This is a genomic window from Paenibacillus sp. J2L1-98 (assembly GCF_056269405.1).
Genome location: NZ_JBWDNW010000007.1, coordinates 1 through 230,686 on the forward strand (window position 1 = coordinate 1; position 230,686 = coordinate 230,686).

Consider the following 230,686-nt stretch of genomic DNA (forward strand, 5'->3'; position numbering starts at 1 on the left):
ATTGGAAAGCGGCAGCGTAGGCTCAGAGCAGCTTTCGGCAGGCAGCGTAACGAGAGAAAAGCTGGCATACGGAAGCGTAGGCCCGGAACAATTGGAAAGCGGCAGCGTAGGCTCAGAGCAGCTTTCGGCAGGCAGCGTAACGAGAGAAAAGCTGGCATATGGAAGCGTAGGCTCCGAACAATTGGAAAGCGGCAGCGTAGGCTCAGAGCAGCTTTCGGCAGGCAGCGTAACGAGAGAAAAGCTGGCATACGGAAGCGTAGGCCCGGAACAATTGGAAAGCGGCAGCGTAGGAGCAGAGCAGCTTTCGGCAGGCAGCGTAACGAGAGAAAAGCTGGCATATGGAAGCGTAGGCTCCGAACAATTGGAAAGCGGCAGCGTAGGCTCAGAGCAGCTTTCGGCAGGCAGCGTAACGAGAGAAAAGCTGGCATACGGAAGCGTAGGCCCGGAACAATTGGAAAGCGGCAGCGTAGGAGCAGAGCAGCTTTCGGCAGGCAGCGTAACGAGAGAAAAGCTGGCATATGGAAGCGTAGGCTCCGAACAATTGGAAAGCGGCAGCGTAGGCTCAGAGCAGCTTTCGGCAGGCAGCGTAACGAGAGAAAAGCTGGCATACGGAAGCGTAGGCCCGGAACAATTGGAAAACGGCAGCGTAGGAGCAGAACAGCTTTCGGCAGGCAGCGTAACAGCCGATAAGCTCGCGCCAGGCATGCTGCAAGCGTATATTGCTGAAAATGAAACGATTCTGTCCTTGCAGCAAAAGACGATTGAACTTTCTTCATTAAGTTTTACGCCTGTAATATCGACTGCAAGCAGCGGAGTTACTAAGCAGCAGTTCGGATTGTCGCCCTTTAGCTTCACTTTTCAAGAAGAGCAGATTGAAGTCGTCATTGCTTTCGAAGAGCCTTTCTCGGATAATCGTTACGTACTAACGGCGACGATTGATAATCCCGCTTGTTATGCAGTGATACAATCAAAAACGGCCGAACAAGCAAAGATTACCGTTATCCGTACCCGCATCAGTCAAGATCCTAGAGGTGATATTAACTGGATTGCAATCGGTAGAGCCTAGATACGATAAGAGGATTTTGTACGCGAAAAGCGTCAAAATCCTCTTTTTTTATAATATACGGAAGACGGTATAATTTCGAAAATTACACGGATGCCGTTACGGTACAGGAAGTCCTACATACAATATGGTGTTATGGTGTTATACCGATCGATCATATTAAGGATTGGAGAGATCGCTAATGAGACGAAAAAAAAAGAATGACCAACGTCTCAAAAACAAATCTGATTTGAAAACCAATATGAACAAACGCGTTGATCGTTACAAACGCGGCTTGGATGAAGGCTACCAGCAGGGTTTAGAAGCAGGATATAAAAGCTTTGAATCGCATTTTGAAGGAACAAGTATTATCATTCCGAGCGATAACGAGGTCGAATACGTTAAGAGATGCATTGAAAGTATCATCTATCATACGGATTTGTCCTACGAAATAATCGTAGTAGATAACAACTCCTCAGATGGAATTAAGCATTATTTGAAGCAGCTGGACGGTTTTGTGAGATATCAAATTTTATCGCATAATCATGGTTTTGCAGGAGCGGTGAACAGGGGCTTAATGATGGCCAAAGGAACGACGATTCTATTGTTAAGCAATCATGCTGTTTGTACCGACAATTGGCTGAGCAATATGCTTATTTGCTTACAAAGTAATTCTAACATCGGTATGGTAGGACCGGTGCTGAATGAAATGAACGTCAGCGAGCTGATTGATATGAATTACAGCAGTATGGATGATCTGCAAACAACATTAAGCAATCAGAGTGATTCTACCAAATGGAGCGATGCAGAGAATTTGTCCCAAAAGTGTTTGTTGTTTCGGCGCGATTTGCTAGAGAAGGTAGGGTTTTTGGACGAAGGCTGCTCCGAAGGATCATACGTTATAGAAGATTATTGCATTAGAGTAAAACTCCAAGGACTTTCTTTCGTGTATGCTGGAGACGCCTTCGTTCATATCGCAAAGGATAATAAGGTGATTCCAGCCCGTAAAGCGGGAGCGGTAAGCGAGAAAGCAATACGATACTATACGGATAAATGGAATGAGAATTCGTATAAAAGTGTAATCAACAAATTATTACGCCGGATAGACGCTTATCGACAGGATCGGTTGCATGAACGAAACCTCGGCGAAACGACGTTTTACCCGCAAGCGATTGCAGTAAAAGGGTTAACGGATACCATTTTCTGGATTGAAGATGATGTTCGCAGGCCTATTGAAGGGATATGGGATGGACCTGTCATTCAGTTGTCCCAAATTGATTTAAAACGATGGTTGTTCGGGCCCGTATTGACTGAGGAGGAAGCGCTGCTTAAATTGGATATTGTTCAGGGAGATGGACAAAACACCGATCTCCATGGATCCATTTGCATCAAGGCGGATGGCGGTATGTATTATATGGAAAAGGGCATGAAACGAGCTGTCGTTAGTCCTTTAGCAGCCAAGGCATGGTGCATGAATATGCGTTCACAAATCAGTTTGTCTGACTCACAGCTTCAAGATGTTCCCGATGGTCTGCCTATAATAGGACCGGTCAGCCTTTGGCAAGCATTGTAAACTCTATTCGAGTGAATGGTTAGGAGGCAAAATGGATGGCAATAAGTAAAAAAAAGACGTTACAGCGCAGAAAGTCCGTACAAAGAAAGCGTCTAACTCAGAAAAATAACGAGCGCGTAAAATTAGGTCAAGTGTTCAACGATGGTTACAATACGGGGTTTGCAAAAGGTTTTGAAGATGGTCATCAATTGGCCTATGAACAACAGCCATAATAAAATCGGCATGCTGAGCCCAATATGCTATCGTTTCGTCAGGAGATGAAACGATAGCATATTGGGCTTTTTTGACTTGGTTACAATGACCAACGGATAATGATACCGGCTTGCGTTAAGCCGCCTCCAAACCCATAAAGAAGCATGAGCTGATCTTGCTTCAATGTGCCAGCTTTGACTGCTTCGTCTATAGCAAGCGGAATCGAAGCGGCGGAAGTATTGCCGAACCTTTGGATGCTGGACAAAGTTTGGTCAAGAGTGAAGCCGGTTCTTTCGCAAAGTGCTTCAATAATACGCATATTCGCGCTGTGTGGAACGAACCAATCGATGTCAGCAGCTGAGAGATTGCTTCGTGTCATGAGCTGCTTTACACCTGCTGCAACATGACTGACAACCCACCGGTACACTTCACGGCCATTTTGTACAATTAATCCGTTTGCATGAATAGCATGATCTCCTATGGCAGAAGCTAAGCTGCTGCGATAAAGCTGATGTCCGCGCGCGCCATCCGTTATGGAATACATAGACATCACATCTCCGCTTCCGTCATCCGACGACTCCATAAGGAATGCCCCAGCTCCATCTCCAAACAATATACAGGTGGTTCGGTCTGAATAATCGGTAATTTTGGATAACGTTTCCGCTCCTATAACGAGCACCTTGCGGTAAGCACCGGAAAGCAGCAATCCGTTAGCAAGCTGAATGGCAGCGGCAAATCCGGCGCATGCGGCTTGTAAGTCAACAGCCCCGCAGTTCTCAATGTCAAAATGAGCTTGAACCTGTGAAGCTACGCTTGGAAATACGGCATCAGGTGTAGAGGTAGCGACAATGATATAGTCGATATCGTTCACGACAATATTGTATCGTTCAATCATATTTTGGACAGCTGCGAAACAAAGATGGCTCGTGAATTGATGATCGGCCGCAATATGACGCTCCTGTATGCCGGTCCGCTGCACGATCCACTCGTCATTCGTATCAACCAGCTTCTCTAAGTCGGCATTCGTTAAAATTCGTTCTGGAACATAAGTGCCGATAGCGGTAATTGCGGCATTGGAGCGAATAACGGATTGGATGGAATCGTTCATTACCTTCAGTACCTCCCACAAAATTAGTATCAAGTACTAGTACCTGATGCTAATTTACTTCATTGATGCGCTCTTGTCAACGTCATGTGTGTATCGTTTGATGAATGTCCCAGAATGAAGATCACTCCATAGGAAGGCCTGCCGATTTTAACCAATGGATAAATATGACCGATCCTGGACAAAATTTATTTCAATTGTTCCATGACGAAAAAAATATAAATTCATATTGAAACGTTTCCAAACCTTTGATATAATAAATTTATTCAAATGAAACGTTTCCAAAAATACGATTCCGAAATGAAACGTTTCCAAATATACAAGTATGATTACTTGGAGGTTCGCCATGTCTAGCATTAAGAAGGTTGCTGATTTAGCAGGGGTAGCGGTTGGAACGGTTTCACGAGTGATTAACAATCATCCTGCCGTCAAGCTTGAAACACGGGACAAGGTATTAGATGCTATTCAGAAACTAAATTATGTTCCGAATGAAGTTGCAAGAAATTTTAAAATGCAAAAGTCAAAGATGGTAGCTCTCTTGCTTCCAACGATCTGGCATCCTTTTTTCTCAGAACTTGCGTATTATATCGAGGATGAGTTGGATCAAAGCGGCTATAAATTAATTCTTTGCAATAGTGCGGGCAAACCCGAGAAAGAACTATATTATTTTGATATGTTAAACCAGAATAAGGTTGCTGGTATAGTTGCGATTACGTACAACGATATTGAACATAGGGTCATGAAAGATATCCCAATGGTTACAATAGACCGGCATTTCAAAGAGGAGATTTCCTGTGTAACCTCAGATAACTACACGGGGGGACGTATCGCGCTAAGTGAATTGATCAAAGCAGGTGCCAAGAAACCGGCATACTTAGGATACGTTCCAAACTCGTCTATATCATATAAGACTGTATATGATGAATTGGGTTTAAGGAAACAAGGCTTTATTGATGAAGCCGAAGAGAGCGGAATTCCTTATATTATTTATGAGATTCCTGATGATGAACATGTAGATCCTTATTTTAAAACCTTATTTTCCTCTGAAGAGAATAAAAGCATAGATGGTGTTTTTGCAAATGGCGACTTGCTTGCTGCTGAATATATTAAGCGAGCCCGAGAATATCAAATTCGTGTTCCTGAAGATGTGAAGGTCGTAGGCTACGATGGAATTCAGAAAGACGAATTGTTTCATCCCTACTTATCTACGATTAAACAGCCTATTGAAGAAATGGCCAGAACGTCGGTACAGCTTCTTATTCAAAGGATCGAGGGCGAGGAGATAGAGCAGAAAACATATCGCTTACCCGTTGAATTCAAAAAGGGCGGGACGACTTAGAAAATTAGTATGAAGAAAACGTTGCATATAAGCGTTTTCCTTAGTTTTAAGTAAACACTTACTTTGTAAAAAAAGGAACAAGGAGGAATTATTTGTAGTGGAAGCTAAGCTGAAGAATGAGAAAGTAGACTTAAAACGAAGCCAGTTCCTATTAAATCCTATGTTAAAGCCAAAGAAGAATACTGATATTAAACATTTTTGGATCATGTTGATTCCGGCTTTAATTTGGTTGATTATGTTCCAAATCGTGCCGATGTTCGGTGTAGTAATGGCGTTCCAAGATTTTAATCCGGGAGAAGGGTTTCTAAAGTCAGAATTTATTGGTCTTGAAAATTTTCAATACATGATGGAGCTTAGCGATGTACGCGTTGTCTTATGGAATACGCTGGTCATTGCTTTTGGCAAAATCATCGGGAATTTGTTCGTTCCGCTTGTGTTCGCTTTGCTGCTTAATGAACTAAGGCAAAAGTACTTGGTTAAAATAATCCAAACAAGTGTATATTTGCCGCACTTCCTGTCATGGGTTATTTTATCCGGCATCATGCTTCAAATCTTTGCATTTAATGGTCCAGTTAATAGAATATTTGAATTTCTAGGAATGGAGTCTGTTCAATTTTTCCAACAAGCGGATTTATTCAGGGGATTCATTGTCGGTTCGGATGTTTGGAAAAACTTTGGCTTCAATTCTATCATTTATTTGGCTGCCTTAACCGGCATAGACCAATCTCTGTATGAAGCGGCGGATATTGACGGGGCGAGCCGCCTACGAAAATTGTGGCACGTAACCTTGCCTGGAATTCGTACCACCATTGCTCTTCTAGCTATTTTATCGCTTGGCGGTATTCTGGACGCAGGCTTTGACCAAGTGTTCAATATGTACAATCCGCTCGTATACAGCACGGGAGATATCATTGATACCTATGTTTATCGTGCAGGCTTACAGCAACTGGATTTCAGCTTTGGTACAGCGGTAGGTTTATTGAAATCGGTCGTCAGCTTTATTCTTATTACGATTGGGTATTGGGTTGCCAAAAAGCTTGTGGGCTACCGAATCTTCTAAAATTGGAGGAAGCAAAGTGGTTGAGAACAGATCATTAGGGTCAAAAGTGTTTGATATATCCAATTTAATTATTCTCGTCGTCATGACATTACTATGTTTGCTGCCGCTCTGGTACTGCTTAATGATTGCGTTAAGTGAAAAAGCTGCAGTGCAGGCGGGAATTGTATCCTTTTATCCGATTGGCTTTAACTTATATTCATTTAAAGCGATTTTGTCGGATCCTAAATTTTTCAAGGCGCTGTGGGTGTCTGTAGAGCGTGTCGTTCTGGGATCTGCGTTTACGATGCTGGTGCTGGTAGTAGCTGCTTATCCTTTGTCAAAGACGGGCAAGCAATTGCCGGGTCGTAATCTTCTGATGTGGTTATTCGTATTCTGTATGTTGTTTAACGGCGGCTTGATTCCTTGGTTTATCACATTGAAAACTTACAACCAGTTAGACAGCATCTGGGGCTTGGTTTTATGCGGCGGGGTTCCCATCTTTAATTTAATTTTGATTACTAACTTCATTAAAAATTTGCCGGAAGAGTTGGAAGAGGCGGCGAAAATGGATGGAGCGGGTCCATGGCGATACATGTTCAGCATATTGCTGCCTCTCTTAAAGCCCGTATTAGCTACTGTTCTATTGTTCACGATGGTGACGTATTGGAATGATTTCTTCCAAGGGATGGTTTTATCCACTCAAGCGGAGAGCTATCCGTTACAAACATACATCCAACAGCTGGTGGTTGCGACAAGTCTGGAGAATATGGCTACAATGACCGTTGAACAATTAAATCGTATGTCCATATTGAATAACGATTCTTTAAATGCAGCCAAGATTTTTGTAGCGATGATTCCTGTTCTGCTTATCTATCCGTTCTTACAGAGATATTTTGTCAAAGGAATTACACTTGGATCTGTAAAGGGCTAATCTGCTTTCCGGTAGTTTCGATGTTTGAGGAGAACATCCTTTAACATAAATATTATAAAAAGGGGAATAAAAGCATGAAGAAACTCAACATGAGAAAAGTGCCTGCAGTATCCTTGTCATTAGTATTGTCGCTTAGCATGGCCTTACTCGCGGGATGTACCGGGCAAGATAGCAAAGCCCCAACTGCTGCCGAAACGAGTAATGCGCCCTCTGCAACGTCAAAAGCAGACCCGCTAGGTAAACAATCCGAGCTGATTACCATTACAAGAGGGGCCGGGACTGACCCGAATCAGAAATTCCCTGAGAATCAAAACTTGGACGACAATGCGTATACTAGAATGCTAAAGGATAAGTTTAACATTCAAGTAGAGAATGCTTTCTCTGCATCTGGCGTGAACTATGCTCAAAAGGTAGATTTAGCGATCGCAAGCGGTAAAATCCCAGATTACTTGACCGGCTTAACTTATGCGCAATACAAAGCGATTGTAAAAGCAGGCTTGGCCAAAGACATCTCCGGCGTTTGGAACGACTATGCAAGTCCAGTCACGAAGGAAGTTTACAACTCCAACAAAGCTCTATTCGACAGCTTAGTAACGAAGGATGGAAAAATGTACGGTATTCCTTCCTCCAACCCTTTGCCGGATCTGTTGTCTGTCGTGTGGATTCGTCAAGACTGGTTAGATAAATTGAACTTGAAGGCTCCTGTAAATGTGGAAGAGCTTGAAAAAATTGCGCAAGCGTTCATTGAGAAAGATCCGGATGGAAACGGTTCAGCGGATACAGTTGGACTTGTTGGTCCATCTAAAGACGGAAAGCTGTACCAGGATCTGACCAATACGAACATCAACTTCCATTTTGACCCGATCTTCGCATCCTCGAATGCCTTCCCTGGAATATGGGTAAAGGATAGCGAAGGTAAAGCGATTTATGGCTCTATTCTGCCTGAAACGAAGACAGCTCTTCAAAAATTGGCTGATATGTACAAAAAAGGTCTAATTTCTCCAGGTATGTTAACGACCAAGACAGAAGAATTGATTGCAAACAACAAGGCTGGTTTGTTCTTCGGTACATGGTGGAGCCCGTTTGCTGATATCGGAAACAGCTGGAAAAACGATAAAAATGCGAACTGGCAGCCTTATCTTCTTCCATCCAGCTCCGACGGAATCTACCTGGCGAAAGGTGGAAACGCAGCTCAGACCTTCACTGTAATCAGCGAAGACTGCAAAAACCCTGAAGCTGTTATTAAAATGCTCAACATTTTCAAAGCGGGTCTAAAAAACTACGTGGATGAAAAAGACCAAACGGTATTAGGAGATGCCGCATTCCCGATGTACCAAACCTTCTCAATTGCAGATGGTCCTGCCATGGTTCTACAGGAAGTAAACAACTATTTCGAAGGAAAGAAGACTGCCGATGAGGTTCATTCTTACTTCAATAACTATGATGCTTACCAAAACCAGGCATTCGATAAAATTACGGCTTCCAAAACAGAGCCTTACAGCAATCTGAACATTGCAGGCTGGGATTTCTCCGGGGATAAAGCGAATGAATTTGGTTGGGTTTGGTCCTTTGGTGTAGGCCTGAAGCCATATGTGGAAGGCAAATTCAAGTTCGTTAATTCCTTGACTTACGAGAGAACAAAAACGATGGATAAGCGCTGGGCCAACTTAAGCAAGCTTGAGTATGAAACTTTCTCCAAAATCATCGTAGGTCAAGAGCCAATCAGCACCTTTGATGCATTTGTGAAAAAATGGAACGATGAGGGCGGTGCCCAAATAACGAAAGAAATTCAAAGCTCATTAAATCAATAAAGGAAATAATGGGTTCTGTCTTTGACAGAACCCATTATTAACCCTAATTTCATCTCACGTTTGGATTCTCTAATATGGAAGGAAGAGAGAGAGAAATGTCTACTGTGATTAATGTAGAGAAGTACCGCCCCAAGTTTCATTTTACTCCTAAAGCGAATTGGATGAATGACCCGAATGGTCTGGTTTATTTTAATGAAGAATATCATCTTTTCTATCAGTACCATCCGAACGGAACAACATGGGGACCCATGCACTGGGGGCATGCCGTAAGCAGAGACCTCATTACATGGGAGCATCTTCCCATAGCACTTGCACCTGATGAGCAGGGCATGATTTTTTCGGGCAGTGCCGTGGTTGATTGGAACGATACTGCCGGTTTTTTTGATGGAAAACCTGGACTTGTAGCTATTTTTACGCATCATGATCATCCACCAGATCAGGCGCCGAAAGAAAGTCAAAGTATTGCTTATAGTAAAGATTCGGGAAGAACCTGGGTTAAATACGAGGGCAATCCAGTTCTAACCTCTGACAAATTTATCGATTTTCGGGATCCGAAGGTGTTCTGGCATAAGGAAACGAAGCAGTGGGTTATGATTCTAGCTTGCGGTCAGACGGTTTGCCTCTATTATTCCTCGAATTTAAAGGAATGGAGCTTTGGCAGCGAGTTTGGTCAAGGAATCGGTTCCCATGATGGCGTTTGGGAATGTCCGGATTTGTTCGCACTACCCGTGGATGGAGATGGAACGAAACTTAAATGGGTCATGCTTATTAGCATTGCAAACGAGCCTGGAATCAAGGAAGGCTCCAGAACCCAGTATTTTACCGGACAATTCGATGGATGTACCTTTGTGCCCGATGAAGCTTCTCAGACGATTCGCTGGATCGATTATGGAAGAGATAATTACGCAGGTGTCAGCTGGTCGGATGTTCCAGAGTCAGATGGACGCCGAATTTATATCGGCTGGATGAGCAATTGGAAATATGCGAACGTGACTCCTACCGAAGGCTGGAGAAGCGCCATGACGATTCCAAGAGAGCTGACACTGGAAACTAGGAATGGAGAAATCGTATTAATTCAACGACCTGTGAAGGAAATGGAAGCGATCAGGGTTCCTCTTTTAGAGGTAGAGGGGAAAGCTTCAAGCGAACTAAAATCGAAATGCAAAGATCTCCAATTAGAGACGTATGAAATTGTAGCCGAATTCGAACTTGTGGAAGATGTGGAATCCTTTGGTTTCAAGATAAGAACCTCTACACAGGAAGAAACAGTCGTAGGCTACTCCGTGAAGGACAAGGAAGTTTTCGTAGACCGCACTCGTTCAGGAGTTATTGATTTTCAAGAGGACTTCTCAGGTAGACATCAAGCGATCTTACAGCCGAATCATCAATGTGTGCAGCTGCATCTTTTTGTAGACCGGTCATCAGTAGAGGTTTTTGCGAACGAAGGTCATAAAGTGATTACAGAATTAATCTATCCATCCTCAAACGCATTGGGATTATCCTTTTTTTGTCATGGAGAGACCGAGCTGCCCTATAAAGTGAAAATATATAAACTGTTCTGACCTATAACTGCGGTTCAGAAGTCAAAAACATTAACCCGTTAAAAGTCGCATATCATGCGGCTTTTTTAATTTATTGCCATTAGTTTTCCCATTTCGGGCAAAGATATTTCGTGCACAGAAACAAGGTGTAGATTGGCATTAAGCTGTTTCATGAATGAAATGGAGCTGCATAGTTTGAAAGTGATTGGTGAACGCTAAGAAAGGGCCTGAAGCCTGATCAAACCGAATTGGAGGATGGCTAAATGCACAAAAGAATCATTGCTTTATCTGCTGGCGTGCTGCTTAGCACAATGCTTGCGGGCTGCATGGAGAAACAGGGGGATTTAGGCAACAAAAATATCCGTTCAAACAGCATAAGATATGATGCAAATGGTAATTTACTGAAGGACAAGCGCTTTGCTAATGATCAGATGAATGAAATGAACCGTGTTAACGGCCGTAGGTTGAACAGCAATAATATTATCGGATCACATAAAAATTATCGGATGGAAATGAGCGAAAAAATTGCCGAGAGCGTAACGAAAATGGATGCTGTCAAATTATCATACGTCTTACTGACAGACCATAACGCGTATGTTGCGGTATCCCTGGATGAAGAACCTACAGGCGATTCGAAAATGATGAGCCGTACAAACAGCGGATATATGGGCAAAGAGGGCGTTAGAGTGAGCAGACGAATAAGCACCCTGTCAACAGGACAGCATATGCTTACGGATCAAATAAAAGACGAGATCGCAAATGAGGTCAAACGTTTGAGGCCAAGCGTGGAGAATGTATACGTATCTGCAAATCCGGATTTTGTCGGACGCTTGAACAGCTACATGAACGATGTGAAGCTGGGCCATCCTATTCAAGGTTTTATTGCGGAATTTAACGCTATGGCTGAACGGGTGTTCCCTGCAAAATCCAGCGACAACGAACTCAAAAGCACTAGTATAAAAAACAAACGTATGATTTACGACTGATTCGGTATTATCAAAAAATAGAAAAACAAACCGGTATAGTGAGCTGCCACTCTCTAAATCGGTTTTTTTGTGTAAATAGGCATAAATAGGGGTTTCCCATGAATTTAGACATTCATAGGATAAGGCATACCTTTAATTAGACTGGGAGGAGCAGCATGATATTTGGAACGGTTACAAGCGCAAGCGGTTTGCCGAAAGCAATGATCATGGCGAGATCAGTCAAAAAATATATGCCTAGAAGCAAAGTTGTCGTTGGTATTATTGAAGATAAGATACCAGATTCAGCGCTCCGCTTTCCATATTTCAATGAAGTTATTTTAATGAAACATATTACTACGTATTCCATTTATCATAAATTTTTCTTTCAATACACGTTGCAGGAAGCGCTGCGCTCTTGCAAAGCGCCATTAATGAAATATATCTACTATAAATATAAAGATGAGGATATTATGGTCTATTTGGATGCTGATATGAAAGTACTAGGTCCTTTTGATGAGCTGCCAGCAATTGTGAAGGAACATCCTATTACGGTTACGGGGCATTTCATATATCCTGAAACATTCGATCCGGATGGTATGGCAGAAATCCGGAAATCAGGCTTACATCATCCGGGATTCGTTGCATTAAACAGGCACCCGGTAGCAGAGAAGTATGTGCTTTGGTGGTCGAAGCTTAGCGATCATCATGGATATTACGATCATGAAAAAAAACGCTTCGCTGATCAAGATTGGCTGGATCTGTCCCATCTTTTTTTTGATGAAGTTTATTCACTGCGGCATGCCGGCTATAATGTTTCTTCCTTGAACTTAATCGAACGATGGAATATTGAGCGGATTGGCGAGGATATATACGTTATTAACGATCAACCTCTGCGATGCCTTCAACTTTCGCCTGATCTTTTACTGGCATCATCTTGGATCGAGCCGGAAAAGGGGCAAATTTATAGCGATCTATATAACCAATATATAAACCATGTAAACGAGCTGGGACTAAGTAATATAAATAAAAAACCGTGGAGCTACAGCCTCTTCTTAAGCGGGGAACCGATCAGCGATGAGACGAAAAGGATTTTTCTCAAAAACTATATTGAAAATCCGGAAATTGAAAATCCTTTTTTGTTGTCAAATGCATATTTCAATAATGAGCAGGATAATCAAAGGATCAACAATATACCAAATCCACTTCAGTCTCAGAAGATCAGACATAAACAGAACCGGGCTATTCAAGTTAATAGAACAAAAGCAGCGCGCAGAAAAATAAACGCTAGCCGAAAAAAGAGTATCCGTCTAAGAGGTTAGTAAAGTGTTTAAAAATGCGCAAATTAGGCATCTACCATCGTGTAGGTGCCTATTTATTTACAATATATAGCCTTCGTGCAGCCATTCTTATTTTTAAAAATTTCCACGCTTTCTCTACTTAGTAGTAGTAGAACGTCCAATCCGCATTTTGAATCTCTTCATATACTAATTTAGCTTAGTAACAAACTAGAAAGAAGGCGAGATAATAGGATATGAGTGATGACTTAAAACCTAAAACCACCAATAAAGGGCAGCGGACGGTAGCAATAATAGGCCAGGGTTATGTCGGCCTTCCATTGGCGCTTCTCTTTGTAAAAAAGGGATTTCATGTATTGGGTATCGATTTAGATCGTCGGAAAATTGAAATGCTTAACAATGGAAAGAGCTATATTACTGAAATACCGGACCGTGATATTCAAGAAGCCATAGCAACTGCAAGATATACGCCAACCGATCAGTTTAGCTTTATGGAAGCTGCCGAAGCGATCGTTATTTGTGTTCCAACACCGCTGACCTCGTATGGAACGCCAGATTTGAGTTATCTGACCCAAGCGGCGGCGGAAATTGGCGGCAGATTGAAGAAGGGTCAGCTGGTCATATTAGAGAGCTCTACTTATCCGGGTACGACCAGAGAGGTGCTGCTGCCTGTACTGAATAAAACGGGATTACAGGCAGGTTCAGACTTCTTTGTGGCTTATTCACCGGAGCGGGTGGATCCAGGTAATGAAGAGTATCCGGTTGAGAAAATTCCGAAAGTAGTTAGCGGGATCACGCCTGCTTGCCTTAGCAGAGTAGAAGAATTATACGGGCAGCTATTCATTCAAGTCCGTCCCATTTCTTCAACAGACGCAGCCGAAATGACGAAACTATTGGAAAACTCATATAGACTGATCAACATATCGTTTATCAATGAATTAGCCATGATTTGCGATGTTCTTAACCTGAATTTATGGGAGATTATCGAAGCGGCAAGCAGCAAGCCATTCGGCTTCAAAGCCTTTTATCCCGGTCCGGGAATAGGCGGGCATTGTATTCCAGTAGATCCTTCTTATTTACTTTGGAAAATTAAACAGTTCGGTATTAATTCTGATTTCATTCAAATTTCGAATGCAGTTAATCATACGATGCCTGTATATATCACGCAGCAGCTCAAACAGTATCTGGCACAGAAGTCGCTGACGGGCTCCAGCATATTAATTTATGGAGCTGCTTATAAACGGGATATAGCCGACTTCCGTGAATCAGCTTCGCTTGAACTTATTCATATGTTTCAGATAGAAGGGGCAGACGTGTTCTATCATGATCCGTACATTCCTTCTCTGCGGCTTGGCGATAACAAATATGAGAGCTTAGAGCTTACCGAAGAAACGTTAAAGAAAATGGACTGCGTCGTAATCGCTACCGATCATTCTTCCATGCCCCTGGAGCTCATACTGGAACATGTGCCTCTCGTATATGACACGCGGAATGTGACCAAAGGTGTAACAGGCAAAGCGAAGATCGTGAAACTTGGAGGAGGTAATTCTTGAGTCCATTCTCTAACCCTATGGATGAAGAGCATCAAACCGCTGACACCGAGATTACAGAAGATCCAAGTGGAGAAGAAGCTCAGGATCAAGAGACTAGCAACACCTTCATTTCAATCCTCTCTGAAGCTGTAAATGTGATTACGAATGATGTTCTTACGGTGCAACCGGTGCAGCCGGTGCTGTCGGAGCAACCAGTACAGCCAGTGCAACCATTGGATAATAAATGTTTGATCGTAGAAATTCATTTTAATTCTTACGGTTTCAAAAAAGAAAGATTTACAAAAAAATGGATCGATTATCGGATAAAGATTTTTATGATGTATACGTGCAGATGTTTGATGAAACAAACGAACAAAAACTTTAAAGCTTTTATTTATTATGCGGATCAGACCGAATCTTTGGTGCACCGGGCGCTGCGCAGCTATAAGAAGCTTCCCTCCAATATACAATTTGTTCGAATCTCAGACAGAGATAAGCGGGTGCTGGACTGCTTAGAAGGATTTAAGCATGTATATTTTGTGCGGGTTGATTCCGACGACATGTACCGTAAAAATTTTATTGCACAGCTCCACGCTTTCAAGCCGAAACCGTCAACAAAAGCTATAATCAATCAAAGAGGCTTCTGGTATGATTCCAACCGCAAGCGATTAGCAGCCGTCGTCCGCAAATCTCCGCCGTTTTATACGCTTATTTATAAGACGGAAGATTATAAAAAAGGAATGCGGTACCCGCTTAAGGGGCATGGAAGCGTGATTCGGCTCCGTCATGAAAAGTTAAAGCCGCGTAACTATATGGTAATTATCCATGGTAAGAATACTTCAACCCGGTACAGAATTCGTAAAAAAACAGATTATAGGGTTAATCGAAAACGAATCGGAAAAATTATGAAATTGTACAGATAAAGTCTAATTTGAAGTAAGTATCATTTGGGTATAGGCTCGGGCACTCACGGCAAACATTCTGGAAAAGTTGAAGCTATCACCTTCTAGTTACTATCTCTCTACCATTCACAGAGCGGAAAATACCGATAATCCCGCTCTGTTGTCTCATCTTCCTGACAACCTAAGGCAGCTAGACCATAAGGTTGTTTTTTTCGTTGCATCCAAGAACGGATGATAATATTTGGGTATGATAATTCCTCTCTCAAAATATTCCAAATTCTAACTTCTTTATAATAGGGAGCAGTGAATGATGTCCCGATCAATATGAATAATTGGTCTGGACTATTTTATATATGGATGGTAGATGCCGTGTCTATCTCGCACAAATTACATAGTATAGATTTAAAGAGTGTCAGAAGCATTTAGAGGGATAGTAGAACATTTCTTTAGCAAAGGATGATCGCGAATGAAGCTTCTTTTATTGTCTGGGGGTTCAGGGAAAAGGTTATGGCCTATGTCAAATGAATTAAGATCTAAGCAGTTTCTAAAGTTTCTTAAAAATACCGATGGTGAACTAGAATCCATGCTTCAGAGGGTATGCCGACAAATAAAATCAGCGGGTCTGTTGGACTCTTCAATTATAACTGCATCTCAAAACCAAGCGGATATGATTAAGATACAACTGGGAAACAATAAAGTTCCGGTGCTGCTAGAACCTCATCGAAGGGATACATTTCCTGCCATTGCTTTAGCATGTACTTATTTGTACTCCGAAGTGGGATTAAATTGTAATGAAGTTGTTTGTGTAATGCCTGTAGATCCGTATGTCGAAGAACAATTTTTTACTAGAATTAAAGAGTTAGAGAATATTCTTATTCATTCAAATGCTAATTTGGCTTTAATAGGTGTAACTCCAACCTTTCCGGCTACACAATACGGGTATATTATTCCGGATCAACAAGTACAAACAGAAACAAATGATTCTTATATGTGTGTAGATCAGTTTATAGAGAAACCAAATGAGGAACAAGCCAAAGGCTTGATCGATAATAAAGCACTTTGGAATTGTGGAATATTTGCTTTTAAGTTGGGTTATCTGATTTCTATACTAAAGGCTAATGCATTACCTACCGAATATGATGAACTCGTAAAGCAATATGACCAAATGCCGAATACTAGTTTCGATTACAAAGTTGTCGAACATGAGAAGCAAATCATTGCTGTACCGTATGATGGCCAGTGGAAGGACTTAGGGAACTGGGGTACATTAACGGAGCACTTAAGCACGAACCTATTGGGAAATGGAATAATTAGCGAGGACTCCATAAATACGCATTTGATTAACGAGCTAAACATACCGGTAACGATATTAGGACTATCTAATATCGTAGCGGTATTAAGCTCAGATGGTGTTTTAATTGCAGATAAAGCGGCAAGCCCCAGAATGAAAGAATATTTGAAAGATTGGCACCATGTTTCAGATGATACCGAGTTATTCAAAAACAAAGACGTAGTTATTAAGAAGATTAGTGTGGAGATAGGGAAAAAAATCGAATGTCAAGTGCATTCCGATCAGAATAAAGCATGGATCATTGTATCAGGTGAGGGGGAATTTCATCGAAACGGGATAGGTGACCGGATAAAAGCTGGAGATGTACTTAACATTGCCTTCGGTTCAATAGAGGGTCTCAAAGCCATCACGAATCTTGAAATGATTGAAATCGTATGCTATTAAAAATATCGGAGTGAGGTTATGAAGAAAAGAGCATTGATTACTGGAATCACGGGTCAAGACGGTGCTTATTTAGCGAAGTTTTTACTCGATAAAGGCTATCAAGTCCATGGGATAAAACGTAGAGCATCGTCAATTAATACACAAAGAATCGATCATTTATATCAAGAAAATCATGAAAAGAAAAGGGGATTTTTGTTACATTATGGCGATCTTACAGATTCAACAAATTTAATTCGAATTATAAATGAAGTACAGCCTGATGAAATATATAATCTTGCCGCACAAAGTCATGTGAAAGTATCGTTCGAGACTCCGGAATATACGGCAAACGCTGATGGAATAGGCACTTTACGCCTATTGGAAGCGATACGGATTTTAAACTTAAACAAAAAAACCAAATTCTATCAAGCCTCTACAAGTGAATTATTCGGTAAAGTAAGAGAAACACCGCAAACGGAAATAACCCCCTTTTATCCGAGAAGTCCATATGCTGCTGCGAAAATATACTCATATTGGATTACTGTAAACTATCGTGAAGCTTATGATATATTCGCATGTAATGGGATCTTGTTTAACCACGAATCGCCATTACGCGGAGAAACATTTGTTACACGAAAAATTACCCGCTCTGCCGTTAGAATAAAGTTAGGTTTACAGAGTAAGCTTTATCTTGGAAATTTGGATGCCAAACGAGACTGGGGTTATGCCAAAGACTATGTAGAAGCTATGTGGCTTATGCTCCAGCAGGATACTCCAGAGGATTATGTTATTGCTACTGGTGAGAACCATTCAGTACGGGAATTTGTAGAATTAGCTTTTGCCGAAGTAGGAATTCACATTGAATGGTCAGGGGAAGGCATTAATGAAAAGGGCATTGACAGCAAAACTGGAAAAGTGTTGATAGAAATTAGTCCCGACTATTTTCGCCCGACAGAAGTAGACCTTTTGCTTGGCGATTCAAGCAAAGCCAGAGATAAACTGGGATGGAAACCAAAGGTTTCTTTCGAAGAACTGGTATGTTTAATGATACAGAAGGATCTTGTTGAAGCTGTAAATGATTCAATCATTAAAACAAATCGAAATAGATTTTACGATTAATAAGCAAGCAGGCGAAAGCATTACTTTATAGCGGGAGGTTTTTAGTTGAAGAAACATGAAAAAATATATATCGCAGGCCATCTTGGATTAGTTGGCTCGGCGATTAAGAGGAAATTGGAGCAGCTCGGATATCATAATTTAATTTATTATTCTAGCAGTGAACTTAATTTGCTTGATCAGAAGGCTGTGGAACAATTTTTTTGTAAAGAGAAACCTGAATATGTTTTTCTAGCAGCTGCCAAAGTAGGCGGGATATATGCCAATACAACTTACCCTGCAGAATTTATCTATAAAAATCTCATTATTCAAACAAATGTTATAGAAACTTCCCATAAGTATAATGTGAAAAAGTTGCTTTTTCTTGGAAGTTCATGTATCTATCCCAAGTATTCACCTCAGCCGATTAAAGAGGAATATTTGTTGCAGGGGGTACTTGAACCAACTAATGAACCGTATGCGATCGCGAAAATTGCCGGAATTAAAATGTGCGAAGCTTATAATCGCCAGTATAATACAAATTTTATGTCTATCATGCCAACAAATCTTTACGGGCCGAATGACAATTTTGATCTTCAACATTCTCATGTTGTACCAGCATTGATACGCAAGTTTCATGAAGCGAAAATTCAAAAGCAGAAGGTTGTTGAAGTTTGGGGAACGGGAGAGTCAAGAAGGGAATTTCTATTCGTAGATGATTTAGCGGAAGCCTGTGTTTTCCTAGTAAATAATTATAATTATGAAAATATCGGTTCATTTATTAATGTTGGAACAGGAAAAGAATTGAGTATAAAAGAGTTGTCACACAAAATAAAAGATATTGTTGGGTTTACCGGAGAACTTGAATTTAATATCCAGAAGCCTGACGGGACACCGCGGAAACTGCTCGATGTCTCTAAAATGCATACGTTAGGCTGGCAAGCAAAAACATCGTTAGAAGAAGGTCTCACAAATACCTATAGCTGGTACTTAAATAGATTTTCAGGTGGTGTGAACACTCATGTCTAAAGTTAATAAGAAAGTTAATAAGAAAGTTAATAAGAGAGTTAATAAGAAAGTTAATAAGAAAGTTAATAAGAGAGTTAATAAGAGAGTTAATAAGAAAGTTAATAAGAAAGTTAATAAGAAAGTTAATAAGAAAGTTAATAAGAAAGTTAATAAGATATTGATAACTAAGTCTACACTTGGACAAGACGGTCGATTTGGAAATCAAGTATTTCAGTATGCATTTATGAAAATTTACGCAAAACACTATAATTTTAAAATCGAAACACGAGAATGGATCGGACAATATTTATTTGGACATAGAGATTCATTAATAACAAAGGAATTGCCACTAGCTCCCCCTAGTCAAAGAGATTTGGTAGCTATTTTTAATAGTAAAAAACCTGACCTTAAAACAGCCCGTTTAAAAAATGTTGACCTTATCGGATCGACCAATTACCATTCAAAATATTATTCTAAATATAAAGAATATTTCCGTTCGCTCTTCGTTCCAGTTCCCGAAATCGAAAATGAAATGAAAAAAGGTCTAGACCTATTAAGATCAAAGGGGAAAACAGTAATTGGTTTGCATCTAAGAAGAGGAGATTATTTGGATTATAAGGGACATCATGCATACTATGTTGCCCCGAGCAGTTGGTATGTTCAATGGCTTGACCAAATCTGGGAAACACTTGATAATCCTATTTTATTCATTGCAAGTGATGAAATTCAAAACGTAATTCAGCATTTTTCAAAATTCAATCCCGTAACATCAGAAGACTTAAATATGTACAGAAGTCTCAAACCAGAAGCTGATTTTTATTCTGATTACTATTTATTAAGCCAATGTGATATTATGGCTATTTCAAATAGCTCCTACTCGTTCTCAGCCAGTATGCTTAATACTAGATGCAAATTATTTCTCCGTCCACAACAATCAACTCAAAAATTAATTAAGTATAATCCTTGGAATGATTTTGTGAAATTAGTTGAAATAAAAAAATAAGAACTTGCTCGACCAGACTTATAATATGATGAGACCTTTCCAAAAGAATACTGGGAAGGTCCCATTTTAATGCGCTTACACAATTATACTACCTATCAAAGCAGGACACTTTTTTACACATTTACTTAGAATATAATATTCCTAATTCGTGATGGACGCCGTTTCCGTTAAATATCATTTTTCATAAAATGAAAGGAGATCATTCAAAGTAAGAGGTGAAAAAATGAACACAATAGGGAATTGGAAAGTAAAAAAAATACGTACAGTATCTAAAAAATCTAAAAGATCTAAAAAACTAAAAAAACTAAAAAAACTAAAAAAACTAAAAAGTACTAGACGAATGTTAAAGAATACAAACATAAGAAAAAGTAAGGTTAGCAAAAGTATAAAAAAAGTCGTAAGAAGAAAACCTTTAAATCGCATAAGCAGAAAAAGAATAAGAAGCCAGAAACCAATTAATAATAATTACCCTCAGTACAATAGTACATTTATGGAACTGGAAAGAATGAAAATATTGGTACTCATAAAACCGTTTAATTACAAGGGGGAAATACAGTACCATCCAGTAATCGAGGCCATGAAACCATTTGCTGACATCCGATATTGGTCCGAAGACGGAAATATTCTGGCTATTCTAGCAAAGCTCAATTGGAAGCCGGATTTTATCTTTCATTATGATTATATAGACTCTAATACTTATTCTCCGAGAATTACTAAACTGGATAAAGTTGACATTCCTAAAGGGTGTTACGTGCTTAGAATACACGAACGTCCTGATTTTCGAAGAAAATATATTTTAAAAAATAATATTGATCTCTTATTTGCAGCGTCGAAACATACATTTTTGAAGATTTATCCGGAATGTGAGGATAGATTCAGAGAGCTGCCTTGTCCAATTCAACCTGAAGATAATGAAGATAGTATGAAAGCCTTCGATCAATGTGCTCAACGGTTAATTGCAACTATAAAAGAATGTGTCACGAAGAAAAAGTTCGCAGCACTTATCAAACAGGGGTTGTTTCCTCAAAAGAAGAAATTAAAGATTTTGGTTCTTATAAAAAAGATTGATGAAATAATGCCAAAACATCAGCATAAATACGATATGATCAAAGCTATTGAACGATATGCGCATGTTAGTTACTGGCACAAAGATGGAGATATACTAAACATATTAAAAAAAATAAAGATGAAGCCTGATTTTATTTTTCACTATGATATAGAATGGGACAATGTTTTTGCTCCCAGGATTACTAATCTGTCAAAGGTGAAAATACCTAAAGGATGTTACGTGCTTGATATTCACTGGAGACCCAATGAAAGAAAAGCTTATTTTAACAAAATAGCAAAACCGGATCTAATCTTCTCAGCTACTAAATACCCTTTTTTGAATGTTTTTCCCAAATGCAAAAATAAATTTAGATGGGCTCCCTTTGCTGTTAATACAGATATTATTAAGGACTATCAGTTAAAAAAAGACATTGATTTTTCGCTTATGGGTTTGCTGCATCCATCCGGCCGATATCCGTTCAGGGAAAGGGTTCTAGAAACGATGAACTCAGTTAACGGTTTTGTTCATTTCGAACATCCAGGTCAAAAAGTTCAAAAAAACCCTGGCGTTCTAATCAATATGGAATATGCGAGCGCGATTAATAGAAGCAAAATGTTTTTTACATGCGGAAGCAAAATGGAGATCCCTGTAGCTAAATTTTTTGAAGGACCGGGATGCAGATCTTTGTTAATGGCTAAACCCAACCGAGATATCTTGGAACTGGGTTTTAAGGATAAAATAAACTTCATTGCGTGCAATGAAAATGATTTTTACCAAAAAGGAATGTATTATCGAACCAATCATCTGAAACGAGAGCTGATTACTCAAAATGGATACAACTTTATTCAGACACACCATACTAACGAATTGCGCGCATATCAGCTTGTATCTGCTATTGAAGTGTTTCTGAAAAAAGATGCAAATAACCAAAGCATGGCTTATGCGGTTCTTCCCAACTGATAGAAATAAACAAAATTAAGACCCCTAACGGGGTTCTTTATTATCAGCTTACGCTAAATTTCAAATACCAAACTCTTCGATTTAATTGGCTGGTTTGCAATTTCGTCCAGAACAGTTCTATGAATCGGTCATACAATAACATAGTTGAATCTTCATTTCTATTTGTCATCTATCTGTTGTAAGGGGGGAATCGGTTGAAATTGTTGTAATAGAAACATAGTATCGCCCTTTTGCGATGATTTGTCTTTGTTAGGTGATTATTCGCTTTGTTCCCCTAATTTCTAAATATGGATACATTGTCCATACCAGGTTCATATTACTCTCATATACTATTATGCAAATAAAATATAAACTGACAGGTTTCGTTTAACTGAAGGGGGGTACTTTATGCAACCGGTACGAATCGCGATAATAGGCTGCGGCTTTATTGCACAAAAGCATGTGCGTTCCCTATTGGAGATAGGGGAAGATATAGAGTTGGTAGCACTATGCGATATAGATAAACAACAGTTAGAACGTTTTGCGGAAGATGTTTGCAAGCCTCATTATCCGAATCTACGACTTTATACTTCAATTGAAGATTGCTTAACTGGAGATCATGTTGATCTGATTGCCATTACAACCAGCAGTCACACCCATGCCGCCCTCTCTATTGCGGCTCTTCAAGCGGGAAAACACGTTCTCGTCGAAAAACCGCTCGCCCTATCGATTAAAGATGCCCGAACGGCGGCGGCCGAAGCGAAGCAGCGTGGTCTTATTCTTGCTGTTTCATTGCAAACCAGATATTTGTCACAAATGCAAGCAATAAAGAAGGCCGTCGAAGAAGGTCACTTTGGAAGTTTGATTCACGGCACTGTTTCCATGCGTTGGAAACGAAATATGGATTACTATAACGCTAGTCCTTGGCGTGATTCATGGCAAAAAGGGGGCGGTTTGTTCATGAATCAATGTATACATTACATTGATCTCCTTCAATGGCTAATGGGGCCTGTTGTTTCGGTATACGGGGAAGCGGAAACGTACGCGCAACCCTTGCATGTGGAAAATATGGGAGTTGCAGTCTTGAAGTTCGCGAACGGAGCTACCGGTCTTGTTGAAGCCTCATCCGTTGTCTATCCCCAAAGCCTGCTGACCTCGCTCAGCTTGTTCGGCGAGAAGGGATCGGTTTCGCTCGAAGGCGGAAGATTAAACGAACTGAAAAACTGGAAATTTGATGACGATCAGTTGGAGGGGGAAGGAGTACTTATGCGAACGGATGAAATATCCCACACTCCGTTGTATAAAGATCTTATCAATGCGATTCGAACAGGAACCTCTCCCTTGGTTTCTGTAGAAACATCGTTGGATTCATTGGAGGTTGTGCTGGCCATATACAAGTCCATATCGGAAGGAGAGTCGGTTCAACTGCCGCTCGATCATTTTGACATGAATAATATGGTTTTGAAAAATAAAGGAGGGTAATTCGTTGATTGTTCCTTTAATCGATTTGCATGCCCAGTACCTGGAGCTTAAGAAGGAGATATTAAAGGCGACAGAGCGGGTTTTCGATAGCGGGGTTTATATATCCGGGCCGGAAGTGGAAGCTTTGGAGAAAGACATTTCATCCATTACACAAACCCAATATGCGGTTTCCAATGCAAACGGTACCGATGCCTTGGTTTTGGCTTTGGAAGCATGCGGGGTCGGACCGGGCGATGAGGTCATTACAACGCCATTTACTTTCTTTGCGACGGCAGAGGCCATCGCACGGCGAGGTGCCATTCCCGTATTCGCCGATATCGACGAGCGAACGTATAACCTGTCTCCCGAGGAGACGGAAAAGAAAATCACCTCAAAAACGAAGGCCATCATTCCGGTTCATATTTTCGGTCAACCGGCAGATATGGATGCCTTTAACAATATGGCTGATCGGCACAATCTTGCGATTATTGAGGATGCTTGCCAAGCATTGGGAGCCGGCTATAAAGGCAAACCGATTGGCGCTCTTGGAACGATTGGATGCGTTTCCTTTTTCCCTACGAAAAATTTGGGCGGTTATGGAGACGGAGGCATTATCGTTACGAATGACGAGGAATTAGCAGATCGGATTAGGCTTCTCAGTCACCACGGAAGTAAACGCAAATATTATCACGATGTGGTCGGTTATAACAGCAGACTGGATCCTCTGCAGGCCGCCATCCTTAGGGTGAAACTCGGCAAGCTGCAGGAGTGGAATGCCAAACGTCAACAGAAAGCCGCCTTCTATGCCAAACACCTGGAACATACCACACTCAGAATTCCAATTGAAGATGCCAATGTAGATCACGTCTTTCATTTGTATGCTGTCGAATACGACAAACGCGAACAACTAGCTGCCCAATTACAGCAGGCCGGCATTTCTACCGGGCACTACTACCCTTGCCCGCTGCATCTCCAAAAAGCGCTTGCCTATTTGGGATATAAGCCAGGGGATTTCAAGGTAACGGAGAAAGTATGCGAACGCTCTTTGGCATTGCCAATGTCTCCTCATTTAACGGAAGAACAACAAATCTATATTATCGAGAAAGTCCAACAATTTACAAAGGTCTGAGGTGTACGATGAGTCGAAATCTAACGATGGGACAGTATGTAGTGATTGGAGAGAACGTAACAATTGGTGAACATGTGGTGATCGGCCATCATGTTGTCATATACGACGGTACTATCATTGGAAACCATGTCGTTATTCACGATCATGCGGTAATCGGCAAGAAACCGATGAAAGCACGCAATTCCGCGACGACAACAAATCAAGCCTATCTGCTCCCCGCAATCATCGGTGATCGCTGCATCATCGGGACCTCCTCCATTATTTATGCGAATGCTTTCATGGAGAACGATGTTTTCATTGCGGATTTGGCAACCATTCGGGAACGAGTCATCATCGGAGAGAAAACGATTATCGGTCGTGGGGTGGCGGTAGAGAACGATTGTACGATCGGGGCCAATTGCAAGCTTGAAACGAATAGTTATATTTGCGCATTCTCGACTTTGGAAGATGATGTCTTCGTTGCTCCTTGCGTTGTCACAACGAATGATAATTATTTGGCTCGAACGAAGGAACGATTCGGCAAATTCAAAGGCGTAACGATCAAAAAAGGAGGGAGAATAGGTGCGAATGCGACCATTCTTCCAGGCAAAACTATTGACGAGGAGGGTGTTGTCGCTGCCGGAAGCATAGTCACAAAAGATGTGAAATCCAAAGAGCTTGTAGCAGGCTCTCCAGCCCGCAAAATCAGGGATGTTCCACCCGAGCAATGGTTGGAAAATCAATAGAATATGACTTCTGGCTTCCTCGCACTTGTGCTAGGATATAGCCGTTACCATAAAAGGACTTTCGCGTACAATGAAAATAAGTTGTACATTTGTTTGGGAGGTAGGTGAAAGAGTGATAGGAAAGAGGAAACGAACACGAACGCGAACGCGAGTACGTACACGAACACGATCACAGATGGCTCGAAAACCTAAAAAAGTGAAAAAGATAAGAGCGAAGAAACTAGTGAAAACACCGAAAAGAAACAGTAAAAAAACGATAATCAGAAAAAAACCGTTAAAAAGAAAAGCAGTATCCGAAAAAGCGCAGATCACGAATAAGGAAAAATTGAAAATATTGGTACTGACAAAACCTTTCGAAACTACGAAATCGGATCGAGTCTATGACAACATCAAATCCATGGAACAATTTGCAGAAATCCGCTATTGGTTCGAAGGTGGAAGAATGCTGGATATAGTGGAACAAATCAATATGAAGCCGGACTTTATTCTTTATTATAATTTGGCGGATGAAAGAAGTATTGTGTCAGTCATTAACGAATTGGATATGGCGGACATTCCTAAAGGGTATTATATGGCTGACGATCATGTAAGTGAAAAAGATCAAAGTACCTACATCCGAGATCGTAAGATCGACCTCATATTTACGGCAAATCATAATTCCTTCGCAACGAGCATTCCAGAGTACGAGGGAAGAGTCAGATTTCTGCCTGCTGCTATGACTGAACCCCAAGATGACCATTCCGGGTCGGAATATACAAAAAATGCAGAACATCTATCCCGTGTACGAGCTCAGCAATTAATTGCATATATAAAACAGTTTATTGAAAATACAGTAATAGCCCGGGCGGCTATAACGGATATTAGGAAAGCTATTGCTGAACCTTCGCACAGGAAATTAAAGGTACTGATCCTTGTAAAGCCATTCACCAAAACGATGCCCAAGCATCAGCACAAATATGATATTATCAGGGCTTTAGAAAAGGTCGCAGATGTTCAATATTGGAACAGAAATGGAAATATTCTAGACATTTTAAAAAAAATCAAAAAACCGGATTTTATATTCCATTATGATATAGCCTATAACTATGCGTTTGCTCCAAAAATTACAAACCTTGATAAGGTGAAAATACCAAAAGGGTGTTATGTGTTGGACATTCACTGGAATACGAAGTTCAGAAGAGCTTATTTTCATAAAACGGCAAAACCGGATTTAATCTTCTCGGCAAGCAAATATCCGTTTCTTAAGACCTTTCCCGAATGTAAATCCAGATTCAGATGGTCGCCGTTTGCTATCAATCCCAATGTTATCAAAGATTATAAGCTAAAGAAAAATATAAAGTTCTCCTTGTTAGGCTTGATCCAACCACGATATAAATTCAGAAAAGCGGTACTGAGAAGAATGAGAAGGGTAAAAGGATTCATTAACTTTAAGCATCCGGGGCACCGGGCTCGCGCCAGACGAGGTCTTCTTATTAACAATAATTATGCCAAAGTTATCAACCGGTCACAAATATCATTTACTTGCGGGAGTGACTTAAAGATTCCTGTCGCTAAGTTTTTTGAACTTCCGGGATGCAAAACCTTGATGCTGGCGGAACCCAATCGTGATCTTAATGATCTCGGTTTTAAGGATAAAGTAAACTATGTAGCATGTAATAGAAAGAATTTTTATAAAAAAGCAATGTATTTTCAAAGAAATAAACGCGCAAGAGAACGAATCACACGAAACGGTTACAACTTTATTCGCAAATATCATACCAACCATGTTCGAGCACAACAATTTGTGACGGCCATAAAAGACTTATTGAAACGCAATGAGGGATTCTAATAGGGATTTAGGAACTTAAACCTGCCGCATGTTGGAATGCGGCAGGTTGTTATATTTTCATTCTTCGTTTCGCTATTATTCTAAACATAGAGGTACGCCGTTTTGCAAGCCTTATTTCCGCCTTCCCTATTTTACAAATATTGATACATTGTCCATACCAGCCTCATCGTTCTCTCATATACTATTATGCAAACGAAATATAATCTGAGAGGCTTCACTTAACCGAAAGGGGGTACCTTATGCAACCTGTTAGAATCGCATTGATAGGTTGCGGTTATATCGCACAAAAGCATGTACGTTCGCTATTGGAAATAAGAGATGAAGCCGAATTGGTAGCACTGTGCGATATCGATTAACAACAGTTAGATCGTTTTGCTGAGGATGTATGCAAATCTCATTATCCGAATATACGACTCTATACTACTATTGAAGATTGCTTAAGCAGAGATGATGTTGATCTGATTGCCATTACAACCAGCAGTCACACCCATGCCGCCCTCTCTATTGCAGCTCTTCAAGCGGGAAAACACGTTCTCGTCGAAAAACCGCTCGCTTTATCGATTCAAGATGCCCGAAAAGCGGCGGCCGAAGCGAAGCAGCGTGGTCTTATTCTTGCTGTTTCATTGCAAACCAGATATTTGTCACAAATGCAAGCTATAAAGAAGGCCGTCGACGAAGATCGCTTCGGAAGTTTGATTCACGGCACTGTTTCCATGCGTTGGAATCGAAATATGGATTACTATAACGCTAGTCCTTGGCGTGATTCATGGCAAAAAGGGGGCGGATTGTTCATGAATCAATGTATACATTACATCGATCTTCTTCAATGGCTAATGGGGCCTGTTGTTTCGGTATACGGGAAAGCGGATACATTCACGCAACCCTTGCATGTGGAAAATATGGGAGCTGCAGGCTTGAAGTTCGCAAACGGAGCCACCGGTCTCGTCGAAGCATCATCCTGTGTCTATCCCTAGAGCTTGCTGACTTCGCTTAGCTTGTTCGGCGAGAGGGGATCGGTATCGCTCGAAGGCGGAAGATTAAACGAACTGAAAAACTGGAAATTTGATGACGATCATTTGGAGGGGGAAGGTGTACTATTGCGAACGGATGAAATATCCCATACTCCATTGTATAAAGACCTTTTAAATGCGATTAGAACAGGTACATTTCCCTTGGTTTCTGTAGAAACATCGTTGGATTCATTGGAGGTTGTACTGGCCATATACAAGTCCATATCCGAAGGAGTGTCGGTTCAACTGCCGCTCGATCATTTTGACATGAAAAATATGGTATTGAAAAATAAAGGAGGGTAATTCGTTGATTGTTCCTTTAATCGATTTGCATGCCCAGTACCTGGAACTTAAGAAGGAGATATTAAAAGCGACAGAGCGGGTTTTCGATAGCGGGATTTATATATCCGGGCCTGAAGTGGAAGCTTTGGAGAAAGACATTGCATCCATTACACAATCCCAATATGCGGTTTCCAACGCAAACGGTACCGATGCCTTGGTTTTGGCTTTGGAAGCATGCGGGGTCGGACCGGGCGATGAGGTCATTACAACGCCATTTACTTTCTTTGCGACGGCAGAGGCTATCGCACGGCGAGGTGCCATTCCCGTATTCGCCGATATCGACGAGCGAACGTATAACCTGTCTCCCGAGGAGACGGAAAAGAAAATCACCTCAAAAACGAAGGCCATCATTCCGGTTCATATTTTCGGTCATCCGGCAGATATGGATGCCTTTAACGATATGGCTGAACGGCATAATCTTGCGATTATCGAGGATGCTTGCCAAGCATTGGGAGCCGGCTATAAAGGCAAACCGATTGGCGCTCTTGGAACGATCGGATGTGTTTCCTTTTTCCCAACGAAAAATTTGGGCGGTTATGGAGACGGAGGCATTGTCGTTACGAATGACGAGAAAATGGCTGATCGAATTAGGCTTCTCAGTCACCATGGAAGTAAACGCAAATATTATCACGATGTGGTCGGATATAACAGCAGGCTGGATTCGCTACAAGCCGCTATCCTTCGGGTGAAATTGAGCAAACTGCAGGAATGGAATGCCAAACGTCAACAGATAGCTGCCTTCTATGCCAAACACCTTGAACATACCACACTCAGAATTCCAATTGTAGATGCCAATGTAGATCACGTCTTTCATTTGTATGCTGTCGAATGCGACAACCGTGAACAAATAGCTGATCAATTACAGCAGGCCGGCATCTCTACCGGGCACTACTACCCTTGCCCGCTGCATCTCCAAAAGGCGCTTGCCTATTTGGGATATAAGCCAGGGGATTTCAAGGTAACAGAGAAAGTATGTGAACGCTCCTTAGCATTGCCGATGTCTCCACATTTAACGGAAGAACAACAAGTCTATATCATTGAGAAAGTCCAACAATTGACAAAGGGTTGAGGTGTGCGATGGGTCAAAATCTAACGTTGGGACAGTATGTAGTGATTGGAGAAAACGTAACCATTGGCGAACATGTGGTGATCGGCCATCATGTTGTCATACACGACGGTACTATCATTGGAAACCATGTCGTCATTCACGATCATGCGGTAATCGGCAAGAAACCGATGAAAGCACGCAATTCCGCGACGACAACAAACCAGGTCTATCTTCACCCCGCAATCATCGGAGATCGCTGCATTATCGGGACCTCTTCCATTGTTTATGCGAATGCCTTCATGGAAAACGATGTTTTCGTTGCGGATTTAGCAACCATTCGGGAACGAGTCATCATCGGAGAAAAAACGATCATCGGTCGCGGGGTGGCGGTAGAGAACGATTGTACGATCGGGGCCAACTGCAAGCTTGAAACCAACTGTTATATTTGCGCATTCTCCACTTTGGAAGATAATGTATTCATTGCTCCGTGCGTTGTCACAACAAATGATAATTATTTGGCTCGAACGAAGGAACGATTCGGCAAATTCAAAGGAGCAATGATCAAAAAAGGAGGGAGAATAGGTGCGAATGCGACAATTCTTCCAGGTAAGACTATTGAGGAAGACGGCGTTGTCGCTGCCGGAAGTATCGTTACGAAAGATGTAAAGTCGAAAGAACTTGTAGCTGGCTCACCAGCCCGCAAAATTAGGGATGTTCCGCCCGAGCAATGGTTGGAAAACCAATAGCATAATGAAAATAACGTATGCATTTCTTTAAGCAATAAAAAAACGATCCCCCTCCTGAATACATGGTAAGTATCAGACTGCTATCTGCTGCAATGGCTGTTCCCCAAGGTAATATGAATAACAGAACGTCTATCCCAGGTAAGAGCACAGCAAGTTATTGCATATATCAAACAGTTTATTGAAAATACAAAAATAGCTGGGTCGGATATAACGAATGATAAGAGAGGAGCTACATCTCTGGACAGGAAATTAAAGATACTGATCCTAGTAAAGCCATTTACCAAAACAATGCCCAAACATCAGCATAAATATGATAGTATCAAGGCTTTAGAAAAGGTTGCGGATGTTCAATATTGGCACAGAAACGGAAATATTTTTGACATTTTAAAAAAAATTAAAATGAAACCTGACTTTATATTCCATTATGATATTGCATGGAACTATGCGTTTGCTCCCAAAATTACAAACCTTGATAAGGTGAAAATACCAAAAGGTTGTTACGTGATGGACATTCACTGGAATAAAAAATCCAGAAGAGCATATTTTCGTAAAACCGCGAAACCGGATTTAATCTTCTCGGTAAGCAAATATCCGTTTCTTAATACCTTTCCCGAAAGTAAATCCAAATTTAGATGGTCGCCATTTGCTATCAATCCCAATGTTATCAAAGATTATAAGCTAAAGAAAAATATAAAGTTCTCATTGTTAGGCTTGATCAAACCACAATATAAATTTAGAAAAGCGGTTCTGAGAAGAATGAGCAAAGTAAAAGGATTCGTTAACTTTAAGCATCCGGGGCACCGGGCTCGCGCCAGACGAGGTCTTCTTATTAACAATAATTATGCCAAAGTTATCAACCGGTCACAAATATCATTTACTTGCGGGAGTGACTTAAAGATTCCTGTCGCTAAGTTTTTTGAACTTCCGGGATGCAAAACCTTGATGCTGGCGGAACCCAATCGTGATCTTAATGATCTCGGCTTTAAGGATAAAGTAAACTATGTAGCATGTAATAGAAAGAATTTTTATAAAAAAGCAATGTATTTTCAAAGAAATAAACGCGCAAGAGAAAGAATCACACGAAACGGTTACAACTTTATTTACAAATATCATTCCAATCAAGTCCGGGCGCAACAATTTATAGCGGACGTTAGAGCTTTGCTGAATCGCAAATAGGGATTTAGGACCAAAACCTGCCGCGTGTTAATATGCGACAGGTTTTTGCCATGTTATATATTTATTATTCGTTTCGGCGTTTTTCCTTATTTCCATCATGGGGCAAGACAGTATCGTCAAGACCGGCCAGGTAGATCCCGTATTCGAGAGGCCTTGTGTGTGAATGGTCGTGAACCGCTGCGCCGAACGGACTAGGCATCGGATTAACCTCAAATATCCACAATTTCCTGTCTTTATCAAGCCCCAAGTCGATACCGAGGTCCGCCATATGATGAGGGGATTCGTCTAGTGCACGGCATATTTTGTAACCCAAATCCACAATAGTTTGTACAGTATCTTCCACTTTACTTTGATCGTTCGCATAGATTTCCTTCAAGAATTGTATGGTGTGCATTGGTGAATAGAGAACCCCTCTTCCGGCTCCGACATGGCTGCCATTTATGGCTTGGCGGAAACATAACGCTGATACTTCCCATTCTCCTTGGCGGTTTTTATTCATATTCAACCGGATATCGGTCGGCTTATTTTGCAAAGATACCGTTCGGATCGATTTTTGCATAATGTAACTGTCCGGGCAAAGTTTCGGTATCCAATTCCACAATGTTTTGTAAGAATTAAATGTTTGGATCATGGTTGTTTTCTTATTTTGATAGATCACCTTGATATTTCCTTTTTGTTGCAGTGAGGCATGGATAATTCCCATTCCTCCGTACCCGTTAATAGGTTTTAGAAATATATCTTTGTGTTCTGCCAAAAACTGTCGAAGGCCGGTTTCATTCTCAGCTTTCCGGGTCTGTGGAAGATGAGTCTTCACTTCAGGATACTCCGCTAGCACATTCCACGCTTGCCATTTATTAAATATGAAGCTATTGAACACTTTTGGCCCAATGGCTTTTTGAATTTGTTCCAATATTTTGTTTTGAACGTTGCAACGAAGGTAGACAGCGTTGGGGAAGGGGAATATTCCTTCTTTCCATCCTTTTTCTTGGTCATAAAGAAATCCTCTGACGTTTTTCTTTTTAAAATTCAGATCCCACCAAGTAAACATGATGAAAGAAGCATCTTTATCAGGATATCTTTTCAACCGTTCGTGCATTTGACCGTACATACCTTTATCTGATTTCATTTGCAGTTTAAGAAGCTCACGATTGTTCGGCATACAGATTCCGATAACGGGAATTTTCTGATACATTTGTTGCACCCGAATCCCTCCTATCCTTGCAGATTATATTATGAATATGTCTGATCATCTTAATTGGACCGGACGGATATCCAGTGTAGGGTAGTTTCGGCAATATAGAAAAATTAAAAACTAAATAAGCAGTTATAGAGGCCCACTACAATTTCTGTTAGCTGTCATATTGTAATTAGCGGAAAGGAAATAAAAGACTAAAGCGAATTGAAAACGAACGAAAAATTGGCATTTTGAATCGTATATAAAAGGAGTGGTACGTGTTGCATCCCGTTTTCAGTACAGGAGATATATTTGTCTCCATTACCAATGGAAGAGTTCAATGGCGGCATCCAGACGGAACCCTCAATCAGATCTTGAATACGGGCACGAATGCGCCTGAAATCACCGGAGGGGCTTTTGACACGGTAGGCAATTTTTATGTGACTACCTTTAACGGGAATACTGTCACGAAGTTCAATCCCAATGGTAACTTGGTAGGTAATGTTGTCAGCGGCTTAAATGCGGACCCCGAGTCCATAGTCTTCGACGCCTTGGGAAATTTTTATGTAGGGCAAGCAGACGGAACCCGGGATATCCGGAAGTTCAAACCGGACGGGACACCGTTAGCATCCTTTGATGTACCTACGGGACCCCGAGGCAGCGACTGGATTGACCTGGCTGCAGACCAGAAAACCATTTTCTATACCTCGGAAGGCAATCTTATCAGGCGATTCAATGTAATGACAAATACGCCGCTCTCAAACTTTGCAACCCTCCCCAGCAGCCCTGCATTTGGACTTCGTATACGCCCCAATAAAGAAGTGCTTGTGGCAGCCAGTTCGCAAATTTTGCGTCTTAACTCCAGCGGGGCTGTAATTCAGACCTATTCGGTGCCAGGACAGACTCAATTTTTCGCCTTGAACCTGGATCCTGACGGAACCTCATTCTGGAGTGCGGACATTAATACGGGTAATGTCTTCAAGTTTAATATCGCAACAGGCGCCATTCTGCAGCAATTCAACGCCGGAGCTAGGGTGACGGGGTTGTCGATTAAAGGAGAAATCACCGTCGGAACAACCACTCCAAGGCCAGGAAAAGGGAAGTAAAGCGCTCCGAAGGAGTGAATGGATTTGCAACACAAAGACTGCCATTGGTATCACTTATTATTCCAGCGAAAAATGAAGGAAACCATGTACAAAATACGATTCAATCTGCGTTTAATACGAAAACCAACTATTCTTTTGAAATTATCGTTGTAGATGATGATTCAATTGATGGATGCTGCGAGTTTCTTGAAAATTTACAGCTTAAAGAGAATATTAAATTGATTCATTCTGATGGAGTCGGTGCCGCAATGGCAAGGAATATCGGTGCAGAACAATCGATCGGGGAATATTTGATATTTTGCGATGCCCATCTTTTCTACGAAGACTTATGGATCGACCGTCTGATTGAACCGATTCGATCCGGGGTTGCGCACGCTACCAATCCGGGTATTGCCGATGCTGAAAATCCGGATAATATTGGTTATGGATACAGTTGGACCGAACAATTAGAACCAAAGTGGAACCCCGGACGCAAAAAGAGATTTCCTTCGCCCCATTTGGCAGGAGGATGTTTGGCGATAGCCAGAAAAGTTTTTTTTGATATTGAAGGGTTCGAAAGAGGCTTTCGGGTTTGGGGCCGGGAAGATGAGGAAATTTCGCTGAAGTTATGGCTTATGGGTTATCGATGCTACGTTCTGCCGGATGTCAAGATTCAGCATGTATTTCGTGCGGGCAGTCCGCCTTTTGTGCTTACTTGGGAAGATTTGAATTACAATTTGATGCGAATGGCGTACAGCCATTTTAATGAAGAGCGCATAGGAAAATGCAAAAAATTGATCAAATATTCTAATCCGCTGCTGATAGAAGAACTAGTTCTTGAAAGTGACGTGTTAGAACAGCGCCGTAAATATTTTGAAAGACGTATCCATGATGATGATTGGTATATGCATAAGTTTGGTATTATATTTTAATGAAACCAGACCCTACAACTCGAATTGTAGGGTCTTCTTGTATACTATCCATGCATAATACTAGCTCTTCCTTGCAATATTCTTTTTCTTGAAAACGACAAGATGTCCTTTACCGAAATCAATAGCTACTTTTCCGGTTAAACGTGCGATTTCGGGTGCCAGCACAACAGAATTAACGCCGCAGGATATTAAAGCAACATCAAATTTATCTTTCATTGCCTTGACCCGCTTTAATGCCTTATTCATTTGCTTATAATCAGAAAATACGATCGTTCCGGCAATATCCATCCGATATGGATCCCTGACAAGCGCTTGTTTTAATTTAACAGCTTGCTCTGTAATGATAAGAACTCTTTTCCCCCTCAAAACTCCCCAAAACTCCTCCCGTCCAGCCAAAAAACGGTTAACGACGGCATCGCAAGTATAGCGTGGCCTTAGTTTATAAAATCGGAATATTTTATTTGTAAGCGGACGTTTCAATCTCTTTGGCGCATACGTTCTATTATCCCCGGGAGGAAGAATCCCGACAACATTTGCTTTCTTAATCGAGCGTATCATTTGATTTCTTACCTTTAAATTCGGAAGTCGAACGCCCTTTTCCCCTCTATTGGCTTTCTTCGCCCAAGGCTCCCTGAGTACAGTCTTCATATCCCACACGGACTTTTGCGCTAAGACAATATTTTCACCGTCGCCTATTCTCACCATGGAGAACGGCTGATGATTATCCAAAGCATGCTTGATCCTACTCAATACCTGCTTCCATTTCAGATTCGTCACGATCATTCCCTCTCCTTATGTGTTTTTCTCACTACATAATATATGAAAGAAACAGTAGTGGTTCTTGTGCCACTCCCCTTCTTTTGGTTTGCCGCAAGTAAAATGTGCTCAAAAAATAGGACGAAAGTTTACTGAATAGAGTAAACCTGCACAAGAATATCAACACTATCTTTCATATGATGTCCTAGCGAGAACATTTTCTGGAGAGGAAATGGTTTTAATGTACTTGAGTTGGGGAAAAGTGCTAGCCAGAATAAAGCATGCTTTGGATCATCAGAAGCCGTTCTCCATGGTGAGAATAGGTGACGGAGAGAATATTGTTATGGCGCAAAAATCAGTATGGAGGATGGAGTCTGTACTCAGGGAACCATGGTCAAAGAGGGCTAACCGCGGAGAGAAGGGCGTTCGACTTCCAAATCTAGAGCTAAGAGACCAGATGATCCGAGCGATTAAAAATGCTGATATTGTGGGAATTCTTCCGCCCGGAGACAGAAGAACGTATGCGCCAAGAAGATTAAAGCGTCCGCTTACAAATAAAATATTCCGATATTATAAGCTAAAGCCCCGCTATACTTGCGATGCTGTCGTTAACCGCTTTTTGGCAGGCCGAAAGGAATTTTGGGACGTGCTGAGAGGCCGCAGAGTTCTTCTGATCACACGGCATGCTGAGAGATTAAAAGAAGTGCTTCAAAGTGATCCCTATAGCATGGATATCGCCGGAATTATCGTATTTAAGGATAATAATCAAATGAGTCATGCATTGGAACAAGTAGATTCGATGAAAGACCATTTTGATGTTGCTTTAATATCTTGCGGTGTTAATACGGTTGTCCTTGCACCCGAAATTGCACGATTAACCGGAAAAGTGGCGATTGATTTCGGCAAAGGACATCATAAGGTTTTTAAAAAAAAGATAACTGGAACCAATACCAATCTTGATGATAAAAAAAAAAATAACAATGGAATTGAGAATAGCTTGAATTCTCTCGCCTCGCAGTATGTTCCGGGTATGGTCTCCATCGTCATAGTGAATCACAACAGCTTGGAAATCACGAAAGACTGCATCGAGAGTATCAAACGGCATTCACCTAAAAATACCCAGTTAGTACTTGTTGATAATGGTTCTTCAGATGGGACAGCGGAGTACTTTCAAAGCATTTCAGGGTCTACGGTCATTGTTAATAGAGTAACAAAGGGAAACACGGAAGCTATGAATCAAGGTGTGAGTGCAGCCAAAGGGGAATACCTGGTGCTGCTTAATGAGAATACGATAGTAACGAAAGAATGGCTGCCCAGAATGCTTAGGTGGCTGCAGACAGACCCGTCTATCGGAATAGTCGGGGTCCGGACAAATTTGGCGGATAACAATCAACAGGTAGCAAATATCCGGTATAAAACCATGCAAGAGTGATTTTTTTATTCGAACCATGATTGCTGGAAAAAATTGTGGGTAGCTAACGATGTCTTTGTTCATCGCATTGACCGAAAGAAGCATTATTATCCTTAAATTTAAACTTCCTTCGGGAGAAAGGCGTGGTTATTTTTGAAGGCAGATATAAAGCCTCTATTCACAGTTGTTATTCCCTTGTATAACCGTGAATCGTATGTCGCTAAAGCGATTAGAAGCGTAATTCGTCAGACTTATAAGGGTTGGAAAATACTGATTATCAATGATGCTTCTACCGACGGTTCTGCTGCTATTGCTTCGAAATTTACAATGGAAGGATCTATAAGCCTCATTAATCTAAAAACAAATGTTGGTATTTCGAAAGTGTTGAACATTGCTATGAAGCATGTTATAACACCCTATTTAGTCCAGTTGGATTCGGACGATTGGCTTGAACCCAATGCCCTCGAAATATTGGCAAATGCCTGCGGGGCACACCCGGAAGCGGCATTAGTCTATGGGAACTCTAAGCTGTGGTTGGAGAACAAAGGGAAATTAACCCTGAAGAAAAATATAAGACATAGACAATATAAAACCAAAATGGAGTTTCTTATCAATTTCGACTTTATGTTAACACCGAGATGCTATAAAACCGCGGCACTTAAAGAAGCGGGAGGATGGGACATTAATGATCCCTACGAAGGCCGAATTATGGAGGACCGGCGTATGTGCATGAAGCTTATAGATCGTTTTCCGCATCACTGGGTAAATCAGAATCTATATAACGCTTTAAAGCACGGCAATCAGCTTACGGGCGCTAATAACATCAAAAAACGCAACGTGCTTAGAAAAAGGCTTGTACTCACCTATCTGAAAAAATGGGGGAACCGTCACCAACCTGTTTTTGGTTACACAAGCAGTGGTTACCTCATTGTAAAAAAAATAAAAAAACGTATAAGCAGGCAGAGAGGTGAATAAATGACATGGCCAAACTAAATGGCGAGCAAGTGCTTGCAAGGATTAAAGAGGCATTGGATCATCATCGGCCTTTTTCGCTGATCAGAATCGGTGACGGGGAAAATGTTATAATGGCGCAAAAATCGGTATGGAGCCTTAAAGAGGTATTGAGGACACCGTGGGCAAAACGGGCAAATAATCCGGTCAGAACACGCAGTGCGCGTCTCGGACATAAAGAAAAAGGGGTCACGCTCCCGAATCTGAAGCTAAGAAATCAAATGGTTCATTCTGTCAGGAAAGCCGATATTGTAGGGATTTTACCAATTAAAGATAAGATAAAAGCTCCGAAGAGAGTAAGACGGCCATTAACGAATAAAATATTCCGTTATTACAAACTCAAGCCGCGTTTTACTTGTGATGCTTTCATCAACCGCGAGTTTGCAAGCAAGCAGGAATTTTGGGAAGTGCTGAGAGGCAAAAGAATTTTATTGATTACGGAGCATGCCAAAAAATTAAAAGAAGTGCTTCAAAGCGACCCGTATAATATGGAAATTGCCGGAACAATTATATTTATACATTTTAAGCAAATAAGCAGAACGTTGAAGACCGTTAAGGGAATGAAAGACAAGTTTGATCTTGCTCTCATATCCTGCGGCGTGAACGCTGTTGTTCTGGCGCCCGAAGTGGCACGATTAACTGGTAAAGTTGCGATTGATTTTGGAAAGGGCCCCAAAGTAATATTCAACAAACCGGCAACTTCGGCAGAGAAGAGCAGTGTCAGTATTATTAATAAACTTGGAAATCTTAAGGATAGGATAATAGCATCTTGCCCGGATTATACGCCAGGCATGGTCTCGATCGTCATTCCGGCACATAAAGGATTAAAATATTTAAAAGAATGTATTGGAAGTATCAGTCGGCATACTCCGAACAAACTCGAATACTTGCTCGTCGATAATGAATCTTTGGATGGTACACTAGAGTACTTCAAAACGATTCCGAATGCAACGGTCATCGCGAATAAGGTTTTCAATGAATGGGCAGAGGGATATAATCAAAGTTTTCTTGCTGCAAAAGGGGAATATATCGTTTTGCTCAGTAACGATGCAATTGTCACTAAAGATTGGCTGTCCCGGATGCTCTGGTGGTTGCATGAAGATTCAACTATCGGAATGGTTGGAGTTCGTACAAACTATGGAAGTAACCATCAAGCACTGAAGCAGCTCCCGTACAAAACAATGGAAGAAATGAATGATTTTGCAGCGCAGTGGTCGGAAAAGCATAGCAGACAGGGATATAAAGCCGAAATGCTAAGTGATGTATGCTTAATGTTTCATCGGAATTTAATAGAAAGAATCGGTAGATTTGATAACCGGTATAGTCTCTTCAGCGGCGATGCTCATGATTTTAGTGTGCGAACGATGAATAGCGGAAAAAAACTGTGGGTAGCCAATGATGTTTTCATTCACCGGAATACTATTTAGTCTACATTAATACAAATGTTATGTCGTCCATACCTAATCTATATGAAACACATATATTATTTATACAAATTCACTTTTGCTTAATAGGATCAAGCCAGCTGCTAGAGATTTTCTTATTTTAGTTAGGAGGTAATTTTTTGAAAGGTGTGATACTTGCTGGAGGTACTGGAACACGCCTTTGGCCATTAACGAAAGTGATAAACAAACACCTGATACCTGTTGGGAAATATCCCATGATCTATTACGCAATAGAAAAAATGCGCAGAGCGGGGATCGAAGACATACTAATTGTAACAGGAAAACAATCAGCGGGGCTTTTTACGGATTTATTAGGAAGCGGTAAAGAGTGGGGAGTAAGCATTACGTACAAGATACAGGAGGAGGCCGGAGGAATCGCTCAGGCACTGATGACCGCCGAACATTTTGTCCAACCGCACGAAAAGTTTGTTGTCCTTCTGGGAGACAATTTATTTGATGAATCGCTTGTCAAGCTGGTTAAAGATTTTACTAATCAGGAAAAAGGAGCGAAAGTTTTTCTTAAGCAGGTCGCCGATCCGCGCAGATACGGGGTGCCTATAATTGAAAAAGACAGGATCATACAAATTGAAGAAAAACCAACGAATCCCAAATCTTTCTTCTCGGTTACCGGAATTTATATGTATCATGGCAGCGTATTTGAGGTAATCAAGCGTATCAAGCCCTCCGGCCGGGGCGAGCTGGAAATTACGGACGTTAACAACGTATATGCCTCTGAAGGAACTCTTACCTTTAATATTATGAACGGCTGGTGGATTGATGCGGGCACATTTGAATCGCTTCACGAAGCTAATATAAGGCTAAAGGATTTCAACGGTGAAACGCAATGAATCAGCGGCTAAAGGAGTGACGGGAGTTGTTATCGAAAAGAATCATCTTCGGGATCGAATTCAACTCGAGATCGACGAGACCTGAGTGGAAAATCGGTTTAACTGCAGGCTGGATTAATTACAGAATGAATGTATTTATGACATATACGATGAAAAGCTTAAAGAAGCAGACCAATCAAGATTTTGTGGCTCTTATTCAATATGCGGATCGCACAGAGCCTTTGATCAAGCTGGAACTCAGCAAGTATGAACCGCTTCCGGAAAACATTCAATTTGTTCCGGCAAGCAAATACCAGGAAAATATTATGAAATTGACCACCGGATTCGACCATTTATATCTAGTGCGTTTGGATTGTGACGATATGTATCACAAATCCATTGTACAACAGTTAACCGATTATCGCCCTAAATCGAATACTCAAGCATTAATTAATCAAAGAGGTTATGTATATGATGCTATCCGACAGCGATTCGCAGCCATCAACCAGCAATCCCCACCATTCTTTACTTTAATCTATAAGGTAGATGAATACGCGAAAGGAAAAAGATATTCAACTCCTGGAGGACACAGAGCAGTAATTAAATTAAAGCATGAAAGCTTAACCAGGGAAGGTAACAAAAACTATATGATCGTTGTTCATAAGCGCAATACGTTAAATCAAAACTTGCTGCGTAAAGCAATATTCAAAACTAATCGAGTAAAACTAGATCATATTCTAGGCGATTTTTGTAAAGAGATTAAAGAAGAACTTGAGCCGAAGCTGAATCCGCAAATAATAACATCCAAAGATGGAGATAACTCAGAGTCTAGTTCTGCTACAAAAATGAACGCTTGACAAGAATGCAAGGAGGAAAAGGAATGTCCAGTAAAAAGATTATTGTTGGTATTGAATTTAATAACCGGTCAAAGCCTGGAAATCGATGGAAAGTAGGTTTGACGAAGCGGTGGATTGAGTATAGAATGTCAATCTTTATGAAATATACCTTGCAAAGCCTCAAAAATCAAACCAACCAAAAGTTTAATGTCCTTGTCCGGTATGCGGAATCTTCCGAGTCTATCATTATTCAAACGCTGAACAAGTATGAACCGCTTCCTGGCAACGTTCAATTTGTACCGGACGGACAGTATTTGAAAGCTCAAAAAAAGCTGGCACGCGGCTTTAAATATCTATACCTTGTTCGTTTGGATTGTGATGATATGTACCATAAATCTTATATCCGGCAATTGCACAATTATAAACCTAAGCCGAAAACCCGCGCGCTTATCAACCAAACGGGATACGTTTATGACAGCTTGCGCCACCGCGTGGCTACCGTAATGAAACCCTCTCCGCCTTTTTATACGTTTATTTATAAGACCAACGATTATTTTAAAGGAGTTAGATATCAAACTCCCCGCGGACATACTTCCGTCATTAATCATAAGCATGAAATTCTAACCAAGAATGGCAAGCGGAACTATATGGTTGTTGTCCATGAAAGAAACACATTAAATCAGAGATTATTGTCCAAGACAAACTTCGTGAAGAATCGTTCGAAGGTGAGCGTCATATTGAAGAAATATATTTATAATGCTAAACAAACTCGTGACGATAGCCGTTCCTAATAGAGAGCTTTCACGTACAATGCAAATGAGGATTTTATTAATGAGGTGCAGTAAGATGCTTGATTTGCCGGATAAGCCTGAACAGGCGGAGGTACTTGAAATGCCGGAATCAACGGAATTACCGATTTCGCCGGAAAGAACGGAGCTGCAGGATATAATGGAAACGAAAGAATCGGCTTCAGCAGAAGTTCAAATAACGAAGCATCAGCCTAAGGGAGTATCCATCATTACGGCAACCAATAAGCCGGAATATATGAAGCAATTGTTTTTAAACTACAGCCGTCAGCATTGGAAGACGAAAGAGCTTATTATCCTATTAAACAATGATCGTATGAGCTTGGAGAGCTATCAAAAATATGCGAAGCGTTTCGGTCAAGTGTCGGTCTACAGACTGCCCGAGAAATCGCCGCTTGGTAAATGCCTGAACTACGGAATCAGCAAAGCGAAATACGAAATCATTGCCAAATTTGACGATGATGATTTCTATGCTCCGCACTATTTATCTGAAGCGATGGCGGAATTTGAACGGACCGGTGCGAACGTTATAGGGAAAAATAAGTTTTACATGTTCTTTCGCAGCAGCTCGAAGCTCATGGAAGCCAGCATGCCGGCGCAAAGGCTTGTAGCCGGAGCGACGATTATGTTCGAGAAAAGGATTTATCCGGGTGTCGTATTTTCCAACTTGCGCAAGGGCTCAGATATGAGGTTTTTGCATGACTGCTTGAAAAAGGGGTATAAAATAGCCTCTACCAGCCAATACAATTTCACTGCTATCAGGAGAGGGAATCAAACGAAGCATACATGGAAGGTTACGGCCAGGACGTTCCGGATTCTTAGAGCAAAGACCGTTGCGCGTACGAACCGATTCAGCGAGATCGTAAGCAGGGCTATTCCTAACGATTGAACATGCGCCGATTAGGCGTCTTTTTTTTGTGTATTTCATTGACCATCGTATTATTATCTTATAGAGTTAAATTGTATTTTACCTGTAAAAAATCTTACAAATGCCGATATGAGGTGGAAACTGGAACGATGATTAAACTGTCCATCCGCGCTATAATAACCATCCTACTCTTAACTCTTATATGGCCTGCAGCAATAGGACATGCCGCAAATAATCTATTAAAAAATGCTAGTTTTGAAAACGTTTCGGGCACTGCTCCTAATGATTGGAGCCACGATGCCTACCTAAAGGAAGGGAATATAACCGCTTATACGATTAGCGACGCAGAGGCCCATACAGGCAGCTATTCAGCCGTGCTCGAGAATGTCGAAGCGAATCACTCGCGCTGGACGCAAACGGTCAGCGTTAAGCCGAAGGCGATCTATAAGATTTCCGGATATGTGAAGGCGGAGCATATAGGTCCGGATGCAACCGGAGCTCATTTTTTCATTGACGGCGTTGCCGTTACATACCCGGATGTGAAGGATACGAACGGAAAGTGGGCTTACGTTCATTTTTACGCGAAGACGGGCAAGGATCAGAAAAGCATGACGTTCGGCGCAAGTCTTGGCGGCTACGGGAGCATCAACACCGGGAAAGCATACTTCGATGACGTGAGCGTAGAGAAGGTTTCGAAGGCTCCCGCAGGCGCGGAGGTTTTCAGCCTGGTGCCTACAGAGTCGAGTCAAGATGATCAGGCTGCCGGTACGGTCGGATCTGTATTTCCTTTGCTTATGTCTACGGCTCTGTTCAGCTTGTTTTTCGTGTTAATTTACAAGAAGCTGCTTCGCGGCCGCAGCTGGCTGGACGAGAAGCCGCATTCGCATAAAATGATTGTTGCTCTCGTATTTAGTGGGGCGCTAGTCCTTCGGCTATGGATTGCTGTTTCCAGCAAAGGCTATGCCAACGATATTGCTTTGTTTATGGCTTGGGCCGACCATGCCGCGAAGCAGGGGCTTTCCGGCTTTTACCATACGGGAATGTTTGTAGACTACCCGCCCGGCTATATTTATATTCTTTATGGATTAGGCATCGTTAAAAATATGCTTTCGCTTGATGCCGCTTCTCGTGCAGCGATGCTGCTGTTCAAACTGCCTGCGATTATAGCTGATTTGGCAGCTGCGTATATTATATTACGAACGGGTAAAAAGAAAGCAGGCTATTCCGTAGCATTAGCGCTTGCGCTGCTCTATTTATTCAATCCGGCTGTTATTGTGGATTCGGCCGCATGGGGCCAAGTCGATTCGATATTTACGCTGGTGCTCATCCTGTCCATTCACGGCATTGCGGAAAATAAAATCGAGCGCGCTTCCGTATGGTACGCCATTGCGGCGCTGATCAAGCCGCAAGCGTTCATTTTCATGCCGGTACTGCTGCTCTGGTTCGTTTGCCGGAAGACCTGGAAACAAATTCCTGCGAGCGCATTTTACGGCTTTACGACGTTTATTTTGCTCGCGCTGCCGTTTTTCTGGGGCAATGGCGGGCTGCCTAGTCTCATTGATTTGTACAAGGGAACGTTATCCTCCTACCCGTATGCGACGCTGAATGCCTTTAATCTTTATGCGCTGACGAATGATAATTGGAAGCCGATTACCGATACATGGCTGCTGTTTTCGTTCCAAAACTGGGGGACGATCTTTATTTTGGCAGCAGCAGCGTTAGCCGCATATTTCGCATTGAGAAAGCAGGATGGCGATTCGTCGAAGCGCGCTTATTTTGTGGCCATGGTGCTGATCGTCGTCGTGTTCATCGGTGTAACAAAAATGCATGAGCGTTATTTGTTTCCTGTGCTGCTGCTCGCGATCTTTGCCTTCATACAATCGCTCGACCGAAGACTGCTAATGGTATATTTGGGATTTAGCATTACGGGCTTCATCAATATTGCTTATGTGCTGGATTACAGCAAAGTAAGCACGAACGTCCCTTCTAACGGCATTGTTTTATTATGTTCTATAGCCAATATTGGACTGCTGCTATACTTGCTTTATATCGGATATGATAAATATGTGCGAGGCAGGGTGAAGCTGGTAGATCCGTTATCGGAGGACGAGCTGCTGCAGATAGACCGAGGCAGCTTATCTGCGTTCAAAATCGGAGCGCCCTTGGCAGTAAAGCAGGAGCCAAAGCGGCTGGAGCGCAAGGATTGGAAATGGATGGGCGCAATAACGCTTGTTTACGCGCTCGTTGCCCTATACCAGCTTGGCGAGATGAAAGGACCGGAAACCGCATGGCAGCCTGCAGCGGCCGGCCAAAGCTTTTTCGTTGATTTGGGCGAGGTGAAGCAGCTGGACCGCATTAACAGCTTTGGCGGAGTCGGTACCGGAAAATTCAAATACGAATTCAGTCAAAATGGCACCGATTGGGACAACGTAATGGAAATAGACAGCAGCCATGTCGCTGTGTTTACTTGGACCAGCCAGCCGGCTGTGCTGCAAGCCCGTTATATAAAGCTTACTGCTGTACAAGCAGGCTTCTCCATGCATGAAATTGCGATTTACGGGCCAAGCAACAAAATACCTCTGCCAATCGTCGGAATAAATGATGAGCAGGCGAAGGATGCCAAAAGAGGCAGCGTGCAGCTGCTGTTCGATGAACAACAGCTGGCGAAGGTTAACGCGACCTTTATGAACGGATCCTATTTCGATGAAATTTATCATGCACGTACTGCCTATGAGCATTTGGAGCATATAGTGGCTTACGAGAATACGCATCCGCCGCTTGGCAAACTTATTATTGCACTCGGTATTAAGCTGTTTGGTCTTAATCCGTTTGGCTGGCGCATAGCGGGTACGCTGTTTGGCATTGCGATGCTGCCGTTAATGTATGTATTCGCTAGAAGGCTGTTTAATAGCAGCGTTTATGCAGGACTTGCCACAGCGCTGTTTGCTGCCGATTTCATGCATTTTACGCAAACGAGAATTGCGACAATTGACGTTTACGGCGTATTTTTCATTATGATGATGTTCTATTTCATGCACAAATATTATTCATTAAGTTTTTACCGGGTCAAGCTCGGCGTCACGCTTCTCCCATTGTTTTTGGCAGGGTTGTTTTTTGGAATCGGCGTTGCATCCAAGTGGATCGTGCTCTATGGGGGCGCAGGCCTGGCGGTTATGCTTGGCCTGTCGTTATTTGCAAGGTACAGGGAGTATGCGGCTGCCAAACGTGTTCTGCATAAGGCGAAGACGCCGGATCTGTCCTTAAACCATGACAGGCTGCAGCATATCATAAAGGTATTTCCCCGCTATACGATCATAACGCTTGCCGTTTGTCTCGTGTTCTATATCGTTATTCCGCTTGGGATTTATGCTTTGTCCTATATACCGGTGCTGACCGTAATGGATGAAGGGTATACCGTAAAAAGCTTTATCGATTATCAAAAACATATGTTTAGTTACCATAGCCATCTTGTTTCGACGCATCCCTTCTCTTCCTCCTGGTGGGAGTGGCCGTTTATGAAGAGGCCGGTATGGTATTATTCAGGCGATAATATGGCCGAAGGCATGAAGTCAACAATTGTAGCGATGGGAAATCCGCTCATTTGGTGGGCAGGCATTTTCGCGATGGCGGCAACGATTTGGATCAGTATCAAACGAAGAGACCAAACGATGTATCCGGTATGGATCGCCTTCTTGGCGCAGTACGTGCCTTGGATGCTGGTTACCCGGCTTACGTTTCTTTATCACTATTTCGCGATGGTGCCGTTTATCATACTGAGTTTGGTGTATATATTCAAGGTGATCGAAGAGAAAAGACCGGGCTTTAAGCTCGTGCGCAACCTCTTTTTGGCGGCATCGATTTTGTTATTTATCGTTTTTTATCCTGCTTTATCCGGTATGACCGTGAAAAGCTGGTATGTGGAGCATTTGCTGCGCTGGTTTCCGAGTTGGTTATTTTAAGAGAGGGGCATACGAATGAAGCAAGCGGCTGTGAAGTACAGCATTATCGTTCCTATGTATAACGAAGAAGAGGTTATCGAGCATACGTATGAGCGGCTGAAGCTGGTTATGGATAACGCGGATGAATCGTATGAGCTTATTTTCGTCAATGATGGCAGTAAAGACCGTACCGTTGAATTAGTTTCCATGATCTGCGATTTCGATCCGAACGTCCGTCTCATTAATTTCTCTCGTAATTTCGGGCATCAGATCGCGATTTCGGCCGGGATGGACTATGCGAAGGGAGATGCGATTGTCGTCATCGATGCGGATTTGCAGGACCCGCCTGAGGTTATTATCGATATGATTGCGAAGTGGAAAGAAGGCTTTGAGGTTGTATACGGCAAGCGGCTAAAGCGTAAGGGCGAGACTGCCTTTAAGAAACTGACCGCTAAAATTTTTTACCGCATCCTGAGGGGCTTGACCAATGTCGATATTCCGGTTGATACGGGCGACTTCCGTTTAATCGACCGGAAGGTATGCGACGTGCTGCGCGGCTTGAAAGAAAAGAACCGGTTCGTACGCGGCCTGGTTAGCTGGATCGGCTTCCGGCAGACAATGGTCGAATACGAGCGGGAGGAACGTTTTGCAGGCGAAACCAAATATCCGTTAAAGAAAATGATCGCTTTTGCGATTGACGGGATTACCTCTTTCTCCTATAAACCGCTGAAGATTGCCGCCTATATCGGCTTTGCCTTATCGTTGACGAGCTTTCTATACCTGATAGTCGTCATATTCCAGAGGCTGTTTACGGGCAGCACAATTGCGGGATGGGCATCGATCGTCGCGGTCAATCTATTTTTTAACGGTATCATCCTTATGCTCCTTGGCATCATCGGCGAATATATCGGCCGGATTTATGATGAGTCCAAGAACAGGCCGCTTTATATCGTGCGAGAGGTACAAGGCTTCCCGGAGAACGATGGCGATAAAACGGCGGCAGCCAAGGATTCGGATCGGGTCAGAGAGTATGTTTAAAACGGTACGCAAAAGGCTCATCGCGCAATTTATAGCATTTAATATAGTCGGACTGCTCAATACGGCAGTCGATTTCTTACTGTTCACCATTCTGATTTGGTTAGGCACTTATTATTTACTCGCCCAGGTGATCGCTTACGGCGCAGGAATGATCAACAGCTTTGTGCTTAACAGCCGATATACCTTCGGTAAAGGCAGCAGAATAACCACGAGGCGGCAGCAGCTGGGCATGAGCGTGAGGTTCATCGCTTGGAATGGTATTCTGCTTGGCATTACGCTGCTCTTGCTTGCCGCCTTAACGGAGTGGTGGGGAATGAATGACGTAATCGCCAAGCTTATTGTAACGGCGGTTACCGTGTTGCTTAATTTTTACGGGAGTAAAAAATGGGTTTTCGCGTCGGGTGGATCGCAGACGGAGAGCAGTTAGCGGGAGGAGGGTAAGATGAAAAAAATATTGTCCTACTCATTAATAATTGTTGGTATTCTCATCCTGCTGTATCCAAAAGCAAATGAATGGTATGATAACCTTCAGCAGAATAAGCTGTTGGAACAGTGGGAAGATGCAAACTACGATGAAATACCTCAGCAGCAGGCGCAGCAGCAGTATGAGCAGCTTACGGACCTGTTTAACGATGAATCGGCTGCGACAGAACAACCAACCACTGCGCCTACGGAAGCTCCTTCATCGACTCCTGCCGTGCAAAAGATTACGCCGATCGCGACGATTAAGATTGACAAAATAAAGCTCAAGCTGCCTGTCGTCGAAGGCGCTACACAGAAAAACATGAAATCGGCCACCGCCCATTTGAAGGAAACGGCAGCTTTAGGCCAAGTCGGCAACGCGGCAATCGCCGGTCACCGGATGCGTTCGAGAGGGAGATTGTTTAACCGGCTCGGAGAAGTAGCGGCTGGAGATAAAATCGTCGTAGAGACGAAGGACCAATCCTATATATACACGGTGTATAAAGTCTCGATTGTAAAGCCTACGGACGTGTCTGTACTTAATTACAACAAAAAGGATAAACTGCTTACCTTAATAACCTGCGATCCAATCGTAAACCCCACGCACCGCTTAATCATTCACGCTAAGATGTAAACGGCATCAGAGCCCATTTTCTGCGAGTAACAGCACCAATACATTCGCCCCTTCATAGTATAAGTTGACTGTATCCCTTAACCTTGTTAAACCATAAAAACCCGCGCAAGGAGGGGTGACAAACATTGAAGGGTAGCGACCAGAAGAGCAAGTTTTTATTGACGCATCGTGAACGCGAGGTATTCGAGCTATTGGTACAGGACAAGACAACAAGAGATATTGCACAGCAACTATTCATCAGCGAGAAGACCGTCCGCAACCATATTTCTAATGTCATGCAAAAGTTGAACGTAAAGGGTCGTTCACAAGCGGTTGTCGAGCTAATCAAGCTTGGTGAATTACAAATCTGACATAGCAACACTATCAGACGGCATAGCCATATGCTGTCTTATTTTTTGCTCAATACGGCTTATGGGGACAACCTTTGAAGGGCAGCGGCTCAATTTGTAATGAAGCTTTCTAATTTTGGAAAATAAACCAAATAAGGAAGAGGGGATTGTCGAATCTCGTCGAATAAATAGTAATATCATCTCAGTAAGGAAGGTTTCAATATGCCCATACTACGCCTGATTCACACAAAGCAAAAAAATAAAATCAGCTTGGCTACGCTGCTGACAGGTTTGGTCTCGATCTCTGTCCTTCTTACGCTAACGATTCTGCTCATTTCATCCTATCAATCGAAAAAAAAATCGTTATACGATACGACTTTTTCTTTGAATCTTTCAACTGCATCTAATATGAGTCAAACGATGGACTCTGTATTTAAATCGATGCATGGCAGCCTGAAAAACGCTGCGGCTTTCTACTCAATTAATAGCGGGATGAACGCAACAGATTCAGACAATTATCTTGAATTGATACGCAACAGCAGCAACTATTTCAATTCTATCGTCGTGGTGGATGAAACTGGTCTTATTCGCACAGTATCTCCTTCATCGATAGGGACCGCAGGAGGGAGGATTAAGACGGAGGCAGCCAAGGAGGCTTTGGCTTCCAGAAAGCCTTACATATCCAAGCCTTATTTGAGCACCAGAACGAAACGTCTTATCGTATTTATCAGCGAGCCGATATTCGACAATGCCGGTGTTTATCGCGGTTTTATCGGAGGGTCCATTTATCTGCAAGAAAACAACGTTTTGAACATGATTTTCGGTAACGAAAGCCCAAGCGGCGATAGCGGCTCCTACTTTTATGTTGTGGGCTCCGATGGCCATGTGCTGTATGATCCTGAAAAAAGCCGAATCGGCAAGGACTTCAGCTCGGACCCCATTGTCCAGAAGCTCATACAAGGCAAAAGCGGGTATGGGCAGACAGTTAATAACTCAAAAGGTGTGACGCTGCTGGCAGGATACTCGTATGTGCCGGATAATCAGTGGGGGATCATCGTGCTTTCTCCCATCCGTATCATTAAAGAACAATTGAACAGTCATATACAAGCGATTCTGCTGTATATGCTGCTCCCATTCATATTATTGATGCTGGTAACGATTTGGCTTGCGCGCCGATTAGCCAAGCCTTTCGTAACCCTTGCTAACATTGTCAGCAGAATCGGGAAGGAAGAAGTAACGCTTCCGGATACGAAGCAGCATTGGAACAGAGAAGCCGACTTGTTAACCCAAACGGTGATCCTTGCTTTGAACGGGATTAAAGCGCAGACCGACCAATTGACTCATGCAGCTATGACCGACCCTTTAACCGGTCTGCGTAATCGAAGAACGTTAGAAACGATTATGAAGCAGTGGACGGAGGCGCAAACCTCCTTCTCGATCATCGTATTGGATATCGATCGTTTCAAGTTGATAAATGATACCTTCGGACATCAAGAGGGCGACAGAGTATTGCAGCATCTGGCTGGGATTGTCGCTTTATCCATAAGGCCGGACGATGTGTGCTGCCGGTATGGAGGCGAAGAATTCGTTGTTCTCCTGCCCTTTGCCGCAGCGAATAATGCCTTTGAAGTCGCTGAACGAATCCGCACGATGATGGAGAAGAGCGAGAATCATTTAAAGCAGACGATAACGGTTTCGCTCGGAGTTGCTCATTTTCCGTCGCAGTCAAGTAACGCTGATGAATTGTTCCTGTTAGCTGACCAAGCGTTGTATAGGGCCAAGCATGCAGGAAGAAACCGGACGATGATGGCGGAATCGCTTATGCAGATATCTGATAATTGTATTTAAATTGATGTGAAGAAAAGGAAACAAAACCATGAAGCAAAGTTCATTAACTATCAAAAAAAGAATGATTTATTTTATCGTAATTTCGATAGCGGCATTAAGTGTGCTTACCGGGATTAAGCTGTTTTTCTCTTATCAGTCCACGACCAAATCGGCGGAAATTACACTGGCCAAGCAGTATACTGAAATCGGGATGGACATCGCACATGGTCTTGATATAGCTGTTTATGAGAAGTTTTTACTGACAAAATCAGATGATGAGAACCGCAAGAAAACGAAGCTGTATTTGGAGGAGTACCGCGAACGAATTAATGCCTTGTACGTGTATATTCTATTACTGGATGAAAGCGATGTTTCTAAGGTGATGGTTTCGTCTATTCCTCCTGATGTGGAGGATTTGCCGATTGGATTTCCATGCACAGTGCCTCCTGATGAGGTTCAGCGTGCTAAAAAAGGCATGAACTATTACACGGGCATTATACACGATGAGCTTAATGGGTCTTATATGTCTATTGGTGTGCCTTTTTTTGACGAGAATGGAGCCGTACTTGGCGTTGTTGGAATTGACATCGATGCCAAGGATTTAGGGAATATCAGCAAACAGGTGATCTCAAATAATACGCTGATCTTCGGAATGGACGTCTTGTTCGCATTTGCATTATTGGCGGGCGTCTATCTGTTGAACAAGCTGTACAAAGCCCGTCTCAAACAAGATTTGAAGGAATCGGAGAAAATGTACATTTCCGAGCTGGGTAAAATAATGGAGACTATTAAATCCAGCAGGCATGATCTGATGAATCATCTTCAGGTGCTAAATGGCTTAATGGATATACGAATGTATGATAGAGCGCATGAATATTTGAAGCAGCTGACCGTTGAATCCAAAACATTGGATATGTCCCTGCGCATTAAAAATCCGATCCTGATGGTGCTGTTCCAGAGCAAGCGGGAGCTGGCTCACTCGAAAAATATTCAAATCAGCTTTGAAACGGATTTTGATGAATTCGATCAAGTGGAGTCTATGGATTTGGTCAAGCTTTTTTCGAATCTGCTGGATAATGCGATCGAAGCAGTGGAATCAGCTGCCGGCGAGCTGCCGCAAGAAATACATGTCATTTGCAAAGCGGATAATGGTAAATATATTTTTGCCACTGAAAATCCGGCACTGCTTACGGATAAAGAGCAAAGCAGCTTCTTTCAGGCCGGGTTTACGACGAAAGGCAGGGGCCTGGCGGCAAGGGGGAACGGCCTTTCCATTGTAAAGAGAACCGTAGAGAAATATAAGGGCGATATTTTTTTTCGTTATGAGTCCGGCAAGGTTCTTATTCAAATTACGATTTAAACCGCATGAATCCGGCATATCCGATCATGCTTAAGCATAAAAAAAACAGGTCAGGAATTTATCCCCATCCTGTTTTTTTTGTTATTTCAGAGCAGGAACATGCTCCTCCATGTAAGCTCGAACCTCATCAGCCGAGCCTAGCTCGAGACCCGCTTGTAATCGGTTGGATTCGTGTATTTATAGTTACAAATTGCTATTTTTGGTCAATAATCAATAGGATTATGGTATAATCGAACCATATTTGAACAATAAATTGTGTGATTGCTTGCGAAATGAACAGTCAATCTCAAGCTCTATAGGAGGATAAGATGTTAAAAATTAGTCTTTTTCTAATTTTGATGTGGTTGTTTGGCAACCCTTTTATCGCCATTCTCGTCATGCTTATTGTGCTTTATGTGCTGGACCGCCGCTTTGTCGGGTTAACGCCAAGCCTATTTAAGCCGTTAAAGAGAATTTCCAGAATAAAAAAGCTCAGACAGCAGATTGACCGTTCGCCGAATGATGTATCCTCCAAGCATGAGCTAGCCCGCCTTTTAATCGAGCGAAAAAAATATAGCGAGGCTGTCGGCTTACTTGAGCCTCTGCAGCAGACGCTCGAGGATTCGGCTGAATTTTGGGATGATCTGGGAACGTGCTGTTTATACAGCGGAGACGAGGAACGCGGGGTGGCCTTTACGCTCCGCGGGCTGGAACTTAATCCGCGTGTCAAATACGGCGCTCCTTATTTGCGGCTTGCATCGCATTTCTCGAGCGGCCGGACAGAGCAGGCTCTTACACACATACATGCTTTTCAAGCGATTAATTCCTCGTCCTGCGAAGCTTATGAACAGCTGGCTTCGATTTATAAGCAGCTTGGAAACGCACAGGAAGCTAGGCGCTCTACCCAGGAAGGGCTGCGTATTTACCGCATGCTTCCGCGTTATAAGAAACGGCAGGAACGCAAATGGGCCGTCCGGCTGTTTTGGAGAAAGATAGCCGGTTAAGGAAAGCTATAATAGATAGAAGGGCAAGATGCAGGAGATGCAACGCAACATTTGGCTTGTGGCGATCAGTGTTATCGTCGTACTCGTTTTATTGAATAACACGGCTTATTATTTTCTTACTAAAAAAACGCTGGAAGACTCTTTTAAAGAAGAACTCCTGACTCATGCAAAACGGCTGGAAATTTCTCTGGAGCAGTCACGCGAGGGCTCCGAACAGTTTCAAAATCAGATCGGACGCGAATTGCGCTCCGCATCGATCGCAATCCAATATGCCCTTGATCCTGATATTGAGAAGGTAACGACCGAGCAGTTGATGGAGCTCCGCGACAAGTTGGGTCTTAGCCACATAACGCTTCTCAAAAAATTGCCCGATGATATCGTGTTATACAAGTCGTCCAATGTAAACCAGCTTAATACGAGCACGAAGACATGGAAGCCGTGGTACGAAGTATTTAACCAGCTGTTCGAGAATAAGAATGCTTCGGTGGACTGGCTTGGACAATCGCTTCCGAATTTCTGGAGCGGACCGTTCGAGGTATCTACGACCGATGTCGATAAGCTTAACAAATGGGGCTATTATTACGACGGAGCTACTAATTATATTATTGATCCTTATGTGGATTATGAGCGGCAGGAAGAGTATGAAATTGCCACAGGCGTTCATCGGATGATCGAAAACTCCATTCAAAGCAGCGATTCACTGAAGGAAATTGCCTTCATAAATCCGGAAACGTTCCCTGATGGTAAAGACACGATAAATCCGGAAGGCTTGGTTCAAGGACATAAAGTGCAGGAGCCTATTTTTTACGGCTCATATAAGATGAAATCAGCGCAGGATACGAGGCTGGTGCGAAAAGCTTATTTCTCGAAGGAAACCGTAACTCTGCGTGAAAATATAGACGGAACAGAAATTTTTAAAATGTATATTCCGGTATTTGTTAACGAAAACGGCATTAACATTACCGACCGGGACGGGCAGCCGATGAACAGCTACGTCCTGATGCTCACCTCCGACTATCATGTCATTCAAGAAAAACTGGATTCGCAGTTTTTGAATTTAAGCATAATTATTCTTGTCGTAACCGGCTTCAGTCTGTTAATAGCCGTTCTTGCTATGAGATCCTACAGGCAGTCGCGCGATAAGGTCGTTCGAGTCACGCAAGAAACCTATGTTGACGAGATTAACCAAATGTTCCAATCGATCAGAGCGCAGAGACATGATTTCTTGAACCATGTGCAGACGATTCACTCTTTGGCTGAGCTGGACAAATCGCGGGAGCTGGTTGCCTACACGAAGGAGCTGACCGGCGATATTCGAATGATGAACGATATTATTAATATCGGCAATCCCGCCATAGCAGCACTTGTCCGCGCGAAAATTTCACAGGCGGAGAGCCATAAAATTCAATTCAGCTGCTCGTTTACCGGATTGAATATGCAGGAGATGGGCGTTAGGACGCTTGATGTCAACCGCATGCTCGGGAATTTGATCGATAATGCCTTCGACGAGGTGCTTAAGTATGCCGAGGATCGTCGCCACGTGACGCTTGTCGGCAAGCAGACGCCCGCATCTCTTGAATTTACAGTTACGAACACCTGCGATAATGCGGAAGAAGCGGTATTGCTGCCTATTTTCGAGGCGGGCTATTCGACTAAGCAGCAGGATCATCAGGGATTGGGTCTTTCGATTGTAAAAACGATTGCGAAGCAGTACAAAGGAGACGTATTCGTTACAGCTGAGCCGCCAGGGAAACTGACGTTTACCATAAAAATGCCATTATAAAGCAGAATGACGCCTAACCGACTGATGGGATTCGTCGGCAGGGCGTTTTTATTTATAGCCGTTAATCAAAATATGGCAACAGCCGTTTCCGCTTGGTATAATAGTAAGAATGCAAGTGAACGGAAAGGAAGCGGGTGAATGTCTGTAATGCATCTTAACGAAAAGCTGCACGCGCTGATTGAACAGCAGTTAAATGTCCATGTCGAGACGACGATCATGAAGCGCGGCTGGCAATATTACATGGAAGGCAAAGTGAACAGCGCCAATGAAGGAAGCCATGATAATCTTTATGGCATCGTTCAAGGCTCGGATCTTTATGCGGTCATCCTTGATGCCGGTAATTTGCGGTACAGCTCATGTACGTGTCCATATACGGGATTTTGCAAGCATATGGCTGCCGTTTATTTTCAATACTGCAGTCAGCAGGAAGGCGGACACGCATTAGCGGAGCGGTCATATTTTCGCTTATTAGGGCTGTCGTCTGCGAGCACGCTGCTCAAAAATACGCAGACTGAACCGAAAGCGCCTGCTGCTGTCCGTGATCATCCGGGTGCATTAGCGACTGCTGATGAATGGCTGGAATGGATGGAAGAGACGCATGGCGAAGTATGGCGGAAGTGCCGTCATTCACTACATGCGCTTCAGCCGTTATTATCTTCATTGAAGGGGCTGTCCAAGGATTGGGAGAAGCCTATGCAGCGATTGCACTGGTCAACGGCCATTGTATTTGTGCTGGAGCAAGCGGAGCGTGCCATTAACACGGTCGATTCGTTCAGCAGATATTATCATGAAATGTCGTTCATCCGAATGGCTGAGCCCTGGGTTGAGCATTTATATACGCTTGTATCGGAACTAACTCCCGAAGCGATGGAGCCGGGAGAGGAAGCTTGGGCGGATGCGCTGATTGCTAAGGTGAAGGGATGGGCCTCAAGCGCGGAGCGGCAGCTCTTTGATTGGGAATACATGTACTTGGCCTTATGCGAGAAGCTTTCGGAAAGCAGAAGCTGGTATGATCGCGAGCTGGCCTCGCTGGTCGAGCTGTCTGAGGCTGAAGATGCGGAAGAAGTAAATAAGGCGTTTCTGCATACCGCAATCGGAATCATGTATTTTTTTGACATGAGGGATGATCAGGCGATCTGCCATTTTGCATTAACGAGCTTTGAGCGCTCGCAGAAGGTAATGTATCCTTGCGCTGCACAACGTATGGAAGAAGGGAAATGGGAGCTCGTGGAGCATTGGATGAGCTTCTTGTTCGAGCGTGTCAATAAAGTGAAAAACGGCCGGTCAGTAGGACCGTTCGTCACGTTATGCCGCAGAGCTGATCTTGACCGTCCTGACTTGCAGGTGTGGACCGACTATATGACGCAGCTGCTGCCCCATTCCTATTCGGAATTATCTGATCATTGGCTGGATCAGAAACGCTATGAGGAATGGGCCGATCTGCAGATGCTCGTCGGCTCCCGTCCCGAGGACGTTGGCGCCCATGCGCTTCGTGAAATTGCAAAGCTTGCGCCGCGGGCATTAATGCCTCTGTATCATCAGTCGGTAGAGGCATCCATTCAGACCCGTAATCGTCAAGGCTACAGGATGGCCGTTAAGCAGTTGAAGAAGCTGGAGCGTTTATATAAAGCCGACAAGGATTTGGCAAGATGGGATTATTACATTGCAGGGCTTGTACGAAAGCATCAGCGGCTTAGAGCGTTTCAAGAAGAGCTTTGGAAAGGGAAAATTGTTACATGAGAACCTATATTGGCTCGCGCAAGTTAATGATAGACGGATTTTGGAACGAGGACGAAGGCGGAACCTCCGTTTTGTTAAGCGCAGTCGATCGGAAGGATGCGGCGGACGGAAAGCTGCGTTCCTTGTTATTTGCATGGCATAAGGCATCTTGGTACGGTGCGGAAATTGAAGAAATTAGCGTGGGCGAGCATAAGCTTTTAAAAATACCGCCGCTGCTTGCAATGGATTATTTTTCCTCGCCGCAGCATGTGCGTCTGCTTCAATTAGAGTGGACGGAACGATTGTCCGTCCTGATTCGGATGGCGGAACAAATACGAACGGCGCTGCTGAACGGCTGGTTTGCCCCTGATTGGATGCGTTGGACGGATGAGAAGCGCTGCTGGCGTATGGCCATTCCCGAGCATGAGACCGATTTTAACCGGCAATGGAAGGATAATGTGAAGGCTGCGGTTCAAAATGGCGATATAGGGATCGAGCAGTGGATAAGCGGAGCAGTCGAGCAAATGATTGAAGAAAACGAGCAGGCCGCACAGGCTTGGAGAAATATTGGTGCGGCTTCCGGCGAAGCGGTGCTAAGAAGGAAAGCTGCCGATGAGGAAGATTGGCTCATTGCAATCGGTTTGCGTAAAGATATTCTACCTTTCCGTACTGCGCTTCAGCTCGTAGAGCCTGCGCAATCCTCGCTCTGGCGGCTTCGTCCTGCGCTTCAGGATCATGAAGGCGGCCCATGGCTGCCTATCCGGCCAAATGAACGGCAGGATGGATGGGAGGCGGATACGGATGATGAACGGCAAATTCCAGCCGAATGGCTGCCGCTGCTTGATGGGAAGCTTGCCAAGGAACAGCTGAAATGGACGACGGCACTGCCTGAGCTGAGGGATAAGCAGGACGAGAGCAAGCTTAGGGAGAAGCTGACGGATAATGAAGCGTGGAAGTTTTTGGAGGAAGCAAGCGTACGGCTGCTGGAAGCCGGCTGCCCGGTTCTTCTGCCGGGCTGGTGGGAAGCGGTGCGCTCGCGCAAGCTCCGTTTGAAGGCGAAGATGAAGTCGTCGGTAGGATCAGCCGCACAGCCGATGTTCGGTCTTGATCAAATCGTTCAATTTGATTGGAAACTTGCGCTTGGCGATGTTAATTTAACCGAGGCGGAATTTTTGCATCTGGCGGAGCAGAACCGTCGTCTCTTCAATATTGGCGGCGAATGGGTTCATTTGGACCCGCAGGATGTGACGCAAATTAAACAATGGCTGAAGCGAATGGGCAAGCGGAAAGGGCTGTCCTTCCGCGACGTGCTGGAAATGCATCTAAGAGGCGGAATTCCGCTCGATGACGGCGGCGAGCTGGACTCGGCTTTGGAGGCGGAGGTCGAGCTGAATGAGCATTTAACGTCATGGCTTGAACAGCTGCAGCATACGTCGCAAATTCCGCTCGTTGAAATTCCGCCTTCTTTTATGGGCGAGCTACGCCCTTATCAGCTGGAGGGCGTATCATGGCTGCTGTTTCTAAGAAGATTCGGGCTTGGCGGCGTGCTTGCAGACGATATGGGGTTAGGAAAAACGATTCAGTTTATGGCTTATCTCGTCTATATCAAGGAAAGGAAGCTGCAAACCGGCGGCCCTTCGCTGCTCATTTGCCCGACATCTGTTATCGGCAACTGGGAGAAGGAGCTTGAGAGGTTTGCCCCGTCGCTTCAGGTTATGCTTCATTACGGAAATAAGCGGGATAAGGGAGAACAATTCCGCGAGTCGGTTTCGGGGGCGGATTTGGTCATTACGTCCTATTCGCTCGCACAGCTTGATGAAGAGGATTTAAGCTTGGTCGATTGGGACGCGCTTTGCCTTGATGAGGCGCAAAACATCAAAAATGTATATACGAAGCAGTCAACGGCCATCCGGCGCCTGCCTGCAGAGCATCGCATTGCGCTGACGGGAACGCCGATGGAAAACCGGTTGACGGAGCTTTGGTCGATCTATGACTTCATGAATCCCGGCTACTTAGGCAATATTAACGAGTTCCGGAAGGAAGTCGTTACGCCGATCGAGAAAACGCGTGATGAGAAGCTGATTGCCGGCTTGCAGCGCTGGGTGAAGCCATTCATGCTGCGCAGAATCAAGAAGGATCCTTCGATACAGCTGTCTCTGCCGGATAAAAATGAGTCGAAAACATATATGACATTAACGGCAGAGCAAGGCGCTATGTACGAGAATATAGTTGCGGATCTTCTGGAAAATCTCGATAAGCTGGGACCGATGCAGCGGAGAGGCCTCATTCTAGCTGCATTAACGAAGCTGAAGCAATTATGCGATCATCCCTCGCTGCTTGCAGACGAAGATAAATCGGCTGTATGGGAAATAGAACGCTCCAATAAAGTCGCCCGGCTGCTTGAAATGTGCGAGGAAATAGCTGCCGAAGGCGAACGCTGCCTCATCTTCACCCAATATATCGATATGGGACACCAGCTTCAGCAGCTGCTGGAAGAGAAGCTTGGTTTGCCGGTGCCTTATTTACATGGCGGAGTGCCGAAGGCGAAGCGGGATCAAATGATCGATCAGTTTCAAAATACCGAGGAGCCATGCTGCGCTTTTGTGCTCTCGCTCAAGGCGGGCGGAACGGGGCTCAACTTGACTGCGGCGAACCATGTGTTTCATTTCGACCGTTGGTGGAATCCGGCCGTGGAAAACCAAGCGACTGACCGGGCGTTCCGTATCGGACAGACGAAGCAGGTTCAGGTGCATAAGTTTATTACGCTAGGCACACTGGAGGAGAAGATCGACGAGATGATCGACCGGAAACAGTCTTTGAACGAACAAGTCGTCGGCCAGTCGGAGCAGTGGATTACCGAGATGTCTACCGAGGATCTGAAGGAGCTTTTTGCATTGCGAAAAAGCTGGTTGAAGGGATGAGGGTTATAAATGTCCGAAGACAGTCTGCGCGCCAAACAGGAAAAATTGCAGCTTGAAAGCAATAAAACGAATGATGCGCATAATCATTCACATACCGAAGAGGAAAAGCCGCTCGAAAACCGTCATAATGACGGCGCTAATCCAGAGTGGCGGCGGTTCTATGAGGTTATCAAAGAGATAACGGGCGATATGCGTTACTAATAGGCAAGACTTAAATTAGCCTGCCGGGTGAAGTCACCCGGCAGGCTATAAAATTTTCACTCGCTTTTTTAAATAAAAGCCTAATTCTGACCAATCAGATTCGAGTAAGTTAAATCATGCAAAATATAGGCAAGGAAAAAAATAACGCACGGATTCTCAAACCGGTGCTGGATTTTTACAAGCTGGTTATAATAAGTATCCGCGTAATGGGGATTGTTGCGCATTTCCAGGCTTGCTTTAATTAAAGCATCCAGTTTATCAGCGATATCGACCATTTCGCCGGTATAATCATCGGACTTGCTATGTGCGATGAACGCGATCATATCCTCGTGAAAAAGCCCGGGCAGCTTATTTATCATAAATAGAGCGGTTTCCTTCTCATACTGCTCGAATGCGTGCTTGATGTCGGGGTTGTTGTGCTTGAAGTTCGCTACGACATCGCCGGACAACGCCTCCGGCAAATCATGAAGCGCAGCTTTTGCCAGCAGTATGTAAAGATCGATACTCTTGTTGCCGAAGCGTTCCATTTCCAGCAAACCATTAAACAAAGCAAGCGAAGCGACCCGGAAGGAATGCGTCGCGTCATTGTCCGGAACGAGGTTATAGCTGCCGTTCCATCTTTTTACCGTGTCCAGGTTCACAATATATTGTATAAATTCATATAGGCCATCTTGTTTGTCGTATTCGTTCAGCAGCCAGCGGATCGAGTCGAGCTCCGTTTCAAGCAGAGCCTGCCTCAGCTCCTCATGCTTGGCATGGAAGAATGGATTTGTATCGTAACGGGATTCCCGGTGACAATAAAGATAAGCATCGAGTGTGTCGATGGCATCGACCAACCGGCCGATATGGGTGTCATCCTGCGCGTTGACGATAAAATCGAACGCTTGCCGCTGCAGCGACTTCGAGAGGTAAGAGACAATTTCCTTGCTTAGCTCCATCTCGAAGTGTCTGATATGATTCATGACGAGCGATTCCTTTTTGGTAACATGCTTAATCGAGCCCGTTCCGGTGTTATTCAGATCGCCCCACAAACATCTTGCGGTCAGCTTTAATTTATCCAGCGGCTGCTTGTATACTTTCTCCTCGATGATTCCAATTATGATGGACAAAGCGGCGCATCTGAAGCTGTGGGCGGCGGCGTTGTCCTCGAAACGCGGCGCGTATTCACTCCATCTGGGCACGTATTGCATGCGAATGATCGTATTCGTGAATTTACCGTTCTTCATAAATTCTCCTTTGCTGGCCTCAATTCGGGAGTTACCGTTCATGTACAGGAGTGTCTATGTTATTATAAAGCTTACGTATAAATTTAAGAAAGTATAAATTGGAATTGAGGGAAATGTGATGCGTGAATTTGGTTTAGCTTTTAATCGGCATTTTGAACGATGGATGTTTATTATTATTCCAGGCTCCTTAATACTTGGATTTATATTCGCTGCACAGCTTCAACCTTTCATTAAATCGGTTCCTTACTTGTTTGCCTATGTGACGCTGACGATGGCTATCGGCTGCGGTTTAGGTCAATTGCGCGAGGTGCTGAAACGGCCGGGCGTTATGCTGCTCACCTTTTTAATCGCGCATGTGTTGTCCCCGCTTGCTGCTTATGGCCTTGGCGCGTTCATATTCGGAGCGGATTCGCCATATGTAGTTGGACTCGTACTGTTTACCATTATACCGATCGGTGTCTCAACCGTGCTTTGGGTTGGGATGTCAGGCGGCAGTGTTCCGTTAATGTTAGCCATGGTGGTGCTGGATTCGGCGCTTAGTCCGCTTGTCGTGCCTGCTGGCATTCATCTGTTTTTTAAATCGGCAGTTGAAGTGAAGGCTGGGCCCATCATTATTGATTTGCTCGTTATTATTGTGCTTCCTACCATTATCGGCGTCGCTCTGAATCAAATGAGCCGGGGACGCATTCAAAATGCCGTTCAGCCTTATATGTCGCCGCTTTCCAAGCTTTGCTTCATTGCAGTTGTCTCGCTGAATGCATCGGCCATCGCGCCGCATCTGGACCAGCTAAAGCAGGACATGCTGCGGCTCGTTCCGCTTGTCGTAGTGCTTGTCGGCCTATGCTACGCACTCGGTTACATCGGCACGGCCCAGCTTCGCAATCTCGAGCAGCAGGTGACCGTATCTTATGCGACAGGGATGCGCAACATTTCGCTCGGCATCGTGCTGGCTCTCGGTTATTTCAGTCCGCTCGCTGCAGTGCCCGTCGTATTATCGATTCTCATACAGCAGCCGCTCGCTACGGTACACCATTACGTTTTACAAAAACTTAACAAAAACAAAGCTGGCGAAAGTGTAGTGCCGCATGTACGATAACAATTGTATGTTAGCGGCTTGACACGCAGGCGGTGTGGGCTTGACAAAACGCAGGGAGTGAACCGGATGAACAGCTTTCGCACCAGGCTGACGCTCATTATGATCGCGATGATCGCTTTATCGGTGAGTGCAGCAGGAATATTTATGGTTAGCACGTTTAAAGAAAACCATATTAACGCGCTTGAAGATAATATGGTTCGCGAGATGCAAATCATTTCGGCCAAAATGGAATGGAAATCAGGCCAAGTCTCAACGTTATATAATTATTATACGAATGAGGCGAAGGAGCTTAAGCATTATACAGGCGCCCGCGTAACGTTCATACGCAATGACGGCGTCGTGCTTGGCGATTCGGACGGGGATCCGAAGGAAATGGACAATCATCTTGACCGGGCAGAAGTCAAGGAAGCGCTCGTGTCCGGCACTGGAAGGTCTATTCGTGCGAGTGAAACCGTGAAGCAAAATATGATGTACGTGGCTATTCCCGTGAAAGTTGTACCTAATCAAGCGCCTGATGTTATTCGTCTTGCGATGAGCTTGAAAGAGGTGGATGACAGCATTCGCAATTTAACGATGCTGATGGTCGCCGGTTTGCTGGTGCTCTTCCTCATCGCAGCTGTAATCAGCTATCGCCTCGCGCTCGGCTTAACGCGGCCGCTGGAGCAAATTACGAAGGTTGCGAAGCGGATTAAAAACATGGATTACCGCGCTAGGGTGAAGGTAGCAAAGCAGGATGAGATCGGGGAGCTCGGCAATGCTATTAATGCGATGGCGGACAGCCTGCAGATTCAAATGTCGCGCATTCAGCAAAACGAGAACCAGCTTGAGAGCGTACTCGATAATATGATTAACGGAATCGTCATGATTGATCGCGGGGGAAAAATCGTGCTGATGAACAGACGTGCGGAGGAGGTGCTCGGCTTCTCAGCCCGTGAGCTGGTCGGACGCCATTACGCGGAAGCGAAGCAGCAGTACGAGCTGTCGCAAATGATTCAGGAGGGCCTGAAGAGCAAGGAGCATTTGCGCGAGGAAATAACGTTCTACTTCCCGGAGGAGAGGCTGCTTGAGCTTAATTTGGTGCCGATTCACCCGGAGGGCAATGAATTTTCCGGCGTGCTGCTCGTGCTGCAGGATGTCTCGGCCATTCGCAGGCTTGAGCGGATGCGCAGCGAGTTTGTCGCTAACGTATCGCATGAGCTGAAGACGCCGATTACGGCAGTGAAGGGGTTTGCGGAGACGCTGCTTGGCGGCGCGGTGAATGACGAAGAAACGGCCCGCTCGTTCTTGCAAATTATATTCGATGAGAGCGATCGGCTCAACCGGTTGATCGGAGATATTTTGGAGCTGTCCAAAATAGAATCGCGCCGCGTGCCGCTCGCATTCTCTCCGGTTGAGGTGGACACATTCGCCCATAAATCGATTAAGCTGATGGAGCCGGAGGCCGCCAGCAAAAGGATCGAGCTTAGCATGAATATCGAGCCGGGCTTGTATGTCGAGGCGGATGAGGATCGCTTGCGGCAAATTATTATGAATTTGCTCTCGAACGGCATTAATTATACGCCTGAAGGAGGACGGGTCTCGCTAAAGGTTGAAGGGCTAGGCGATGATTATATCCGCATTCAAATTAGCGATTCCGGCATCGGCATTCCGAAAAAGGATTTGCCCCGCATTTTTGAGAGGTTTTATCGCGTGGACAAAGCGCGTTCGCGGAGCTCAGGCGGTACGGGGCTTGGTCTTTCCATCGTAAAGCATCTGGTGGAGCTGCATAAAGGAACGATTTCGGTTACCAGCGCGGTAGGTGTGGGCTCAACGTTCACAATCGAGCTGCCTGTCCTGCAATAGAAAAAAGATTTACCTATTCTTCACGAAACCATGATAAACTAGGTTTAAAAGGTTTAAATTCGCGGATGCAGCGTCATAAGCGCTGCCATTCCGCCAGGCTGGAGGTAACATGTCGCATAAAGTGCTCGTAATTGAAGATGAACCGACATTAGCAAGGCTCTTGTCGTACAATTTGACCCAAGAGGGCTATGAAACGACCGTTATCGATCATGGCGGTGAAGGTTTGCAAACCGCTTTGCAGCGCAATTTCGACTTGGTCATCCTCGATATTATGCTGCCAGGCATGAACGGCTTCGAAATATTGAACCGTCTTCGCCAAAATGGCGTAAGAACACCGGTCATCATTTTGACAGCCCGCAATGCGGAGGAAGAGGTCGTGCAAGGACTGAAGCATGGCGCTGACGACTATATTACGAAGCCGTTTGGCGTAGCTGAGCTTCTTGCGCGTGTATCAGCCGTCCTGCGCCGGACGCAGCTGGACGAAAGCAAGCCGATTGAATCAACAGAGAAGGTCATTACAGCCGGCGATCTGTCGATTTATCCGGAGAAGTATGAGGTCATCTTAAACGGGGATACGATTCCGCTTAGGCCGAAGGAATTTGAAGTATTGCTTTATCTTGTTCAGCGCCCGGGCATGGTCATTACACGCGATGATCTTATGAACGTCGTATGGGGCTTCGATTACATTGGCGGCCAGCGTACGGTTGACGTCCATGTGAGCTCGCTCAGGAAGAAGCTGGAGCTTGGTCAGCAATCGGTCCAAATCGAATCGATTCGCGGCGTAGGCTACAAACTCGTTATGCCAAAAAAGCTCGTTACCCCGAAAATGTAGGGCGGACGAGCTTTTTTAACTGCATAAGGCTACTGCCGATTCCACACAAGCATTTTACGCTGGAATTGCTTCGGCGAGCAGTCGTTATATTTTTTAAACATTTTATAGAAATGGGCCATATTCGGCATCCCGATCCGCTCGCCAACCTCCGAAATGCTTAAATCCTTCGTCAGCAGTATCCGCTCCGCCCACTTCACCTTCCGGTAATTCACGTATTCCGTAAACGATAAGCCAATCGTCTTTTTAAAGTATTTTACGAAGTAGTAGTAGCTCATATTGGCGATTTTGCAAACCTCTTCGACTTGAATCCGGTCGGTCAGATGATTCTCTATATAATCAAGTACAGGCTTAAGGCGAATGCGGTCGAAATTATCCTGCTCGATCAGCACCTTGCGGCTGTCATGGCGGAGCAGGAGCAGCAATATTTGCTTGATGAGAACGCTGACTGCCAGCTCATAACCGGTTTCCTTGCGCGTTGCTTCATTCAAAATCTGCTGAATGCATGAAGCGGTTTGCTGCTTTACGGCACTGCTTTCCTGGAAAATATAATTCGCTTTGCTAAGCGGCTTTTGGGTTTCCGAAAAATAACGCATATACGGAATTGTGCTTTGATCAAAAAAAGGCTCCAGATCGAATTGAAGCACGATATAATCCAGCAAGCTAAGGCTGCGGTCGCAATGAAGCTCGGAGGCTCCGATGAGCATGACATCCCCGGTCGTCAGATGGTAACATTCCTCATCTATATAAACGTCCAGATTACCCTCAAGAATTAGCAACAGCTCAAGCTGCTTATGATAATGCCAGTTTGTAAATCCATCAAGATCGCGCATCGTTTGAAATATGCGCAGTGACAGCAATGGGTTCTCGTATGCTACTTTTTCATTTATGGCTTCCAATTTACTGCCTCCCCCATGGTGCTGTTGACAATATCCTTATTGTAGTGAAAGCGCTCGATATTAGCAACAAGGGATGCATCTTTATCCGTATGGCGTTAAAATATAGGGAATAGGACGGGCTCGAAGAAATGAGCAGGAGAGGGCTGGATAACGCCAAATGGACAAAGATTCGATAAACGATTTTGGACTGGCTGATGTATTGCTGCTCGATCGGATGAATGAGCTGGCTGAGCCGGACGTGTTATATCCGTTCGCATTGGATGAGCTGCTTTGCAAAATGACGGGGCAGGGCGGGCCGTCTATTTGTCATATATGGCGTCATCCAAGAGGCTTTGTTATGGGCCTTAGAGACAGCCGGTTGCCTGGTGCGGCTGATGCAGAGCGTCTGCTGAAGTCAGAGGGCTGGTCTACCGCTGTACGCAATTCTGGCGGGGCCGCGGTTCCCCTTGATCTTGGAATCATCAATATTTCCCTTATTTTGCCTAAGTCTAAAGCGGGCTCGATTCATTTTCATGGCGATTTTGAACGGATGTATGCGCTGATCCGTCACGCGCTGAAGGAGACGGGCTGCCGGGTCGACAAAGGGGAAATACAAGGCGCATATTGTCCGGGCGACTTTGATTTAAGCATAAACGGCTATAAGTTTTGCGGAATCGCGCAGCGCCGTCTGGCAAATGCCTATATCGTGCAAGCCTTTGTCGTTGCCGAGGGGGCGGGACAGGAGCGGGCGAGCTTAGTCCGTTCGTTCTATAACAAAGCCGCGGATGGGGAAGGCGCAAACAACTATCCATTGGTGAGGGATGAAAGCACGGCTAGTCTGGAGCAATTGACGGAGCTTGGACGGGAAGCGGGACAGGCTTTCGCGGATGCCGTCAAACGGATAATAAGGTCGCAGCAATCGGAGGCGGGCCTGAGAGAAGCGGAGGCGAGGCTGGCGATGCCGGCCTCCGAACAGATTCTGGCGATGGCAGATGTACTGCGTTCAAGGTATGCGATTCAAGGGGCATAAAGCTGATCAGGCTAATAAGCATTCTGCGCATTGTATGAGATTGGCGGTCGTCTCTTGAAGCTGCTTCTTAAGCTTGTCGATTGGCCAAGTGCCATTGTTCATATGAATGTCGTTAGCGATCAGCTTCAGCATCCACAGCGAGAGAAGGCAAGAAAATAAATAATAGCGGCGTTTGAAATTAGGCGCATTCATGGTCTGGCCGTTCTGCCCGCTTAGCTCAAGGTAACGGTCCAGCAATCGCTCGCGTATCGTTATCGTCATTTCTTTAGGAAATATCGGATGAGACAAATCGATAACATGAAATAAATCCCAATATCGGCTGTTCAGATGAGCATGCTCCCAGTCGAGCACTTTAACTTGACCGTTTACGGCGGCGTAATTGCCAAGATGCAAATCTCCATGCGAAAGAACAAGCTCGTCCGCTGCAAAGCTTTCTCGCTGCAGCAGGGCGAGCAAGGCTGATAATACAGGTGCGGGTATGCTTGGCCACCCTGCTGCGAGCTTACTCGGCTGCTTTTCTTGGAGCAGCAGTTCAGCGCGTATCGCTTCAGCCGAAGGCTTAGGCCCTTTAAGCGGGGCTTTGAGCAAATGAGTAATCGGTAATGCATGCCATTCCGCTATATAAAAAAGTAAAGCAATAGCTGTATCTGCTTCGAAAGTATGTGTTAACGTACCTAAATCCTCGAACAAAATCCAATTGCTTGAGAAATGAAGCGATAAGGATCGAGCGAGCAGCTTTGGGTAAATGGGCGGAAAGGTGGTTAATATATGCTCATACACCCACGCCTCCCTGCCAATCTGATCCTTATTCGTAAGCGGCTTGAAGATCATCGTATCGGATGGCGTAACGTAAATCCGCTCGACGCAGCTGCCGTTCATCCCCTTATATAGCGTATCTCTCCGCCATATTTTCCTGTCATCGATCCGGCCGTCAGGCTTTACGATGGGATGCATGAAGTTTCCTCCTCTCCCGGTTGCGCCGGATGAATTTCATTTCGATTAACGCTCGGATTTTCGTATGATCTGATTAATGACTTCTGAGAAGACGAGACCGATCGCGATGGCTCCCGAAATCATGAACGCCTTAACGGCCAGCTGCACCGCTATGTCATAGTTGTCTTCCACGACGTTTCTCATTGCGTCATACGCAAGTCCGCCAGGCACTAGCGGGATTATGCCCGAAACGCTAAAAACGATTATGGGCATTTTGTACAGCTTGGAAAATAACTGGCTTATCACGGTGACGACAAAAGCGGCAATAAGCGTCGACGGTATGGTATCCAAAGCCAGCTGCGTGCAAGAAACGTAAATGAGCCAGCCGATCATGCCGACAACTCCGCAGTGCGCAAGCGTACGCTTCGGAACGTTGAAGATGAGGCCGAAGGCGGACGAAGCTGCGAAGCTCGTGAATAGCTGTTCCAGTATCATCAACGTGAAGCACCTCCAATTCCGGTTAGTAGAAAGAGAGCACTGCGGCAATTCCCGCGCCGATGGCGAATGCAGTGAGAAACGCTTCTGCCCCCTTCGAAAGCCCCGATACGAGATGGCCGGCCATCAAATCCCTGACAGCAGCCGTAATATGTAAGCCGGGCACTAAGGGCATGACCGAGCCGATGATGATCTTATCCAAATCGAAACCGAATCCACTGCGTACAAACAGGACGGACAGCGTCCCGATCAGCAAAGCGGTTATAAACTCGGCAAAAAACTTAATCGGAACGATCCGGTGCAGCTTCACCAGAAAAGCAAAGCCGAGTCCGCCGATCAGCAGGACAGGGATAAAGTCGCGCCAGCTGCCTTGGAACATGATGAGAAAGCAGCCGCTCGCTACAGCTGCAGCCGTTATTTTCAGCCAGGGGGGATAGACAAAGGCAACCGTGTCTATTTCTTGCAGCAGACGGTGAGCTTCTCCAACTGAAAGCTTACCTGTACTAATTTTTCTTGAAATATCGTTTACTAATGATACCTTGAGCAAATTAGTCGAGCGTTCAGAGATCCGAATGAGTCTCGTCAACTGGGATGAGCCGTCGATCGCAAAAATAATGCCGGTCGGCGTCACGAAGCTGTGCGAGTTTTCGATGCCGTAAGCTGCCGCAATCCGAACCATCGTATCCTCGACCCGGTAAGTTTCGCCGCCGTTTTGCAAAATAATTTTACCGGCTAATAAACAAATTTGAGTGATCTCGTGGTTATTCATGCTTGTTTGATCCATTCTGGCCTGCCCCCTTATACGAGCGAAGTGAATGTCATTGCACGTTCTTCGTTTGCTGCTCGAATTCAGAGCGGATACGGGTAAGCAGAGCAGGGTCCGCAAATACGTCGTATGCGGTAGCGGCGAGCATTTTGGCGCCAAAGAGCATGCCGTCGAGTGCATAATCTGTCATTGCGGCATCGCGGAACGCTTCGGTATGAAGCAGCAGCCGATCCTGCACTACCTTTACGAAAGGATGGATTGCCGGGCAGCGAACGGAAACATTTCCTAGATCAAGCGAGCCGTGATCCTTGCCGATTTCAATCTGCTCCGGACGGATGCCTGCTTCTATGAGATTCGTGTTGAACTGCCCGGACAAAGCTTCATTCGTAAGGAGCTCGTCATAAGAAAACTCGAAATGGTTGGTCGCGAGCGTACACCCGGTCTGCAGAGCCGCGCCTTCTGCACAGCGCAGCACTTTGGCTGTAAGCTCATTCGTATAGGTGCGGGAAGCAGAGCGAACATAGAATTTGGCCGATGCATAGTCGGGAATGATGTTTGGCGCTTTGCCGCCATTGTCGATAATGCCGTGAATACGCGCGTCGCTTCGCGTCTGCTGGCGCAGCGCATTGATGCTGTTGAACAGCTGGAGCACAGCGTCGAGCGCATTTATGCCTTCATAGGGGCTCGCAGCTGCATGAGCGGATAGGCCGGTAAATTCGAATTGCACCGCATCAAGCGCGAGTGATTCGCCGGAGCGTTCGAAGGTATGGTAGGGATGCGCCATTAGCGCAAAATCGCAGTCATCGAATAAGCCGGCCGCGGCCATCGGCACTTTAGCGCCGCGCGTCTCCTCGGCGGGCGTACCGTAAACGCGGATTTTTCCGCCGATTCCGTCGTCTTGGAGAGCGGCTTTGAGGCCGACCGCTGCGGCAACGCTCATCGAGCAGATAAGATGATGCCCGCAAGCGTGTCCAATTTCCGGCAGCGCATCGTACTCGCATAAGAAGCCGACCGTCGGTCCAGGCTTGCCGGAATCGAATACGGCGATGAAGGACGTCTCGATGCCAAGAACGCCCCGTTCAATCTCGAAGCCGTATTTGGCGAGCTCGGCACAAAGCAGCCCGGATGCGAAATACTCCTCGTGGCCAAGTTCCGGACGGCTGCCGACGGAGCGTGATATTGTGCGAAACGCCTCAGCATAGTGATCAATCTCGCTAAATATGTGTTTTTTATCGGACATGTTGTACCTCCTGAATGTTTGCGAAGCAGCGGGCTCCTACCGCATGCCGTGTATTTTTTTGAATTGCTCCGGACTCAGACCTTCTAGCCGTCTGAATACGGAGCTAAAGTAGCTGGGGGAATCGAAGCCGACGCGATGCGCGATTTCGTGCATTTTGATATCGCTCTCGCGGAACATCAGCTCTTTGCTTCGATTGACGCGCTCCCGGTTAACATACTCCATCGGCCTCATTTTCAGCGCCTTCTTAAACAACAGGCATAAATACTGCGGCGTTACATCGATACAGCTTGCCAGATCCTTTATCGTGACGAGCTCGTTGTAATGGGCTTCAATGTACTGAAGGACGGGATGCAGCTTCAAATAGCTCTGCTCCACTGAATGCGAGCTGACAAGAATAACCTTCATCAAATCGAGCAAAAACATGTAAACCAGCTTCGAGCATTCGAGCCCGAGAAAGGAGCGGCCGGATTGCGTCATCGCGAAAATGTTTTTCATGTGGGTAACAATCATATCATGGTCGGCAGTCGAATAAACACCGGATTGCATTATGCCGGCCTGTCTGAACAGCTTGTCGGATAAATCGCCTCTAAAGCTCATCCAAAAGACTTCCCAGGGCTCCTGAATAGGAAAGTATTGATGCTGCTCGTTTGGAAAAAGGCAAAAGCCTTGTCCGGCACGGACGGTCAATTTCTGATCGCCAACGTGGAGCTCGCCTGATCCAGCGATGACCTGCAGCCATTGAAAGTGGGGATACCCGTTCGGACGGTCGATCGGCTCCTGATTACTCCAATGTCCGATGCTGGTGAGATAAACCGGGAGAGTCGTATCCGTCTCTGTCAAAATCGGAAAAACCATCGTATCGATAGCAGCAGCCTCCAGTTTCATATTTTTAAAGTGATGCGAAAATACTATTATTTTGTTGGTTGGATGAACGATATATAATATGAATATCATTATAGTATACCCAATAATGGCTACAATCAAGATGAAACTGGAGGCTGCTGAGATGAGTTTGAAATTTCCCCCGATAAGCGGAAAAATACCGCAAATGCTGCATGGTGCAGACTATAACCCGGATCAATGGCAGAAATATCCTGAAGTGCTGGAGGAAGATATCCGGCTCATGAAGCTTGCGCATTGCAATGTCATGTCGGTCGGTATTTTTGCATGGATGGCCATAGAGCCTGAGGAAGGCGTATTTACGTTCGAATGGTTAGACACGCTGCTTGATAAATTTGCTGCTAACGGCATTTATGCTTTGCTCGCTACCCCAAGCGGAGCGCGTCCGGTATGGATGTCTCAAAAATATCCCGAAGTGCTGCGCGTAGCTCCAAACGGCATCCGCAATTTGCATGGCGCGCGCCACAATCATTGCTTCACTTCCCCGGTTTACCGCGAGAAGGTAACGATTATGAACACGAAGCTGGCTGAACGTTATTCTAATCATCCTGCCGTCATCGGCTGGCATATTTCGAACGAATACAGCGGCGAGTGCCACTGCTCGTACTGCGAAGAGGCTTTCCGCGGCTGGTTGAAAAATAAATACGGTACCATCGAGGCGCTGAACGATGCTTGGTGGATGACGTTCTGGAGCCATACGTATACCGATTGGAGCCAAGTCGAGTCTCCTACTGAACGCGGCGAGAAGGCCGTTCACGGTCAGAACGTAGACTGGAGAAGATTCGTAACCGATCAGACGGTAGATTTCTGCCGTCACGAAATCGAACCGTTGCGCGCTGCGAATAGCGAGCTTCCGATTACGACGAACTTCATGCTCGATTTCGAGCCGCTTAATTATTGGAAATTTACCGATCTGCTTGACATGATTTCGTGGGATGCTTACCCGACATGGCATGACAATGGCGGAGACGACAGCGAGCTTGCCGCTTGGATCGGCTTTAACCATGACGTATTCCGTTCGCTAGGCGGCGGCAAGCCGTTCATGCTGATGGAAAGCACGCCAAGTATGACGAACTGGCAGCAGGTCAGCAAGCTGAAGCGCCCGGGCATGCATATGCTATCCTCCCTGCAAGCGGTCGCGCATGGCTCCGATACGGTGCAATATTTCCAGTGGCGCAAGAGCCGCGGCTCGAGCGAGAAGCTTCATGGTGCAGTCGTTGATCATGTCGGCCATGAGAACACGCGCGTATTCCGTGACGTTGCGGATCTGGGCGCTGCGCTTGCGAAGCTGTCCGAGGTCGTGGGCACGACGGTGAAGCCGGAGGCTGCGCTTATTTATGATTGGGAGAATCGCTGGGCTGTTAAGGATTCGCAAGGTCCCCGTAATGGCGGTCTGCATTATGAAGAAACGGCGAAGCGCCATTATCGTCCGTTATGGGATCTCGGCGTGCCTGTCGATATTATTGACTCGGAATGCGATTTTGATCAATACAAGCTGCTCGTTGCGCCTATGCTGTATATGGTTCGCCCTGGTGTCGGCGAGCGCATTGAACGTTTCGTTGAAAATGGAGGCATCTTGGTGACCACTTATTGGAGCGGCATCGTTGACGAGAACGACCTATGCTTCCTGACCGGCTTCCCGGGACCGCTTCGCAAGACGCTTGGCATTTGGTCCGAGGAAATCGATTCATTGCATGATCATGATTCGAACCGCGTTGTCATAACGGAAGGGAATACGCTTGGACTAAGCGGCGAGTATACAGCACGTGAGCTATGCGATCTTATCCATCTTGAGGGCGCGGAGGCGCTTGCGGTATACGGAGAAGATTTCTACGCCGGCCGTCCGGCATTAACGGTTAACCGATTTGGCAAGGGCAAAGCCTATTACATTGCATCCCGCAATGAGTCCGCTTTTACGAACGATCTGCTGACCGGTATTATTAAGCAGGAGGGCATCAAGCGCGTGCTTGATTCGGAGCTGCCGCATGGCGTTACTGCACAATTGCGGACTGACGGCATGAGCGATTATGTATTCGTATCCAACTTCAGTGCGAATGAAGCCGCTGTTGAGCTGGACGGACGCAGCTATACTGATTTGTTAACGGGCGGAGATATTGGCGCAAGTTTAGATTTGGCTGCTTATAGCTGCCGTATTTTGAAACGCGAATCGAAATAGGCTGATAATCCTAAATAAGCTGTGTGTAACGTACGAGATTTCTGTACGCTGCGCACAGTTTTTTTGTGTTTAATTAGGATGGATAGCCTCGGCCGTAAGTCCGGAAGTTTACTTGTCTTTACCGAATAATAAAAAAATAATGTCGAATTTAACATTCCGAAAACATTTCTGCGGATTCCGCTTGATGCTTCCGACCTATAGTGATTGGAAGAGGAAAAAGCAGGAAGGGTGAGGGTGATTGACAGCGATTGTTCTGGAGAAACTAAAACGCTCGGTAAAAGAGCAAATTGAAAGCACTGGTCCGAACGCACCGTTTAACGGAGAAGATTTAACGCAGGTTGGCAAAACAAAGGCAGAAGCAGGACAAGCTGCAGGTCAAGAGGCGGCGCAGCCTTCCGCAAAAAGAGCACAGCCTCGAGCTGGTCAGTCTGTGCGTCTAAAGGATTTTTTGCGTCAGGCACCGACTATTACCGGTGAACAAACATGCCGGGAGACGATTGCGGTGTTTAAGAAGCATCCGGAATGCGAATGCGTCATTGTGACGACTGATCAAGGAGTTCCTATCGGTCTGATGATGCGGAACCGTTTTTTCTTGAAGCTGGGGCATCGCTTCAGCGCGGATTTGTATGATGATAAGCCAATCATGAAGCTGATGGATGCAAACCCGTTACTTGTGGATTATGATTATGCGCCGCAGCAGCTCATTGATAGCGCATTAAGCCGACACGACAGCGTCCTCTACGATTGTGTCATCGTCACGTTAAACAACAAACTCGCCGGCATTTTGACTATTTCCGATATGCTCAAGCTGTCCAGAATGCTGCAGCAGGAAGCGATTGACGCCCAAATGAGCACGATTCGCTCGGCGGAACAGCGCGTGAATGAAATCGAGCAGGCGGTTAGCAGCGTTCGCGAGTCGACAGCACAGGGCGAATCCTTATCGGTAGAGATGGTAGATTTGACGCTTACCGGGAAAAACGAGCTTGATAAAGTAACGAAGGCATTTGATGCTATCGTGACAAACTCGCAGCTGCAGGAAAAACGGATGAATGAGCTGCAGGCGGAAGCGGGCTCTATCAGCAAAGTATCTTTATTAATCAAGGAGCTGGCGGAGCAGAGCAACTTGCTCGCTTTAAATGCTTCTATAGAAGCAGCTCGCGCAGGGGAACATGGCCGCGGCTTTGCGGTAGTGGCGGGCGAAGTCATGAAGCTAGCCAGTCAAACGAAGCAATTTGCGAATGAAATTACAACCTTAACAAGAACGATCGTCGATGCAATCTCGCAAACGACTGCACTCGCGCATGCGGGCCGCTCCGAAACAACGGCAAGCGAAGCGCATGTCAATGAAGCGGTGGAAGCATTTAACCGGCTGTTCCGTGCAGCAGCGGACAACCGGAATAGCGCGAAGCAGATCGGCTCTTTATCCGAGCAGGCGCATCAGCAATCGATTCACGTATCCGGTGAAATGAAGAAATTGCAGAAGTCCTACTTTTAACATGGAGTTTACAAAAACAGAATACCCGATTTACAAACGGCTAGTAGTATAAGAGGCACGGGGGACAACACCCCAAGTAGATATGAAAAGAGGAGTGGTAGAGTTGTTAAAGAAAAAGGGCTTTAAGGGGATCTTGATGTTATCGATGGTGGTGCTGCTCGCATTCGCGGCTGCATGCGGCAATAATACAAACGGTGGAAATAAAGGTTCGGAAAATACAGGCGCTAACACCGCTACAAACGCTCCTGCTGAGGATGCTGCGAAATTGTCAGGCGAAATTAAAATCGACGGTTCAAGCACAGTGTTCCCGCTGACTGAGGCTGCAGCTGAAGAATTTACTAAAGAGCACAGTGACGTACGCGTACCTGTCGGCGTATCCGGTACAGGCGGCGGCTTTAAACAATTTTGCGCAGGCGAAATTGCAATCTCGGATGCTTCCCGTCCAATCAAAGACGAAGAAGCGGCAGCTTGTAAAACAGCAGGCATCGAGTATACAGAGCTTACTGTAGCATTTGACGGTTTGTCCGTAGTCGTTAGCAAAGACAATGACTTCATCGATCACTTGACGGTTGAAGAGCTGAATAAAATTTTCGTAACGGGCAGCACGGTAACAACTTGGAAAGACGTTCGCGATTCATTCCCTGCTGAGCCAATCGTTATGTTCTCGCCAGGCGCTGATTCCGGAACTTACGATTACTTTAACGAAGCAATCCTTGATAAAGCAGGCATTCGCAACGATAAAGCAATTAGCTTCTCGGAAGATGACAACGCACTTGTTCAAGGCGTATCCGGCAGCAAATACGGCATTGGATACTTCGGCTTTGCTTACTTTGAAGAAAACCAAGATAAATTGAAGGTCGTTCCAATTGACGGCGGAAAAGGCGCTATCACACCATCTCATGACACGATCAAAGACGGCACGTACGCTCCATTGTCCCGTCCGCTCTTCATCTATGCAAACAACAAAGAGCTTGAGCGTCCGGAAGTTAAAGAATTCGTGAAATACTACATTAACAACATTGGACCATTAGCTGGCGAAGTCGGGTATGTTGCACTTCCAGATGAGAAGTACGTAACGGAAGCGGCAAAAATCCAATAAGCAGTTAAATTGCTGGATGAAAAAATGTGGTGTCTCGAGGGACATCACATTTTTCACGGCTTATATGTTAACGAATTGTAAAGGCAAGAAGGAGGACGCCGTAATGCCAAGGGAAGGGTTACAAACGATTATTAAGGCTCAAACAACAAGTAAGGAAATTTATGATTTCAAAAATAAACGCGTAAGCATCATGAATAAATTGATGCCAATCCTATTGTTTCTATGTGCTTCCGTTTCCGTTCTAACAACAATAGGCATTGTCGTAACGCTCATCTCAGAAACCTATCAGTTTTTTCAAAAAATACCGCTTTTTGATTTCATGTTTGGGACCAAATGGTCGCCGCTAATCCCGCCCAAAAGCTTCGGTGTTCTGCCGCTCTTGTCAGGCACGCTTATGATTACGCTTATCGCCTGTTTAGTCGCCATTCCTCTCGGTTTGGCAAGCGCCATTTACTTATCGGAATATGCGCCAAAGCGTGTCCGCAAAATTGTTAAACCGATTTTGGAAGTTCTTGCGGGAGTACCTACAATTGTATATGGCTATTTTGCGCTTAGTCTTGTAACGCCGCTTATTCAAAGCATTTTCCACAGCGCCGGCGTGTTTAATGCGCTGAGCGCCGGTATCGTTGTCGGCATCATGATTATTCCGATGGTTAGCTCGTTAAGCGAGGACGCCATGTCGTCAGTGCCGCGCAGCTTGCGCGACGGCGCTTACGCGCTTGGCGCTACAAGATTCGAGGTCGCTTTGAAAATTGTCGTACCCGCCGCTTTCTCAGGTATCGTGGCTTCGGCCGTGCTTGCCTTCTCCCGCGCGATCGGCGAGACGATGATCGTTACGGTCGCTGCAGGCTCCACGCCTAATATGACCGCAAATCCGCTCGATAGTATCCAGACGATGACCGCTTATATCGTTCAGGTCAGCCTCGGAGATACGCCGCACGGAACGGTTGAGTATGGATCGATCTTCGCGGTCGGCATGACGTTGTTCCTCATTACGTTCCTGCTCAATATTCTTGCCCAGTATATCGCAAGAAAATTCAGAGAGGAGTACTAAGATGAACATATTTCAAGATGCGAACCGTAAGCAAATCGCAAACAGGCGGAAAACGGATTGGATGCTGCATATCCTGTTTGTCGTCGCTACCTCGATCGGCGTTATCGCGCTTTGCGCGCTAATCGTAGATATTTTAATCGATGGCATTGCCCGCCTCCAGCCGGATCTGTTCACGAACTTTCCGTCCCGTAGAGCGGATGGCTCCGGCATGAAGTCGGCGCTGGTCGGTACGATTTATATGCTGTTTATCATGGCGCCCATTTCCTTTGTATTCGGAGTAGGAGCGGCGATTTATTTGGAGGAATATGCGAAGAAGGGCCGGATTACCCGGATCATTCAGCTTAATATCAGTACTTTGGCAGGCGTTCCCTCTATCGTATACGGTATTTTGGGCTTAACCTTGTTCGTCCGTCTTTTCGCGCTGGACCGCAGCCTTATTGCCGGCGCATTGACAATGACATTGCTTGTGCTTCCTATCATTATTGTCTCGGCACAGGAAGCGATCCGCGCTGTTCCGAAATCGCGCCGCGACGCGTCGTTCGCGCTTGGCGCGACCAAATGGCAAACCGTATACCGGTCGGTTATGCCCTCGGCTCTTCCTGGCGTATTGACCGGTGTCATTCTAGCGATGTCGCGGGCAATCGGCGAAACGGCGCCGCTCGTTATGATCGGAGCTTTGACCTACGTCGCGTATTTGCCAAGTGGCCTCAGGGATTCGTTCACCGTTGTTCCGATTCAAGTGTACAACTGGTTGTCTAAGCCTCAGCTTGAGTTCAAGGAGCTTGCGGCCAGCGGTATTATCGTTCTGCTCGCGCTGCTGCTGTTAATGAACTTCTCAGCTATTCTGCTTCGCAACAAGTATCAGAGGAACGTTTAAAGCGGGCTGTGCGGAAAGCTTGCGAAATTCGTTTCTTTACGAAAAAATATAGCTTGCATGCAGATTAACTGCGTATATATAGGAGGAGACCGATATGGAAGCACTCATAAATATTAACAAATTGAATTTGTTTTACGGCGCTTTCCACGCTTTGAAGGATGTAACGCTAACGATACCGGAGAAAGCGATCACCGCTTTCATCGGGCCATCCGGCTGCGGTAAGTCAACGCTGCTTCGCACGCTGAACCGTATGAATGATATGATTCCCGGTACCCGGATCGAGGGAGGCATTGCGATCGGCGGAACGGAAATTTATTCGAATGAAGTGGATGTAGAGACGCTTCGCAAAAAGGTAGGCATGGTGTTCCAGCAGCCGAACCCTTTCCCGAAATCGATTTATGACAATGTCGCATACGGCCCTCGCCTGCATGGCATTACGAGCAAGCGGGAGCTCGATGAGATTGTAGAAACGAGCTTGAAATCGGCCGTATTGTGGGAAGAAGTAAAGGATCACCTGAAGCGCTCCGCATTCGGCCTATCCGGCGGACAGCAGCAGCGTCTATGTATTGCCCGCGCGCTTGCGGTAAATCCGAATATTTTGCTCATGGATGAGGCAACTTCTGCACTCGACCCGATTTCCACGTTGAAGATCGAAGAGCTGGCTCAGGAGCTGAAAGATAAGTACACGATCGTGATGGTTACACATAACATGCATCAGGCAGCCCGTGTGTCGAACCAAACCGTTTTTTTCTTAAATGGCGAAGTTATTGAATACTCGGATACAGAGAAGCTGTTCTCCAATCCGACCGATCAGCGCACGGAGGATTACATTAGCGGACGCTTCGGCTAAGCTGGGAGAGCTATCGTTTTTTACACATACCTTAATAGGAGGAATGCCGCAGTGATGACCACACGTAAAGAGTTTGACCAAGGACTTGAGCATCTGCATGACCTGCTTATAGACATGGGTACATTTGTGGAAAAGGCGCTCGTTGAATCGATGGAGGCGCTGAAGGCGGTCGATATCGAACGTGCGAAGCAGGTCATAACGAAAGATCCGACGCTCAACCAAATGGAAGAAAAAATTACTGAAATCGGCTCGAAGCTAATTGCGACACAGCAGCCGGTTGCCAAGGATTTGCGACGCATCTTGTCAGCGTTCAAAATCGCCAGCGATTTGGAGCGGATGGGCGATCTTTCCGTCGATATAGCGAAGGTTGTATTGCGTTTGGATGGGCAGGAGCTCATTAAGCCGTTGATCGATTTGCCGCGAATGGCAGAAATCGTTCAGCTGATGACCTATGAATCGATTCAATCATTCATTCAGGAAAACGTGGATTTGGCCTACAAAATGGCGAAGGACGATGATCAGGTCGACGCCCTTTACGGACAAATTACCCGCGAGCTTTATTCACTTATGATGGAAAATCCCCGCAACATTACGCAATCGTCACTGCTTAGCTTCGTTGGCCGCTACCTGGAAAGATTCGGCGATCATGCGACGAACATCGGTGAGAGTGTCGTTTACCTCGTAACGGGCAGCAGACCGGATTTGAACGTATAAGAAAAACGAAACGATACTTAAAACCGTCGAAGCCGTTATGCTTAGACGGTTTTTTTTGTATGGTTAGGATAATTGAACTACTACTATTTACCGAATTTTACCGAGAATTAACTCTTTTATGCAACTCCATTCACAATTGACTGTTAAAGTTATACATAAAATAACGGAATGAGATGACGGTTAATCGAGGGGATTCGGATGAACGGGGTCGGGTGTGGTCTATTCAATCGAGATATGATGCGCGGCATTAAAGAGCGCTGGCATGAGGGAGGCATCAGCGTTATTTATGTCCGCTTCCGTTTGGGAAATACAGCCTCGGAATCGGCATTGCAGCTATGGGAAAGCGGGGAGCCTAGACTCTTTTGGCGCCAGCGGCTGGATTGGGATTATTTTTATTTGTTTTACCGCCAGCAGAAGGATGAGCCGATTCTCATGCTTACTGAACAAGCGCTGGAGCGTCTAACCGCCAGGCTGCGGAAGGCATGGGAAAGAGGAGCAAGCGAGCAACGCGCAGATAAGGAATTTGAGGTCAGCATCGGCGTAGCTGCCGCCTTTCCGCCCGCGACAGGCCGTTCCTCGGAAACGGTTATCTACCGCATGCTGCTCGATGCGATGGAGCAGAGCGCCTATAATATGTCGCCCGCCATTGACCGCAGTGAATCGGTTGCGGAGAGCAACCGGGAAATGGCAAGCTTCGAACAGCTAGCGGCATCCGGCGGTGCGCCGCCGCCGCACTCGGCAGGGCTTCACAGCAGAATTGTCCGGATCGGTACGCTGGCTGTTCCGTTTCCTATTTTTCCGGCACAGGCAAGGGTATCGGAGGTCGCTTATTTATTCGATACGAATGCGAAGGCGCAGGGAGCCGTTATTGTCGACCAGGGCCGTCCGATCGGCATTTTGATGAAAGAGAAGCTTCATCAGATGCTGGCAGGCCAATTCGGTCTGCCGCTTTATTGGAACAGGCCGGTGGAGCGGATTATGAACAATCAGCCGCTTATCGTTGATGAACAGCTGCCCGTTGAGTATGTATCCCAGCTGGCTATGGCAAGGGAATTCTCACAGCTTTATGACGTAGTTCTCATTACGAAGGACGGCCAGATGGCCGGTGCGGCCTCGATAAGGTCGATTCTGGAATGCATGACAACGGTTAGGACGGAGGCGGCGCGAACGGCTAATCCGCTCACGGGCCTGCCGGGCAACGAGGAAATTCAGCTTGAGCTGCAGCGCCGTATCGGACAAGGCAGACCGATCGCGGTCATCTATGCGGACCTGGACTATTTTAAATGGTATAACGATTTCTTCGGCTTCGGTCTTGGCGATGATCTTATCCGATATTTAGCTGACGTATTGCGGAAGGAGCAGGGTCTGCTTGGCGGCGGCGACGATTTTATCGGACATATAGGCGGCGATGATTTCATTACGGTTACGGGTGCAGAGGCCGCTGAGCGCCTGTGTCAAGCGTTGATTAAAAGATTCGACGACGGCATCAAAGCGTTCTACGGCGGCGCTCAAATAACGACTGTTGAGGATCGGCACGGCAATTTCGTTGAGCAGGAGGGCGTAACCCTATCGCTGTCGCTCATGATATGGGATGGCGAGGCACCGCTTACGACCGGGGATATTCCGAGGCTGGCGGCAAAACTGAAGAAGAGAGCAAAAGCGCTTAAGGGCAGCGTCTATGTCATGGACCAAATAAAAGGAATGCATCATAGAGAGGAACGAAATTGAAATTGAGACAACTTCAGGAGTTAGAGCAGCTAAAAGTCGCGGAAAACGGGAACTCAGGCCATCTCGGTATCATTTATTTGTCATGGCAGTTTCCGGCAGCCGACCGGAAGAACAATGTGTGCTCCTTGCAGGAACAATGGCGCGTTTTTGCAGAGCATGAGGTGGAAGCGGCATTTAGCGGCTCCATGTTTTATAAGGGCTTGCAATGGATGAATGATGATTTATTCATTCATATGCAGCTGCCGTCTGGACATCACTCTCTGCTGGAGGGCTGGCTTCTTGAGCTTGCGCATAAACATACTGCAGTGTGGGAGCAGCGTTTTGCACAAGGGCTGCGTATTGAAGACAAGCATCATACGGAAGGAAAGCTGCATGCGGGCGTTGCTGTCGTTGCGTCTGATTCGAATATGATGGATGGAATGATTTGGTATGAAGCGATGAAAAAAGCGATTTTGCACGGTCAATCGGCCGATGCGATGGAGCGCAGCTTGAAGCGCCGGGCTATCGATCGTTTAATCGGCGAGCGTTTAATTCAGCCTGTCTATCAGCCCATCGTATCGCTGCAGAATCAGGGAGAAGTATTCGGCTACGAGTCGCTTACGCGAACGGAGGACCGGACGTGGTTTCCGGGACCGCTTGAGCTGTTTCTGTTTGCGGAGCAGGAGGGGCTGACCTATTCGCTTGACCGGCTCGCAAGGGAGAAGGCGATTGACGGCTGCATGCCGCTAGGGCAGGAGCAGAAGCTGTTTATTAACGTAATGGCGCAAATTATGGAGGACCCGAGCTTCTCGCCGGGACAGACGCTTAGCCTGCTGGAGCAGCACCGGCTGTCGCCGCATAATGTCGTGTTCGAAATTACGGAAAGAAGCTCGATCGCCGATTTCGGCTCCGTGAAGAAAGCGCTGGAGCATTATCGAAGCCAAGGCTACCAGATCGCAATCGATGATGTGGGAGCGGGCTATTCGTCGCTGCAATCCATCGTCGAGCTGCGGCCGGATTATTTGAAGGTGGACCGGTCGATCATTCACAATATTCATCTCGATGAGATGAAGGAGCATATTTTGTATACGTTAATCCAGCTGGCCGCCAAAATGGATATATCCATCATCGCCGAAGGCATTGAGCTCGACGAGGAGCTGGCGAAGGTGCGTGAAATGGGGATTGCGTACGCGCAAGGTTATTTGCTGGGCAGGCCGTCTGCTTTCCATCCGGCTGCACAATATTAAGTAGAGAGGGGCTTTCCTTAGGCTGCGATGCTTGGGGAAAGCCCTTTTTGTGGTATACTTAAGGGTATGTATGCTACATAAAGAAGGTGTTGATCCCATATGGAAAAATGGATGCTAATTGACGGAAATAGTATAGCTTACCGCGCATTCTTCGCAATGCCGCCGCTCACGAACTCAGCTGGTCAGCATACGAATGCGATATTCGGCTTTACGACAATGCTGCTTAAGCTGCTCGAGCAAGAAAAGCCGACTCATGTGCTAGTGGCATTTGACGCCGGCAAAATTACGTTCCGTCACGAAGGCTATACCGAATATAAAGGCGGAAGACAAAAGACGCCTCCGGAGCTGTCGGAGCAGTTTCCGGTGCTCAAGGAGCTGCTGCATGCGTTCAGCATTTCGCAGTTCGAGCTGTCCGGCTATGAGGCCGATGATATAATCGGCACTTTGACGAAGGCGGCAGACGAGAAGGGTGTGCCGACTGTCGTCGTTACCGGCGATAAGGATATGCTGCAGCTCGCGTCGGATAAGGTAACAATAGCAGTCACGCGCAAAGGTGTCAGCGAGGTTGATCTGTATACGCCGGAAGCGATTCAAGAAAAGTACGGCCTCGTACCGATGCAAATTATCGATCTCAAAGGGCTGATGGGCGATACCTCCGATAATATTCCAGGCGTGCCGGGCGTTGGCGAGAAAACAGCGCTAAAGCTGCTGCATGAACACGGCACAGTCGAGAGCGTTCTGGAAAATCTGGACAAGCTGAAGGGCAAGCTGAAGGAGAACATCGAGAATCACAAGGATGACGCCACGATGAGCAAGAAGTTGGCGACGATATTTCGTGAGGTGCCGATCGAGCAGGGTATCGATGAGATCCGCTACGACGGCTATGACGGCCTGAAGCTGGCGGAGGCATTCCGCAAGCTCGAATTCAAATCGCTTATCGAGCGGCTGCAATTGGGCGCGGAAGCGGGAGATATGGAAGAGGAAGCTCAGGCTGCTGCTGCCGAATTGAATATCCATGTGATCGACTCGGACAACGATGCGGATGTTTTGGAGAAGCTCATTCAGTTGCTTGAGAAGTCGGACAAAAACGGTTTATTTGTAGAAGCGATAGGCGAAAATCCGCATCATGCGGAGCTGGTCGGCCTGGCGGTATCCGCAGAGGATGCGGTTTTCGCCCTTCCGTTCTCCGTGCTGAAGCAGCCCTTCGCGGCGAAGCTTCGCGAGTGGCTGGAGCAGCCTGACAAGCCGAAGTACGGCTATGATCTGCATAAGGTAGAGCTCGCTTTCAAATGGAGCGGGGTCCGATTCGAGGGAGCGGCATTCGATGTGCAGCTAGCCGCTTATTTGCTTGATCCAACAGACGCGAGCCAGACGCTTAGCGGAATCAATGAGAAACAAGGACTGTCCACCTTGCCGTCTGATGAGGCCGTTTATGGTAAAGGCGCGAAGTTCAAGCTGCCAGAAGCGGAGACACTTTACCGGCATCTGGCACTGAAGGCCGAAGCGGTTCGCCAGCTGGTGCCGTTATTGACGGAAGAGCTGAATCGTACCGGCATGAGCAAGCTATATTTTGACATGGAGCAGCCGTTGTCCCGCATTCTCGCAGGCATGGAGCATTTGGGCATCAAAGTGGAGAAGGAAGAGCTCGAGGCGCTTGGACGCGATCTGGAGCGCCAGCTAACGGTCATCATTAGCGATGTGTACAAGCTTGCAGGGACGGAATTCAATATCGGGTCACCGAAGCAGCTTGGCGAGATCTTGTTCGAGAAGCTTGGACTGCCGGCTAAGAAAAAGACGAAAACAGGCTATTCGACCGATGCCGAGGTACTGGAGGAGCTGGCTCCTTATCATGAGATCATTCCGCTTATTTTGCATTACCGTCAGCTCTCGAAGCTGCAGTCGACCTATGTGGAGGGCCTACTGAAGGAGGTTCGCAAGGAAACGGGCAAGGTGCATACGTACTACCGCCAGACAATAGCCGCAACTGGACGTCTGAGCAGCCAGTTCCCCAACCTGCAGAATATTCCGATCAGGCTGGAGGAAGGCCGCCAAATCCGGAAAGCGTTTGTTCCATCAGAACCAGGCTGGTTCATTCTGGCAGCCGACTATTCGCAGATCGAGCTTCGCGTGCTGGCGCATATCGCTGACGATGAGAAGATGAAGGAAGCCTTTATCGAGGATATGGACATTCATACGAAGACGGCGATGGACGTATTCGGCGTTTCGGCCGATCAGGTCGATTCCAATATGCGGCGTTCAGCGAAGGCGGTAAACTTCGGTATCGTTTACGGGATTAGTGATTTTGGCCTTTCGAGAAACCTTGGCATTTCGCCGAAAGAAGCGGGTAAATTCATTGAGAACTATAAGGAAGTGTTCAAGGGTGTCAGACAATATATGAGCGACATCGTGCTGCAAGCGCGGCGCGACGGCTATGTGGCAACGATGCTGGAGCGGAGACGATATTTGAATGACATAAACGCTTCCAATTTCAACGTGCGCTCCTTCGCGGAACGGACAGCGATGAATACGCCGATTCAGGGGACCGCGGCAGATATTATTAAGCTGGCGATGGTGCATATGGATGCGGCGCTGCGCGAACGCAAGCTGCAGAGCCGTATGCTGCTGCAAGTGCACGATGAGCTCGTATTCGAGGTGCCGAAGGAAGAGCTGGAGCTGATGAAGTCGCTTGTGCCCGAAGTGATGGCGGGAGCGCTCAAGCTTGATGTTCCGCTTAAAGCAGATGTGAGTTACGGTGACAATTGGTACGAAGCAAAGTAGCCCATTGCCTTGCAGTTTCGGTTATAATGGTTGTTGAGGTGAGGAGATATGCCTGAATTGCCAGAGGTAGAAACGGTAAGGCGAACGTTAATTGAACTTGTAGCGGGCAAACGAATCCAATCTGTAACCGTCAGACTCCCGCGTATTATACAGCGTCCGGCAGAGCCTGAGCAGTTTGCGGATGCGTTAGTTGGACATACGATTGAAACGGTTGAGCGGCGCGGCAAGTTTTTGCGAATTATTTTGGATGGGCTTGTACTTGTGTCTCATTTGCGTATGGAAGGACGCTATGGGGTGTTTCCGTCAGAGGAACCGCTAGAGCTGCATACGCATGTGATCTTTCATTTTGACGACGGGATGGACCTGCGCTACAAGGATGTGCGCCAGTTCGGCACGATGCATCTGTTTCAGTCGGGACAGGAGCTTGAGCTTCCGCCGCTTAACAAGCTGGGTATTGAGCCGCTGGAACCTTCTTTTACACTGGAAGCGCTGCGCGGCAAGCTGGAGAAGCGTGCGACGAAGATTAAGCCGCTGCTGCTGAATCAAGAGCATATTGTCGGCTTAGGTAACATCTATGTGGACGAAGCGCTGTTCCAAGCGCGAATTCACCCGGAACGAACGCCAAATACGCTGAAGCCGGCCGAATGGAAGCGATTGTACGAGGCGATTCGATCGACGCTGGCGCATGCCGTAGAAGCGGGCGGGTCGTCGATCAAATCTTATGTGAACGGGCAAGGTGAGATGGGCATGTTCCAGCATCAGCTGCTCGTATACGGCAGGAAGGATGAGCCTTGTCCGTCTTGTGCAAAACCTATTCAGAAATTTACGGTTGGAGGCAGAGGCACGCATATTTGCAGCAAATGCCAGCCGCTTGCCGTATCTGATAAAGCAATGGTTTAGCAGCAATTCCATATCGACATGCACAGTCAAATACTCCCCGCATATGATAGTTGTGTTACGAAGTATAGGCGGATGACTACTCACAGCTTTATGGTGAGAAGGACAGCCGCTGTGCGGGGAGGGACTAAAGAATTGTTCGCGCATGTTGCTTCACTGTTGGTTCTTGCTTTTGCCGTTAGTTTAGACGGATTTGGCGTTGGTGTTACGTACGGCTTACGGAGAATTCGGATCCCATTGCTGTCGGTGTTGATTATTGCTTGCTGCTCAGGCCTTATCATTTACTTGTCTATGCAGGTTGGAGGCTGGCTGACCGGATTTCTTTCCGAATTTGTCGCGCGGCTCATTGGAGCATGCGTGCTCATTCTGATTGGAGGCTGGGCGCTGATGCAGATCAAGCGAGGTAAGCAAAATGATGAAGCGAACGAGTCGGATGAGGACTCTGGTCATGGATGCGCAGAAGCAGCTGAAGGCGATGCGAAAAAGCAAGCTGGAGAAATTGCAAACGCGCCTCTTGTGATGAGGGTGGAGCTGAAGCACCTTGGGTTAGTGATTCAAATTTTGCGGACGCCGCAAGCGGCGGACGTTGACAAATCGGGCACGATTTCCGCATCGGAAGCGGTGATGCTCGGGGTTGCGTTATCGCTTGATGCATTCGGAGCAGGAATTGGAGCAGCGTTGATCGGTTTGCCTTCATTATTTACATCACTCACGATTGCGGCGGCGAGCGCGATCTTTCTAATAGGAGGCATCCGTTTTGGCTTTCGTTTCTCCGCTTGGAGAGGAATGCAAACATTATCTTTTCTGCCAGGCATATTATTAATCATGATGGGAATCATGAAGTTGTTATAATTTGAGGTGAACTGGATGAAAATCGGATTAACCGGCGGTATTGCCAGCGGTAAAAGCACTATCGCAAAAATGCTTATAGAACGCGGTGCGCTGCTGGTCGATGCCGATCAAGTCGCAAGAGAGGTTGTCCTTCCCGGAGAACCGGCATTAGAGGCAATTGCCTCTACGTTCGGACAAGCTGTTCTTGAAGAGGACGGCTCACTTAACCGGAAAGCGCTCGGGGAGATCGTATTCCGCGATAAAGCCTCGCTGGCGAAACTCGAAGCGATCACCCACCCGGCCATTCGTTCGAGAATGCAGCAGCGTATACATACGTACACGGAGCAGTTTCCCGAGCGATTAGTCGTTGCGGATGTACCGCTCTTGTACGAAACCGGGCAGCAAAATTTGTACGATGGCATTATGGTTGTCTATGTGCCTGCTGAGATTCAGAAAACGCGTTTGATGGAAAGAAATCATTTGTCTGACGAAGAAGCAAGCCGCCGGATCGCGCTGCAAATGAATATCGAGCAGAAGAAGAAAAATGCGGATTGGGTCATCGATAACAGCGGAACGCTTGCGGAGACGGAGCGTCAGCTTGACGATTTTTGGAAAAGTCAGTGCTTGCCATGAGAATGCTTCTAAAGAAGAGAGTGTTTCTTGTACTGCTGCTGGGGCTTATGATGATTCTATTTCTCAAATCGGATTGGCTCGCAACATGGATGTATCCGGTTCATTATAAGGAAGACATTCGTGCAAGTGCTTCTAACTACGGCGTTGAGCCCCACTTGGTAGCTGCAATCATCCGGAGCGAAACAAACTACCGGACAGGCCAGGAATCGAGGAAGGGCGCTTTAGGATTGATGCAAATCATGCCTGAAACGGCGGATTGGGTCGTTCAAAAAGCGGGCTTTAAGGAAGTAACGGAAGACATGCTCCGGCATCGTGCGGATGTTAGCATTGAGGTTGGCGCGTGGTATTTGAAATCCCTTGATCAACAATTTGATCACAATAAGGTCGCTGCCATAGCCGCATACAACGCGGGACCAGGCAATGTGCGGAAGTGGCTTGATACGGGTGTGTGGGACGGGACGATGGAATCGGTGAAGCAAATACCGTTCGGCGAGACGAGGCACTATGTACAACGGGTCATATACTATTATAATAAGTATAAGGATATTTATCCGAGCTTCTAAGCGTTCGTCATTAGCTTAGCGAATACGAAAATACAATGAAGCCTTGGAGGCCCGTTACTTATGAACGGGCCCGGCCAAAGCATCCTTTATTCATACAACTTGTAATGAATCATTATTTGTATTGACCAGCAAGGGATTGCTCGGCAATTTGCACTAGGCGACGGGTAATGAATCCCCCGATGGAGCCAGCGTCTTTAGTTGCCATGTTGCCGTAGTATCCGTCTTGCGGAATCGCGATGCCTAGCTCTTGAGCCACTTCAAATTTCATTTGGTCAAGTGCAGCTGTCGCTTGAGGTACAACCAATTGGTTACTGCTGCGGGATGCGCTCATGTATGTTCACCTCCTTGCGGTTGGTAAACGTATTATGTGCAAAAATCAAAACTTCATTACAGGAATTAGATGGAAATTAAAAATGATTTAAAAAGGCCAGTTTCAAAGGCTTTTGTGACTAAGAAAGGAGGCAATACGCAACATGAAATGCCCATACTGCGACTATGCCGGAACGAAAGTATTAGACTCCAGACCGGCCAACGAAAACAAATCAATTCGTCGCCGTCGTGAATGTGAAAAGTGCAGCCGCCGCTTCACGACATTCGAAATGATTGAAGAAACGCCTCTAATCGTCATCAAAAAAGACGGAAGCCGCGAAGAATTCAGTCGCGACAAAATATTACGCGGTCTTATCCGCGCCTGCGAGAAGCGTCCTGTGCCCGTAGAACGGCTGGAGGTTATCGTATCCGAGGTTGAGAAGGAGCTGCGCACAACAGCTCATGCCGAGGTTGACAGCAGCGATATCGGCGCAATTGTCATGAACCAGCTTTACCCTGTCGACGAGGTAGCTTACGTCCGCTTCGCATCCGTTTATCGTCAATTCAAGGATATCGATATGTTCATGAAGGAGCTCAACAACCTGCTCTCCAAGCATCCGCTCAATGGTATGATAGATAGAGATTGACAAATCTTACTACCCTGTGTTAAGATCAATCTTGTCGTCATTTGGGGCCTTAGCTCAGCTGGGAGAGCGCATCGCTGGCAGTGATGAGGTCAGGGGTTCGATCCCCCTAGGCTCCACCAAATAATACATTCAAGTCCACGATTAAGTTCGTGGACTTTTTTTATTTGGTGGAAAGCCCAGGGGGCGAACCCCGGGGTTCAGTCCGCACGTATCCTTGACTAAAACCGATATGGCGAACGTTAGTTCTTGTCAATATATATATTAATGCTATAATATAACCAATATCAACCAATTATAAAGGGGATAAATCATGATGAATGAGGACTTTCCAAGAAATATTGATAAATCAGGCTATACATTGGTATTTCATGATGATTTTGATGACGGTGAGCTGGACCGTACGAAGTGGCTACCGTACTATTTGCCTCAATGGAGCAGTAGAAAGAACTCCCAAGCAAACTACAGATTTCAAGAAAGCCAACTCGTTTTACAAATTACTGAAGATAAATTACCTTGGTGTCCTGAATTTAACGGGGACGTTAAAGTTAGTAACCTCCAGACAGGAGTATTTTCCGGCCCTGTAGGAAGCGAATATGGGCAACACAAATTCTCACGAGACTGTATCGTTCGAGAAGAGCAATCTGTCGAACGACTATTTACGCAGCAGTTCGGATATTTTGAAATACGTGCCAAAGGATTAAGAAATCCCAATAATGTTTGTGCATTTTGGATGATTGGGTTTGAGGATCAGCCATATAAATCAGCTGAACTATGTCCTTTTGAGCTGAAGGGCTGGAATGTGAATACTGATCAATGCAAGATAGGATTTGGTATCCATTCTTTTGGTGACCCATCCATTCACGAAGAGTTTTTCGAGAAACAATTTTCGATTGACCCTACCAAGTTTCATATTTATGCTCTTGATTGGACAGAGCACGGAGTCGATTTTTATATCGATAACAAACTCATACATAGCTCAATGCAATCTCCGAAGTATCCGATGCAATTGATGCTGAATATTTATGAGATTCCGCCACAAGAGAGTGGTTCAACAACGAAACCCGAGTATCCAAGTGAGTTTGTAATTGATTATGTACGTTGTTATCGGAAGATTTAAGGTCTTGGGTAGTGAACAGGGGTTCGCCCGCGCGGACGGAACGGATGATTAAGCTTCGAAGAAGTTACATCGAGTGCAGGAGCACGGCGTCTGAATCTACCGCTAAAAGTCCCCGTAGACTAAGATTCGTCAGCCATTAAATCAAGATTCGGACATCCTATAATGGAAAGACGAGCTAATACGAGTCGTATCCCCCTAGGCTCCACTAAATACAAACTTTATTGGTTTTAGTTTTTTACGCTTAAGGAATCTTCGAAGCCATGATTTCCGAATTTTCTTTTTATGGATACTAATAAAGTCTGAATAATTACTGAATTAAAAGTTGCCACGCTACGGGAAGGGGTTGAGGATGAATTTAAATTGACAATCGATGATTATACATGGTATGTAATAAATCAAATCGTTTTAAGATTATTAGGTCGTAATTATGGAGATTTCTTATGCCGACAATTAAGGATGTTGCAAAACAAGCCAATGTTTCAGTTGGAACCGTATCGAAATTTATTAACGGATATAAAATTAAGAAAAGTAATCAAGAGAAGATTGAACAAGCTATAAAATTATTAAACTTTACATCTAACCCAATTGCCCGTGGTCTTCGAACAAGTAAAACATACACGGTAGGTGTTCTGATTCCTCGTATAACTGATATTTTTTGTACTCAGGTCATCGAAGGGATTGAAGAGGTCCTTAATCCCATGAATTATGGAATTGTGATTTGCAGTGCAAACGATAATATTGTTCAACAAACAGAAAAGTTGACCTACCTTAAGAACAAGATGGTAGATGGTCTTATTGTCATGCTGGTAAGCTCCACTGAACTTAATCATAGTGTCATTATGGATAAAGATATTCCAGTAGTATTAATTGATCGGCTCGTAAAGGGACTGAGCCTTGATGCAGTAGTATGCGATAATGTGAATGGCTCTTATTCTGCTGTAGAAATGATGATTAATAAGGGCCATCGTAAGATCGGGATTATTGCGGGTCCCAAAGACATTTATACCGCCCAAGAGCGGTTAAATGGTTATATACGAGCAATGGATGATTACAATATAGAAGTTATTGACGATTATATTGCATATGCTCCTTATACAAGAGATGGCGGAAGAGAGGCAATCAATAAGCTGTTAGATCTTAAAGAGAGACCAACGGCTATATTTACAACTAACTATCCAACGACTGTTAACTCTATGAAAGTTCTAATGGAACGAGGGCTTGTTATAGGTGAAGACATATCGTTGTGTGGCTATGATCAGACTGAATTGTTTGAAATGTTTAATCCTCCATTATCCGTTGTTGTACAACCTACACGGGAAATGGGGATTGAAGCGGGAAAAATACTGCTTCAAAGAATGAATGGGGAGTACGACGGGGCGCCTCAGATAAAACGACTAAAAACTCAGTTGCTTACTTCGGAGTCAATTAAGACAATTGGTTAGTCCAAATTAATAATTCCCCATCAAAATGATGAATGTATGTTTTAAAGGATTGGTTTAATTGTGGAATCCCCCCTGCGAAAATCAACATAGGGGGGATTTTGTATTATCGAGAAAATTTCTTCCAAGAGGAAGCAGTCTCAGCGACGGCCAATTTCAATTTGTCGAGGTTGCTGATGCCTTCGGTCTGCAGCCACTGATAGAACTTCTCCTTACCTTCTTCGGCGAAAGGCCTCACCGCATCATTCCAAGTTGCTCTTCCGCACAACACACCACAAAATTCCGATTTAGCTTCTTTGGCGAAATACAACGTGTCAATAAACTGTTCATTGGTGACACCACCGCTCAGATAAATGAATGGCAATTTACTTTTTTCGGAGCTGCGAAAATAGAATTCAGCCGCCTCATCTTTTGTGAACACTGGTTGATAATTGCTGTATTGCTCATAACCTTGAATATTGAAGATCGAGACCGGCACTTCTACTTTAAGCAGGTCAATGCCGTACTCGGGCTTCGAGAATTCTTCCATGAAGTATTCAATAATGGCAGGTTTTGCTTTTGTAAACTCCGCACTCTTTGCAGAAAGGCCCGCAGCACTGTACGATACCGGTTCTAGAATGAAGAGCAGGTCGTTTTGTTTACATTCATCGCCAACGCGTTTAATAAAGGCATTTTTTATTTTGTTAAACTGTTCTTCTTCGTTTGGATCGTAGTAGATAAGGAGCTTTAATGCCGAAGTGCCTTCACGAACAAGATCTTGAATTGCATAATCATCGACCAGGTTAGGCAGCCGTCCTTTACCGTTTTCGTCATAGCCGGTCTTTTCATACGCCATGATAAGTCCGATATCTTTATTCAGTTTTGTTACAGCTTCCCAACCGTACTCCGGGTCAAGCAGAAGGGAGGAGGAATAATTGCCGAGAACTTCACTGATTCCAACCTTGAATTGGCTCAGTCCTTCTTCGTAAGAGAGATTCGCGTTATACTTCTGAATCATTTTACCGAGGGACCCCCTTTGGTCCATCGCAGTTGCAAGAATGATGCCGTCTTTGTCCGAAATTAGTTCCAACCCTTTTTGTTTACCTGGTGTTAGTTTGATCATGTCGAGCCTCCCTATATGATTTAATATTTTATTAAGCTAAAGGCGGTCTGCAACTAAGACAAACGAAGCGGATGCGCCACGATTATTTTAATCCAAAAAATGAATCGTTTCAAGTTAAATTTTAAATAAAGTCTTTCGTAAAGTGAATAAAAGGAAAGTTAAAGTAACTAAAAATAAGTAAAAATAAAAATATTGCAAAAAAGTATTGACTGAAAACGGAATCAAGCAGTATATTTGAACGTGTAAAGCGGTTTCATTATTTTATGTCATCACAATAAAATGAATCGATTCAAGTTTGAGTGGGTGAGAAATTGACTACAATCAAGGATGTGGCAAAGCTTGCGGATGTATCTGTTGGGACGGTTTCAAGGTATATCAATGGATACAAAATTAAAGCAATCAATCAGATCAAGATCAAAGACGCAATAATGCAGTTGAATTTCACATCTAATCCAATAGCTAGGGGGTTAAGAACAAATAAGACTTTTACAGTTGGAGTTCTTATTCCAAGAATAAGTGATTTGTTTTGTACCCAAGTGATTGAGGGGATTGAGGAAGTACTCATCCCAACAAATTATGGAATTGTCATTTGTTGTTCCAATGAGAATCTAATTCAGGAAGCAGAAAAGCTAAGGTATCTTAAGAACAAATGTGTAGATGGAATTATTGTAATGCCAGTAACATCCGTTGAACTTGCGATTGATGAAATTGTTGAAGGCGGAACCCCGGTTATATTAATTGATCGCTTAGTCGATGGTTGTGAGCTGGATGCGGTTGTATGTGACAACGTCAACGGTGCATATATGGCTATTGAGATGCTCATCAACAAAGGGCATCATAAGATTGGCATTATTGCAGGACCACAAGAAATATACACGGCTAAAGAACGGTTGACGGGATATTTTCGAGCAATGCAGGACTACAACATTGAAGTGAAGCATGAATATATCGTTTTCTCAAAATATTCTCATAACGGTGGTATTGAAGCTTTTAATCAATTGATGAGCTTGCAGGATAAACCAACGGCAATACTCACAACAAACTATCCGATCACTGTTAATTCGATGAAAGTGTTGATGGAGCAAGGCTTACAAATAGGCAAGGATGTTTCTTTATGCGGGTATGACCAAACAGAACTATTTCAAATGTTTAATCCACCTTTGTCAGTCGTAGTACAACCATCACGTGAAATCGGCATACAAGCTGCAGAAGTGTTATTGAAAAGAATCGAAGGGGATTATACAAGGTTTCCACTGATTCAAAGGCTGAAGACCCAACTAAAGGCAACAGATTCGGTCAAAACTATGTTTTAGACCGGGTTTTCTATAGTTTGTTGCAATATTTTTTCGAAATAAAAGGAGGAAGAAAAAGATGAAAAGTATTTTAAAGGGTGGTCTGAAAGCGCTTTTAGTTTCATTTGTAGTTCTTTTGGGTGCTTGTGGTAATAACTCAGCCCCAACAGGCGATACAGGAACTTCTACTCAAGCTGAGAACACTAGCTCGAAAAAGATTGTTATTGGAGCATCGCTATTGACTCAACAACATCCATTCTACGTCTCGCTTAAGGATGCAATGGAGGCTGAGGCAAATGCAAAGGGTGTCGATATTCAAGTTTCAGTAGCTAACCAAGACCTTAATAAACAGCTTTCTGATATTGAGGACTTTATTACAAAAAAGGTTGATGCAATTATATTGAGTCCAGTTGACTCTAAGGGCGTGGCCGGAGCGATCAGTAAAGCAAAAGCCGCTAACATTCCTGTAATTACTGTGGATATTGCAGCTGCTGGTATAGAGACGGACGCGCACGTAGCAACTGACAACTTAGAAGGCGGTAGGATTGCTGGGGATGAAATGGCAAAAGCAATTGGCAAAAAAGGAAAGGTAGCGATCATTTCGTACCCTACCGTACAATCGGTTATTGACCGTGTAACTGGTTTTAAGGAAGCAATTTCTAAATATCCTGATATTGAGATTGTTGCTGAACAACCAGGCATCACACGTCCTGAAGCATTGACTGCAGCACAAAATATGATTCAATCTAACAGCGATCTTGCGGGAATCTTCGGTTTCGGTGATGATGCCGCGTTGGCAGCAGTTGCAGCGATTAAGGCTTCAGGCAAAGAAGGTCAAATTAATGTAATTGGTTTTGATGGCATGCAAGAAGCAAGAGATGCTGTTACAAAAGATAAAGCATTCTTCTCGGTTATCACTCAACACCCGGATGAGATCGGGAAGCAAGGTGTAGATGCCGCGTTAAAGGTCATTAATAAAGAGTCTGTTGAGAAAGTAATTCCGATCACACCAGGTGTTTTTGCTAAGGATGGAGAGAGGAAGTAAGGTGTTTGCAATATGCCTTCCTGGTGCATAACCAGGAGGCATATCATTATCTGATTAGAGGTGTTGTTATGAGTGGAGAAACAATACTGGAATTGAGAAACATTAGGAAGTCGTTTGGAAGTGTGTTGGCTCTTCAGAAGGTTGACTTGAAAATAAAAAAAGGACAGGTGCATACCCTTTTGGGTGGGAATGGAGCAGGGAAATCCACTCTTATGAAGATTATTTCTGGTGTCCATCAGCCAGATCAAGGTGAAATCGTTTATAAGGGTGAAATTATTCGACTTCAAAATCCGAAAGATGCACAAGAACGAGGAATTAGTATTATTTATCAAGAACTTAGCTTATGTCCTAATCTGAGTGTAGCTGAAAATATTTATGCAAATCGCGAGCCGGCCAATGGTTTTTTTATCGATGATAAAAAATTAAATCAAACTGCGCAAGAACTGCTGAAGCAGATGGAGTTAGATGTATCACCCACCACACTAGTAAAGGATTTGAGTATTTCCCAACAACAAATGGTGGAAATTGCAAAGGCGTTATCCTTTAAATCAGAAGTGATTATTATGGATGAACCAACTTCTGCTCTGAGCAGTAAAGAAACAGAGATTTTATTTCATAATATTGAAAAATTAAAAGCTCAAGGTGTGGCAATTATTTATATCTCTCATCGAATGGATGAACTTCTTCGGATATCAGATGAAATTACAGTCATGCGAGACGGCACTTATATCGATACAGTAGAAAAAGCTAATGCTGATATAAATAAATTGATCCACATGATGATAGGTCGGGAACTTACAGACGTCTTTCCGAAACGAGATTATGATGTAGGCTCGAAAATGATATTAGAAATTCAAAACTTTAATAAAAACGGAAAGTTTGAACATATTGATCTCTCCGTAAGAGAAGGCGAAATACTGGGGATTTTCGGATTAATGGGCGCTGGCCGATCGGAACTTGCGGAAGCTATCTTCGGCATTACCAAGCCCGATAGCGGGAAAATGAAGATCAAGGGAAAAGAAGTGGTAATAAGAAAACCACAAGATGCAATCCGTAATAAAATTGCTTTCATTACTGAGAATCGTCGAGAACAAGGTCTTGTTGTATCAGACACCGTGAAAAGAAATATAACCGTTTTGAGTTTAGACAATCTAATATCCAAAACGGGATTGATTAATGATTCGTTGGAAAATAAGGTATCACAAAATGCGGTTGTAAGCTTAAATATTAAAACGTCTGGTATTAATCAAACCGTCCGAAACTTGAGTGGGGGAAATCAGCAGAAGGTTGTTTTAGCAAAGTGGTTAGAAACGAATCCGGACATTCTAATCCTCGATGAACCAACGAGGGGTATAGATATAGGTTCGAAAAATGAGATCTACAGACTCATGAGACAACTGGCCCGCAAGGGGGTTGCGATCATTATGATTTCTTCGGAACTTCCGGAAGTACTGTATATGAGTGACAGGATGCTTATTATGAGAAACCGACAAATTGTAACTGAGGTATCACATGAAACGACTACGCAAGATGAAGTCATGCTTTATGCGACAGGAGGGAAATAGCGTGATGAAAAGCAACAGTATGGCACTGGTTAAAAAGAATTGGAAGTTGAGGGATCTTTCGTTTATAAAAAATTACGGTGGTATTCTTACCGGGCTCGTTATGCTTATGATTATTTTTTCGATCTCATCTCCGGTTTTTCTTTCCGTCAACAATTTATTAAATATCATACTTCAGGTTTCAATTATTGCGATATGTGCTTTTGGGATGACGTATGCTCTTATTATTGGCGGAATTGATTTGTCGATAGGATCAACGATAGCTTTGTCGGGTACAGCCGCGGCTTTGTTGCTGCAAATGAATCTTCCATTTCTAGTCGTGATTCTGGCTGTTCTGGTGATTGGGGTTTTATTAGGTGCTTTCAATGGTGTGTTGATTTCTAAACTCCATATTCCAGCCTTTATCGTTACGGTCGCAACGATGGGCATCTTCCGTGGAATCGCTTATATCACGACTGATGGTATACCTGTATCCATTAGCAGTCCTTCTTTTTTAGCACTCGGAAATAATGCTTTTCTTGGAATACACATTCCAATCTTAATTCTTATAGCACTTTTCATTATTAATCATGTGATTTTGTCGAAAACAAAATTTGGAAGACGTGCTTATATCAGCGGTGGTAATGAGGAGGCCGCTGTGTATGCAGGCATCAACGTAACCAAAATAAAAATTTGGGTTTATGTTATTACAAGTTCAATGGCTGCTATCAGTGGTTTAATTCTTGCATCACGTCTATATTCAGCTCAACCGAATGCAGCGGTCGGCTATGAGCTTGACGCAATTGCTGCGGCTGTACTTGGAGGAACTAGTCTAAGTGGCGGTAGCGGACGCATGCTGGGTACCTTGCTTGGCGCAATTATTATTGGCGTTATTAACAACGGTATGAACTTGATGAATGTTCCATATTTTTATCAGTTAATTGTAAAAGGGTTAGTCATATTGGTTGCGGTTTATGTTGATGTCAGAAATAAAAAGAGACTGGCTTAAGGAGAAAACGAGATGGCGGAGATTCTAACAATAGGTGAGATTTTAGTTGAGGTAATGGCTAAGGAAGTGGGTCAAGAATTTTCAGAAACAGGAGAATTTCAAGGGCCATTCCCTAGCGGGGCACCGGCAATATTCATTGATCAAGCTGCCAAGTTAGGCAGCTCGTGCCGAATTTTATCAAAAGTCGGCGATGATGGTTTTGGCAGGATTAATGTAAACCGGTTGAAAAAGGATGGTGTGGATGTAAGTCAAATTGGACTTCTGTCCGAGAAAACGACAGGTATTGCATTTGTCACGTATAAACCAGATGGCGGACGTGATTTTATCTATACGATTAAAGAGTCAGCCAGCGCTTATATTTCGAAGGATGATGTAACGGATGAGTTATTTGAAGGTTGTAATTATTTGCATATTGTAGGTTGTTCGGCTTTTAATGACGAGATGATGTCTGTGCTGCGTAAGGCTATCATCATCGCCAAGCAAAAAAACGTTAAAATCTCCTTCGATCCAAATGTGCGTAAAGAACTTATGGAAAATAAGGATTTAAAGCAATTTGTTTTATTTGCTTTGGAAAACTGTGACATCTTTCTTCCAGGCCAAGAAGAGCTGCAATTCATTACCGGAAATAATGATGAAGAGTCAGCGGTACGGGCCATCCTGGGTGAAAAAGCTGCATGTGTTATCGTTAAAAGAGGAAGCAAAGGGTGCAGAGTATATGAGGCGGATGGTTATATCGACTTAGCGCCCCATGAAGTCAATGAGGTCGATCCCACTGGGGCTGGTGACTGCTTTGCAGGGGCCTTAGTATCGCTACTCAATCAGGGTTGGTCTATTGCCGAGGCAGCAAAATATGCAAATGCCGCAGGTGCCTTGTCTGTTACAAAAAAAGGTCCGATGGAAGGCACCGTTACACTAGAAGAATTAGATGCTTATTTGGCCGCTTGAAAATTATGAACGAACAAAAAATCAGCTTTGGGCATTATGCCTAATGCTGATTTTTTTCGTTGTACATAGCGAAACGAAACTAAACGAATTATTTTGCAACAAAACAAAACTTTGTTGTTGACATTTCTTTGCTTAGAAACTATGATACATATGAAACGAAGTTAAAGATAACTAAACGAAGTTAAACGAAATTAAAGAAAATTGTTTACCAAAGTATTTTATATCCATAACGAAGTAGTAAATATTTTTTGCGAAAATGTAAGCGTTAACTTGATTTCTTGTAACTCTTTTAGGAGGTGATGAAGCTCTGTAATTACATTGCTTTAACAGTGATTTTTGTTAGCGGTTTCATTTATTAAAGGGAGGTTATTATTTTGAAGAAAAAATGGAGAAACAAGACTTCGATCGTGTTGGCGTGTCTGATGGTGTTTTCAATTTTATTGGCTGCGTGTTCGTCAGGTAATAACTCCGGAAGTAACACAAAAACACAAACGGGTAATGCCACAGCAACGGAGCCGAAAGAGAAAGTTACAATAACTGCAGCCATGCAACAACATACGGCTGTAGATGCCATTAAGGCAATGCTTCCTGAGTTTGAAAAACAAACTGGCATTCATGTGAAATTCGATATTCTGCCTCAAGAAGAACTTCACTCCAAAACTGAGCTTGCCCTTGCTTCTAACTCTGACCAGTATGACATTGTCATGATGGATATGATGTTTACAACCCAATATGCAAGAGTTGGTTGGGTCGTTCCAATTGATGATTACATCGCTAAAAATGAAGAGACGGTACAATCAAACGATTTCATGGAAGGGTTCTTGAACGCCTTCAAATGGGAAGATAAGACGTATGGTTTTCCTTTCTATGGTGAAAGCACGATGTTGATGTATAACAAAGAAATGTTCGAACAAGCCGGGATTAAAAACCCGCCAGCGACAATCGACGAGTTGGTGGCTAACGCAAAAGCACTTACTAAGGATGGCAAATACGGGATTGCACTCCGCGGTGCACGTGGTGAAGGCATGAACATTTATGTATGGGCTGGTTTCTACAATGCTTATGGCGGTAAATGGTTGGAGAATGGACAGCCTGTTGTGAACAGCCCAGAAGCTGTAAAAGCAACGGAAGTGTACGCAGACTTGATTAGAAATTACGCTCCGCAAGGCGGCGCTAATTTCAGCTGGGACCAAGTGCAGCTCGCCGTTCAGCAGGGAACTGTAGCTATGGCAATCGATGCGACGAACTTTGCGCCGCGTGTAGAGAGCCCGGAAAACTCGAAGGTTGTAGGGAAAATCGGTTATGCGCCAGTACCTAGCGGACCAGCAGGTAACTCTCCAAGCGTATATACAGCAGGTTTGGTTGTTCCTAAAGGTTCTAAACACCAAGAAGCGGCATTCCAATTCGCGGCATGGGCAACGAGCAAAGAGATTCAGTTGAAGACGGCTATTGATGGTCTTCGCGGTGATGCAACTCGTAAGTCGGTATGGGAAGACCAAGGCTTCAGGGATAAGTACAACTATCCAGGCTGGATTGATGTGACGATTGCAAGCATGGATAAGGCAAATCCGGATTATCGTCCTCGCGTAAAAGAGTGGAAGCGACTGGGTGACCGTCTGGGCATTGCAGTCAGTGAAGTGTTGGCCGGCAGAAAAGCCCAAGAGGCACTGGATCAGGCGCAAAAAGATGTCGAACCATTTTTTCAAATGAAATAAAGAGAATGCACATGCGGGCGGTTTGTAGACCGCCCTGCGTGTGAGTTATGGAGGGGAATCAGCATGAATGTATCCAAGAAACGGTTAAAGTTATTGCTTGAATTAGAAACAGATTCTGCCTATCGGGTTTTAATCGCACCAATTTTTATTTTTCTTTTAGCCGTAACTGTTTTTCCGACCCTGTATGCCCTATATACAAGTTCACAATACTACCTGTTGTCTGAGCCTTTTAACAAACATTTTAACGGCATTGGAAATTACCTATACATGTTTCAGGATTCCCGATTCTGGGGTTCTTTGAAGATTACTTTTACCTTTATGCTTTCTTCCCTCATCATTGAAATGATCCTTGGAGTAATTCTGGCTCTTCTTATGTCTAGAAAATTTTTTGGCAGCGGCTTGGCAAAGACTCTTTTCCTTTTGCCTACGATTACAACACCGGTAGTCGTCGGGTTGATCTGGGTTATGTTGTTCGATCCGCAGTTTGGTTTCATAAATTATGCACTTGGTCAATTAGGATTTGAACCGCAAGCTTGGTTAGCCGGTGAAAATACAGCTATTTGGGCAGTGGTTGCAGTAGATGTATGGGAATGGACGCCGTTTGTCGGTCTCGTTGTTCTTGCTGGCTTACAGTCACTTCCTGACGAGCCTTATGAAGCGGCAACCGTTGATGGTGCTTCATCGTTTCAAAAGTTCTTACATCTGACCTTACCGTTAATTAAACCTTACCTTGTGATAGCGTTCGTGTTCCGTTTTATGGATTTGTTCCGCTGGTTCGATACGATTTATGTCATGACCAAAGGCGGACCGGGTACAGCTACGGAAACGTTAAATATGTTTGGTTACCTTACCGGCTTTAATTTCATGAACGTGGGATATGCAGCGTCTCTGGGACTTACCATGCTGTTCATCATCACCTTTATTTCGAAAACTGTAATTAACTTGGCTAGGAAGGGGTGAGCATACTTGAAGAAAAACAGATTAAAAGATGCTCTACTTAACAGTGTATTATGGGTAATGATGGTAGGGTTTGTATTCCCGTTACTTTGGCTTGGTATGACTTCTCTAAAAACTCGGGTTGATGCGTTCAGTCTACCTCCTAAATTCATCTTCAATCCTACATTCGTCAATTACGCAAAAGTTTTTGAAGACGGATCTTTCCTTCATTACTATATGAACAGTATTAAGGTGGGCTTCTTAAGCACCTTCTTTAGCCTGTTGCTGGGTATTCCCGCAGCATACGCTCTTGTCCGTTTTCCCATGCGTAAGAAAGAAGACTTTGCTTTCTGGGTCCTTTCAACGCGTATGGCTCCGCCAATAATGGTTATTCTTCCTTTTTACCTGGTTTTCAAACAGTTTAACCTTTTAGATACCACGTTGGGACTAGTCTTAGTCTATATGACCTTCAGCCTGTCCTTTATCCTCTGGATGATGAGAAGTTATTTTGAAAGTGTTTCAGTTGATCTTGAAGATGCTGCACGAATTGATGGTGTCTCGAGGCTCATGGCATTTATTCGTGTAACCATTCCGTTATCGGCACCAGGTATTGCTGCGGCAAGTATATTCTCATTCATTATGTCTTGGAACGAATTCCTTTACTCTCTGATCTTAACTGGCGATAAGACGAAGACGGCAACTGTAGCGATTACGAGCTTCATTACATTTGAGGGAATCCGCTGGGGAGAAATCGCAGCTGCCGGAACTTTGGTTGTACTGCCGGTAATTATTTTCGGAATCTGCATACAAAAATACTTGGTTCAGGGTATGACCATGGGAGGTGTGAAATGAGCGAGGGTAAATGTGCATCACTTGTACTCAATAAACCGGGCCAAATGGAAATTCGATATGTAGAACCCCCTACGATTGGAGCTGGAGACGTATTAGTTAAAGTATCCGCTTGTGGTATTTGCGGAACAGACCGGCATATTTATCATGGAACCTATCCGGCCAATTTTCCGGTATCAATCGGACATGAATTCGCTGGCGTGATCGAGAAAGTTGGAGAGGAAGTTAGGCATGCAACTGTTGGCGATCTAATTACTGTGAATCCTAATATCTGGTGCGGGCATTGTGATTCCTGTCTGCAGGGGAACCCTCATCTGTGCAGCGGCATGAAAGCGCTTGGTGTTGATTTGAATGGGGGATTATCCGTTTATTGTGTGGTTCCCGAAGAACTGCTCTATGTGATGTCAAAAGACACGAATCCGATTCATGCTTGTCTAACTGAGCCGGTATCTTGTGTGTTACATGGACTGGATCGTTTGCAAGTAAAAGCGGGTTACCGTGCTGCAGTATTTGGCGGCGGGTTTATCGGACAGTTAATGCTTCAAGCGATGCGATTACAAGGTGCTTCCGAAATCGTCCTCATTGAGCCTCAGGAGATGAAGCGACGGGTAGCCGAAGGAATGGGCTTTAAAACAATAGACCCCATCGACAATCCAGATGCTGTAGCGGCATTAGCAGATATGGACGTGACGGTTGATTGTGCGGGTGTTGGTAAAGTGCTTCAGCAATGCATCGTCGCGACTAAACGCGGCGGTGACATCTTGCTTTTTGCAGCATATCCTCAAGGAAAAGGCGTGGCCATCGAGCCATTTGATGTATTTCGTAAAGAGCTGCGAATCATTGGTTCTTTTACGTATCCCGATACTCAAAAGAGAGCTATACGCTTAATTGAATCAGGACAATTTCAGCTTGCCCCCCTTTTGGCGGAGATCGCTCTTGTGGACACTAAGGATGTTCTAGAGGGCAACAGGGATAAAGATATCATTAAAGCAGTTGTACGGCTTCCTCAGTCTCCTGTGGAAAGGGGAATGTTGAGTTGAGTGATTATTTAGTCGGAATTGATATTGGTACATCTGGTTGTAAGGTGGCATTATTTTCAGTTGATGGAGAAGTGTTATATCAGGGAACATCTACTTATATGACCATCTATTCTGAGCCGGGTTTCGCTGAGCAAAATCCTGAGGATTGGTGGGACGCAGTCTGTCAAAGTATGAGACAAATGCTAAAAACAACAGGTATAGACCCGCGGCGCATTAAAGGAATAGGTGTAGATGGGCAAAGTGGTGCAGCTATTCCTATGGACGAATATGGTATGCCATTGCGTAATGCAATGATATGGTTAGACCGAAGAAGCGTGAAACAATGCGCTTGGATAACAGAAACTGTAGGCAAGGAGACTTTGTTTGCTGTTTCCGGCAACCCTGTAGCACCTTCGTATGTGACGGGGAAAATTCGGTGGCTCCAAGAAAATGAACCAGAAGTATATAGGAAAACACGTAAGTTTTTACAATGTAACAGTTATATTGTGTATAAGTTGTCAGGAATGTATTCGCAGGACATGTCCCAAGGTAATGGGCTCCACATTTTTGACATTGAAAAGGGTGCATGGGATTACAATATTGCTGAGCGTATTGGGATCGCTCCGGAACTGTTTCCGGACATATATGAGTGTAGCGCTATCGTCGGTGAGGTGACTGCATACGCGGCATCCGTCACTGGCCTTGCACCGGGTACGCCAGTAGTAGCGGGAGGACTTGACGCTGCTTGTGCAACACTTGGAGCAGGAGCAATATCTCCAGGCGAGGTTCAGGAGCAAGGTGGTCAAGCCGGTGGAATGAGTATCGTAATGGACAGGGCCGTTAAAAATGAAAAACTTATTTTAAGTCGTCATGTAGTATCCAACACATGGATTTTACAGGGCGGAACTGTCGGCGGAGGCAGTCTGAACTGGATGAAACGAGAGTTTGGCGGTGTAACTTCAGATAATTTTTTCGATTTGGCAAATATAGAAGCAGAGCGAGTAAAAGCGGGGAGCGAAGGGCTATTATTTTTGCCTTATATGGCTGGAGAGCGCTCTCCGATATGGGACCCTGAAGCAAAAGGTGTCTTCATGGGATTATCTTTTGAAACGACCCGGGGCCATATGTTCCGCGCCATCATGGAAGGGTGTGCATTCGCACTTCAACATAATTTAAAAACGGCGGAAGAGAGCGGAGTCCCCGTTAACGTTCTTCATAGTGTAGGCGGGGCGGCCAATAGTGTGCTCTGGACTCAAATTAAAGCAGATATTACGGGCAAATCATTTAAAATACCCTATTCTGATTCCGCTGCGACGCTTGGCGCTGCCATTCTAGCAGGTGTAGGTACAGGCGTCTATAGTGGCTTTCAAGATGCAGTGCAGAGGACCGTTCGGATACAAAGGGAGCAATTGCCTAATCAAGTGTATGAGGGAGTATACTCTAGGTATTATGAACTTTATTTGGATACCTATAACAGATTGAAAGATTTGTTTCCAATGGTGGGTTAATGAGAAACCGTAACCGAACCCTCCTCTCCTTAAACCAAACTCACCTAAGTTTGGAACAGAACAGATTGCTATTTCATTCTGTACTCCCTATACTAGAAAGTGAGGAAAAGCGAAATGATTCGGAACAATACAAAGGTGAAAAGTTGACCGAATCGAAGGGGAAGTTTCGGATGCAAGAAGAACGGAGACATCGGAAAATGCTTAGCTTGGAACGTCATCAATTCATTATGGATTACCTTAGAGCTCATAAAATGGTTGAGGTATCGTTTTTAAGTTCTGAGTTGGACGTTTCTGAGGTAACAGTACGAAAAGACTTAGAGAAACTTGAGCGTGATAAACTGCTGCAACGCAGCCATGGTGGAGCTGTCCTAAATGAGGATCATTTATTCTTTGAGCCTTCTTTCGTGGAGAAGGCGGATCAGTTAACCGAGGAGAAATTAGCCATTGCCACAGAAGCCGCAAAGCTTATACGCGATGGCATGGTAATTGCACTGTCCTCAGGAACAACGGTTAGCCATTTGACCAAGAAGATTAAAGACCGAACCGCCTTGACCGTCGTAACTAATGCAATGAACGTAGCTGCTGAATTAATGGCATCGAATGGAACTCAATTATTTCTCACAGGTGGACATATTCGCCCCAATACATATGCACTCGTTGGGGAAACTGCAGAGAAATCACTCGATGGTGTATACACTGAATACGTTTTTTTTGGTACGAATGGATTTAGTTTCGATGAGGGCATGACAACCCCCAGCATGGAAGAGGCTCGGGTAGTTCGGAAGCTAATTGAGAACGCCAAGCATGTTGTCGTACTTGCCGACCATAGCAAATTCAATCAAGTCGCTTTTTATCGGATGGTAAGTATTGATCAAATCCATACGGTAATAACCGACAAAAAGGCACCTGAAGAAGATGTATTAAAGCTTCGAGAAAGAGGTATTCAAGTGATACTCGCGTAAGTCTTTATTGCAGTTTATAACTTTTCCCCTGTGTTTGATCACACAGGGGAAATTTTTATTTAAGAAGTATTCAGCAGGAATTCTAAACCGAAGCTCTAAACATTTGACTGTAATTCAATCCGATAATCAAAATCCCCCTGCGATCATCCTCGCAGGGGGATTTTGATTATCGGGAGAAACTTAACCAGGAGGAGGCAGTTTCTGCAACAGCAACTTTCAATTTGTCGAGGTTGCTGATGCCCTCGGTCTGCAGCCACTGATAGAACTTCTTCTCGCCTTCTTCGGCGAAAGGCTTCACCGCATCATTCCAAGTTGCTCTTCCGCATAGTACGCCGCAAAATTCCGATTTAGCTTCTTTTGCAAAGTGCAGGGTATCAATAAATTGCTCATTGGTAACACCACCGCTCAGGTAAATGAAAGGCAATTTGCTTTTCTCGGAGCTGCGACGGTAGAACTCAGCCGCTTCTTCTTTTGTGAACACAGGTTGATAGTTGTTGTAATGCTCATAGCCATGAATATTGAAGATCGATACGGGAACTTCCACTTTAAGCAGGTCAATGCCATACTCGGGCTTCGAGAATTCTTCCATGAAGAATTCAATAATGGCTGGTTTTGCTTTTGCAAACTCCGCACTCTTTACAGATAGTCCCGCCGCACTGTACGATACCGGTTCTAGAATGAAGAGCAGGTCGTTTTGTTTACACTCGTCACCAACACGTTTAATGAAGGCATTTTTGATTTTGTTGTATTGTTCTTCTTCGTTTGGATCATAGTAGATGAGGACCTTCAATGCTGAAGCGCCTTCTTGAACAAGATCCTGAACCGCATAATTATCGACTAGGTTAGGCAGTCGGCCTTTGCCGTTTTCGTCATAGCCGGTTTTTTCATACGCCATGATAAGTCCGATATCTTTATTCAGTTTTTTAACGGCTTCCCAACCATATTCCGGGTCAAGAAGAAGAGAAGAAGAATGATTTCCTAGCACTTCGCTGATCCCAGCCTTGAATTGGCTCAGTCCTTCTTCGTAGGAGAGATTAGCGTTATACTTCTGAATCATTTTGCCGAGCGAGCCACGTTGGTCCATTGCAGTTGCAAGAATGATGCCGTCTTTGTCCGAAATAAGTTCCAATCCTTTTTGTTTGCCTGGCGTTAATTTTGTCATGTGTTAGCCTCCTAAATTAGTAATTTTTATTTGAGGTTTATAGTACTCCACATCAGATAGATTAATGTTGGGGTACCAATACAAGCAGTTCGATAAAGAATAAGTGCTCGCGGTCTGCAATGCGTCCTCAATTGAACAATTTTTGCTGATTTGCATAGTCAAGCCGCCGAGAAAGATATCACCCGATGCAGTCGCATTTGTGGCACGGATCGAAGGTAATTCTACTTTGTAGACGGTTCCATCAAACTTTGCCAAAGAACCGTTTCCGCCCATTGTAACGATAAAGTTTGAAGGCCCTTCCCAATTGCGTAACTCTCTCTCTACCGATTCGGCGTCAGGCTGACCCGTTTCTTTGCCGAGCAACTCAAAAAACTCAAGCTCGTTAACTTTAATCAACCAAGGATTTGCGGTGATGCCTTCCCTCAGAGAAGCGCTGCTTGAATCGAGAATACATTTTGCGCCTTTATTCTGAAGCAATACAATCATGTCATGATAAAATCTTTCATCCATACCTCCGGGAACGGATCCGGAAAACACTACGATGTCGTCGCTTTGAACTTGAGAAAAAAGCCGCTTAACAAAGGACGATGTTTCTTCTGCTGAGACAGATGGTCCTGGTTCATTAATGAGTGAAGCATAATTCTGCTCTTCATCAACGAGAATCGTGCAAATGCGTGTTGTTTCTTTGATAGTTGTTACAGTACTGGTAATTCGCTCATTCTCAATAAAAGTTTTGAGATAATCACCAATGTATCCGCCAAGAAGGGTATGAACACAAAAATCTGGTCTAGCCTCATTAACAAAAAATGATCGGATGACGTTAAAACCTTTCCCCCCTAACAGATCAAGTGACGAATTCGCTCTGCTGACCCCATTCTCAATAAAATTCTTCAAGAATACGGTGCGATCGAGCGCAGGATTAGGGCACACTACATGAATCATGTGTAACAACTCCTCAACTCTTCCTAATCTTTAGACAATACAATCATAATCGCAATGCAAAGAAAATGCAAAGTATTTATTTGCAAAATGCAAAATAATATTTACTAAATGCAAAATTAATATTTGCAATAATTTGCGTTTCGTCGTATAGTTATAGAGGAATTAGTTGAGTAAGCGATTACAAATCACACAAAGGGGGAGGGAATTTCATGCTGTCTCATGAGCGACATGGCGAAATTATGAAGCACTTAGAGGAATTTCGCTCGGTCAAGATATCTGAACTGAGTAAGACAATGAATGTAACAAGAGAAACAATCCGTAAAGACCTTTATGAGATGGAAGAGTTGGGGTTGGTCAAGAAAGTCCATGGTGGCGCAATCTTAAATAAAGCCAATATGGAGACTAAATATACCAGTCGGCGAATAACAAATACAAATGAAAAGCAAAGTATTGCAAAAAAGGCAGCTGAGCTTGTTAAAGATGGCGATACGGTATATATCGATTACGGAACGACGGCATGGTACTTTGCGCAGGAGTTGCTGAAGAAAAATAACTTAACCATTGTTACAAACTCTCTGCCAATAGCGAATGAACTTGTTGAGGCATCTGACTTCGATGTGGTCTTGTTTGGTGGATTGATCCGCAAGAATGAAAAGTCTATGTACGGTCCATTAAGTATCCGAGGTATTGAAACGATATACGTTGATATTGGATTCTTTGGAATTAGCGGGGTTGACCCAGATGTGGGTTATACAAATTTTCATATGGGGGAATCAGAAGTTTCTAGGCAAATGATTAATCATTGCCGTAAAAAAGTAATGATGGCTGATTTTTCTAAATTCAATACGATTGCCATGAATAAAGTGGCCAGTATTGAGGAAATTGACACATTAGTAACTGATGAAAATGTTGAGCCGGATACACTTCGTAAGTTGAAAAACAGAAACACAACTGTAATTGTTGCAACAGTAGAAGGGAATGATGAAAGTGAGTAACGTTCTGGACAGAGACTTAATTGTATTGCATTCAAAAGCTAGCAATACAACAGAAGTTTTCAATGAAATCGGACGAATCGCGATTGAAAAAGGGTATGCAAACGAGCAGTACATCGAAGCGCTAATTACAAGAGAGGCGGATTATGCTACCGGTATTCAAGTTGAACCGATCGGTGTTGCCTTGCCTCACACACCAGCGGATTATGTAAATGAAAACAAACTTGGACTTCTCGTTTTGGATAAACCGGTGGAGTTTGGTGCAATGGGGTCCGAGGAAGACAAGGTCGAGGTTCGGGTTGTTTTCTTACTTGCATTTTCTGAGGGCAAGCAGCATCTTGCCGTTCTCAATACGCTAATTGATTCCATTCAGAATCCGGAGTTTATTGAACAGATTCTTTCCTTGTCCTCTATAGAGGAAGCATACGAGTTGCTAGACCAAAAACTAAACGTACAAATGGAGGCGTAAACAATGAAAAAGATTCTCGTAGCTTGCGGTGGTGCAGTGGCGACTTCTACAGTAGCAGCAAACAAAATCAAGGAACTTCTTAAGGAAAACAATATTCCTGCAGATGTACAGCAGTGCCGTGTAAGCGAGCTGGCCTCAAAGGTTAATGGTATCGATCTTATTGTTACGACGGCAAAAGTAGACCGCGATTATGGTGTTCCGGTTCTTCATGGAGTGGCTTTTATTTCTGGTGTTGGTGCTGACAAGTTGAAAAAGCAAATTCTTGATACCCTTCAATAGAAAGCACTCAGAATAGGAGAGAGAAATCATGCAATTTTTGCAATATATTATGGATATGGGGCCTACGGTCATGCTGCCGATCGTGATCTTCATAATGGGTCTCCTGTTGCGTCAGGGTATTGGTAAATCCCTTCGCTCCGGCATTACAATAGGCATTGGTTTTGTAGGTATAACCCTCGTTATTGGTTTGTTGACGGACAACTTGGGGCCAGCAGCAAAAGATATGGCTGACCGATTCAACATTGGGCTTTCGGTTGTCGATATTGGCTGGCCAGGTGCATCACCGATGGCTTGGGCATCCAATGTAGGACTTGTAGCGATTCCGATTGCAATTGGTGTAAATATTCTGATGCTGGTCTTTAAAATGACAAGAGTTGTGAATGTTGACATTTGGAACATATGGCACATGGCTTTTACAGGCGCCATGGTGAGTGTAGCTACAGGTAGTTTCTGGCTCGGCGCACTAGGTGTCGCTGTACATGCTGCATTGGTCTATAAGCTGGGTGATTGGTTTTACCCCATTGTGGATAGACACTTTGGTTTAGAGGGCATTGCGGTTCCTCATGGATCGGGAGTATATACAGGACCATTTGCCGTCCTGGTAGATAAAATTGTTGATAGTATTCCTGGTATCAAAAAAATCAATATTAACTCTAATAAAATGGAAGAAAAGCTTGGTGTTATGGGGGAACCGGTCATGATAGGGGCGATCCTCGGTATTGTGATTGGTATTCTTGCCGGCTACCCAGTTTCCGATATCTTGCAACTTGGCATTCAAATGGCGGCAGTTATGATGTTGATGCCTGTGGTAGTGAAATTCATTATGGAAGGATTACTCCCTATTGCAGAAGCCGCGCGTGCTTTGCTTGATAAGCGCTTCCAAGGAGAAAACTACTATATCGGACTTGACCCTGCACTCCTTCTTGGAAATTCGCAAGTAGTAGCAGCTAGTTTGTTTTTCGTACCATTGACGTTAGTAATCGCGATCCTGATTCCAGGCAATCAGGTCCTTCCGTTCGGCGATCTTGCTACAATTGGCTTTTTTGTCTCCGTAGCAGTTGGTGTGCATAAAGGTAACCTTTTCCGTACTTTTATTAGTGGGATTGTCATTATGTCGATTACAATATGGATCGCAAACTTAATGATCGGTGTCCATTCACAATTGGCACAGCACGCTGGTACGCACAGCAACACTGGTCAGGTTGCTTCGCTTGACCAAGGCGGAAGTCCGATTACGTTTATTCTTACGTCTGCGCTGACTGGAACACATGTGACAAGTTTAATTGTGATTGGCGGGGTGTATCTTCTTGCCCTTATTGTTACTTATATCTCATATAAGAGAGACAAAATTTATCCAGCGGACGAGATAGGAGGCTAAACCTTTGAAAGCCCTAGTATTGGAAGACAAACAACTTCTAGTTGTAAGAGATATCGAAAAGCCTGAAATTACTGAAAGACAAGTATTGGTAAAGGTTGCATACTGCGGCGTTTGCGGCTCTGACTTAGCCCGGTTCTTTGAAGGGAAAGTTCATAATTACCCCATCGTCCTAGGACATGAATTTTCTGGTGAGGTTGAAAAGATTGGAGGCAAGGTTACTGCTGTCAAGCCAGGTGACCGTGTCGCTGTTGCTCCATTGGTGCCCTGTGATCACTGTGAGTTTTGTATGCAAGGTAAGCCGGCACTGTGTACGCAGTACAGCTTTTTGGGTTCCAGAGAGAATGGCGCAATGGCAGAGTTTGTTGCCGTTGATGAACGGAATGTATTAGTCATACCGGACGAGGTAAGCAACAAAGAAGCCGCACTTATCGAACCATTATCAGTTGCATTGCATGGAATTGAGCGTATCTCATTTCAACCGGGTGCGAGGGCTGTCGTATTCGGAGCAGGTACGATCGGTATTATGACTTTGCTAGCACTTAAGGCGCGTGGAGCCGGAAGCATTACTGTAATTGATATCAATGATGATAAACTGCAGACAGCTCGTGACCTAGGTGCGGCACATACTATCAATTCGCGGGAAGTGAATGTTGCCGAATATTACACTAGTCATCCAAGACCAGAAGTTGTGATTGAGACTGCTGGTGTTTCTCAGACTCAGGCACAAAGCATCGAAATCGTCGAGAAACTTGGTAAAGTTGTATTTGTCGGTACATCAACAAGGGATGTTACATTTCCGCCAAAAGTATTTGAACGTATTTTGCGGGGAGAAATCGAGATCACCGGCAGTTGGATGTCTTATTCGGCACCGTTCCCTGGATTCGAGTGGCGCGCAGGCCTTCAGTATATTAAAGATGGCATAATCGACCTAAAACCTTTGTTAAATGAAGTTTATCGCTTGGAAGATGGGGACCAACCGTTTAAAAAGATGCGAGATCCTAATAATCACCAGGTGAAATTCCTATATGAACTATAAAGAGAGATTACTTTTGAGCAGAGGAGAGAACTAACAACATGGTAGAAAGAACATTCAAGATCATCGATGTTATTGGTATTCATACACGGCCAGCAACTAAACTTGTTGGCAAGGCGAGTCAATACAAAAGCGCAACAAACATCTATATTCAATACAAAGAAAAGAAGGTCACCTTGAAGTCAATATTAGGCGTATTGGGTCTTGGTGTACCCACAGGTGAACAATTTAAGATCATTGTTGATGGCGAAAATGAAGAGGAAGCACTGGCAAGTCTCGCAGATATCGTTAAAAATGAGGGGCTTGGCGAGTGATGACAAAAACCATATCAGGAATTGCCGCCTCCTCAGGCATAGCAATAGCAAAAGCTTATGTGATGGAGCATCGCGGGCATGTGATTGAAACGAAGACTATTCAAGATATTGAGCAGGAAATCGTTCGTTTCGAAACAGCCGTTGGACGTGCAGTACTAGATCTTGAGGGCATACGTGATCGTGCGGTTTTTGAATTGGGGGAAGAAGAGGCTGAAGTGTTTTCCGGCCATCTTCTGGTCCTGCAGGATCCTGAATTAATCGATTCTGCCATTGACCGAATCCGTACAGATCGAATTAATGCTGAAAAAGCAATGAGCGATTCAGCTGCAATTGTAATTCAAATGTTTGAGCAAATGGATAACGATTATATGAAGGAACGCGCCGCTGATATCCGCGATGTGTCAAACCGTGTTATCTCTCATCTGTTGGGAATTTCAATTTTTTCTCCTGCGGATATCACGGAAGAGGTAATTGTCATTGCAGACGACCTTACACCTTCGGATACGGCTCAGCTAAACCGGAAGTTTGTTAAAGGTTTCGCGACTAACATTGGGGGACGTACATCGCACTCGGCCATCATGTCGCGCTCGTTAGAAATTCCTGCAGTGGTTGGTACCCAGTTTATTGCAGAACATGTGGAATCAGGGACAGTTGTAATTATTGATGGCCTCGAAGGTCTTGTAATCGTAGATCCTTCTATAGACGAGTTACTACGTTATAGAGATAAACAGAAGGCGTTCGAGGCTCAAAAGTTAGAGTGGGCGAAACTTAAAAACACATCGACGCAATCAAAAGATGGACATCATGTTGAACTTGCCGCAAATATCGGTACACCTGATGATTTGCAAGGTGTATTAGATAATGGCGCTGAGGGCGTTGGATTATACAGAACAGAATTTTTATATATGGGACGGTCTGAGCTTCCGTCTGAAGAAGAACAGTATAAGGCTTATCAGACCGTACTACAAAGAATGGAAGAAAAACCTGTTGTCATTCGTACGCTAGACATCGGTGGCGACAAGGAACTTCCATATCTTCATCTTCCGAAAGAAATGAACCCGTTTCTCGGTTTTAGAGCGATCCGCTTATGCCTTGAAGAGCAAGAGGTATTTCGCATTCAGTTACGAGCTCTTCTCAGAGCAAGCGCATTTGGCAATCTCAAAATCATGTTCCCAATGATTGCAACCCTGGGCGAATTCCGTCGGGCTAAAACAATACTTGAAGAAGAAAAGAAGGTATTGATTGAACAAGGAATCTCTGTTTCAGATAAGATTGAGGTAGGCATAATGGTTGAAATTCCTTCCACTGCTGTGCTTGCAGATCAATTTGCCAAAGAGGTTGATTTCTTCAGTATCGGAACGAATGATTTAATTCAATACACAATGGCAAGCGACCGGATGAATGAAAAGGTAGCATCCCTTTATCAACCTTACAATCCAGCAATTCTTCGTTTGATCCGAATGGTTATCCGTGCAGCTCACAAAGAGAAAAAATGGGTCGGTATGTGCGGGGAAATGGCCGGAGACAGCTTGGCAATCCCACTGCTCTTGGGCCTTGGTCTGGATGAGTTTAGTATGAGTGCTAGCTCAATTCTGCCAGCACGCAGTCAGCTTCTAAAGCTATCTAAATCGGAGATTGAGTCAACACTCGATGAGATTTTAGATATGGGGACCGCAGAAGAAGTTGAACAATACGTAAAACAAAGATTTATGGATCAGAACGTGCAAGTATAATCTTGAAATTTGGATGGTGATCTCAAAGTGGAACGGGAATTAGCTCTAGAAGTAGTACGCGTAACAGAACTTGCTGCATTAGCTTCTGCTCCTTGGATGGGAAGGGGAGATAAAAACAATGCTGATGGCGCAGCTACCGAAGCGATGCGGCGCATGTTCGATTCCGTTTCCATCCGAGGTACTGTTGTTATTGGTGAAGGTGAAATGGACGAAGCACCTATGCTTTATATTGGTGAGCAAGTTGGCAGCGGAAATGGTCCGGAAGTTGATGTTGCGGTAGATCCACTAGAAGGAACAGAAATTGTGGCTAAGGGATTAAACAACGCGTTGTCTGTGTTAGCTATCGCACCCAAAGGTCAACTACTTCATGCTCCCGATATGTACATGGAGAAATTGGCAGTTGGTCCTGCTTTAGTCGGCAAACTCAATATTGAAGATCCAATTAGGACAACTGTTGAGAAAGCGGCACTCGCACTCGGCAAGCCTTTGTCTGATTTAACCGTAATCATTTTGGAACGTGATCGTCATGCTTCTCTGATCGCAGAACTTCGTAAGACAGGAGTGCGGATCAAGTTCCTTTCGGACGGTGATGTTGCAGGAGCTATTGCGCCGGCTTTCCCTGAAACAGGCATTGATTTATACGTAGGATCCGGAGGAGCTCCTGAGGGTGTCCTCGCCGCGGCGGCGTTAAAGTGTCTTGGTGGGGAGATTCAAGGAAGACTGTTGCCAGAAAACGAGGAACAATTTGAACGCTGTGTTGCAATGGGCATCGATGATCCGAAGCGTGTGTTAAAATTGGATGATATGGTAGGTAACGGCGATGTTATTTTCTCCGCTACTGGAATAACGGCTGGTGAATTTTTGGGCGGGGTTCGATATTTGTCCGATCAGCGTGCGGAGACTGATTCAATTGTCATGCGTGTGAAGACAAAGACTATTCGTTTTATTAGATCTCTTCATTACTTGCCCAACAAAGCACTGGTGCGCGATTGATATAAGTTTTATTGGAAAATATTAGAGAAGGGCGGCTTTCCGCCCTTTTTTGATTTCTCTGAAAGGTGTTTTGGAGTTATGTCGAAGCTCGCAAAGGCACAATACCTTCTGCATACTACATGAAATCATAAATCAATGTTCAAAAGCATAGGTATTCTTTAAATACTTTGCCGGCTGGATGTGATACGGTTATGAATTATTATATTGCACGGCATGGAGATACCTTAAGAAGCATCGCCTACAAACTGGCTGTCGATATAGAACAGCTCAGATCTCTCAATCCCCGTATCGTAAATCCGGATTCTAATATTGCCGGTCAAACAGTGAGTATTAAAAAATTGATCAATATTCCTGTTTGCGGGCCCCAGGAACCAATGACTAATCAAAAACACTGGATTCCTTTAACTCCGATAGAACAAATGTCGCAAACAGAATATGATGTACTTATCGTAGGGACCGGGGCGGGAGGTCCGGCAGCTTTATGGAGATTGTGTGATCAGTGGGGAAGAAACGGTAAACGAATTGGTATCATAGATAGAGGAGATCTCTTGATACCGACACATGCAATGAATCTTCCAACAATGAATGGTGTAAGTAACCAAGAATATTTCAGGAATATTGCATACCCTCTAGGAAAAATCCTTCCGCAATTCTCGGGTGCTAGAGAAGTTTTTGCAGTCGGAGGTAGAACCTTGTTCTGGTCGGCAACTACCCCTCGCATGGACCCCGCCGACATGTATGAATGGCCCATCTCATATGAAGAATTGACTTCATATTATAATATCGCCGAACGGTCGATGAATGTTACTAAAGGCTATACGCAGGACTCTATGTTATCAACGGTCATGCTGGAAATTCTCAGGAAAAGCGGTTACCCTGAAGTGACGGAAATGCCGGTGGCTGTCGATCTTTCGGCAACGAAATTTGGCCAGATTCATGCAAGCGCGGTATTTAGTTCTATTGCGTTTCTAGCTATGGCATTAAATCGACGCTCATACGATTTAGCCGTTAGGGCTCGTGCTGTCCAGGTATTCGCCGAAAATGGCAAAGCAACAGGGGTCGGGGTTATAACTCCTGACAAAAAGTATTACTTCATCAAAGCAAAGACCATTATCTTAAGTGCCGGTACTTGGGAAACTCCCCGCCTTCTCTTATACTCCGGATTTCATGGAAGAGCGATCGGTCATTATTTAATGAATCACTCGAAAATTGTAGCGACAGTGAAGGTTGACCGCAGTGTTTTTCCGGAAATATTAGGCACGCTTCTAATTTGGATACCTCGCACAACTGATCGTCATTATCAATTTACGATCTTTGGCCCGGATATGGAAAGATATAAGTGGTATTCTGCTTACGAAAAACAGCCTGTGCTTAAGGAATTTGAAATAGGAGTTGAAGCTCTGGGAGTTGTAGAACCTCGTTTTGAAAATCATCTTTCTTTAAATCCCAACCGTTTAGATGCTGACGGGATACCAGAAATACAAGTCAATTTCTCCTATAGTGAACAGGATAATGTTGTTATGGGAAAGATGCTGCAATCGGTGAATGACATAATATCCGGGATCCTATCGTCAACAGGTACAAAGAGCCGTGAAACAGACTTTTGCTTAAGGGTGCCTGGAGAAGACTACCATGAAATGGGGACCTGTCGTATGGGAGATAATCCTTCTACATCCGCAACTAACCGCAACGGTCAACTACACGGAATGTCCAACCTCTATGTAGCTGACAACAGTATTTTGCCTTACAGCGGGGCCGCTAATCCAACATTGACTACCGTCGCCTTGGCAATTCGCACAGCAGATCATATTATCAACCAAATGTGTAGGTAAACAAATTTGATATTTAAATCATTGCAGCGGCAGTCTAAGACTTTTACGAGTCTAAGGCTGCCGCTGTGTTGTGAAAAACTGGCTCAGCGTTTACAGCGCCAGTTTGCACGGATACGAGGTTTTTCAATGGTTTGTTTCAATGAAATCATCTATATTTTCAAATCATTCACCCTCTGAATAAGGTACCTTTAGCAAACCCACTCCTAATCGTCCACATGGAGAAATATAGGTATCCCGGACGATGTTGCAAGGGAATTTAAAGAAAACGGATGAAAACGAATAAAATTGCAATGGATAGAGCGCTTTCATAATGATAGAGTTGATTCTGAAAATACTAAAAGATGCTTTATGAATGTTGTATAAGAGGAGGATTTGTGAATGCGATTAAAGTTTCGGAGCAGTTTGTATGAGAACTATTTCTATGTTGGGGGGCTGCAAGCAGTTGGAAGCACATTACATCAAGGGGGGAGGATTACATATGAAGTTTCTGAAAGGGCTTAATTTTGGAAATAGGTTTAAGAAGCGTTTTTTGTCCATAGTTGTTTCCATTAGTTTGTTGGCGGCGATCCTGCCTTTACCAGCGGAAGTATCTGCCGCGGAAACAACAGAGCAATCGGTTTTTACGGATTATCAACCAACGATTAATGAGGTAATTGATGTAAGCGGATTCAAACATCCCGGTATCGGACTTACCAAGGATATTCTTGAGAATATGAGGACACAGGTACGGGCGCAAAAAGAACCTTGGAATACTTATTTTAATGATATGCTCAAATCCTCAACCGCTTCAAAGACCGTCGGGTCAAGCAATCAGGGAGCCGATCCAACGAAACCGGCAGTTGATTTTTTTAACAGCAAGAGCGTTGATTCAAGATTCATAGCCGATGGCTTGAAGGCTTATACCCAAGCCATATTGTATTATGTAACGGGTGATGAGACTTATCGGGCAAATGCCATGCATATTATCCGAATTTGGTCGCAAATGGACCCTGCGAAATACGCCTATTTTGAAGATGCGCACATTCACACGGGAATCCCGCTCAACCGTATGGTTACCGCTGCAGAAATCTTGAGATATACAAGCACTCAAACAGAAGAATTGCATTGGACGGATAAAGATACGACAGATTTTACGAATAATCTTATAAATCCGGTCATTGAAACTTTCCAACACACGAATTACCGTTTTATGAACCAGCATCTTTATCCGCTAATCGGAGCTATGTCAGGTTATATATTTACCGGCAACATGGAGCGGTATAATGAAGGAGTAGAGTGGTTTACCGTTAACAAGACGGCCGTCGATCAGGGGCAAAATGGCGCTATTAAAGCATTATTCAGACTGGTAGATACGAATATATTGACAGGGGAGAATGTAGATCCCCCTGTCGTTCAGCATGTCGAAATGGGCAGGGACCAGGCGCATGGCGCCGGAGACGTTACCAATGCGGAAATTTTATCGCGTTTATTGCTTGCCCAGGGAACAAAGGTGGATCCGGTAGAAGGGACTATTTCAACAGCGCCGAATGCTGTTGGCCCATACGAATTTCTTGATAACCGAATCTTAAAAGCTGCCGACTATTTTGCCAGATACATGATTGGCTACGATACACCATGGATACCAGTTGCGGCACATACGGATATAAATGGAGATCCAACCATCATTTATAAACATCTGGCTGGCGGTTATAGGGGAAGAATTGGCGGTAATGTGTATGACCTTTACTATTACTACAAATATACCGCTGGAATAAATATGGAGGCAGAAGCTCCATACTTTACCGAGATGTTTGCCAAGAGACTGCCTTTCTACTGGGAGTCGCCGGATGGAGGCGGGGATTATTGGCTGTATATCCCTCAAGAAGCGGAGGCCGAGGGTGCACAGAACCTTCCCAAAGCTATAACCAATCCGGATTTGAGAGAAATCGAAGATCGATATACGAAGCTTGACAGTAACTCTACTACAAAGCATGAGGGAGATACTACTTTCGTCCAGATTACGGCAACGGAAGAGGGAAGCAGAATTGCCTATGTTGGTGCCGGCAGCGGCGAGAGAACCATTGCATTCAAGATTCGGACGGGTGGCGTAGCGAAAATGGAAGTGTTTGGCGATACGGTTACGCTGCCGGATACGAAGGGTCAATGGAGATATATCAGCTATGCGTTCAATAATTTCCAAGGGTTTGGCGACCTCGTTTATTTCAATGTAAAAGGAACCGGCACTACGGTTGACATTGACCACGTTAATTTAAAAGCTGGAGTTCAGCTGACGCCTCCAGCATTTACAGCAGGTAAAGCGCCATTATCTCTATTTACCTATGTGGGCTCTACAGACGCTGTCCATTTCGATTTCTCTGCGACAGACGCTGGTACAGCGGATGTCGTTACCTATCAGGCTGACCATTTACCTGAGGGTGCTGTGTTCGATGCGACCACCGGCGCATTTTCCTGGCTCCCAACACAAGCGGGAACGTATTCCTTTGTAGTGACTGCGTCGGACGGCACTTCGGTTACAACCAGGGATGTTACCATTGCAGCAGCCAACGATCGGCAATCTGCAGTTAACGCTGTCATTGCACCTTATCAGGAAGGCACACTTTATGTTACGTCAACGCTTGATCATTATAACAATGTGTATGCTGACGTCATGAATGTAATCGCAAGTGTAACTGATGAGGTTTTCTATCAGAAACTATTCGACTTGAATAGTGCGGTTCAAGGTCTTCAAAAATTGACGCCTTTGATGAATGACGGAAGCGTTAATTATACGAATATGTTTATCAGTTCGACCTATGGCAATGCAGTCCCGAACCTTTTGGACGGCACAAATGATAGTTTTGTATGTTTTTGTGTCGCTCAAGACCGGACGCATTACATGGATTTCGGGCCGAGCTACAAAATTTCGGCAAATGCTTTCGAGCTTCAGGTACGGGCAAGCTTTCCGGAACGTATTGGCGGCGTTGCAATCTTCGGCTCCAATGATAAAGAAAATTGGACAAGGTTAACACCGGGCCTAACGACGGTTACAGAAGAAATGCAGAGACTTGAGGTCGAAGAAGGACTCAAAAATCAGCAATTCCGTTTCTTGAAAATGCAAATGATAGAGCCGTCGAGTTCCATGTTGGAAGTCGCAGAATTTAGAATCTTTGGAGAGCGCCATGAGACGGTAAACAAACTGGAATTTGTTTCCATCCGATCGGATCAAAGCTTGAAAAATCGAATCGTTCCGGGCGATACGATCCAATTGTCCTTCAAGTCAACCGAAATGATCAATAATGTGAATGTAAATATTCAGGGCCAAACCGCAGCTGCCAGCACGGTTGACAATATCAACTGGACAACAGCGCTGGTTGTGGATCAAAGTGTACAAGCAGGTGCAGTAAAATTCAGGATCAATTACAAAACGGCAGCCGGAGTTGATGCGGCAGAAACCATTTTTACAACAGATGGTTCTACGCTATACATTGCCGATGAGACCGGATTGGTTCGGAATGTGCTTGATTTGGCCAATCTTATTGATTCCAGCGGAAGAAATCCGGCAGATCTCTTGGCAACGGCAAATCTATTGTTTGATAACAATTTAGGTTCCGTGACGGATTTCCGTCTAAATGGCAACGGTTATGGAGCATACCTTACTTTTGACTTTAAAGAAGGCGGCCAAGCCTTGCTTTCGAAGGCGGTAGTGATTGCAAGGCAAGATGGTTATGCCGGCAGAATTAACGGAACAGTGGTTCAAGGCTCCAACGACAACGTGACTTGGACAACCATCTCGGGTGCAGCATGGAATACAACGGAATGGCAGACGCTTACGATTAACAGCACAGTACCATACCGTTATATCCGTATAACCAATGGAAACAACTGGTATGGAAATATGGCAGAATTACGGTTGTATGGCGTAGTTGAAGCCACGAACAAAATCGAGACGGCTTCGATCAGCTCGGCTCAGAGCCTCAAGACGCGGATTGTGCCAGGCAATACGGTAAAACTGTCCTTCAAAGCAAAAGAAGTGATCAATAACGTCAAGGTCAAGATTCAAGGCCAGGATGCAACGGTTAGTTCTGCCGATAACATCAACTGGACAGCAGTAGCGGCCTTGAATCAAGGTGCAGCAGCAGGAAACGTAACTTTCGCGATTAATTACTTGACGCAAAGCGGAGTGGATGGATACCCGGCGACATCTACGACAGACGGCTCCAAGCTGTACATTGCCGATGAGTCCGATGTGATTCGTAATGTGACTGGCATCGCCAATCTCATTGATTCCACTTCAGGAAGATCTGCAGCAACAACCTTGTCAATCGTGAATAGCCTGTTTGACAGCAATTTAGCTTCGGTAACTGATTTCCGTTTAAACGGCACTGGAGCGGGAAGCTATATTACCTTTGACTTTAAGCAAGGCAATCAAGCTGCGCTTTCGAGTGTAGAGCTGATTGGAAGACAAGAAAGCAATCTGCTAGGCAGAATTAAGAATACTGTTGTCCAAGGCTCCAACGATAATACGACCTGGACGGATCTCACAACAGCAGCTGCAGCATCAGGAGATTGGCAAAACTTCCCGGTCAGCAGCAAAGTGCCGTACCGTTATATCCGTGTTTACAATTGGAGTACGTGGTATGGAAATATGGCTGAACTGAGACTGCATGGGGTAGTGAAAGCGGCAGACCTGACGCCTCCGGTTACAACGGATGATGCGCCGCAGGGATGGGTCAATCAGGATACGACGGTAAGCCTTCATGCCGTTGATACGGATTCCGGTATAGCGTCCACCTATTACACAGTAGACGGCGGCGCGCAGCAAACCGGGAACGAGGCTGCGTTGACCACAGAGGGAATGCACACGTTAGTGTACTGGAGCGTTGACTGGGCAGGCAATGTGGAACAGCCGCATACGGTTGCAGTAAATGTGGACAAGACAGCTCCTGTAGATGCAGCTTTAGCTGTAGACACAACAGCGCCGACCAACCAAGGCGTCACCGTAACAATCAGCTACCCGGACGACGCCGAAGTACAGGAGTACAGAGCAGGTGAAAGCGGCGAATGGACGGTATATACCTCCCCGGTTGTGGTTGCCGACAATGACACCGTATATGCAAGAGGAACAGACGCCGTAGGTAATATCTCGAATGTAACGAGTATTACCGTAAGCAACATTTATAAGGCTGCTCCTGTAACGGAAGCATCGTTAAGTCCTGCTGCACCTAACGGCAAGGACAGCTGGTACACGACGGAGGTAACCGTAAGCTTATCCGTAAGCGCCAGTGAAGAGGGGGGAGCTGTGACAACGGAATACCAAGTCAATGACGGCGATTGGATTCCCTACACCGGTTCGATTTCTGCCTTCGGCAATGGAACTTATAAGCTGGCTTACCGCAGCAAGGATCAAGCAGGCAATATAGAACTTCTCAAAACCGTCGAATTTAAAGTTGATAAGACGGCACCTGAACTGTCCGTCCAATTAGATCAATCGATGATCTGGCCGGCGAATCATAAAATGGGCACCGTGAATGCGACGCTCTATGCAAACGATTCCGGATCAGGCGTTGAGTCGGTCCTCCTAACCTCCATCACCTGCAATCAACCGGATACCGGCCTCGGTGACATGAATGCTGATATCGGTACGGAAGCCGCGTCGTTTAGCTTGCGCGCCGAGAAGGATCGAATCTATACCATCACGTATACGGCAACCGATAAAGCGGGCAACAAATCGGCAGTTTCTGTAACCGTCACAGTGCCTCATGATCTATCCGAAGGATAACTAGAAAAACATCAGGATAAGGGAGGAAGGTCATTGTGCCTTCCTCTCTGTTATGTCTAACCTCCTTTTCTCAGCAATCGATCACAATTAACGCTTACAGTAATAATGACCGCTTACTCCAGCGCAGATTGTCGCAGCTCACCGGCATGCCGAAAAAATAAGCAAAAGGGAAATACAGTTAAACTGTCGAGCATAATAATATTTATCACACCGCTGCAATTGACGGCGTAGAGATTTATCCGCTGTATCAGCTCAAACCAATTTCTAAAACCATACTTTAGTATCTATATGTCAATATCATGCTGCAGATATACTAATTGCAAATTGAGGTATGGAGGAAACCCATGAAAGCGATTGTATGCACAAAATACGGATCAGCGGATGTTCTGGAGCTCAAAGAGGTAGAAAAATCGACTCCCAGGGACAATGAAGTACTGGTAAAAGTTCATGCGACAACAGTAACTTCAGGGGATTGTAGAGTTCGAAGTTTTAACAGTCCTATCTTGTACTGGATCCCCATGCGAATATTTTTAGGCCTCAGAAAACCAAGAAAGCCTATACTCGGGGTGGAGTTGGCGGGCGAAATAGAGGAAGTGGGGAAAAATGTTAAACGTTTCAAAAAAGGCGATCAGATTTTTGCATTTACAGGTATGCGATTTGGTGCTTATGCCGAGTATACCTGTCTGCCAGAAGACGGATTGATGGCAATAAAGCCGGCTAATGCGACCTATGAAGAAGCCGCTGCCGTTCTTTTTGGGGGGACTACAGCCTTGCATTTTCTTAGGAAAGGAAATATTTTGAAAGGTAAAAAAATTGTTATCTATGGAGCTTCTGGAGCGGTAGGGACTTCTGCGGTACAACTTTCCAAATACCTTGAGGCAGAAGTTACGGGGGTATGCAGTACGTCAAATATAGAATTGGTGAAATCTTTGGGAGCCGATAAGGTCATTGATTACACGAAGGAGGATTTTACGGAAAGCGGGGAGCTTTATGATATTATCTTTGATGCTGTCGGGAAAAATACGAAATCAAATTGCAAGAAAGCGCTAGCTCCTAACGGGACTTATGTGTCAGTTGAAGGGCAGGGCATTGCAAAGGAACGGATTGAAGATTTAATTTTCCTAAAAGAGTTAATGGAAACGGGGAAAATAAAATCTGTCATAGATAGACGCTATCCGCTGGAACAAATTCCCGAAGCCCATCGATATGTAGAAAAAGGGCATAAAAAGGGAAATGTAGTCATCACGGTGAAACATGATAACATCAAGATTTAACAAAGCTCTGTGCCTATGGCTGGATTTATAGGGACTCTTCGATTATGACTCGTCAGCCATTAGACCAAAGATCCGGACATCCCAAGATGGATATTAGGCTTCACCAAATAGAACCTTCAACGCAGCCTGATAAGGGCTGCGTTTTGTTTTTAATTGATTTTTATTTTCATATTATCCTCATGTAACTTATAAAAATATTTATCGTTAGTCTATTATTTCATAATTTGTTTTAACTAACCTCGAGACTTAGAATAAGGATGTAACAAATTTATGGCAGCCCGGAATGAGCCTTCTCATTTATGAGTCGGACGATAACCGAACGGTGATAAGAGCAAGAGATAGCCCTCTTACAATGCTTCTTAAAAAGATGGGAAATGAGGAGGAAAAATATGAAAGTTTTTATTACAGGCGCTACAGGCTATATCGGAGGATCAGTAGCAAAGGTATTGCTTGAAGCAGGGCATGTGGTGTATGGCTTGGTACGCAATCCCGATAAGCTGGAACCCCTTAGACAAATAGGCATAGTGCCCGTACTGGGGACACTGGAAGATACAGATTTACTAACCGAGTACGCTCATTTGAGTGATGCGGTCATTCATACTGCCGACTCCGATCATCGAACAGCCGTTGAAACATTTATTAACGCTTTGCGCGGCAGCGGAAAACCATTTTTGCATACATCCGGTTCAAGTGTGGTTGGCGATGATGCCCGAGGCGACTATGAAAGTGAACAAATTTATAATGAGGAAACGCCATTTGTGCCAATGGATATAAGGGAAGATCGTGTAGCGATTAACAAGCTTATACGTAAGGCAGGGATAGATGAATGGGTCAGAAGCGTTGTCATTGTCCCTTCCATGATTTACGGAGATGCGCTTGGATTACCGACCGAAAGTGATCAATTACCTCAGATTATCCGCAAGTCCCGGGAAATGCGCGCAGGCGTTCATGTAGGGAAGGGAGTTAACCGCTGGTCCAATGTTCATATAAAAGACTTGGCACAGCTGTATTTATTGGCACTTGAGAAAGCCCCGTCTGCTTCTTATTTCTTCGCTGAAAATGGAGAGGAGTCTTTCCAAGACATTGCAAAGTCGGTCAGCGATGCGCTCGGTTTTGAAGGTGAAACCATGAGCTGGCCAGCCGACCGTGCTATTGAGGAGCTTGGAGATTGGGCGCGTTTTGCAATTGCTTCCAACAGCCGTGTACGTGCAGTACATGCAAGAAGCTTACTCGGATGGACTCCGGTAGAAGAACCGATGCTTAGTTGGATTAAAAAAATAACTTAAGCTGAGCGTCCAACTTTATTAAGCGGCGTGAAACTAAGCGCTGCTGGAGAGCGCATCGCCTGCAGCGATGAGGTTATTAGATCATTCCCACAGGCTCCAGCAAAACAAAAAAACCACTTTATTCGAAGTGGTTTTTTTGTTTTGCTGGAGACCTGGGGGGCAAACCTCTGGGGTTCAGTCCGCGCGGACGTAATGAAGCGAGTTGGCTAATCCGCGATATCCGCGAGAAACGATAAATGTTTATGCCGAGAGCAAAGGAAAATTTTTGAAATCATTCAGCTGCTTGTGCGAGTATCAGCTAACCCTTCATATTTTAAGCACAAAATGTCGGATCGCTCTGATCCATTCATGTTACTCTATTGGTGAGAGGAGGTGCAGAATGATTTTGCTTGAAAAGATGAACCGGGCATTAACTTATCTTGAAGAAAATTTGATTAATGAAATTGATTATAAAGAAACTGCAAGAATAGCTCTTTGTTCGGAGTATCATTTTAAGAGGATGTTTTCATTCCTTTCAGGCGTTTCACTTTCGGAATACATTCGCCGTAGACGCCTTACTCTTGCGGCTTTCGAGCTTCAAAATAAAGACATCAAAATCATTGATATAGCGATAAAGTATGGATATAACTCGCCTGACTCTTTTACTAGAGCTTTCCAAAACTTGCACGGCATAACGCCGTCAGAAGCTAGAAATAACGGTCAATCTCTGAAAGCCTATCCGCGAATGACCTTTCAATTAACAATTAAAGGCGGGGTTGAAATGAACTTTCGTATTGAAGATAAAGAAGCATTTCGGATCGTTGGTCTCAAGAAAAGAGTCCGTATTATTTTCCAAGGAGTTAATCCGGAAATTGCAGCTATGTGGAAAGGCTTAAATGATGAGGTGATCAATTCTCTTAAGAAACGGTCTAATGTCGAGCCTTTGGGCTTGATCAGCGCCTCTACGAACTTTTCTGAAGAACGAATGGAGGAGAAAGGGGAGCTTGATCATTATATAGGCGTGGCAACCTCTGGGGAATGTCCGGATAACCTCGCACAGCTTGAGGTCCCTGCATCAACATGGGCTGTTTTCGAAGCGGTCGGACCGTTTCCTGATACTTTGCAGAATGTTTGGGGGCGCATTTACTCTGAATGGTTTCCTTCCTCCATCTATGAACAAACAGAAGGACCTGAAATGTTGTGGAACGAATCTAAAGATGTAACATCATTAACGTTTAAAAGTGAAATATGGATACCGATTGTTAAGAAGCAGTAATCAGGGGAAGATCGAAAAGCCGCTAAACACAAGGATTTGAAAGTGTTTAACGGCTTTTTCATGAATGCTCTTCGTCGTTTATTGCTAAGCGGCCCTTTTAAAAATAGCCTTGGTCTGTTGATTTGGCCGATCCTTAAGCGCCAGAGAAATGAAGAATAAACAGACCATGAAAACGATCGGCAGCATAAATCCTTGGGAAGGACCGAATGATTCGGACACGGCGCCTACAAGCCACCCGGAGAAAGCGCCGCCGATTCCGGCCGCTACATAAACAAGACCGAGCGCCGAGCCTCCGGTTTCGGATTGCTTGGTGCAAAGACCCGTAGCGGTAGGGAACAGGACGGAGAAAAAGAATCCGGCAGCCGCAAACATGTAGATCAAATCATTCGTAAAAAGCTTGCTTAAGGTTAATACGATAACGGCTAGACCGGAGAAAACGATAAGCGTTTTCTTTTCACCGATGAAACCGCTTATAAACCCGCCAACCAATCGGCCGATGGTGAATAAGATTGAGAATATGGAAATGATGGTGGCGACCATAGCCGTTTTCTCTTCGGCTGAGGCGCCATTTAAATTTAGAGACTGCAAATAACTAGGGAAGAAGTTCATAAAGGCCACTTCTGCAGACACATAGAAAACCAAGAACATCATGACAAGGACGAATTGATTGTTTTTAAGCATGGTCACAAAGGCGCTAATATTAATTTTGGCGGCCTTTCCTTCGTTTATATTGATCTTCGAAGTATACGCTATGAATACGATAAGAAGGACGGTAATTCCGATGTAGAACATGCGCCAAGAAAGACCGGCTGAGAACATCGCGTTGAGGACGACCGGCGTTACAAACATGCCGATGCCGTAAACCCCCATGGAGAGATTAAACATCATCCCTTGCTTGCGGGGATATAAGGCGGGCACAACCGCATTGGAAGCAACGGTCATTGCGCCAAGCCCGAACCCGACAATCAAATAAAATCCTAAGAAAAACATAACGGTCGGGGCTAAACCGGTACCAAGCATACCAATCCCCATAATGATAGATCCGATAATGGTCATCAGTTTCAAACCGCGCTTATCGGTATAATAGCCGGTAATCAAGCTCGCGATTACAAATCCCCACTGGAATATAAAGACGACAAGTCCAAATTGACTCATATCCAGGCCGATATCGCGTTTGACTTCCTCCAAAATAATTCCTTTGGTACTGGAAATACCACCCAAAAGAAACATAGTGAAAGAAATTAGAATTAAGGCGGGAAGCTTCCGTAAAGCCGACATCAATAGCATCTCCTTTTCAGATGATCTTTTTTTTGAAAACGTTTGCTTTGTTCTCTTTTTGAAAAGCTTTTCAAAAAAATTCTAATAGAATTATATAAGACAGACGAAGAATCGGTCAATAAAAAAAACTTTAATCAAAGCTCACGAACGATGCCGGACCGTTTTTGCAGCATAAAAAAACCGAAATCTGTTGACAGATTTCGGTTTAATTCCGGTTCCATACCGTATCTCTTACGATAATTTCATGCTCGAGCAGCAAGTTATTGTCCGGTTTTTGTTCGGTCTCAATCCACTGGTAGAGCAACTCGGTCGATTCCTTCCCCATTTGGTAGATCGGCTGCGAAACGGTTGTCAAAGCGGGAGTAACCATGCGGGATAAATTCAAATTGTCGAAGCCGATGACTGAAATTTGTCTCGGAACATCTATGCCTCTGCGCTGCAAGAAGGCCATGGCCCCCAGAGCCATCGTATCGCTGGCTGCGAAAACGGCGGTGATTTCAGGCATCAACCCGTATAATTTACGCATCGCCTCATAGCCGCTGTCGAAATGCAGGTCTCCAAACACAACCTGATTCTTGTCAAACGGGAGTTGATGGTCAAGCATTGCCTTTCGAAAGCCTTCCCATCTCGGTTTTCCGGCAATGGGGTCCTTGATGTCGGCGCTGATCATGCCGATAGATTTGTGTCCGTTTTTGATCAGGAAACAAACAGCATCATAACTGGCTTGGAAATCATTCACTTTAACGTACGGCAGGTTAAACTCCTCGCTTTGGGTAGCTACCAGCACGACCGGAATTTTCAAGTTATCAAAGCTTTCAAAATAGTTTTTGGTGATGGGACCGCTCGCGAAGATCATCCCGTCGATCTTTTTCTTTTTGAAATAGGCCATATACTCCAAAAAACGGATTTCATTCTCATCCGTATTGCAAATAATTACATTGTTCTTCTTCACTCTGGCCATATCCTCGATCCCACGGAATAATTCGGCGTAGAAAGGATTGGTAATATCCGGGATCATAGCCACGATGGTCATCGACCGTTTATCGCGGAGACCGGAGGCGAAAGGATTCGGCTCGTAACTGAGCTCTTGTATGGCCTGAAGTACACGATCTCTTTTCTCTTTGCGGACGGATAACGGATTATTTACTACACGCGATACTGTCGAAATGGACACTTTTGCCATATCCGCTACATCATGAATCGTTGGGGTCACCCCTGCGTCACTCTCTTCCGGTTAGTTCTACGATCAATCTAAATTAATTATAATCTACTTACCTTGAAAAATAAAAACAAAAACACTTTACAAGAAATACGGTTTTAGTAATAATGATATTTGAAAAGCTTTTCAGAAATTGTGCAGCAAACAAAAACGATGATCGGGAGAGTGTAACGATGGCGTGGACATTAACGAATAACGAGCTGTCGCCGAAAGCCTTGGTGAATTTGGAAAGTTTATTTGCATTAGGAAACGGCTATCTTGGCGTACGCGGCAATTTTGAAGAAGGGTATCAAAGCGATATGCTTTCGATCCGCGGAACGTATCAAAATGCGTTTCATGATATCATTTCGATCCCTTATGGGGAAAAACTGTTCGCGTTTCCTGAAACCCAGCAAAAGCTGGTCAATATCATGGATGCTCAAACGATTCTGATCTACTTTGGAGAAGAAGAGGAGCAGTTTTCTTTATTCGAAGGCCAAGTTCTTTCTTACGAGCGTCATCTTCACCTCGATCGCGGTTATTCCGAAAGAATCATCCATTGGAGGTCGCCGATGGGGAAGGAAGTCAAGCTTCATTTCCGCCGTTTGGTCTCTTTTACATGCAGAGAATTATTTGCGGTTGATCTTCAAATCGAACCGGTTAATTTTACCGGCCGCATCAAAGTTGTTTCTACCGTGAACGGAGATGTATCCAATTTTGCCGATCCCAATGATCCTCGCGTTGCATCGGGCCATGCCAAGCGGCTTCATGTAGAAGAGGTTGGTTGCAGTAGCGGTTATTCTTTTGCGGTTAACGGCACGTATACATCGGGCCTGCAGACGGCCTGCGTAAGCCGGCATGCGATCAGCGGCAGCCCGGCCGTCAACACGCAGACGATCGGTGAAAGGGTCGAAACGGTATTTGAATTTCATCTGTCCGAACCGGTGCAAGTGACAAAGTGGAATGTATACACGGACAGCTTGCGTCATAAGGAAGCGCTCGTTGAAAAAGCGGTTGGAATACATGAATCGTTAAGCGGTCTCTCTTTCGACGGCCTGCTTGCAAAGCAGAAGGACTATTTGGACGATTTCTGGGCAGCCGCCGACGTAAAGATCGACGGTGACGACAGCCTGCAGGAGGGCATTCGCTTTAACCTGTATCATTTGCTGCAGTCGGCCGGCAGGGATGAATACAGCAATATTTCCGCAAAAGGGCTTTCCGGAGAAGGATATGAGGGCCATTATTTCTGGGATACGGAAATTTATATGTTCCCGGTCTTTCTGATGACCAAACCGGACATGGCAAAGCAGCTGCTTATTTACCGTTATTCCACATTGGATCAGGCGAGAGCGCGTGCCAAAGAAATGGGACATAAGAAGGGAGCATTATTTCCTTGGCGTACGATTTCCGGAACGGAATGCTCTTCGTTCTTCCCATCGGGGACAGCCCAGTATCACATCAGCGCCGATATTGCCTATAGCTACGTGCAATATTATTTATCTACTAAAGACGATGAATTCATGCAAAATTACGGTGCGGAACTTTTATTTGAAACCGCGCGCCTATGGATGGATACTGGCCATTATCACGATGGTAAATTTAAAATCGCCAACGTTACCGGTCCCGATGAATATACGTGTGTCGTAAACAACAATTTCTATACGAATGTCATGGCCAAGCACAATTTAAAATGGGCCGCTAAAGCATATCGATTGCTCGCGGAATCCGACCGGAATGTCTTGAATGAGCTTAGCGCGCGTTTGCAGGTGACGGACGAGGAAGCTTCCGCATGGGAAAAGGCGGCACAACTCATGTTCCTTCCATACGACGAGAAGCTCAAAATTAATCCGCAGGACGACACATTCCTGGAAAAAGCGGTCTGGGACTTCGAAAATACACCGGCAGACCATCACCCGCTGCTTCTGCATTACCATCCGTTAACGCTTTATCGTTATCAAGTATGCAAGCAAGCGGATACGGTGCTGGCCCACTTCCTGCTGGAGGATGAGCAGGAGCTGGAAACCATTCGCAATTCATTCGACTATTACGAAACCATTACGACGCATGACTCGTCGCTTTCTTCCTGTATCTTCAGCATCATGGCTTCGAAGGTAGGATATGAGCAAAAAGCTTACGATTACTTTATCGAAACTGCACGGCTCGATCTCGATAATACGCACGGGAATACGAAGGACGGGCTTCATATGGCGAACATGGGCGGTACGTGGATGTCTATCGTGTACGGCTTTGCCGGTCTCCGCTTGAAAGAAAGCGGATTGTCGCTGGCTCCGGCCATACCGTCCAAATGGAACGGTTATGCATTCCGCCTCCAATATCAGGGTATTCAGCTTGCCATTGAGATCAACCAGGATTACCTGACACTGACGCTGGTAGAGGGCGATGAGTTTACGATGAAGCTATACGGTGAAGAGATCACGCTGCAGCATAATCGGATTCTGAGATCAGCTTTGATGAACAAAGCCGTAGTATAAGGAGGATTCAAAACAGATGGTAAAACAGGTTCAAGCGGTTATATTTGATTTAGACGGTGTGATTACGGATACGGCCGAATATCATTACGAGGCGTGGAAGGTGCTCGCCGAAGAACTGAACATTCCTTTTTCACGGGCATTTAACGAGGAATTAAAAGGAGTGTCCCGGACGGACTCCCTGGAAAAAATTTTGGCTCACGGAGGAAGAGAACGGGATTTTACCGAAGCAGAGAAAGAAGCTCTAGCGGATAAGAAAAACGATTATTACCTCACCTTGATTCAGCGGATCAATCCGGCGGATGTTTTACCCGGGATCCTGGCCTTCATTGCCGAGATCAAAGAGCGCGGCCTTAAAACGGGGATCGCATCCGCAAGCAAAAATGCATTTACAGTCATTGAGTCGCTTGGCCTGACAGGGCAGTTTGATATTATTGTGGATTCAAAGAAGATCAAGCAGGGCAAGCCTCATCCTGAAATATTTATGACGGCTGCCAGCTTGTTGAATGTGGATGCCGATGCTTGCATCGGGGTTGAAGATGCGGTAGCCGGAGTTGATGCGATCAAAGGCGCAGGAATGTTTGCGGTAGCCATCGGCCCGAAGGAATCGTTCCGTCATGCTAACCTTGTGTACGGCAGTACAGCCGAGCTTTCCTTGGATCAAATACTGGGCTGCTGCAATCAGGCCTAGAACATAGGTACACGTTTAAGGGGCTGTCTTAAAAGTGATATGCTCGCTTTAATCATCTAAAATGCGAAAGAATGAAGAAATAGCGGTTCAGGGTGTTAGTCCTGTACCGCTATTTCTTGTTTCGACCGATTGCTGCCAATTACTGCTTGTGAACGTTTCCATTATCCAAACAATGAATTATTTTTCCCAATCATCGTTCCATAACAAAAGGGTGAAATGTTGATAAGATAGGTGATGTCATCGATGAAAGCGCAATCTTAGTATAGCAGGGAGAGATTCTATGAGAGAGAAAGGATTACAAAGGTTTACAGGCGGACTGTTTTTTATGGGTCCGGCCTTGGCTGTGTTTCTGGGCGTTATCATTATCCCGATCCTGATGAGCATGTATTACAGCTTGTATCAATGGGACGGCATATCCCCCAAGCTGTTTAACGGACTGGATAATTATATCCGGCTTGCTCAGGACGCCGTCGTATGGACGGCGCTGAAAAACTCGATGTATCTGACTTTGGGGGCACTTGTCGTTCAGCTGCCTGTCGGTCTGCTGCTGGCGGTACTGCTGGGCATCGGACTTAAAGGCTCCAATCTTTTGAAAACGGTATATTTTACGCCGGTCATGCTTTCAACAGCAGTGCTTGGCATCTTATGGGGCCAAATTTACGATCCCAATTTCGGCCTGATGAACAATCTGCTCATTAAGTTGGGACTGGAAAGCTGGACGCATGCATGGCTTGGCGAAGAGAAGACCGCTCTGTTATCCGTCATCGCGGTGGTCGCCTGGCAGTTTATCGGTTTTTACATCGTCGTTTATTTTGCAGCTCTGCAAAACATTTCAGATGAAGTGCTGGAATCGGCGAGAGTGGAAGGAGCAGGTGAGTGGAAAATATTTTACAAAATTCAAATTCCGCTGATTTGGCCGGCTATTACGTTTACGGTTCTAAACTGCGTCATTAATTCGCTGAAATATTTTGATTTGATTTACATTATGACGAGCGGAGGCCCGAACCACTCCAGCGAGGTGCTGGCCAGCTATATGATGAGCAATGCCTTCAAGCTGATGGATTACGGCTACGGCAGCACCATTTCGACCTTTTTGCTCGTATTCGGCCTCGTGCTTGCTCTGGTGATCACCAAGCTGCTGGGCAAGGGGAACGCAAAATTTCAATAAGAAAGGAGAATGAACGTGATAAACTCACAAGCACAGCTCAAGGCGGGTGCCGGCGCAGCAGGATGGAGCCTGAAAAAGCCGGCAGCCGGCAAGGCGGCAAGCCGCGCGGTTATCTATTTGATTCTGTTGTTTCATCTGGCATTAACCGGCTACCCGTTCGTATGGATGGTGTTCTCCTCTTTTAAGAGCAATAAGGAATATTTCGCGAATCCTTGGGGATTACCAATACAATGGGAGTTTGAAAATTATGTGAAGGCCTGGAACGAAGGCATCAACGGTTACCTGTTCAACAGCTTGTACATTACGCTTTTTTCGGTTACCGGTCTGCTGGTCGTTTCGACTTTAATTGGCTTTTACTTGTCTACGCGTACGTTCAAGGGCTCGAAGCTGCTGCTGGGAATGTTTCTGCTCGGCATGATGATTCCGATTCACAGCACGCTGATTCCGCTGTTCACCATCGCCAACCGGATCGGAATCTATGACACGTTTTGGGCGCTCTTTTTCCCGTATGTCGGCTTCAATCTTCCGATCGCCGTCTTTCTTGCCTACGGCTTCTTCAAGGAAGTTCCGCGGGAGCTGGAGGAGGCGGCGCTGGTGGACGGCTGCAATATTTACCAGACGTTCTTCAAAATTTATTTTCCTTTGGCCAAGCCGGTTTTGGCAACGGTTACGATTTTATCTTTTTTCAACATTATGAATGATTTTATTTTTCCGCTTATTATGATATCCAATGATTCGTTAAAAACACTGCCGCTCGGACTGATGATGTTCAAAGGCAATTTCAGCGCGGATTACTCGCTCATCAGCGCAGCGCTGGTCATTACGACCGCTCCGATTATCGTGATGTACGTGTTTTTGCAAAAGTTTATTCATAAAGGCGTCGTGGCCGGCTCAGTTAAAGGCTGATGCGCTGCGGCTGCACGGCTGCACTTCATTTGTTATCATTCATTCATGAAAAGGGGAGAAGATTAAGATGAAGAAAAAGACAATGTTATTGCTATTGGCCTTCGTGCTTATGATTGTTGCCGGCTGCGGCAGTGCCGGAGATAAGAAAGAAAGCGGCACAGGCTCGGGAGCGGAAGGCGGCGTGACTCAGCTGACGATGTGGAGCATGGAAACGAGAAACAGGGAAATTATCGAAAAATCGCTTGCGGAATTCAACAGCGCACATCCCAATATTCAGGTGAAAGCGGATTTTATCGAGGACGAAGCGCTGAAGACGAAAATGAAGGTTGCCATCTCCGGCAATCAGCTGCCGGACATCTTTACGTACTGGAGCGGTGAGACGTTCGATACGCTTGTATCCAATGATATGCTTGGCGATATTACGGCATCTTTGAACAAGGACGCCGAGTATAAAAATAACATATTGCCGGGCGGCCTGGAAGCCTTCACTTATGACGACAAGGTTTATGGGGTACCGATTTTGTTCAGCGGAGTGTCGCTCTGGTATAACAAGAAAATTTTTGAGCAGAACAATTTGACTCCGCCTGCGACGTATAACGATTTGCTGAATGTCGTGGATCAACTGAATGCCAAAAACATTACGCCGATTACGGTAGCGGGCAAGGAGCGCTGGCCGCTGCTGCACTGGTTCTCGTATTTGGCACAGCGCGTCGGCGGCACAGAGCCGTTCGAGCAGGCCAAAGCGGGACAAGCCGACTTTACGGCGGACTCTTTCGTAAAAGCTGGCGAGATGCTGAGGGAGCTGGGGGTCCGGCATAAAGGTTTTGTAAACGGATTCCTTGGTTTGGACTATGCGGCGGCGGAAGCGCTGTTCACCAATGAAAGAGCGGCGATGTATTTGCAGGGAGAATGGGCGATGGAAGCATTCCTTGGCGACGATTTTGCTGAAAAAGTTGACTTTGTACCGTTCCCGGTCGTGGAAGGCGGCGCGGGCAGCGTGAACGTGTATCATGGCGGCTTCGGAGTAGGTATGGCGGTTTCTTCCAAAACGAATCAAGAGGCTGCTTATGAGGTTATCCGTTTTCTGACCAGCCCCGAGCAGCGTAAACAGATTAATGAAGGCGCAAATATTAGCCCGCTGAAAAATCCGGGTCTTGAAGAAGCAAACATGAGTCCGCTTGCTTTCCGTTATGACGACTATATCAGCAAAAATTTGAAGGGCTTCTTCGGTTACTACGATCAGGTGCTTGATGCCAAGCGTGCCGATCAGTTCTTGAACTCGGTAGGGTCCATTTTAGGCAAAAACGATGCCGATGTGAAGGCGATCCTGAGCGAAATCAAGTAAGACGTTTAAATGTACTAGGAGGAGTATGCCTTGTCTATTATTACGAATCCCATTTTGCGCGGTTTTAATCCCGACCCTTCCATTCTGAGGGTCGGGGACGATTATTATATTGCGACCTCTACGTTTGAGTGGTTTCCCGGCGTGCAAATTCATCATTCCCGGGATCTCAAGCACTGGAAGCTGCTGACGCATCCCCTGACCCGCAGGAGTCAGCTGGATATGCTGGGAAATCCGGACTCCGGCGGCGTATGGGCGCCGTGTCTCAGCTATGCCGACGGGATGTTTTATCTGATTTACACCGATGTGAAGAGCCATCTGGGCCCATTCAAGGATACGCATAATTACTTGGTGACGGCATCCGATATTATGGGACCGTGGTCCGAGCCTGTCCACCTGAACAGCAGCGGCTTTGATCCGTCTTTGTTCCACGATGCCGACGGAAAAAAATGGCTGCTGAATATGATCTGGGATCACCGCAAGGGCAAAAATCCGTTCGGCGGCATCGCCTTGCAGCAATATTCGCCGGAGGAGCGCAAACTGGTCGGTCCTGTCCATAACATTTTTGGCGGGACGGAGCTTGGCTTGACGGAAGGGCCGCATATTTACCGGCAGAACGGTTATTATTATCTGCTGACGGCTGAGGGGGGCACCCGGTTCGGACATGCCGCCACCGTGGCCCGTTCCAGCTCGCTATTCGGTCCTTATGAAGTTGATCCGCTGGGGCCGCTTGTCACCGCGGCAGGCGAAATGGAGCTTGAACTGCAAAGAGCCGGACATGCCAGCCTGGTCGAGACGCCAAATCAGGAGCTGTATATTGCCCATCTATGCGGCAGACCGCTGCGGCCGTCTATGCAGTGCAATCTGGGGCGGGAAACAGCTCTGCAGCAGGTCAAATGGACAGAGGACGGCTGGCTGCGGCTTGCAGGCGGAGGCAACCGCCCTTACGTGGAGGTGCAGGCGCCCGATCTGCCTGAGCACCGCTGGGCGGAGGAGCCGGAAACCGACGACTTTGACGGCGGGCAGCTCAGCATTCATCTGCAGTCGCTGCGCGAACCGGTCAGCGAGGAATGGGCTTCCCTCAAGCAGCGGCAAGGCTATTTGCGCCTAATGGGCAGAGAGTCGCTGTATTCCGCTTTCCGCCAAAGCCTGGTCGCCCGCCGTCAGCAATCGTTTATCATTGAAGCTGCGACTGCCGTCGAATTTGAACCTGATCATTATCAGCAGCTTGCCGGACTGATTTACTATTACAACAATAAAAATTATTATTATTTATGGATTAGCCGCGACGAGCAGCTCGGTCGCTGCCTGGGCATTATGAGCAGCGACCGCGGCATTTACGATGAGCCTTTGGAATCGCCGGTTTCAATCGAGGGCTGGGACAAGGTCCACTTGAAAGCGAAAGTTAACTGCGAGCGGCTGACATTTTATTATTCTAGAGACGGCGCAGAATGGACAGTGATCGGTCCCGTTCTGGATGCGGGTAAAATTTCCGATGAAAACGCTGAAACCGTAAGCGGAAATTATTTGATTGACCAGGGCTTTACCGGCGCTTTTATCGGCTTGTGCGCACAGGATCTCAGCGGCAGCGGCAAATATGCCGATTTCGATTATTTCACCTACCGCGAGCTTGTCCGTCAGCGGTTATAAATAAAGGACATAAAGGAGAGACAATGGAATGAGTGCTACCGTTATGAATGCGGCCGTGTTGAACCGTCCGCTGGATATAGAAGTGAAGCAGGTGCCGATTCCGGTACCGAAAGGCGACGAGGTGCTGCTGAAGGTTCACTGCATCGGAATTTGCGGGTCGGATGTACATTATTACGAGCATGGCAAAATCGGCCGCTACGTGGTTGAAGCGCCGATTATTTTGGGGCATGAGCTGTCCGGCGTTGTGGTTCAGGTTGGAGAGCAGGTGACGGGCGTCGCTGTAGGCGACCGGGTAGCGGTAGAGCCGGGCGTAACATGCGGACGATGCGGCTACTGCAAATCGGGCCGTTATAATTTGTGTCCGGATGTTGTATTTATGGCTACCCCGCCGGTAGACGGCGCATGGGCGGAATATGTGACGATCCGCAGCGACTTCGTGTTCAAGCTGCCGGATACGATGAGCTTTGAGCAAGGGGCGCTGATCGAGCCTTTCTCCGTCGGCATACATGCGATGAACCGCGGGAGAGTAACGCCGGCGGACCGGGTGCTCGTAACCGGACTGGGGCCGATCGGACTGCTTGCCGTGCAGGCTGCCAAAATGTACGGCGTAACTGAAATTTATGCGACCGATGTGGTTCCTTTCCGCCGTGAGCTCGCTATTCAAATGGGCGCTACGGCAGTCTTCGATCCGAGCAGGGAAAACGTCGGAGAGCGGCTTTCTGAAATGACGGACGGGCATGGTGCTGATGTGCTGATCGAAACGTCCGGCAACGCCAGAGCGGTCGGAGATGCGATTACGACGGTTAGACGCGGCGGCCGCGTGGTGCTTGTCGGCATGCCTGCCGTGGATGAGCTTGCGGTTAATATCAACCACCTGATAGACTCTGAACTGGATGTATGCGGCCTGTTCCGATATGCCAACACGTATCCGGCAGCCATTCAGGCGCTGGGAAGCCCGAAGCTGGATATCGAAAGCGTAATTACGCATAAATTTGCGCTCAAAGACATTAAGGAAGCTGTCGAAATGGCCAGAACGCAAAAGGAAACAAGCATTAAAATTATGATTTATCCGGGCAGTCAAGACTAACTGGGGATGATGATGGATGCGTCTGCTCAAGCGGATGGGACTTGATCAAACAAGAGGTCAAATTTTTGTGGGCTTCATCGCTGCGATGATTCTCGTGCTGTTGGTAACGGTCGGCAGCCTTTATTTCCTGCTGTCCGGCGTACAGAAGAAAAATGCGGCCCAGTTTGCTGATGAGATCGCCGTACAAATGGGCGGACGTCTGGAGTCCTTGCTGAATGAAATCAATGTGCTTACTTTGCAGCTGGCGATGGATGAGCGCATTCAGGAGCGGCTGCTGGAGGAGCTTGGCGGCAAAGCGGCCACGTACGAAGAGAAGATGAGAATCAGAAGAATCATGAACGACAAAGCGGTTTATTCCGAAACGATTCAGGAGATTGAGCTGTTCTCGCTGGAGTCAAGCATATATCCGATTGTGGACAAGACGATTGGCGACAGGGTAGAGCAGCGGTTTGTAGACAAAGCGGACGAGAGCCGGAATGCGGGGGCGCTCGTCTGGATTGCGCGCGACCCGGAGGATCCGCAATATTTGCTGGCGATCCGGCAGGTCAAGCTGGAGAAGCTCGATTATGGCAAGGGCGGCTACCTGGTGATCCGGGTTAAGCCGTCCCTCATTGATTTTATAAGCAGGGACAGGGATGTTGCCAAGCTGAAGGGCAGCATTATGTATTTGCTGGACGAGGATAATGAAATTATTTCGGCTGAAGAAGGCGGCAGACAAGCGCTGCCAGGAGAGGCAAACAAGAAAAAGGACTATATCGCCGTCAGTCAAAGCATTCATGAGACCAATTGGCATCTGGAAATTTTGCTCCCCAAAAAGACGGTTACGGAAGAAATCCGTTTGATCAAGGATGTTATGTTATGGGCAAGCCTCATCAGCGTAGTGCTGTTTGCACTGCTTTCGTATTCGCTTTCTTTGCTCATTACGCTGCCGATAAAGAAGCTGACGCGTGTCATGCAGCAGGGGAAGGAAGGGACGCTCAAGGAAAATCCGGAGCAGTATTTCAACCGTGAGGTTAACCTGTTAAATACGAAATATAACCGGATGGTCAAAGAAATGAACCACCTGATCAAATCGGTTTATGAAATAGAGATCATGAAAAGTAAAAGTGAAATTACGGCGCTTCATTCGCAGATTAATCCGCACTTTCTGTTCAATACGCTGGACTCGATTTATTGGACACATATCCGCAAGGGCGAGAAGGAGCTGTCGCATTCCATCATAAGGCTCGCCGATCTGTTTCGGTATACGATTCGGTCCCACGGCGGGGACGGCTTCGTCAGCTTGGCAGAGGAGCTGGAGCAGGTCAGACGGTACGTAGATCTAATGAAAATGCGCTGGCAGGAGAGGCTTCAAGTGGAGTTTGCGGTGGACCCGGCTGCGGCTGCCTGCCGCATCCCCAAGCTGACGATACAGCCTCTTGTCGAGAATGCGATTGTGCATGGCATTGAACCGCTCGATCATGGCGGAATGGTCCGGGTATCTGTTGCTAGACAAGCCGGCATCGTAACGGTCACCATACAGGACAATGGAATCGGGATGAAGCAGGAAAGGCTGGAAGCCATTCGGGAGCGGCTCAGAAATGAGACCCGCAGGGAGCTGATCATGAACGGTAAAGGCATCGGCATTTTCAATGTCCACAAGCTTGTCCAGCTGCAGTACGGGGAGCCGTATGGCCTGCAGATCGAGAGCGGACCGGGCGCCGGCACAACGGTAACGCTAACCTTATCGGCAAAGGAGGGTGACGAATCATGAAACATCCGTCCATACTAGTCGTGGATGATGAGCCCAATACAAGATTGGGAGTAGCCTACACGCTTCAGGAATGGGGCGGCAGCGAATCGGTTGTCGATACTGCGGAGAACGGGGTGGCTGCGCTTGACCGCTTGCGCTCGCAGCATTATGATCTGCTCATTACCGATATCCGTATGCCGGTGATGGATGGAATCAAGCTGCTGGAGACGGTCAGGGGCGACCAAAATTCGATCCGGTGCATCATGCTTACGGGCTTCGCTGAATTTGACTATGCCCAGAGCGCCTTGCGCCTTGGCGTAGTCGATTATTTGCTTAAGCCGGTGCAGCAGGATCAGCTTGTGCAGGCGGTGGAGAAGGCGCTCTCAGGGCTGCAGCCAGAAGCATCTGCCGGGGAGCCGGCACAGGAAGGGGATGAAACGGTTCATGGCGAACCCGGTAATCCGTCCATCAACAAGGCCATTCTTTATATTCGCGAGCATATTCATGAAGGGCTGCCCATCAAGGAGGTAGCCGGACATGTACATCTGAATGCCAGCTATTTCAGCGTGCTGTTTAAGGAAGAGCAGGGCATCAACTTTATAGATTATGTAACGGAATACCGCTTGAAGAAAGCGAAGGAGCTGCTCGTCCACTCCAATCTGGGACTGGATGAAATATCGGGACAAATCGGGTACCAGACAACAAGCTATTTTATCAAAATATTCAAAAAGCACGTGCAGATGACGCCAAAAGCTTACCGCGATCATATGAAGCAGCGCAGCAAGAACGACAGAAGATAACTTGGAGAGCAGCACCCGCCTTGGTAAAGCGCAGAATACTGGATGTACAAAGATTTTTGTCAAAAGCATTCTTTCTTAAACAGAGCAAGCCAGAAGAAACCGCGTTCCATTTTTTATGCTACTATCAATGATACGGGCATACAAAAATGGCTGCTCATGAAAAGGAGAGATGACGATGACAAAAGAATTGTGGATAAATCTGCCGGTGAAGGATCTCAATAAGTCAAAAGAGTTTTTCACCGAACTTGGATTTTCTTTTCATCCGAGACATAGCAACAGTGATGAAATGGCTGGCTTATTAATCGGAGATAAAAACGTTATCGTGATGCTGTTTCCGGAGTCCACTTTCAAAAAATTTACGAGAAATGAAATTGCAGATACTAAGCAAGCCACCGAAGTGTTGTTTTCCATCGACGCGGAAAGCAGGGAAGAAGTAGATGAAATGGTAAGGAAGGCGGTAAAGGCAGGCGGTACAGCCTTTAGCGAGCCTGAAGGCCAGGGCTGGATGTACGGCGCCGGCTTCACTGATTTGGATGGCCACCGGTGGAATGTGTTGTATATGGATATGAGTCAAATGCCGAAGGAGTAAGAGAGCGGCAATGCAAAACAAACCGAACTGGCCGGCAGGCATATGGTTCGGTTTGTTTCTTTATTCGTTATTTTGCTGCCAGGCGATATAATCGGCCGTTCGAATCGCGAGTGCAACGATGGTTAGAGTTGGATTTGTTCCGCTAACTGTCGGAAGTACGCTGTTGTCCGCTACGTATAACCCGGAGATGCCATGCACCTGACCGAATCGGTTCGTTACGGAGGTAGAAGGATCGTTTCCCATACGGCAGGTGCCGGCCTCATGTATGCTTCCCCCGGGCCGGACCGCACAGATTTCAGATTTGCCCGGTTCTCTTTGCAGAGCAACTCCCGCGGCTGCAGCAAATCGTTTCAAAGCCGCCGCCATCCGGCTAATGACCGCTAAGTCACGTTCGCTGTAAGAGAAATCGATTTTGATGAACGGAACGCCGTATCGGTCTCTTCTGGCCGGGTCAAGCACGACTTTGTTTTCGTAGCGGGGCTCAACCTCGCCGAATCCCAGTATGGACAGGATGAGATCTTCTTGAATAGGGATATTTTCATACTGTTGATACATCGATACAATGCTTCCGCCACCCATCTGAATCTGGAATGGCTCTCGTTCCGAGGCAGGAGCGAGCAGACCGATATTTCCAGGAATCTCCGTAAATTCCTTTCGGTTTATCTTGCCGATGCCATTGATAAACGAGTGGTCCGTCAAATAATGCCCTATCGCTCTGCCAGGTATGCCGGAATAGAGGAGAAGCCTCGGGTTTTCCAGCGTGCTCGCAGCCATAACGACCTTTTTCGCTTTGATATGATAGGCTCTCAGAGCCGGATCCTTGACGGTGACTCCGGTAACTCTGTTTTTATCCGCATGAATGCGGACACAACGGGCATTTATGGCGACGTCGAAGCTGCGAAGGTTTAACGCATAAGCGAAAAAAGTCATGGAGCTGAAAAAAGGATTGGAGAAAATTTTGCCGTATTTCGACGATTTCGTATAAACGGCATACGGATACGGGATTACATTTGGAAATCCGTTTTCCTGCAGACGTTTAAACAGCAGCTGCTGAGCGGTTGAATCGTCATAGAAATCCGAACTCACCTCCATCATTTGCTCGGCGAGGTTGTAATAAGGATTCATCTCTTCGTATGACACCGGCCAAGCGGCAAACGCGGAAGGCGGGAAACGCGGACTTACCAATCCCCAAAATATGGTTTTGCCTCCAAGCGCAAGAACTTGTTTGGCAAGCGGGAATTCAGCCGGATCTTCTATTGCGGGATAAGGCAATTTATGGCCTTGTATAAACTGCTCTTTCCGTACACTTCCGAGTGTCGGTATACCATTTACATGACTCGGCAGAACGAGACCTCCAGCCTCTACAACGCCAATCTTCAACCCGCTGTTTTTCCACTTTTCGCATAATCTCCAGAGAACCGCTCCGCCGCCTGCGCCGGAGCCGACAATAAGCACATCGTATTCGGTTTGGGCCATTTGCTCGAGCGATGTCAGCGGGATCCATTCATGGAGGGGCTTCAGCACGTTCGGAGGACAATATGGAATTTGCTGATCAGCATTCATACTTATAGCAGAATGAGATGGAAGATAAACGCTCTGCCCTTCGATACGGTAATCCGGTCGTGGAATGTGAGGATTGAGGAGGATGAGCTCCGCCGGATCGATGTTATATTTTTTTGCAATGGCAATTAGGCTTTCACCGGGCTCAGCAACATAAATCCTCAAATTTTTCACGCCCTTTTTGTTAATTATAGATAGGTATGAATGAGGAAGTGCTATTATGTATTTCAAAAGTGGTTTTACCTCCGGGCAAAAGCCCTGCGCTTTTTAATCGCATCATATTTGGAAATGCAGGGAGGATCATTTATGCTGCTTTGACGGACTTTTTATGTACAAAAATTAAGAGAATGACATTTTTGGATAAAAAGTCGGCAGGATCAAGTATTTCATTACCGGCTTCGATTTTCTATACTGAGGGCATTGGAGAATACGTAGAAGGGACGCTGATTATGACGGAAAAATTAAAGCTTGGCATCGTTGGTGCCGGAGGCATCTTTAAACACGCTCATGCGCCCGCATGGCTGGCTCATCCTGAAATAGAAATCGTCGCCATCAGCGATCCGGTTAAATCGGCGGCGGAAGCATTCGCACAAGAGCACAACGTGCCGCATGTTTTTACCGACTACCGTGAGCTGTTAGCGATGGATGAAATTGATGTAATCGATATTTGTACCCCTAACGTGCTGCACTCTGAAGTTTCCATTGCGGCGCTGAAGGCGGACAAGCATGTTTTCTGCGAGAAACCGGATGCGGTGAATCCGGAGGAAGCGCAGAAGATGGAGGATGCCGCTGCAGCGAGCGGTAAAGTGTTAATGGTCATGCGCAACAACCGGTTTAATCCGGCCTCTCAGTTTATGAAAAAATACGTGGATGCGGGACATATGGGAGAAATCTATACAGGGAGATGCGGATGGATCCGCCGCCGCGGCATTCCAGGCAGGGGAGGATGGTTCACCACCAAGGAATTGTCCGGGGGAGGACCGCTTATCGACCTTGGCGTCCATTTTATCGATGTAGCCATGTGGCTGATGGGCAATCCGAAACCGGTAGCAGTCGTCGGAGCAGCCTATAACAAATTCGCGAGTGCGGATGAGAAAAGCGGCGGCACCTTCGACGTCGAGGATTTGGCCAGCGGTTTTATTAGGTTTGATAACGGCGCCTCTTTACAGATCGAGTTCAGCTGGGCTTCCAATATCGAAGAGGAGACCAATTATTATGAGCTGAGAGGCACAAAATCGGGCGTAAGCTTCAAAAATGGAGATATAAAGATTTTCTCGGAAATCGAAGGCACGCTGGTTGATATTATTCCACGTCTTCCGGTACAGCAGCTTTCGGATCATACGAGCAACATCAATCATTTTGTGGACGTCGTGCAGCGGCGCGCCGAGCCGATCATCCGGCCTGAGCACGGCGTGCATATGATTCAAATATTGTCGGCGATTTATGAATCGGCACGGCTCGGTAAGGAAATACGGCTGTAACTTTGATCTTGATTAATAGGCAATGTAACCTTTGGGTTCAACCTCGCATTCTTGCAAGGTTGAGCCCTTTTTGCATTTATGGGTAAAATGCTTCAAGGATACGACAACACGAAACGACAAAACTCCTAAATCATTGCTATAATTACGATATCTTTATGATATAGTATTACATAAAATCACGAGAGCGTTAGAGGAGGAGGCAGCATGAATCACTTTAGGAAACGTCTTCATTCTATGGGGCTCAAAACAAAGCTGATGATGTTGTTTCTCGTAATAACGGTCATTCCTCTTGCTATTCTGGGTATGTTCTCCTACCGCAAAGCATCAGATGAAATACAAATGAAAGCCTACGAAATTATTTCGGAAAATTTATCACAAGTAAACTACAGCCTGACCTATTTTGTGAAAGATATTGAACAGCTGTCCATGTACCTCTACAGCAACAAGGATATCCAGCGCATTCTATCGAAGCCGGCATCACGGAGCGTAAAGGAAAAGCATGAAGACGAACAGACCGTCAATCAAATCCTGGACAGCTTTCTCGGATTTAAATCCTGGAATATCTGGTTGTATGTGCTTGGCGAAAATGGAGACCGATATTTTACCGGAAGTTTTATCCCTCATAATTATCTCGATTATAACCCCGATTGGGGACTGCTGCGCAAATCCCGTCTGGCTGGCGGCGATGCTGCTTGGGATACCCATTACTCCTTTAAAAACTTTGAAGATTACGGTGCGGTATTAAGCTCGGGCCGTCTGCTGAAAGAGATCGGAACAGGCAAGCCGCTCGGATATTTAATTATCGATATTATGGAGCCGGCACTGGCCGATAAATATCAAAAAGCGCATCAGTATCCGGGAGGAGAGGTGTATCTTCTGGATAGTCAAGGCTATGTCATCTCCAGTACACCGTTTAAGCATGAGGTGGGAACCCGCCTTGACAAGAACTATATTTCCGGCGTTCTTGATGGGAAAAAGGGCTTTTTCCGGGTGAATGACGGATCTACGGAAAAAGTCGTCATCTATGATACGTCAGACACCTACGGCTTTAAGCTGGTCAATGTAATTCCTGTCGCGGCCTTGACGGGAGAAAGCTCCAGCATTCGCAATTTAACGATATTCATCGTGATCGCATGTATTTTGGTTTCGTATTGCGCTGCTTATCTGCTGTCCGATTATATTACGCGCCCGCTGCGCAAGCTTCGGCAGCTCATGAAAGAGGTTGAGCAAGGCGATCTTGAGGTGACTTTCTCTTCTAAATACAGGGATGAGGTCGGGCATTTGGGATTCAGCTTTAACCGGATGCTCAAGCGGATCAAGCATTTGATTAACCAGGTGTACGAGAAGCAGCTAAAGGTCCAGGAAGCGGAGATCAAAGCTATACAAGCCCAGTTTACACCCCATTTCTTGTATAATGCGCTGGATTCCATCAACTGGATGGCCAGGATTCACAAAATTGATGAAATAAGCAGCATTGCCGTTTCGCTAGGGAGCCTGCTCCGCTTCAGTATCCACAGGGGAAGTCCTGTTATCCCTATTCGGGACGATATCCAGCAAATCCGCAATTATTTGGTTATCCAACAGCTCCGGTACCGGGACAAAATCACGGTCGAGCTTCTTATCGATGATGATATTTTGGAACTGTATACGCCCAAGCTTCTCATTCAGCCCCTTGTTGAGAATGCAATCAGTCATGGGCTTGAAATGAAGCATGGACAAGGCAAGCTGCGTATTACGGGACAGCTTTGCGATCAGAATGTGCAGTTTGTCATTGAGGACAACGGCGTGGGGATAGATCCGGATTTGCTGCGGCAGCTGCTTGACCGTCAGCATCCACCCGAACAAAATCATCGAACCGGGATTGGCCTGTATAACCTGAACCGTCGCCTTGAGCTTCACTTTGGAAATTTCTACGGGCTGGAAATCGACAGCAAGCCTGGGGAAGGAACGATCATTCAGCTGCGTATTCCGGTCATTCGAGAGGCTCAGGAGGTGGAACGTTATGTATAAAGTCATCATTGCCGATGATGAATGGATTATTCGCGAAGGATTGAAGCATACCGTTAACTGGGAGCAGGTGAAGTGCGAAATTATTGCAGAAGCTGCTGACGGCATACAGTCGCTGCAAGAGATAGTAACCCATAAGCCGGACATTCTGATTTCGGATATTAGAATGCCGGGCATGAACGGGCTGGAGCTCGCCGAAGCGGCGAAGCGGCATTGTCCGGAGCTGAAGGTCATTTTCTTAACGGGATTCGAGGATTTTACCTATGCCCAGCAGGCTGTCAAGCTTAAAGCTGACGACTTTGTTCTGAAACCGACAGATCCGGACGTACTTCTGGAGGCTGTGGGACGGGTATGCAATGAAATTTCAAGCGCGAGATATAATGCCAATACAGTTGAGCATCTTCTCGATTGGAAACAATCCGGAGAAAGCATTATTTTGGAGAAGCTTGTTCATGATGGCATGCTCGGATTTCTGGACAGCCGGTCGCGTCAAATGCTGCATGAAATGCTGGGTTACGGTCACGAGTCAATCCTTGGGCTGCGCGTGGCAGTCGGTGAACTGTCGTCTTTTGTCCGATCGGTTGAGATGGATGCAAACGATCTGATGAGGGTGAGTTTAAGTTCCTGTCTGCAGCATATCATGCTTGGACCGCCGATCTTTCTTGGTGCAGGCAAAGTCGCTCTGCTGCTGGAAGCGACAGATGATATTGTTCAGGATGTGGAAAGGACAGCCCGTCAACTGGATAAAGAAGGGGATGTCCGTTTCGGACTCAGTCGGCCTTACGAAGGGCTGGATAGGTTGGATGCAGCCTACCGTGAGGCTGTTGAAGCTTTGGGCAGCAAGCGGCCGGCTGATTCGCAGGCGGTTCGAGAATATGGAGATATTAAACGTTGGGAGGGCTCGAACGTTCCGGTTGACGCGGAGCATTTCCGCCAAGTCGAAGCTTATATCGAGCAAAATTATGCGGATGAATTGTCGCTGCAGAAGCTTGCAGCTCTATTTCATCTTAGCGAAGCCCACTTCAGCCGTTTGTTCCGTAAACGGACAGGAGTCAGCTTTATCGATTATTTGACCCAAGTACGGATGGAGCAAGCCAAAAAGCTGCTTCGCTCGCCTGATGCGCGCATCAATGAGGTGGCGATTGCTGTCGGCTATCAGGATTCCAGGTATTTCAGCCAGCTATTCCGGAAGATTGTGGGAAGCAAGCCGACTGAATACCGGAACAAGATTAGGCAATAAACAGCGCTGTAAGTTGCAAGCTCGCCTAAATATGAGCCTTCAAGCCGTTCGGTTTCCGAACGGCTTTTTTGTCAATAAAGAAATAGATGATCAAATTATTCAACATTTATGAAATTTTGTCCCATTGAGGGAGTGCCTTCCGGAACGTATAGTAAAAATAGAAGTAAACAAGTTAGATTTGCTCACACAAAATCAATGGGAGGTTGCTTGAATGAAAAGAAAATGGGTTTTGAGCATTGTTGTGATGGTTTTTATGTCAATTATTATGACAGCTTGCGGAACTAGCGGGGAAGGTAATTCGGTTTTAGAAGATTCAGGCTCCAAAAAAGGCAGTCTTACAATTTATTCGCCTAATCCGGCTGAGATTAACAACCCGGTTGTGAAAGAGTTCCAGGATCGGACGGGGATAACAGTTCAATTGATTTCAGGAGGAACCGGTGAACTGCTCAAACGGGTTCAAGCGGAAGCGGGCAATCCGCTCGGGGATGTATTCTGGGCAGGCGGGGCTGACTCGCTGGAATCGTTCAAAGATTATTTCGAGCCATACAAAACCAAGGAATCGGTGAATCTGCTTCCTGCCTATGCGGATGAAGCAGGCTATTGGACACCATTCAACGCGCTGCCGATGGTCATTACGTACAATAAAAATATGGTTTCGGAAGCGGATTTGCCGAAATCCTGGAATGATCTTCTAGATCCGAAATGGAAAGGGAATATTGCTTTCGCCGATCCTAGCAAATCGGGATCTTCCTACACCCAGGTCGTGACGATGCTTACTGCATTCGGAAGAGACGATGAGAAGGGCTGGGATTTTGTGCATAAGCTGGTGAAGAACATGGACGGAAAGATTTTATCGGGCTCTTCCCTGGTGCAGCGCGCCGTTCCTGACGGAGAATTCGCTCTCGGCATTACGCTTGAGGATGCGGCTTTGCGGTACATTGAAGGGGGCTCGCAGATCGGCATTATTTACCCGGAGGAAGGTACATCTGCCGTTCCTGACGGCGCTGCCATTATCAAAGGGACGAAGCATCTCGATGAGGCTCAGCAGTTTATCGACTTTATTGTAAGCAAAGATGTGCAGGAGCTGGTTCAAAAAGAATTTAAAAGACGCTCGATCCGCAGCGATGTCGATCCGGTGGAAGGCCTGCCGCAAACCAAGGATATTAAGCTGGTGAACTACGATTTTAGCTGGGCAGCTAATAATAAGGATGAAGTCATCAAACGCGTTACCCGGATTATGACCGGACAAGAATAATTGGCGCTGGCGGGCGGAAAGACCTTTCATTAGGAATAACCCCCGCCGCCTACATCTGGAGGCTGGTTAATGATGAGCAAGGTTGTTTTCGATCATGTGACCAAATATTTTGGCACGTCCAAGGCAGTAAATGATGCCCATTTCACGATTGAAGAAGGAGAATTTTTCACTCTGCTCGGTCCGAGCGGATGCGGCAAAACGACGCTGCTTCGCACGATAGCCGGATTTTACAGACAGGAAGAGGGAGACATTTATTTTGGAAATAAAGTCATTAACGATGTTCCTACGCATGAGCGAAATATCGGGATGGTCTTCCAAAACTATGCGATCTTCCCGCATTTGAGCGTTTTCGATAATGTGGCCTACGGTCTAAGGGCAAGAAAAGTATCCAAGAAGGAAATTGAAATGCGGGTAATGGAAGCTCTAGAAATGGTAGAACTCACCTCACTCCGGGACCGGATTCCAAACAATATGAGCGGCGGGCAGCAGCAGCGGATCGCGCTTGCGCGTGCCATTGTCATCCGTCCGGCGCTGCTGCTGATGGACGAGCCGCTCTCCAATCTGGATGCCAAGCTGCGGGTGAAGATGAGAACGGACATCCGCAAGCTGCAAAAAGAGCTGAACATTACAACCATTTATGTAACTCATGATCAGGAAGAAGCATTGGCCGTGTCCGACCGGATTGCCGTATTAAGCGAAGGCGTCATTCAGCAAATTGCTTCTCCGCGGGACATTTATATGATGCCGCAAAACCGTTTTGTCGCTAACTTTATCGGGACCTCCAATTTTATGGAGGGTGTATGCTCGGTGAGGGATTCGAGGGCACAGGGGCGGGTCAGGCTGCTGGAGTGGACTGCCGAGCTGCCGTTAAACCGCTCTTATTCAGGCAATGTGATGTTCTCTGTTCGTCCGGAGCAGGTCAAAATACAAATGCAGCCGGCTGCGGATTATCCGTTTCCAGGGACCGTTCAAACGGTAAGCTTCCTGGGCGATAAAGTAAGCTACAGCATAAAACTTGCAGACGGCAATTTGATCGAAGTACATGATCATCCCGGAAAGGGCAGTATGATTTACGGAGAAGGACAAGCGCTGTTTCTGGATTTGCAGCTTCATCAGTCCGTGATGTACGACGGCAGCGGAGGGGAGGTCATTTATTGTGCAAATGAAGCTTAATCAGCATCCGGCACCTGCGGTGCGGCAGAGGCTGTTGCTTCGAAAGTGGGACCTCTGGACCGTCGTAACCGTTTTGGTATATGTATTTCTGTGTGCGTTCGTGCTCTATCCGCTAATCTCGCTGCTGTTTAACAGTTTCATTAATGAGGAGGGCAGCTTCTCTATCCGGAATTACATTGACTTTATTTCATTAAGCTATTACCGGAAAGCGCTGCTCAACAGCTTCATGGTATCGGGTCTGGCAACGCTGCTTGCCGTGCTGATCGGTGTGCCGCTGGCCTACCTCTCCAGCAGATACGATATTAAGTTCAAGGGTCTTATGCAGATGATGGTCATTATGTCTCTGCTTTCCCCCCCTTTTATTGGGGCTTATTCATGGATCCTGCTGATGGGAAACAACGGATTTATAACCCGGTTTATACACAGCATTGGAATTCCTATTCCATCCATCTACGGATGGCATGGCATTGTCATCGTATTCGCACTGCAATTTTATCCGCATATCTTTCTGTACGTGTCCGGCGCGCTGAAAACAATCGATACATCGCTGGAAGAGGCCTCCGAGAGCCTGGGGATGAGCAGTTGGCAGCGGCTTAAGACCATTACGCTTCCGCTCATTTTTCCGACTTTGTCGGCAGGCGCGCTTATGGTATTTATGGCGTCCTTCGCTGACTTCGGCACGCCTATGCTGCTGGGCCAAGGTTTTAAGGTGCTTCCGATTTTGGCGTATGAGCAGTTTATCAGCGAAATGGGGGGCAATCCGGCGATGGCCAGTACGCTCAGTATCGTACTGATTGTATTCTCGACGGCCATACTTTTCTCGCAGCGGTATTTCGTATCGCGCAAAAATTATTCGATGACCGGCATGCGGACGCCAAAGGTGAAGCCGCTGAATAAGTCCGCTAAGATTCTGCTGACCGTACTGGCCTTCATTCCGGCGACTATTTCGATTTTGCCTCAGCTGACCGTGCTCGTAACGTCATTTTTGAAAACAAACGGACCAGTATTCCACCGCGGTTTCAGTCTGGACAGCTATAGGGAGGTTCTGTACCGTGTTCCCCGTGCGATCTTGAATACGTACACGTATTCTATTATCTCGATCGTCATTATGATCGTAGCCGGCATGATGATCGCCTATATATTGGTGAGACGCAAGTCTAAGCTGACTGCTGCGCTTGACGGCATTATTATGATTCCTTATGTCATGCCGGGTACGGTGCTCGGAATCAGTCTCATAATTGCGTTTAACAAGCCGCCGGTCGTGCTGACAGGCACCTGGATTATTCTTGTGATTGCATATGTGGTGCGTAAAATACCGTATACGATCCGCTCCAGTTCGGCCATCCTTCATCAGCTGGACAAAAGCGTGGAGGAAGCTTCCATCAGTCTGGGTGTTCCGCCGATGAAAACATTTTTCAAAACGACGGGCCGGCTAATGGCGCCGGGAGTCGTATCGGGCGCGATTCTAAGCTGGATTACAACGATAAATGAGCTCAGCTCGACGCTGGTATTGTACTTTGGGGCTACGGCAACGATTTCCGTCACGATTTATAGCGAGGTATTCACGTCCAACTACGGAACAGGTGCCGCCTTGGCCTCCATCCTTACGGTAACAACGCTTATTTCGCTCCTTATAGCAAATAAACTATCGGGTGGAAAAGGCCTCTCGCTCTAGCCTGGGCCAGCTGCCGTACTACCCCTTCCTGCAATCCGCTTTGCCTATTATAATGACAGTAATCAGGAAGAATGATTAAAGTTGTTGGTTACAATGGGGAATAGGTAACAGGCAGTAGGCAATGTACGGCAGGGAGGTATAGGCGGTTGACTAAAAATGGAATCGTATGGCTGGCTTTGCTGGTCATTATAGCCGTGAGTCTGATGGTATACTCAACTTACTTTTACAAGCTGTCCAATTTTCAGGATCAGCACATAGTCAGGACGGAAGCGGTGGATTGCTGGATTTACAGCAGCGGCTGGGAGCCGATAGTGGAGCAGTTTCAGCAGGAGCATCCGGATGTGCGTGTAAATGTGCGGCTGTTCAATTCCTACGAGGATTTAAATAGTGAACTGCTCGCCGCGGTTTCGGCAGGCCGTGCGCCTATGGTTGTCGAACTGGATAGTACGCAGGGATATAAAAGCTTGGCAGATGCAGGGATATTACGGCCTGCACACGAATATGCGGAGCTTCCTTCCGATATTTTGCAAGCGGCAGATACAGCCTTCTTGTATCGGGGGAAACGCTGGGCGGTACCGGCCGGAGTGGCCGTCCCCGTATTGTTTTATAATCAGGATCGTTTGAGCTGGATGGGGTTTAAGCAGCCGCTGAAGTTCCGCGATCTAAGCTCATTAGGAACAACGCTGCGGGAGCGGACGGAAGTGTTGTCTCAGCTGGGATCAAACATCGAGCAGCAGGAGATTTTGGCAGTGGATGATGAGCTATCCTTCATATTCCTGAATTTACTGGGAAATGCCGAGCTGAACAAAGGGAAGGATTCCTTGCGCAATCTTCTGAATATGTGGAAAGGGCTGGTGTATGAATCCGCAGTCATGGAGCCTTTGAAGCACCGCCTTGCGGTCAGCAAGTTTATGACAGGAAAAACATGGTTTCTAATAGCGAATTCGACTCATATTCATGAATTGGACCGTTATATTGCGGGCAAGTTCGCCTATAGTATATTGCCGCTACCCGGCGCAGCAGCAGCTATGCCGTTTCCCCGTGTCAGTGCATTCGCAGTAGTTGCAGGCAGTGAAACAAGCGCTTATGCGGGAGCGTTGGCTGAGTATTTTGCAGCTCCCGCTGTTCAGAATAACATAGTTTCCTTAAATGGCTATATGCCTATTCGGCGGGATGTGTTGGATAAACAGATTTCAGATCCGTCCATCCCGGAGAAATATAACAGGCTGCTGCAGATCGGAGCCGGGCTCAAGGGGCAAACATTTTACATGACCGATCAAGCAAATCTGGAGCATATATCCGAAATGCTTATGCGGCTGGAAGGTGATCCGGATGATGATTTGGAGCAGGAGATCGAAGAAATGCTTTGGATGCTGCCATAAGCGGGACCGGAAAAAGTTAACGGAGGGAGAGAGTGCCTATGAAACTGCATACCATTTCAATTCAAGGGGTCGGGGAGTGGAACGAGGACGCCTTCGTCCTGGATGAGAGCCGCCATATTTTCGGTGTTATAGACGGTGCGACTTCACTTGTGCCCTATCGGGGGGCAAACGGGGAAACCGGCGGGAGATTGGCTTCCCAGTGCATCAAACGATTTTTCGAGGAACTGACGGATGAGGATGAGACCCGGGATCTCGAAGCTTTAACGCTGGAAGCCAACCGCAAGCTCGGACGGGAAATGGCTGAGAGCGGCGTTAATTTACAGTCGAAGGAAGAGCTGTGGACAGCGGGGATGGCAATGATAAGAGTCAGTGAGAACCGGATCGAATTCGTCCAAGCCGGTGATTGTATGATATTGGCCAAGTATAACGACGGCTCTATGAGAAGCATCACGAGAGATCATGTAGCCCATATTGACAGGGATTCCAAAAAGATCTGGGAGGCGGAGATTGCTTCGGGTGTACGATCGAAAGCGGCGCTCTGGGAGAAGGTCAAGCCGATTATTTTGGGAAATAAGAAAAGGATGAATACGGCTGAAGGTTATTCGGTGCTTAATGGGCTGCCTGAGGCCGGGCGGTTCCTGGAATACGGCAGAATGAACCGCATCGGGCTCGATAAGCTTCTGCTTGTGACGGATGGCCTGTTCTATCCTGAAAAAAGTCAGGAACAAGGCAGCCGCAATCCGGATGAACAGCTTCTGAACGGGATTGAAATGATGGGATTGGAGCCTTATGCGCATTGGCTGATTGCGCTCGAGGAAGAGGATGCGGAATGCATCAGGTATCCGAGATTCAAAAAATCTGATGACAAAACTGGAATTTGGATTGAGCTGTAGATTCAGCACTTATAAACATGAATGGCGGATCAGGACTATCCCTGTTCCGCTATTTTTTAAGTTTTGACAATTTATCGGACTTGCTGGATTATTAAGTGGTATCATAAAAAAACATCTGATTTGCTTTGGAAGCAGAGCCGCCATTTATACTATCAGCACATCGTATAACATAGGGAGGGAAATATAATTATGATCGTTTATAAAGGTAAGCAGTATGTATGTCATCTTGATATTGGCATGGAACTTATAAGCAGCAAATGGAAGGCTGTTATACTTTGTCACTTAAACGATGGTCCAAAACGTTTTTTAGAATTGCAGAGGATCGTTTCCGGTGTCAGCCAAAAAGTAATTAATGAAAAACTTAAAGAATTAGAGGAAGACGGCCTTATTCAAAAAACCGTTTATGCAGAAGTACCGCCGAAGGTTGAGTTTAGTATTACGCAAGTTGGAAAAGAGCTGTTCCCGGCATTGGATATCATTCAAAAATGGTCGGAAAAAAATTTCTCGGAAAGTTTTGAAGCAATGAAATAGTCTGAGTCCTGTATAGCAGTCTCTCAGCCAGCCATTTCCTGAATTGATGCGCAGCAGTACGTTGAATGCTGATGTATGGCGATTCTCATTGGCTGGCTTAAGTTGTTTTGAAAACGCATTCATGATTGTCTTCCCAATACTCTTCGCAAGTCTCATGCTGTAAAACTGCGTGAAATTCCCCTAAACCTGAAAAACGATTTCCTCGAGTTTGACTCTCTAATGAGCTTAAAATCTCCATTTGCGAAAGCCGAGTAAAATAATTTGCTATGCAGCTCCATAAGAACTGCTGAAGCGAAACAAATCTTACCAATAGGTAAGATATCTTACTGAAAAGTGGGTACTGTTGCTTAAAAACAGAGACATATATACTGAGGTTGTTCTTTTCATAGCTCGAGCAGAGTTTATGTATAAAGATTCAAAACAAATTAATAGGAGGGTCTTTAATTGGAAACGGGATTAAAAGGTAAAAAAGTACTTATTACAGGTTCAACATTAGGGATTGGACATGCAATCGCACTTGCTTTTCTTGATGAAGGGGCAAAGGTCATTATTAATGGCCGGAATAAAGAACAGGTAGATATAGTCGTTAAAGAGATGCAGCAATCTCATCCAGGCAGTGAAGTAAGCGGGATAGCTGCTGACCTCAGCTCTCTTGAAGGCGCAAACGGGCTTTATGATGAGGCGACCAAAGACGGTAAGCTGGATGTTTTGGTCAACAATGTCGGCATCTATGGTGTTGTGCCGTTTGTAGAAATAAGCGATGAAGAATGGTTCAACATTTACAATGTTAATGTGATGAGCATTGTAAGATTATCCAGAAGAGCGCTTCCGGATATGCTGGAAGAAAACGCAGGCAAGATTATTAATATCGGCAGCGAAGCTGGAATTAGAGTGAATAGCGATATGGCGCATTATTCCACTTCAAAGGCTGCGTGCTTAGCACTGACAAAATCATTAGCAGAGATGACGAAAGGGACTAGAGTTACCGTAAACAGTATACTGCCTACGGCAACAATGACTCCAGGTGTCAAAGACTATCTTGAAACAATTGCAGCAAGAGACGGCATTACGCTTGAACAAGCCAAAATTAATTATTTTGCGAACGGGACGGATGCAGGCTCATTATTGCAAAGATTTTTAACAGTTGAAGAGGTAGCGATGACTGTCATTTTCGCAGCTGCCAACAATGGAATAAACGGAAATAATATTCTCATTGATGCTGGTGTCATTAAACATCTTTAATAGCGAAAGCGCCATTCCCCCCGCAACTAGCTGCGGGGAGAACGCATGCGTTTCTTTATTGGCAGTAATGAAAGCGATTGCAAATATGAATCGGGAGGCTTACAAAATGAGTAATAAAAAAACGTATTCTAAGCTTATTTCAATATTGCTCGGATTTTCTTTAGTTATGGCAACGCTTACAGCTTGTAAAAGCGAAGCAGCAGTCAGCACGGAGCCCCAAACGGAATCGGCAACGAAGGCTAAAGAAGAAAGAGTCTATTACTTTGTTTCAGGCTTTCAATCGCATCCCTATTTAATTGACGCGCATTCCGGATTTAAGTATGCCGCTGAAAAATTGGGCGTGAAAATTGTGAAAATGGGACCGGACGGATTTGATAGTAAAGCAACTTCGGAAGCTATGGAACAAGCAATCGCCAAAAAGCCTGCCGGGATTATTACATGCTTATGGGATTCGGCATCCGTTCCTGCTATAAAGCGTGCGATGAAAGAAGGAATCCCGGTTATAGCGATGACGTCTACCGTCCCGGATGCTGGAGTCATGACTTACATCGGACTTGATAATTATCAATCCGGTGTAGATACGGCTAAAGAATTGATCAAACAAGCGGGCGATACAGGAAACTTAGTTGCACTCGGCAATTGGGGGGCTTCTAATACGGATGAGAAATTTAGAGGATTGATGGACGGATTGAAAGGAACAAATTGGAAATTGCTGAGTAAAGTCGATGATAAAGCAAATACGGAGGCTGCCATTGAAGCTGCAAAGTCCGCTTTTAATAATTATAAAGATTTAACGGCAATTGTCGGGTTAGATTCAAGCTCAGGCACCGGCATCGGATCTGCTATGGAAGAGTTGAAGGTTGATCCTGCACGCGTTGCCGTAGTCACACATGATAGAGAGACCGGAACAATTGAATATATTCAGAAAGGTTATATCCGTTCTTCGATCATAAATAAAACAGCAACAGATGCGTATATGTCTATTTTGTTGTTAGAGGCTTATAACGATCAAAATATCGGTTTAAAAAATGTTCCTGTAGCAAGAGACAATGAAAAAGCCGGTATAAACATTATGCCTGAGATCATGTATGAACACACAGTAGTCATCGATAAAAACAATGTTGAAGAGTTTGTATATAAAAACCTTCCCCGGTTTCCAAAAGGAGAAAAATTGTACAAATAGAAAAGAAGGGCAGGGAATCTAATTTCCGAAATTAGATTCCCGGCTTCACTAAATGAACAAGTTCATTCATGCATGATGTTGGAAGCAGTGAAAATGAATAGTGGGAGAATGGGTGCGATGAGTAAGCAAAATGAAAATTTTTTAGTCATTAATCATGTCGCCAAACGTTTTGGAGTCGTTACCGCCCTTCAGGATGTTTCGTTTTCTGTCAGCAAAGGAGAAATCCACACTTTGCTAGGCGAGAATGGAGCCGGGAAGAGTACGCTTATTAAAATCATTATGGGTGAACAAGCGCCTGACTCGGGATCAATCATTATCGACGGAATGCCTGTGGACATTTATACGCCTAAGCATGCACAATCGCTCGGTATTTCTATGGTTCATCAAGAGCTGGCCGTTTTCGAAAACATGACCGTAGCTGAAAACATATTTCCAGACAGCAATTTTAAAAACAAATTCGGTTTGATCGATAAACGGCGTTTGAACAGCGAAGCAAAGAAGACTTTGGATATTTTTGAATTAAACATCGATCCTGATCAAAAAATGAACGCATTGACGCTGGCGGAACAACAAATGGTAGAAATTTTAAGGGCAATAAGCCTTAATAAAAAAATAATTATGCTGGATGAACCTACTTCCAGCTTAAATAACGAAGAAGCTGAGCGGCTGGTGAAAATTTTAAAGAAGCTTAGAAACGATGGCATAACGATCATCTATATTTCTCACCGGCTGAATGAAATTCTAGATTTAAGTGACCGGGTGACCGTACTACGGGACGGCAGCTTTATTTGCACACTAATTAATGATGAAAGTCTGACTGAAAACATTCTAGTGAGCAAAATGGTTGGCAGAGAGCTTACCGGCAGTGTATATGTGAAAAAGGACTATGTATCTTTGCCGGAAAAAGAAACGATATTCGAAGTAAAAGGCCTCTCAAAAAAGAACTCTGTTAACAATATCAGTTTCAGCCTGAACAAAGGTGAAATATTAGGCTTTTACGGATTAGAGGGGTCGGGAACAACTGAATTATCGCGGATGCTTTATGGTCTAGAAGGTATAGATAAGGGAGAGTTTTTTTATAAAGGGAAAAAACTAGTGAATATTACCCCGATAAACTTGATTGAACATAAGATCTTATATCTTAACAGCAACAGAAAACATGCGGGATTACTGTTAAATATGTCTGCCATGGATAATATGTCATTACCTGTGCTTAAAAAATTATCGAAATTTTCATTTGTGGATGTTAAGGCATTGAAACAATATACAACGGAATTTATTAATAAATTTTCGATCGCCATCGCTTCCATTTGGACGAAACCGGGAACTTTAAGCGGAGGCAATCAGCAAAAGCTAATGTTGTCCGTCTGCTTAGGCACGGAACCGGAGTGCTTTATTATCAATGAACCTACCCGCGGTATTGATGTCGGCGCCAAAACGGAAATTCATAAATTTATTTTAAATATTGCTAAACAGGGTGTGAGTATGATCGTCTTTAGCTCTGATTTACCTGAGTTAATAAGTCTGGCAGACCGAATTATTATTATGCGGAATAAGACGATTAGCGGTGAACTCGGAAGCCATGAGATTACTGAAAATGAAATTATGTCGTTTGCGGCATTATGAGATGGGACGGGGGAGTAAGAAGGATGTCAACGGAAAGTAAAGCAGCCATAATAAAAACAAGCCGGTCTCAACTGAGAGTGGATATTGGAGCAGTATCTATTATTCTTATCACCGTTATGCTCAGCATCATACTTGGTGCTACTACGAGCAGTTTTTTTTCATATAACAACATCTATTCGATTTTGTTCGGTGTTTCTATTCAGTTTTTTGCAATCATCGGTTTTACTTTTTTAATGATTATGGGTGAATTAGATATGTCTGTTGGCGCGGTTTATGGATTTAGCGGAACTATGCTAGGTACATTAATGATTAAAACAGATATGCCTTTTATCCTTGCGTTTATAGTCACGATATTAATTTGTGCTTGTTTTGGAATGATTTCCGGATATGTTGTAACTAAATTTAGAGTGAACTCTATGATGGTAACAATTGGAATGATGACCTTGATACAGGGCATAAATTGGATCCTGATAGGATCGCTGCAAGGTTATACTTTTCCTGATACGTATAGACATTTTATCAATCTTCGAATAGGAGCCATTCATTGGAGCATTCTTTTTATGGTTTTAATCGTTGCCGCTCTTGAGGTTTTAATGAAAAATTCGACAGTGTTTAAAAAAATGTATTATGTGGGCTCCAATATTGAAACAGCGCGAATTTATGGAATAAAATCTGAAAAGATCAAAATTATTACCTTTGCTGTTTCCAGCGCTACTGCTGCTATTGGCGGTATTCTTGCCACTTCAAGAATCATGCACGCGGATGTAACAACAGGCGTTAATTTAGAGTTTCTAATGATTACAGCTGCAGTCGTGGGCGGGGCAAGCCTGTTTGGCGGAAAAGGCAGCGTGATGCGATCGGTTCTTGGATTGCTGTTTCTGTCTGTAATCTTTAATGGAATGATTATTTTTAAAATTGATCCCTTTATTCAGCATGTGATTGTTGGGTTTATTTTAATAGTTGCTGTGTTTATTGACACCTTGCTGAACAAAATGACGAAATAATTTTCGCAATTTAATGACGGAGGAATAAATATGAATTTCAAAGGTTTGCGAAGTATGTACAAAAGAAATGAGTTTGTTTCTTTTTCTATAAGTGTTTTGCTTATTATCGTTCTCGTATCCTTCAGCCCGTATTTTTTAGATATGGCTAACCTAGATTCATTGCAGACGGCAATAGCGCCGGCAGGCATAATCGCAATCGGAATGATGGTGTTGTTAATAACTGGAATGTTCGATCTGTCGGTAGGCTCCATTATGAGCATTAGCGGCGTCGTAACAGCCATGCTATTAGATGGGGGCATGCCTGTCATTCCTTCCATTCTAATCGGAATATTAGCGGGAGCGGTTATTGGTTTGATTAACGGTTTTTTAGTCGCTCACGCTAAAATAAATCATTTGATTGCAACCATTGGAATGATGTACATGATAAAAGGCATTTCTGAAATATTGTTAGTAGGCGAAGGAAGAGAAGGATACAGAAATTTCCCCGAACAGTTTATTCAAATGGGTACAGGCAAGTTTCTTGGCATCTACTACATGTTTTGGATTATGTTAATTGTTGTTGTGCTTGCGCAATTGTTTGTTCTTTTTACGCCGGCGGGAAGGAAACTGTATTATATTGGCGGAAATCCGGAAGCTGCAGGCTTAATGGGCTTCAATGTGAAAAAAATTAAAATGCTTGCATTTGTGCTCAGCGGGACATTATCTGCAGTCGCAGGCATTCTATCGACAGCTCGTTATGAAATGGCCAATAGATATATGGGACAAGGCATGCATATGAGCATCATCATTAGCTGCATTATTGGCGGCAGCAGCCTGGCTGGCGGGAAGGGCTCTGTTGTAGGAGCTATATTTGGCGTTATATTTTCTTCCTTGCTCAGCAATTACTTCAACTTATTTGAGGTGAAGCCGCAATGGCAAAATGTTGTGATCGGTATCATATTAGTCATTGTAGTCATATCGGATGGATACCTGTCATTACGAAAGCAGCGTGAATTGGGTAGAATCTAATCGTTTCTTTTTTTGCTGTTCAATGCGGCTTAAGGTATAAATATTTTTATGGATATTGAACTATAATCTAATTGGATTTATAGGAGGCCTGGAGCTACAATAGCATTGCAACAGCAAATCAGAAACGGGGAGAGGAACCCATATGCAAAAAAATATATTAATCGTTGTCACCTCGGCCAGTCAAATAAATAGTGAGAAGTCCACAGGGCTTTGGTTTTCGGAATTTGCCGAGTCGTATCTTGCGTTTTCAAAACAAGGCTTTAATATTACAGTAGCGAGTCCTTTAGGCGGTAAAACTCCGATTGATCAAAACAGTTTAAGCGCTGATTTGCATCAGGAGCTATTGGACACTGAAAAATTTCTTGCGAATACGACCAGGCTGGATGAGGTAAAGGCTGCGGATTATGATGTCATTTTCTTGCCGGGCGGTCACGGAACGATGTTTGATTTGCCGGATAACGAGAAGCTTCAATCGTTACTAAGAGAGTTTTATGAGGCAGGAAAAATGGTTGCCGCGGTTTGTCATGGACCGGCTGCATTAGTCCATGCAAAGCTATCGGATGGTAAATATTTAGTGGAAGGCAAACGGATGACAGCCTTTACGGATACGGAAGAAAAGGCTGCCGGATTGGATCAATTTATGCCTTTTCTATTGGAGTCCAAGCTTCGTCAAGCAGGCACGCTCTTTGTAGCAGCACCGGATTGGAGCGATCATTATGAAGTTGACGGTCAATTAATAACAGGTCAAAATCCTCAATCAACACTTAGCGTGGCTAAAGAAGTTATTGCGAGATTGAAATAAGTGCAAGACTAAACGGGATCATATGTAACAGGACGACATTTTGCTGTTGTCCTGTTATTATTTGTTTTTATGCGCGAACGGCTATTGTTTCTTCTTTATCTATTTTATTAATGGTAATCATGTCAGCATTAAAGCATCTTGTAATCTAAAAAACATATGGAGGAGTACGAATGAAAACCTTTCATTTTAACAATCCTACCAAAATCCTTTTTGGACGTGGACAAGTTGAACAAATTAAAGTTGAAATTCCAACGTATGGTCAGCGCATTTTATTTCTTTATGGGGCAGGAAGTATTAAAAAAAATGGTATTTACGATCAAGTAATCAATGCCCTTTCTGGAATCAGTGACGTTCATGTGGTGGAACTGAGCGGGGTGGAGCCCAATCCGCGATTAACAACGGTAAATAAGGGAATTGAACTCGTAAGAGAAAATGATTTGGATTTCATTCTCGCTGTTGGCGGAGGGAGTGTAATTGACTGTGCAAAAGCCATCGCTGCCGGTGTCTATTACGAAGGTGACGTTTGGGATATTGTGTCTAATAAAGCAATTCCGACAAAAGCCGTTCCTATCGGTACGATCTTGACAATCTCTGCGACTGGATCAGAAATGAATGGCGGTTCGGTCATTACCAACTGGAAGGAAAATGATAAACGCCATTTTGTCTCAAAGCATACTTTCCCTAAATTTAGTATATTGGATCCGGAAATTACTGCTTCCGTACCAAAAAACCAAACTGTCTATGGTATTGTAGATATTATGACTCATGTATTGGAACAATACTTCCATACTTCTTCCAATGTACCATTGCAAGAACAGATTGGAGAGTCCATTCTACATACAACTATGGAAGTGGCACCTAAATTGATCGATGATCTTCAAAATTTTGAATATCGAGAAATCATCATGCTTAATGGAACGTTTGCATTGAATGGCATTTTATCCATGGGTGTTGTTGGAGATTGGGCCACCCATAAGATTGAGCACGCGGTCTCAGCTGTTCATGATATTCCTCATGGTGGCGGACTCGCGATCTTATTCCCTAACTGGATGGAATTTGTCGCTTCGAAAAATCCTGAAAAAGTAGCTCAATTAGGGTTGCGTGTTTTTGGGATTGAAGCTGGAAATAAAAAAAACGCTGAACTGGCAGCAGAGACCATTCGAAAATTACGTGCGTTCTGGCGTTCATTAGGGGCGCCAGACAAACTTTCCGATTATGGAATTGATGATTCAGAAATCGATTTAATGGTTGAAAGAGCAATGGTGGACGAAACTATTGGCAGATACATCCCTTTAAACAAACAAGATGTTGAGACTATTTTAAGAAAATCATTATAGTGTTCTTCAAGAACAATCGAGAGGTGTTTTGTTTTGAGCAATCGACTTTTTTCTCCGTATAAGCTGAAAGGATTACAATTAAAAAACCGAATTGTTATGGCGCCTATGTGTCAATATTCCGTCACCGCTAAGGACGGCAAGCCAAACGACTGGCATTATGTTCACTATATGAGCCGCGCAATAGGCGGGACAGGCTTAATTATTATAGAAATGACTGACATTGATCCGGATGGCCGCATAACAGATTTTGATCTAGGCTTGTGGTCGGATGAGCAGATTTCGGCATTTTCTAAAATAATCGAAGGGGCGCATGCTCATGGCGCAAAAATTGGCATTCAAATTGCTCATGCGGGCCGCAAAGCCGAAGATGCGGAAGTGCCGGTGGCTCCATCGGCCATAAAGCTTCCTGAATCCCATTTTAAAATGCCCCGCGCGCTTACGAAGGGTGAAATTAAAAGGATGATACAGCTATTTGCCGATGCAGCCCGCCGTGCGGTTCAAGCAGGGGTAGATATGATCGAGCTTCACGGAGCCCATGGCTATTTAATCCACCAGTTCCACTCTCCCTTAGCTAATAAGCGCGAAGATGAGTACGGCAAGGACCTGTCTAAATTCGGTGTAGAAGTCATAAAAGCCGTCAAAAAAGAACTGCCGGCAAATATGCCGTTAGTGTTCCGGATCTCGGCAGCCGAGTACGCTGATGGCGGTTATCAGATTGAACATGCCGTTGCGCTCTGTGAAGCTTATCAAGCAGCAGGCGTCGATTCGTTTCATGTAAGTACTGGCGGGGAAAGACTGGGTGGGGAAAGAAAGCCCGGCAATTATCCAGGCTACCAGGTGCCGTTTGCCCGGAAAATCCGGGAAGCGCTGAACATACCTGTTATTGCGGTAGGGATGCTGGAGGAGCCGGCGGTTGCTGAGTCCGTCATTGGCAATGAAGACGCAGATTTGGTGGCGATCGCCCGCGGCATGCTTCGCGATCCTTACTGGGCCGCGCATGCTGCCCTTTCGCTGAGAAGCGATCATATCCATGTTCCAAAGCAATATGAGCGAGCTTATCTGTAAAAAAGTGTTCGGTAAATCGCTGGAACATATGCGGTTTTGAGGGGAGGGAGTGCCTGCTTATCGTCTTCGGACTGTAAGAGCAGGTATCTCCCTCTAACTTATATGTTAAGGTTAGAGAGAAAGTACGGAGCGAAAGGATTTTGTTCATGGCCAATTTTGAATGGTATCGAAGTTTCATAAGCATTTATAAACATAGTTCCGTATCGGAAGCAGCCAAAACGCGGATTATGACACAGCCTGCCATGAGTCAACATTTGGCTGCCCTAGAAGCAGAGGTTGGCGAGCCATTGTTTATTAGAACATCGAGGAATATGGTTCCGACTGAACGGGGAAAAGAGCTTTATTCGCAATTGGCTCCGCTTATTGAAGCGCTGGAGGAGACGACGCTAAGTTTCAGAGCAGTCTCATCTCCCACGCTTCCGATTGTCAAAATCGGCACGGCGCAAGAGTTTTTTCGAGAAAAAATTGCGCCGTGCCTTGGAAGCCTGAATATGCGTGTGTTTGCATATTACGGGTTAGCATCGTATATTTTAGAATTATTAACGGAAGATAAGGTCGACATCATTGTAACATCGCAAAAGCATTCGGCCCCCGGGGTTGAATATATCCGATACGTAGAGGAAGAGTTTGTTTTAGTTGCGCCATATGATTTGGAGGAACCTGCGTTCAATCCTATGAAGCAGCTGGAGACGTGGTTATGTTCACAAACTTGGATCAGCTACGGCCTTGAATTACCCATTATCAGAAGATTTTGGAGGGAGCACTTTCAAAAACGTCCTCAAATAAAACCCGAGCATGTGCTGCCCGATTTGCACATTATTTTGTCTGCCATCGAACATGGTGCTGGAATTAGCTTATTGCCTACTTACATGCTGGCAAACTCCTTGCAATCGAACAAAGTAAAAATCATTTGTGAGCCTTATAAAGTAACGAATGATTTATATCTTGCTTACAAAATAAAAAATCGAAACATACCCAAAATAAATATGATGATAGATGCTATTAAAGAAAATAGTTAATTGGATACGTCCTGATCAAGCTCTCTGATCAAAACAATTTTTCCTTTGGTCCTGCCAGTCTGATTAGACAGATGGGCTTCACGTACGCCTTCGACAGTCATCGGGTATGTTTCGGTAACAACCGGTTTCAGTCTGCCCATTTCGACCAAACGTTTAATATGATTGAGGTTGGAAGCATCCGGACGTGTAAATACATACTCGATATGCAGGTTTTTCTCTTTCACTGCAGGAGAGCAAGATTTAGAATCATGGGGTCCGCCAAATATGGTAGCAATCGTCCCATTTGGTTTCATCCAATTGACTGCATCCAAAAAGACTTGGCCGCCAAGGGTATCAAGAGCAAAATCAAAATAATTTTTATAATCGTTCGTTAGCGGTTGATCGTACGCTATAACCTCGTCAGCTCCCAATGAACGAACGAAGTCAACGTTACGGCTGCTAGTTGTTGTCGTTACGTTGGCGCCTAATGTTTTTGCTAATTGTATGGCAGTTGAACCAATTCCGCCGCTTCCGGCTAAAATGAGGACGTTCTGTCCTTCGATTACCTGACCGGTTTCCACGAGCGCCTGCCATACGGTTAATCCAACGAGCGGTAGTGCTGCAGCTTCGGTATAAGTCAAGCCTTTTGGCATTAATGTGACGAATCTCTCCGGTACGTCAATTTGATTCGCATACGTTCCATGCTTCTCGATTTCCGGACGGAAAAAGACGTCGTCCCCAACACGAAGAGAACGAACCTTTTCTCCCACTTCCCTAATGACTCCTGCTCCATCCCAACCTAAAATCAGAGGCAGTTCATAAGGGAAGCTTTGCTGCAGCAAGCCTTCACGTATTTTCCAATCGACAGGATTAACGCCGCTGGCCCGAATGGCAATTCGAACCTCATCCGGTTGAAGCTGCGTTTCCGGTACTTCGATAACAGTCAGCTGTGAGCTGTCGCCGTACGCTTTAATCCCAATGCCTATCATCCTGATTGCTCCTTTTAAATTGAACACCCGGAGTATTAATAATATCCGGGTGTTCGGCAGATACTTCATCTAATAACTTAATTATTTAACGATTCGATGCGGCGGGAAGTGCGGCAGCACGTATTCGCCTAGTTCATGTATGACTTCGCTCGCTGGACGGGGGCTATCGAATAGAGCAAAGAAGAGATGATTAACACCAATTTGTTGATACATTTTAAGAAGTTCTAGCAATTTATTACGTCCGACCCGATAACCAAGCCGAATTGGAACAGCTTCTTCATTAGGATCTTCCGCTAAATCGAGATGCATGGGCATAGAGAATGGATGAAACGTTGTATGGTTTTGCCGAGCAGCCGATTCTCGCCATGCGTTTATGACTTCTAACTGTCGTAATGGTGATTGCGGATAATACATCCATCCGTCGCCGTTCAATCCAAGCCAATCGAGATCTTGCTGCGCAAAACCGGTAACCATTGTAGGAATTTTTTGCTTCAGTTTCGGTACGAGTGTCGCTTGCTGGATTTGACCGTAAGGCGAGTCAATCGTAGGGTAATGCTCATAAAGTGCCTTTTCGAGAAAGGATAACGCTTCACGGAACTGAGCGCCGCGGCTGGGATGGTCGACTCCAAGTCCTTTAAAGTCAGCCCGCCTGTCTCCGGATGAGATACCCATGATGAGCCTTTCCGGAAAGAGTGCTTCGATCGTTGCCACTTCTTTCGCCAGCCTTAGCGGATGGCGAAGAGGAAGCACCAGCGCAGATGTTCCAAGTGCGATTTTTTTTGTCTGACTAAGCAGATGTGTACCGAAAATCAAAATATCGTAAATTTGACCGACAGCCGGATCCCCAAAATTGGGATCTTCCAATATAACGTCCCGGAGCCACAGCGTAGTAAATCCGTATTTTTCAGCAGTTTGGGCCAGCTCAACTTGTTGAGCCATCGTTGGTGTGTTATTTTGATAGTTTTCTAGTGGAATATGGAGACCAAGCGTTAACTCGCCTTCCTTGTACATGCTCTGATAAGTCTGATGACGCTCAAACATCCGAATTTCCCCCCTGCATTATTTTCGTTCGAGTTTGGCAGAAATTGCTGTGAGTATAATCGCAATGACAACCATAAGCGCACCGATCCACGGCGTATGCACAAGGCCCATGGAGTCGATAACAACTCCGCCGACAATCGAACCGACTGCAATACCGATGTTAAATGCCGCAATATTAATGGCAGAAGCAACATCAACCGCTGAAGGCACGTACTTTTCAGCAAGTTGGACGACATATAACTGAAGACCGGGCACATTCATGAAGGCGAGCAGACCCATTAAGATTACACCGATTACGCCAGCCGTTTTAAATGGAGCAAGGAACGTTAGAAGGACTAGAACGGCCGCTTGTACGATAAACATCCAAAATAGTGCACGCAGCGGGTTTTTATTAGCCAATTTTCCGCCAACGGAGTTGCCAAAAGCGACAGCAATACCATAGGCGATCAAGAGGATGTTAATTACGCCATGACTTAGTCCGGTTACATCGTGCAGGAGCGGAGTTAAATAAGTGAAAGCGACAAAAGTCCCGCCATAACCGAATGCTGTGATAAGAAAGCCCAGAAGCAGACGGCCGTTTGTGAGCAGCCGGAACATATCTGTGAATTTGGCTGGCGGAGATTGTTTCAAGTTTTTAGGGATGAGTAAGGCGCTTGAAATGATCGCAATAACCCCAAGCAAGGCAACGCCCGCAAAAGTAGCTCTCCAGCCGAATGCTTGCCCGATAAATGTTCCGAGTGGAACACCGGTAACAATGGCAATAGTAAGTCCGGTGAACATAAGCGCGATGGCACTACCCTTTTTTTCTGGAGCTACTAATTGAACGGCGATGGTCGCTCCAATGGAGAAAAAGACGCCATGCGAAAATGCTGTAATGAACCGTGCAATAAGCAGAATTTCAAATGACGGTGAAAGTGCGGCGACTGCGTTGCCGATGATGAAAACGACCATCAGCGCCATGAGCAAGGACTTGCGGCTCATCCGATTAGTAAGCGCGGTAATGATGGGCGCTCCGACCGCGACACCGATCGCATAGCCTGAAATAAGAAGTCCAGCTAGAGTGATGCCGATTTGCAGATCATCGGCGATGGATGCAAGCAAACCTACAGGAACAAATTCCGTAGTACCGATACCGAACGCGCTTATAGCAAGGGCAAGAAGCGCCCAGGTACCTGACTTTGATCCGACTTTGCGTTGAGACGCTGATTTTGCAATAGTTTGACTCATGTTTTCCTCCTGATGATGATGTAGTTGAACGGAAGTAAGCTTTACTTTCGGTTCATGAGTGTTATTATATAGGCATAAAGAAGATCTTGATAAGTACGTACTTTTAAGGTATATAGGCACTTAAAAGTACCCTATAGCATAAAGGAGCGGGGAAAAATGGGTTATAATATTCCGGTCGAAGCTACTCTCGATGTAATCGGCGGTAAGTGGAAAGTGGTCATCATGTGTCATTTAATTAAAGGAGAAAAACGGACAAGTGAATTAAAAAGGCTGATGCCTGGCATTACACAGAAGATGCTGACACAGCAATTGCGCGAACTTGAACAGGATGGAGTATTGCAAAGAAAAATTTATGAGCAGGTGCCTCCGAAAGTTGTATACTCCCTAACGGAGTACGGATGGTCGCTTAGATCAATTCTCGATGCCATGTGTGCATGGGGCGAGCAGCATGTCGAACTAACTTCTGAGTTATCTTCGGAAATAACTTCTGAATAATAGAAGCTGCAGTCTATTTCTAATCTTATTGCTTATTTCCGCGCTGTGGTCTGCTTAGAGAAACACGCAATGTATGGTTCCCCTAATTAGGGGAATTTAGCATGTTCAACGATATCGTTATTTTTTATAGACAAAACAAATATTGTATGATAACTTAATATCTAATCGATTAGATGAAGGTGTGATAGATATTGGCTACAATAAAGGACATTGCTCAAAAATCAGGCGTCTCCGTTGCCACCGTTTCCTATGTCCTTAATAATACCCGTTGGGTTCATGAAGAGAAGAGAAAGCGGGTATTAGAAGCGATTTCGGAATTGAACTACGTTCCGAATGCGGTAGCAAGAGGTTTGAGAGTACAAAAGAGCAAAGCGATCAGTTTTGTTGTGTCTGATATCACGAACCCGTTTTATCCGGATTTAGCCAAGGCATGCGAAGATTTAGCTCAAACCAAAGGTTTCACAATCAATATTTTGAATACGGATGATAAACCTGACCGAACGCAATTCGCCCTTAATCAGGTAAGGGAAGGAAAAGTAGACGGGATTATCGTCACATCTGCGTTGGAGCAGGATCGTGAACACTTTCAAAAATTTATGGAGCAAGGTTATGTCATTGTGTTGGCTAACCGCTGTGTAAAGGGACTTCAAGTGGACTCGGTTGTTGCGGATAATTTCAACGGCGCTGTGATGGCTACGAATCATTTATACGAGCTGGGGCATAAGAAGATCGCATTTATGCCGGGCATCAGCGGCTCATCGATAACCCAGAGTCGAATGAACGGCTATATACAAGCGATGGAGGATACGGGATTAACCATCCACCCGGAATGGCTGACCTCGGGGGAAGCAAGATATTCGGGCAGCTATAAAACCACCCAATTTTTACTCGGGCTGCCAGAATGGAAGAGACCTACCGCTATTATCAGTCTTACCGATATTGGCGCATTAGGTGTACTGGATGCGGCGACAGATCTTGAGGTATCCGTCCCTGACGATTTGGCGGTTATCGGCTTTGATGATTTGTTTATTTCCGGGACGCGCAGTGTTCAATTAACTACCGTTAAAATTCCCAGGTATGAAATGGGGAGCATCGCTACTTCTTTGCTAATGGAAAGATTGGAGAAGGGCGGAAAGTCAGATTTTCAGGAAATTGTGCTGCCTGTGGAGCTAATCGTTCGTAAAACCTGCGGCAAACGGAAAACGGAAATAAAATGAATGCGTGATTGTTGCTAACCAACCTTCATGCAAGTTTTTTTCACTAAATCTAATCGATTAGATGAGATGATGGAGGACTTTATGAAAGCAGTCGTAAAAGAAAAGCCAGGACACGGAAATGTCGCATTGATTGAAGTGCAAGAACCTGCTTGCCAATCCGGCTCAGTAAAAATCGAAATAAAATACGCTGGTATTTGCGGTACTGACCTACATATTTACCACGATACCTATAAAAGCAGTCCCCCTGTCATTCTTGGCCATGAATTTTCAGGAATCATTACGGAAGCAGGGGAAAACGTAACGCGTTTCCAAGTTGGCGACCGGGTGACAGCGCTTCCCTCGACTGCAGTTACGTGCGGAGACTGCGAGCACTGCCGGACAGGAAATTATATGTTCTGCACAAAACGAAAGTCGCTCGGCTCGGGTGTTGATGGAGCCTTTACGAAATATGTCGTAGTAAGGGAAGATATGGTTTATAAAATTCCGGATCATTTATCGCTGGAGGAGGCTGCTTTAACTGAACCGTTAGCCTGTGCGGTTAAAGCAATTGAAGAATTAACGACGATACATGTTGGCGACACCGTTTTACTTTCAGGTCCTGGACCCATTGGTCTGATCTGCTTATCCTTACTTGTTATGAAGGGGTGTAAGGTTATTGTGGCCGGGACAAACGCCGATGCTGCAAGACTCGAAATTGCCAAGGAGCTCGGTGCGGACGTCATTGTCAATGTAAGCGAACAAAACCTGCATGAAATTATTGAGCGGGAAACGGAGGGCAGCGGCATTGATGTAGCGGTGGAGTGTGCAGGAGCAGGGCCTTCTGTGACGAGCTGCTTGCGGGAATTAAAGAAAAGAGGCAAATATATCCAAGTTGGCATTGTTGGCAAAGAAATTACTATTGACTATGATCTTATTTTGTATAAACAATTGCAGGTAGTTGCTTCTTATGCGCATTCGATCGAAACATGGGACCGTGTAATGAACATTTGGAGGCAAAACAAAATACGTTTGCGGCCGATTATCACGCATAAGCTTCCTTTAAGTCAATGGAGAGAGGCGATTGAAATTTGTGAGCAGAAAATCGGCGGGAAAGTGCTTTTATCGTACGATGAATCGTTCATTCAGAAAGGAGCTAATCATAATGAAAAGTTTGATCGTTGAAAAGAATGGAACACTTGCCGTTCGTGACATAGCCAAGCCCGTTTACGGTGAGTATCAGGCGCTGGTCAAAATGGTAAGCTGCGGCATTTGCCGCGGTACCGATTTGAAGCTGATTCATGGGGAATTTAAAGGCTTTGACACATATCCCGCAGCTCTTGGCCATGAGGGAGTCGGCCGTGTAGTGGAGAAAGGACCATTAGCGCGGCATCTAAAAGTGGGCGACCTTGTATTGCTGCCGTTCTTGGAAGGCATGACGGACGATGTTCATTCCGGTTGGGGGGCTTTTTCCGAATACGCCGTCGTAGCGGATAGCAAGTCTCTGCTTGAGGATGGCAAGGGTCCGGGCGCGCCAGAGTTCTCGGAAGCCTACTACGCTCAGCAGGTGCTGCCGGCCGATTTCGATATCGCAGCTGCTCCGATGATCGTAACGTTCCGCGAAGTGCTTGGCGCTTGTAAGCGCTTCAATTTTCGGCCTAATGCGAGCGTAGTCGTGTTCGGCGCCGGTCCGGTCGGACTGACCTTCATTCAGTTTGCCAAGCTGCTCGGGATGGGTCCGGTTATAGCGGCTGTTACGAGCGACGCCAAAATCGAGGAAGCTTTGCAGGCTGGAGCGGATTATGCATTCAACAGTAAAAAATGCGATTTGACCGCCGAGGTGCGGAACGTTTGCAAGGATGGCGTAGACTTCTCCGTGGATGCGGTCGGTAAGAATGAAATTATTAATCAAAGCATGGAGCTGATCGCGCCTTACGGCCATATTTGCATCTATGGCATTTCAACCGAGACCAACATGCGGCTCGATTGGAGTAAAGCGCCGTACAATTGGCATTTGGATTTCAATCAATGGCCTTCCAAGCTGGATGAGTCGGAGTGCCACAGGCAGATTATGAACTGGATCGAATGCGGTGTACTGAAGCCGGAAACATTCGTCTCCAAAGTGTACAGCTTCGATAAGATTCTGGAGGCGTTCGAGATGATCAGCCAAAACAGCGGGTTGAAGAAAACGGTTATTACGTTCGAGTGACCGGAGCCTAAGCATGTCATCATAACATTTAATATTAAATTGCATGATTCAACGAAAAGGAGAATTGATACTATGGAAATGTACACGAATGGCAATTGGAGATCCAGCCGGGACGGGAAGGCCGTTGAGGTATACAATCCGACCACAAAGCAGGTTATTGATACCGTGCCCTTTGCTGCTTTAGAAGATGTTGAAGATGCGCTTCAGGCAGCCCATGCAGCCAAAAAAGGATGGGCGCGCACTCCTCTCTGGAAGAGGGGAGAGATCATGATCCGTATATCTGAGTTAGTTCTGCAGCATAAGGAGCGCTTATCTTCTTTGTTAAGCCAAGAGGTAGGCAAGCCGATCCTGCAGGCTGAGAGTGAAATTGAGACGGTAGCGCGGCTGTTTAACTCCTTTGTCGGGCAAGCCAAAACGCTTTACGGTCTGAACATCCCTCTTGATCAGCAAGCAGGTGTCGAAAATGATATTTATATTACACGCAAAGAACCGCTTGGTGTTGTCGTAGGCGTTGTCCCTTTCAATTTTCCTGCAGAGCTGTTTGCTCAGAAAGTAGCGCCTGCCGTGGTAACGGGCAATGTAGTTATCATTAAGCCGGCAAATGTTGCGCCGCTAACGATTTTGGAAATAACAAAACTGATTTATGAAGCGGGTTTACCTGAAAATGTGCTGCAAATTATTACGGGAGCAGGCCGGGTAGTCGGAGAAATGCTGACACAAAGCCCGTTAGTCAATGCCATTAGCTTAACAGGGAGTACGGAAACAGGAATAAGAACAGCAATGAACGCGGCGAAGCATTTAAGCCGTTTGAAGCTTGAACTTGGCGGGAATGATCCGCTAATTGTATTTGAGGATGCGGATCTTGAATTGGCGGTTGAACAAACGGTATTTGGCAGAACGTTAATGAATGGCCAAACTTGCTGTGCCAATAAACGGATGATTGTTCACCGGTCCAAGGTAAGCGACTTTACAGATCTGTTAACGGATCGGTTAAAACGGATTCAGCACGGCGATCCATTAAACCGGGCTGTGGGAATGGGCCCGCTAATTGATGACGAAGCGCTGCGCACCGTCCATAGCCAGGTTCAAACGACGATCAGTCAAGGCGCCAAAGCGGTTTTGGGAGCGGAGATTGTGGACAATACATGGTATTTGCCAACCGTATTAACGCATGTCGAGCCTACTTTTGAAGTGGCGCGCGATTTGGAAATATTCGGACCTGTTTTTCCGATCATTTCTTTCGATACGGATGAGGAAGCTGTCCAGATTGCAAATAGCTCGTGCTATGGTCTGAATGCTTCCGTGTTTACGAATGATATCAACCGCGCGATGAATGTGTCCTATCAAATCGAATCAGGTATCGTTGCCGTAAACAATACAGGCACCTACCGGCCTGATGTGGCGTTCTTCGGCGGATACAAAATGAGCGGTCTCGGCAGAGAAGGACTCATTGGCGCGTTAGAAGAAGTGACTCAAACCAAAAGCGTTGCCATTAGAAATTGTCTGAACGTGTACAGATAATATTGAAATGGGGGAATTATTTTGTTTACATGTTTCTTGCCCAAAGTGGAGTTCGGCGCTGGTAAAGTTAATCATATCGCGGAGTATGTAAAAGGAATGGGCACGAAGGCGGCAATCGCCATTGATCCGTATATGTTTTCGATTGGGCTGGGGGACCGGATTGCAGCCGAGCTGAAAAAGATGTTTATTGACAGTATTATATTTTCTGACATTGAACCGAATCCAAGCTGCTTTAAAGTGGACGATGCAGCGCTGAGAGCAAGGGATGAGAAATGTGACTTTGTGATCGCGGTAGGCGGAGGAAGCGCCATTGATTTTGGGAAAGGATTAGCAGTAATGGTTAATGGCGAAGGCAGCTCCTGGGATTACACGGAACGGAACGACCATGAGGTGTTAAGGCCTGGAAGCAAAACCTTGCCGCTTATCGCGATACCGACAACCTCGGGAACGGGCTCTGAATCTACTCCGTTCTCTGTACTCAATAATCCTGCATTGAAAGAGAAAAGTACGATTGTCAATGAATTGATTTTCCCGAGAATTGCGATCGTGGATCCGGAGCTGATGGTCTCGTTGCCCTCCAAAATTACGGCATCGACCGGATTTGACGCTTTTGCCCATGCGCTTGAATCTTTTATCAGCTTAAAAGCAAATCCATATACAACAATGGTAAGCAGGGAAGCGATGAGCATCGTTGTAAGAAATCTTCCCGAGGCGGTAGCGAGTGGAGAGAATATAAAAGCTAGAGAAAATCTGGCTTGGGCCAGCACGCTTGCCGGTTCCGCAATCGCGCATATTGGCGTAACTTTGCCTCACTCATTAGCACAGCCGGTTGGCGGAATGTTTGGGGTGCCGCATGGCGACAGTATAGCTGCGTGCATGGTCAATGTGCTGGAAGTCAGCTGGCAGGCCGATTTGGAGAAATTTGCGGCTATCTCAACCATCCTTGACCCGTCTATAAGTTCGTTAACGCTGCGGCAAAGGGCTGAGAAATGTCCGGAATTAGTTAGCAGATTTCTATCGGATATTCATTTGCACGTCAAATTTTCAACCTTCGGCATGACGGAGGACGATATAGACAAAGCAACCAATATCGCACTGACAGGCTATTATTTCGATATTAATTGTCATCCGAAGAAAGTGACAAGGGAAGAAATTCGCCAAATCTATAAAGCTTGTCTTTAAAGGTTAAAAGAGAGCGGGAGTGTGTATGAGGTGAGCTAGAATATGATTCCCGGTTTATGAAGCGAGCCTTAGAAATGAATCTATAGGCTCGCAAATTTTTTAAGTTTCATCTAATCGATTAGATGAAACTTATTACTTCAAAACGAATGAAGGAGTGAGTGGAACAATGGAAATGTTGACAACCGAAAATGAGGGGAAATTGAAAAGCATTGCTGCGGAAATTCGCCAAAACATCGTTAAAACGGTTCATCGCGCCGGAGCGGGACATTTGGGCGGCCCCTTGTCCGCAACGGACATTTTGACGGCGTTATACTTCGAAGTCATGAATATCAATCCCGAAAATCCCGCGTGGGAAGAGAGGGACCGGTTTGTTTTATCGAAAGGGCATTCCGCGATTGCCTTATACAGCACGCTGGCTGAAAGAGGTTATTTTGCGGTAGAGGAGCTTCATACGTTTGACGAAATCGATTCACGTTTGCAGGCGCATCCGGATATGAATTTGCTGCCGGGATTGGATATGTCAACCGGATCGCTGGGTCAGGGCATATCAGCAGCGGTAGGCATGGCGCTCGGAGCAAAATTAAAACGTCATTCATTCCGCACCTATTGCATGATTGGCGACGGAGAATCGCAGGAAGGCCAGGTGTGGGAAGCGGCTGATATTGCCGTCAAATACAAACTCGACAATTTAACCGTTATTTTAGATTACAACCATTTACAGCAATATGGCTGGAAGGGGACGGAAGGCAGAACGAGGGAAATACCCGTCTTCGATCCGAACGCCCGCTGGGAAGCGTTTGGCTTCCACGTGATCTCCATCGACGGGCATGATTTCCGGCAAATCGTCACAGCACTTCGCGACGCTGAGCGCATCAGCGGCAAACCGACGATAATCGTGGCTCATACGGTCAAAGGCAAAGGCGTCCGGTATATGGAAAACAATTATTTGTGGCATGCCAAAATACCGACGGATCAGGAACTGGCACTTGCTTTAACTGAACTTCAAGGAGGTCATGTACAATGAATAAAACGACAACCACCCCTCAATTCGTATCGATGCGGGATGTTTTCGGCGACAAGCTGCTCGAGCTGTCGAAGCGGGATCCGCGGGTATTCGCGCTGGATGGCGACTTGGCCAACTCAACGAAGCTGGATAAAGTAGCGGAGAATAACGGCCATAAATTTTTGCAAATGGGCATTGCTGAGCAAAATATGCTTGGCGTCGCCGCCGGTCTGGCTTCGGTCGGGCTGCAGCCGTGGGTGTGCTCGTTTGCAGCTTTCATTGTCAAACGCGCTTTTGATCAAATTGTGGTAACCATTGCGCAGCCGAAGATGAATGTCAAGATGATCGGCGCATACAGCGGTCTATTGAACGGTTGTACGGGGAAAACACACCAGTCGCTCGAGGATTTGGCCATGATGCGCACCCAGCCGGGGATGGTCGTTTTGGCGCCGGCCGATTCTGTGGAGCTGGGGCAGATGATGGAGTTTGCCAATGCGTATGACGGCCCTGTCTATATCCGTGTAGCCCGCGATTCTTATCCTGTACTGTTTGAAGAACAGAGCTACCGATTTCAGGTAGGGAAGGGCGTTACCATCCATTCCGGAGAGGATGTTACAATTATTTCGACCGGCACACAAACGGGCCGCTGCATGGAGGCGGTGGAACTGCTGAAGCAGGAAGGCATTTCGGCCGAGCTGCTTCACCTGCCGTCCGTTAAACCGATAGATAGGGATGCTATTGTCGCAGCAGCGCGAAGAACGGGAGCGGTAGTGACTGCGGAAGAGCACAGCATTTATGGCGGATTAGGCAGTGCGGTGGCGGAGGTGCTGGTGGAATTCTTCCCTGTTCCTATGGAGCGGGTCGGTGTTCAGGATAGAAATTCAGAATCGGGCCCGAACCGTGCGTTGTTGAAAAAATTTGGTTTAACTGCCGAGCATGTAGCAGAGAAGGCGCGCCAAGCGATTGCAAGAAAGCTGCAAGCGCAGTAGGTGAAGGAATAAGTAATTAAAAAATAGGATTGGAGTGGAGACCATGTCTGATCATTTTATGCATGCAGGCTCGATCATTGACGGGCAAGAGCTTAAGGGCGGCGAGCGAACGGTGCAGGAGGTTCGAAATCCGTATAACGGAGAAGTTGTAGGCAAAATCGAGTATGTAACGGACGGTGAGCTGGACCGCGCAATCGCAACAGCCGAACGTGTGTTTCGTGAAACTATGCGCCATATGCCCGCTCATCAGCGCGCTGCCATTTTGCGAAAAACCGCTGATTTGCTGGAGGAGCGTACGGAGGAATTCGCTAGGACGCTAGTGCTTGAAGCGGGTAAACCGATTCGCGATGCGCGGGTTGAGGTCGGACGCGCCGTGCAGGTGATTCGCTTCGCATCGGATGAAGCAAAGACGCTGGGCGGCGAGCTCGTGCCGATGGATGCCGCCGTCGGCGGGGAAAACAGGATCGGGATGGTCCGGCGTTATCCCGTAGGAGTCGTTGCTGCCATTACGCCGTTTAATTTTCCGCTCAATCTGGTGCTGCATAAGCTGGCGCCGGCCTTTGCCGCCGGCAATACCGTCGTGCTGAAGCCTGCCGATAAGACTCCTCTGTCCTCTATTGCCCTAGCACGCTTGTTCGAGGAGGCGGGTCTTCCGAATGGGGCATTGAATGTCGTGCTCGGAAGAGGCTCGAGAATCGGAGAGCCGCTCGTTTCCGATCCCCGAATTGCCAAGGTATCTTTTACAGGAAGCGTGCCGATTGGTCTTCAAATAAGAAAATGGACCGGGTTGAAAAAATTGACGCTCGAGCTCGGATCAAATTCCCCTAACCTTATTTTTGACGACGCTGATCTGGAGACTGCTATTGCAGGATTAGTACGGGGCGCGTTCGCTTTCTCCGGGCAGGCTTGCATCTCTGTTCAGCGGATCTATGTCCAGTCCTCTGTCTACGACGATTTCCTTGTCCAATACGTAAAGCGCGTCATTCAGCTGCAAGCAGGCGACCCGATGCTGGAGACGACTGATATCGGCCCGATGATCAGCGAGGACGAAGCGAAGCGCGCCGAGTCCTGGGTATTGGAAGCTCAAAACGAGGGAGCAATTGTACTGACGGGCGGGAGACGTAAAGGTGCGATAATGGAGCCCACTGTGCTTGCTAACGTCAAGCCGGACATGAAAGTCATCTGTCAGGAGGTATTCGCGCCGATCGTGTCGGTCATTCCGTTCGATACGGAGGAGGAGGCAGTCCGGATGGCGAATGACTCGGACTTCGGACTACAGGCCGGCGTGTTCACGAACAACATAAACCGTGCGCTGCGCCTTGCGGATCAGCTGGTTACCGGCGGTGTCTGGATTAACGAGATATCCACATACAGGCAGGATAATCACCCGTACGGAGGAGTTAAATTAAGCGGTATCGGCAAGGAAGGCGTAAAATATGCCATTCAGGATATGATGGAAAGCAAATTTATCGGCATCAAAGTTTTATAGCTGCGATTAGTGAATCAAAGTGATTCTCCATTGCTTTGTCAGTATGGTACATGGGGTTGAATACAAAGGGGAGTAACTGCAGTGGCGTACAATAGTATCATCCTTCGTTTGGAGCTATATCATGAGCTGAATCATTTCGGCGAGGTCGCTACCGCGATCAGTAAGGCAAGCGGCGATATTATTTCGATCGACGTCATCCGGACAGGGCAGGAAAGCTCCATTCGCGACATAACAGTACAGGTGTCGGATCAGGCGGAATCACAAGTTGCTAATAATTTAAAAGAGCTGGAAGGCGTTAAAATTATTAACATTTCCGACCGTACCTTTCTGGCCCACTTGGGCGGAAAAATATCGATTCATCCGAATATGCCGATCAAGAATAGGGACGATTTGTCACGGGTATATACGCCGGGTGTTGCGAGAGTTTGCAACTCCATTTATGAAGATCCACGCAAAGCTTATTCGTTGACAATCAAACGCAATACGGTTGCCGTTATTACGGACGGAACAGCCGTGTTAGGTTTAGGGGATATCGGCCCGCATGCAGCAGCGCCGGTGATGGAGGGGAAGGCGATGCTGTTCAAGCAGCTGGCGGGCGTAGATGCTTTTCCGATATGTCTGGATACGAAGGATACAGAAGAAATCATCCGGACTATCGTCAATATCAGTCCGATCTTTGGCGGAATAAATTTGGAGGATATCAGCTCCCCGCGCTGCTTTGAGATCGAAGCCCGGTTGTCCGAGCAGTTGAACATACCGGTATTTCATGATGATCAGCACGGCACGGCTATCGTTGTTATCGCAGGGTTGCTGAACGCGCTAAAACTGGTTGGGAAACGGATCAATCAGATTCGGGTTGTGGTCAACGGTATCGGCGCAGCGGGTGTATCCATCTGCAAAATGCTGCTGTCCGCCGGAGTTACACAGCTGATTCCCGTTGATCAGGAGGGGGCGATCGTTCGCGGCGGAAACTACTCGCAGCCGATGTGGCAGTGGCTCGCAGAACAACCCCAGGTTGGAAATGAACCCGGCAGCTTGAAGGAAGTGATTCGGGACGCGGATGTCTTCATTGGGGTTTCGAGAGGAGGACTGCTTCATGCGGAAGATATGAAGCAAATGGCGGCCGACAACATCGTGTTCGCTATGGCCAATCCGAAGCCGGAAATCGATCCGGAGGAAGCGGCTCCCTATGTGCGCGTATTAGCCACCGGCCGAAGCGATTATCCGAATCAAATCAACAATGTGCTCGTATTCCCGGGCATGTTCCGCGGCGCACTTGACTGCCGTGCTGTTCAAATCAATGAACCGATGAAGCTCGCTGCTGCCCGGGCGATCGCCTCCGTCGTCACGGATGGCGAATTGAACGAACTTTATATCATCCCAAGCATTTTTAACGAACAAGTCGTAACCAAGGTTAGGCATGCGGTTATTGAAACTGCGATTTTGACCGGTATGGCGAGACGCATACCTCCGGAATTTCGCTAGATACCGGAAATCAAATGAAAGCAAGTCATCCGCAGCTGCAGATGGCTTGTTTTTTTGGGCTGCATACATTCCCGCTATGTGCTGAGAAAAGGAAGAAAATATTTTATAAAAAAATAAAATTTTATTTTACATTGACCTAATTAGAATTTAATTTTATAATGAGATCGAGATGAATCTGATTGATTTCATGAGAGGATCATGCATATACAGGGGGTGGCCATTACGGAAATTATTCGCACGGTTTTAGGGGATATCCCTAAAGAACAATTAGGATTCTGTCATAGTCACGAACATCTCTTCATAGCTGAAGGAAAGCCTTCACAAATCAATCCTGTTCTGCGCATTGATGATTTTGAGAAAACGAAGGAAGAATTGCATGTTTTTCGCAGTTTAGGAGGCAAAGCCATCGTAGACGCACAGCCGATTGGCTGCGGACGAATGGCAGATCAGCTGGCTGAAGTGTCAAGGCAGACCGGCATTCACATTGTAGCCTCCACGGGATTTCATAAGCAGAGTTTTTATTATGAGGATCATTGGTTGTTTCGCTATAGTGAGGACCGACTAGCTCAAATCTTCATCCATGAAATCGAAGAGGGGATGTACACCGGTGCGGATAACCGCGATCCCGAGACCCAAATTCAAGGGAAAGCCGGTTTAATCAAGACCGCAATTGAAGAGGATCTTCCCGGTTTGACGGCGATCAAATTATTGAATGCTGCGGCTCAGGCTTCTCTTTCGACTGCCGTCCCTATCATGTGCCATACGGAGACGCATCGTCAAGGCATCGTTGTAGCCGAGCATTTCATGAAACTGGGCGTAGCGCCGGAAAATCTGATCATCTGCCATTTGGACCGGACGCTTGACGATTACAGCGTCCATAAACAGCTGGCGGAATACGGCGTTTATCTGGAATACGATACGATCGGCAGATTTAAATATCACAATGATGAGGAAGAAGCCGACTTGATCGTTCAGATGCTGGATTGGGGCTACGGGGAGTCACTGCTTTTAGGATTGGATACGACCCGGGCGAGACTGAGAAGCTACGGCGGCGAGATCGGCTTAGATCATATGAGCGTCAGTTTTATCCCGCTGCTGCGTCAACGCGGGGTATCTGAGTCTGCTATCGCAAATATGATGATTCATAATCCTTCCCATGCTTTTGCACGAAAAAACACCAAAGAGGTGAAAACAAGTGACTTATAAAGTAATGGTAACTCCTCGTTCCTTTGGAAAGGGAAATTCCCAGCCGATTGATATGTTAAGGGAGAAAGGCTGCGAGCTTGTGCTTAATCCGTACGGGCGTATTTTGAGCAAACAGGAAATGGCTGAAATGATCAAGGATGTAGATGCGGTAATTGTCGGGGTAGATCCTATCGATCAAGAGGTGCTTGAGCAAGCGCCTAAGCTGAAGGTCATTTCCAAATACGGTGTTGGTACCGATAATATTGACCTGAATTATGCGCGGGAGAAGGGAATTCCGGTAACGGTGACGGCTGGTGCCAACAAGGATGCCGTAGCCGATTATACGATAGCTCTTATGCTGGCTGCCGCAAGAAGAATGATTCCGATTGATAAAGGCTGCAGGCAGCTGAACTGGAATAAGATAACGTCGGTCGATGTATGGGGTAAAACGCTCGGCCTCATCGGACTTGGAGCCATCGGCAAAGGGGTTGCCGCTAGGGCTAAGGGGTTTAACATGAACATAATGGCGTATGATTTGATGAAAGACGAAGCCTATGCGGCTGAACATCAGATCGAATATGTAAGCTTAGACAAGCTGCTGCAAAACGCTGATTTTATTAGCCTGCATTTGCCGTTAACAGATAAAACGCATCATATCATTGGCGCCAAGGAGCTTGCAAGCATGAAGGAAACGGCTGTCATTGTGAATACGGCCAGAGGCGGTCTTATTCATGAACAAGCGCTTCTGGATGCTTTGCGGGAAGAGCGGATATGGGGAGCAGGGATGGACGTTTTCGAGCAGGAACCTCCGCAAGATAAAGGTTTTCTGGAGCTGGATAACCTTGTCATCGGGTCGCATTGCGCAGCTTCAACCTATCAGGCTATTGAGAATATGGGTGTCATGGCTGCGGCGAATGTTCTGGAGTATTTAAGGTAATCATTAAAGAACGAGGGGAAATGACAGATGACCATGAATAAGCTGCGAGTAATAAACCGATTGTGTGAGGAAGGAATTGTCGCCGTTATTCGTGCAGACAACAGCGAGCAAGCGGTCAAGATTGCGGAAGCGTGCCTGCAGGGCGGTATTTCGAGCCTGGAAATTACGTTCACTGTTCCATATGCTCATCAGGTGATCGAGAAATTAAGCAATCATTTCTCGCCTGGAGAAGTTACGATCGGCGCGGGTACGGTATTGGATCCTGAAACCGCCCGCATTGCCATTCTGTCGGGTGCGCAATTTGTTGTCAGTCCCTTCGTGAATGCCGAAGTGATCCGATTATGCAACCGTTATGGCATTCCGTGTATGCCGGGCGCTATGACCGTGAAAGAGGTTATCGAAGGCATGGAAGCGGGTGCCGATATCATTAAGCTGTTCCCAGGCGAGACGTACGGTCCAGCGATGGTCCGCTCACTGAAAGGCCCGCTGCCTCAGGTGAATCTCATGCCGACAGGCGGCGTTAATATCGATACGATCACGAAATGGCTTGAAGCGGGTGCCGTTGCCGTTGGTGTCGGCGGTTCTTTGATCAGCTCAGCCGAGCATGGAGATTATGCTTCTATTACCGAAAAAAGCCGGCAGCTCGTGGAAAAAGTGAAAGCCTTTCGAGGGGTGTAGCGTTCATGAGAATTGCTGTTTTTCGCGATGCGCAGCAAGCTGATCGTGTAGGTGCGGAAATTTTGATAAGGGAAATTCGTAAGAAAGACGATCCTAAGCTTGGCCTTGCCACGGGTTCTTCACCTGTTGGCATTTATAAGGAACTGGTTGAGCTCGTCAGAAACAACCCCTGCAGCTTTAAGCATGCGGCTGCCTATAATTTAGATGAGTATGTAGGTCTGTCTGAGGAACATCCTCAAAGCTATGCAGCTTTTATGCAAGAGCAACTGTTCCGGCATATCGATATTTTACCGAGTCATATTCATATTCCGAATGGAGCCGCCGAATCAGCTGAAGCGGAATGTATCCGTTATGAAACGTTATTGAGGGAAGCCGGAGCATTGGATATCCAGCTGCTCGGTATCGGCTTGAACGGGCATATCGGTTTCAATGAGCCGGGGGAGCATCTTTCCAGTGAAACCCATATTGTGACATTAACCGAAGATACGCGCAGGGCTAACGCCAAATGGTTTTTTTCTGATGATCAAATTCCTAGGCAAGCGATTACAATGGGGGTTGGTCCGATTATGAAGGCTCGTCGAGTGCTGTTTATCGCTCATGGCGAGGCCAAAAGCAGCATTATTCATGAGGCGTTTACGGGGCCTGTAACAACAAGTTGTCCGGCATCCTTGCTTCAATTGCATCCTGATTTGATCGTGCTGTTGGATGAAGAAGCGGCAGCGGGCTTAACAGGAGGCAGCAGGCCGTCATTTCGGATAATAGGTAACAAAAAAATCGATTTTTTATATGATCCCAAAGTGCAGCAGTTAATTGGTACTAATGGATAGAAATAATGCTTCTTTGTCTCTAATCGAATAAAATTTCATTTTATTATTGACATGAAAGAATAATATTCTATAATAAGAGTATAAGTCGCAATTCAATAATCAGACTCATCCAAGAACAGAATTCCAAACAAGAGAGGAAGAAAAATATGTACAAGCAAGGAACACAATTAGAGGGTAAAGTTGCAATCGTAACCGGAGCTGCTTCCGGAATTGGTGAAGCCGTATCGAAAATTTTCGCTGCTAATGCCAGCAAAGTTTTATTGGTAGATATCGATGTAGAACGTATGAAACAAGTTGCGGCTGAGATTGAAGCTAACAACGGCATTTGCGATTGGGTTGTCGGGGATGTTACGGAAGAAGAACAAGTTGCCAAGTTCTTTAAACATGCTAAGGACAAATGGGGCAGCGTTGATCTTCTCGTCAATAGCGCCGGCCGTGATTCCTTGTCTCCTCCTATCAGCGAGACTACGCTTGACGAATGGAACAAAACAATCGGACCGAACCTGACAGCTGTCTTCCTGTGCTGCCGCGAAGCGTTCCGGTACATGGAAAAACAAACGACTGGCGGAAGAATCATTAATATGGGATCTTCCTCAGCTAAAGTAGCATCTTGTCCGGGCCATAGTCCTTACCGCGCTTCAAAGCATGGAATGATGGGACTAAGCAAAAATATTTTGTTAGAAGGCAAAGACAAAAATATCGGCGTAACCGTTATTAATCCTTCGCATGTTAAGACGCCAATGACCGAGGTTATTGATAAAGGGATTTACGACGGAGAAATTCCAGCTTATATCGATGGATGGTTGGATGAAAAGGAACTTAAAGAGGGAATCTATAATAGCTGCATCGATGTAGAGAATGTAGCGGAAGCGACTCTCTTCGTAGCAACTAGAACACCGGATGTTACGATTCCGTCGTTCTCCTTCTATCCGACTCATAAAGTGCACCGTTATGGTATGGAAGTATAAAAAAATGATGGCTTAGCTTAGAAAGACCGGCATGTTAGCTCGACAGTCCCGGGTTGCAATATGAAAGGTTGCGCCGGTTCGTCGAGCTAATCATGTACGTAACCATTTTTATTTTGAACTGCGTATCATCTTGAAAGGTCAATCATTAATGAAAGCGGTTCAATTGTGCGGACTCCAAGTTATATATGCACAGGAAAGCGGGAGGTTTGGAGTGACAGGGAAATATGTGATGTCGTTTGATTGCGGGACAACGAGCACAAGGACTATATTATTTGATCACAATGGCAATACCGTTTCGGTGGCGTATCAAGATTTCGAGCAAATTTATCCAAAGCCCGGCTGGGTGGAGCATAACCCGATGGAAATCTGGGAAGCCCAGTTAAAAACGGCAAATGAAGCTTTGAAACTGGCAAACGCCAGCGCGAGTGATATTGTAGGGATCGGCATCACCAATCAGAGAGAGACTACCATTATATGGGACAAGAATACAGGCAAGCCTGTTATGAATGCGATCGTATGGCAGGACCGTCGGACCGCTGACGTTTGCCAAGGTTTGAAGGAACAAGGCTTAAGCGAATATGTGAAGGAAAATACAGGTTTATTGATAGATTCCTATTTCTCTGGAACGAAGATCAAATGGATCCTCGATCATATCGAAGGGACAAGAGAAAAAGCCGAGAAAGGGGAGCTGCTCTTCGGGACAGTCGATACCTGGCTGATCTGGAATTTGACTGGCGGCAAAGTACATGTTACCGACTATTCCAATGCATCGCGTACGATGCTGTTTAACATTAACCGGATCGAATGGGATGACAAGTTATTGAGCGAGCTTAACATTCCGCGGGCTATACTTCCCGAGCTTCGCCCTTCCAGCGACGTATACGGCATGACAGACGAATCGCTATTTGGCGGAAGCATTCCCGTTGCAGCAGCTGTTGGCGACCAACAAGCGGCGCTTTTCGGCCAGGCATGCTTCGAAGCTGGTATGGTGAAGGCGACATATGGAACGGGCGGATCTCTGCTCATGCATACCGGCTCCAAGCCGATCCGGTCCGATTCCGGCCTCCTTACCACGGTAGCTTGGGGATTGGATAATAAGGTGGAATATGCGCTGGAAGGCTTGCTTTATGTAGTTGGCGCTTCTGTGCAATGGCTGCGTGACGAGTTGAAGCTTATATCCCATGCCAAAGAGACCGAGCATCTTGCGCAAGAAGTAGAGAATACGAACGGCGTTTATGTCGTTCCCGCCTTCGTAGGTCTTTCCGCTCCATATTGGGATCAGTATGCTCGCGGCGCAATTTTAGGATTGACGCGCGGTGCGAACCGCAACCATATCGTTCGCGCAACGCTCGAATCCATTGCCTATCAAATTCGCGATGTCATTACATGCATGGAACAAGATTCCAGCATAACGAATAGCGAGCTGAAGGTCGATGGCGGAGTATGCAACAACAACTTTGTCATGCAATTTCAAGCGGATCTTCTCGGCGTCCCCGTTATCCGTCCGAAGGTCGTGGAATCAACCGCGCGCGGCGCAGCTTTTCTGGCAGGTCTTGCAACCGGGTTTTGGAAGAGTAAGAGCGACCTGCTCGATACTTTTGAACTGGACCGCAGGTTCGAGCCTACATTCGATGAATGTAAGCGCAATCAATTGTACGCCGGCTGGCAAAAAGCTGTAGACCGGTCGAAGGCATGGGAAGAGCAATAAACAATTTAAAGGGGGTTTTATTCGATGAAAAAAAGAAAAAACAGTAAGGCAGTTGCACTTATTCTTGCATTGGTACTAACGATGGTTACTGCAGCGGCATGTGGCGGCAATGAGAAAGAAACAACCAGCACGTCCGGTTCAAATGATACGAAGAAACATGTATTTGCTGCCTCCTATTTCACATTGAATAATCCGCATTTTATCGATTGGAGCAAAGGATTGAAATCCGAGATTGTTGATAAGCATGGCGACAAGCTTATAGAAGTCGATGCACAGCTTGATATTAACAAGCAGATTTCAGATGTGGAGGACTTCATTCAACAAAAGGTTGACGCGATCTTTATTGCGCCTGTTGATAGCAAAGGAATCAAGACAGCGCTTCTGTCCGCAAAGAAAGCTAACATCCCGGTCATTATTATGGATGTTCCGCCTCAGGACACCGATCTAGTCACTGCTATGGTAACGACAGATAACTTTATGGCTGGTAAGGTGCTTGGTGAGGCCATGGTTAAAAATACGGAAGGTAAAGCTAACGTCGCCATTATCGATTGGTCAGTCGTTCAAGCTGTAGTTGATAGAACAGACGGCTTCTCGTCAGCTGTCAAAGATGCTCCGGGCATTAAGATCGTCGCTAGACAAGACGGTAAAGCTTCTACAGAATCGGCTCTTCCGATCATGGAAAATTTCCTGCAGTCTAATCCTGAAATAAATACCGTATTTACGATTAATGATCCTTCGGCAATTGGAGCGCTGGCCGCCATTGAAGCAGCGAATCGTACGGATATTAAAATTTACTCGATTGACGGATCGCAAGATGCGATGAAACTTATCAAGGATAAAAAGATTGTAGGAACCTCCGCCCAGTTCCCGGTTAAGATGGGTCAGGTTGCCGGCGATTTGGTATACAAGATTCTGAACAAAGAAAACTTTGAGAAGTGGGTTAAGGTTGAAAGCCTGTTCGTTGATGAATCCAACTATCAACAGTACTTGAAATAATAGTTTCTGCACGCCGAAATAAAGGAAGGTATCCTATGGAAAACATTACGCCTCTTTTGCAAATGAAACATATTAGTAAGAGCTTTCCGGGAGTCAAAGCACTTGATCAAGTGCGCCTTGAAGTCCGTACAGGTGAGGTGCACGCTCTGCTAGGCGAGAATGGAGCGGGGAAGTCTACACTGATTAAGATTCTTGGCGGAGTACTCGTTCCAGACGAAGGCGAGATTTATTTCGACGGTACAAAAGTGGAAATTAAAGATGTAAGCTTCTCTGAAAGCATTGGGATCAGTGTCATCCATCAGGAGCTATGCCTCGCGCCGAATATGACTGTAGCCGAAAATATTGTTCTAGGCAGGGAGCCCTCAAAGGGCCCCTTGCAACTGGTAAATACAAAAGAAATTATGCAGTTCGGGCAAAAAATACTCGATCAGTTTGAATTGGATATCGATGCTGGCGAATATGTAGGAAATTTGACAGTTGCGCAGCAGCAGATGGTTGAAATTGCAAAGGCTTTATCCAAAGATAACCGGATAATCGTGATGGATGAGCCTACTTCATCGTTAACGGAGAAGGAAGTTGTAAAGCTGCTTGATACGATCCGGGGACTGAGACAGAAAGGTGTTTCTGTCATTTATATCTCTCACCGTATGGAGGAATTGTTTGCAATCGCCGACAAAGTGACGATTCTAAGGGACGGCACGTACGTCGGAACCAGAAACATGAAAGATACGAGTTATCAAGAGATGGTTCAAATGATGGTCGGACGGGAATTATCAGAAATCTACGCAAAACCGACTGTGCAGCCTGGCGAGAAAATTTTTGAGGTTCGGAACCTTAGCAGCGGCACAAGAGTGAAAAACGTAAGTTTTAGCCTCTGCAAGGGAGAAATTCTAGGATTTTACGGATTGGTTGGTTCTGGAAGAACGGAACTGATGAGGACTATTTTTGGAATCGACAAAGCTGCCAGCGGCGATATCTATCTGAATCAGAAAAAGATTCGGATTCAAAATCCGCAGGACGCGATCAATTGCGGGATCGGTTTTGTTCCGGAGGATCGCAAGGAACAAGGGGCTATCCTCATTCAAAGCGTTGCCTACAATATAAGCCTTAGCGTGTTGGACAATTTGATCAAATGGTTTCAAGTGGACAGACAGCAGGAAGATAGCTTAGTGGATGAATATATCAATAAGCTTTCAATCCGGACTCCTTCGCCGGAGCAGAAATTAATGAATCTGAGTGGAGGAAATCAGCAAAAAGCAATTATCTCTAAATGGCTCGCAATGAAGCCAAGTATTCTGATCCTTGACGAACCTACCCGCGGTATCGATGTCGGCGCCAAAAAAGAAATCTATTCTATTATGTCGGCTTTGGCACAGTCAGGGGTCAGCATCATTATGGTATCTTCTGAGCTTCCAGAAATCATCAATATGAGTACGCGAGTGATCACCATGAATCAAGGGGAAATCAGCGGCGAATTAACGATGGAAAGCGAAATTACCCAGGAGAATATTCTTACTCACGCAACTGGAGGTTTAAAAAATGAAAGCGAATTCGCAAAGTTATAGCCAACTAGCACCGAAGAAAAAGGATTCATGGAAAAAGCTGCCGGTTGTGCATTTTGTCATTTCGAACTCAGGGATATTGATTGCCCTTATCGGTCTGATTCTGTTTTTCGCTTTAACAACGTCTACGTTTATGACGACTAGCAATATATTAAACGTGCTAAGACAAATCTCGATTAACGCGATCATCGCGTTCGGGATGACGTTTACTATTTTGATTACAGGCATCGATCTGTCTGTCGGCTCGATTCTGGCAGCTTCACAAGTCATAACGATCGGTTTATTGTTTATGGGCGTGCCCATTGTTCCGGCTCTCGCAGGCGGGATACTGATTGGCGGCGTGCTCGGTTTAATAAACGGATTTGTGATTACAAAAGGGAAGATCCCACCCTTTATCGTTACATTGTCTATGATGATTATGGCCAGGGGTTTCTCGTACGTATTAACCGGAGGAAGACCGATGAGCTTCAATAACGAGATATTGTCTTTCATCGGGAACGGATACATCGGGCCCATACCTGTACCGGTAATCATTATGATCATTTGTCTTATTATCACATCATTCGTATTAAATAAAACGAAGTTCGGAAGACATGTTTATGCCGTAGGCGGAAATCGCGAGGCTGCAAGGTTCTCCGGCATTCGTATCTCTAAGATTGAAATGATGGTCTACACCATATCGGGTCTTTTGGCAGGATTAAGCGGAGTTATTCTAGCTGCGAGAATGTCATCCGCGCAGCCGACGTCCGGCAGCGGATTTGAGTTGGATGCAATAGCAGCGGTTGTCTTGGGCGGAACAAGCTTCTCCGGAGGTATAGGTAAGATTGGCGGCGTGTTTATCGGCGCATTGATTATCGGGGTGCTGAATAACGGTTTGAATTTGCTGCATGTGTCGTCTTACTGGCAGATGATCATCAAAGGACTAGTTATTGTAACGGCCGTTTATGTCGATTCTCTTAAAAAGAAAAAACGTACTTGACCGGTTTTCTGGAGAAAAGGCGAACCCGAGTTGAAAAAATGTTGCTATTTGAATAGAATAGTCTGTATCGCCCTTAGGATTTACAAAAATCCTGGTGAATATTCATGATACGAGGTGTACTGCCATTGGAAGAAGGAAATCGCACCCAATACCAGGACGTTTTTAGACTTATAAATAAAAAAATAGCTTACCTAAATCCTGCTCTTCGCCGGATCGCTGAGTATATTCTGGAAAATCCGAGCCAGTGCAAAAGTATAACGACTAAGGAATTGGCCGCAGCATGTAATGTTGCAGAATCTACCGTTACCCGTTTCGTCAAAGAGATTGGCCTCGACAGTTATCAGGAGTTGAAAATCGGCATTGCCGAAGCGTTAACGATGAACGATACCACCAGTCCGTCATCTGAAGAAAAATATGTCTATGAAGACATTAGCCGGAACGATACGCAAGAAATGATTCTTGAAAAAGTTTTGTATCGTAACGTACAAACGATGACGGAAACGAAGCAGCGCTTAAATATTGAAGAGCTTAGCAAAGCTGTGGAAGCAATCGACCAAGCGAAAGTGATTCTCTTCAGCAGTATGGGCTCTTCCAGGGCAGCTGCGGTATCGGGAGTTATGCGCTTCACTCGGGCCGGCAAGAAGAGTATGCTGCTCGGAGAGCAGAGCTCCCTATTAATGAGTGCCGCGATTGCGGGTCCAGGAGACGTCATGATCGGGATCAGTAACTCAGGCCGTTCGAAGGACGTTATCGATTCCATGAAGCTTGCTCAATCCAAAGGGGCACGTACGATTGGTATTACTTCATTTGAAGATTCGCCTTTAACGAAGTACTCGGATATTGCTTTATTCACTTCTGCCAAATCGTCAAACGAAGGCTCAGCGCTTTATTGGGAAGCAGCGGCCTCCAAGACTGCCCAAATTTTAGTGCTTGATTTAATTTATGCGTCCTACGCTGCGAAAAATTTCACTCAAACTTTAAATTATATGGAAGAAACCTATAAGGTGCTTAGAAGCTCAAGAGAGAAGTGATTTCAAAACTCAATATTTGACTCTGTCAAAGTAAGGATAATTATTTTGGCGGGGCTTCTTGCGTCCAAAATAAAATAAAATTATATTTTATTATTGACCTAGTAGAATAAAATTTTGTATAATTCGATTAATAGGAATGATCACTAGAGAGGAGCTTACAAATGAAAGCAGCGTATTATTACGGTATCGGTGACATTCGTGTAGAAGATGTACCCATTCCGGAAATTCAAGAAAATGAGATGCTTGTGAAGGTTAAGGCGTGCTCGGTTTGCGGAACGGACAACCGCATCTACAGGCACGGACATTTTAAAGTTCCTGAAGGCGTAAAGCGCGTGCTCGGTCACGAAACCTCCGGAGAAGTAGTGAAGGTCGGATCGGATATTACAGGTTTTAAGGGTGGAGAGCGTGTTGCCCTGCCCCCGAATGTCGGATGCGGCACCTGCCATATGTGTATTCGCGGTTACAACCAGCTTTGTCCTAACTATCAAGCTTTCGGGATCAGTATGGACGGCGGCTTCGCCGAATATGTAAAGGTTCCTTCGTTCGCGGTAAACAACGTCATTAAAATTCCGGATCATGTAAGCTACGAAGAGGCAGCAATCGCAGAACCGCTTTCTTGCGTGCTTCATGCTTATGAAGCTCATAAAACGGTTCCAGGCGACACGGTTCTTATTATCGGCCCCGGACCAATCGGCGCCCTTCATGTCATGATGAACAAAATGGCCGGCGGACGCATTATCGTTGCGGGAAGATCAGACGCGCGTCTCGAGCAAATCAAGCAATACGGCGCAGATATTGTCATTAACAACAGGGAAAAGGATTTGAAGGAAGAAATCGACAAAATTACGAACGGTTTTGGCGTGGATGTTGTTATTACTTCCAACTCCGATCCCGAGATGCAGAAGGTAGCGCTTGAAGTTGCCGGTTATCACGGCCGGGTCTCGTTGTTCGGAGGATTGCCGAAAGGCAAGGAATTCGTAACTTTAAATACAAACCTTATTCACTATAAAGAGCTTCTCGTGACTGCGACAACCGGCTCAAGTTTGCTCGATGTACACAAAGCGATGGACATGATCTCCACAGGTAAAATAGATGTAAAATCGCTTATTACAGCAAAATTTTCGATTGAAGATACAGTTGCCGCTTTGGACTATGCGGCACAGGGTACAGGCATGAAGGCACTAATTACATCCGAAAATTAAATTTTAGGAGGCACCAAATGAACAAGTTAATGAATGCTGCAGTCTTGCATGCGCCGGCCGATCTGCGTTATGAGCAGGTAAAGGTACCAACCTATAGCGAGAACGAAGTTCTGGTGCGCGTCCGGGCAGCAGGCGTTTGCGGCTCCGACTTGGGACGTGTCATGAAGACGGGAACGTACAGCTTTCCTACGATTCCGGGTCACGAATTTTGCGGCGAGGTTGCCGCGGTCGGCGCGGGCGTAAAAGATTTCAAACCGGGCGATCGCGTTGCCGTTGCCCCTATTCTTCCTTGCGGAACATGCGAGTTTTGCGAGACGGGGGATGTCGGTCTTTGCGACAACTATAATTATCTCGGCTCCCGGACACATGGCGGATATGCCGAGTACACGGTTGCTCCATCCAGAAACCTGATTCGTTTACCGGACAGCATGTCTTTTACCGAAGGGGCCATGGTTGAACCGGCAGCTGTCACTCTGCACGGCATGATGCGTGTAGGCATTAACGTTGGAGATACCGTTGCGGTACTTGGCTGCGGCACGATCGGCTTGTTTGCGATCCAGTTTGCCAAAATCATGGGTGCGACTCAGGTTATCGCAGCAGACGTCGCTTTGGATAAGCTTGAACTTGCGAAGCAGTTAGGCGCCGATATATGCCTGAACTCTGGAGAACTCGATGCTGCCCAGAAGATCAAGGAACTGACAGGCGGCAAAGGCGTGAATGTGGCGGTAGAAACGGCAGGGGTTGTCCAAACACAGGAGCAGTGCTTGCGAATTGCCAAGAAGAAGGGGCGCGTTCTCTATCTGGGAACTGCTCACCGGGACGTTGTCTTACCGCCAAAAAGTTTCGAATGCATCGTTAGAAACGAGCTGACTCTTGTAGGCTCCTGGAATTCTTACAGCGCGCCTTTCCCTGGCGTAGAGTGGCAAGCGACAATCGATTACGTTAAGAGCGGAGCTCTAAAGCTTCAACCATTAGTGACTCATACGTACAATCTGTCTGATGCTCCACAAGTGTTCGTTGATCTTGTAGACCGCAAGTATCCTTTTACGAAAGTGATTTATGAGATTAAATAAAGGGTTAAAAGGAGTATCCATATGAATCTACCATCCAAAGCAACTCAACCGACCATGTACTTTATTGGTGTAACGACGACAAAATCTTCCATCATGAAACTGTTTCCGCTTTGGGCAGAAGCTCTAGGTTTGAAAGACGCCGTTATAAAAGGAATCGATATCGATATTCATGCCAAGCCGGAAGTTTACAGAGAAGTCGTGGAATTTATTAAAAACGATGAATTATCGCTTGGCGCACTCGTAACGACGCATAAAATCGACCTCTATCATGCGGCCAGCGACCTGTTCGATTATTTGGATCCCCATGCGCAAATGTTCAAAGAGCTTTCCTCCATTTCCAAGAAAGACGGCAAATTGGAAGGCTACGCGAAAGATCCGATATCGAGCGGACTAGCGATGGAAGCTTTTATACCGGAAAATTATTGGACCAATCACGGCGGCGAAGTGCTGGTTCTAGGCTGCGGCGGAAGCGCGCTCGCTATCAGTTCCTATTTAACGGAAAAAGAACATGGCAATAACGTGCCTTCCAAAATCATTTTAACGAACCGCAGTAAGCCTAGATTGGATTCAGCTAAGGAGCTGCTGTCACAGCTTGAAACGAAAGTGCCGTTCGAATATCATCTTTGTCCGGAGCCTGCCCAAAATGACGATGTGATGGCTTCCCTTAAGCCGCATTCTTTGGTTATTAACGCTACAGGACTTGGCAAAGACAGACCGGGATCGCCACTTACGAATCAAGGCCAATATCCGGACAATGGATTGGTTTGGGAGCTGAATTACCGCGGCGAGCTTGATTTTATGCATCAAGCATTGAGTAAGAAAGATGAGAGGAATCTGCATGTCGAAGACGGATGGATTTATTTCATCCATGGCTGGACGCAGGTTATTGCAGAAGTGTTCCATGTAGAAATCAAAGGTGAATTGCTGCAAAAATGCGCCAAAATCGCAGAAAGCATCAAATAACAAATTAAAGACCGAGGGGTGTTTATAATGAGCAAGGAATTAACGGTTAAGCCATTTTCCATGTATTTTGATCTCATCAGCGGCATGTCAAACGAAAAAAGCACAACGAAACGTTATCTATCCAACATGAGAGGCATGTTCTCAAACAGTGAAGCTCTGGAAGCGCTGATTGAAAAAGACAATACGCTGATGTATGAATTTTTCGAATTGGAGATGCCTGAAAAAGACGGTCATCTATTATTCGGTACGAGCATCGTGTATCCAGGTAAAGTCGGCAATGAGTATTTCATGACCAAGGGACATTTTCATACCATTTTGGATACGGCTGAAGTTTACTACTGTCTGAGCGGTAAGGGGTATATGCTCATGGAAAATCCTGAAGGGGACTGGGTCGCAGAAGAAATGACTCCGGGAAAAGCGGTATATGTACCGGGCCGTTACGCTCACCGCAGTATTAACGTAGGCGATGAGCCTATGATTACGTTCTTTGTATTCCGTGCGGATGCAGGCCATGACTATGGAACGATTGAAACGAAAGGCTATCGAAAACTGATTGTGGAAAATGACGGCAAGGTTGAAATCGTAGACAATCCCAAATGGGGAGCTCAATAAGCAAATGGCAACGAGGGACCTGAATCCTTATTCAGGTCCCCCCCATGAGGGGTGAAATTGTCTAATACCAATTACAGCAGAGATCAGTCACCTTGGCATATTAAGGGAGGTGATCACGATGAATTAAATAACATGGCTTCAAGCTTGTTCGGTCGCTTCAGATTGAACAAAATTTATCAACCCAAAATGAAAGCGCTTTATTAATCATGATGTAAATAAGGGGGAAATGAAATGAGAAAGATTCATTTGCGGTCATCGTACATGCTGCTTATCTTCACTGTGATTATAGCCTTGCTCTCTGCTTGTTCCGGCCAGACCGACTCTTCGAACGAAGCGAATCAAGCAGGGCAGACGAAAGCGCCCGCAGGATCGGACGATCCTGCCAAAAAACTAGGAAAAATCGTCATCGGATGGGTTCCGCCGGATATTACGGGAGTTTACAAAATCGCAACCACCTATATGGAAAAGTCGGCAGAAGACGCTAAAAAATCCGGATTAGATGTGGAAATACTTACGAAAGCAAGCAACAACCACGGCGATGCCAATGCACAAATTCAGAACATAGAAGACATGATTCAAAGAAAAGTCAGTGCGATTATTATTTCCCCGGCAGACGTAGAACCGTTAAAACCTGTACTAAAAGAAGCAAAAGAAGCGCAAATACCTGTCATCATCGTCAATTTGCTCACACCGATTGAGGGGACAGAGGTCGATACTTATATCGGATTTGATAATGCGAAGGCAGCAGAAGTTTCAGCATACGCGATGCTTAACGCTCTTGGCGGACCAGGCGTACTGGATGGGAAAGGAAAAAAAGTGGACGTTCAACCGAATCAAGAGTTGGATTTGGAATGGTGGCAGAACGTTTATAAAGAAGTCGACCCGAGCTCGATAAAGGGTAAAATTGCGATTCTTTCCGGAGTTCCAGGAAGTTTCTATGATAACGAACGTCAAAAAGGTTTCGATAAGGTGTTGAAAAATTACCCGAATGTAGAGGTCGTTGCAAAGCTTCCGGCAGATTGGAACAGACAAAAGGGAGTTTCCGTAACAGAAAACATTCTTCAGAAGCACAAAGAAATTGACGGCATCTGGGCGGCTTCTAACGAGATGGGCCTCGGTGCAATTAATGCGGTTCAAAACGCCGGTCTTACAGGAAAAGTTTTCGTAACGACAAATGACGGCACATCGGAGAGCGTCGACAGAATTAGAGAAGAAAAGCTCTTGCTCGAAACGTGGCACGGCTTCCCTGAATGGGGCTGGTACGGTGTTAAATTCGGGGTGATGCTCCACTTGGGAGAAGAAGTTCCGCAAACCTACGATATCCGGCCGCGGACAGAGTATAAAGGCAATGCAGATGCTTTCTATCCGAATCCTATGCTCGAACCGATCGATTGGCAGGAAATTATTAGCAATGCTAAGCCCAAATAATTTTTCCGCTAGTTGTTTTGTTTAACGCTTCGACTCCTTTGTGTTCAAATTTAAATGCTGCGGTTTGAACACAAAGGCCATTCGATATTTCTTACTTCCATTTGAAATTTGGATACAGGAGGGGTGAAGATGACAGATATCTTATTGAAGATGAATAAAATCAGAAAGCGTTTTTATGAAACAGTGGCATTGGCCGATGTGGACTTGGAAATCAAGAAAGGTGAAGTTCACATGCTTTTAGGAGAAAACGGCGCCGGCAAATCCACGTTGATGAAGATTTTATCCGGTTCTTATGTTCCCGATGAAGGAGAGATTTATTGGGAAGGAAATCCTGTTGCCTTCAAGGCTCCCTCCGACTCGCTTGCGCTTGGGATCGGTATGGTCTACCAGGAGCTGACTATGATTAAAGAGCTCAGCGTGATGGAAAATATTTTTCTAGGGCGTTTGCCTAACCGGAAAGCCATTCCGTTAGTCGATTGGAAGAAATCGATCGATAATACCGAAAAAGTACTTAGCACCTTAGGCCTGGATATTAATTTGCATGAAAAAATATCCCATTATGATTTGGGCATTCAGCAGTTAGTCGAGATTGCTAGGGCGATTTCAAGAGATGCGAAACTAATCATATTGGACGAGCCTACCTCCGCTTTAACCGATAAAGAGGTCAAAGCTCTATTCAATGCCATTAAGCGTTTAAAAAAACAGGGGATCTCTTTTGTTTATATTACCCATAAGCTTGATGAAGTTTTTGAAATAGGCGATACGGTAACGGTGCTTAGAGACGGTCATACGATCGATACCATCCATAATATTTCCGGCGTTACACAAGACATGCTTGTGAGTATGATGGTTGGCCGCTCCATTAATGAACAGTATCCGAAGGTTAATCATTGCACGTCCAAAGAAGTGTTGCAAGTAAGAGGTCTTGGAGACGGAAAAGCGATTCAGGATATTTCGTTCTCCTTACATGAAGGAGAGATTTTGGGCATTGCCGGTCTGGTAGGCTCGGGAATAACGGAGCTGGTTGAAAGCTTATTCGGCCTAAGGAAAGCGAATGAAGGGACCGTACTATTAAATAACGAGCCTTATTCGCCCCATAATCCAAAAAGCGCAATTAGCCGGAAGCTCGGTTTTGTTACTAAAAATCGTAAAGAAGGCCTGCTATTGCACATGTCAGTGGCAGAAAACATAACGGTCTCCAGTTTCTCCGGCTATAGCAAATGGGGGTTCAGAAATAAGAAAAAGGAGCAGGACGTTTCGGAACAATATAAAAAGCTGTTAAAAATCAGCACTCCGAGCGTAGCCAGCCAGATCGGCAAGCTAAGCGGAGGCAATCAGCAAAAAGGAGCAATTGCGAAATGGCTCTGCAATCAAACCAAAATATTTATTATGGATGATCCGACACGCGGTATTGACATTGGAGCTAAAGTGGAAGTTTATAAACTGTTGAATCAAATAACCGAACAGGGCGGATCGGTTATCCTCGTTTCGACGGAGCTGCCGGAGTTAATCGGAATGTCCGATAACATCGTCGTAATGAATAGAGGAAAGCTGGTAGCCAGCTTTAATGCGCGTGAATGCAGTCAGGAACTTATTATGGAAAAAGCGGCAGGAGGGCTATGACCGATGCAAAGTGTTGATTTAACTGTCTTTCAAAAAGAAAAAGCCGAAGCGAAAAAGAAAACAATGATGCATTACGTCAACAAAATCAGCCCTATTATTCCGTTATTGATTTTAATTGTTTATATGGCAATCGCGAACCGCGAATTTTTCACGGTGAACAATTTTTTGAATATTTCCAAGCAATCTTCTGTCATGGGTATTTTGGCGATCGGACAAACGATGGTCATCATCGCTGCGGGGATTGACTTAGCTGTAGGCTCAGTGATGGCGCTAACCGGCTGTATTATCGCTGTAGCTATTATCAATGGCGGTGTCAATCCGGTCGTTGCCGTTATGATCGGCATCGTTGGCGGTATTTTAACCGGTTCATTGATTGGCCTGATTATTACAAAACTGAAAGTGCAAGATTTTATCGCGACGCTGGGTTCGCTTACAGCGATTCAAGGTTTTGCCTTGTTGACGAGCGGCGGGCTGCCTATTTCGGGGCTTCCCGAAGGTCTTCTGTTTATCGGCAATGGAAGCATAGCCCGAATTCCGATTTCGTTTTTGGTCTTTGTAGCGGTAGCCATAATCGGTTGGGTCATATTAAGGCATACGACGTTTGGACGCAATGTAAATGCTCTGGGCGGGAATAGGGAAGCGGCCTGGGTTTCCGGGATTAATGTTAATCGGACGAAACTGCTCGTCTATGCTTTTTCCGGATTTTGCGCATCGATTGCAAGTGTCGTCATGTTAGGCCGTCTTAATTCTGCAAACGCTTTAATGGGCGAGGGGATGGAGCTGCTGTCCATTTCTGCCGTCGTTCTTGGCGGTACGAGCTTATTTGGCGGAGCCGGATCGATAGGCGGAACGATTATTGGCGTCATTACGATGGGTACGCTAAGTAACGGATTGAATTTTCTGGACATTTCCGCTTTTTGGCAAAAGGTTATTTTAGGCCTCGTTATTATTAGCGTAGTAGCGCTTGATACGTTCAGAAGAAGAGTAGCGCGATAGAGTTTACCCAAAAATCGTGGGAGGTTTAGCACATGTACAAATACGGAGTGCACAGTTCTTTTGGCGAGAAAGATTGGAATTTCGATTTATTTAAAGCTGTGCGAAGACATGCGCAAAACGGGTTTGATGTTGTGGAAATTTTTATTCCTACACTTTTGAACAGACCTAAGCATGAATATCAGGAATTGAAAAAAGCCGCCGATGATTGCGGCGTGGAAATGACTTACTCAACCGGACTTGCGAAAGAGCATGATTTGTCGTCCAAAGATGAGAAAATCCGCAGACAAGCGGTCGAGTATGTGAAAAACGCGCTGGATATTATATCCAGTATGGGCGGTAAAGCTTTTGGCGGCGTCAATTACGCGGCTTGGGCAGGGAAGCTTGAACCAAACGAGTTTGACCGCAATGCCTATGTCGCTAACAGCGTCAAGAGCATGAAGGAGCTGGCTAAAACAGCGGAGGATCTCGGCATAACGTATTTGTTTGAGGTCGTAAACCGCTTTGAGACGACGGTAATGAATACAGCTGCGGAAGGTATAGCGTTTATCGAGGAGGTCGGAAGCCCAAGCTGCAAGCTCTTGCTGGATACATTTCATATGAACATTGAAGAGGTTAGCTTTAAGGATGCCATTATAACTGCAGGAGATAAATTAGCTTGTCTGCATGTAGGAGAGTGCAATCGCAGCCTTCCGAGCAGGGAGGGGAGAACGGATTGGAATGCATTTTATGATGCGCTCAAGACGGTTAACTTCGACGGTATTGTAACGATAGAATCTTTTATTACGACAGGCGGGCAAATAGGAAAGGACATCGGTCTGTACCGGGACCTCTCTCTCGGGAAAGATGACCGTCAGCTGGATGAATCGGTAAGAGAAGCATTGAAATACCTGAAGTCCCACGAAAACTAAAACCTAATTGGAGGATACAACGATGGATACAGGATTAAAAGGAAAAAAAGTGCTGGTTACGGGATCAACAACGGGGATCGGCAAAGGAATTGTGGAAGCATTTGCGCAGGAAGGGGCTAACGTAATCCTCAATGGCTCAGTGGAAGAACGGGTAAATAACACGGTAAATGAATTGCAGCAAAAGTATAAGGACGTCAAAATTTCCGGGATCACCGCTAACCTTGTCAATCTGGAAGAAGCAAACAGGCTTTACGACGAAGCGAGCAAAGACGGTAAACTTGATTTATTGGTAAATAATCTTGGCATCTTCCCTGTAAAGCCGTTTGAAGAAATTACTGACGAAGATTGGGATCATATATGGAATGTGAACGTGATGAGTACGGTGCGGCTTTGCAGAAGAGCGCTTCCCGATATGCTTAAAGCGAACTCGGGCAAGATCATCAACATCAATAGTGAAGCAGGTTTTCGGCCAAATGGCGACCTTGTTCACTACTCTACCACGAAGTCAGCGCTTCTCGGTTTGAGCCGGGCAATGGCGGAGCTTACCAAAGGCTCGAAAGTTACCGTAAACAGTGTGTTGCCGGTTACGACTTGGACGCCGGGAATCGAAACATACCTGCAGGGCTATGCAGAACGCGGCGGTATCAGTCTCGAACAAGCGAAGATTAATTATTTCAAGGAAGGAAATGACAGTTCTTCCTTACTGCAAAGATTTCTAACGGTGGAGGAAGTGGCGAAAACGGTCATTTTCGCAGCTTGCAACGATGGGATTAACGGCAACTCTATTCTAATAGATGCTGGCGTAATCCGTCATATTTAATAAGCGGAAATACCGGGCTGTATGGCCCGGTATTGGTTTGTTTTTTTAAACACTACACAGAGAATTTATTAAAGGGGCTCCCGATGAGATTTACCATTGGCAGAAAGATATTAGCGGGATTTTTAATCATGTTGTGTTTATTGGTTATGGTCAGTTTTATCAGTGTTTTGAAAATGTCCGATATGGGTCAAGCGGCTATCTCAATTGAAAAAAAATGGATGCCCGGCGTTAAAACATTAGCAAGCATGCAGGCGGATTTGTACGAAATACAGCATTGCTTGTTATCGATTATTTTGGAAACGGATGATCAGAAAATCATTCAATATCAAAGTAAAATGAATGACTTGATAGCAGAATTGAAAACGATTCAAAAAAAATATAATGCTGCTTACACATCGAATGATCACGAAAGAAGCTTGCTCACACAATTTATCGACTCGGAAGAGCAGTATTTGAAGTCGTTTCCGGAGGTCATTCAAGCCAGGAAAGAAAATGATTTCATCACTGCCAATTTTCTGATCTCCCAGTCGCTACCGCATTTTAATCAAGCGATGAATGGCTTATCAGAGTTAAGAAGCCTGGGCGATTCAGGCTCTAATCTGGCGACAGGAAGCTCCATTCAAACATTCGAATCAGGAAGGTTATTTGTTATCATTTTAAGCTTGATCACGATTGCTTCCGGTTTCGGCTTGGCCTATTTCCTTTCCCGGATGATATCAAAACCGCTTATAAGAGTTACAGCCGCGGCAGACCGTTTGGCAAACGGCGATTTGACGGTAAAAGATTTGGAAATTCGAAGCAAAGATGAACTGGGGGATCTGGCCGGATCATTCTCTCATATGGCTTCCAGCCTGAGAGAGCTGATGTTTCATGTCGGCATCAATTCCGAGCTGGTTGCCGCATCATCGCAAGAACTGACAGCTAGCGCGGATCAAACAAGCTCGGCTTCCGAGCATGTGGCTATACTTGCTCATGAGGTTGCAACCGATGTCCAGAAGCAGGTCCAAGATTTAGAACAAAGCAAACGTATCGTTGATGAACTGTCGGAAGGCATCGGGCAAATCGTCATCATTGTGCAGCATGCATCTGCTGCCGTATTTCAAGCAAACCAATTGTCGCTAAATGGTAATGAATCGATTCAAACCTCAATGAAGCAAATGGATACGATTCAAGGCACTGCCCAGAAACTAGCGGAAATTGTAAGGCGGCTGGGTGAAAACTCAAACGAAGTGGGCAAAATCATCGGCGTTATTACCGACATTGCTGCCCAAACGAATTTGCTGGCTCTTAATGCAGCTATTGAAGCTGCGAGAGCAGGCGAGCACGGCAAAGGATTTGCCGTCGTCGCTCATGAAGTGCGTATGCTGGCTGAACAAACGGGAATGTCGGCAAAACAAATTTCAAAACTGGTTACTAACAACCAGGTTGAAACCCGAAATGCCATACAATCTATGGAGATTAGCGCACAGGAAATAACTGAAGGAATGAATATGATCAATCAGGCAGGAAAATCTTTCGTGCATATTCAAGCGGCTGTGAAATCCGTAGAAAGACAGACGGAGGAAGTTTCCGCTGCTGTCGTGCAGATGGCGGCTGGAGCCGGACATATTTCAAATTCAATCGCAGTTGTGGCCAATTTAGCCGAAAACTCTGCAGCGAATACACAAAGTGTGTCAGGGGCTGCCGAAGAACAACTCGCTTCCATGGAAGAAATTAATGCATCAGCAACCGCGCTGGCCAATATGGCATCGGATCTGCAAAACCTTATAAGTAAATTTAAAGTATAGGCAAATATATCGATTTAGGGGAATGGGAGGCATTATAAATGAAAATATATAACATCAAAGATACGGAAGGTTTTTTTGAAGTGTTGGACAAATGCAAGGGGGTTGTCGAACTCATTACATCGGAAGGGGACCGGTTAAATCTGAAGTCAAAATTAAGTCAGTATGTTGCTTTAAGTAAAATATTTACGGATGCACAAATCGAGGATATTGAAATTATCGCTCACGAGCCGAGCGACGTATCGTTGTTATTTCAGTTTCTTATTAACGGAAATCAATAATATTGGCATTGCAAGCTGAACAAATGGACATATTAATTCATAAAAGGTGGTAAAGGCGGGATCCAAGTGGAAGAGCAAGATAAGGAGAACATGATATCGGGAAATCTGATCAGGGACGAAGCGCGTTTTCGCGCTCTTTTTGACCGGTGGGATGATATCGTGTTCCGGAGCTTCCGCTTGGGAGGGAGTCAAGGCGGTCTTCTTATATTTATTGACGGCATGGTGGATGAGCAGCGAATGGAGCTTCAAGTGCTTCAGCCGCTGCTGTCATGCACAAGTTCGGATGAGGAATGGAAAAACGACACGCTGGCATGGTTGACTTACAATGTGCTGCCAACGGAAAGAATCAGCGTCAAAATGCGGGAAGATCAGGCAACGGAGGCGATTTTATGCGGAGATGTGATTTTGCTGGTCGATGGTATGCCAGGCTCCCTCATGATCGGTATGAGTTCGCTAAAAACGAGATCCGTTGAAGAGCCGGCATCAGAACCTGTTATTAGAGGACCTAAGGACGGATTTACGGAAAGCTTGCAGATTAATGCTACCTTGATCCGGCGCAGAATGAAAACGCCACGGCTGAAAAGCGAATCTTTCCAAGTCGGCGCCTTGTCACGAACCAAATTAACGGTCATGTATGTAGAAGGTATCGCCGGGCAAGATCTAATCGATGAGGTGAAAGCAAGAATTCAAAATATTCATATCGATATCGTGCTTGAAAGCGGATATATCGAAGAATTGATGGCCGATTCCCGTCATTCTATTTTTCCGCAGCTGATGCCTACCGAGCGCCCGGACCGCGCTGTTGCTTCACTGGCTGAAGGGAGAGTAGTCATTATCGTGGATAATACGCCTTTTATCCTTATAGCGCCTACGACACCCTTTGAAATGCTTCAAGCCGCAGAGGATTACAGCCAAAATTTTATTGTAGTGACGGCTAATCGCTGGCTTCGCTTAAGCTTGTCGTTCATTGCTCTTATATTTCCCTCCTTGTATATTGCCATAACGACGATGCATCAAGAAATGCTGCCGGGCGATCTATTGCTTAGTATCGCTTCGTCACGAGAGGCTGTCCCGTTTCCCGCTATAGTGGAAGCTTTCATCATGGAGCTTTCATTTGAAGGCTTAAGAGAAGCGGGAATACGGCTGCCGCGCCAAGTAGGTCAAGCCGTCAGCATTGTAGGGGCATTGGTCATTGGACAAGCAGCGGTGCAGGCGGGCCTCGTCGCATCGTCGCTTGTCATTGTTGTGTCTTTTACAGGAATTGCATCATTTATATTTCCGTCTTACAGTCAAGGGCTGCCGATTCGCTTGCTTCGTTTCCCTTTAATGATCGTAGCGGGTACGCTTGGCCTTTACGGCATATTTATTTTCATGCTTGCCCTGCTTATTCACTTGTTGAAATTGAAATCTTTTGGAGTCTCCTATCTTTCCCCTGTATCTACGATGAACATTGTTGGTATGAAGGATGTTCTCATGCGTGTGCCTTGGTGGAACCGCAATAAAGGGGGACGAGTGACATCAGATCGGAAAAGATGAGGATCGTATCGGATAGCCCATTGCGACGAAGTTTTTCGAAAGGAAACATGGCTGATGCTGCATCTCACTAAGCGAATTTTATTATTTATTCTCGTTATTTGCCTGCTTTCCGGCTGCTGGGGCAGAACGGAAGTAAACAATATCGCTATTGTGTCCGCGACAGGATTAGATTTGACGGAAAATGATCTTATTCGGGTAACGCTGCTCTTAGCCGTTCCACGTCTTGTAGGTACTTCTTCCGGAAACGGCGGTGGGGAATCCAAGCTGGAAACTACGGCAGGCTGGGTCGTCTCGGAGCAAGGGAAGACGGTTACGGAAGCGTATAACAAACTGCAGGGAAAGCTCCCCCGCAAAATTTTCTTCTCGCATAATCGCGTAATCGTCATTGGTGAGAAGCTGGCGGAAAAAGGCACGTTTCCGATCTTCGATTTTTTCATACGCAACAGGCAGGCACAGCTGAAGAGCTTTATTCTATTCACGAAAGCAGAAGCGGAGGATGTACTGAACTTTAAACCTAAATTTGAGAAGCTGGCCTCGGAAGTCATGAAGGGTGAGTTGAAGGTAAGCATGGGTTCTTCCGTCCAATTAGGAAAGTTTTTAACGATGATAATGGACGTAGGGCAGGAAGCTTATGCGCCGCAGATTTCCATTGTCCCCTCGAAAAACGGGGAGATTGGCTTGGATAACCTGATGGTTTCCAAAGGGGCTGCCGTCTTCCAAGAAGATAAGTTGATCGGTTGGCTCAACGACACAGAGACGATGGGCTTGCTTTGGATTCGAAATGAGATGAAGGAAGGCACCTTAACCGTAAATATTCCCGGTAATCTCGGCGGGGGGTATGTAAGCGGGGAATTTGCAAATGTCAGGAGTCAAGTATTGCCGGCTGCACACAAAGGCGCGATTAAGATGGATATCGATTTTTCAGCATTATTAAACGTTACCGAAAACACGTCGAAGCTTGACTTGAACACACCTGCTAACAGGACAATGCTCAGCAATTTATTCGCGAATGAAGTGAAGGAAAGAATGGAAATGCTTTGTATGAAAGTTCAAAAAAAATTCCGTTCGGATATTTTCGGCTTTGGACAAATCATTTATAAACAAGATCCTCAAGTATGGCATAAAGATTATGCCGGAAAGTGGGAGACGTTATTTGCGGATATGAAAGTCGATATTTCGGCGAAGGTACAGCTTGTTCAGACAGGATTGCTAAGAAATGGATCGATGGAGGAGGAGATGAAATGAATAACATATCATCTTACCATTTGTTTGCACTCATGGTTATGTTTCAATTCGGAACAACGGTTATTTTCGGCTTCGGTATCGATTCAGGACGGGATGCCTGGTTCACCGCGTTAATATCGTCTTTACTCGGGGGGATTCTCATTGCGGGCTATGTAGCCATCGCTAAGTTAAATCATTTTGCTTCGTTAGTTAGTTGGTTTCCAAAATGGTTCGGTAAATGGCTCGGTACACCGCTCGCTTGGCTGTATCCTCTGTTCTTCATTTATACAGCTGCGCGTATTATTTGTGATCTCAGGTTTCTTCTGCCTCTTACGCTGCTTCCAAAAACACCGGCATGGTTTTTTATCGGGATTCTTATCATGTTAATCTTATATGTCATGTATGCCGGCATTGAGATTTTGTTTAGAATCGCCGGTATCCTTCTGCCGGTGCTGATCCTATTTATTTTATTCGAAACGATCGTGCTTTGGGCTTCCGGAAGCTTGCATGTCGACTATCTCAGACCTTTTATGGCCGAAGGCTTCGGCAGGGTGTCGAAAAATATATGGCCAGTGGGCGTAACGACAACATACGGAGAATGTTTAGTAATGGGTGTGTTTTGGTACAAGTTAAACAGCAAACAATATTTGGGGCGCGTCAGTGTTGGGGCGGCCTTATTTGCGGGATTTTTTATCGTGCTGTTTGATTTGTTAGCCATCACGTCCTTAGGCGAATATCTGTTCAAGAAGATGGTTTTTCCCGCTTTTACGATATTGAAATTGACAAGTGTCGCTGATTTTTTGGAGAATTTAGAGGTTTTTGGCGCCATGTACTTTATGTGCTCGGCATTCGTTAAAATATCTGTCTATTTGTTTGCCGCCGTTGCATGCATTCGCGAACTGACATATGCGGCCAATGATCATCTGGCCATCTGGATAACGGCTTTAATTGCATATGTAATGTCCATGACAATGGCTCATAATTTATCCGAGCATTTACAGGTTTGGTTAGGAAGCATAGCAAATATGATTGTCGTTCCGATGTATATCGTACTTCCAGGGATTATCCTTTTGCTTTCATTGCTCGTGAATTTGAAAAATAGGAGAGCGGCGTAATGAAAATTCACTTTCCATGGGAATCAAGCATTGTGCTGCAAACACCCTGGATTATGCCAATTACATTGGTTGCAGCGGCTTTGCTCCTTTCTTTGATCAGTTGGCTGAAGCCAAGGGGGAAATAATCATCATAATAATAAGCCTTTTGGACTATTGAGTCAAAAGTGCTTTTTTTATTGTTCTATTTCTCGACATTGTGACGAATATTTGAATTATGATGTAATTAATGCGTTTTATTTAACTTTTTTAATTGCTATATAGTGTGTTCTAAATTAGAATTATGATGTAACATATAAAGGGGGTGCCGATCATTTCACAGCCTTTCGCATAACAACTTGCTAGGTACGACTGCGTAAGGGGTATTCGTATAGAAGTTGATCATTTGGATGCAATTGCAAAATTACAAAACGATCTTCGGGAGGCGGAGTACGGATGGAAAGCCAAAGCGTTGTGAATAGCGTTAGCAACAAAAAGACGGATAATTTGGAGCTTGGTTATGTGATTTGTAAAAGATGCAGCTCGATAATCGCTACTCTTCCAACAAACCGCGTTAAACGTTTCTATAGTGAATGCTCTGAAGGCTGCGAAAATGAATACGAGGGAGTGAAGGAGTTTGACTAGTACGAAGCGGGTTTTTGACTTCACTGAGGGTGACGGACAAATGAGATCGCTCCTTGGAGGCAAGGGAGCGAATTTGGCAGAGATGACACGGGCCGGCCTGCCTGTTCCGCCGGGTTATACGATTACGACTGAAGCATGTCTGCACTATTTTAAACGCGGAAATCTTATGGATGATCCATTGAAAAACGAAATATTTGAAGCAATGGAGAGATTAGAGACACAAAAAGGCCAACGGTTTGGCGGTTCTCAGAGTCCTCTTCTTGTATCGGTTCGATCCGGATCAGTAACATCTATGCCCGGCATGATGGATACTATACTAAATTTAGGATTGAATGATGAGACGGTTCAAGGCCTGGCCGTTACAACGGGAAACCCCCGCTTTGCTTTTGATTGTTATAGAAGATTGATCCAAATGTTTGGCAATGTTGTGTTTGGTATCGAGCATCATTTTTTCGAAAACAAGCTCTCTATGCTTCTGCAAAAGGAAGAGGTTAATCAGGAGCAGCAGCTTTCCGATGAGGCGTTACGGCAGCTCGTTGAAATATATAAACGTTGTGTAATTGAGCAGGCCGGACAGCCTTTTCCGCAGGATTCACGGCAGCAGCTGCTGCTGGCGGTTGAAGCGGTATTCAAGTCTTGGCATAATCCTAGAGCGAAATACTATAGAAAAATAAATCATATCTCAGATAAGCAAGGGACAGCTGTCAATATTCAAAGCATGGTATTTGGTAATACAGGCGAAACGAGTGGAACGGGCGTTCTATTTACCAGAAATCCGTCTACAGGCGCAAACGAGCTGTTTGGCGAGTTTCTTTACAACGCTCAAGGAGAAGATGTGGTTGCCGGTACTAGGACTCCGCTTCCGATCGTTCAATTAGAAGAAGGCATGCCTGAAGTATATAAGCAGCTGATTACTGCGGCGAAGCAGTTAGAACAACATTTCAAGGATATGCAGGATATCGAGTTTACGGTTGAGCAGGGGAAATTGTACATACTCCAGACAAGAAACGGTAAACGAAATGCTCAGGCCGCTGTGCGATTGGCAGTCGAACTCGTACATGAACAGGTCATTACCAAGAACGAAGCCATCATGCGCATCGAAGCTTCCCATCTTGATCAATTACTGCATAGAGGCCTGGACGAATCCAAGGTTCGAAATGTATTAGCCGTTGGTTTGGCAGCGTCTCCAGGCGCTTCGACGGGCCAGCTTGTATTCGATACCGAGCAAGCCGTTGAATGGAGCAAGGCCGGCAAAAAAGTCATTCTGGCAAGGCCGGAGACGACTCCTGAAGATATTCAAGGCATGTTAGTTTCTGAGGGCGTATTTACCAGCAGAGGAGGATTAACAAGCCATGCTGCGGTTGTTGCTCGCGGAATGGGGAAATCTTGTGTATGCGGATGCGAGGCCGTTCGTATTGATCCGATAAACAAGGTGATGTATGCCGGTTCATCAGTTCTGAGCGAAGGCGATTGGATTACTTTGGACGGCGGAACAGGCCGTATAATCGAAGGGAAGGTTCCTTTGCGAGAAGCAGAAATGTCAAGGGAGCTGGAGGAAATTCTTCGTTGGAGCGATGAAATTCGCGAGTTGAAGGTATTGGCAAATGCGGATACTCCCCGCGATGCGGTTGTGGCACGGCGTCTTGGTGCAGAAGGCATTGGACTTTGCCGAACAGAGCATATGTTTTTTTCTCCGGTTAGACTGCCTGTTGTGCAGAAGATGATATTGGCGGAGTCAATCGGGGAGCGAAAAGCGGCTTTGGAAAAAATACTTCCGATGCAGCAATCCGATTTTTATGAATTGTTCAAGTCGATGTCCGGGCTCCCTGTGACGATCCGGTTACTGGATCCGCCGCTTCATGAATTTTTACCGAATCTTGATGAACTGCACGAGCAAATGCTGGATGTAATTCGTCAGGAGCAGCTTGCAGCAGTAACAGAAGAGAAGAAGGCTCTGCGGGCGGAACGGCAGCAGTTAAGCGAAATGATCCAAAAGGTCGAGGCATTGCAAGAAAAAAATCCGATGTTAGGTCAGCGGGGATGCAGAGTCGGGATCGTATATCCGGAAATTTATGATATGCAAATCGAAGCCATATTCAAGGCGGTTTCCCGCTGCTTAGACGAGGGAGCGGATGTTATCCCGGAATTAATGATCCCGCTGGTTGGGGATGTTACTGAATTAAAGGTGATGCGGGAACTCGTTGACAAGGTAGCTTTACAAGTGCTCGGCAAGGAAAAAATACGATACTGCCATTACAAAGTGGGCACCATGATCGAAGTGCCGCGCGCTGCGCTGACGGCTAAAAGAATTGCTGCACATGCTGACTTTTTTTCATTCGGCACCAATGATTTGACCCAAATGACGTTTGGGTACAGCCGTGACGATGCAGAGCACAAATTCCTTGCTCATTATCTTGATCATAAAATTTTGCAGCATAATCCGTTTCAGGTGCTGGATACAGAAGGCGTCGGGCAGCTGATTGAATTGGCCGTTGCTTCAGGGCGCAGCGTGAAACCCCGCATTAAAACCGGAATTTGCGGGGAGCATGGCGGTGATCGCAAGTCCATCTTCTATTGCCATGAAATAGGCTTGGATTATGTCAGCTGTTCACCTTATCGCATTCCTTTGGCCCGAATTGCCGCTGCGCAAGCAGCTATACATTATCAGAAAGAAAAGGATATTACAGCCGCTGTCTAATAACGATGTGAACAGCTGGTGCCTGTATGTTCAACTATAAATTAATGGAGGGTATTACGATGGAACAAACGTTTATTATGATTAAGCCTGATGGAGTAAACAGAGGTCTTATCGGCGATATTGTTTTGAGATTTGAACGGAAGGGCTTCATTCTGCGGGATGCCAAGCTTATGGTGGTTTCAAGGGAGAAAGCAGAAACGCACTATTCTGATTTGAAAGATAAGCCATTTTTTGGAGAGCTGGTTGATTTTATTTCAGCTGGCCATGTATTTGCTATGGTATGGGAAGGCAAGAACGTCGTCAAACAATCGCGGGCTTTAATTGGAGCAACAAATCCTGCAGAAGCAGTCATAGGAACGATTCGCGGCGACTTTGCTACGGACGTGGCAAGCAATATTATTCACGGTTCTGATTCAATCGAAAGTGCTGAAAGGGAAATTAACTTATTTTTCGGCAGACAAGCGTCATTGGCCTCTTAATATACAAATAACGTCCCGAATAGCAAGTAGAAGGGAAGGCGCCTGTATGCAGGTGTCTTCCCTTCTTTTATTTGGAGCTGTGTATCTCCTGGTATTTGCCCGGAGGACTAACGCCGGTGATGTTCCATTATAAATATGTCAAGAGGCTGTTTCAAAAGGTATAAAAACCTGAGAGACAGCCATTTTTTGTTTTTTGGCTTTGTGCAAGCGGGTAAAAGCTGCCGATTCGCTGATGTAAAAAGTGATTCAGTTTCATTTCACAAAACTAAATCGCGCTCGGGATGCGAGAACGGCGGATTAGTTCTATTTTGCAAACGTAATCGGTCATTTTAAGAAGCTGCTCTCCTAATACGCTGTTTAATTAGGCAAAATCAAACTAACTCGCCGCTATCGGAAAACGATCTTCCAATAGTTTCAGAAAATCGAATTAAACTGCCGGGCGGTGAACGATGCTTCGGCCAGGTAATGAACAGAGCCCCTGCAGCCATTTATTCTTCTGAGACAGCCTCTTTTAGCATTTTGTGGAACAGCTTGTTCGGTTACAAATGCTGTGTCAGGACAGGTGAGCAATTTGAGTCAAATATCGGGCCGTTTTAAGCAACTCTATCGAAAGGGGGCGGAAAGATTACATCATTGCTATTTATTATCGGCTACCCTGTCTTATTAACTGCTCTTACCTTAGGGAATATGGGAGGATTTGTACAAATTCAAGCAATGTCAGAGACGCCAATCGAGGCTATTTACATCATTTTTACTATAGTTATGATTTACGCAGTGAAGCTCGGGACCGCAGTCGGCGGATCATATTGTCCGAAGCAACAGACGAAATGGACCTAAATCGCAACCGGATAGCATGATATCGTTCATCTAATCTTGCAGAAGTACAATAATGTTTCGTCCGCGAATATAATTAATCTGTCCGTCGGGTAGTGGAGGCGCGGACTACCAGCTCTGGCTCCAAATAAACGGTTTTAAGTGAATCCGGGGTTTCTATCAGCTCGAGAATCGTTGTTGCGATTACCGAGGTGATGGTAGCTATAGCAACGCCGACCACGGTCATTGGAATTTCAAGGTCTTCCATCTGAGGCAGATTGTCGTAACTAACGATAGAGATATCTTGTGGTACGGTGAGCCCACGCTCGCCGACGGCTCTAAGAATGCCGCGGGTCAGATCGATGCCGCCGCTGATGACAGCAGTTGGACGTATCGGCTTGTCCAGCATTGCTCGAGCGGCCATATAGCCGTCATGAAATTCCAGGCCGTTCATCTGGAGAATGGAGTCTTTATCGAATGGGAGCCCCAGACGGGTTAGTTCCTCTATAAAGGCTTCTATTTTAACGGTTTGCAACGGATCAGGCGACTGAGGATTCCCTATATAGGCGATATCTTTATGTCCCAATCCTGCCAAATGACGCACGGCTAGACGAACGGCGTGGCCCCGGTTTACGTCAACCGCCGAGTACGGCGAATAACCGGCTGCCCCATAAGTAAGAACCGGTATTTGCAGCGGATTTAAGTTCATGGAGCTGGAAACACTATCCTTATCCCCGAAAACAAGAATCGCATCCACCTGATACCGGCGGAAGATTTCAATCGCTGAATCGATATTGCTCATCGAAAGTAATGTGACGTAGCCTTGTTTTTCGAGCTGTTCGTTTATTTTCGTAATCAGGGTGGAGAGCGCAGCGCGTTCGATGGATGGCCATACGACGCCTATCGCCCCGCTTCTTTTGGAGACGAGACTTCGGGCTGCAATGTTGGGCTGGTAACCCATCTCCTTTGCAATTGAAAGGATATGCTGTTTTGTTTTGTTTTGAACGAGCGGGCTGTCTCTTAACGCCTTGGAGACTGTGGAGAAGCTGACGCCTGCCCTCTCTGCGATATCTTTGATCGTGACCATGGCTTCCCTCCGGAAGGAACTTTTACGTGTACGGGTTCATTGTCGTTCACTTTATCATAAAATACAGGTTTAGCCAAAGAAAGCGGTATATTTTTCGTCTGGACAGTACTATCATAATCGGATATCATAAAAATAACAACGTTGTTAATTTGGTGTTAAGGGTGGTTAACTCATGTTTGATTTACAAAATACAGTATCGGTCGTTATCGGCGGCAATGGGGTTTTAGGCAGTGCGATGTCGTCTGCGCTCGCGGAAGCAGGATCAAAGGTAGCTGTCGTCGGCAGGGATATGGAGAAAGCAAGGCTCGTTTGCGGGCAAATTGAACGGAACGGAGGAACAGCGGTTTCCTTCCAGGCGGATGCGACTAAGAAAGATGAGCTTGAGTCTGTTTTGAAGGATGTGCTGTCTTGGGGCGGACGTGTGGACACACTAGTAAATGCCTCAGGTACGAATAGCCCGACACCTTTTTTTGACTTAGAAATGGATGAATGGGACCGGATCATGGATGTTAACCTCAAGAGCGTAGTTCTGGCATGCCAGGTTTTTGGCAAAAGGATGATTGAACAGGGTGATGGCGGTTCCATTATTAATATTTCTTCCGTGTCCTCTTCACCACCGCTATCTAAGGTGTTTACTTACTCCGCATCGAAGGCGGGAGTGAATAGTATTACCCAATTTTTAGCCCGGGAATTTGCTCCGGACAAGGTAAGGGTTAACGCAATCATTCCAGGTTTCTTCCCTGCTGAGCAGAATAAGAAAATATTATCTCCAGAAAGAGTTGAATCGATTATGCGGCATACGCCAATGAACCGCTTTGGAGATCCGGAGGAGCTTAAGGGAACGGTTGTTTACTTGGCTTCGCCAAAAGCTTCTTCGTTTGTAACAGGCACTTTATTACGGGTAGATGGCGGATTTGGAGCGATGACCATATGAGTGACATTCTTAGAAAGCTAGTTGAGAATACGCCGATTCCAAAGTTAGTGAAGATCCGTCAATCGTTTGACGACACGATACTTGAGGATCCAATCGGAGAATTGATTGAGCAGCTGCGAACAGCCGATTCCATAACGGGAATTACAGAAGGTCAGAAGGTTGCGGTGGCCGTTGGAAGCCGTGGAATTTCCCGAATCGATGAGCTGACCAGGACAGTCATCGATGAGTTGAAGAGGATCGGCGCAGAGCCTTTCATTGTGCCATGTATGGGGAGTCATGGAGGAGCGACAGCTGAAGGGCAGACAGAGGTGCTTGCCCATCTTGGTATAGACGAGGAACGGATGGGCTGCCCGGTCCGATCATCGATGGATGTTATATTGCTGGATCGCCTGCCGAATGGCTTGCCGGTTTACTGTGACAAAATCGCAGCTGAGGAAGCTGACGCAATCGTCGTTATAAACCGTATCAAGCCGCATACCGCTTTTCGGGGGACAATTGAAAGCGGTATGTTTAAAATGATTTCTATCGGACTAGGAAAGCAAAAGGGAGCAGAGGCTTGCCACCAGCTTGGCTTTAAATATATGGCGGAGAACGTACCCGCAATGGCCCGTGTTATGATCGAGAAGCTTCCGATCCGGTTCGGGGTGGCTGTCGTTGAGAATGCGTACGACCAAATTTGCCGGATTGAGGTACTCGGAACGGACATGATGGAGGAAAGAGAGAAGGAGCTGCTAGTAGAGGCGAAGAGCCGGCTCCCGCAAATTCTTTTCACCGATTTGGATGTTCTCGTTATCGATTACATCGGTAAGAACATCAGTGGAGACGGAGCCGATCCGAATATTACAGGCAGGTACCCGACACCTTATGCGCATGGGGGACCTGAGGTGAACAAGATGGTTGTCCTCGATCTGACGCCGGAGTCCCAGGGCAATGCAAATGGGGTAGGCACAGCCGATTTTACGACGAGCCGGTTAGTCAGTAAGACAGATTGGCCCGCCACCTATGCGAATGGACTAACCTCAACAGTCTGTGCGCCTACGAAACAGGCGACAACGCTTGAGAATGACCGTGATGCCATTAAAGCTGCGATCAAAACATGTAACATTCTGGATTATTCACAATGCAAGCTGGTTCGCATACGCGATACGCTTCATCTCGGAACCATTGAAATTTCCGAAGCGCTGCTTGAGGAAGCAAAAAGCAATCCACGCATTGAAATTTTGGAAGGTCCTTACGAGTGGAAGTTCGACGAGGAAGGTTATTTACCAAAATGAGTGCAGATAAAACAATGGTTATAGCCATTGATATCGGAACGACCAGCACGAAGACTTTGGCCGTTGATCTTGCAGGGAAAATTCACTGCAGCCACTCCATTGCATATCCGCTGCATACGCCGAGACCCGGCTTTGCGGAGCAGGATCTCGATGTTATATTCGAGGCTGTATTAGATGCTGTTTGACATGTGATGAAGAAGAGCGGTTTATGTGCAGACGATATACGGTGTGTTGCCTTCAGCTCAGCCAATCACAGCTTGATATTGCTGGATGCGGATGGACGCCCGCTCACCTCAAGCATTACCTGGGCGGATCAGCGCAGCGCGGCCCAAGCGGAGCGATTGATGAAGGATGGAACGGGATTGCCGGTGTATTTGCGGACGGGGACACCGATCCACCCAATGTCGCCGCTCGTCAAGCTGATCTGGATGAGGGAAGAACGTCCGGAGCTGTTCCGCTCCGCGCAACATTTCGTCGGCATAAAGGAATATATTTTGAATAAGCTATTCGGAATTATGATTATGGATTATTCCATCGCGAGCGCTACCGGATTATTCAACCTGGAAACCTTGACATGGGATAGTGAAGCCTTGCTTCTTGCAGGTGTCCGTGAGAATCAGCTGCCCCGATTAGTGCCGACCACGGAACGCATCGAAGGGCTGAAGAAAGAGGCGGCTGAGCGTATGGGTCTAAGTTCGGCCACACCGTTCATTGTCGGAGCGCAGGATGGCGTGCTTGCCAATCTCGGTATTGGCGCGGTGGACGAAGGGGTGCTGGCAGTGACGATTGGCACGAGCGGCGCTGTTCGGGCCACTGTAACAAGGCCGGCACTTGATCCGGAAGGGAAGCTGTTCTGCTATGCTTTGGCGAAGGATCATTGGATTATAGGAGGGGCCTCCAACAATGGAGCTATCGTTGCCAGGTGGATTTCAGAACGTCTATATCCCGGAAAACCTTTGGAAGAGGTACTTCCTCTAGCTGCTGCTGTGCCGCCGGGGGCGAACGGCCTTCTCTTTCTACCGCTCTTATCGGGAGAACGGGCACCATTCTGGGACGCGCAGGCCAAAGGAGTTATGTTCGGACTGACACTGGCTCATATCGAGAAGGATATGCTCCGAGCCGCAATGGAAGGTGTTTTGTTCCAAATTACGGCGATCGTTTCTTTAATGAAGCGGGCAGGAGGAAAGCCTAAGGAGGTTCGGGCATCGGGAGGCTTTGCCCGTTCTGCATTATGGTGCCAGATGATGGCTGACATGCTGGGCGTACCTGTTCGTGTACCCGAGTCAGTAGAAAGCTCAGGACTAGGAGCTGCACAGCTTGGATTGTATGCCATGGATGGCTGCAGCGGACCGCTGCTTAGGTGGACGGAGATAGAGGGCATCCTGTTTGAACCGGTAGAAGCGAACCACAAGCTGTATCAAGGATTACTTCCGCTATATTTAAATATATATGATAGATTAAAAGAGTCCATGAGGGAAATATCGGAACTGCAGCATACAGCTGTCGGGTGACTTTAGCTGAAGGAGGGATCAATAACATGCATGATAAATATAGCACGCTGCAAGCGATTCTAACTGAGATGGAATCCGTAGTCGTTGCGTTCTCAGGAGGCGTTGACAGCACTTTTCTTCTGGATGCCGCAATAAAGACGCTTGGAAGCGAGCGTGTCTTGGCCGTCACAGCTGATTCGGAAACGTATCCCACAGAAGAGCTTGCGGAAGCGATTGAGCTGGCGAAGCGATTAGGAGCGGTTCATAAGGTGATAGAGACGTCTGAGCTGAATATTCCAGGCTACAAAGAGAATAACGCGAACCGTTGTTATTTTTGCAAAAAGAGCTTATTCGAGCATTTAGAGCCGTTTGTAAAGGACGGGGCTTACCGTCATATCGTCTATGGGCTTATAGCAGACGACATGAATGAGCATAGGCCAGGGGTTCAAGCGGCGAAAGAACGAGGCGTGCGGGGACCTTTGCAGGAAGCGGGTCTTTATAAAGAAGAAATCCGGGATCTGTCCCGTGAGCACGGACTCGCAACTTGGGATAAGCCTTCATTCGCTTGTCTTTCTTCCCGGATCGCATACGGAGAGACCATCACGATCGAGAAGCTTGGCCGTGTCGGAGAAGCCGAACGCTATATTCGTTCACTTGGCTTTGGTCAAGTAAGGGTAAGAAGTCATGGTGATATTGCCCGCATCGAAGTGGAACCAGGAGCAATGGAGCTGCTCATTGGTCATGCTTCGCACATTTCAGACAGACTGAAAGAGCTTGGTTTTATCTATGTGGCAATGGACCTTTCCGGTTATCGCAGCGGCAGTATGAATAAAGTGCTTGAACGTGGAGGCTCGGCGATATGAATGAGTTTGAAGATCTTGGTTTCTGCAAGCTTGATGTGGGACGCAGCGAACGGACGGGACATCCGGAGGTCGTTTTTGGGCAGGGAAAGACAATGGATCAAGTTGAAACGATCTTCTCCCGGCTCGTGGAGATTCACGGCAGGGCGCTTGTTACCCGGGCAACATTCGAGATGGCGGAGCGAGTGATCGCAAGATACCCGGAGGCGAGTTATGATGAAAGATCCCGACTCATCTCCCTGGGTCAATCTGCGCGGATGCTACCAGGAAAGGTAGCTGTGCTGACCGGAGGGACTTCAGATATCCCGGTGGCAGAGGAAGCGGCAGGGACTGCTGAATGGATGGGCTGCAAGGTCGATCGTATCTTTGACGTCGGTGTTGCTGGGATCGATCGGCTGCTTAGCCAAAAGGACCGGATTAGGGAAGCTTCGGTTGTGATCGGGGTCGCCGGTATGGAGGGCGCCTTGGTCAGCGTAGTCGGAGGACTTGTGCGCAGACCGGTTATAGCCGTACCTACATCAATAGGATACGGTGCAAATCTACAAGGCATTACAACGCTGCTTGCTATGATGACCTCGTGCGCAGCCGGCGTTACGGTGGTCAACATCGATAACGGCTTCGGTGCGGGCTTTCAAGCAGCTATGATCTTACAATTGGTAGCGGAGGGCGCTTAGGATGAGGACGGTCTATTTGGATTGTATTTCTGGCATCGCAGGAGATATGGCGCTGTCCGCATTGGTGGATCTGGGTGCTGATCCGGACTACATTATCAGCCATTTAGTGAAATTGCCAATCGATCCATTTACGATGGAATTCGTACAGGTGGATCGAAGGGGGATTACGGCGAAATGGCTAAAGCTAAACTTTGATCAAATTGATCGTAACGACGGTCATGTACACCTGCACCAACATGATCACAGCCATGATCACCAACATGATCACCAACATGATCATAGCCATCACAGCCATGATCATAAACATGATCACAAACATGATCAACATCATGAACTGCTTATTTCTATTGAGTCTCATACGCATCATAAGAGTTCACATTCGCATGAGCATACACATGTTCACTCACATGGTCATTCTCATTCGCACTCCCATGAGCACTCTCATAAGCACTCGCACGAGCATAGAAAAGCATCCGACATTCTTCGGATGATCGAAGTTTCAAGCTTGCCAGAGCGTGTTAAAGAGAGGAGTCTGACGATATTCCGCTTGATCGCCGAAGCGGAAGGCAAGATCCATGGCATGGACCCGGCCGACGTCCATTTTCACGAAGTGGGAGCGATGGACTCCATTTTGGACGTTATTGGCGTTTGCTTGGCTCTGGAGAGCCTCGATGCCGGAAAAATAATCGTTTCTCCCGTTCCAACTGGAACAGGCAGGCTCCGTATGGCCCATGGTTTGTATCCGATCCCGGCTCCTGCGACGGCGGAGCTGCTGCGCGGCGTGCCTTTATCTTCGTTCACGGCTATGGGTGAATTGACGACGCCAACCGGTGCTGGGATCGTCAAGGCATTGGCCTCTGAATTCGGTCCATTGCCTGCTGGGACGATTGACCGAATTGGATATGGCGCAGGCACCAAAAATTTCGACCATCCGAACGTTGTAAGAGCGATTTTATTTCAGCAGGAGCAGAAGGAAAGCGCCAAAGAAACGATTGTCGTACTCGAAGCGCAGGTGGATGATTCGACGGGTGAGACGCTTGGTTATGCGATGGAAAGGCTGTTCGAAGCCGGAGCACTCGATGTTTATCATACTCCGGTATATATGAAAAAAAATCGTCCCGGTGTTCTCGTTAGTGTTCTATGCTATCCGGCAAACAGCGAACGTTGTGAAGAGACACTTCTCGCGGAAACGTCCACCTTCGGCGTACGCAGGAGCGAATGGCAGCGCAGAGCGCTTGAACGTCAGTGGATTCAGGTGGAAACCCCTTTCGGATCCATTCGGGTGAAGCAGGCTATTGACGGAGAGAGGATTATTCGCCAATCTCCAGAATTTGAAGATGCGGCTCAAGCTGCAAGAACGTTTGGTGTCTCTCTTGAAACCGTCTATCGCGAAGTATATAAACGGTTAAAAGAATAGCATAGGGGGATATTAGTGGAGTTTATAGGTTTGTTAGCGTTGTCTATATTGCTTGGTTTACGTCATGGTATTGATTATGACCATATAGCGGCTTTGGCCGACATAACCGGTGGGAGCACTGGTTCGAAAAAAGAAAGGTTGAAGCTGTCGCTATGGTACGCGGGCGGTCATGAGGCAGTCATTTTTATTTTGGGCTGCAGCATTTTGTTGTTTGCTTGGACCGTGCCTATTTGGGCCGACCACCTGATGGGTAAAGCGGTAGGACTCACCCTAATATTCATGTCGGTCCTTATGCTGCTTGGAAGACGAAATGGTAAAGCTGCTTATTGGAGCCGCGGCATTAGCATGTTTCAGAAGCTTAGGCGGAGTAACAGCGAGCCGTTTACCTTTACGCGGCGGAATGTATTTACTATTGGAATTATACACGGCATTGGCGCGGAAACACCGACTCAGCTATTGCTGTTTACAACTGTGGCAGGAGCCGCGGCGGTTAATCACGGGATTTTTGCAGTCGCGGCCTTCAGCTGCGGTTTACTAATTTCCCATGCGATCATAGCCATTATAAGTATTTGGTTTCATGATTTATCCAAAAAAATTCGTCCAATGCTTCCAATTACGATGTATGCCGCTTGCCTGTTCAGTTTTGTTCTTGGAGTAAGCTATTTGCTAGAGTAATTGCGGTCTTTTTTAACAACGTTGTTATCGGCGATATAACGTAAGTGGAATAAGGCAATTATTACTGTCTATGGAATAACTAAAAAGGGGAAATGAAAATGACTACTCAAACGGTTGTTAGTTTGGCTGATCTACGAAATACTGTTGAACGCTTGGCTCTCAGCATGCCCGTCACCGATATGCATACGCATTTATATGCGCCTGAATTTGGAAACTTGCTTTTGTGGGGCATAGATGAATTGCTGACCTATCATTATTTGATTTCGGAATCGTTCCGCTGGTCGGAGGAAGAATACAGTCACTTCTGGTCTATGTCCAAACGTGAACAAGCGGACTGGATATGGAAATTGCTATTCCTTGACCATTCTCCGGTAAGCGAGGCTGCTAGCGGCTTCATTACGATTCTCAAACGCCTTGGACTGGACGTATCCTCGCGTAACCTGGACGATTACCGCCTTGCACTTGAGAAACGCACGGTGCATGAACAGGTTGATGCCGTCATGCAAATCGCGGGTATTGAGAAGATCGTCATGACTAACGACCCGTTCGATCCCGCAGAACGTCCTATCTGGCAGTCAGGCAAAGGGAAAACAGATCCCCGATTTTATGCAGCGCTTCGGGTTGATGCACTGCTGAATGACTGGCCGCATGCCGTCAATGAGCTTCAAAGTCTTGGTTACGATGTGCAAGCCGAGTGGACAGATCGGACGAAAGCGGAAACCCGCCGTTTTCTATCGGAATGGATCATCCGTATGGATGCCCTCTATCTTGCTGTTTCCATGCCTGGCGACTTTAAATATCCGGCCGAAGATCATCGAAGCAAGATGATTGACGAGGTTATGATTCCGGTATGCCAAGAGCAAAATATTCCTTTTGCGCTTATGATTGGCGTCCGGAGAAAAGTGAACCCGTCGCTTGGATTAGCAGGCGATATGAGCATGCTGTCTGATGTGTCGGCTGTTGAAGCATTATGCCGCCGTTATCCGGAGCAGAAGTTTCTTATCACGATGCTGGCTAGAGAAAATCAGCATGAATTGACGGTGCTTGCCCGTAAGTTCCGCAATCTGATGATTTTTGGATGCTGGTGGTTTCTGCATATCGAATCCATGGTTGAGGAGATGACGCGATTCCGCTTGGAACTGCTTGGTACTTCGATGATCCCGCAGCACTCCGACTGCCGTGTCTTCGAGCAGCTGATCTATAAATGGGAGTATTCGAGAAAAATCATCGGGAATGTGCTGGCGGACAAATACGAGAAGCTGCATCATAGCGGTTGGAACGTGACAGAAGAGGAAATAAAAAGAGATTTGGATGATATGTTGAACCGGAATTTCTGGCGCTTTCTTGGCAAGGGGCAGTAAGAGGCAAGAGGCATATTTTGAAAGAAACACTTCGTATCGAACAGTTATTGGATATTTTACGTCAGCTCATTTAACAGCTGCAAAAAGAAAAAGCGACACAGAGTAATCATCAGAAGCTGCAAGCAGTCTCATGACCTCTCATCGTTAAAAACTGCATTTTTACAATCGTTGATCGACCAGCCTGCATGAGACGAGACAGAGTTAATCCGTCTTTATTTTACCGGTAGTCCATGCTTTTATTCATATTAGTTCGAGTGAAATATGCGATATCAAGAAAAAAACGGCTCTTCCATCTTGGAGATGGAAGTCCGTTTTTTTTGCGTGATGCTAGGAAATCATAATGCGTATCGATTGATGGAAAAGCAAAAACGCTAACGGATGAGGTGTAAGCAAAATTCCAGATCAGACTGCAGATGTTCTTTCATCAGCTGCTCTGCGAAATTGCCGTTGTGCGCCTTTATGGCTTCACAGATTTCATGGTGCTCATCAATGAGAAAGGGGCGGTGGTGATAAACGACGGTGTGCCGAAATAGATAAATAACGGATTGCATGCGGTCGAATAAATCGATCATGAGCGAATTGTTGCTGGCACGCATGATGATTTCGTGGAATTCCTTGTTGGCTTCCATAATTTCGTCCAGCTCGCCGGAGCGGCCGATTTCTACGCAATGCTCCAGTGCAAGAAGCTCTTTCTCGGACAAGTAGGAGGCAGCGCACTTAGCCGCATGCCCTTCGATCAGCTTTCTCAGCTCGAAAGTGTTGCGCAAATCGGTTTCCGATAGCTTCACGACTCGTTTATTGACGACAAGCCCTTCCTGCTCCAGCTTGCGGATGGACTCGCGGATTGGTGTACGGCTGACGTTGAGCTCGGCGGCAAGCTTCTCCTCAACCAGCTTAGTTCCTTGGGCAAGCGTTCCGTTCAGAATCATGTCCCTTATCTCTTTGTAAGACTGTTGGTATGCAGTAATGGATTTATGGTTGCTGCGTTGCATCCTTATTCACCTCTACTGTCTACTTTAGCGAAAAGCTCAGCTATAAACAATCTTTTATGGCTAGGCTAATTGAAAATGTATTCCAAAATAAAAAAACTGTATACAAAATAAAAAATATTGTTTACAATATGAAAAGTGATAGCGATTGACAACGTTTACAAAATTGGTTGGAGGGATAACAACATGAAGAAGCGAATCGGATTTATCGGATTGGGCATTATGGGCCGCCCGATGTCATCAAACCTGCTGAAAGCTGGTTATGAGCTGAGCGTATTCGATATTAATAAAGAGGCTGTTACAGCACTTGCGGCCGAGGGCGCAAGGGCAGCGGCGTCGCCAAAGGAAGTTGCAGAGCACAGCGAAATTATATTTACGATGCTGCCGAATTCCCAGCATGTCAAAGAAGTTATTTTGGGTGAGAACGGGATTTTGAATGGGGCATCCAAAGGAAGCGTCATCATTGATATGAGCTCGATCTCGCCGGTTGTATCCAAGGAGCTGTCGGTGAAAGCGGCTGATGCTGGTCTAAATATGCTGGATGCGCCTGTAAGCGGAGGAGAGCCGAAAGCGATCGACGGTACGCTGGCGATTATGGTTGGCGGCAGTGAGAGCGTATTTGAGAGCGTGCAGGATGTGCTTCACGTGCTCGGAGAAGATGTAACGCTGGTCGGCGACAATGGCTGCGGCGCAACAGCGAAGCTGGCTAATCAAATTATCGTCAATCTCAACATTGCGGCGATGTCGGAAGCGCTCGTATTCGCGGCAAAAGCGGGAATCAATGTCGAGAAGATGTATCAGGCGATCCGCGGCGGTCTGGCGGGCAGTGCCGTGCTCGATGCTAAAGTGCCGCTCATTCTGAAGCGCAACTTCGTAGCCGGGGGACGCATCGATATTAACCTTAAAGACATGACGAATGTGATGGAAACCGCTCATGATATCGGAGTGCCGCTGCCGCTGAGCAGCCAGCTGCTGGAAATATTCCACGCGCTTAAAGTCGATGGCAAAGCTGCCGACGATCATGGCGGCATCGTTCAATATTTCGAGAAGCTTGCAGGCGTTGAGGTTAAAGGCGTGTAACAAAAGCCTGGCCAACAGGAAAATTTGCATACCGTTATTAAAGCTTGATCATAAGTCATTCAAAATGAGGTGGATACAACATGATTCGCGAGGCAAAACATACTACGCTTGCGGCTGTACAGGCAGAGCTGCCGGCCGAATGGGACAACAGCGGTCTGCGGCAGGAAATCAAGCGGCTCAACGACTCCCGGAACCGGAAAATTATCGTTCTGGACGATGATCCAACAGGAGTACAGACGGTTCATGACATTAATGTATTGACTGAGTGGGATAAAGAACTGCTGTCGGAGGCGTTCGATGCTCCGGAATCGCTCTTTTATATTTTGACAAATACCAGGGGACTTGACGCTGAAACCGCAGAGCGGATTAATCGCGAGATTGCCCGCAACGTGCAAGCGGTTGCTAACGAGAAAGGGAAGTCGTTCACCTTTGTCAGCCGCAGCGATTCCATGCTGCGCGGGTATTATCCGCTGGAAACGGATGTCCTTTCGGAGGAAGTGTCGCGTCTGAGCGGCCATAGCTACGACGGACAGCTTATTATCCCTGCTTTCTTCGAGGCCGGACGCGTAACGTACGGCAACACCCATTACATGATAGAGGGAGAAACGCTTATTCCCGTGCAAGAGACGGAATTCGCCAAGGATAAAGTGTTTGGCTATGAGAACGGCAACTTGACTGCGTGGGTTGAAGAGAAAACCGATGGTCGTATCAAAAGCGAACAATGTCTAGTGATTTCACTGGAGCAGTTGCGCAAGGGGCCTGACGTCGTCAAAAAGGTGCTGCTCGAAGCTGCGGGCAACGTGCCGGTAGTCGTCAACGCGCTCACTTACGCGGATATGGATGTGCTTTCACTGGCTCTGCTGCAGGCGGAGGAGGAAGGCAAGTCGTTTATTTTCCGCACAGCGGCATCATTCGTGAAATCATATGCCGGCATCTCGGATCAGGATTACCTGCCGAAGGAGAAGCTGATTGCAAGCGGACAGGAGAGCCATGGCGGTATTGTCGTCGTAGGATCTTATGTGCAGAAAACAACGCGGCAGCTGGGGCATTTGCTCACTTTTCCGGGTATCGTTGCTCTGGAGATCGACGTGGAGCAGGTTCTCGATCCTGCAGCGTACAAACTTGAGATTAGCCGGGTCATTGCTCAAGCGAACAAACATATTGCCGAAGGCAGCAATGTCGTCGTATTCAGCAGCCGCAAGCTAATCGCAGTGGACAACGTAGCTGACAATTTCAAAATCAGCCAGACAGTATCGGGAGCGCTTGTTGAAATTGTGCAGTCTCTTGAGGTCGTTCCGAAGTTTATTATTGCCAAAGGAGGCATTACTTCCAGCGATGTGGCGACAAAGGGTCTTGCCATCCGCAAGGCGCGTGTCCTTGGCCAGGTTGCGGCGGGCATACCTGTGTGGGAAACCGGGGATGAAGCCAAATTCAGCGGCATTCCGTACATCGTCTTCCCGGGCAATGTAGGCGGGGAGAGGACACTGCTTGAGACTGTCGAGAAAATCGAGAGTAAATAGCAGAGCTCATTGCCGCTCATAGAATCCGCATTAAATTGAATGAGAAAGGAGTGTATTTATTCATGATTGTTAATACTAAAGAAATGCTGACAGCGGCGCAGCAAGGAAATTATGCGGTAGCTGCTTTCAATGTGTACAATCAGGAAACGGTACAAGCAGCTGTTCGCGCGGCTGAAAGCCAGAGTAAACCGGTCATCATTGCTCTCGGGGAGCGTTATTTCCCTACTGTTGATGTTGAAGGTTTCGCTGCCATGGTCAAAGCTATCGGAGCCAAATCATCCGTTCCGGTTGCGCTTCATCTGGACCATGCTTACGAGAAGGAATCAATTGAGCGTGCGATTGCCAGCGGTTTTTCTTCCGTTATGTATGACGGCTCCAAGTACAGCTTTGAGCAAAATGTTGAACAAACAAAAGAGATCGTCGCGATCGCACACGCTGCGGGCGTATCCGTGGAAGCGGAAATTGGCTCGCTCGCAAGAGGCGCATTCTCGGACGAAGAAGAAGGCAGCGGAACACTGACTAACCCGGCTGATGCCAAGCAGTTCGTAACGGAAACGGGTGTCGATTTTCTGGCGGCAGCCATCGGCACGGTACACGGCATGTACAGCGGCGAGCCGAACATTAATCTTCGGCTTCTGGAGCAAATCCGCGCTGCAATTGACATTCCGCTAGTGCTCCACGGCGGCTCCGGCACACCGGATGCCATCATTGTCGAAACGGTCAAACGCGGCATTTGCAAAATTAATGTAAATACCGAAATTTCGCTGGCTGCCGTATCGTTTCTGAAAGATCACGTGGCAGCTTATCCAAGCGCTCATCTGTCGTCAGTCATGTCTGAGCTGGAGAACGCTATTGTACCGGTAATGAGCCGCTTCGTTTCATTGTTTGCTAACAGGGCTTGACCCTGTTTTCATTTCATAAAAGAGAGCGTTTACATTAAATGGGGGGTTATAACGATGTATTCTGTATTTGGACTCAGTCATGATGCAAGTCTGCTGCTGTATGCGGTAATTTCTATTATTGGTTTGATCCTGCTTATCGCGAAAGTCAAAATGAATCCTTTTGTCGCGCTAATTGTAGGAGCTGTATTTATGGGGCTTATTTCGGGAATGCCTCTGACAGGTATCGTCAAGGCCTATCAGGAAGGGGTAGCCAGCGTTCTTGGTTTTATAGCGATCGTACTAGGTCTCGGTACGATGCTGGGCAAGCTGATGGCCGAATCAGGCGGCGCCGAGCGGGTTGCCAAAACGATGGTGCGTGTATTCGGTGAGAAAAATGTCCACTGGGCGATGATGGTCGTTGCCGTTATCTGCGGTATACCCGTGTTCATTCAAGTCGGAATCGTGCTTCTATTCCCGCTCGTATTCGTAATTGCCAAGCATACGGGCACCTCGCTGATCAAAATCGGGATTTCTCTCGTGGCAGGCTTGGCCGTAGTGCACAGTCTCATTCCTCCTCACCCGGCAGCGATGCTGGCGGTAGGCATCTTCAATGCCAATATCGGTAAAACCATTTTTCTGGCGCTAATCGTATCATTGCCGGCGGCTGCTATTGCCGGTCCGCTTTACGGCTCTTGGATTGCGAAGCGCATCAAGTCGGAAGCATCGAGCGATCTGATGGCGCAATTTACGGAAACGAAAGAAAGAGAACTGCCTGGCTTCGGCATTACAATCTTTACGATTTTGCTGCCGGTAATTCTTATGCTATTGGCAACGGTGGTCGATATTATGCTGCCGGAGACGAATATGTTCAGACAAGTTATCGACTTTATTGGAAGTCCGATTATTGCCCTGCTGCTTGCGCTGCTGTTTTCACTTTATTCCTTCGGCTTTGCACGAGGCTACAGCAGCAAAGAGCTGCTGAAATTTACGAATGATTGCCTTGGTCCGGTAGCTTCCATCATCCTGCTGATCGGCGCGGGCGGCGGCTTCAACAAAATTTTGACTACCAGCGGCGTAGGCGATGCCATTGCCGGCTTTGCACAAAATGCGAATTTGTCGCCGCTTGTGCTTGCATTTGTAATCGCTGGCCTCATACGGGCAGCCGTTGGCTCGGCAACTGTCGCAATGACGACCGCTGCCGGAATTGTTGCCCCGATTGCGGCAACGATGCCTGGTGTTAGTCCGGAGCTCCTCGTTCTCGCTACAGGAGCAGGTTCCATTATTTTGTCCCATGTTAACGATTCCGGCTTCTGGATCGTCAAGGAGTACTTGAATTTATCCGTACCGCAAACGTTGAAAACGTGGACAGTAATGGAAACTATACTCGGCTTTACGGCTTTTGCCCTCGTTATGGTATTAAGTATCTTCGTCTAAATTTGTGCAGCTATACCTTACGCAAAAACCACGTCATCTGACGTGGTTTTTTTGCATATTCCCAGAAGTCCTGACCGCACTCCTTCTCATGACATGTCATTTATATGTAATGTTTAGAGGGATGTGAGATTGAATTTCTCAATCGTAGACGTTATAACACGGGCTGAGATCTTATTGCACAGCCGGGATCTGACTTCTTATCTTTATTAGAATAAATGAACATCTCTATAAAAAAACAGAATAGCATTTGCGATCCTCTTGAATTGACTCTTTATCATGCGTGTTATATTATGTGACATATAAACAATTACGCAAGGAAAAAAACTTGGTTCTCGTGTTATATAATTTTACGCACCGTTGGTTTTAACTAAAAGTCATGAGGAGTGGGTTCCATGAAATTGTTAATTATTATTGCAGGTATGCTATCGGTAGCTAATTATAATAAGGTAGAAGACGATTGTGTAAGTAAATTTAACGAGGCATTTGTAGGAAACGAAAAGCACTGGAAGCCGTCTAAACTTTCTGTATAATCTTTTTTCTTCTAAATGTTGATACACTCGTTAGTAATCAGCTGTAAACAACTTCATTTATAATCAAAGCCTGTATACCGGGCATGTGTGAAAGAGGTGTTTCCTTCACAAGGAAACACCTTTTTCTTGTTTAAATAGATGTTTCGCTTATTTAAGTGCTGAATCGCAAAAAATCCATGCATCTTGCCATAGAACCATCACTTAACAGCGTGAGATTAATTAACATATCAAAAAAATGTGTGTAAACATTTCGAAGTTGCTGGAATCAATATACAATTGAAGACGCATTCAAGTGAAAAAATGGGGTAAAAAGCGAACGATTATGTATTTGGAAAAGATAACATACGTCATTTTGTTACAAATGTTAAATTACCTCACAAATTTTCATTGAAATATACGTCAAAATGCGTTAAATTATAAGTAAGATTAAATGTGTTAGTATATGTGACGTCAATTTGAGAGCTTATCTTAATGATCGATAGTCAAATTTACGAATGCTTAAATATTTAGGAGTGTGAATGGGATGAAGAAGAAGCTGGTTTTGATAGGTAACGGTATGGCGGGTGTGAATTGTATCGAACAGATTTTGAAGCTGGTCCCGAACCGGTATGACATTACCATCTTCGGAAGCGAACCTCATCCGAACTATAATCGAATCATGCTGTCATCTGTTCTAGCAGGCGATGCGGATATAAATGATATTGTTATCAATAGTTGGGAATGGTACAGAGAAAACAACATTATTCTCCACGCTGGGCATACGGTAAGCAATATCGACACGAAACGCAAGATCGTCAGCACGGAAAGCGGCATTCAAGTGCCTTACGATGAAGTCATTATTGCAACGGGCTCGCTGCCTTTCATGCTTCCGCTTCCGGGTGCGGACAAAAAAGGCGTTATCGCATTCCGCGACATTAAAGATTGCGAAACGATGATGGAGACGGCGAAAAAGTACAAAAAAGCGGTTGTTATCGGCGGCGGCTTGCTCGGACTGGAAGCGGCTCGGGGACTGCTGAATCTGAATATGGAAGTGTCCGTCGTTCACAGCAACAAAATTCTGATGAACAGACAGATGGACGAAACGGGTGGAATTATGCTGCAGAAGGAACTTCAGCAGCAAGGCATGAAATTCCTTCTCGGAAAAAAGACAGAGAAGATTGTAGGGAAAGAGCGGGTAACGGGTCTAAGATTTACGGACGGCTCCGAAGAGTCTGCAGATCTAGTTGTTATGGCAGTCGGTATCAAGCCTAACATGGCGATGGCTAAGAAGAGTGGCATTGAAGTTAACCGCGGTATTCTCGTCAACGATTTCATGGAGACGAACATTCCGAATGTTTACTCGGTTGGCGAATGCGTGGAGCACCGCGGCATTTCGTACGGACTAGTCGCGCCATTGTACGAGCAAGCCGCTGTGCTTGCCAAGAAACTGGCGGGCCTGGAAACGGAAGGCTATCACGGCTCCGTCGTTTCTACGAAGCTGAAGGTTTCGGGTGTGGATGTATTTTCGGCGGGTCAATACTTGGATGATGTTGATACACGCGCCGTTCGTGTGCAGGATGAGTTCGGCGGCGTATACAAGAAAGTCGTCATTCAGAACGGAAAAGTCGTCGGGGCTGTTTTGTTCGGCGATATAAGCGACGGCGCTCGCCTGTTCGCCATGATCCGCAGCGGCGAAGATGTTACGGGGAAAGAAAAAGAAATTTTGCTCGGCTCGGGCGGATCGGCTCCTTCCAACGCTGATTTGATTGCCTCGATGAGCGATGATGAGATTGTTTGCGGATGTAACGGCGTTTCCAAAGGCGCAGTTGTAGCTGCGATCAATGAAAAAGGATGCTCGAGCGTTAATGATATTAAGGCGTGCACGAAAGCTTCCGCTTCCTGTGGCGGCTGTAAACCGCTGATTGCTGATGTGCTGACTTATGTAGTTGGCGCGGACGGCGTGAAAACGGTCAAGGAAGGCATTTGCGGTTGTACAACGCTTAGCCGTGATGAAGTGGTTGACGGTATTCGCGAGATGAGATTAACGACTTCGAAGGAAGTTATGCACGTACTAAATTGGAACAATCCGGAAGGCTGCTCCAAATGCCGTCCGGCGTTGAACTACTACCTCGGCATGGTGTGGCCGGAGGAGCATGAAGACGAGCGTGAATCGAGATTCGTTAACGAAAGAAATCATGCCAATATCCAGAAGGACGGTACGTACTCTGTTGTTCCGAGAATTTACGGCGGGGTAACGACACCGCAGGATCTGAAGAAAATTGCCGAAGTAGCGGTGAAATATGAAGTGCCGCTAGTAAAAATTACAGGCGGACAGCGGATCGACCTTCTGGGCGTTAAGAAGGAAGACTTGCCTTCGATGTGGACGGATCTCGACATGCCGTCGGGTTACGCATACGGCAAAACGCTTCGTACGGTTAAAACATGCGTGGGATCGACGTTCTGCAGATTCGGAACGCAGGATTCGATGGCCATGGGTATCGAAATGGAGAAGCGCTTCGAACGTTTGAGCACACCGGCGAAATTTAAGATGGCCGTATCCGGCTGCCCTCGTAACTGTGCGGAAGCGACAATCAAGGATTTGGGCGTCGTTGCGATTGACGGCGGATGGGAAATTCATGTCGGCGGAAACGGCGGTACGAAAGTAAGAGTCACCGACCTGCTCGTTAAGGTGAAGACGGAGGAAGAGGTTCTGGAATGGACGGGAGCGTACATGCAGTATTACCGTGAAACCGGCAAATATAACGAACGTACGGCGGAATGGCTTGAAAGAGTCGGCCTGGATACGATTAAGGCTGCCTTGGAGAAGAAAGAAGACCGAGTGGCACTCGTCGAGCGGATTGAACTTGCGCTCAGCCTGACGCAAGATCCATGGAAAGAAATTGTGGAAACTGATAAATTGCGTACAACATTCGAAAATCTACCTATTCCCACAATGAACTAGAAAGGGTGTCATCAGCATGAAACAAGTTAAAATCGGTCATATTTCGGAAATTGAGAGCATGCGTTCAAGAGTAATCTTCGTCGGAGAATTGGAAATTGCGTTGTTCAAGCTCTCAAACGGTGAAATAAAAGCGATAGAAAATAAATGCCCGCATAAAGCGGGCAAGCTTTCCGAAGGTATCGTATGCGATCATCACGTATTCTGCCCGCTTCACGATTGGAAAATCGATTTGAACGACGGCAAGGTGCAGGATCCGGATGAAGGTTGTGTCGTTTCCTTCAAGGTGGAAACGGACGCTGAAAGCGGCAATATCATTCTTTATGTGGAAGAAAAGGCCTATCAAGCATCCTAAGGGAGACAATCGGGGAGAAACGGACCAATGGCAATGAATCAAACAAAAGCACTCATTTATTCAACGTTCGCTATGACCGTGTCATTCATGATCTGGTCAGTGTTTCCGCCGATTGCAGGGCAGATTCAGGAGTTATTCAATCTGAGTACGCTTGAGAAGAGTATTCTGATTGCAACCCCCGTTCTGCTCGGGTCGATTATGCGGATTCCGATGGGTATTTTAACTGACCGTCATGGCGGCAGGAAAGTGTTCACGCTCACGATGCTGTTCTTGATCCTGCCGGTGGTAGCAGCCGGATTTGCTGATTCTTATGTATGGATGTTGGTCTGCGCCTTATTTATCGGTATGGCGGGCACCACGTTTGCTATCTCTTTAACTTTTGTATCCAAATGGTATCCGCCGCAAAGACAGGGATTTATTCTGGGCATTGCCGGACTAGGCAATTTAGGGGGAGCGGGAGCGAATTTTCTGCTTCCTACCATTTCATCCACGTACGGCATTTCTTGGGTATTTTTTAGTCTGGCGATCGGAATTGCGGTAATGGCATTAGTGTTCTTTACGTTTACGAAGGACGCACTGCAGTCATCCGAACCGAAAACCTTGAAGCAATCATTGTCCGTAACAAAGGATAAAGCGACTTGGTATTTATCTATCTTTTATTTTTTGACCTTCGGCGGTTTTGTCGCATTTAGCGTTTATCTGCCGACGTTCCTTAAAGATCTGTTTCAGCTTAGCGCTTTCGATGCGGG

Annotated in this window: 194 protein-coding genes, 1 tRNA gene and 2 pseudogenes (1 of these 197 cut by a window edge); 175 read left to right on the plus strand and 22 right to left on the minus strand. The window is 45.6% G+C overall.

Translation table 11 applies throughout. From position 1 onward, the window contains the following. The 3 genes from AC0YNZ_RS14980 to AC0YNZ_RS14990 all read left to right on the plus strand — a co-directional run. On the plus strand, positions 1-1,066 hold a 1,066-nt coding region (locus tag AC0YNZ_RS14980; protein WP_475827369.1), incomplete at its 5' end, for a WIAG-tail domain. Between the two features lie 178 nt (positions 1,067-1,244). Further along, complete coding sequence (locus AC0YNZ_RS14985; RefSeq protein ID WP_475827370.1) at positions 1,245-2,615, plus strand: glycosyltransferase family 2 protein; 1,371 nt, start codon at positions 1,245-1,247, stop codon at positions 2,613-2,615. Positions 2,616-2,650: 35 nt separating this feature from the next. Beyond that, positions 2,651-2,827, plus strand: a complete 177-nt coding sequence (locus tag AC0YNZ_RS14990) for a hypothetical protein (RefSeq protein WP_475827371.1) — start codon at positions 2,651-2,653, stop codon at positions 2,825-2,827. 80 nt (positions 2,828-2,907) lie between these two features. On the opposite strand, the gene AC0YNZ_RS14995 is transcribed toward AC0YNZ_RS14990, so the two are convergent. Then, complete coding sequence (locus AC0YNZ_RS14995; protein WP_475827372.1) at positions 2,908-3,915, minus strand: beta-ketoacyl-ACP synthase 3; 1,008 nt, start codon at positions 3,913-3,915, stop codon at positions 2,908-2,910. A gap of 343 nt (positions 3,916-4,258) precedes the next feature. Between AC0YNZ_RS14995 and AC0YNZ_RS15000 the strand changes: the two genes are divergently transcribed. The 22 genes and pseudogenes from AC0YNZ_RS15000 (at position 4,259) to AC0YNZ_RS15105 (ending at position 31,539) form a co-directional block, all read left to right on the plus strand. Next, positions 4,259-5,251: a LacI family DNA-binding transcriptional regulator gene (locus AC0YNZ_RS15000; RefSeq protein ID WP_475827373.1), complete on the plus strand. Its 993-nt coding sequence runs from the start codon at positions 4,259-4,261 to the stop codon at positions 5,249-5,251. A 160-nt stretch (positions 5,252-5,411) separates the two neighbouring features. Continuing rightward, positions 5,412-6,311: an ABC transporter permease gene (locus AC0YNZ_RS15005; protein ID WP_475827587.1), complete on the plus strand. Its 900-nt coding sequence runs from the start codon at positions 5,412-5,414 to the stop codon at positions 6,309-6,311. A gap of 16 nt (positions 6,312-6,327) precedes the next feature. After that, complete coding sequence (locus tag AC0YNZ_RS15010; protein ID WP_475827374.1) at positions 6,328-7,221, plus strand: carbohydrate ABC transporter permease; 894 nt, start codon at positions 6,328-6,330, stop codon at positions 7,219-7,221. Positions 7,222-7,295: 74 nt separating this feature from the next. Continuing rightward, on the plus strand, positions 7,296-9,032 hold the full coding sequence (locus tag AC0YNZ_RS15015; RefSeq protein ID WP_475827375.1) for a type 2 periplasmic-binding domain-containing protein: 1,737 nt from the start codon (positions 7,296-7,298) through the stop codon (positions 9,030-9,032). A gap of 95 nt (positions 9,033-9,127) precedes the next feature. Continuing rightward, positions 9,128-10,594 (plus strand): glycoside hydrolase family 32 protein, encoded by a 1,467-nt coding sequence (locus tag AC0YNZ_RS15020; protein ID WP_475827376.1) that lies wholly within the window; start codon positions 9,128-9,130, stop codon positions 10,592-10,594. A 242-nt stretch (positions 10,595-10,836) separates the two neighbouring features. Next, positions 10,837-11,559, plus strand: coding sequence for a YhcN/YlaJ family sporulation lipoprotein (locus AC0YNZ_RS15025; RefSeq protein WP_475827377.1), 723 nt, complete (start codon positions 10,837-10,839; stop codon positions 11,557-11,559). A gap of 155 nt (positions 11,560-11,714) precedes the next feature. Further along, positions 11,715-12,857, plus strand: coding sequence for a hypothetical protein (locus AC0YNZ_RS15030; RefSeq protein ID WP_475827378.1), 1,143 nt, complete (start codon positions 11,715-11,717; stop codon positions 12,855-12,857). A gap of 212 nt (positions 12,858-13,069) precedes the next feature. Then, positions 13,070-14,386 (plus strand): nucleotide sugar dehydrogenase, encoded by a 1,317-nt coding sequence (locus AC0YNZ_RS15035; RefSeq protein ID WP_475827379.1) that lies wholly within the window; start codon positions 13,070-13,072, stop codon positions 14,384-14,386. Continuing rightward, entirely contained in the window at positions 14,383-15,288 is a 906-nt protein-coding gene (locus AC0YNZ_RS15040; RefSeq protein ID WP_475827380.1) for a glycosyltransferase family A protein, read from the plus strand. Before AC0YNZ_RS15035 ends, AC0YNZ_RS15040 begins: the two co-directional genes overlap by 4 nt. A gap of 445 nt (positions 15,289-15,733) precedes the next feature. Next, entirely contained in the window at positions 15,734-17,002 is a 1,269-nt protein-coding gene (locus AC0YNZ_RS15045; RefSeq protein WP_475827381.1) for a sugar phosphate nucleotidyltransferase, read from the plus strand. An 18-nt stretch (positions 17,003-17,020) separates the two neighbouring features. Further along, on the plus strand, positions 17,021-18,100 hold the full coding sequence (gmd, locus tag AC0YNZ_RS15050) for a GDP-mannose 4,6-dehydratase (RefSeq protein WP_475827382.1): 1,080 nt from the start codon (positions 17,021-17,023) through the stop codon (positions 18,098-18,100). Between the two features lie 45 nt (positions 18,101-18,145). Continuing rightward, positions 18,146-19,105, plus strand: coding sequence for a GDP-L-fucose synthase family protein (locus AC0YNZ_RS15055; protein ID WP_475827383.1), 960 nt, complete (start codon positions 18,146-18,148; stop codon positions 19,103-19,105). Further along, positions 19,098-20,087, plus strand: coding sequence for an alpha-1,2-fucosyltransferase (locus AC0YNZ_RS15060; RefSeq protein WP_475827384.1), 990 nt, complete (start codon positions 19,098-19,100; stop codon positions 20,085-20,087). The genes AC0YNZ_RS15055 and AC0YNZ_RS15060 overlap by 8 nt, the downstream gene beginning before the upstream one ends. 223 nt (positions 20,088-20,310) lie before the next feature. Further along, positions 20,311-22,095 carry a glycosyltransferase family protein gene (locus AC0YNZ_RS15065; protein ID WP_475827385.1) on the plus strand — a complete coding sequence of 595 codons (1,785 nt, stop codon included), beginning with the start codon at positions 20,311-20,313 and terminating at the stop codon, positions 22,093-22,095. 387 nt (positions 22,096-22,482) lie between these two features. Beyond that, entirely contained in the window at positions 22,483-23,556 is a 1,074-nt protein-coding gene (locus AC0YNZ_RS15070) for a Gfo/Idh/MocA family protein (protein WP_475827386.1), read from the plus strand. Positions 23,557-23,560: 4 nt separating this feature from the next. Further along, the gene (locus tag AC0YNZ_RS15075) at positions 23,561-24,664 is read left to right on the plus strand and encodes a DegT/DnrJ/EryC1/StrS family aminotransferase (RefSeq protein WP_475827387.1); all 1,104 of its coding nucleotides are present in this window, start codon (positions 23,561-23,563) and stop codon (positions 24,662-24,664) included. A gap of 8 nt (positions 24,665-24,672) precedes the next feature. Continuing rightward, positions 24,673-25,389, plus strand: coding sequence for an acyltransferase (locus AC0YNZ_RS15080; RefSeq protein ID WP_475827388.1), 717 nt, complete (start codon positions 24,673-24,675; stop codon positions 25,387-25,389). Between the two features lie 223 nt (positions 25,390-25,612). Then, on the plus strand, positions 25,613-27,217 hold the full coding sequence (locus tag AC0YNZ_RS15085) for a glycosyltransferase family protein (protein ID WP_475827389.1): 1,605 nt from the start codon (positions 25,613-25,615) through the stop codon (positions 27,215-27,217). Between the two features lie 239 nt (positions 27,218-27,456). Further along, positions 27,457-28,530 (plus strand): annotated as a pseudogene (locus AC0YNZ_RS15090) (Gfo/Idh/MocA family protein). Between the two features lie 4 nt (positions 28,531-28,534). Further along, positions 28,535-29,638, plus strand: a complete 1,104-nt coding sequence (locus AC0YNZ_RS15095) for a DegT/DnrJ/EryC1/StrS family aminotransferase (protein WP_475827390.1) — start codon at positions 28,535-28,537, stop codon at positions 29,636-29,638. A gap of 8 nt (positions 29,639-29,646) precedes the next feature. After that, positions 29,647-30,363 (plus strand): acyltransferase, encoded by a 717-nt coding sequence (locus AC0YNZ_RS15100; RefSeq protein ID WP_475827391.1) that lies wholly within the window; start codon positions 29,647-29,649, stop codon positions 30,361-30,363. A 288-nt stretch (positions 30,364-30,651) separates the two neighbouring features. Then, positions 30,652-31,539: a glycosyltransferase family protein gene (locus AC0YNZ_RS15105; RefSeq protein WP_475827392.1), complete on the plus strand. Its 888-nt coding sequence runs from the start codon at positions 30,652-30,654 to the stop codon at positions 31,537-31,539. 64 nt (positions 31,540-31,603) lie between these two features. On the opposite strand, the gene AC0YNZ_RS15110 is transcribed toward AC0YNZ_RS15105, so the two are convergent. Beyond that, positions 31,604-32,731, minus strand: a complete 1,128-nt coding sequence (locus AC0YNZ_RS15110) for a YheC/YheD family endospore coat-associated protein (RefSeq protein WP_475827588.1) — start codon at positions 32,729-32,731, stop codon at positions 31,604-31,606. 260 nt (positions 32,732-32,991) lie between these two features. Here AC0YNZ_RS15110 and AC0YNZ_RS15115 point away from each other — a divergent pair, with 260 nt between their 5' ends. Both AC0YNZ_RS15115 and AC0YNZ_RS15120 read left to right on the plus strand, forming a co-directional pair. After that, on the plus strand, positions 32,992-33,819 hold the full coding sequence (locus AC0YNZ_RS15115; RefSeq protein ID WP_475827393.1) for an NHL repeat-containing protein: 828 nt from the start codon (positions 32,992-32,994) through the stop codon (positions 33,817-33,819). Between the two features lie 14 nt (positions 33,820-33,833). Beyond that, positions 33,834-34,730: a glycosyltransferase gene (locus tag AC0YNZ_RS15120; protein ID WP_475827394.1), complete on the plus strand. Its 897-nt coding sequence runs from the start codon at positions 33,834-33,836 to the stop codon at positions 34,728-34,730. Positions 34,731-34,790: 60 nt separating this feature from the next. Here the strand turns inward: AC0YNZ_RS15120 and AC0YNZ_RS15125 are convergent, their stop codons facing one another. Beyond that, on the minus strand, positions 34,791-35,513 hold the full coding sequence (locus AC0YNZ_RS15125; protein WP_475827395.1) for a GT-D fold domain-containing glycosyltransferase: 723 nt from the start codon (positions 35,511-35,513) through the stop codon (positions 34,791-34,793). A 205-nt stretch (positions 35,514-35,718) separates the two neighbouring features. Between AC0YNZ_RS15125 and AC0YNZ_RS15130 the strand changes: the two genes are divergently transcribed. The 19 genes from AC0YNZ_RS15130 to AC0YNZ_RS15220 all read left to right on the plus strand — a co-directional run bounded on the left by AC0YNZ_RS15130 (position 35,719) and on the right by AC0YNZ_RS15220 (position 59,885). Further along, the gene (locus tag AC0YNZ_RS15130; RefSeq protein WP_475827396.1) at positions 35,719-36,918 is read left to right on the plus strand and encodes a GT-D fold domain-containing glycosyltransferase; all 1,200 of its coding nucleotides are present in this window, start codon (positions 35,719-35,721) and stop codon (positions 36,916-36,918) included. A 132-nt stretch (positions 36,919-37,050) separates the two neighbouring features. Then, positions 37,051-37,872: a glycosyltransferase family 2 protein gene (locus tag AC0YNZ_RS15135; protein WP_475827397.1), complete on the plus strand. Its 822-nt coding sequence runs from the start codon at positions 37,051-37,053 to the stop codon at positions 37,870-37,872. A gap of 5 nt (positions 37,873-37,877) precedes the next feature. Then, the gene (locus AC0YNZ_RS15140; protein WP_475827398.1) at positions 37,878-39,335 is read left to right on the plus strand and encodes a GT-D fold domain-containing glycosyltransferase; all 1,458 of its coding nucleotides are present in this window, start codon (positions 37,878-37,880) and stop codon (positions 39,333-39,335) included. A gap of 137 nt (positions 39,336-39,472) precedes the next feature. Next, positions 39,473-40,201 (plus strand): sugar phosphate nucleotidyltransferase, encoded by a 729-nt coding sequence (locus AC0YNZ_RS15145; RefSeq protein ID WP_475827399.1) that lies wholly within the window; start codon positions 39,473-39,475, stop codon positions 40,199-40,201. Between the two features lie 26 nt (positions 40,202-40,227). Next, a complete protein-coding gene (locus AC0YNZ_RS15150; protein ID WP_475827400.1) occupies positions 40,228-41,037 on the plus strand; it encodes a glycosyltransferase in 810 nt (269 codons plus the stop codon). A 23-nt stretch (positions 41,038-41,060) separates the two neighbouring features. After that, positions 41,061-41,807 (plus strand): glycosyltransferase family A protein, encoded by a 747-nt coding sequence (locus AC0YNZ_RS15155; RefSeq protein ID WP_475827401.1) that lies wholly within the window; start codon positions 41,061-41,063, stop codon positions 41,805-41,807. 40 nt (positions 41,808-41,847) lie between these two features. Beyond that, a complete protein-coding gene (locus AC0YNZ_RS15160) occupies positions 41,848-42,711 on the plus strand; it encodes a glycosyltransferase family 2 protein (protein ID WP_475827402.1) in 864 nt (287 codons plus the stop codon). Positions 42,712-42,839: 128 nt separating this feature from the next. After that, positions 42,840-46,649, plus strand: a complete 3,810-nt coding sequence (locus AC0YNZ_RS15165; protein WP_475827403.1) for a phospholipid carrier-dependent glycosyltransferase — start codon at positions 42,840-42,842, stop codon at positions 46,647-46,649. Positions 46,650-46,664: 15 nt separating this feature from the next. Then, positions 46,665-47,666, plus strand: coding sequence for a glycosyltransferase family 2 protein (locus AC0YNZ_RS15170; protein ID WP_475827404.1), 1,002 nt, complete (start codon positions 46,665-46,667; stop codon positions 47,664-47,666). Beyond that, entirely contained in the window at positions 47,659-48,093 is a 435-nt protein-coding gene (locus AC0YNZ_RS15175) for a GtrA family protein (RefSeq protein ID WP_475827405.1), read from the plus strand. The genes AC0YNZ_RS15170 and AC0YNZ_RS15175 overlap by 8 nt, the downstream gene beginning before the upstream one ends. A gap of 15 nt (positions 48,094-48,108) precedes the next feature. Beyond that, complete coding sequence (locus tag AC0YNZ_RS15180; RefSeq protein WP_475827406.1) at positions 48,109-48,762, plus strand: class D sortase; 654 nt, start codon at positions 48,109-48,111, stop codon at positions 48,760-48,762. Positions 48,763-48,887: 125 nt separating this feature from the next. Then, a complete protein-coding gene (locus AC0YNZ_RS15185; RefSeq protein ID WP_056636210.1) occupies positions 48,888-49,112 on the plus strand; it encodes a helix-turn-helix domain-containing protein in 225 nt (74 codons plus the stop codon). 201 nt (positions 49,113-49,313) lie between these two features. Further along, the gene (locus tag AC0YNZ_RS15190) at positions 49,314-50,939 is read left to right on the plus strand and encodes a sensor domain-containing diguanylate cyclase (protein ID WP_475827407.1); all 1,626 of its coding nucleotides are present in this window, start codon (positions 49,314-49,316) and stop codon (positions 50,937-50,939) included. A 28-nt stretch (positions 50,940-50,967) separates the two neighbouring features. Continuing rightward, positions 50,968-52,278: a Spo0B domain-containing protein gene (locus tag AC0YNZ_RS15195; protein WP_475827408.1), complete on the plus strand. Its 1,311-nt coding sequence runs from the start codon at positions 50,968-50,970 to the stop codon at positions 52,276-52,278. A gap of 308 nt (positions 52,279-52,586) precedes the next feature. After that, positions 52,587-53,261, plus strand: a complete 675-nt coding sequence (locus AC0YNZ_RS15200) for a tetratricopeptide repeat protein (RefSeq protein ID WP_475827409.1) — start codon at positions 52,587-52,589, stop codon at positions 53,259-53,261. 28 nt (positions 53,262-53,289) lie between these two features. Continuing rightward, positions 53,290-55,044, plus strand: a complete 1,755-nt coding sequence (locus AC0YNZ_RS15205) for a sensor histidine kinase (RefSeq protein WP_475827410.1) — start codon at positions 53,290-53,292, stop codon at positions 55,042-55,044. Between the two features lie 138 nt (positions 55,045-55,182). Beyond that, positions 55,183-56,784, plus strand: coding sequence for an SWIM zinc finger family protein (locus AC0YNZ_RS15210; RefSeq protein WP_475827411.1), 1,602 nt, complete (start codon positions 55,183-55,185; stop codon positions 56,782-56,784). Further along, positions 56,781-59,684 (plus strand): DEAD/DEAH box helicase, encoded by a 2,904-nt coding sequence (locus AC0YNZ_RS15215; RefSeq protein ID WP_475827412.1) that lies wholly within the window; start codon positions 56,781-56,783, stop codon positions 59,682-59,684. Before AC0YNZ_RS15210 ends, AC0YNZ_RS15215 begins: the two co-directional genes overlap by 4 nt. 9 nt (positions 59,685-59,693) lie before the next feature. Then, entirely contained in the window at positions 59,694-59,885 is a 192-nt protein-coding gene (locus AC0YNZ_RS15220; RefSeq protein ID WP_475827413.1) for a hypothetical protein, read from the plus strand. A gap of 80 nt (positions 59,886-59,965) precedes the next feature. On the opposite strand, the gene AC0YNZ_RS15225 is transcribed toward AC0YNZ_RS15220, so the two are convergent. Continuing rightward, on the minus strand, positions 59,966-61,111 hold the full coding sequence (locus AC0YNZ_RS15225) for a YfbR-like 5'-deoxynucleotidase (RefSeq protein WP_475827414.1): 1,146 nt from the start codon (positions 61,109-61,111) through the stop codon (positions 59,966-59,968). Positions 61,112-61,229: 118 nt separating this feature from the next. On the opposite strand from AC0YNZ_RS15225, the gene AC0YNZ_RS15230 reads away from it, so the two are divergent. The 3 genes from AC0YNZ_RS15230 to AC0YNZ_RS15240 all read left to right on the plus strand — a co-directional run bounded on the left by AC0YNZ_RS15230 (position 61,230) and on the right by AC0YNZ_RS15240 (position 64,881). Continuing rightward, a complete protein-coding gene (locus AC0YNZ_RS15230) occupies positions 61,230-62,207 on the plus strand; it encodes a bile acid:sodium symporter family protein (RefSeq protein ID WP_475827415.1) in 978 nt (325 codons plus the stop codon). A gap of 66 nt (positions 62,208-62,273) precedes the next feature. Next, positions 62,274-64,049 carry a two-component system histidine kinase PnpS gene (gene pnpS / locus AC0YNZ_RS15235; RefSeq protein ID WP_475827416.1) on the plus strand — a complete coding sequence of 592 codons (1,776 nt, stop codon included), beginning with the start codon at positions 62,274-62,276 and terminating at the stop codon, positions 64,047-64,049. 109 nt (positions 64,050-64,158) lie between these two features. Then, on the plus strand, positions 64,159-64,881 hold the full coding sequence (locus AC0YNZ_RS15240) for a response regulator transcription factor (RefSeq protein ID WP_110772400.1): 723 nt from the start codon (positions 64,159-64,161) through the stop codon (positions 64,879-64,881). Positions 64,882-64,910: 29 nt separating this feature from the next. On the opposite strand, the gene AC0YNZ_RS15245 is transcribed toward AC0YNZ_RS15240, so the two are convergent. Next, positions 64,911-65,777 carry an AraC family transcriptional regulator gene (locus AC0YNZ_RS15245; RefSeq protein ID WP_475827417.1) on the minus strand — a complete coding sequence of 289 codons (867 nt, stop codon included), beginning with the start codon at positions 65,775-65,777 and terminating at the stop codon, positions 64,911-64,913. 157 nt (positions 65,778-65,934) lie between these two features. Between AC0YNZ_RS15245 and AC0YNZ_RS15250 the strand changes: the two genes are divergently transcribed. Then, positions 65,935-66,786: a lipoate--protein ligase family protein gene (locus AC0YNZ_RS15250; protein WP_475827418.1), complete on the plus strand. Its 852-nt coding sequence runs from the start codon at positions 65,935-65,937 to the stop codon at positions 66,784-66,786. A gap of 6 nt (positions 66,787-66,792) precedes the next feature. On the opposite strand, the gene AC0YNZ_RS15255 is transcribed toward AC0YNZ_RS15250, so the two are convergent. Genes AC0YNZ_RS15255 through AC0YNZ_RS15275 form a run of 5 tightly spaced genes read right to left on the minus strand, consistent with a single transcriptional unit; the run spans position 66,793 to position 71,174 of the window. Then, positions 66,793-67,740 carry a phosphotransferase gene (locus tag AC0YNZ_RS15255; RefSeq protein ID WP_475827419.1) on the minus strand — a complete coding sequence of 316 codons (948 nt, stop codon included), beginning with the start codon at positions 67,738-67,740 and terminating at the stop codon, positions 66,793-66,795. Positions 67,741-67,785: 45 nt separating this feature from the next. Further along, complete coding sequence (locus AC0YNZ_RS15260) at positions 67,786-68,214, minus strand: threonine/serine exporter family protein (protein ID WP_475827589.1); 429 nt, start codon at positions 68,212-68,214, stop codon at positions 67,786-67,788. A 25-nt stretch (positions 68,215-68,239) separates the two neighbouring features. Continuing rightward, complete coding sequence (locus AC0YNZ_RS15265) at positions 68,240-68,998, minus strand: threonine/serine exporter family protein (RefSeq protein ID WP_475827420.1); 759 nt, start codon at positions 68,996-68,998, stop codon at positions 68,240-68,242. A 34-nt stretch (positions 68,999-69,032) separates the two neighbouring features. Continuing rightward, complete coding sequence (locus tag AC0YNZ_RS15270; protein WP_475827421.1) at positions 69,033-70,220, minus strand: M20 family metallopeptidase; 1,188 nt, start codon at positions 70,218-70,220, stop codon at positions 69,033-69,035. Positions 70,221-70,256: 36 nt separating this feature from the next. Beyond that, a complete protein-coding gene (locus AC0YNZ_RS15275; protein WP_475827422.1) occupies positions 70,257-71,174 on the minus strand; it encodes an AraC family transcriptional regulator in 918 nt (305 codons plus the stop codon). A gap of 52 nt (positions 71,175-71,226) precedes the next feature. Between AC0YNZ_RS15275 and AC0YNZ_RS15280 the strand changes: the two genes are divergently transcribed. The 14 genes from AC0YNZ_RS15280 (at position 71,227) to AC0YNZ_RS15345 (ending at position 88,041) form a co-directional block, all read left to right on the plus strand. Beyond that, positions 71,227-73,296 (plus strand): beta-galactosidase, encoded by a 2,070-nt coding sequence (locus AC0YNZ_RS15280; RefSeq protein ID WP_475827423.1) that lies wholly within the window; start codon positions 71,227-71,229, stop codon positions 73,294-73,296. 238 nt (positions 73,297-73,534) lie between these two features. Beyond that, positions 73,535-74,791 (plus strand): methyl-accepting chemotaxis protein, encoded by a 1,257-nt coding sequence (locus AC0YNZ_RS15285; protein WP_475827424.1) that lies wholly within the window; start codon positions 73,535-73,537, stop codon positions 74,789-74,791. A gap of 103 nt (positions 74,792-74,894) precedes the next feature. After that, positions 74,895-75,890 carry a PstS family phosphate ABC transporter substrate-binding protein gene (locus AC0YNZ_RS15290; protein ID WP_475827425.1) on the plus strand — a complete coding sequence of 332 codons (996 nt, stop codon included), beginning with the start codon at positions 74,895-74,897 and terminating at the stop codon, positions 75,888-75,890. A gap of 190 nt (positions 75,891-76,080) precedes the next feature. Next, complete coding sequence (gene pstC / locus AC0YNZ_RS15295) at positions 76,081-76,944, plus strand: phosphate ABC transporter permease subunit PstC (RefSeq protein ID WP_475827590.1); 864 nt, start codon at positions 76,081-76,083, stop codon at positions 76,942-76,944. Position 76,945: 1 nt separating this feature from the next. Next, positions 76,946-77,821, plus strand: coding sequence for a phosphate ABC transporter permease PstA (gene pstA, locus AC0YNZ_RS15300; RefSeq protein WP_475827426.1), 876 nt, complete (start codon positions 76,946-76,948; stop codon positions 77,819-77,821). Between the two features lie 94 nt (positions 77,822-77,915). Next, positions 77,916-78,671 (plus strand): phosphate ABC transporter ATP-binding protein PstB, encoded by a 756-nt coding sequence (gene pstB, locus AC0YNZ_RS15305; RefSeq protein ID WP_054023757.1) that lies wholly within the window; start codon positions 77,916-77,918, stop codon positions 78,669-78,671. Positions 78,672-78,725: 54 nt separating this feature from the next. Next, positions 78,726-79,385, plus strand: coding sequence for a phosphate signaling complex protein PhoU (gene phoU / locus AC0YNZ_RS15310; RefSeq protein WP_110772387.1), 660 nt, complete (start codon positions 78,726-78,728; stop codon positions 79,383-79,385). A gap of 198 nt (positions 79,386-79,583) precedes the next feature. Continuing rightward, on the plus strand, positions 79,584-81,113 hold the full coding sequence (locus tag AC0YNZ_RS15315; protein WP_475827427.1) for a GGDEF domain-containing protein: 1,530 nt from the start codon (positions 79,584-79,586) through the stop codon (positions 81,111-81,113). Further along, complete coding sequence (locus AC0YNZ_RS15320; RefSeq protein ID WP_475827428.1) at positions 81,110-82,339, plus strand: EAL domain-containing protein; 1,230 nt, start codon at positions 81,110-81,112, stop codon at positions 82,337-82,339. The genes AC0YNZ_RS15315 and AC0YNZ_RS15320 overlap by 4 nt, the downstream gene beginning before the upstream one ends. 99 nt (positions 82,340-82,438) lie before the next feature. After that, entirely contained in the window at positions 82,439-85,117 is a 2,679-nt protein-coding gene (polA, locus tag AC0YNZ_RS15325; RefSeq protein ID WP_475827429.1) for a DNA polymerase I, read from the plus strand. A 48-nt stretch (positions 85,118-85,165) separates the two neighbouring features. Next, positions 85,166-86,017 carry a DNA-formamidopyrimidine glycosylase gene (mutM, locus tag AC0YNZ_RS15330; RefSeq protein ID WP_475827430.1) on the plus strand — a complete coding sequence of 284 codons (852 nt, stop codon included), beginning with the start codon at positions 85,166-85,168 and terminating at the stop codon, positions 86,015-86,017. A gap of 132 nt (positions 86,018-86,149) precedes the next feature. Continuing rightward, positions 86,150-86,866: a sporulation membrane protein YtaF gene (gene ytaF, locus AC0YNZ_RS15335; protein WP_475827431.1), complete on the plus strand. Its 717-nt coding sequence runs from the start codon at positions 86,150-86,152 to the stop codon at positions 86,864-86,866. A 15-nt stretch (positions 86,867-86,881) separates the two neighbouring features. After that, positions 86,882-87,478 carry a dephospho-CoA kinase gene (coaE, locus tag AC0YNZ_RS15340; protein ID WP_475827432.1) on the plus strand — a complete coding sequence of 199 codons (597 nt, stop codon included), beginning with the start codon at positions 86,882-86,884 and terminating at the stop codon, positions 87,476-87,478. Next, positions 87,475-88,041 (plus strand): lytic transglycosylase domain-containing protein, encoded by a 567-nt coding sequence (locus AC0YNZ_RS15345; RefSeq protein ID WP_475827433.1) that lies wholly within the window; start codon positions 87,475-87,477, stop codon positions 88,039-88,041. The genes coaE and AC0YNZ_RS15345 overlap by 4 nt, the downstream gene beginning before the upstream one ends. A gap of 112 nt (positions 88,042-88,153) precedes the next feature. Here the strand turns inward: AC0YNZ_RS15345 and AC0YNZ_RS15350 are convergent, their stop codons facing one another. After that, entirely contained in the window at positions 88,154-88,372 is a 219-nt protein-coding gene (locus AC0YNZ_RS15350; RefSeq protein ID WP_056636109.1) for an alpha/beta-type small acid-soluble spore protein, read from the minus strand. Between the two features lie 142 nt (positions 88,373-88,514). On the opposite strand from AC0YNZ_RS15350, the gene nrdR reads away from it, so the two are divergent. From nrdR to AC0YNZ_RS15370, 4 genes are all read left to right on the plus strand, one after another. Continuing rightward, positions 88,515-88,997, plus strand: coding sequence for a transcriptional regulator NrdR (nrdR, locus tag AC0YNZ_RS15355; protein WP_056636107.1), 483 nt, complete (start codon positions 88,515-88,517; stop codon positions 88,995-88,997). 43 nt (positions 88,998-89,040) lie between these two features. After that, positions 89,041-89,116, plus strand: a tRNA-Ala gene (locus tag AC0YNZ_RS15360). A gap of 191 nt (positions 89,117-89,307) precedes the next feature. Continuing rightward, entirely contained in the window at positions 89,308-90,114 is an 807-nt protein-coding gene (locus AC0YNZ_RS15365) for a glycoside hydrolase family 16 protein (protein ID WP_475827434.1), read from the plus strand. A gap of 440 nt (positions 90,115-90,554) precedes the next feature. After that, positions 90,555-91,556, plus strand: coding sequence for a LacI family DNA-binding transcriptional regulator (locus AC0YNZ_RS15370; RefSeq protein ID WP_475827435.1), 1,002 nt, complete (start codon positions 90,555-90,557; stop codon positions 91,554-91,556). 103 nt (positions 91,557-91,659) lie between these two features. Here the strand turns inward: AC0YNZ_RS15370 and AC0YNZ_RS15375 are convergent, their stop codons facing one another. Beyond that, the gene (locus tag AC0YNZ_RS15375) at positions 91,660-92,655 is read right to left on the minus strand and encodes a tagatose 1,6-diphosphate aldolase (protein WP_475827436.1); all 996 of its coding nucleotides are present in this window, start codon (positions 92,653-92,655) and stop codon (positions 91,660-91,662) included. A gap of 311 nt (positions 92,656-92,966) precedes the next feature. Here AC0YNZ_RS15375 and AC0YNZ_RS15380 point away from each other — a divergent pair, with 311 nt between their 5' ends. The 11 genes from AC0YNZ_RS15380 (at position 92,967) to AC0YNZ_RS15430 (ending at position 105,476) form a co-directional block, all read left to right on the plus strand. Then, complete coding sequence (locus AC0YNZ_RS15380) at positions 92,967-93,968, plus strand: LacI family DNA-binding transcriptional regulator (RefSeq protein WP_475827437.1); 1,002 nt, start codon at positions 92,967-92,969, stop codon at positions 93,966-93,968. Between the two features lie 58 nt (positions 93,969-94,026). After that, the gene (locus tag AC0YNZ_RS15385; protein ID WP_475827438.1) at positions 94,027-94,992 is read left to right on the plus strand and encodes a substrate-binding domain-containing protein; all 966 of its coding nucleotides are present in this window, start codon (positions 94,027-94,029) and stop codon (positions 94,990-94,992) included. A 68-nt stretch (positions 94,993-95,060) separates the two neighbouring features. Continuing rightward, positions 95,061-96,557: a sugar ABC transporter ATP-binding protein gene (locus AC0YNZ_RS15390; RefSeq protein ID WP_475827439.1), complete on the plus strand. Its 1,497-nt coding sequence runs from the start codon at positions 95,061-95,063 to the stop codon at positions 96,555-96,557. Positions 96,558-96,576: 19 nt separating this feature from the next. Continuing rightward, on the plus strand, positions 96,577-97,542 hold the full coding sequence (locus AC0YNZ_RS15395) for an ABC transporter permease (RefSeq protein ID WP_475827591.1): 966 nt from the start codon (positions 96,577-96,579) through the stop codon (positions 97,540-97,542). 12 nt (positions 97,543-97,554) lie between these two features. Then, on the plus strand, positions 97,555-98,487 hold the full coding sequence (locus AC0YNZ_RS15400) for a sugar kinase (protein WP_475827440.1): 933 nt from the start codon (positions 97,555-97,557) through the stop codon (positions 98,485-98,487). A 374-nt stretch (positions 98,488-98,861) separates the two neighbouring features. Then, positions 98,862-100,202 (plus strand): ABC transporter substrate-binding protein, encoded by a 1,341-nt coding sequence (locus AC0YNZ_RS15405; RefSeq protein ID WP_475827441.1) that lies wholly within the window; start codon positions 98,862-98,864, stop codon positions 100,200-100,202. A gap of 63 nt (positions 100,203-100,265) precedes the next feature. Beyond that, positions 100,266-101,162, plus strand: a complete 897-nt coding sequence (locus AC0YNZ_RS15410) for a carbohydrate ABC transporter permease (RefSeq protein WP_475827442.1) — start codon at positions 100,266-100,268, stop codon at positions 101,160-101,162. Positions 101,163-101,168: 6 nt separating this feature from the next. Next, entirely contained in the window at positions 101,169-101,990 is an 822-nt protein-coding gene (locus AC0YNZ_RS15415; protein WP_475827443.1) for a carbohydrate ABC transporter permease, read from the plus strand. Continuing rightward, positions 101,987-103,027, plus strand: coding sequence for a zinc-dependent alcohol dehydrogenase family protein (locus AC0YNZ_RS15420; RefSeq protein ID WP_475827444.1), 1,041 nt, complete (start codon positions 101,987-101,989; stop codon positions 103,025-103,027). Before AC0YNZ_RS15415 ends, AC0YNZ_RS15420 begins: the two co-directional genes overlap by 4 nt. Beyond that, the gene (locus tag AC0YNZ_RS15425; RefSeq protein WP_475827445.1) at positions 103,024-104,514 is read left to right on the plus strand and encodes a xylulokinase; all 1,491 of its coding nucleotides are present in this window, start codon (positions 103,024-103,026) and stop codon (positions 104,512-104,514) included. The genes AC0YNZ_RS15420 and AC0YNZ_RS15425 overlap by 4 nt, the downstream gene beginning before the upstream one ends. Positions 104,515-104,684: 170 nt before the next feature. Continuing rightward, a complete protein-coding gene (locus AC0YNZ_RS15430; protein WP_475827446.1) occupies positions 104,685-105,476 on the plus strand; it encodes a DeoR/GlpR family DNA-binding transcription regulator in 792 nt (263 codons plus the stop codon). A 166-nt stretch (positions 105,477-105,642) separates the two neighbouring features. Here the strand turns inward: AC0YNZ_RS15430 and AC0YNZ_RS15435 are convergent, their stop codons facing one another. Both AC0YNZ_RS15435 and AC0YNZ_RS15440 read right to left on the minus strand, forming a co-directional pair. After that, on the minus strand, positions 105,643-106,638 hold the full coding sequence (locus AC0YNZ_RS15435) for a tagatose 1,6-diphosphate aldolase (protein ID WP_475827447.1): 996 nt from the start codon (positions 106,636-106,638) through the stop codon (positions 105,643-105,645). A 3-nt stretch (positions 106,639-106,641) separates the two neighbouring features. After that, a complete protein-coding gene (locus AC0YNZ_RS15440) occupies positions 106,642-107,580 on the minus strand; it encodes a 1-phosphofructokinase family hexose kinase (protein WP_475827448.1) in 939 nt (312 codons plus the stop codon). Positions 107,581-107,789: 209 nt separating this feature from the next. Between AC0YNZ_RS15440 and AC0YNZ_RS15445 the strand changes: the two genes are divergently transcribed. From AC0YNZ_RS15445 to AC0YNZ_RS15505, 13 genes are all read left to right on the plus strand, one after another. Then, the gene (locus AC0YNZ_RS15445; RefSeq protein WP_475827449.1) at positions 107,790-108,575 is read left to right on the plus strand and encodes a DeoR/GlpR family DNA-binding transcription regulator; all 786 of its coding nucleotides are present in this window, start codon (positions 107,790-107,792) and stop codon (positions 108,573-108,575) included. After that, on the plus strand, positions 108,568-109,041 hold the full coding sequence (locus AC0YNZ_RS15450) for a PTS sugar transporter subunit IIA (protein WP_475827450.1): 474 nt from the start codon (positions 108,568-108,570) through the stop codon (positions 109,039-109,041). Before AC0YNZ_RS15445 ends, AC0YNZ_RS15450 begins: the two co-directional genes overlap by 8 nt. Before the next feature lie 3 nt (positions 109,042-109,044). Further along, entirely contained in the window at positions 109,045-109,320 is a 276-nt protein-coding gene (gene gatB / locus AC0YNZ_RS15455) for a PTS galactitol transporter subunit IIB (RefSeq protein ID WP_475827451.1), read from the plus strand. Positions 109,321-109,348: 28 nt separating this feature from the next. Continuing rightward, on the plus strand, positions 109,349-110,698 hold the full coding sequence (locus AC0YNZ_RS15460) for a PTS galactitol transporter subunit IIC (protein WP_475827452.1): 1,350 nt from the start codon (positions 109,349-109,351) through the stop codon (positions 110,696-110,698). A 4-nt stretch (positions 110,699-110,702) separates the two neighbouring features. Then, positions 110,703-111,734, plus strand: coding sequence for a galactitol-1-phosphate 5-dehydrogenase (locus AC0YNZ_RS15465; protein ID WP_475827453.1), 1,032 nt, complete (start codon positions 110,703-110,705; stop codon positions 111,732-111,734). A gap of 38 nt (positions 111,735-111,772) precedes the next feature. Next, positions 111,773-112,045: an HPr family phosphocarrier protein gene (locus AC0YNZ_RS15470; protein ID WP_475827454.1), complete on the plus strand. Its 273-nt coding sequence runs from the start codon at positions 111,773-111,775 to the stop codon at positions 112,043-112,045. Continuing rightward, a complete protein-coding gene (gene ptsP, locus AC0YNZ_RS15475; RefSeq protein WP_475827455.1) occupies positions 112,045-113,778 on the plus strand; it encodes a phosphoenolpyruvate--protein phosphotransferase in 1,734 nt (577 codons plus the stop codon). The genes AC0YNZ_RS15470 and ptsP overlap by 1 nt, the downstream gene beginning before the upstream one ends. Before the next feature lie 27 nt (positions 113,779-113,805). Then, positions 113,806-114,771 carry a class II fructose-bisphosphatase gene (gene glpX, locus AC0YNZ_RS15480; protein ID WP_475827456.1) on the plus strand — a complete coding sequence of 322 codons (966 nt, stop codon included), beginning with the start codon at positions 113,806-113,808 and terminating at the stop codon, positions 114,769-114,771. Positions 114,772-114,962: 191 nt separating this feature from the next. After that, positions 114,963-116,603 (plus strand): GMC oxidoreductase, encoded by a 1,641-nt coding sequence (locus AC0YNZ_RS15485; RefSeq protein WP_475827457.1) that lies wholly within the window; start codon positions 114,963-114,965, stop codon positions 116,601-116,603. Between the two features lie 478 nt (positions 116,604-117,081). Continuing rightward, positions 117,082-122,361 carry an OmpL47-type beta-barrel domain-containing protein gene (locus AC0YNZ_RS15490; protein WP_475827458.1) on the plus strand — a complete coding sequence of 1,760 codons (5,280 nt, stop codon included), beginning with the start codon at positions 117,082-117,084 and terminating at the stop codon, positions 122,359-122,361. Positions 122,362-122,705: 344 nt separating this feature from the next. Next, positions 122,706-123,635: an NAD(P)-dependent alcohol dehydrogenase gene (locus tag AC0YNZ_RS15495; protein WP_475827459.1), complete on the plus strand. Its 930-nt coding sequence runs from the start codon at positions 122,706-122,708 to the stop codon at positions 123,633-123,635. A 389-nt stretch (positions 123,636-124,024) separates the two neighbouring features. Beyond that, positions 124,025-124,921: an NAD-dependent epimerase/dehydratase family protein gene (locus AC0YNZ_RS15500; protein WP_475827460.1), complete on the plus strand. Its 897-nt coding sequence runs from the start codon at positions 124,025-124,027 to the stop codon at positions 124,919-124,921. 379 nt (positions 124,922-125,300) lie between these two features. After that, on the plus strand, positions 125,301-126,176 hold the full coding sequence (locus AC0YNZ_RS15505) for an AraC family transcriptional regulator (protein ID WP_475827461.1): 876 nt from the start codon (positions 125,301-125,303) through the stop codon (positions 126,174-126,176). Between the two features lie 84 nt (positions 126,177-126,260). On the opposite strand, the gene AC0YNZ_RS15510 is transcribed toward AC0YNZ_RS15505, so the two are convergent. Both AC0YNZ_RS15510 and AC0YNZ_RS15515 read right to left on the minus strand, forming a co-directional pair. After that, a complete protein-coding gene (locus AC0YNZ_RS15510) occupies positions 126,261-127,454 on the minus strand; it encodes an MFS transporter (RefSeq protein ID WP_475827462.1) in 1,194 nt (397 codons plus the stop codon). 205 nt (positions 127,455-127,659) lie between these two features. Continuing rightward, entirely contained in the window at positions 127,660-128,667 is a 1,008-nt protein-coding gene (locus AC0YNZ_RS15515) for a LacI family DNA-binding transcriptional regulator (RefSeq protein ID WP_475827463.1), read from the minus strand. Positions 128,668-128,846: 179 nt separating this feature from the next. Here AC0YNZ_RS15515 and AC0YNZ_RS15520 point away from each other — a divergent pair, with 179 nt between their 5' ends. The 10 genes from AC0YNZ_RS15520 (at position 128,847) to AC0YNZ_RS15565 (ending at position 141,106) form a co-directional block, all read left to right on the plus strand. Next, entirely contained in the window at positions 128,847-131,144 is a 2,298-nt protein-coding gene (locus AC0YNZ_RS15520) for a glycoside hydrolase family 65 protein (protein ID WP_475827464.1), read from the plus strand. 16 nt (positions 131,145-131,160) lie between these two features. Continuing rightward, positions 131,161-131,832 carry a beta-phosphoglucomutase gene (gene pgmB / locus AC0YNZ_RS15525; RefSeq protein WP_475827465.1) on the plus strand — a complete coding sequence of 224 codons (672 nt, stop codon included), beginning with the start codon at positions 131,161-131,163 and terminating at the stop codon, positions 131,830-131,832. A gap of 280 nt (positions 131,833-132,112) precedes the next feature. Further along, complete coding sequence (locus tag AC0YNZ_RS15530; protein WP_475827466.1) at positions 132,113-133,000, plus strand: carbohydrate ABC transporter permease; 888 nt, start codon at positions 132,113-132,115, stop codon at positions 132,998-133,000. Between the two features lie 15 nt (positions 133,001-133,015). Beyond that, a complete protein-coding gene (locus AC0YNZ_RS15535; RefSeq protein ID WP_475827467.1) occupies positions 133,016-133,906 on the plus strand; it encodes a carbohydrate ABC transporter permease in 891 nt (296 codons plus the stop codon). Between the two features lie 67 nt (positions 133,907-133,973). After that, positions 133,974-135,251, plus strand: coding sequence for an ABC transporter substrate-binding protein (locus tag AC0YNZ_RS15540; RefSeq protein WP_475827468.1), 1,278 nt, complete (start codon positions 133,974-133,976; stop codon positions 135,249-135,251). A gap of 30 nt (positions 135,252-135,281) precedes the next feature. Next, positions 135,282-136,898 (plus strand): glycoside hydrolase family 43 protein, encoded by a 1,617-nt coding sequence (locus AC0YNZ_RS15545; RefSeq protein WP_475827469.1) that lies wholly within the window; start codon positions 135,282-135,284, stop codon positions 136,896-136,898. A gap of 28 nt (positions 136,899-136,926) precedes the next feature. Then, positions 136,927-137,985, plus strand: coding sequence for an NAD(P)-dependent alcohol dehydrogenase (locus AC0YNZ_RS15550; RefSeq protein ID WP_475827470.1), 1,059 nt, complete (start codon positions 136,927-136,929; stop codon positions 137,983-137,985). A 16-nt stretch (positions 137,986-138,001) separates the two neighbouring features. Next, complete coding sequence (locus tag AC0YNZ_RS15555) at positions 138,002-139,738, plus strand: cache domain-containing sensor histidine kinase (protein ID WP_475827471.1); 1,737 nt, start codon at positions 138,002-138,004, stop codon at positions 139,736-139,738. Beyond that, entirely contained in the window at positions 139,735-140,517 is a 783-nt protein-coding gene (locus AC0YNZ_RS15560; RefSeq protein WP_475827472.1) for a response regulator transcription factor, read from the plus strand. Before AC0YNZ_RS15555 ends, AC0YNZ_RS15560 begins: the two co-directional genes overlap by 4 nt. Positions 140,518-140,692: 175 nt before the next feature. Then, positions 140,693-141,106, plus strand: coding sequence for a VOC family protein (locus AC0YNZ_RS15565; protein ID WP_475827473.1), 414 nt, complete (start codon positions 140,693-140,695; stop codon positions 141,104-141,106). Positions 141,107-141,166: 60 nt separating this feature from the next. On the opposite strand, the gene AC0YNZ_RS15570 is transcribed toward AC0YNZ_RS15565, so the two are convergent. Further along, a complete protein-coding gene (locus tag AC0YNZ_RS15570; protein ID WP_475827474.1) occupies positions 141,167-142,831 on the minus strand; it encodes a GMC oxidoreductase in 1,665 nt (554 codons plus the stop codon). 191 nt (positions 142,832-143,022) lie between these two features. Between AC0YNZ_RS15570 and AC0YNZ_RS15575 the strand changes: the two genes are divergently transcribed. From AC0YNZ_RS15575 to AC0YNZ_RS15660, 18 genes are all read left to right on the plus strand, one after another. Further along, entirely contained in the window at positions 143,023-144,147 is a 1,125-nt protein-coding gene (locus AC0YNZ_RS15575; RefSeq protein WP_475827475.1) for a Gfo/Idh/MocA family protein, read from the plus strand. A gap of 204 nt (positions 144,148-144,351) precedes the next feature. Then, entirely contained in the window at positions 144,352-146,157 is a 1,806-nt protein-coding gene (locus tag AC0YNZ_RS15580; RefSeq protein ID WP_475827476.1) for a cache domain-containing sensor histidine kinase, read from the plus strand. Then, complete coding sequence (locus tag AC0YNZ_RS15585; protein ID WP_475827477.1) at positions 146,150-147,394, plus strand: response regulator transcription factor; 1,245 nt, start codon at positions 146,150-146,152, stop codon at positions 147,392-147,394. The genes AC0YNZ_RS15580 and AC0YNZ_RS15585 overlap by 8 nt, the downstream gene beginning before the upstream one ends. A gap of 211 nt (positions 147,395-147,605) precedes the next feature. Beyond that, the gene (locus tag AC0YNZ_RS15590; protein ID WP_475827478.1) at positions 147,606-148,649 is read left to right on the plus strand and encodes an ABC transporter substrate-binding protein; all 1,044 of its coding nucleotides are present in this window, start codon (positions 147,606-147,608) and stop codon (positions 148,647-148,649) included. A gap of 69 nt (positions 148,650-148,718) precedes the next feature. Continuing rightward, positions 148,719-149,822 carry an ABC transporter ATP-binding protein gene (locus tag AC0YNZ_RS15595; protein WP_475827479.1) on the plus strand — a complete coding sequence of 368 codons (1,104 nt, stop codon included), beginning with the start codon at positions 148,719-148,721 and terminating at the stop codon, positions 149,820-149,822. After that, positions 149,812-151,497: an ABC transporter permease gene (locus tag AC0YNZ_RS15600; protein WP_475827592.1), complete on the plus strand. Its 1,686-nt coding sequence runs from the start codon at positions 149,812-149,814 to the stop codon at positions 151,495-151,497. Before AC0YNZ_RS15595 ends, AC0YNZ_RS15600 begins: the two co-directional genes overlap by 11 nt. Positions 151,498-151,643: 146 nt before the next feature. Further along, a complete protein-coding gene (locus tag AC0YNZ_RS15605; protein WP_475827480.1) occupies positions 151,644-152,879 on the plus strand; it encodes an extracellular solute-binding protein in 1,236 nt (411 codons plus the stop codon). 38 nt (positions 152,880-152,917) lie between these two features. Beyond that, positions 152,918-153,772 (plus strand): protein phosphatase 2C domain-containing protein, encoded by an 855-nt coding sequence (locus AC0YNZ_RS15610; protein ID WP_475827481.1) that lies wholly within the window; start codon positions 152,918-152,920, stop codon positions 153,770-153,772. Between the two features lie 189 nt (positions 153,773-153,961). Next, on the plus strand, positions 153,962-154,303 hold the full coding sequence (locus AC0YNZ_RS15615) for a winged helix-turn-helix transcriptional regulator (RefSeq protein WP_475827482.1): 342 nt from the start codon (positions 153,962-153,964) through the stop codon (positions 154,301-154,303). A gap of 444 nt (positions 154,304-154,747) precedes the next feature. Continuing rightward, entirely contained in the window at positions 154,748-155,545 is a 798-nt protein-coding gene (locus AC0YNZ_RS15620; protein WP_475827483.1) for an SDR family NAD(P)-dependent oxidoreductase, read from the plus strand. 106 nt (positions 155,546-155,651) lie between these two features. After that, entirely contained in the window at positions 155,652-156,728 is a 1,077-nt protein-coding gene (locus AC0YNZ_RS15625; protein ID WP_475827484.1) for a substrate-binding domain-containing protein, read from the plus strand. A 117-nt stretch (positions 156,729-156,845) separates the two neighbouring features. Beyond that, positions 156,846-158,354, plus strand: a complete 1,509-nt coding sequence (locus AC0YNZ_RS15630; RefSeq protein ID WP_475827485.1) for a sugar ABC transporter ATP-binding protein — start codon at positions 156,846-156,848, stop codon at positions 158,352-158,354. Positions 158,355-158,377: 23 nt separating this feature from the next. Continuing rightward, on the plus strand, positions 158,378-159,358 hold the full coding sequence (locus tag AC0YNZ_RS15635) for an ABC transporter permease (protein WP_475827486.1): 981 nt from the start codon (positions 158,378-158,380) through the stop codon (positions 159,356-159,358). A gap of 30 nt (positions 159,359-159,388) precedes the next feature. Next, positions 159,389-160,366 (plus strand): ABC transporter permease, encoded by a 978-nt coding sequence (locus AC0YNZ_RS15640; RefSeq protein ID WP_475827487.1) that lies wholly within the window; start codon positions 159,389-159,391, stop codon positions 160,364-160,366. A 142-nt stretch (positions 160,367-160,508) separates the two neighbouring features. Further along, a complete protein-coding gene (locus AC0YNZ_RS15645) occupies positions 160,509-161,168 on the plus strand; it encodes a type 1 glutamine amidotransferase domain-containing protein (protein ID WP_475827488.1) in 660 nt (219 codons plus the stop codon). A 170-nt stretch (positions 161,169-161,338) separates the two neighbouring features. Beyond that, positions 161,339-162,505, plus strand: coding sequence for an iron-containing alcohol dehydrogenase (locus AC0YNZ_RS15650; protein ID WP_475827489.1), 1,167 nt, complete (start codon positions 161,339-161,341; stop codon positions 162,503-162,505). A 33-nt stretch (positions 162,506-162,538) separates the two neighbouring features. Then, positions 162,539-163,570: an NADH:flavin oxidoreductase/NADH oxidase gene (locus AC0YNZ_RS15655; RefSeq protein WP_475827490.1), complete on the plus strand. Its 1,032-nt coding sequence runs from the start codon at positions 162,539-162,541 to the stop codon at positions 163,568-163,570. Between the two features lie 146 nt (positions 163,571-163,716). Continuing rightward, a complete protein-coding gene (locus tag AC0YNZ_RS15660) occupies positions 163,717-164,589 on the plus strand; it encodes a LysR family transcriptional regulator (RefSeq protein ID WP_475827491.1) in 873 nt (290 codons plus the stop codon). Here the strand turns inward: AC0YNZ_RS15660 and AC0YNZ_RS15665 are convergent. The 3 genes from AC0YNZ_RS15665 to AC0YNZ_RS15675 all read right to left on the minus strand — a co-directional run bounded on the left by AC0YNZ_RS15665 (position 164,586) and on the right by AC0YNZ_RS15675 (position 167,825). After that, a complete protein-coding gene (locus AC0YNZ_RS15665) occupies positions 164,586-165,557 on the minus strand; it encodes an NADP-dependent oxidoreductase (RefSeq protein ID WP_475827492.1) in 972 nt (323 codons plus the stop codon). The genes AC0YNZ_RS15660 and AC0YNZ_RS15665 overlap by 4 nt on opposite strands. Before the next feature lie 81 nt (positions 165,558-165,638). Next, positions 165,639-166,598, minus strand: coding sequence for a TIGR03571 family LLM class oxidoreductase (locus tag AC0YNZ_RS15670; RefSeq protein WP_475827493.1), 960 nt, complete (start codon positions 166,596-166,598; stop codon positions 165,639-165,641). Between the two features lie 18 nt (positions 166,599-166,616). After that, entirely contained in the window at positions 166,617-167,825 is a 1,209-nt protein-coding gene (locus AC0YNZ_RS15675; protein WP_475827494.1) for an MFS transporter, read from the minus strand. A 156-nt stretch (positions 167,826-167,981) separates the two neighbouring features. On the opposite strand from AC0YNZ_RS15675, the gene AC0YNZ_RS15680 reads away from it, so the two are divergent. From AC0YNZ_RS15680 to ndk, 38 genes are all read left to right on the plus strand, one after another. Next, positions 167,982-168,320 (plus strand): winged helix-turn-helix transcriptional regulator, encoded by a 339-nt coding sequence (locus AC0YNZ_RS15680; protein WP_110771963.1) that lies wholly within the window; start codon positions 167,982-167,984, stop codon positions 168,318-168,320. 191 nt (positions 168,321-168,511) lie between these two features. Continuing rightward, positions 168,512-169,537, plus strand: coding sequence for a LacI family DNA-binding transcriptional regulator (locus AC0YNZ_RS15685; protein WP_475827495.1), 1,026 nt, complete (start codon positions 168,512-168,514; stop codon positions 169,535-169,537). Between the two features lie 81 nt (positions 169,538-169,618). Further along, complete coding sequence (locus AC0YNZ_RS15690) at positions 169,619-170,698, plus strand: zinc-dependent alcohol dehydrogenase (RefSeq protein WP_475827496.1); 1,080 nt, start codon at positions 169,619-169,621, stop codon at positions 170,696-170,698. Continuing rightward, complete coding sequence (locus tag AC0YNZ_RS15695; RefSeq protein WP_475827497.1) at positions 170,679-171,722, plus strand: zinc-dependent alcohol dehydrogenase; 1,044 nt, start codon at positions 170,679-170,681, stop codon at positions 171,720-171,722. Before AC0YNZ_RS15690 ends, AC0YNZ_RS15695 begins: the two co-directional genes overlap by 20 nt. 72 nt (positions 171,723-171,794) lie before the next feature. Continuing rightward, entirely contained in the window at positions 171,795-173,243 is a 1,449-nt protein-coding gene (locus tag AC0YNZ_RS15700) for an aldehyde dehydrogenase family protein (protein ID WP_475827498.1), read from the plus strand. A gap of 21 nt (positions 173,244-173,264) precedes the next feature. Beyond that, positions 173,265-174,425 carry an iron-containing alcohol dehydrogenase gene (locus AC0YNZ_RS15705; protein WP_475827499.1) on the plus strand — a complete coding sequence of 387 codons (1,161 nt, stop codon included), beginning with the start codon at positions 173,265-173,267 and terminating at the stop codon, positions 174,423-174,425. 172 nt (positions 174,426-174,597) lie between these two features. Then, positions 174,598-175,449, plus strand: coding sequence for a transketolase (locus AC0YNZ_RS15710; RefSeq protein ID WP_475827593.1), 852 nt, complete (start codon positions 174,598-174,600; stop codon positions 175,447-175,449). Next, positions 175,446-176,417: a transketolase family protein gene (locus tag AC0YNZ_RS15715; RefSeq protein WP_475827500.1), complete on the plus strand. Its 972-nt coding sequence runs from the start codon at positions 175,446-175,448 to the stop codon at positions 176,415-176,417. The genes AC0YNZ_RS15710 and AC0YNZ_RS15715 overlap by 4 nt, the downstream gene beginning before the upstream one ends. A 43-nt stretch (positions 176,418-176,460) precedes the next feature. Beyond that, the gene (locus AC0YNZ_RS15720) at positions 176,461-177,906 is read left to right on the plus strand and encodes an aldehyde dehydrogenase family protein (protein WP_475827501.1); all 1,446 of its coding nucleotides are present in this window, start codon (positions 176,461-176,463) and stop codon (positions 177,904-177,906) included. 81 nt (positions 177,907-177,987) lie between these two features. Next, the gene (locus AC0YNZ_RS15725; protein ID WP_475827502.1) at positions 177,988-179,391 is read left to right on the plus strand and encodes an NAD-dependent malic enzyme; all 1,404 of its coding nucleotides are present in this window, start codon (positions 177,988-177,990) and stop codon (positions 179,389-179,391) included. 198 nt (positions 179,392-179,589) lie between these two features. Beyond that, positions 179,590-180,597 (plus strand): phosphotriesterase family protein, encoded by a 1,008-nt coding sequence (locus tag AC0YNZ_RS15730; RefSeq protein WP_475827503.1) that lies wholly within the window; start codon positions 179,590-179,592, stop codon positions 180,595-180,597. Then, positions 180,587-181,513: a phosphoglycerate dehydrogenase gene (locus tag AC0YNZ_RS15735; RefSeq protein WP_220039014.1), complete on the plus strand. Its 927-nt coding sequence runs from the start codon at positions 180,587-180,589 to the stop codon at positions 181,511-181,513. Before AC0YNZ_RS15730 ends, AC0YNZ_RS15735 begins: the two co-directional genes overlap by 11 nt. A 27-nt stretch (positions 181,514-181,540) precedes the next feature. After that, positions 181,541-182,191 carry a bifunctional 2-keto-4-hydroxyglutarate aldolase/2-keto-3-deoxy-6-phosphogluconate aldolase gene (locus tag AC0YNZ_RS15740; RefSeq protein WP_475827504.1) on the plus strand — a complete coding sequence of 217 codons (651 nt, stop codon included), beginning with the start codon at positions 181,541-181,543 and terminating at the stop codon, positions 182,189-182,191. A gap of 5 nt (positions 182,192-182,196) precedes the next feature. Further along, on the plus strand, positions 182,197-183,018 hold the full coding sequence (gene nagB, locus AC0YNZ_RS15745; RefSeq protein WP_475827505.1) for a glucosamine-6-phosphate deaminase: 822 nt from the start codon (positions 182,197-182,199) through the stop codon (positions 183,016-183,018). A gap of 146 nt (positions 183,019-183,164) precedes the next feature. After that, on the plus strand, positions 183,165-183,986 hold the full coding sequence (locus tag AC0YNZ_RS15750; protein ID WP_110771940.1) for an SDR family oxidoreductase: 822 nt from the start codon (positions 183,165-183,167) through the stop codon (positions 183,984-183,986). 229 nt (positions 183,987-184,215) lie between these two features. Continuing rightward, entirely contained in the window at positions 184,216-185,694 is a 1,479-nt protein-coding gene (gene glpK / locus AC0YNZ_RS15755; RefSeq protein WP_475827594.1) for a glycerol kinase GlpK, read from the plus strand. A 24-nt stretch (positions 185,695-185,718) separates the two neighbouring features. Beyond that, positions 185,719-186,690 (plus strand): substrate-binding domain-containing protein, encoded by a 972-nt coding sequence (locus AC0YNZ_RS15760; protein ID WP_475827506.1) that lies wholly within the window; start codon positions 185,719-185,721, stop codon positions 186,688-186,690. 35 nt (positions 186,691-186,725) lie between these two features. Next, on the plus strand, positions 186,726-188,255 hold the full coding sequence (locus AC0YNZ_RS15765) for a sugar ABC transporter ATP-binding protein (RefSeq protein WP_475827507.1): 1,530 nt from the start codon (positions 186,726-186,728) through the stop codon (positions 188,253-188,255). Next, positions 188,230-189,231, plus strand: coding sequence for an ABC transporter permease (locus AC0YNZ_RS15770; RefSeq protein ID WP_475827508.1), 1,002 nt, complete (start codon positions 188,230-188,232; stop codon positions 189,229-189,231). Before AC0YNZ_RS15765 ends, AC0YNZ_RS15770 begins: the two co-directional genes overlap by 26 nt. A 104-nt stretch (positions 189,232-189,335) precedes the next feature. Further along, on the plus strand, positions 189,336-190,262 hold the full coding sequence (locus tag AC0YNZ_RS15775; protein ID WP_475827509.1) for a MurR/RpiR family transcriptional regulator: 927 nt from the start codon (positions 189,336-189,338) through the stop codon (positions 190,260-190,262). A 161-nt stretch (positions 190,263-190,423) separates the two neighbouring features. Beyond that, the gene (locus AC0YNZ_RS15780) at positions 190,424-191,464 is read left to right on the plus strand and encodes a zinc-dependent dehydrogenase (protein WP_475827510.1); all 1,041 of its coding nucleotides are present in this window, start codon (positions 190,424-190,426) and stop codon (positions 191,462-191,464) included. Between the two features lie 17 nt (positions 191,465-191,481). After that, positions 191,482-192,537: a galactitol-1-phosphate 5-dehydrogenase gene (locus AC0YNZ_RS15785; protein ID WP_475827511.1), complete on the plus strand. Its 1,056-nt coding sequence runs from the start codon at positions 191,482-191,484 to the stop codon at positions 192,535-192,537. A 21-nt stretch (positions 192,538-192,558) separates the two neighbouring features. After that, the gene (locus AC0YNZ_RS15790) at positions 192,559-193,500 is read left to right on the plus strand and encodes a shikimate dehydrogenase family protein (protein WP_475827512.1); all 942 of its coding nucleotides are present in this window, start codon (positions 192,559-192,561) and stop codon (positions 193,498-193,500) included. Between the two features lie 27 nt (positions 193,501-193,527). Continuing rightward, on the plus strand, positions 193,528-194,112 hold the full coding sequence (locus tag AC0YNZ_RS15795) for a glucose-6-phosphate isomerase (protein ID WP_475827513.1): 585 nt from the start codon (positions 193,528-193,530) through the stop codon (positions 194,110-194,112). A gap of 231 nt (positions 194,113-194,343) precedes the next feature. Beyond that, complete coding sequence (locus AC0YNZ_RS15800; RefSeq protein WP_475827514.1) at positions 194,344-195,540, plus strand: sugar ABC transporter substrate-binding protein; 1,197 nt, start codon at positions 194,344-194,346, stop codon at positions 195,538-195,540. Between the two features lie 129 nt (positions 195,541-195,669). Then, the gene (locus AC0YNZ_RS15805; RefSeq protein WP_475827515.1) at positions 195,670-197,163 is read left to right on the plus strand and encodes a sugar ABC transporter ATP-binding protein; all 1,494 of its coding nucleotides are present in this window, start codon (positions 195,670-195,672) and stop codon (positions 197,161-197,163) included. A gap of 3 nt (positions 197,164-197,166) precedes the next feature. Continuing rightward, entirely contained in the window at positions 197,167-198,159 is a 993-nt protein-coding gene (locus AC0YNZ_RS15810; RefSeq protein WP_475827516.1) for an ABC transporter permease, read from the plus strand. Between the two features lie 32 nt (positions 198,160-198,191). Next, a complete protein-coding gene (locus AC0YNZ_RS15815; protein WP_475827517.1) occupies positions 198,192-199,067 on the plus strand; it encodes a D-psicose 3-epimerase in 876 nt (291 codons plus the stop codon). Between the two features lie 22 nt (positions 199,068-199,089). Further along, positions 199,090-199,887 carry an SDR family NAD(P)-dependent oxidoreductase gene (locus AC0YNZ_RS15820; protein ID WP_475827518.1) on the plus strand — a complete coding sequence of 266 codons (798 nt, stop codon included), beginning with the start codon at positions 199,090-199,092 and terminating at the stop codon, positions 199,885-199,887. An 83-nt stretch (positions 199,888-199,970) separates the two neighbouring features. Next, positions 199,971-201,674, plus strand: a complete 1,704-nt coding sequence (locus AC0YNZ_RS15825) for a methyl-accepting chemotaxis protein (protein ID WP_475827519.1) — start codon at positions 199,971-199,973, stop codon at positions 201,672-201,674. Between the two features lie 38 nt (positions 201,675-201,712). After that, positions 201,713-201,952 carry a polya polymerase gene (locus tag AC0YNZ_RS15830; protein ID WP_110771926.1) on the plus strand — a complete coding sequence of 80 codons (240 nt, stop codon included), beginning with the start codon at positions 201,713-201,715 and terminating at the stop codon, positions 201,950-201,952. 66 nt (positions 201,953-202,018) lie between these two features. Beyond that, complete coding sequence (locus AC0YNZ_RS15835) at positions 202,019-203,488, plus strand: spore germination protein (protein WP_475827520.1); 1,470 nt, start codon at positions 202,019-202,021, stop codon at positions 203,486-203,488. 54 nt (positions 203,489-203,542) lie between these two features. Then, positions 203,543-204,733 (plus strand): Ger(x)C family spore germination protein, encoded by a 1,191-nt coding sequence (locus tag AC0YNZ_RS15840; RefSeq protein WP_475827521.1) that lies wholly within the window; start codon positions 203,543-203,545, stop codon positions 204,731-204,733. After that, positions 204,730-205,827, plus strand: a complete 1,098-nt coding sequence (locus AC0YNZ_RS15845; protein ID WP_475827522.1) for a GerAB/ArcD/ProY family transporter — start codon at positions 204,730-204,732, stop codon at positions 205,825-205,827. Before AC0YNZ_RS15840 ends, AC0YNZ_RS15845 begins: the two co-directional genes overlap by 4 nt. Beyond that, positions 205,827-205,952: a hypothetical protein gene (locus AC0YNZ_RS15850; protein ID WP_475827523.1), complete on the plus strand. Its 126-nt coding sequence runs from the start codon at positions 205,827-205,829 to the stop codon at positions 205,950-205,952. The genes AC0YNZ_RS15845 and AC0YNZ_RS15850 overlap by 1 nt, the downstream gene beginning before the upstream one ends. Before the next feature lie 307 nt (positions 205,953-206,259). Continuing rightward, positions 206,260-206,448 carry a hypothetical protein gene (locus AC0YNZ_RS15855; protein WP_475827524.1) on the plus strand — a complete coding sequence of 63 codons (189 nt, stop codon included), beginning with the start codon at positions 206,260-206,262 and terminating at the stop codon, positions 206,446-206,448. Then, positions 206,441-209,146 carry a pyruvate, phosphate dikinase gene (gene ppdK, locus AC0YNZ_RS15860; protein WP_475827525.1) on the plus strand — a complete coding sequence of 902 codons (2,706 nt, stop codon included), beginning with the start codon at positions 206,441-206,443 and terminating at the stop codon, positions 209,144-209,146. Before AC0YNZ_RS15855 ends, ppdK begins: the two co-directional genes overlap by 8 nt. Before the next feature lie 59 nt (positions 209,147-209,205). Continuing rightward, complete coding sequence (ndk, locus tag AC0YNZ_RS15865; protein ID WP_475827526.1) at positions 209,206-209,625, plus strand: nucleoside-diphosphate kinase; 420 nt, start codon at positions 209,206-209,208, stop codon at positions 209,623-209,625. A 910-nt stretch (positions 209,626-210,535) separates the two neighbouring features. On the opposite strand, the gene AC0YNZ_RS15870 is transcribed toward ndk, so the two are convergent. Further along, the gene (locus AC0YNZ_RS15870) at positions 210,536-211,525 is read right to left on the minus strand and encodes a substrate-binding domain-containing protein (RefSeq protein WP_475827527.1); all 990 of its coding nucleotides are present in this window, start codon (positions 211,523-211,525) and stop codon (positions 210,536-210,538) included. 172 nt (positions 211,526-211,697) lie between these two features. On the opposite strand from AC0YNZ_RS15870, the gene AC0YNZ_RS15875 reads away from it, so the two are divergent. From AC0YNZ_RS15875 to AC0YNZ_RS15915, 9 genes and pseudogenes are all read left to right on the plus strand, one after another. Then, positions 211,698-212,459 carry an SDR family oxidoreductase gene (locus tag AC0YNZ_RS15875; protein WP_475827528.1) on the plus strand — a complete coding sequence of 254 codons (762 nt, stop codon included), beginning with the start codon at positions 211,698-211,700 and terminating at the stop codon, positions 212,457-212,459. Next, positions 212,456-213,733 carry a nickel pincer cofactor-dependent isomerase, group 22 gene (locus AC0YNZ_RS15880; protein ID WP_475827529.1) on the plus strand — a complete coding sequence of 426 codons (1,278 nt, stop codon included), beginning with the start codon at positions 212,456-212,458 and terminating at the stop codon, positions 213,731-213,733. Before AC0YNZ_RS15875 ends, AC0YNZ_RS15880 begins: the two co-directional genes overlap by 4 nt. Before the next feature lie 14 nt (positions 213,734-213,747). Next, a pseudogene (locus AC0YNZ_RS15885) lies at positions 213,748-214,470 on the plus strand (FGGY family carbohydrate kinase); the annotation flags it as partial. Between the two features lie 42 nt (positions 214,471-214,512). Continuing rightward, entirely contained in the window at positions 214,513-215,244 is a 732-nt protein-coding gene (locus AC0YNZ_RS15890; RefSeq protein WP_475827595.1) for an FGGY-family carbohydrate kinase, read from the plus strand. Positions 215,245-215,270: 26 nt separating this feature from the next. Beyond that, the gene (gene larE / locus AC0YNZ_RS15895) at positions 215,271-216,086 is read left to right on the plus strand and encodes an ATP-dependent sacrificial sulfur transferase LarE (protein ID WP_475827530.1); all 816 of its coding nucleotides are present in this window, start codon (positions 215,271-215,273) and stop codon (positions 216,084-216,086) included. Next, positions 216,083-216,757 carry a nickel pincer cofactor biosynthesis protein LarB gene (gene larB / locus AC0YNZ_RS15900; protein WP_475827531.1) on the plus strand — a complete coding sequence of 225 codons (675 nt, stop codon included), beginning with the start codon at positions 216,083-216,085 and terminating at the stop codon, positions 216,755-216,757. The genes larE and larB overlap by 4 nt, the downstream gene beginning before the upstream one ends. Position 216,758: 1 nt before the next feature. Continuing rightward, a complete protein-coding gene (gene larC / locus AC0YNZ_RS15905) occupies positions 216,759-218,174 on the plus strand; it encodes a nickel pincer cofactor biosynthesis protein LarC (RefSeq protein ID WP_475827532.1) in 1,416 nt (471 codons plus the stop codon). 15 nt (positions 218,175-218,189) lie between these two features. Beyond that, entirely contained in the window at positions 218,190-218,849 is a 660-nt protein-coding gene (locus AC0YNZ_RS15910; protein ID WP_475827533.1) for a HoxN/HupN/NixA family nickel/cobalt transporter, read from the plus strand. 98 nt (positions 218,850-218,947) lie between these two features. Then, positions 218,948-220,210: a glucuronate isomerase gene (locus AC0YNZ_RS15915; protein WP_475827534.1), complete on the plus strand. Its 1,263-nt coding sequence runs from the start codon at positions 218,948-218,950 to the stop codon at positions 220,208-220,210. A gap of 371 nt (positions 220,211-220,581) precedes the next feature. On the opposite strand, the gene AC0YNZ_RS15920 is transcribed toward AC0YNZ_RS15915, so the two are convergent. After that, a complete protein-coding gene (locus AC0YNZ_RS15920) occupies positions 220,582-221,202 on the minus strand; it encodes a GntR family transcriptional regulator (RefSeq protein ID WP_475827535.1) in 621 nt (206 codons plus the stop codon). A 183-nt stretch (positions 221,203-221,385) separates the two neighbouring features. Here AC0YNZ_RS15920 and garR point away from each other — a divergent pair, with 183 nt between their 5' ends. From garR to AC0YNZ_RS15960, 8 genes are all read left to right on the plus strand, one after another. Next, the gene (gene garR / locus AC0YNZ_RS15925; RefSeq protein ID WP_475827536.1) at positions 221,386-222,279 is read left to right on the plus strand and encodes a 2-hydroxy-3-oxopropionate reductase; all 894 of its coding nucleotides are present in this window, start codon (positions 221,386-221,388) and stop codon (positions 222,277-222,279) included. 80 nt (positions 222,280-222,359) lie between these two features. Next, positions 222,360-223,799, plus strand: coding sequence for a four-carbon acid sugar kinase family protein (locus tag AC0YNZ_RS15930; protein ID WP_475827537.1), 1,440 nt, complete (start codon positions 222,360-222,362; stop codon positions 223,797-223,799). 62 nt (positions 223,800-223,861) lie between these two features. Beyond that, complete coding sequence (locus AC0YNZ_RS15935; protein ID WP_475827538.1) at positions 223,862-224,701, plus strand: class II fructose-bisphosphate aldolase; 840 nt, start codon at positions 223,862-223,864, stop codon at positions 224,699-224,701. A gap of 54 nt (positions 224,702-224,755) precedes the next feature. Next, positions 224,756-226,114: a GntT/GntP/DsdX family permease gene (locus AC0YNZ_RS15940; RefSeq protein ID WP_475827539.1), complete on the plus strand. Its 1,359-nt coding sequence runs from the start codon at positions 224,756-224,758 to the stop codon at positions 226,112-226,114. A gap of 392 nt (positions 226,115-226,506) precedes the next feature. Continuing rightward, the gene (locus AC0YNZ_RS15945; RefSeq protein WP_475827540.1) at positions 226,507-226,644 is read left to right on the plus strand and encodes a hypothetical protein; all 138 of its coding nucleotides are present in this window, start codon (positions 226,507-226,509) and stop codon (positions 226,642-226,644) included. Positions 226,645-227,167: 523 nt separating this feature from the next. Continuing rightward, positions 227,168-229,585, plus strand: a complete 2,418-nt coding sequence (gene nirB, locus AC0YNZ_RS15950) for a nitrite reductase large subunit NirB (RefSeq protein WP_475827541.1) — start codon at positions 227,168-227,170, stop codon at positions 229,583-229,585. Between the two features lie 16 nt (positions 229,586-229,601). Further along, on the plus strand, positions 229,602-229,937 hold the full coding sequence (gene nirD / locus AC0YNZ_RS15955; protein WP_475827542.1) for a nitrite reductase small subunit NirD: 336 nt from the start codon (positions 229,602-229,604) through the stop codon (positions 229,935-229,937). A gap of 33 nt (positions 229,938-229,970) precedes the next feature. After that, positions 229,971-230,686, plus strand: partial view of an MFS transporter gene (locus AC0YNZ_RS15960; protein WP_475827596.1) — the 5' portion only. 463 nt of this gene lie beyond the right edge of the window; only the first 716 of its 1,179 coding nucleotides appear in the window; it begins with the start codon at positions 229,971-229,973; its stop codon lies beyond the right edge, outside the window.

What these genes read in the sequence shown, in the direction of transcription:
- AC0YNZ_RS14985 (WP_475827370.1), top strand. Translation starts at nt 1,245, where the DNA reads ATGAGACGAAAAAAAAAGAATGACCAACGTCTCAAAAACAAATCTGAT.
- AC0YNZ_RS14990 (WP_475827371.1), top strand. Translation starts at nt 2,651, where the DNA reads ATGGCAATAAGTAAAAAAAAGACGTTACAGCGCAGAAAGTCCGTACAA.
- AC0YNZ_RS14995 (WP_475827372.1), bottom strand. Translation starts at nt 3,915, where the DNA reads ATGAACGATTCCATCCAATCCGTTATTCGCTCCAATGCCGCAATTACC.
- AC0YNZ_RS15000 (WP_475827373.1), top strand. Translation starts at nt 4,259, where the DNA reads ATGTCTAGCATTAAGAAGGTTGCTGATTTAGCAGGGGTAGCGGTTGGA.
- AC0YNZ_RS15005 (WP_475827587.1), top strand. Translation starts at nt 5,412, where the DNA reads ATGTTAAAGCCAAAGAAGAATACTGATATTAAACATTTTTGGATCATG.
- AC0YNZ_RS15015 (WP_475827375.1), top strand. Translation starts at nt 7,296, where the DNA reads ATGAAGAAACTCAACATGAGAAAAGTGCCTGCAGTATCCTTGTCATTA.
- AC0YNZ_RS15020 (WP_475827376.1), top strand. Translation starts at nt 9,128, where the DNA reads ATGTCTACTGTGATTAATGTAGAGAAGTACCGCCCCAAGTTTCATTTT.
- AC0YNZ_RS15025 (WP_475827377.1), top strand. Translation starts at nt 10,837, where the DNA reads ATGCACAAAAGAATCATTGCTTTATCTGCTGGCGTGCTGCTTAGCACA.
- AC0YNZ_RS15030 (WP_475827378.1), top strand. Translation starts at nt 11,715, where the DNA reads ATGATATTTGGAACGGTTACAAGCGCAAGCGGTTTGCCGAAAGCAATG.
- AC0YNZ_RS15035 (WP_475827379.1), top strand. Translation starts at nt 13,070, where the DNA reads ATGAGTGATGACTTAAAACCTAAAACCACCAATAAAGGGCAGCGGACG.
- AC0YNZ_RS15045 (WP_475827381.1), top strand. Translation starts at nt 15,734, where the DNA reads ATGAAGCTTCTTTTATTGTCTGGGGGTTCAGGGAAAAGGTTATGGCCT.
- gmd (WP_475827382.1), top strand. Translation starts at nt 17,021, where the DNA reads ATGAAGAAAAGAGCATTGATTACTGGAATCACGGGTCAAGACGGTGCT.
- AC0YNZ_RS15060 (WP_475827384.1), top strand. Translation starts at nt 19,098, where the DNA reads ATGTCTAAAGTTAATAAGAAAGTTAATAAGAAAGTTAATAAGAGAGTT.
- AC0YNZ_RS15065 (WP_475827385.1), top strand. Translation starts at nt 20,311, where the DNA reads ATGAACACAATAGGGAATTGGAAAGTAAAAAAAATACGTACAGTATCT.
- AC0YNZ_RS15070 (WP_475827386.1), top strand. Translation starts at nt 22,483, where the DNA reads ATGCAACCGGTACGAATCGCGATAATAGGCTGCGGCTTTATTGCACAA.
- AC0YNZ_RS15080 (WP_475827388.1), top strand. Translation starts at nt 24,673, where the DNA reads ATGAGTCGAAATCTAACGATGGGACAGTATGTAGTGATTGGAGAGAAC.
- AC0YNZ_RS15100 (WP_475827391.1), top strand. Translation starts at nt 29,647, where the DNA reads ATGGGTCAAAATCTAACGTTGGGACAGTATGTAGTGATTGGAGAAAAC.
- AC0YNZ_RS15105 (WP_475827392.1), top strand. Translation starts at nt 30,652, where the DNA reads ATGCCCAAACATCAGCATAAATATGATAGTATCAAGGCTTTAGAAAAG.
- AC0YNZ_RS15110 (WP_475827588.1), bottom strand. Translation starts at nt 32,731, where the DNA reads ATGTATCAGAAAATTCCCGTTATCGGAATCTGTATGCCGAACAATCGT.
- AC0YNZ_RS15125 (WP_475827395.1), bottom strand. Translation starts at nt 35,513, where the DNA reads ATGATCGTGACGAATCTGAAATGGAAGCAGGTATTGAGTAGGATCAAG.
- AC0YNZ_RS15130 (WP_475827396.1), top strand. Translation starts at nt 35,719, where the DNA reads ATGGTTTTAATGTACTTGAGTTGGGGAAAAGTGCTAGCCAGAATAAAG.
- AC0YNZ_RS15140 (WP_475827398.1), top strand. Translation starts at nt 37,878, where the DNA reads ATGGCCAAACTAAATGGCGAGCAAGTGCTTGCAAGGATTAAAGAGGCA.
- AC0YNZ_RS15155 (WP_475827401.1), top strand. Translation starts at nt 41,061, where the DNA reads ATGTCCAGTAAAAAGATTATTGTTGGTATTGAATTTAATAACCGGTCA.
- AC0YNZ_RS15160 (WP_475827402.1), top strand. Translation starts at nt 41,848, where the DNA reads ATGAGGTGCAGTAAGATGCTTGATTTGCCGGATAAGCCTGAACAGGCG.
- AC0YNZ_RS15165 (WP_475827403.1), top strand. Translation starts at nt 42,840, where the DNA reads ATGATTAAACTGTCCATCCGCGCTATAATAACCATCCTACTCTTAACT.
- AC0YNZ_RS15170 (WP_475827404.1), top strand. Translation starts at nt 46,665, where the DNA reads ATGAAGCAAGCGGCTGTGAAGTACAGCATTATCGTTCCTATGTATAAC.
- AC0YNZ_RS15175 (WP_475827405.1), top strand. Translation starts at nt 47,659, where the DNA reads ATGTTTAAAACGGTACGCAAAAGGCTCATCGCGCAATTTATAGCATTT.
- AC0YNZ_RS15180 (WP_475827406.1), top strand. Translation starts at nt 48,109, where the DNA reads ATGAAAAAAATATTGTCCTACTCATTAATAATTGTTGGTATTCTCATC.
- AC0YNZ_RS15190 (WP_475827407.1), top strand. Translation starts at nt 49,314, where the DNA reads ATGCCCATACTACGCCTGATTCACACAAAGCAAAAAAATAAAATCAGC.
- AC0YNZ_RS15195 (WP_475827408.1), top strand. Translation starts at nt 50,968, where the DNA reads ATGAAGCAAAGTTCATTAACTATCAAAAAAAGAATGATTTATTTTATC.
- AC0YNZ_RS15200 (WP_475827409.1), top strand. Translation starts at nt 52,587, where the DNA reads ATGTTAAAAATTAGTCTTTTTCTAATTTTGATGTGGTTGTTTGGCAAC.
- AC0YNZ_RS15205 (WP_475827410.1), top strand. Translation starts at nt 53,290, where the DNA reads ATGCAGGAGATGCAACGCAACATTTGGCTTGTGGCGATCAGTGTTATC.
- AC0YNZ_RS15210 (WP_475827411.1), top strand. Translation starts at nt 55,183, where the DNA reads ATGTCTGTAATGCATCTTAACGAAAAGCTGCACGCGCTGATTGAACAG.
- AC0YNZ_RS15215 (WP_475827412.1), top strand. Translation starts at nt 56,781, where the DNA reads ATGAGAACCTATATTGGCTCGCGCAAGTTAATGATAGACGGATTTTGG.
- AC0YNZ_RS15220 (WP_475827413.1), top strand. Translation starts at nt 59,694, where the DNA reads ATGTCCGAAGACAGTCTGCGCGCCAAACAGGAAAAATTGCAGCTTGAA.
- AC0YNZ_RS15225 (WP_475827414.1), bottom strand. Translation starts at nt 61,111, where the DNA reads ATGAAGAACGGTAAATTCACGAATACGATCATTCGCATGCAATACGTG.
- AC0YNZ_RS15230 (WP_475827415.1), top strand. Translation starts at nt 61,230, where the DNA reads ATGCGTGAATTTGGTTTAGCTTTTAATCGGCATTTTGAACGATGGATG.
- pnpS (WP_475827416.1), top strand. Translation starts at nt 62,274, where the DNA reads ATGAACAGCTTTCGCACCAGGCTGACGCTCATTATGATCGCGATGATC.
- AC0YNZ_RS15240 (WP_110772400.1), top strand. Translation starts at nt 64,159, where the DNA reads ATGTCGCATAAAGTGCTCGTAATTGAAGATGAACCGACATTAGCAAGG.
- AC0YNZ_RS15250 (WP_475827418.1), top strand. Translation starts at nt 65,935, where the DNA reads ATGGACAAAGATTCGATAAACGATTTTGGACTGGCTGATGTATTGCTG.
- AC0YNZ_RS15255 (WP_475827419.1), bottom strand. Translation starts at nt 67,740, where the DNA reads ATGCATCCCATCGTAAAGCCTGACGGCCGGATCGATGACAGGAAAATA.
- AC0YNZ_RS15260 (WP_475827589.1), bottom strand. Translation starts at nt 68,214, where the DNA reads ATGATACTGGAACAGCTATTCACGAGCTTCGCAGCTTCGTCCGCCTTC.
- AC0YNZ_RS15265 (WP_475827420.1), bottom strand. Translation starts at nt 68,998, where the DNA reads ATGGATCAAACAAGCATGAATAACCACGAGATCACTCAAATTTGTTTA.
- AC0YNZ_RS15270 (WP_475827421.1), bottom strand. Translation starts at nt 70,220, where the DNA reads ATGTCCGATAAAAAACACATATTTAGCGAGATTGATCACTATGCTGAG.
- AC0YNZ_RS15275 (WP_475827422.1), bottom strand. Translation starts at nt 71,174, where the DNA reads ATGATATTCATATTATATATCGTTCATCCAACCAACAAAATAATAGTA.
- AC0YNZ_RS15280 (WP_475827423.1), top strand. Translation starts at nt 71,227, where the DNA reads ATGAGTTTGAAATTTCCCCCGATAAGCGGAAAAATACCGCAAATGCTG.
- pstC (WP_475827590.1), top strand. Translation starts at nt 76,081, where the DNA reads ATGAATAAATTGATGCCAATCCTATTGTTTCTATGTGCTTCCGTTTCC.
- pstA (WP_475827426.1), top strand. Translation starts at nt 76,946, where the DNA reads ATGAACATATTTCAAGATGCGAACCGTAAGCAAATCGCAAACAGGCGG.
- pstB (WP_054023757.1), top strand. Translation starts at nt 77,916, where the DNA reads ATGGAAGCACTCATAAATATTAACAAATTGAATTTGTTTTACGGCGCT.
- phoU (WP_110772387.1), top strand. Translation starts at nt 78,726, where the DNA reads ATGACCACACGTAAAGAGTTTGACCAAGGACTTGAGCATCTGCATGAC.
- AC0YNZ_RS15315 (WP_475827427.1), top strand. Translation starts at nt 79,584, where the DNA reads ATGAACGGGGTCGGGTGTGGTCTATTCAATCGAGATATGATGCGCGGC.
- polA (WP_475827429.1), top strand. Translation starts at nt 82,439, where the DNA reads ATGGAAAAATGGATGCTAATTGACGGAAATAGTATAGCTTACCGCGCA.
- mutM (WP_475827430.1), top strand. Translation starts at nt 85,166, where the DNA reads ATGCCTGAATTGCCAGAGGTAGAAACGGTAAGGCGAACGTTAATTGAA.
- coaE (WP_475827432.1), top strand. Translation starts at nt 86,882, where the DNA reads ATGAAAATCGGATTAACCGGCGGTATTGCCAGCGGTAAAAGCACTATC.
- AC0YNZ_RS15345 (WP_475827433.1), top strand. Translation starts at nt 87,475, where the DNA reads ATGAGAATGCTTCTAAAGAAGAGAGTGTTTCTTGTACTGCTGCTGGGG.
- AC0YNZ_RS15350 (WP_056636109.1), bottom strand. Translation starts at nt 88,372, where the DNA reads ATGAGCGCATCCCGCAGCAGTAACCAATTGGTTGTACCTCAAGCGACA.
- nrdR (WP_056636107.1), top strand. Translation starts at nt 88,515, where the DNA reads ATGAAATGCCCATACTGCGACTATGCCGGAACGAAAGTATTAGACTCC.
- AC0YNZ_RS15365 (WP_475827434.1), top strand. Translation starts at nt 89,308, where the DNA reads ATGATGAATGAGGACTTTCCAAGAAATATTGATAAATCAGGCTATACA.
- AC0YNZ_RS15370 (WP_475827435.1), top strand. Translation starts at nt 90,555, where the DNA reads ATGCCGACAATTAAGGATGTTGCAAAACAAGCCAATGTTTCAGTTGGA.
- AC0YNZ_RS15375 (WP_475827436.1), bottom strand. Translation starts at nt 92,655, where the DNA reads ATGATCAAACTAACACCAGGTAAACAAAAAGGGTTGGAACTAATTTCG.
- AC0YNZ_RS15385 (WP_475827438.1), top strand. Translation starts at nt 94,027, where the DNA reads ATGAAAAGTATTTTAAAGGGTGGTCTGAAAGCGCTTTTAGTTTCATTT.
- AC0YNZ_RS15390 (WP_475827439.1), top strand. Translation starts at nt 95,061, where the DNA reads ATGAGTGGAGAAACAATACTGGAATTGAGAAACATTAGGAAGTCGTTT.
- AC0YNZ_RS15395 (WP_475827591.1), top strand. Translation starts at nt 96,577, where the DNA reads ATGGCACTGGTTAAAAAGAATTGGAAGTTGAGGGATCTTTCGTTTATA.
- AC0YNZ_RS15400 (WP_475827440.1), top strand. Translation starts at nt 97,555, where the DNA reads ATGGCGGAGATTCTAACAATAGGTGAGATTTTAGTTGAGGTAATGGCT.
- AC0YNZ_RS15410 (WP_475827442.1), top strand. Translation starts at nt 100,266, where the DNA reads ATGAATGTATCCAAGAAACGGTTAAAGTTATTGCTTGAATTAGAAACA.
- AC0YNZ_RS15420 (WP_475827444.1), top strand. Translation starts at nt 101,987, where the DNA reads ATGAGCGAGGGTAAATGTGCATCACTTGTACTCAATAAACCGGGCCAA.
- AC0YNZ_RS15430 (WP_475827446.1), top strand. Translation starts at nt 104,685, where the DNA reads ATGCAAGAAGAACGGAGACATCGGAAAATGCTTAGCTTGGAACGTCAT.
- AC0YNZ_RS15435 (WP_475827447.1), bottom strand. Translation starts at nt 106,638, where the DNA reads ATGACAAAATTAACGCCAGGCAAACAAAAAGGATTGGAACTTATTTCG.
- AC0YNZ_RS15440 (WP_475827448.1), bottom strand. Translation starts at nt 107,580, where the DNA reads ATGATTCATGTAGTGTGCCCTAATCCTGCGCTCGATCGCACCGTATTC.
- AC0YNZ_RS15445 (WP_475827449.1), top strand. Translation starts at nt 107,790, where the DNA reads ATGCTGTCTCATGAGCGACATGGCGAAATTATGAAGCACTTAGAGGAA.
- gatB (WP_475827451.1), top strand. Translation starts at nt 109,045, where the DNA reads ATGAAAAAGATTCTCGTAGCTTGCGGTGGTGCAGTGGCGACTTCTACA.
- AC0YNZ_RS15460 (WP_475827452.1), top strand. Translation starts at nt 109,349, where the DNA reads ATGCAATTTTTGCAATATATTATGGATATGGGGCCTACGGTCATGCTG.
- AC0YNZ_RS15470 (WP_475827454.1), top strand. Translation starts at nt 111,773, where the DNA reads ATGGTAGAAAGAACATTCAAGATCATCGATGTTATTGGTATTCATACA.
- ptsP (WP_475827455.1), top strand. Translation starts at nt 112,045, where the DNA reads ATGACAAAAACCATATCAGGAATTGCCGCCTCCTCAGGCATAGCAATA.
- AC0YNZ_RS15485 (WP_475827457.1), top strand. Translation starts at nt 114,963, where the DNA reads ATGAATTATTATATTGCACGGCATGGAGATACCTTAAGAAGCATCGCC.
- AC0YNZ_RS15490 (WP_475827458.1), top strand. Translation starts at nt 117,082, where the DNA reads ATGAAGTTTCTGAAAGGGCTTAATTTTGGAAATAGGTTTAAGAAGCGT.
- AC0YNZ_RS15495 (WP_475827459.1), top strand. Translation starts at nt 122,706, where the DNA reads ATGAAAGCGATTGTATGCACAAAATACGGATCAGCGGATGTTCTGGAG.
- AC0YNZ_RS15500 (WP_475827460.1), top strand. Translation starts at nt 124,025, where the DNA reads ATGAAAGTTTTTATTACAGGCGCTACAGGCTATATCGGAGGATCAGTA.
- AC0YNZ_RS15505 (WP_475827461.1), top strand. Translation starts at nt 125,301, where the DNA reads ATGATTTTGCTTGAAAAGATGAACCGGGCATTAACTTATCTTGAAGAA.
- AC0YNZ_RS15510 (WP_475827462.1), bottom strand. Translation starts at nt 127,454, where the DNA reads ATGTCGGCTTTACGGAAGCTTCCCGCCTTAATTCTAATTTCTTTCACT.
- AC0YNZ_RS15520 (WP_475827464.1), top strand. Translation starts at nt 128,847, where the DNA reads ATGGCGTGGACATTAACGAATAACGAGCTGTCGCCGAAAGCCTTGGTG.
- pgmB (WP_475827465.1), top strand. Translation starts at nt 131,161, where the DNA reads ATGGTAAAACAGGTTCAAGCGGTTATATTTGATTTAGACGGTGTGATT.
- AC0YNZ_RS15530 (WP_475827466.1), top strand. Translation starts at nt 132,113, where the DNA reads ATGAGAGAGAAAGGATTACAAAGGTTTACAGGCGGACTGTTTTTTATG.
- AC0YNZ_RS15540 (WP_475827468.1), top strand. Translation starts at nt 133,974, where the DNA reads ATGAAGAAAAAGACAATGTTATTGCTATTGGCCTTCGTGCTTATGATT.
- AC0YNZ_RS15550 (WP_475827470.1), top strand. Translation starts at nt 136,927, where the DNA reads ATGAGTGCTACCGTTATGAATGCGGCCGTGTTGAACCGTCCGCTGGAT.
- AC0YNZ_RS15555 (WP_475827471.1), top strand. Translation starts at nt 138,002, where the DNA reads ATGCGTCTGCTCAAGCGGATGGGACTTGATCAAACAAGAGGTCAAATT.
- AC0YNZ_RS15560 (WP_475827472.1), top strand. Translation starts at nt 139,735, where the DNA reads ATGAAACATCCGTCCATACTAGTCGTGGATGATGAGCCCAATACAAGA.
- AC0YNZ_RS15565 (WP_475827473.1), top strand. Translation starts at nt 140,693, where the DNA reads ATGACAAAAGAATTGTGGATAAATCTGCCGGTGAAGGATCTCAATAAG.
- AC0YNZ_RS15580 (WP_475827476.1), top strand. Translation starts at nt 144,352, where the DNA reads ATGAATCACTTTAGGAAACGTCTTCATTCTATGGGGCTCAAAACAAAG.
- AC0YNZ_RS15585 (WP_475827477.1), top strand. Translation starts at nt 146,150, where the DNA reads ATGTATAAAGTCATCATTGCCGATGATGAATGGATTATTCGCGAAGGA.
- AC0YNZ_RS15590 (WP_475827478.1), top strand. Translation starts at nt 147,606, where the DNA reads ATGAAAAGAAAATGGGTTTTGAGCATTGTTGTGATGGTTTTTATGTCA.
- AC0YNZ_RS15595 (WP_475827479.1), top strand. Translation starts at nt 148,719, where the DNA reads ATGATGAGCAAGGTTGTTTTCGATCATGTGACCAAATATTTTGGCACG.
- AC0YNZ_RS15600 (WP_475827592.1), top strand. Translation starts at nt 149,812, where the DNA reads ATGAAGCTTAATCAGCATCCGGCACCTGCGGTGCGGCAGAGGCTGTTG.
- AC0YNZ_RS15610 (WP_475827481.1), top strand. Translation starts at nt 152,918, where the DNA reads ATGAAACTGCATACCATTTCAATTCAAGGGGTCGGGGAGTGGAACGAG.
- AC0YNZ_RS15615 (WP_475827482.1), top strand. Translation starts at nt 153,962, where the DNA reads ATGATCGTTTATAAAGGTAAGCAGTATGTATGTCATCTTGATATTGGC.
- AC0YNZ_RS15625 (WP_475827484.1), top strand. Translation starts at nt 155,652, where the DNA reads ATGAGTAATAAAAAAACGTATTCTAAGCTTATTTCAATATTGCTCGGA.
- AC0YNZ_RS15630 (WP_475827485.1), top strand. Translation starts at nt 156,846, where the DNA reads ATGAGTAAGCAAAATGAAAATTTTTTAGTCATTAATCATGTCGCCAAA.
- AC0YNZ_RS15635 (WP_475827486.1), top strand. Translation starts at nt 158,378, where the DNA reads ATGTCAACGGAAAGTAAAGCAGCCATAATAAAAACAAGCCGGTCTCAA.
- AC0YNZ_RS15640 (WP_475827487.1), top strand. Translation starts at nt 159,389, where the DNA reads ATGAATTTCAAAGGTTTGCGAAGTATGTACAAAAGAAATGAGTTTGTT.
- AC0YNZ_RS15645 (WP_475827488.1), top strand. Translation starts at nt 160,509, where the DNA reads ATGCAAAAAAATATATTAATCGTTGTCACCTCGGCCAGTCAAATAAAT.
- AC0YNZ_RS15650 (WP_475827489.1), top strand. Translation starts at nt 161,339, where the DNA reads ATGAAAACCTTTCATTTTAACAATCCTACCAAAATCCTTTTTGGACGT.
- AC0YNZ_RS15660 (WP_475827491.1), top strand. Translation starts at nt 163,717, where the DNA reads ATGGCCAATTTTGAATGGTATCGAAGTTTCATAAGCATTTATAAACAT.
- AC0YNZ_RS15665 (WP_475827492.1), bottom strand. Translation starts at nt 165,557, where the DNA reads ATGATAGGCATTGGGATTAAAGCGTACGGCGACAGCTCACAGCTGACT.
- AC0YNZ_RS15670 (WP_475827493.1), bottom strand. Translation starts at nt 166,598, where the DNA reads ATGTTTGAGCGTCATCAGACTTATCAGAGCATGTACAAGGAAGGCGAG.
- AC0YNZ_RS15675 (WP_475827494.1), bottom strand. Translation starts at nt 167,825, where the DNA reads ATGAGTCAAACTATTGCAAAATCAGCGTCTCAACGCAAAGTCGGATCA.
- AC0YNZ_RS15680 (WP_110771963.1), top strand. Translation starts at nt 167,982, where the DNA reads ATGGGTTATAATATTCCGGTCGAAGCTACTCTCGATGTAATCGGCGGT.
- AC0YNZ_RS15690 (WP_475827496.1), top strand. Translation starts at nt 169,619, where the DNA reads ATGAAAGCAGTCGTAAAAGAAAAGCCAGGACACGGAAATGTCGCATTG.
- AC0YNZ_RS15695 (WP_475827497.1), top strand. Translation starts at nt 170,679, where the DNA reads ATGAAAAGTTTGATCGTTGAAAAGAATGGAACACTTGCCGTTCGTGAC.
- AC0YNZ_RS15700 (WP_475827498.1), top strand. Translation starts at nt 171,795, where the DNA reads ATGGAAATGTACACGAATGGCAATTGGAGATCCAGCCGGGACGGGAAG.
- AC0YNZ_RS15710 (WP_475827593.1), top strand. Translation starts at nt 174,598, where the DNA reads ATGTTGACAACCGAAAATGAGGGGAAATTGAAAAGCATTGCTGCGGAA.
- AC0YNZ_RS15715 (WP_475827500.1), top strand. Translation starts at nt 175,446, where the DNA reads ATGAATAAAACGACAACCACCCCTCAATTCGTATCGATGCGGGATGTT.
- AC0YNZ_RS15720 (WP_475827501.1), top strand. Translation starts at nt 176,461, where the DNA reads ATGTCTGATCATTTTATGCATGCAGGCTCGATCATTGACGGGCAAGAG.
- AC0YNZ_RS15730 (WP_475827503.1), top strand. Translation starts at nt 179,590, where the DNA reads ATGCATATACAGGGGGTGGCCATTACGGAAATTATTCGCACGGTTTTA.
- AC0YNZ_RS15740 (WP_475827504.1), top strand. Translation starts at nt 181,541, where the DNA reads ATGACCATGAATAAGCTGCGAGTAATAAACCGATTGTGTGAGGAAGGA.
- nagB (WP_475827505.1), top strand. Translation starts at nt 182,197, where the DNA reads ATGAGAATTGCTGTTTTTCGCGATGCGCAGCAAGCTGATCGTGTAGGT.
- AC0YNZ_RS15750 (WP_110771940.1), top strand. Translation starts at nt 183,165, where the DNA reads ATGTACAAGCAAGGAACACAATTAGAGGGTAAAGTTGCAATCGTAACC.
- glpK (WP_475827594.1), top strand. Translation starts at nt 184,216, where the DNA reads ATGTCGTTTGATTGCGGGACAACGAGCACAAGGACTATATTATTTGAT.
- AC0YNZ_RS15760 (WP_475827506.1), top strand. Translation starts at nt 185,719, where the DNA reads ATGAAAAAAAGAAAAAACAGTAAGGCAGTTGCACTTATTCTTGCATTG.
- AC0YNZ_RS15765 (WP_475827507.1), top strand. Translation starts at nt 186,726, where the DNA reads ATGGAAAACATTACGCCTCTTTTGCAAATGAAACATATTAGTAAGAGC.
- AC0YNZ_RS15770 (WP_475827508.1), top strand. Translation starts at nt 188,230, where the DNA reads ATGAAAGCGAATTCGCAAAGTTATAGCCAACTAGCACCGAAGAAAAAG.
- AC0YNZ_RS15775 (WP_475827509.1), top strand. Translation starts at nt 189,336, where the DNA reads ATGATACGAGGTGTACTGCCATTGGAAGAAGGAAATCGCACCCAATAC.
- AC0YNZ_RS15780 (WP_475827510.1), top strand. Translation starts at nt 190,424, where the DNA reads ATGAAAGCAGCGTATTATTACGGTATCGGTGACATTCGTGTAGAAGAT.
- AC0YNZ_RS15785 (WP_475827511.1), top strand. Translation starts at nt 191,482, where the DNA reads ATGAACAAGTTAATGAATGCTGCAGTCTTGCATGCGCCGGCCGATCTG.
- AC0YNZ_RS15790 (WP_475827512.1), top strand. Translation starts at nt 192,559, where the DNA reads ATGAATCTACCATCCAAAGCAACTCAACCGACCATGTACTTTATTGGT.
- AC0YNZ_RS15795 (WP_475827513.1), top strand. Translation starts at nt 193,528, where the DNA reads ATGAGCAAGGAATTAACGGTTAAGCCATTTTCCATGTATTTTGATCTC.
- AC0YNZ_RS15800 (WP_475827514.1), top strand. Translation starts at nt 194,344, where the DNA reads ATGAGAAAGATTCATTTGCGGTCATCGTACATGCTGCTTATCTTCACT.
- AC0YNZ_RS15805 (WP_475827515.1), top strand. Translation starts at nt 195,670, where the DNA reads ATGACAGATATCTTATTGAAGATGAATAAAATCAGAAAGCGTTTTTAT.
- AC0YNZ_RS15810 (WP_475827516.1), top strand. Translation starts at nt 197,167, where the DNA reads ATGCAAAGTGTTGATTTAACTGTCTTTCAAAAAGAAAAAGCCGAAGCG.
- AC0YNZ_RS15815 (WP_475827517.1), top strand. Translation starts at nt 198,192, where the DNA reads ATGTACAAATACGGAGTGCACAGTTCTTTTGGCGAGAAAGATTGGAAT.
- AC0YNZ_RS15820 (WP_475827518.1), top strand. Translation starts at nt 199,090, where the DNA reads ATGGATACAGGATTAAAAGGAAAAAAAGTGCTGGTTACGGGATCAACA.
- AC0YNZ_RS15825 (WP_475827519.1), top strand. Translation starts at nt 199,971, where the DNA reads ATGAGATTTACCATTGGCAGAAAGATATTAGCGGGATTTTTAATCATG.
- AC0YNZ_RS15830 (WP_110771926.1), top strand. Translation starts at nt 201,713, where the DNA reads ATGAAAATATATAACATCAAAGATACGGAAGGTTTTTTTGAAGTGTTG.
- AC0YNZ_RS15840 (WP_475827521.1), top strand. Translation starts at nt 203,543, where the DNA reads ATGCTGCATCTCACTAAGCGAATTTTATTATTTATTCTCGTTATTTGC.
- AC0YNZ_RS15845 (WP_475827522.1), top strand. Translation starts at nt 204,730, where the DNA reads ATGAATAACATATCATCTTACCATTTGTTTGCACTCATGGTTATGTTT.
- AC0YNZ_RS15850 (WP_475827523.1), top strand. Translation starts at nt 205,827, where the DNA reads ATGAAAATTCACTTTCCATGGGAATCAAGCATTGTGCTGCAAACACCC.
- AC0YNZ_RS15855 (WP_475827524.1), top strand. Translation starts at nt 206,260, where the DNA reads ATGGAAAGCCAAAGCGTTGTGAATAGCGTTAGCAACAAAAAGACGGAT.
- ndk (WP_475827526.1), top strand. Translation starts at nt 209,206, where the DNA reads ATGGAACAAACGTTTATTATGATTAAGCCTGATGGAGTAAACAGAGGT.
- AC0YNZ_RS15870 (WP_475827527.1), bottom strand. Translation starts at nt 211,525, where the DNA reads ATGGTCACGATCAAAGATATCGCAGAGAGGGCAGGCGTCAGCTTCTCC.
- AC0YNZ_RS15875 (WP_475827528.1), top strand. Translation starts at nt 211,698, where the DNA reads ATGTTTGATTTACAAAATACAGTATCGGTCGTTATCGGCGGCAATGGG.
- AC0YNZ_RS15880 (WP_475827529.1), top strand. Translation starts at nt 212,456, where the DNA reads ATGAGTGACATTCTTAGAAAGCTAGTTGAGAATACGCCGATTCCAAAG.
- larE (WP_475827530.1), top strand. Translation starts at nt 215,271, where the DNA reads ATGCATGATAAATATAGCACGCTGCAAGCGATTCTAACTGAGATGGAA.
- larB (WP_475827531.1), top strand. Translation starts at nt 216,083, where the DNA reads ATGAATGAGTTTGAAGATCTTGGTTTCTGCAAGCTTGATGTGGGACGC.
- larC (WP_475827532.1), top strand. Translation starts at nt 216,759, where the DNA reads ATGAGGACGGTCTATTTGGATTGTATTTCTGGCATCGCAGGAGATATG.
- AC0YNZ_RS15915 (WP_475827534.1), top strand. Translation starts at nt 218,948, where the DNA reads ATGACTACTCAAACGGTTGTTAGTTTGGCTGATCTACGAAATACTGTT.
- AC0YNZ_RS15920 (WP_475827535.1), bottom strand. Translation starts at nt 221,202, where the DNA reads ATGCAACGCAGCAACCATAAATCCATTACTGCATACCAACAGTCTTAC.
- garR (WP_475827536.1), top strand. Translation starts at nt 221,386, where the DNA reads ATGAAGAAGCGAATCGGATTTATCGGATTGGGCATTATGGGCCGCCCG.
- AC0YNZ_RS15930 (WP_475827537.1), top strand. Translation starts at nt 222,360, where the DNA reads ATGATTCGCGAGGCAAAACATACTACGCTTGCGGCTGTACAGGCAGAG.
- AC0YNZ_RS15935 (WP_475827538.1), top strand. Translation starts at nt 223,862, where the DNA reads ATGATTGTTAATACTAAAGAAATGCTGACAGCGGCGCAGCAAGGAAAT.
- AC0YNZ_RS15940 (WP_475827539.1), top strand. Translation starts at nt 224,756, where the DNA reads ATGTATTCTGTATTTGGACTCAGTCATGATGCAAGTCTGCTGCTGTAT.
- AC0YNZ_RS15945 (WP_475827540.1), top strand. Translation starts at nt 226,507, where the DNA reads ATGAAATTGTTAATTATTATTGCAGGTATGCTATCGGTAGCTAATTAT.
- nirB (WP_475827541.1), top strand. Translation starts at nt 227,168, where the DNA reads ATGAAGAAGAAGCTGGTTTTGATAGGTAACGGTATGGCGGGTGTGAAT.
- nirD (WP_475827542.1), top strand. Translation starts at nt 229,602, where the DNA reads ATGAAACAAGTTAAAATCGGTCATATTTCGGAAATTGAGAGCATGCGT.